This window comes from Pantoea sp. SOD02, from assembly GCF_024707505.1.
GTDB classification, from domain to species: Bacteria; Pseudomonadota; Gammaproteobacteria; order Enterobacterales; family Enterobacteriaceae; genus Pantoea; species Pantoea symbiotica.
The window spans coordinates 747,851-978,536 of sequence record NZ_CP102604.1; the positions used below are offsets into that span (position 1 = coordinate 747,851).

At 55.1% G+C, this 230,686-nt stretch carries 199 protein-coding genes, 3 tRNA genes, 3 rRNA genes, 3 pseudogenes and 1 riboswitch (2 of these 209 cut by a window edge); of the genes and pseudogenes, 127 read left to right on the plus strand and 81 right to left on the minus strand.

The genetic code is table 11. The features are described from left to right. Positions 1-647, minus strand: partial view of a peroxide stress protein YaaA gene (gene yaaA, locus NR302_RS03410; protein ID WP_258144576.1) — the 5' portion only. Its footprint begins 130 nt before the window's first position; the window shows 647 of its 777 coding nt (coding positions 1-647); its start codon is at positions 645-647; its stop codon lies beyond the left edge, outside the window. Positions 648-860: 213 nt separating this feature from the next. Here yaaA and tal point away from each other — a divergent pair, with 213 nt between their 5' ends. From tal to NR302_RS03425, 3 genes are all read left to right on the plus strand, one after another. Further along, entirely contained in the window at positions 861-1,814 is a 954-nt protein-coding gene (tal, locus tag NR302_RS03415; RefSeq protein WP_061718163.1) for a transaldolase, read from the plus strand. A gap of 119 nt (positions 1,815-1,933) precedes the next feature. Then, positions 1,934-2,521, plus strand: coding sequence for a molybdopterin adenylyltransferase (mog, locus tag NR302_RS03420; RefSeq protein WP_154154282.1), 588 nt, complete (start codon positions 1,934-1,936; stop codon positions 2,519-2,521). Positions 2,522-2,631: 110 nt separating this feature from the next. Continuing rightward, on the plus strand, positions 2,632-3,942 hold the full coding sequence (locus NR302_RS03425; protein WP_258144577.1) for an MFS transporter: 1,311 nt from the start codon (positions 2,632-2,634) through the stop codon (positions 3,940-3,942). Between the two features lie 39 nt (positions 3,943-3,981). On the opposite strand, the gene satP is transcribed toward NR302_RS03425, so the two are convergent. Next, on the minus strand, positions 3,982-4,542 hold the full coding sequence (satP, locus tag NR302_RS03430) for an acetate uptake transporter (protein WP_008108667.1): 561 nt from the start codon (positions 4,540-4,542) through the stop codon (positions 3,982-3,984). 300 nt (positions 4,543-4,842) lie between these two features. Between satP and dnaK the strand changes: the two genes are divergently transcribed. The 5 genes from dnaK (at position 4,843) to nhaR (ending at position 11,503) form a co-directional block, all read left to right on the plus strand. Next, positions 4,843-6,747 (plus strand): molecular chaperone DnaK, encoded by a 1,905-nt coding sequence (gene dnaK / locus NR302_RS03435; protein WP_258144578.1) that lies wholly within the window; start codon positions 4,843-4,845, stop codon positions 6,745-6,747. Between the two features lie 104 nt (positions 6,748-6,851). Further along, positions 6,852-7,985 carry a molecular chaperone DnaJ gene (gene dnaJ, locus NR302_RS03440; protein WP_008108664.1) on the plus strand — a complete coding sequence of 378 codons (1,134 nt, stop codon included), beginning with the start codon at positions 6,852-6,854 and terminating at the stop codon, positions 7,983-7,985. Between the two features lie 266 nt (positions 7,986-8,251). After that, positions 8,252-9,274: a hypothetical protein gene (locus tag NR302_RS03445; protein ID WP_258144579.1), complete on the plus strand. Its 1,023-nt coding sequence runs from the start codon at positions 8,252-8,254 to the stop codon at positions 9,272-9,274. A gap of 112 nt (positions 9,275-9,386) precedes the next feature. Continuing rightward, a complete protein-coding gene (gene nhaA / locus NR302_RS03450) occupies positions 9,387-10,565 on the plus strand; it encodes a Na+/H+ antiporter NhaA (RefSeq protein WP_008108662.1) in 1,179 nt (392 codons plus the stop codon). A gap of 35 nt (positions 10,566-10,600) precedes the next feature. Continuing rightward, positions 10,601-11,503, plus strand: coding sequence for a transcriptional activator NhaR (nhaR, locus tag NR302_RS03455; protein WP_258144580.1), 903 nt, complete (start codon positions 10,601-10,603; stop codon positions 11,501-11,503). 53 nt (positions 11,504-11,556) lie between these two features. Here the strand turns inward: nhaR and rpsT are convergent, their stop codons facing one another. Beyond that, entirely contained in the window at positions 11,557-11,820 is a 264-nt protein-coding gene (gene rpsT, locus NR302_RS03460) for a 30S ribosomal protein S20 (protein WP_036619798.1), read from the minus strand. A 318-nt stretch (positions 11,821-12,138) separates the two neighbouring features. Between rpsT and ribF the strand changes: the two genes are divergently transcribed. The 10 genes from ribF to folA all read left to right on the plus strand — a co-directional run bounded on the left by ribF (position 12,139) and on the right by folA (position 25,875). After that, positions 12,139-13,077 carry a bifunctional riboflavin kinase/FAD synthetase gene (gene ribF, locus NR302_RS03465; protein ID WP_061718149.1) on the plus strand — a complete coding sequence of 313 codons (939 nt, stop codon included), beginning with the start codon at positions 12,139-12,141 and terminating at the stop codon, positions 13,075-13,077. Between the two features lie 27 nt (positions 13,078-13,104). Next, complete coding sequence (gene ileS, locus NR302_RS03470; RefSeq protein WP_008108658.1) at positions 13,105-15,924, plus strand: isoleucine--tRNA ligase; 2,820 nt, start codon at positions 13,105-13,107, stop codon at positions 15,922-15,924. Further along, positions 15,924-16,430 (plus strand): signal peptidase II, encoded by a 507-nt coding sequence (gene lspA, locus NR302_RS03475; RefSeq protein WP_008108657.1) that lies wholly within the window; start codon positions 15,924-15,926, stop codon positions 16,428-16,430. The genes ileS and lspA overlap by 1 nt, the downstream gene beginning before the upstream one ends. Positions 16,431-16,433: 3 nt before the next feature. After that, positions 16,434-16,904, plus strand: a complete 471-nt coding sequence (gene fkpB, locus NR302_RS03480) for an FKBP-type peptidyl-prolyl cis-trans isomerase (RefSeq protein ID WP_008108656.1) — start codon at positions 16,434-16,436, stop codon at positions 16,902-16,904. After that, positions 16,885-17,838, plus strand: coding sequence for a 4-hydroxy-3-methylbut-2-enyl diphosphate reductase (gene ispH, locus NR302_RS03485; RefSeq protein WP_008108655.1), 954 nt, complete (start codon positions 16,885-16,887; stop codon positions 17,836-17,838). The genes fkpB and ispH overlap by 20 nt, the downstream gene beginning before the upstream one ends. Before the next feature lie 221 nt (positions 17,839-18,059). Next, entirely contained in the window at positions 18,060-18,875 is an 816-nt protein-coding gene (dapB, locus tag NR302_RS03490; RefSeq protein WP_258144581.1) for a 4-hydroxy-tetrahydrodipicolinate reductase, read from the plus strand. A gap of 469 nt (positions 18,876-19,344) precedes the next feature. Beyond that, positions 19,345-20,493, plus strand: coding sequence for a glutamine-hydrolyzing carbamoyl-phosphate synthase small subunit (gene carA / locus NR302_RS03495; RefSeq protein ID WP_154154263.1), 1,149 nt, complete (start codon positions 19,345-19,347; stop codon positions 20,491-20,493). 13 nt (positions 20,494-20,506) lie between these two features. Next, positions 20,507-23,728, plus strand: a complete 3,222-nt coding sequence (carB, locus tag NR302_RS03500) for a carbamoyl-phosphate synthase large subunit (protein ID WP_258144582.1) — start codon at positions 20,507-20,509, stop codon at positions 23,726-23,728. A 239-nt stretch (positions 23,729-23,967) separates the two neighbouring features. After that, positions 23,968-25,110 (plus strand): porin, encoded by a 1,143-nt coding sequence (locus NR302_RS03505; RefSeq protein ID WP_061718146.1) that lies wholly within the window; start codon positions 23,968-23,970, stop codon positions 25,108-25,110. A 285-nt stretch (positions 25,111-25,395) separates the two neighbouring features. Then, on the plus strand, positions 25,396-25,875 hold the full coding sequence (folA, locus tag NR302_RS03510; protein WP_008108650.1) for a type 3 dihydrofolate reductase: 480 nt from the start codon (positions 25,396-25,398) through the stop codon (positions 25,873-25,875). 120 nt (positions 25,876-25,995) lie between these two features. Here the strand turns inward: folA and apaH are convergent, their stop codons facing one another. The 6 genes from apaH to lptD are packed head-to-tail and all read right to left on the minus strand — an operon-like array spanning position 25,996 to position 32,812. After that, positions 25,996-26,865, minus strand: coding sequence for a bis(5'-nucleosyl)-tetraphosphatase (symmetrical) ApaH (gene apaH / locus NR302_RS03515; protein ID WP_258144583.1), 870 nt, complete (start codon positions 26,863-26,865; stop codon positions 25,996-25,998). A 49-nt stretch (positions 26,866-26,914) separates the two neighbouring features. Beyond that, positions 26,915-27,292, minus strand: a complete 378-nt coding sequence (gene apaG / locus NR302_RS03520) for a Co2+/Mg2+ efflux protein ApaG (protein ID WP_061718143.1) — start codon at positions 27,290-27,292, stop codon at positions 26,915-26,917. A 4-nt stretch (positions 27,293-27,296) separates the two neighbouring features. Then, positions 27,297-28,121 carry a 16S rRNA (adenine(1518)-N(6)/adenine(1519)-N(6))-dimethyltransferase RsmA gene (gene rsmA / locus NR302_RS03525; RefSeq protein WP_061718142.1) on the minus strand — a complete coding sequence of 275 codons (825 nt, stop codon included), beginning with the start codon at positions 28,119-28,121 and terminating at the stop codon, positions 27,297-27,299. Then, the gene (pdxA, locus tag NR302_RS03530) at positions 28,114-29,103 is read right to left on the minus strand and encodes a 4-hydroxythreonine-4-phosphate dehydrogenase PdxA (RefSeq protein WP_154154254.1); all 990 of its coding nucleotides are present in this window, start codon (positions 29,101-29,103) and stop codon (positions 28,114-28,116) included. The genes rsmA and pdxA overlap by 8 nt, the downstream gene beginning before the upstream one ends. Then, positions 29,093-30,388, minus strand: coding sequence for a peptidylprolyl isomerase SurA (gene surA / locus NR302_RS03535; RefSeq protein ID WP_258144584.1), 1,296 nt, complete (start codon positions 30,386-30,388; stop codon positions 29,093-29,095). The genes pdxA and surA overlap by 11 nt, the downstream gene beginning before the upstream one ends. A 54-nt stretch (positions 30,389-30,442) precedes the next feature. After that, positions 30,443-32,812, minus strand: a complete 2,370-nt coding sequence (gene lptD / locus NR302_RS03540; RefSeq protein WP_258144585.1) for an LPS assembly protein LptD — start codon at positions 32,810-32,812, stop codon at positions 30,443-30,445. 182 nt (positions 32,813-32,994) lie between these two features. Here lptD and djlA point away from each other — a divergent pair, with 182 nt between their 5' ends. Further along, positions 32,995-33,807, plus strand: coding sequence for a co-chaperone DjlA (gene djlA, locus NR302_RS03545; protein ID WP_061718138.1), 813 nt, complete (start codon positions 32,995-32,997; stop codon positions 33,805-33,807). 57 nt (positions 33,808-33,864) lie between these two features. Here djlA and rluA read toward each other — a convergent pair whose 3' ends face one another. From rluA to polB, 3 genes are all read right to left on the minus strand, one after another. Continuing rightward, positions 33,865-34,524 carry a bifunctional tRNA pseudouridine(32) synthase/23S rRNA pseudouridine(746) synthase RluA gene (rluA, locus tag NR302_RS03550; protein ID WP_154154246.1) on the minus strand — a complete coding sequence of 220 codons (660 nt, stop codon included), beginning with the start codon at positions 34,522-34,524 and terminating at the stop codon, positions 33,865-33,867. A 19-nt stretch (positions 34,525-34,543) separates the two neighbouring features. Next, positions 34,544-37,450: an RNA polymerase-associated protein RapA gene (gene rapA / locus NR302_RS03555; RefSeq protein ID WP_154154243.1), complete on the minus strand. Its 2,907-nt coding sequence runs from the start codon at positions 37,448-37,450 to the stop codon at positions 34,544-34,546. A gap of 152 nt (positions 37,451-37,602) precedes the next feature. Continuing rightward, complete coding sequence (gene polB, locus NR302_RS03560; RefSeq protein WP_258144586.1) at positions 37,603-39,963, minus strand: DNA polymerase II; 2,361 nt, start codon at positions 39,961-39,963, stop codon at positions 37,603-37,605. A 264-nt stretch (positions 39,964-40,227) separates the two neighbouring features. Here polB and NR302_RS03565 point away from each other — a divergent pair, with 264 nt between their 5' ends. Further along, positions 40,228-40,992 (plus strand): DedA family protein, encoded by a 765-nt coding sequence (locus tag NR302_RS03565; RefSeq protein ID WP_008108634.1) that lies wholly within the window; start codon positions 40,228-40,230, stop codon positions 40,990-40,992. On the opposite strand, the gene thiQ is transcribed toward NR302_RS03565, so the two are convergent. From thiQ to sgrR, 4 genes are all read right to left on the minus strand, one after another. Then, positions 40,989-41,690 (minus strand): thiamine ABC transporter ATP-binding protein ThiQ, encoded by a 702-nt coding sequence (thiQ, locus tag NR302_RS03570; RefSeq protein WP_154193005.1) that lies wholly within the window; start codon positions 41,688-41,690, stop codon positions 40,989-40,991. The genes NR302_RS03565 and thiQ overlap by 4 nt on opposite strands. Next, positions 41,674-43,260 (minus strand): thiamine/thiamine pyrophosphate ABC transporter permease ThiP, encoded by a 1,587-nt coding sequence (gene thiP, locus NR302_RS03575; RefSeq protein ID WP_258144587.1) that lies wholly within the window; start codon positions 43,258-43,260, stop codon positions 41,674-41,676. Before thiP ends, thiQ begins: the two co-directional genes overlap by 17 nt. Next, positions 43,260-44,246: a thiamine ABC transporter substrate binding subunit gene (gene thiB / locus NR302_RS03580; RefSeq protein WP_258144588.1), complete on the minus strand. Its 987-nt coding sequence runs from the start codon at positions 44,244-44,246 to the stop codon at positions 43,260-43,262. Before thiB ends, thiP begins: the two co-directional genes overlap by 1 nt. Before the next feature lie 47 nt (positions 44,247-44,293). Next, positions 44,294-44,389, minus strand: a riboswitch (TPP riboswitch). A gap of 35 nt (positions 44,390-44,424) precedes the next feature. Then, complete coding sequence (gene sgrR, locus NR302_RS03585) at positions 44,425-46,086, minus strand: HTH-type transcriptional regulator SgrR (protein ID WP_061718131.1); 1,662 nt, start codon at positions 46,084-46,086, stop codon at positions 44,425-44,427. Positions 46,087-46,341: 255 nt separating this feature from the next. On the opposite strand from sgrR, the gene NR302_RS03590 reads away from it, so the two are divergent. Then, positions 46,342-47,520: an MFS transporter gene (locus tag NR302_RS03590; RefSeq protein WP_036649573.1), complete on the plus strand. Its 1,179-nt coding sequence runs from the start codon at positions 46,342-46,344 to the stop codon at positions 47,518-47,520. Positions 47,521-47,554: 34 nt separating this feature from the next. Here NR302_RS03590 and leuD read toward each other — a convergent pair whose 3' ends face one another. From leuD to leuL, 5 genes are all read right to left on the minus strand, one after another. Continuing rightward, positions 47,555-48,160, minus strand: coding sequence for a 3-isopropylmalate dehydratase small subunit (gene leuD / locus NR302_RS03595; protein WP_258144589.1), 606 nt, complete (start codon positions 48,158-48,160; stop codon positions 47,555-47,557). A 3-nt stretch (positions 48,161-48,163) separates the two neighbouring features. Next, positions 48,164-49,570 carry a 3-isopropylmalate dehydratase large subunit gene (gene leuC / locus NR302_RS03600; RefSeq protein WP_008108626.1) on the minus strand — a complete coding sequence of 469 codons (1,407 nt, stop codon included), beginning with the start codon at positions 49,568-49,570 and terminating at the stop codon, positions 48,164-48,166. Positions 49,571-49,574: 4 nt separating this feature from the next. Further along, on the minus strand, positions 49,575-50,666 hold the full coding sequence (gene leuB / locus NR302_RS03605) for a 3-isopropylmalate dehydrogenase (RefSeq protein WP_258144590.1): 1,092 nt from the start codon (positions 50,664-50,666) through the stop codon (positions 49,575-49,577). 2 nt (positions 50,667-50,668) lie between these two features. Then, positions 50,669-52,231 (minus strand): 2-isopropylmalate synthase, encoded by a 1,563-nt coding sequence (gene leuA / locus NR302_RS03610; protein WP_008108623.1) that lies wholly within the window; start codon positions 52,229-52,231, stop codon positions 50,669-50,671. Between the two features lie 93 nt (positions 52,232-52,324). After that, the gene (leuL, locus tag NR302_RS23715) at positions 52,325-52,408 is read right to left on the minus strand and encodes a leu operon leader peptide (protein WP_099686952.1); all 84 of its coding nucleotides are present in this window, start codon (positions 52,406-52,408) and stop codon (positions 52,325-52,327) included. 732 nt (positions 52,409-53,140) lie between these two features. Between leuL and ilvI the strand changes: the two genes are divergently transcribed. From ilvI to secA, 21 genes are all read left to right on the plus strand, one after another. After that, a complete protein-coding gene (gene ilvI / locus NR302_RS03615; protein ID WP_258144591.1) occupies positions 53,141-54,865 on the plus strand; it encodes an acetolactate synthase 3 large subunit in 1,725 nt (574 codons plus the stop codon). Positions 54,866-54,867: 2 nt separating this feature from the next. Continuing rightward, entirely contained in the window at positions 54,868-55,359 is a 492-nt protein-coding gene (gene ilvN / locus NR302_RS03620) for an acetolactate synthase small subunit (RefSeq protein WP_008108620.1), read from the plus strand. Positions 55,360-55,556: 197 nt separating this feature from the next. Next, positions 55,557-56,567, plus strand: a complete 1,011-nt coding sequence (gene cra, locus NR302_RS03625) for a catabolite repressor/activator (protein ID WP_258144592.1) — start codon at positions 55,557-55,559, stop codon at positions 56,565-56,567. A gap of 492 nt (positions 56,568-57,059) precedes the next feature. Continuing rightward, positions 57,060-57,518 (plus strand): division/cell wall cluster transcriptional repressor MraZ, encoded by a 459-nt coding sequence (gene mraZ / locus NR302_RS03630; protein WP_007885013.1) that lies wholly within the window; start codon positions 57,060-57,062, stop codon positions 57,516-57,518. Between the two features lie 2 nt (positions 57,519-57,520). Then, positions 57,521-58,462, plus strand: a complete 942-nt coding sequence (gene rsmH / locus NR302_RS03635) for a 16S rRNA (cytosine(1402)-N(4))-methyltransferase RsmH (protein ID WP_008108618.1) — start codon at positions 57,521-57,523, stop codon at positions 58,460-58,462. Continuing rightward, the gene (gene ftsL, locus NR302_RS03640; RefSeq protein ID WP_008108617.1) at positions 58,459-58,779 is read left to right on the plus strand and encodes a cell division protein FtsL; all 321 of its coding nucleotides are present in this window, start codon (positions 58,459-58,461) and stop codon (positions 58,777-58,779) included. The genes rsmH and ftsL overlap by 4 nt, the downstream gene beginning before the upstream one ends. A 16-nt stretch (positions 58,780-58,795) precedes the next feature. Beyond that, entirely contained in the window at positions 58,796-60,562 is a 1,767-nt protein-coding gene (locus tag NR302_RS03645; RefSeq protein WP_258144593.1) for a peptidoglycan glycosyltransferase FtsI, read from the plus strand. After that, on the plus strand, positions 60,549-62,036 hold the full coding sequence (murE, locus tag NR302_RS03650; protein WP_258144594.1) for a UDP-N-acetylmuramoyl-L-alanyl-D-glutamate--2,6-diaminopimelate ligase: 1,488 nt from the start codon (positions 60,549-60,551) through the stop codon (positions 62,034-62,036). The genes NR302_RS03645 and murE overlap by 14 nt, the downstream gene beginning before the upstream one ends. Beyond that, entirely contained in the window at positions 62,033-63,394 is a 1,362-nt protein-coding gene (gene murF, locus NR302_RS03655; protein ID WP_258144595.1) for a UDP-N-acetylmuramoyl-tripeptide--D-alanyl-D-alanine ligase, read from the plus strand. The genes murE and murF overlap by 4 nt, the downstream gene beginning before the upstream one ends. After that, on the plus strand, positions 63,388-64,470 hold the full coding sequence (mraY, locus tag NR302_RS03660; protein ID WP_008108613.1) for a phospho-N-acetylmuramoyl-pentapeptide-transferase: 1,083 nt from the start codon (positions 63,388-63,390) through the stop codon (positions 64,468-64,470). Before murF ends, mraY begins: the two co-directional genes overlap by 7 nt. 2 nt (positions 64,471-64,472) lie before the next feature. After that, positions 64,473-65,789, plus strand: a complete 1,317-nt coding sequence (gene murD / locus NR302_RS03665; RefSeq protein WP_258144596.1) for a UDP-N-acetylmuramoyl-L-alanine--D-glutamate ligase — start codon at positions 64,473-64,475, stop codon at positions 65,787-65,789. Next, positions 65,789-67,003, plus strand: coding sequence for a cell division protein FtsW (gene ftsW / locus NR302_RS03670; RefSeq protein ID WP_008108611.1), 1,215 nt, complete (start codon positions 65,789-65,791; stop codon positions 67,001-67,003). The genes murD and ftsW overlap by 1 nt, the downstream gene beginning before the upstream one ends. Then, positions 67,000-68,058, plus strand: a complete 1,059-nt coding sequence (gene murG / locus NR302_RS03675) for an undecaprenyldiphospho-muramoylpentapeptide beta-N-acetylglucosaminyltransferase (protein ID WP_154181787.1) — start codon at positions 67,000-67,002, stop codon at positions 68,056-68,058. Before ftsW ends, murG begins: the two co-directional genes overlap by 4 nt. 69 nt (positions 68,059-68,127) lie before the next feature. Beyond that, positions 68,128-69,603 (plus strand): UDP-N-acetylmuramate--L-alanine ligase, encoded by a 1,476-nt coding sequence (gene murC / locus NR302_RS03680; protein ID WP_008108609.1) that lies wholly within the window; start codon positions 68,128-68,130, stop codon positions 69,601-69,603. Then, a complete protein-coding gene (locus NR302_RS03685) occupies positions 69,596-70,516 on the plus strand; it encodes a D-alanine--D-alanine ligase (RefSeq protein ID WP_154181788.1) in 921 nt (306 codons plus the stop codon). The genes murC and NR302_RS03685 overlap by 8 nt, the downstream gene beginning before the upstream one ends. A gap of 1 nt (position 70,517) precedes the next feature. Further along, positions 70,518-71,357 (plus strand): cell division protein FtsQ, encoded by an 840-nt coding sequence (ftsQ, locus tag NR302_RS03690; protein ID WP_154192991.1) that lies wholly within the window; start codon positions 70,518-70,520, stop codon positions 71,355-71,357. Next, the gene (ftsA, locus tag NR302_RS03695) at positions 71,354-72,610 is read left to right on the plus strand and encodes a cell division protein FtsA (protein WP_007888634.1); all 1,257 of its coding nucleotides are present in this window, start codon (positions 71,354-71,356) and stop codon (positions 72,608-72,610) included. The genes ftsQ and ftsA overlap by 4 nt, the downstream gene beginning before the upstream one ends. 71 nt (positions 72,611-72,681) lie before the next feature. Beyond that, positions 72,682-73,836: a cell division protein FtsZ gene (gene ftsZ / locus NR302_RS03700; RefSeq protein WP_008108602.1), complete on the plus strand. Its 1,155-nt coding sequence runs from the start codon at positions 72,682-72,684 to the stop codon at positions 73,834-73,836. Positions 73,837-73,937: 101 nt separating this feature from the next. Continuing rightward, complete coding sequence (lpxC, locus tag NR302_RS03705; protein WP_256695610.1) at positions 73,938-74,855, plus strand: UDP-3-O-acyl-N-acetylglucosamine deacetylase; 918 nt, start codon at positions 73,938-73,940, stop codon at positions 74,853-74,855. A gap of 274 nt (positions 74,856-75,129) precedes the next feature. Continuing rightward, positions 75,130-75,630: a secA translation cis-regulator SecM gene (secM, locus tag NR302_RS03710; protein ID WP_258144597.1), complete on the plus strand. Its 501-nt coding sequence runs from the start codon at positions 75,130-75,132 to the stop codon at positions 75,628-75,630. Between the two features lie 76 nt (positions 75,631-75,706). Further along, positions 75,707-78,412 carry a preprotein translocase subunit SecA gene (gene secA / locus NR302_RS03715; protein WP_061718120.1) on the plus strand — a complete coding sequence of 902 codons (2,706 nt, stop codon included), beginning with the start codon at positions 75,707-75,709 and terminating at the stop codon, positions 78,410-78,412. A 40-nt stretch (positions 78,413-78,452) separates the two neighbouring features. On the opposite strand, the gene NR302_RS03720 is transcribed toward secA, so the two are convergent. Further along, on the minus strand, positions 78,453-78,887 hold the full coding sequence (locus tag NR302_RS03720) for a response regulator (protein ID WP_258144598.1): 435 nt from the start codon (positions 78,885-78,887) through the stop codon (positions 78,453-78,455). 138 nt (positions 78,888-79,025) lie between these two features. On the opposite strand from NR302_RS03720, the gene mutT reads away from it, so the two are divergent. Continuing rightward, on the plus strand, positions 79,026-79,421 hold the full coding sequence (gene mutT / locus NR302_RS03725; protein WP_258144599.1) for an 8-oxo-dGTP diphosphatase MutT: 396 nt from the start codon (positions 79,026-79,028) through the stop codon (positions 79,419-79,421). A 27-nt stretch (positions 79,422-79,448) separates the two neighbouring features. On the opposite strand, the gene yacG is transcribed toward mutT, so the two are convergent. The 3 genes from yacG to coaE are packed head-to-tail and all read right to left on the minus strand — an operon-like array spanning position 79,449 to position 81,011. Next, on the minus strand, positions 79,449-79,646 hold the full coding sequence (gene yacG, locus NR302_RS03730; RefSeq protein ID WP_008108590.1) for a DNA gyrase inhibitor YacG: 198 nt from the start codon (positions 79,644-79,646) through the stop codon (positions 79,449-79,451). 8 nt (positions 79,647-79,654) lie between these two features. Then, positions 79,655-80,398 carry a cell division protein ZapD gene (gene zapD / locus NR302_RS03735; protein WP_258144600.1) on the minus strand — a complete coding sequence of 248 codons (744 nt, stop codon included), beginning with the start codon at positions 80,396-80,398 and terminating at the stop codon, positions 79,655-79,657. A gap of 4 nt (positions 80,399-80,402) precedes the next feature. Further along, positions 80,403-81,011 carry a dephospho-CoA kinase gene (gene coaE / locus NR302_RS03740; protein ID WP_258144601.1) on the minus strand — a complete coding sequence of 203 codons (609 nt, stop codon included), beginning with the start codon at positions 81,009-81,011 and terminating at the stop codon, positions 80,403-80,405. A gap of 218 nt (positions 81,012-81,229) precedes the next feature. Between coaE and NR302_RS03745 the strand changes: the two genes are divergently transcribed. After that, complete coding sequence (locus NR302_RS03745; protein WP_258144602.1) at positions 81,230-82,270, plus strand: GMP reductase; 1,041 nt, start codon at positions 81,230-81,232, stop codon at positions 82,268-82,270. A 33-nt stretch (positions 82,271-82,303) separates the two neighbouring features. Here NR302_RS03745 and hofC read toward each other — a convergent pair whose 3' ends face one another. The 4 genes from hofC to nadC form a co-directional block, all read right to left on the minus strand. Continuing rightward, positions 82,304-83,503, minus strand: a complete 1,200-nt coding sequence (hofC, locus tag NR302_RS03750) for a protein transport protein HofC (RefSeq protein ID WP_258144603.1) — start codon at positions 83,501-83,503, stop codon at positions 82,304-82,306. Further along, positions 83,496-84,884 carry a type II secretion system protein GspE gene (gspE, locus tag NR302_RS03755; RefSeq protein ID WP_258144604.1) on the minus strand — a complete coding sequence of 463 codons (1,389 nt, stop codon included), beginning with the start codon at positions 84,882-84,884 and terminating at the stop codon, positions 83,496-83,498. Before gspE ends, hofC begins: the two co-directional genes overlap by 8 nt. After that, a complete protein-coding gene (ppdD, locus tag NR302_RS03760; protein ID WP_258144605.1) occupies positions 84,884-85,327 on the minus strand; it encodes a prepilin peptidase-dependent pilin in 444 nt (147 codons plus the stop codon). The genes gspE and ppdD overlap by 1 nt, the downstream gene beginning before the upstream one ends. 178 nt (positions 85,328-85,505) lie before the next feature. Beyond that, positions 85,506-86,402 (minus strand): carboxylating nicotinate-nucleotide diphosphorylase, encoded by an 897-nt coding sequence (gene nadC, locus NR302_RS03765; protein WP_258144606.1) that lies wholly within the window; start codon positions 86,400-86,402, stop codon positions 85,506-85,508. Positions 86,403-86,584: 182 nt separating this feature from the next. Between nadC and ampD the strand changes: the two genes are divergently transcribed. Next, positions 86,585-87,136, plus strand: coding sequence for a 1,6-anhydro-N-acetylmuramyl-L-alanine amidase AmpD (gene ampD / locus NR302_RS03770; protein ID WP_008108575.1), 552 nt, complete (start codon positions 86,585-86,587; stop codon positions 87,134-87,136). Between the two features lie 16 nt (positions 87,137-87,152). Continuing rightward, the gene (gene ampE / locus NR302_RS03775) at positions 87,153-88,007 is read left to right on the plus strand and encodes a beta-lactamase regulator AmpE (protein ID WP_008108573.1); all 855 of its coding nucleotides are present in this window, start codon (positions 87,153-87,155) and stop codon (positions 88,005-88,007) included. Here ampE and NR302_RS03780 read toward each other — a convergent pair. The 3 genes from NR302_RS03780 to aroP all read right to left on the minus strand — a co-directional run bounded on the left by NR302_RS03780 (position 87,989) and on the right by aroP (position 91,863). Then, positions 87,989-88,942 (minus strand): family 43 glycosylhydrolase, encoded by a 954-nt coding sequence (locus NR302_RS03780; protein ID WP_154154173.1) that lies wholly within the window; start codon positions 88,940-88,942, stop codon positions 87,989-87,991. The genes ampE and NR302_RS03780 overlap by 19 nt on opposite strands. Further along, on the minus strand, positions 88,939-90,345 hold the full coding sequence (locus NR302_RS03785) for a glycoside-pentoside-hexuronide (GPH):cation symporter (RefSeq protein WP_258144607.1): 1,407 nt from the start codon (positions 90,343-90,345) through the stop codon (positions 88,939-88,941). Before NR302_RS03785 ends, NR302_RS03780 begins: the two co-directional genes overlap by 4 nt. A gap of 162 nt (positions 90,346-90,507) precedes the next feature. Continuing rightward, complete coding sequence (gene aroP, locus NR302_RS03790; RefSeq protein WP_008108568.1) at positions 90,508-91,863, minus strand: aromatic amino acid transporter AroP; 1,356 nt, start codon at positions 91,861-91,863, stop codon at positions 90,508-90,510. Between the two features lie 513 nt (positions 91,864-92,376). On the opposite strand from aroP, the gene pdhR reads away from it, so the two are divergent. The 4 genes from pdhR to lpdA all read left to right on the plus strand — a co-directional run bounded on the left by pdhR (position 92,377) and on the right by lpdA (position 99,443). Continuing rightward, positions 92,377-93,141, plus strand: coding sequence for a pyruvate dehydrogenase complex transcriptional repressor PdhR (gene pdhR / locus NR302_RS03795; RefSeq protein WP_008108566.1), 765 nt, complete (start codon positions 92,377-92,379; stop codon positions 93,139-93,141). A gap of 127 nt (positions 93,142-93,268) precedes the next feature. Beyond that, entirely contained in the window at positions 93,269-95,935 is a 2,667-nt protein-coding gene (gene aceE / locus NR302_RS03800) for a pyruvate dehydrogenase (acetyl-transferring), homodimeric type (RefSeq protein WP_008108564.1), read from the plus strand. A 14-nt stretch (positions 95,936-95,949) separates the two neighbouring features. Then, positions 95,950-97,845 carry a pyruvate dehydrogenase complex dihydrolipoyllysine-residue acetyltransferase gene (gene aceF, locus NR302_RS03805; RefSeq protein WP_258144608.1) on the plus strand — a complete coding sequence of 632 codons (1,896 nt, stop codon included), beginning with the start codon at positions 95,950-95,952 and terminating at the stop codon, positions 97,843-97,845. Between the two features lie 173 nt (positions 97,846-98,018). After that, entirely contained in the window at positions 98,019-99,443 is a 1,425-nt protein-coding gene (lpdA, locus tag NR302_RS03810) for a dihydrolipoyl dehydrogenase (RefSeq protein WP_008108560.1), read from the plus strand. Positions 99,444-99,587: 144 nt separating this feature from the next. On the opposite strand, the gene NR302_RS23720 is transcribed toward lpdA, so the two are convergent. Continuing rightward, positions 99,588-99,734: a Hok/Gef family protein gene (locus tag NR302_RS23720; RefSeq protein ID WP_137385164.1), complete on the minus strand. Its 147-nt coding sequence runs from the start codon at positions 99,732-99,734 to the stop codon at positions 99,588-99,590. 245 nt (positions 99,735-99,979) lie between these two features. Further along, positions 99,980-100,912 (minus strand): LysR family transcriptional regulator, encoded by a 933-nt coding sequence (locus NR302_RS03815; RefSeq protein ID WP_258144609.1) that lies wholly within the window; start codon positions 100,910-100,912, stop codon positions 99,980-99,982. A 98-nt stretch (positions 100,913-101,010) separates the two neighbouring features. Here NR302_RS03815 and NR302_RS03820 point away from each other — a divergent pair, with 98 nt between their 5' ends. The 3 genes from NR302_RS03820 (at position 101,011) to yacL (ending at position 105,377) form a co-directional block, all read left to right on the plus strand. Next, positions 101,011-102,006 (plus strand): aldo/keto reductase, encoded by a 996-nt coding sequence (locus tag NR302_RS03820; RefSeq protein WP_258144610.1) that lies wholly within the window; start codon positions 101,011-101,013, stop codon positions 102,004-102,006. A 238-nt stretch (positions 102,007-102,244) separates the two neighbouring features. Then, positions 102,245-104,842 carry a bifunctional aconitate hydratase 2/2-methylisocitrate dehydratase gene (gene acnB, locus NR302_RS03825; RefSeq protein ID WP_085982361.1) on the plus strand — a complete coding sequence of 866 codons (2,598 nt, stop codon included), beginning with the start codon at positions 102,245-102,247 and terminating at the stop codon, positions 104,840-104,842. A 172-nt stretch (positions 104,843-105,014) separates the two neighbouring features. Then, the gene (yacL, locus tag NR302_RS03830) at positions 105,015-105,377 is read left to right on the plus strand and encodes a protein YacL (RefSeq protein WP_008108552.1); all 363 of its coding nucleotides are present in this window, start codon (positions 105,015-105,017) and stop codon (positions 105,375-105,377) included. A 32-nt stretch (positions 105,378-105,409) separates the two neighbouring features. Here the strand turns inward: yacL and NR302_RS03835 are convergent, their stop codons facing one another. The 4 genes from NR302_RS03835 to NR302_RS03850 form a co-directional block, all read right to left on the minus strand. After that, a complete protein-coding gene (locus NR302_RS03835) occupies positions 105,410-106,735 on the minus strand; it encodes an MFS transporter (RefSeq protein ID WP_154192965.1) in 1,326 nt (441 codons plus the stop codon). Positions 106,736-106,779: 44 nt separating this feature from the next. Continuing rightward, entirely contained in the window at positions 106,780-107,733 is a 954-nt protein-coding gene (locus NR302_RS03840) for a phosphoglycerate dehydrogenase (protein ID WP_258144611.1), read from the minus strand. Between the two features lie 161 nt (positions 107,734-107,894). Next, positions 107,895-108,779 carry a dihydrodipicolinate synthase family protein gene (locus tag NR302_RS03845; RefSeq protein ID WP_008108544.1) on the minus strand — a complete coding sequence of 295 codons (885 nt, stop codon included), beginning with the start codon at positions 108,777-108,779 and terminating at the stop codon, positions 107,895-107,897. Positions 108,780-108,796: 17 nt separating this feature from the next. Continuing rightward, entirely contained in the window at positions 108,797-109,945 is a 1,149-nt protein-coding gene (locus NR302_RS03850) for an iron-containing alcohol dehydrogenase (RefSeq protein ID WP_258144612.1), read from the minus strand. 182 nt (positions 109,946-110,127) lie between these two features. Between NR302_RS03850 and NR302_RS03855 the strand changes: the two genes are divergently transcribed. From NR302_RS03855 to NR302_RS03865, 3 genes are read left to right on the plus strand one after another with little or no spacing between them, the layout of a single operon-like run. Next, complete coding sequence (locus NR302_RS03855) at positions 110,128-111,399, plus strand: four-carbon acid sugar kinase family protein (protein ID WP_258144613.1); 1,272 nt, start codon at positions 110,128-110,130, stop codon at positions 111,397-111,399. Further along, positions 111,392-112,372 carry a D-threonate 4-phosphate dehydrogenase gene (locus tag NR302_RS03860; protein WP_258144614.1) on the plus strand — a complete coding sequence of 327 codons (981 nt, stop codon included), beginning with the start codon at positions 111,392-111,394 and terminating at the stop codon, positions 112,370-112,372. The genes NR302_RS03855 and NR302_RS03860 overlap by 8 nt, the downstream gene beginning before the upstream one ends. A 6-nt stretch (positions 112,373-112,378) precedes the next feature. Further along, on the plus strand, positions 112,379-113,137 hold the full coding sequence (locus tag NR302_RS03865; protein ID WP_008108534.1) for a DeoR/GlpR family DNA-binding transcription regulator: 759 nt from the start codon (positions 112,379-112,381) through the stop codon (positions 113,135-113,137). 59 nt (positions 113,138-113,196) lie between these two features. Here NR302_RS03865 and NR302_RS03870 read toward each other — a convergent pair whose 3' ends face one another. Next, positions 113,197-113,544, minus strand: coding sequence for a YacC family pilotin-like protein (locus NR302_RS03870; protein ID WP_007888732.1), 348 nt, complete (start codon positions 113,542-113,544; stop codon positions 113,197-113,199). Positions 113,545-113,721: 177 nt separating this feature from the next. Here NR302_RS03870 and cueO point away from each other — a divergent pair, with 177 nt between their 5' ends. Next, positions 113,722-115,311, plus strand: coding sequence for a multicopper oxidase CueO (gene cueO / locus NR302_RS03875; RefSeq protein WP_258144615.1), 1,590 nt, complete (start codon positions 113,722-113,724; stop codon positions 115,309-115,311). Here the strand turns inward: cueO and NR302_RS03880 are convergent. Then, the gene (locus NR302_RS03880; protein WP_258144616.1) at positions 115,304-116,593 is read right to left on the minus strand and encodes a cystathionine gamma-synthase family protein; all 1,290 of its coding nucleotides are present in this window, start codon (positions 116,591-116,593) and stop codon (positions 115,304-115,306) included. The two genes, cueO and NR302_RS03880, sit on opposite strands and share 8 nt — an antisense overlap. Before the next feature lie 165 nt (positions 116,594-116,758). Here NR302_RS03880 and hpt point away from each other — a divergent pair, with 165 nt between their 5' ends. From hpt to NR302_RS03895, 3 genes are all read left to right on the plus strand, one after another. Then, positions 116,759-117,295 (plus strand): hypoxanthine phosphoribosyltransferase, encoded by a 537-nt coding sequence (gene hpt / locus NR302_RS03885; RefSeq protein ID WP_176970671.1) that lies wholly within the window; start codon positions 116,759-116,761, stop codon positions 117,293-117,295. A 192-nt stretch (positions 117,296-117,487) separates the two neighbouring features. Next, positions 117,488-118,414: an ABC transporter ATP-binding protein gene (locus tag NR302_RS03890; RefSeq protein WP_008108526.1), complete on the plus strand. Its 927-nt coding sequence runs from the start codon at positions 117,488-117,490 to the stop codon at positions 118,412-118,414. Continuing rightward, positions 118,411-119,181: an ABC transporter permease gene (locus NR302_RS03895; protein WP_258144617.1), complete on the plus strand. Its 771-nt coding sequence runs from the start codon at positions 118,411-118,413 to the stop codon at positions 119,179-119,181. The genes NR302_RS03890 and NR302_RS03895 overlap by 4 nt, the downstream gene beginning before the upstream one ends. Before the next feature lie 80 nt (positions 119,182-119,261). Here the strand turns inward: NR302_RS03895 and panD are convergent, their stop codons facing one another. From panD to thpR, 9 genes are all read right to left on the minus strand, one after another. After that, the gene (panD, locus tag NR302_RS03900; protein WP_258144618.1) at positions 119,262-119,642 is read right to left on the minus strand and encodes an aspartate 1-decarboxylase; all 381 of its coding nucleotides are present in this window, start codon (positions 119,640-119,642) and stop codon (positions 119,262-119,264) included. A 41-nt stretch (positions 119,643-119,683) separates the two neighbouring features. Further along, positions 119,684-120,538 carry a pantoate--beta-alanine ligase gene (panC, locus tag NR302_RS03905; protein ID WP_256695639.1) on the minus strand — a complete coding sequence of 285 codons (855 nt, stop codon included), beginning with the start codon at positions 120,536-120,538 and terminating at the stop codon, positions 119,684-119,686. 15 nt (positions 120,539-120,553) lie between these two features. Continuing rightward, positions 120,554-121,348 (minus strand): 3-methyl-2-oxobutanoate hydroxymethyltransferase, encoded by a 795-nt coding sequence (panB, locus tag NR302_RS03910; protein ID WP_258144619.1) that lies wholly within the window; start codon positions 121,346-121,348, stop codon positions 120,554-120,556. 42 nt (positions 121,349-121,390) lie between these two features. Next, positions 121,391-121,876 (minus strand): 2-amino-4-hydroxy-6-hydroxymethyldihydropteridine diphosphokinase, encoded by a 486-nt coding sequence (gene folK, locus NR302_RS03915; protein WP_258144620.1) that lies wholly within the window; start codon positions 121,874-121,876, stop codon positions 121,391-121,393. Beyond that, the gene (gene pcnB, locus NR302_RS03920) at positions 121,873-123,285 is read right to left on the minus strand and encodes a polynucleotide adenylyltransferase PcnB (RefSeq protein WP_217646662.1); all 1,413 of its coding nucleotides are present in this window, start codon (positions 123,283-123,285) and stop codon (positions 121,873-121,875) included. Before pcnB ends, folK begins: the two co-directional genes overlap by 4 nt. A 38-nt stretch (positions 123,286-123,323) precedes the next feature. Continuing rightward, positions 123,324-124,253, minus strand: coding sequence for a tRNA glutamyl-Q(34) synthetase GluQRS (gene gluQRS, locus NR302_RS03925; protein ID WP_258144621.1), 930 nt, complete (start codon positions 124,251-124,253; stop codon positions 123,324-123,326). A 70-nt stretch (positions 124,254-124,323) separates the two neighbouring features. Beyond that, entirely contained in the window at positions 124,324-124,779 is a 456-nt protein-coding gene (gene dksA, locus NR302_RS03930) for an RNA polymerase-binding protein DksA (RefSeq protein ID WP_007888770.1), read from the minus strand. Positions 124,780-125,026: 247 nt separating this feature from the next. Then, positions 125,027-125,731, minus strand: coding sequence for a DNA/RNA nuclease SfsA (gene sfsA, locus NR302_RS03935; protein WP_258144622.1), 705 nt, complete (start codon positions 125,729-125,731; stop codon positions 125,027-125,029). Continuing rightward, entirely contained in the window at positions 125,732-126,271 is a 540-nt protein-coding gene (gene thpR, locus NR302_RS03940) for an RNA 2',3'-cyclic phosphodiesterase (protein ID WP_258145152.1), read from the minus strand. 36 nt (positions 126,272-126,307) lie between these two features. On the opposite strand from thpR, the gene hrpB reads away from it, so the two are divergent. From hrpB to fhuB, 6 genes are all read left to right on the plus strand, one after another. Then, entirely contained in the window at positions 126,308-128,782 is a 2,475-nt protein-coding gene (gene hrpB / locus NR302_RS03945; RefSeq protein ID WP_258144623.1) for an ATP-dependent helicase HrpB, read from the plus strand. Positions 128,783-128,880: 98 nt separating this feature from the next. Continuing rightward, positions 128,881-131,424, plus strand: coding sequence for a bifunctional glycosyl transferase/transpeptidase (mrcB, locus tag NR302_RS03950; RefSeq protein ID WP_258144624.1), 2,544 nt, complete (start codon positions 128,881-128,883; stop codon positions 131,422-131,424). 213 nt (positions 131,425-131,637) lie between these two features. Continuing rightward, on the plus strand, positions 131,638-133,842 hold the full coding sequence (gene fhuA / locus NR302_RS03955) for a ferrichrome porin FhuA (RefSeq protein WP_258144625.1): 2,205 nt from the start codon (positions 131,638-131,640) through the stop codon (positions 133,840-133,842). A gap of 55 nt (positions 133,843-133,897) precedes the next feature. Further along, positions 133,898-134,692 (plus strand): Fe3+-hydroxamate ABC transporter ATP-binding protein FhuC, encoded by a 795-nt coding sequence (fhuC, locus tag NR302_RS03960; RefSeq protein WP_008108501.1) that lies wholly within the window; start codon positions 133,898-133,900, stop codon positions 134,690-134,692. Between the two features lie 9 nt (positions 134,693-134,701). Further along, positions 134,702-135,580 carry a Fe(3+)-hydroxamate ABC transporter substrate-binding protein FhuD gene (fhuD, locus tag NR302_RS03965; RefSeq protein WP_258144626.1) on the plus strand — a complete coding sequence of 293 codons (879 nt, stop codon included), beginning with the start codon at positions 134,702-134,704 and terminating at the stop codon, positions 135,578-135,580. Next, on the plus strand, positions 135,580-137,556 hold the full coding sequence (fhuB, locus tag NR302_RS03970) for a Fe(3+)-hydroxamate ABC transporter permease FhuB (RefSeq protein WP_258144627.1): 1,977 nt from the start codon (positions 135,580-135,582) through the stop codon (positions 137,554-137,556). The genes fhuD and fhuB overlap by 1 nt, the downstream gene beginning before the upstream one ends. A 57-nt stretch (positions 137,557-137,613) precedes the next feature. Here fhuB and hemL read toward each other — a convergent pair whose 3' ends face one another. Next, positions 137,614-138,894: a glutamate-1-semialdehyde 2,1-aminomutase gene (gene hemL, locus NR302_RS03975; protein WP_008108498.1), complete on the minus strand. Its 1,281-nt coding sequence runs from the start codon at positions 138,892-138,894 to the stop codon at positions 137,614-137,616. Positions 138,895-139,094: 200 nt separating this feature from the next. Between hemL and erpA the strand changes: the two genes are divergently transcribed. Further along, positions 139,095-139,442 carry an iron-sulfur cluster insertion protein ErpA gene (gene erpA / locus NR302_RS03980; RefSeq protein WP_007893884.1) on the plus strand — a complete coding sequence of 116 codons (348 nt, stop codon included), beginning with the start codon at positions 139,095-139,097 and terminating at the stop codon, positions 139,440-139,442. 35 nt (positions 139,443-139,477) lie between these two features. Here erpA and NR302_RS03985 read toward each other — a convergent pair whose 3' ends face one another. From NR302_RS03985 to mtnN, 3 genes are all read right to left on the minus strand, one after another. Next, positions 139,478-139,729 carry a hypothetical protein gene (locus tag NR302_RS03985; protein WP_258144628.1) on the minus strand — a complete coding sequence of 84 codons (252 nt, stop codon included), beginning with the start codon at positions 139,727-139,729 and terminating at the stop codon, positions 139,478-139,480. A 108-nt stretch (positions 139,730-139,837) separates the two neighbouring features. Beyond that, positions 139,838-140,647, minus strand: coding sequence for a vitamin B12 ABC transporter substrate-binding protein BtuF (btuF, locus tag NR302_RS03990; RefSeq protein ID WP_258144629.1), 810 nt, complete (start codon positions 140,645-140,647; stop codon positions 139,838-139,840). After that, positions 140,640-141,338 carry a 5'-methylthioadenosine/S-adenosylhomocysteine nucleosidase gene (mtnN, locus tag NR302_RS03995; protein WP_258144630.1) on the minus strand — a complete coding sequence of 233 codons (699 nt, stop codon included), beginning with the start codon at positions 141,336-141,338 and terminating at the stop codon, positions 140,640-140,642. The genes btuF and mtnN overlap by 8 nt, the downstream gene beginning before the upstream one ends. 97 nt (positions 141,339-141,435) lie before the next feature. Between mtnN and dgt the strand changes: the two genes are divergently transcribed. The 4 genes from dgt to NR302_RS04015 all read left to right on the plus strand — a co-directional run bounded on the left by dgt (position 141,436) and on the right by NR302_RS04015 (position 147,085). Beyond that, on the plus strand, positions 141,436-142,929 hold the full coding sequence (gene dgt / locus NR302_RS04000; RefSeq protein WP_008108494.1) for a dGTPase: 1,494 nt from the start codon (positions 141,436-141,438) through the stop codon (positions 142,927-142,929). 136 nt (positions 142,930-143,065) lie between these two features. Then, positions 143,066-144,514, plus strand: coding sequence for a serine endoprotease DegP (degP, locus tag NR302_RS04005; RefSeq protein WP_258144631.1), 1,449 nt, complete (start codon positions 143,066-143,068; stop codon positions 144,512-144,514). A 184-nt stretch (positions 144,515-144,698) separates the two neighbouring features. After that, positions 144,699-145,856 carry a CdaR family transcriptional regulator gene (locus NR302_RS04010; RefSeq protein WP_061718082.1) on the plus strand — a complete coding sequence of 386 codons (1,158 nt, stop codon included), beginning with the start codon at positions 144,699-144,701 and terminating at the stop codon, positions 145,854-145,856. Beyond that, on the plus strand, positions 145,856-147,085 hold the full coding sequence (locus NR302_RS04015) for an alginate lyase family protein (RefSeq protein ID WP_258144632.1): 1,230 nt from the start codon (positions 145,856-145,858) through the stop codon (positions 147,083-147,085). The genes NR302_RS04010 and NR302_RS04015 overlap by 1 nt, the downstream gene beginning before the upstream one ends. A 41-nt stretch (positions 147,086-147,126) precedes the next feature. Here the strand turns inward: NR302_RS04015 and NR302_RS04020 are convergent, their stop codons facing one another. The 4 genes from NR302_RS04020 to map all read right to left on the minus strand — a co-directional run bounded on the left by NR302_RS04020 (position 147,127) and on the right by map (position 152,341). Then, on the minus strand, positions 147,127-147,516 hold the full coding sequence (locus NR302_RS04020; protein WP_008108490.1) for a DUF3461 family protein: 390 nt from the start codon (positions 147,514-147,516) through the stop codon (positions 147,127-147,129). Positions 147,517-147,809: 293 nt separating this feature from the next. Further along, complete coding sequence (gene dapD / locus NR302_RS04025) at positions 147,810-148,634, minus strand: 2,3,4,5-tetrahydropyridine-2,6-dicarboxylate N-succinyltransferase (RefSeq protein WP_008108489.1); 825 nt, start codon at positions 148,632-148,634, stop codon at positions 147,810-147,812. Between the two features lie 187 nt (positions 148,635-148,821). Next, positions 148,822-151,476: a bifunctional uridylyltransferase/uridylyl-removing protein GlnD gene (gene glnD / locus NR302_RS04030; RefSeq protein ID WP_008108488.1), complete on the minus strand. Its 2,655-nt coding sequence runs from the start codon at positions 151,474-151,476 to the stop codon at positions 148,822-148,824. A gap of 70 nt (positions 151,477-151,546) precedes the next feature. Continuing rightward, complete coding sequence (gene map, locus NR302_RS04035) at positions 151,547-152,341, minus strand: type I methionyl aminopeptidase (RefSeq protein WP_008108487.1); 795 nt, start codon at positions 152,339-152,341, stop codon at positions 151,547-151,549. Positions 152,342-152,659: 318 nt separating this feature from the next. On the opposite strand from map, the gene rpsB reads away from it, so the two are divergent. The 21 genes from rpsB to NR302_RS04140 all read left to right on the plus strand — a co-directional run bounded on the left by rpsB (position 152,660) and on the right by NR302_RS04140 (position 176,795). Beyond that, complete coding sequence (gene rpsB, locus NR302_RS04040) at positions 152,660-153,379, plus strand: 30S ribosomal protein S2 (protein ID WP_007893898.1); 720 nt, start codon at positions 152,660-152,662, stop codon at positions 153,377-153,379. 182 nt (positions 153,380-153,561) lie between these two features. Further along, positions 153,562-154,413, plus strand: coding sequence for a translation elongation factor Ts (gene tsf / locus NR302_RS04045; protein WP_008108484.1), 852 nt, complete (start codon positions 153,562-153,564; stop codon positions 154,411-154,413). Between the two features lie 154 nt (positions 154,414-154,567). Next, positions 154,568-155,293 carry a UMP kinase gene (gene pyrH / locus NR302_RS04050; protein WP_007893903.1) on the plus strand — a complete coding sequence of 242 codons (726 nt, stop codon included), beginning with the start codon at positions 154,568-154,570 and terminating at the stop codon, positions 155,291-155,293. A gap of 142 nt (positions 155,294-155,435) precedes the next feature. Further along, positions 155,436-155,993 carry a ribosome recycling factor gene (frr, locus tag NR302_RS04055; RefSeq protein WP_036649587.1) on the plus strand — a complete coding sequence of 186 codons (558 nt, stop codon included), beginning with the start codon at positions 155,436-155,438 and terminating at the stop codon, positions 155,991-155,993. A gap of 119 nt (positions 155,994-156,112) precedes the next feature. Next, positions 156,113-157,315: a 1-deoxy-D-xylulose-5-phosphate reductoisomerase gene (ispC, locus tag NR302_RS04060; RefSeq protein ID WP_193372753.1), complete on the plus strand. Its 1,203-nt coding sequence runs from the start codon at positions 156,113-156,115 to the stop codon at positions 157,313-157,315. A gap of 166 nt (positions 157,316-157,481) precedes the next feature. Continuing rightward, positions 157,482-158,234 carry a (2E,6E)-farnesyl-diphosphate-specific ditrans,polycis-undecaprenyl-diphosphate synthase gene (gene ispU / locus NR302_RS04065; protein WP_007893909.1) on the plus strand — a complete coding sequence of 251 codons (753 nt, stop codon included), beginning with the start codon at positions 157,482-157,484 and terminating at the stop codon, positions 158,232-158,234. An 18-nt stretch (positions 158,235-158,252) separates the two neighbouring features. Further along, positions 158,253-159,110, plus strand: coding sequence for a phosphatidate cytidylyltransferase (gene cdsA / locus NR302_RS04070; RefSeq protein WP_258144633.1), 858 nt, complete (start codon positions 158,253-158,255; stop codon positions 159,108-159,110). 12 nt (positions 159,111-159,122) lie between these two features. Then, the gene (gene rseP, locus NR302_RS04075) at positions 159,123-160,472 is read left to right on the plus strand and encodes a sigma E protease regulator RseP (RefSeq protein WP_258144634.1); all 1,350 of its coding nucleotides are present in this window, start codon (positions 159,123-159,125) and stop codon (positions 160,470-160,472) included. Between the two features lie 51 nt (positions 160,473-160,523). Then, positions 160,524-162,935, plus strand: coding sequence for an outer membrane protein assembly factor BamA (gene bamA / locus NR302_RS04080; protein ID WP_008108479.1), 2,412 nt, complete (start codon positions 160,524-160,526; stop codon positions 162,933-162,935). A 95-nt stretch (positions 162,936-163,030) separates the two neighbouring features. Then, on the plus strand, positions 163,031-163,531 hold the full coding sequence (locus NR302_RS04085) for an OmpH family outer membrane protein (RefSeq protein ID WP_008108478.1): 501 nt from the start codon (positions 163,031-163,033) through the stop codon (positions 163,529-163,531). Positions 163,532-163,534: 3 nt separating this feature from the next. Next, positions 163,535-164,560, plus strand: a complete 1,026-nt coding sequence (gene lpxD, locus NR302_RS04090; protein ID WP_008108477.1) for a UDP-3-O-(3-hydroxymyristoyl)glucosamine N-acyltransferase — start codon at positions 163,535-163,537, stop codon at positions 164,558-164,560. A gap of 190 nt (positions 164,561-164,750) precedes the next feature. Further along, the gene (gene fabZ / locus NR302_RS04095) at positions 164,751-165,206 is read left to right on the plus strand and encodes a 3-hydroxyacyl-ACP dehydratase FabZ (protein WP_007893924.1); all 456 of its coding nucleotides are present in this window, start codon (positions 164,751-164,753) and stop codon (positions 165,204-165,206) included. A gap of 3 nt (positions 165,207-165,209) precedes the next feature. Then, a complete protein-coding gene (gene lpxA, locus NR302_RS04100) occupies positions 165,210-165,998 on the plus strand; it encodes an acyl-ACP--UDP-N-acetylglucosamine O-acyltransferase (RefSeq protein ID WP_008108476.1) in 789 nt (262 codons plus the stop codon). A 3-nt stretch (positions 165,999-166,001) separates the two neighbouring features. Then, positions 166,002-167,150, plus strand: coding sequence for a lipid-A-disaccharide synthase (gene lpxB, locus NR302_RS04105; RefSeq protein ID WP_258144635.1), 1,149 nt, complete (start codon positions 166,002-166,004; stop codon positions 167,148-167,150). After that, positions 167,143-167,769 carry a ribonuclease HII gene (gene rnhB / locus NR302_RS04110; RefSeq protein ID WP_008108474.1) on the plus strand — a complete coding sequence of 209 codons (627 nt, stop codon included), beginning with the start codon at positions 167,143-167,145 and terminating at the stop codon, positions 167,767-167,769. Before lpxB ends, rnhB begins: the two co-directional genes overlap by 8 nt. 31 nt (positions 167,770-167,800) lie before the next feature. Next, positions 167,801-171,283, plus strand: coding sequence for a DNA polymerase III subunit alpha (gene dnaE, locus NR302_RS04115; RefSeq protein WP_008108473.1), 3,483 nt, complete (start codon positions 167,801-167,803; stop codon positions 171,281-171,283). Positions 171,284-171,295: 12 nt separating this feature from the next. Continuing rightward, positions 171,296-172,255, plus strand: a complete 960-nt coding sequence (accA, locus tag NR302_RS04120) for an acetyl-CoA carboxylase carboxyl transferase subunit alpha (protein WP_008108472.1) — start codon at positions 171,296-171,298, stop codon at positions 172,253-172,255. Positions 172,256-172,513: 258 nt separating this feature from the next. Further along, the gene (locus NR302_RS04125; RefSeq protein WP_061718077.1) at positions 172,514-174,661 is read left to right on the plus strand and encodes a lysine decarboxylase LdcC; all 2,148 of its coding nucleotides are present in this window, start codon (positions 172,514-172,516) and stop codon (positions 174,659-174,661) included. Positions 174,662-174,726: 65 nt separating this feature from the next. After that, positions 174,727-175,116 (plus strand): VOC family protein, encoded by a 390-nt coding sequence (locus tag NR302_RS04130; protein WP_008108470.1) that lies wholly within the window; start codon positions 174,727-174,729, stop codon positions 175,114-175,116. A 54-nt stretch (positions 175,117-175,170) separates the two neighbouring features. Continuing rightward, the gene (gene tilS, locus NR302_RS04135) at positions 175,171-176,472 is read left to right on the plus strand and encodes a tRNA lysidine(34) synthetase TilS (protein ID WP_258144636.1); all 1,302 of its coding nucleotides are present in this window, start codon (positions 175,171-175,173) and stop codon (positions 176,470-176,472) included. Between the two features lie 14 nt (positions 176,473-176,486). Further along, positions 176,487-176,795: a cytochrome c gene (locus tag NR302_RS04140; protein WP_258145153.1), complete on the plus strand. Its 309-nt coding sequence runs from the start codon at positions 176,487-176,489 to the stop codon at positions 176,793-176,795. A 39-nt stretch (positions 176,796-176,834) separates the two neighbouring features. On the opposite strand, the gene rof is transcribed toward NR302_RS04140, so the two are convergent. Both rof and NR302_RS04150 read right to left on the minus strand, forming a co-directional pair. Beyond that, positions 176,835-177,098 carry a Rho-binding antiterminator gene (gene rof, locus NR302_RS04145; RefSeq protein WP_008108461.1) on the minus strand — a complete coding sequence of 88 codons (264 nt, stop codon included), beginning with the start codon at positions 177,096-177,098 and terminating at the stop codon, positions 176,835-176,837. Further along, entirely contained in the window at positions 177,085-177,285 is a 201-nt protein-coding gene (locus NR302_RS04150; RefSeq protein ID WP_036622231.1) for a YaeP family protein, read from the minus strand. Before NR302_RS04150 ends, rof begins: the two co-directional genes overlap by 14 nt. Before the next feature lie 214 nt (positions 177,286-177,499). On the opposite strand from NR302_RS04150, the gene arfB reads away from it, so the two are divergent. Then, positions 177,500-177,910, plus strand: coding sequence for an alternative ribosome rescue aminoacyl-tRNA hydrolase ArfB (arfB, locus tag NR302_RS04155; RefSeq protein WP_154154056.1), 411 nt, complete (start codon positions 177,500-177,502; stop codon positions 177,908-177,910). A 30-nt stretch (positions 177,911-177,940) separates the two neighbouring features. On the opposite strand, the gene proS is transcribed toward arfB, so the two are convergent. The 6 genes from proS to metN form a co-directional block, all read right to left on the minus strand. Beyond that, entirely contained in the window at positions 177,941-179,659 is a 1,719-nt protein-coding gene (gene proS / locus NR302_RS04160; protein WP_154154053.1) for a proline--tRNA ligase, read from the minus strand. A gap of 89 nt (positions 179,660-179,748) precedes the next feature. Next, positions 179,749-180,456 (minus strand): tRNA (N6-threonylcarbamoyladenosine(37)-N6)-methyltransferase TrmO, encoded by a 708-nt coding sequence (gene tsaA, locus NR302_RS04165; RefSeq protein ID WP_258144637.1) that lies wholly within the window; start codon positions 180,454-180,456, stop codon positions 179,749-179,751. Then, positions 180,453-180,854, minus strand: a complete 402-nt coding sequence (gene rcsF, locus NR302_RS04170) for an Rcs stress response system protein RcsF (protein WP_061718072.1) — start codon at positions 180,852-180,854, stop codon at positions 180,453-180,455. Before rcsF ends, tsaA begins: the two co-directional genes overlap by 4 nt. Positions 180,855-180,982: 128 nt before the next feature. After that, positions 180,983-181,798 (minus strand): MetQ/NlpA family lipoprotein, encoded by an 816-nt coding sequence (locus NR302_RS04175; protein WP_008108451.1) that lies wholly within the window; start codon positions 181,796-181,798, stop codon positions 180,983-180,985. A gap of 37 nt (positions 181,799-181,835) precedes the next feature. After that, positions 181,836-182,489, minus strand: a complete 654-nt coding sequence (locus NR302_RS04180) for a methionine ABC transporter permease MetI (RefSeq protein WP_008108449.1) — start codon at positions 182,487-182,489, stop codon at positions 181,836-181,838. Next, on the minus strand, positions 182,482-183,513 hold the full coding sequence (gene metN, locus NR302_RS04185) for a methionine ABC transporter ATP-binding protein MetN (protein ID WP_008108447.1): 1,032 nt from the start codon (positions 183,511-183,513) through the stop codon (positions 182,482-182,484). The genes NR302_RS04180 and metN overlap by 8 nt, the downstream gene beginning before the upstream one ends. A 187-nt stretch (positions 183,514-183,700) precedes the next feature. On the opposite strand from metN, the gene gmhB reads away from it, so the two are divergent. The 7 genes from gmhB to dkgB all read left to right on the plus strand — a co-directional run bounded on the left by gmhB (position 183,701) and on the right by dkgB (position 190,868). Continuing rightward, complete coding sequence (gene gmhB / locus NR302_RS04190) at positions 183,701-184,261, plus strand: D-glycero-beta-D-manno-heptose 1,7-bisphosphate 7-phosphatase (protein ID WP_258144638.1); 561 nt, start codon at positions 183,701-183,703, stop codon at positions 184,259-184,261. 408 nt (positions 184,262-184,669) lie between these two features. Beyond that, positions 184,670-186,209, plus strand: a 16S ribosomal RNA gene (locus NR302_RS04195). Between the two features lie 89 nt (positions 186,210-186,298). Further along, positions 186,299-186,373, plus strand: a tRNA-Glu gene (locus tag NR302_RS04200). A 214-nt stretch (positions 186,374-186,587) separates the two neighbouring features. Beyond that, positions 186,588-189,495 (plus strand): 23S ribosomal RNA (locus NR302_RS04205). A 105-nt stretch (positions 189,496-189,600) separates the two neighbouring features. Next, a 5S ribosomal RNA gene (gene rrf, locus NR302_RS04210) occupies positions 189,601-189,716 on the plus strand. Together the 16S, 23S and 5S rRNA genes with 2 tRNA genes alongside form the textbook arrangement of a ribosomal RNA operon. A 102-nt stretch (positions 189,717-189,818) precedes the next feature. Continuing rightward, positions 189,819-189,895 (plus strand) — tRNA-Asp (locus NR302_RS04215). A gap of 169 nt (positions 189,896-190,064) precedes the next feature. Then, complete coding sequence (dkgB, locus tag NR302_RS04220) at positions 190,065-190,868, plus strand: 2,5-didehydrogluconate reductase DkgB (RefSeq protein ID WP_258144639.1); 804 nt, start codon at positions 190,065-190,067, stop codon at positions 190,866-190,868. Between the two features lie 15 nt (positions 190,869-190,883). Here the strand turns inward: dkgB and yafC are convergent, their stop codons facing one another. Beyond that, entirely contained in the window at positions 190,884-191,792 is a 909-nt protein-coding gene (yafC, locus tag NR302_RS04225) for a DNA-binding transcriptional regulator YafC (RefSeq protein WP_258144640.1), read from the minus strand. A gap of 99 nt (positions 191,793-191,891) precedes the next feature. Between yafC and NR302_RS04230 the strand changes: the two genes are divergently transcribed. Further along, entirely contained in the window at positions 191,892-193,070 is a 1,179-nt protein-coding gene (locus NR302_RS04230; RefSeq protein WP_258144641.1) for an MFS transporter, read from the plus strand. Between the two features lie 148 nt (positions 193,071-193,218). Next, the gene (locus NR302_RS04235) at positions 193,219-194,022 is read left to right on the plus strand and encodes an endonuclease/exonuclease/phosphatase family protein (RefSeq protein ID WP_258144642.1); all 804 of its coding nucleotides are present in this window, start codon (positions 193,219-193,221) and stop codon (positions 194,020-194,022) included. A 139-nt stretch (positions 194,023-194,161) separates the two neighbouring features. Here the strand turns inward: NR302_RS04235 and mltD are convergent, their stop codons facing one another. Both mltD and gloB read right to left on the minus strand, forming a co-directional pair. Further along, positions 194,162-195,535 carry a murein transglycosylase D gene (gene mltD / locus NR302_RS04240; RefSeq protein ID WP_036648534.1) on the minus strand — a complete coding sequence of 458 codons (1,374 nt, stop codon included), beginning with the start codon at positions 195,533-195,535 and terminating at the stop codon, positions 194,162-194,164. A gap of 71 nt (positions 195,536-195,606) precedes the next feature. Next, positions 195,607-196,362 carry a hydroxyacylglutathione hydrolase gene (gene gloB / locus NR302_RS04245; protein WP_154153846.1) on the minus strand — a complete coding sequence of 252 codons (756 nt, stop codon included), beginning with the start codon at positions 196,360-196,362 and terminating at the stop codon, positions 195,607-195,609. A 40-nt stretch (positions 196,363-196,402) separates the two neighbouring features. Here gloB and NR302_RS04250 point away from each other — a divergent pair, with 40 nt between their 5' ends. Further along, positions 196,403-197,137 carry a class I SAM-dependent methyltransferase gene (locus tag NR302_RS04250; protein ID WP_154195060.1) on the plus strand — a complete coding sequence of 245 codons (735 nt, stop codon included), beginning with the start codon at positions 196,403-196,405 and terminating at the stop codon, positions 197,135-197,137. Here NR302_RS04250 and rnhA read toward each other — a convergent pair. Continuing rightward, positions 197,122-197,689, minus strand: a pseudogene (rnhA, locus tag NR302_RS04255) (ribonuclease HI). The gene NR302_RS04250 and the pseudogene rnhA sit on opposite strands and share 16 nt — an antisense overlap. On the opposite strand from rnhA, the gene dnaQ reads away from it, so the two are divergent. Next, positions 197,643-198,374 carry a DNA polymerase III subunit epsilon gene (gene dnaQ / locus NR302_RS04260; protein WP_258144643.1) on the plus strand — a complete coding sequence of 244 codons (732 nt, stop codon included), beginning with the start codon at positions 197,643-197,645 and terminating at the stop codon, positions 198,372-198,374. The pseudogene rnhA and the gene dnaQ overlap by 47 nt on opposite strands. A 134-nt stretch (positions 198,375-198,508) precedes the next feature. Further along, positions 198,509-198,585 (plus strand) — tRNA-Asp (locus NR302_RS04265). Between the two features lie 91 nt (positions 198,586-198,676). Here the strand turns inward: NR302_RS04265 and NR302_RS04270 are convergent. Beyond that, positions 198,677-200,170, minus strand: coding sequence for an NCS1 family nucleobase:cation symporter-1 (locus tag NR302_RS04270; RefSeq protein WP_258144644.1), 1,494 nt, complete (start codon positions 200,168-200,170; stop codon positions 198,677-198,679). A gap of 145 nt (positions 200,171-200,315) precedes the next feature. On the opposite strand from NR302_RS04270, the gene NR302_RS04275 reads away from it, so the two are divergent. The 3 genes from NR302_RS04275 to puuE are packed head-to-tail and all read left to right on the plus strand — an operon-like array spanning position 200,316 to position 202,755. Continuing rightward, positions 200,316-201,038 carry a GntR family transcriptional regulator gene (locus NR302_RS04275; protein ID WP_008105218.1) on the plus strand — a complete coding sequence of 241 codons (723 nt, stop codon included), beginning with the start codon at positions 200,316-200,318 and terminating at the stop codon, positions 201,036-201,038. Next, positions 201,035-201,766, plus strand: a complete 732-nt coding sequence (gene hpxA, locus NR302_RS04280) for an allantoin racemase (RefSeq protein WP_258144645.1) — start codon at positions 201,035-201,037, stop codon at positions 201,764-201,766. Before NR302_RS04275 ends, hpxA begins: the two co-directional genes overlap by 4 nt. Positions 201,767-201,795: 29 nt before the next feature. Continuing rightward, positions 201,796-202,755, plus strand: coding sequence for an allantoinase PuuE (puuE, locus tag NR302_RS04285; protein WP_179451770.1), 960 nt, complete (start codon positions 201,796-201,798; stop codon positions 202,753-202,755). A 545-nt stretch (positions 202,756-203,300) separates the two neighbouring features. Here the strand turns inward: puuE and hpxZ are convergent. The 4 genes from hpxZ to NR302_RS04305 are packed head-to-tail and all read right to left on the minus strand — an operon-like array spanning position 203,301 to position 206,865. Then, on the minus strand, positions 203,301-203,684 hold the full coding sequence (gene hpxZ / locus NR302_RS04290; RefSeq protein WP_008105221.1) for an oxalurate catabolism protein HpxZ: 384 nt from the start codon (positions 203,682-203,684) through the stop codon (positions 203,301-203,303). A 2-nt stretch (positions 203,685-203,686) separates the two neighbouring features. After that, entirely contained in the window at positions 203,687-205,084 is a 1,398-nt protein-coding gene (locus NR302_RS04295) for an AtzE family amidohydrolase (protein ID WP_258144646.1), read from the minus strand. Beyond that, a complete protein-coding gene (gene hpxX, locus NR302_RS04300) occupies positions 205,081-205,266 on the minus strand; it encodes an oxalurate catabolism protein HpxX (protein WP_061723592.1) in 186 nt (61 codons plus the stop codon). The genes NR302_RS04295 and hpxX overlap by 4 nt, the downstream gene beginning before the upstream one ends. A gap of 12 nt (positions 205,267-205,278) precedes the next feature. After that, entirely contained in the window at positions 205,279-206,865 is a 1,587-nt protein-coding gene (locus NR302_RS04305) for a gamma-glutamyltransferase family protein (protein ID WP_258144647.1), read from the minus strand. A 206-nt stretch (positions 206,866-207,071) separates the two neighbouring features. Between NR302_RS04305 and hpxU the strand changes: the two genes are divergently transcribed. The 10 genes from hpxU to katG all read left to right on the plus strand — a co-directional run bounded on the left by hpxU (position 207,072) and on the right by katG (position 217,018). Next, positions 207,072-207,911 (plus strand): MurR/RpiR family transcriptional regulator HpxU, encoded by an 840-nt coding sequence (gene hpxU / locus NR302_RS04310; RefSeq protein WP_258145154.1) that lies wholly within the window; start codon positions 207,072-207,074, stop codon positions 207,909-207,911. Between the two features lie 192 nt (positions 207,912-208,103). Continuing rightward, positions 208,104-208,889, plus strand: coding sequence for a transporter substrate-binding domain-containing protein (locus NR302_RS04315; RefSeq protein ID WP_008105226.1), 786 nt, complete (start codon positions 208,104-208,106; stop codon positions 208,887-208,889). Between the two features lie 3 nt (positions 208,890-208,892). Further along, the gene (locus NR302_RS04320) at positions 208,893-209,558 is read left to right on the plus strand and encodes an amino acid ABC transporter permease (protein ID WP_061717544.1); all 666 of its coding nucleotides are present in this window, start codon (positions 208,893-208,895) and stop codon (positions 209,556-209,558) included. Continuing rightward, on the plus strand, positions 209,558-210,214 hold the full coding sequence (locus NR302_RS04325) for an amino acid ABC transporter permease (protein WP_036648539.1): 657 nt from the start codon (positions 209,558-209,560) through the stop codon (positions 210,212-210,214). Before NR302_RS04320 ends, NR302_RS04325 begins: the two co-directional genes overlap by 1 nt. After that, positions 210,195-210,926: an amino acid ABC transporter ATP-binding protein gene (locus NR302_RS04330; RefSeq protein ID WP_007887180.1), complete on the plus strand. Its 732-nt coding sequence runs from the start codon at positions 210,195-210,197 to the stop codon at positions 210,924-210,926. The genes NR302_RS04325 and NR302_RS04330 overlap by 20 nt, the downstream gene beginning before the upstream one ends. A 21-nt stretch (positions 210,927-210,947) precedes the next feature. Next, positions 210,948-212,183 (plus strand): alanine--glyoxylate aminotransferase family protein, encoded by a 1,236-nt coding sequence (locus NR302_RS04335; protein WP_154195072.1) that lies wholly within the window; start codon positions 210,948-210,950, stop codon positions 212,181-212,183. Further along, positions 212,180-213,445, plus strand: coding sequence for an allantoate amidohydrolase (gene hpxK / locus NR302_RS04340; RefSeq protein ID WP_258144648.1), 1,266 nt, complete (start codon positions 212,180-212,182; stop codon positions 213,443-213,445). Before NR302_RS04335 ends, hpxK begins: the two co-directional genes overlap by 4 nt. 2 nt (positions 213,446-213,447) lie before the next feature. Beyond that, positions 213,448-213,942: a 2-oxo-4-hydroxy-4-carboxy-5-ureidoimidazoline decarboxylase gene (gene uraD / locus NR302_RS04345; RefSeq protein ID WP_154195076.1), complete on the plus strand. Its 495-nt coding sequence runs from the start codon at positions 213,448-213,450 to the stop codon at positions 213,940-213,942. After that, complete coding sequence (gene uraH, locus NR302_RS04350; RefSeq protein WP_008105232.1) at positions 213,939-214,274, plus strand: hydroxyisourate hydrolase; 336 nt, start codon at positions 213,939-213,941, stop codon at positions 214,272-214,274. Before uraD ends, uraH begins: the two co-directional genes overlap by 4 nt. A 545-nt stretch (positions 214,275-214,819) precedes the next feature. After that, on the plus strand, positions 214,820-217,018 hold the full coding sequence (gene katG / locus NR302_RS04355) for a catalase/peroxidase HPI (protein WP_258144649.1): 2,199 nt from the start codon (positions 214,820-214,822) through the stop codon (positions 217,016-217,018). 190 nt (positions 217,019-217,208) lie between these two features. On the opposite strand, the gene NR302_RS04360 is transcribed toward katG, so the two are convergent. Further along, a complete protein-coding gene (locus NR302_RS04360) occupies positions 217,209-217,979 on the minus strand; it encodes an amidohydrolase (protein ID WP_258144650.1) in 771 nt (256 codons plus the stop codon). After that, positions 217,967-219,127 (minus strand): pyridoxal phosphate-dependent aminotransferase, encoded by a 1,161-nt coding sequence (locus NR302_RS04365; protein ID WP_258144651.1) that lies wholly within the window; start codon positions 219,125-219,127, stop codon positions 217,967-217,969. The genes NR302_RS04360 and NR302_RS04365 overlap by 13 nt, the downstream gene beginning before the upstream one ends. Positions 219,128-219,258: 131 nt before the next feature. Between NR302_RS04365 and NR302_RS04370 the strand changes: the two genes are divergently transcribed. From NR302_RS04370 to NR302_RS04380, 3 genes are read left to right on the plus strand one after another with little or no spacing between them, the layout of a single operon-like run. Further along, a complete protein-coding gene (locus NR302_RS04370) occupies positions 219,259-219,873 on the plus strand; it encodes a methylthioribulose 1-phosphate dehydratase (protein ID WP_258144652.1) in 615 nt (204 codons plus the stop codon). After that, a complete protein-coding gene (gene mtnC, locus NR302_RS04375; protein ID WP_258144653.1) occupies positions 219,870-220,553 on the plus strand; it encodes an acireductone synthase in 684 nt (227 codons plus the stop codon). The genes NR302_RS04370 and mtnC overlap by 4 nt, the downstream gene beginning before the upstream one ends. A gap of 1 nt (position 220,554) precedes the next feature. Then, entirely contained in the window at positions 220,555-221,097 is a 543-nt protein-coding gene (locus NR302_RS04380; RefSeq protein WP_258144654.1) for an acireductone dioxygenase, read from the plus strand. A gap of 55 nt (positions 221,098-221,152) precedes the next feature. Here NR302_RS04380 and mtnA read toward each other — a convergent pair whose 3' ends face one another. After that, on the minus strand, positions 221,153-222,172 hold the full coding sequence (gene mtnA / locus NR302_RS04385) for an S-methyl-5-thioribose-1-phosphate isomerase (RefSeq protein ID WP_258144655.1): 1,020 nt from the start codon (positions 222,170-222,172) through the stop codon (positions 221,153-221,155). Positions 222,173-222,277: 105 nt separating this feature from the next. On the opposite strand from mtnA, the gene mtnK reads away from it, so the two are divergent. Next, the gene (mtnK, locus tag NR302_RS04390; protein WP_258144656.1) at positions 222,278-223,477 is read left to right on the plus strand and encodes an S-methyl-5-thioribose kinase; all 1,200 of its coding nucleotides are present in this window, start codon (positions 222,278-222,280) and stop codon (positions 223,475-223,477) included. Between the two features lie 9 nt (positions 223,478-223,486). Next, positions 223,487-223,864 (plus strand): annotated as a pseudogene (locus tag NR302_RS04395) (IS4 family transposase); the annotation flags it as partial. Positions 223,865-224,037: 173 nt separating this feature from the next. On the opposite strand, the gene NR302_RS04400 reads toward NR302_RS04395, so the two are convergent. Together NR302_RS04400 and NR302_RS04405 are read right to left on the minus strand one after the other, a co-directional pair. Beyond that, on the minus strand, positions 224,038-224,529 hold the full coding sequence (locus NR302_RS04400) for a type VI secretion system tube protein TssD (RefSeq protein WP_258144657.1): 492 nt from the start codon (positions 224,527-224,529) through the stop codon (positions 224,038-224,040). 247 nt (positions 224,530-224,776) lie between these two features. Then, a complete protein-coding gene (locus NR302_RS04405) occupies positions 224,777-225,298 on the minus strand; it encodes a DUF2778 domain-containing protein (RefSeq protein WP_258144658.1) in 522 nt (173 codons plus the stop codon). Between the two features lie 213 nt (positions 225,299-225,511). On the opposite strand from NR302_RS04405, the gene NR302_RS04410 reads away from it, so the two are divergent. After that, positions 225,512-225,652, plus strand: a complete 141-nt coding sequence (locus NR302_RS04410) for a hypothetical protein (protein WP_256695706.1) — start codon at positions 225,512-225,514, stop codon at positions 225,650-225,652. Continuing rightward, positions 225,604-225,993: pseudogene (locus tag NR302_RS04415) on the plus strand (IS4 family transposase); the annotation flags it as partial. The gene NR302_RS04410 and the pseudogene NR302_RS04415, both read left to right, overlap by 49 nt. A 36-nt stretch (positions 225,994-226,029) precedes the next feature. On the opposite strand, the gene fadE reads toward NR302_RS04415, so the two are convergent. After that, a complete protein-coding gene (gene fadE, locus NR302_RS04420; RefSeq protein WP_258144659.1) occupies positions 226,030-228,474 on the minus strand; it encodes an acyl-CoA dehydrogenase FadE in 2,445 nt (814 codons plus the stop codon). Between the two features lie 243 nt (positions 228,475-228,717). Between fadE and lpcA the strand changes: the two genes are divergently transcribed. Then, the gene (gene lpcA / locus NR302_RS04425) at positions 228,718-229,296 is read left to right on the plus strand and encodes a D-sedoheptulose 7-phosphate isomerase (protein WP_061717531.1); all 579 of its coding nucleotides are present in this window, start codon (positions 228,718-228,720) and stop codon (positions 229,294-229,296) included. A gap of 51 nt (positions 229,297-229,347) precedes the next feature. Continuing rightward, positions 229,348-230,115, plus strand: a complete 768-nt coding sequence (locus tag NR302_RS04430; RefSeq protein ID WP_008108933.1) for a class II glutamine amidotransferase — start codon at positions 229,348-229,350, stop codon at positions 230,113-230,115. Here the strand turns inward: NR302_RS04430 and dpaA are convergent. After that, a protein-coding gene (gene dpaA / locus NR302_RS04435) for a peptidoglycan meso-diaminopimelic acid protein amidase (protein ID WP_258144660.1) crosses the window boundary here: on the minus strand, positions 230,086-230,686 show its 3' portion. Its footprint extends 143 nt past the window's final position; the window shows 601 of its 744 coding nt (coding positions 144-744); its start codon lies beyond the right edge, outside the window — the gene reads right to left on this strand; the stop codon is at positions 230,086-230,088. The two genes, NR302_RS04430 and dpaA, sit on opposite strands and share 30 nt — an antisense overlap.

Sequence of the window (230,686 nt, forward strand, 5' to 3'; positions counted from 1 at the left end):
CTCATCAAACCGCGCGCTTTCTTGGCGTAGAAGCTGATGACTTTAAACTTGCCATTCTTCTCATCGAGGAACACTGGCTTGATCAACTCGGCGTTGAGCTTCTTCGGTTTGATGGCTTTGAAATACTCATCGGATGCCAGATTGATCAGCACATCGTCACCTTGCTCAGCAATCGCTTCGTTTAACTTCTCGGTCAGTAAATCGCCCCAGAAGCCGTAGAGATCTTTAGCGGCTGGATTCGCCAGCTTAATGCCCATCTCCAGGCGATAAGGCTGCATCAAATCGAGCGGACGCAGCAGACCATATAATCCGGATAACATGCGCAGATGCTGCTGGGCAAAGTCGAAATCGCCGTCGCTAAAGGTTTCGGCCTGCAAACCGGTATACACATCGCCTTTGAACGCCAGAATTGCCTGACGCGCGTTCTCCAGCGAGAAGGGCGGCTGCCATTGGTTAAAACGATCGGCATTCAGGTGCGCCAGCTTGTCGCTGATGCCCATCAGTGAGCTGATCTGTGACGGTGAAAGATCGCGCGCAACGTCAATTAATTGGTGTGATTTTTCTAACAGCGCCGGTTGGGTAAAACGTTGTGTCGCCAGCGGGCTTTCATAGTCCAGTGTCTTCGCTGGCGAGATAACCATCAGCATCGTGTACGTCCTCTTTGACCCGCAGGTTTATCAGGGAATTGAAGGGAAAAATGTCGCAAGGAGTGTAGCAAAAAAGCGGCATGGATCGGCAAATCGCTCCCATTTGTTAGCGCTATCGTAAAGGGCACTTCGTGGTGTTGCGCCGTCACTTGTGCGTGATATTATCGCAACAGCCTTTTACACCCTGACAGTCAACCTAAGAGAAAGAGAACCATGACGGACAAACTTACTTCCTTGCGTCAGCTGACTACTGTGGTCGCCGACACCGGTGATATCGCGGCAATGAAGCTTTACCAGCCGCAAGATGCGACCACCAACCCTTCTTTGATTCTCAACGCCGCTCAAATCCCTGAATACCGCAAACTGATTGACGAAGCCATTACCTGGGCGCGTCAGCAAAGCAGCAACAAAGAAGAACAACTGGCGCTGGTATCTGACAAGCTGGCCGTCAACATTGGTCTGGAAATTCTCAAACTGATCCCAGGTCGCATCTCGACTGAAGTGGATGCGCGTCTCTCCTACGACACTGAAGCGAGCATCGCTAAAGCGCGTAGCCTGATCAAATTGTACAACGATGCTGGCATTAGCAATGACCGTATCCTGATCAAACTGGCGTCAACCTGGCAGGGTATCCGTGCTGCTGAGCAGCTGGAAAAAGAAGGCATCAACTGTAACCTGACGCTGCTGTTCTCCTTCGCGCAGGCGCGTGCGTGTGCCGAAGCCGGCGTGTTCCTGATCTCTCCATTCGTTGGCCGTATCCTCGACTGGTACAAGCAGAACACCGATAAAAAAGAGTACGCAGCACACGAAGATCCAGGCGTGGTGTCTGTGGCTGAAATCTACAACTACTACAAGCAACACGGCTATGAAACCGTGGTGATGGGCGCGAGCTTCCGTAACGTTGGCGAAATCATTGAGCTGGCGGGCTGCGATCGTCTGACCATCTCTCCGGGCCTGCTGAAAGAGCTGGCTGAGAGCGAAGGTACCGTTGAGCGTAAACTGAGCTACACCGGCGAAGTGAAAGCGCGTCCAGCGAAGATGACCGAAGCTGAGTTCTTCTGGCAGCACAACCAGGATCCAATGGCGGTTACCAAACTGGCTGAAGGTATCCGCAACTTTGCCATCGATCAGGGCAAACTTGAGAAGATGATCGCCGAACTGCTGTAAGGTGACAGGCCGTGGCGGCGACAGGCTGCCACGGTTTTACGTTTTTCCCCCGCTTCCTGTATTATCCTTTTACTTCCCACGTCATTTGCTGCCTTGCAGCCAACCACAGCGATAACTCTATGGATACTTTACGAATTGGATTAATTTCCGTTTCCGATCGTGCTGCTAACGGCATCTATCAGGATCAGGGCATTCCGGCGTTAGAGAGCTGGCTCGCCGCCGCGCTGGCTACGCCGTTTGAAATCGAAACGCGTTTAGTGCCGGATGAACAACCCATGATTGAGCAGGCGATCTGCGAGCTGGTCGATGAGCTGTTCTGTAACCTGGTGCTCACCACTGGCGGTACCGGACCGGCGCGACGTGATGTGACGCCGGATGCCACGCTGGCGGTCGCCGACCGTGAAATGCCGGGCTTCGGCGAGCAGATGCGCCAAATCAGCCTGCAATTTGTGCCGACCGCCATTTTGTCGCGTCAGGTTGGCGTGATTCGCAAGCAGTCGTTGATCCTTAATCTGCCGGGCCAGCCGAAATCCATTAAAGAGACGCTGGAAGGGTTGAAAGCGGAAGATGGAACAGTAAAAGTGCCAGGGATTTTTGCAGCTGTACCTTATTGTTTACAGCTGCTGGAAGGGCCCTATGTGGAAACACATGCCGATGTGGTAGCAGCTTTTCGCCCGAAAAGCGCCCGTCGTGAGACAAATGACTAAAAATCGGCATTTTCAGGCATAAAATCCAGCGGCACTGGTGTGGCAAAATATTGACGGTATAGTAATCCAATCTTTACATAAGTTGTTTTGCCTCTGGATACCGCTGGATTATGGATACGCACGCAACGCGTCGACTCAATGGACAGGATTACAAAACCCTGTCGCTGGCCGCCCTTGGTGGGGCGCTGGAATTCTACGACTTCATTATCTTCGTCTTCTTTGCCGCTGTGATCGGAGAGCTGTTCTTCCCGCCTGACATCCCTGAATGGCTGCGTCAGGTGCAGACCTTCGCCATCTTTGCTGCCGGTTATCTGGCGCGTCCGTTGGGCGGCATCATCATGGCGCACTTTGGTGACAAAGTAGGGCGTAAGAAGATGTTCAGCCTCAGTATTCTGCTGATGGCGCTGCCGACGTTAGCAATGGGTGCATTGCCCACTTATGCCAGCATCGGCATCGCTGCGCCGTTGTTGATGCTGCTGATGCGCGTGCTGCAAGGCGCGGCTATTGGCGGTGAAGTGCCAGGCGCGTGGGTGTTTGTCGCCGAACATGTGCCCGAAAAACGCATCGGTTTTGCCTGCGGCACGCTGACGGCGGGCTTAACCGCTGGCATTCTGCTCGGTTCGCTGGTGGCAACGGTGCTGAACACCACGCTATCGCCTGCTGCGATTCGCGATCACGGCTGGCGCATTCCTTTCTTCCTCGGCGGGGTGTTTGGCCTGCTGGCGATGTATCTACGTCGCTGGCTGCATGAAACGCCGGTGTTCCAGCAGATGCAGCAGCGCAAAGCGCTGGCAGAAAAAATGCCGCTGCAAACCATTCTCGCCAGTCATAAGCGCGGCATTGTGATTTCGATGCTGCTCACCTGGCTGCTGTCAGCCTGCATCGTGGTGGTGATTTTGATGGCGCCAACGCTGATGCAGAAACAGCACGGCATTCCTGCAGCGCTCAGTCTGCAAGCCAACAGCTTCGCCACCATTATGCTGCTGCTGGGTTGCGTTATCGCCGGATGGTTGGTGGATCGCTTTGGTGCGGCGCGATCGCTGATGGTCGGCTCATTATTGCTGGCGATCGGCAGCTGGAACTTCTTCCATCAACTGGGCAGCACGCCGGAAATGCTGTTTGTCTGGTATGGCTTAGCGGGCCTGAGCGTTGGCGTGGTAGGCGTGGTGCCGTTTGTGATGGTGCGCGCGTTCCCAGCTGCGGTGCGCTTTACCGGCATCTCGTTCTCTTACAATGTTGCTTACGCGATTTTTGGTGGCCTGACGCCAATTAGCGTGACGCTGATGATGAGCCTGACGCCAATGGCACCGGCCTGGTATGTGCTGGCGCTGGCGGTGATTGGCTTTATGGTGGGCATTTGGCTGTGGCGCTATAGCCGTCAGCAGCATGCGCAGTTGGATATGTCGCTGCACTCGTCATAAGGCAAAAAGCGGAGCCAAACAGCTCCGCTTTTTCTTTTCTTACTCGCCAATCGGCAATACCGTGCGGCCAAATTTTTCGTTCAGCACTTCGCCCATCGCCAGATAGAACGCGCTCGATCCGCAAATAATGCCAATCCAGCCAGCAAAGCGCAGTAGCCCCGCGTTATCGGTCAGATGGCCGATGGCCAGCAGCGCAAACAGCAGCGTCAGACTGGCGAAGATGAACTGCAGCATTTTCGGCGACTTCAGCGTGCCGAAGAACAAAAACGCGGTGAACACACCCCACAGCGCGAGATAGGCGCCAAGGAAGTGGCCGTCGGCTGCCTCTGCCAGTCCAAGTTTCGGCAGCAGCAGAATCGCCACCAACGTTAACCAGAAGCTGCCGTAAGAGGTAAAGGCGGTCAGCCCGAAGGTGTTGCCTTTCTTATACTCCAGCAGCCCGGCAAAAATTTGCGCGATGCCGCCGTAGAAAATACCCATCGCCAGGATGATCACATCCATCGCAAACAGGCCAGTGTTGTGTAAGTTGAGCAGGATGGTGGTCATACCGAATCCCATCAGGCCCAACGGGGCGGGATTCGCCAGCGTGGTATTGCTCATAATTCCTCAGAAGCAGCGTTGAAGATGTTGTTAGTGTTTTACCCCCGCGCAAACCGCTGGTGGCGCGAGGCGCTGCATAATAAGCGGCCTCTTTTTGGCCAACTTTGATCTGAATCGACCAGAGAATGAAATTTTTTTTAGTTTTAACCCTTGATGCGCATCGAACCGGCCCCATTTACTTGTCATCGAGCGTTGTGAGGCAGCAAAAAAAGCCTGCTTCAGCAGTTGAAAGTGGTCAGTTTGACCGCATCTCTGTTTCACAACCCTAATTGGCAAAGAATTTAAGTGGGAGATGTTTAGATGGGTAAGATTATTGGTATTGACTTGGGTACAACCAACTCATGTGTTGCAGTTATGGATGGTGGTAAAGCACGCGTGCTGGAAAACGCCGAAGGCGACCGCACCACGCCGTCGATTATTGCGTATGCACAGGATGGCGAAACTCTGGTTGGTTCACCGGCTAAACGTCAGTCTGTGACCAACCCGCAGAATACCCTGTTTGCGATTAAGCGCCTGATTGGCCGTCGCTTCCAGGACGAAGAAGTACAGCGTGATATTAAAATCATGCCTTACAAAATCATCGGCGCGGATAACGGCGACGCATGGATTGATGTGAAGGGCCAGAAAATGGCACCGCCGCAGATCTCTGCTGAAGTGCTGAAAAAGATGAAGAAAACCGCGGAAGATTTCCTCGGTGAAGCTGTAACTGAAGCGGTTATTACCGTTCCAGCTTACTTCAACGATGCGCAGCGTCAGGCGACCAAAGACGCCGGCCGTATCGCAGGTCTGGAAGTAAAACGTATCATCAACGAACCAACCGCAGCAGCACTGGCTTACGGTCTGGATAAAGGTCAGGGCAACCGCACCATCGCGGTATACGACCTGGGCGGCGGTACTTTCGATATCTCAATCATTGAGATCGATGAAGTTGATGGCGAGAAAACCTTCGAAGTTCTGGCAACTAACGGTGATACCCACCTGGGTGGTGAAGACTTCGATAGCCGTCTGATTAACTATCTGGTGGCTGAATTTAAGAAAGATCAGGGCATAGATCTGCACAACGATCCGCTGGCAATGCAGCGTCTGAAAGAAGCGGCAGAGAAAGCCAAAATCGAGCTCTCTTCAGCGCAGCAGACCGACGTTAACCTGCCGTACATCACGGCGGATGCGACCGGTCCTAAGCACCTGAACATCAAAGTAACGCGTGCGAAGCTGGAATCTCTGGTTGAAGATTTGGTATCTCGCTCAATCGAGCCGCTGAAAGTGGCTCTGCAGGATGCGGGTCTGTCTGGTTCAGACATCAACGACGTGATCCTGGTAGGCGGTCAAACGCGTATGCCAATGGTTCAGGCCAAAGTGACTGAGTTCTTCGGCAAAGAGCCACGTAAAGACGTGAACCCGGATGAAGCGGTAGCCGTTGGTGCTGCGGTTCAGGGTGGCGTGTTGGCGGGTGAAGTGAAAGATGTTCTGCTGCTGGACGTTACCCCGCTGTCGCTGGGTATCGAAACCATGGGCGGCGTGATGACTTCGCTGATCAGCAAGAACACCACCATCCCAACCAAGCACAGCCAGGTGTTCTCGACTGCTGAAGATAACCAGTCTGCCGTGACCATTCACGTGCTGCAGGGTGAGCGTAAGCGTTCAGGCGATAACAAATCACTGGGCCAGTTCAACCTCGACGGTATTCAGTCTGCACCGCGCGGCATGCCGCAGATCGAAGTGACCTTCGATATCGATGCGGATGGTATCCTGCACGTGTCGGCGAAAGACAAAAACAGCGGTAAAGAGCAGAAGATCACCATCAAGGCGTCTTCTGGTCTGAACGAAGAAGAGATCGAAAAAATGGTGCGTGACGCGGAAGCGAACGCCGAGTCTGACCGTAAGTTCGAAGAGCTGGTTCAGACCCGTAACCAGGGCGATCAGATTTCGCACAGCACCCGTAAGCAGCTGGACGAAGCGGGCGACAAACTGTCTGCTGAAGATAAAGCACCAATCGAAGCGGCGTTGACCGAGCTGAACACCGCGCTGAAAGGCGAAGACAAAGCAGACATCGAAGCCAAAATGCAGGCATTGATGGAAGTGTCCAGCAAACTGATGGAGCTGGCACAGCAGCAAGGTCAGGCAGCTGATGCAGGCGATGCAACTGCACAGAAAGATGACGATGTTGTCGACGCTGAGTTCGAAGAAGTTAAAGACAAAAAATAATTGCCCCTGACCGGGCGCGACGGCTGGCCTGACAGCCGTTGAAACCAGCACGGGCGTAGGAGATCTCTCCACGCCCGTGCGATCATGTTAAGGGCAGAACAAATATGGCTAAGAGTGATTTATACGAGATCTTAGGCGTCTCTAAATCCGCAGATGAGCGTGAAATCAAAAAGGCTTATAAGCGCCTGGCGATGAAATACCATCCGGACCGTAATCCGGACAATAAAGAAGCCGAAGCGAAGTTTAAAGAAATTAAGGAAGCCTACGAAATTCTGACCGACGCACAGAAGCGTGCGGCCTACGACCAATATGGTCATGCAGCCTTTGAACAAGGTGGCATGGGCGGTGGTGGCGGCTTCGGCGGCGGCGGTGCTGACTTCAGCGATATCTTTGGCGACGTCTTTGGCGATATTTTTGGTGGTGGCCGCCGTCAGCGTGCCTCACGTGGCGCCGATTTACGCTACAACATGGAGCTAACGCTGGAAGAAGCGGTACGCGGCGTGACCAAAGAGATCCGCATTCCAACTCTGGAAGAGTGCGATGTCTGCCACGGCAGCGGCGCGAAAGCGGGAACCAAACCGCAGACCTGTCATACCTGTCATGGTGCTGGTCAGGTGCAGATGCGTCAGGGCTTCTTCACCGTGCAGCAGGCGTGTCCGACCTGTCATGGTCGCGGTTCAGTGATTAAAGATCCGTGCAATGCTTGCCATGGTCACGGTCGCGTTGAGCGCAGTAAAACCCTGTCGGTGAAAATTCCTGCAGGCGTGGATACCGGCGATCGCATTCGTCTGACCGGCGAAGGTGAAGCGGGCGAACACGGCGCACCAGCGGGCGATCTGTACGTTCAGGTTTCGGTGAAAAAACACCCGATCTTCGAGCGTGAAGATAACAATCTGTACTGCGAAGTGCCGATTAACTTCGCGATGGCAGCATTGGGCGGCGAGATTGAAGTGCCGACGCTTGATGGCCGCGTGAACCTGAAAGTGCCTTCTGAAACGCAAACCGGCAAGCTGTTCCGCATGCGCGGTAAAGGCGTGAAATCGGTGCGTGGCGGTGCGGTAGGTGATTTGCTGTGTCGTGTAGTGGTGGAAACGCCAGTCAGCCTCAACGACAAACAGAAAGCGCTGCTGCGTGAACTGGAAGAGAGTTTTGGTGGCCCAAGCGGCGAGAAAAATAGCCCGCGCTCCAAAAGCTTCCTCGACGGTGTGAAGAAGTTCTTTGACGATTTAACGCGTTAATCCCGTCTTAGATGTATAAAAAGCGGAGAGGAAACTTTCCGCTTTTTTTATATTCATTATTAATGATATTAAAATCCGTTAAACTCATCTTAATAATCATTAAAGATGTGTGAAATCTATTTATTGGTTTTACTTTCAAATTCAAGGCTTGAATACTACTTCAATCTATATATCTAAATTGATCTCTCGGCGGTCATACGTGCATTTATTTGCAATGGCGGCATCAGGGATGCTTGTGAATATTAAGTTAATTGATTGGAGTAATCATGTTTTATATACGGGAAGTTTTCATTCTCATGTCGTTGTTGCCTTTAACTGCCGCTGCGCATGTTAAATGGTTTGTCGATTACAACACCGAGAATCGCCCAGCTTCACTATTGAATATGCTGCAGTCTATGGAGTTTATGGGGCTGCTGGCCCTTGCAACGATTGTTATATTTCTAACCTCGGTGCTGGATCGTAAACTGGCATCGCCAGTTGATGTACCCGAATGGCAACCAAAATTAACGCTGCTGGAGAATTGCGTGCCGGCCATAATGCGTTATGGTACTTCAGCATTCTTTTTAACGCTGACGCTAAGCTTTCCACATATTATTCTGACGCCAGAATTAGTGGTTGAAAATCCGGCGATGCGTTATGTACATGCGCTAATTGCTCTGACCGCTTTTCACCGTCGTACAAGTTTAATTGCTGGTGTTGGTATCTTATTCCTTTACAGCTACGCCACCCAATTATACGGCACCTTCCATATGCTGGATTATCTGGTGTTTATTGGCACCGGTGTCTATCTGATCATGCAAACCTTAGGCGGCGATAAAGTACGTGGCCTAACCATTGAATTAGTACGTTTTACGCTGGCATATTCATTCTTGTGGGGTGCAATTGAAAAATTCATGCAACCCGATCTCTTTTACCATCTGTTAGAAGAGCATAGTTATCTGGCGATGGGCATGGACTGGGAATTCTTCGTCCGTGCGGCAGGCTTTGTGGAGTTTTGCTGTGCCTGGCATATCTTTAGTGGTCGTGCAGCGGGTTATGCTGGTATTGGCTTGATGGCGTTCTTTGTCATCGCCGCCGTTATTCCGTTCGGTATGATCGATTTCATTGGCCATTTCTTATTTATCATTCCATTGATTGCCGTCCTGTTCACGCCGCGCAAGGTGCCACTCTGCCGCACCGCATGCGGTACCACATTAGCGTTTCTGGTGGCGCTTGCCCTGTATTTGCTGGTGGCTTATGCCGCTTGGTATATGCTTTATTTTTACCTGCATTTGGACTTATTCCATTAAGAGGTGATTATGCATCGGTATTACCGAGCAATTAACGAGACATAAGCTGCTTTTAACGAGGTGTCTGAATCGCTACACTTCTCAGCCTAAATGTCTCTACTCAGGAGGAGTTGTGAACAAATCCCGTTCTATTCGAAGCTTGCTGAAAAGTTTTATCGCCAGTGACGCCAGTAACGGCATGGTGCTGATTCTGGCGGCCGTTGCGGCGATGATTTTGGCGAACAGCGCAGAAACCGCTCAAGGTTATCAATCGTTTCTTGCTGAGCCGGTGCAGATTCGCTTTGGCGCATTAGACATCAGTAAAAACCTGCTGCTGTGGATTAACGATGCCATGATGGCGCTGTTTTTCCTAGTGATTGGTTTGGAAGTGAAACGCGAGCTGATTACTGGCGAGCTCGCCAGTCGCGATCGCGCCATTTTCCCGGTCATCGCGGCAATTGGCGGTATGGTGGTGCCAGGACTTATTTTCCTGTTCTTCAACCACGGCGATCCTATTGCGCGTAACGGCTGGGCGATTCCAACCGCCACCGATATTGCTTTCGCTTTGGGCGTGTTGGCGCTGCTGGGCAGTCGCGTACCGACTGCGCTGAAAGTGTTCCTGATGGCGCTGGCGATTATTGATGATCTTGGCGCTATTGTGATCATCGCGCTGTTCTATACCAGCGATCTTTCGGTGTTGTCATTGAGTGTTGCCGCCGGTGCGATTGTGCTGCTGGCGATTCTTAATCGCTGCGGCGTGCGTAACATTGCCATCTATATGTTGGTCGGTATTGTGCTGTGGACGGCGGTGCTCAAGTCTGGCGTCCACGCAACGTTGGCGGGCGTGATTGTTGGCTTCTTCGTGCCGCTGGAAGAGAAGAACGGCCATTCTCCGGCCGAGCATCTGGCGCATGGTTTGATGCCGTGGGTCAACTGGCTGATTCTGCCGCTGTTCGCTTTCGCTAACGCCGGTATTTCGCTGACCGGTATTACCTTTATGGATGCGCTGTCGCCAGAGCCGCTGGGCATCATTCTTGGCTTGCTGATTGGTAAACCGTTGGGCATCACGTTGTTCTGCTGGCTGGCAGTCAAGTGGCGGCTGGCGGTGCTACCGGGAGGTACCACCATACGCGATATCATGGCGATTGGTGTGCTATGCGGTATCGGCTTCACTATGTCGATTTTTATTAGTTCGCTGGCGTTTGATGCCGCCCACGAGCAACTGGTGACCTTCTCCAAACTGGGGATTCTCAGTGGCTCGCTGCTTTCGGCGGTCATTGGCTACACGCTGCTACGAATTAAACTGCGTTAAGAGAGGAAGGAGGCGAAAGCCTCCTTTTTTTGCCGATGAATCAGCTCAATTTTAATCATCTCTACTATTTCTGGCAGGTGTGTAAAACCGGCTCGGTGGTGCGTGCGGCGGATGTGCTGTGCCTGGCGCCACAGACGGTTACCGGCCAGATTAAATCGCTGGAAGAGCAACTCGGCGGCGTGCTGTTTCGCCGTCAGGGACGCGGTTTGGTGCCCAATGAGCTTGGGCAACTGGTGTTCCGCTATGCCGATCGCATGTTCATGCTGAGTCATGAGATGCTCGATATCGTTAACTACCGCAAAGAGTCGCATCTGCTGTTTGATGTGGGCGTGGCGGATGCGCTGTCAAAGCAGTTGGTGAGTAAGGTGCTGGAGGCGGCGGTGGTGGCTGAAGAGCGAATTCATCTGCGCTGCTTTGAGTCAACGCACGAGATGCTGCTCGAACAGCTAAGCCAGCACAAGCTGGATATGATTCTCTCCGATTGCCCAATTGATTCCACTCAGCAGGAAGGGCTGTTTTCGGTCAAGCTAGGCGAATGTCCGATCAGCTTCTGGTGCAACACGCCGTTACCGACTTTGCCGTTTCCCGCCTGCCTAGAAGAGCGTCGCTTGCTGATTCCGGGTCGTCGCTCGATGCTGGGCCGCAAACTGCTGAACTGGATCCACAGCCAGAGCATGCAGGTGGAGATTCTGGGTGAGTTTGATGATGCGGCATTAATGAAGGCATTTGGTGCGCTGAACAACGCGATATTTGTGGCTCCCACACTGTATGGCGACGAGATTTACCGTGATGATGCTATTAAAGAGATTGGGCGTTTGGATGCGGTGATGGAGGAGTATCACGTGATCTTTGCTGAGCGGATGATTCAGCATCCGGCGGTACAGCGGATCTGCCATCGCGACTTCAGTGCGCTGTTTTCCACTGAATTGCAGGCATAAAAAAACCGGCTAAGCGCCGGTTCTTTTTTACAAAGCGATTAACAGACGGGCGATTAAGCCAGTTTGTTGATCTGAGCAGTCAGGTTTGCTTTATGACGTGCAGCTTTGTTTTTGTGGATCAGACCTTTAGCAGCCTGACGGTCCACGAGTGGTTGCATTTCGTTGAATGCGTTCTGCGCAGCAGCTTTGTCGCCTGTTGCGATAGCCGCGTATACTTTCTTAATGAAAGTACGCATCATTGAACGGTTGCTTGCGTTATGCTTGCGACGTTTCTCAGATGTTACGGCGCGTTTCTTAGCTGATTTGATATTAGCCAAGGTCCAACTCCCAAATGTGATCTATATGGACAAATCAAAGGCCGAGGACTATGCCTTTTGCGCCTTCTTATGTCAATGGATTTGTGCAAATAAGCGTCGTTTTAAAAACAACACTCGATTACGTAATTGATGGCGCAGGATTCTACCAGCAACGCGGCGTTGAATACAGTATTTCGCAGCAAAAATCTTCAGATCCTTGCTAAGCAACTGGCTACGCGTGGAATAAGCCGCGCCAGAAGCAGGAAAGGCACGTATACGGGTTAACCTAAACGCCATTCAAGGGTATAATCCGCCGATTTCCACCGGTTTGAGTCAGCCATGAAGTTTATCCGCGGTATTTATAATCTGAAAGAGCAGCATCGCGGCTGCGTCCTGACCATTGGTAATTTCGACGGCGTACATCGCGGCCACCAGGCTTTGATGGCTGAATTAATTGCTGAAGGACGAAAACGCAATCTGCCGGTGGTGGTGATGGTCTTTGAGCCACAACCGCTTGAGCTGTTTGCCGGCGATAAAGCCCCGGCGCGCCTTACGCGTTTGCGTGAAAAGCTGAAGTACCTCGAACAAGCGGGCGTTGATGCCGTACTTTGCGTACGTTTTGATCGTCGCTTCGCTGCGCATTCGGCGCAGAGTTTTATTTCCGAATTGCTGGTGGACAAGCTGAACGTCAAGTTCCTGGCCGTCGGTGATGATTTCCGCTTCGGCGCTGGTCGCCAGGGGGATTTCCTGTTATTACAGAAAGCCGGTGCGGAGTATGGCTTTGAAGTCATCAGCACCCAAACCTATTGCGATAGCGGCAAGCGCATCAGCAGTACCGCCGTTCGTCAGGCGCTGGCGCAGGATGATTTTGCGCAAGCCGAAGCGCTGCTGGGCCATCCGTTCAGCATCTCAGGTCGCGTAGTGCACGGTGATGCACTTGGGCGCACCATCGGTTTCCCAACGGCTAATCTCCCTTTGCGTCGCACCGTTACGCCGGTTAAAGGCGTATTTGCGGTAGAAGTGTTGGGCCTCGGCGATCAGCCGCTGCCCGGCGTGGCCAATATTGGTACGCGCCCAACGGTAAAAGGTTTACGTCAGCAGCTTGAAGTTCACCTGCTCGACACAAATATGAATCTCTATGGGCGTCACATTGAAGTGGTGCTGAAACAGAAGATTCGCGATGAACAGCGTTTCGCTTCGCTGGACGCGCTGAAAGAACAAATTGCGAAAGATGTGGTGACGGCCCGCCAATTCTTTGGGCTAAAAACACCGGTTTAATGACCGAAATACGGAATCGAGAATCTGATGAGTGACTATAAATCTACCCTGAATTTGCCGGAAACGGGGTTCCCGATGCGTGGCGATCTGGCCAAGCGCGAACCGGGAATGCTGCAACGTTGGTATGATGACAACCTGTACGGCATCATCCGCGAAGCCAAGAAAGGGAAAAAAACCTTTATTTTGCATGATGGCCCTCCATATGCGAACGGCAGCATTCATATTGGTCACTCAGTTAACAAGATTCTGAAAGACATTATCGTCAAGTCGAAAGGCATGGCGGGCTTTGACTCGCCGTACGTTCCCGGTTGGGACTGCCACGGTTTGCCGATTGAGCACAAAGTTGAGCAGATGATTGGTAAGCCGGGCGAGAAAGTCAGCGCGGCTGAATTCCGTGCCGCTTGCCGCCAATACGCGGCGGAGCAGGTTGAAGGTCAGAAAAATGACTTCATCCGTCTCGGCGTGCTGGGTGACTGGGATCGTCCTTACCTGACGATGAACTTCCAGACCGAAGCCAACATCATTCGTGCGCTGGGTAAAATCATCGGCAACGGCCATCTGCACAAAGGCGCTAAGCCGGTGCACTGGTGCATGGATTGCCGCTCGGCACTGGCTGAAGCGGAAGTGGAGTATTACGACAAAACCTCGCCATCTATCGACGTGATGTTCAATGCCGTTGATGCCGATGCAGTGCGCGCGAAGTTTGGCGTCGCCGCTTCAGAAGGCCCGGTTTCACTGGTGATCTGGACCACCACGCCGTGGACTATGCCAGCCAACCGCGGTATTTCGCTGCATCCGGAATTTGAATATCAGCTGCTGCAGATTGAAGGTCGTAGCCTGATTCTCGCCAAAGAGATGGTTGAGAGCGTGATGAAGCGCGCCGGCATCAGTGACTGGAAAGTACTGGGCGAATGCAACGGTGCGGCGCTTGAGCTGCAACTGTTCCAGCATCCGTTCCTTGAGCAGATCCAATCGAAAGTGGTTCTGGGTGAGCACGTGACGCTGGAAGCCGGTACCGGTGCGGTACATACCGCGCCAGGCCACGGCCCGGATGACTATGTTATCGGTCAGAAATACGGCCTGGAAACCGCTAATCCGGTGGGTCCGGATGGCGCGTATCTGCCAGGCACCTACCCAACGCTGGATGGCGTAAACGTCTTCAAAGCCAACGACATGATCGTTGAGCTGCTGAAAGAGAAGGGTGCGCTGCTGCACGTTGAGAAACTGCTGCACAGCTACCCGCACTGCTGGCGTCACAAAACGCCGATCATCTTCCGTGCCACGCCACAATGGTTCATCAGCATGGATCAGAAAGGGCTGCGTGCACAGTCGCTGAAAGAGATCAAAGGCGTGCAGTGGATCCCGGATTGGGGCCAGGCGCGTATCGAAGCGATGGTGGCGAACCGTCCGGACTGGTGTATCTCACGTCAGCGTACGTGGGGCGTGCCGATGGCGCTGTTCGTGCATAAAGAGAGCGAGCAGCTGCATCCGGATACGCTGGAGCTGATGGAGAAAGTCGCCAAGCTGGTTGAGCAGGACGGTATTCAGGCGTGGTGGGATCTCGACCCGCGCGATCTGATGGGCGATGACGCTGACCACTACGTTAAAGTGCCAGACACCTTAGACGTGTGGTTCGACTCCGGATCAACAAGCTACGCGGTAGTGGATGCGCGTCCGGAATTCGGTGGCCATACGCCGGATATGTATCTTGAAGGTTCGGATCAGCATCGCGGCTGGTTCATGTCTTCTCTGATGATCTCCACAGCGATGAAAGGCAAAGCGCCTTATCGTCAGGTACTGACGCACGGTTTCACCGTGGATGGTCAGGGCCGCAAGATGTCTAAATCGATCGGCAACACCGTGGCGCCACAGGATGTGATGGATAAGCTGGGCGCGGATATTCTGCGTCTGTGGGTCGCCTCTACCGATTACTCCGGTGAGATGGCGGTCTCCGACGAAATCCTCAAGCGTGCCGCAGACAGCTATCGTCGTATCCGTAACACCGCGCGTTTCCTGCTGGCTAACCTTGCTGGCTTCAATCCGGCGACCGATTGCGTCAAGCCGGAAGAGATGGTGGTGGTGGATCGCTGGGCGGTTGGCCGTGCGCTGGCAGCGCAGCAGGATATCGTGCACTCCTACGAAAACTACGATTTCCACGAAGTGGTGCAGCGTCTGATGCACTTCTGCTCTATCGAAATGGGCTCGTTCTATCTCGATGTGATCAAAGATCGTCAGTACACCGCGAAAGGCGACAGCCTGGCGCGTCGCAGCTGCCAAACCGCGCTGTGGCATATCGTTGAAGCGCTGGTGCGCTGGATGGCACCAATCATGTCCTTCACCGCAGACGAAATCTGGGGCTACCTGCCGGGCGAGCGCGCGAAATACGTGTTCACCGAAGAGTGGTATCAGGATCTGTTTGGTCTGGCGGATAACGAAGCGCTGAACGACGCCTATTGGGATGATCTGCTGAAAGTGCGCGGTGAAGTGAACAAGGTCATCGAGCAAGCGCGTAGCGATAAACGCATCGGTGGCGCGCTGGAAGCCACGGTCACGCTGTATGCGGATGCCGAGCTGGCCGCCAAGCTGCAGGCGTTGGGTGATGAGCTGCGTTTCGTGCTGTTAACTTCAGGCGCAACCGTGGCGGATTACGCCACTGCCAGCGATGAAGCGCAGCAGAGCGAACTGTTCAAAGGTCTGAAAATCGCGCTGCACAAAGCAGAAGGCGAGAAATGTCCGCGCTGCTGGCATTACACTACTGACGTTGGCCAGAATCCTGAGCACGCTGCGGTATGTGGCCGTTGCTACACTAACGTGTCCGGAAACGGCGAGCAGCGGAAATTTGCCTGATGAGTAAAGCTATTTCTTCGACCGGTTTGCGCTGGCTTTGGCTGGTGCTGGTTGTGATCGCCATCGATTTTGGCAGCAAAATGTGGGTCATGGATAACATGATGCTGCATGAAACGCAGCCGCTGATGCCGTTCCTGAATCTGTTCTATGCGCATAACTATGGCGCGGCGTTCAGCTTCCTGGCCGACAAAGGCGGCTGGCAGCGTTGGTTCTTTGCCGGCATCGCCATTGCTATCGTCGTGGCGCTGTTGGTGATGATGTATCGCAATGCTGCCAGCAACAAATTAACCAATATTGCTTACGCGCTGATTATCGGCGGGGCGTTGGGTAACCTGTTTGACCGTTCGTATCACGGCTTTGTGGTCGATTTTATCGACTTCTATGTCGGAGACTGGCACTTCGCGACCTTCAACATCGCCGACTGTGCCATCTGTATCGGCGCGGCGCTGGTGGTGCTGGAAGGTTTTCTCAGCCCGAACGGCAAACCGGCAAAAGATAAAGGGTAAAAAATGAGTGAGTCTGTTCAGCGCGATAGCGCGTTGCTGGTGCATTTTACGCTGAAGCTGGAAGATGGCTCGACGGCGGAATCCACGCGCGCCAACGGCAAACCTGCGCTGTTCTGTCTGGGCGATGGCAGCCTTTCAGCCGCGCTGGAACAGCAGCTTCTGGGGCGTAAAGTGGGCGACAAGCACGCCTTTACCCTCGAGCCGGAAGATGCCTTCGGCGGCACCAGCCCGGATCTGGTTCAGTACTTCTCGCGTCGTGACTTTAACGACGCGGGCGAACCGGAAGTCGGCGCCATTATGCTGTTCAGCGGCCGTGGCGGCAGCGAAATGCCGGGCGTGATCCGTGAAGTTTCCGGCGACTCAATCACCGTAGACTTCAATCATCCGCTGGCGGGTCAGCGCATTCAGTTTGATATTGAAGTGCTGGAGATTGATCCGGCGCTGGAGGCCAACGATGCAAATCCTGTTAGCTAACCCACGCGGTTTCTGCGCAGGCGTTGATCGCGCCATCAGCATCGTTGAGCGCGCGCTTGAGATGTACGGCGCGCCCATCTACGTGCGTCACGAAGTGGTGCATAACCGCTACGTGGTGAGCAGCTTGCGCGAGCGCGGGGCGATCTTTATTGAAGAGATCGCTGAAGTACCGGATAACGCCATTCTGATCTTCTCCGCACACGGCGTATCGCAAGCGGTTCGCGCCGAAGCCAAAGCGCGTAATCTCACCATGCTGTTTGATGCCACCTGTCCGCTGGTGACAAAAGTGCATATGGAAGTCGCGCGCGCCAGTCGCAAAGGTGTTGAAGCGATTCTTATTGGCCACGCGGGACATCCGGAAGTGGAAGGCACCATGGGCCAGTACAGCAATCCCAACGGCGGTATGTATCTGGTGGAATCGCCGGAAGATGTGTTCAAGCTGAACGTCAAAGATGAGAGCAACCTGTGCTTTATGACGCAGACCACGCTGTCAGTCGATGATACTTCGGACGTGATTGATGCACTGCGTCAGCGCTTCCCGGCGATTATCGGTCCACGTAAAGATGACATCTGCTACGCCACCACCAACCGTCAGGAAGCTGTTCGCGTGCTGGCGCGAGATGCTGAAGTGGTGCTGGTCGTAGGATCGAAAAACTCCTCTAACTCGAACCGTCTGGCCGAACTGGCGCAGCGTGCTGGTAAGCTGGCTAAGCTGATCGATTCGGCTGATGACATTCAGGAAGAGTGGGTCAAAGATAAGCAGATCATCGGCGTCACTGCGGGCGCATCTGCTCCAGATATTCTGGTGCAGCAGGTGATTCAGCGTCTGCGTGAGCTCGGCGGTGAAGCGGCGATTGAGCTGATTGGCCGTGAAGAGAACATTGTGTTTGAAGTACCGAAAGAGCTGCGCGTCGACGTGCGTAATGTGCAGTAAGCGGTTCACACCGCAGTAAAATCAGGCCGACATTGTTCGGCCTTTTCTTTGCCTGTCGCAGACAGAAATCCCACTTCCAGCATGCGGGATTGCTTTTACTGATAATGTTTCGCGGCTGGCATAAAATTCTTATATCCCTTTATTATTGTGGCGTGACTGTTATCTGACCGTTAACCTGTTTACGCTTTACATGCATAGATTTGTATCAGGAATGAATAATTATGAGTGAAATCCGCATTGCTATCGTTGGTGCGCCGGGTCGCATGGGACGCAATTTGATTCAGGCCGTACAGCAGGCGGAAGGTGTTGCGCTCGGCGCGGCACTGGCACGTAGCGGTTCGTCATTGCTGGGCGTTGATGCTGGCGAACTGGCGGGCATCGGCAAAACGGGCGTGATTGTCTCTGACGATCTGCAAAAGGTGGTTAACGACTTCGATGTCCTAATCGATTTCACCCGTCCGGAAGGCACGCTGGAGTATCTGGCGTTTTGCCGCCAGCACAACAAAGCGATGGTGATCGGCACCACCGGTTTTGATGAAGCCGGCAAAGCGGCGATTCGCGCGGCAGCCGAAGAGATTGGCATCGTGTTCGCTGCCAATTTCAGCGTGGGCGTCAACCTGGTGCTGAATCTGCTGCAGCAGGCGGCGAAGGTAATGGGCGACTACGCGGATATTGAAATTGTAGAAGCGCACCATCGTCATAAAGTTGATGCACCATCAGGTACAGCGCTGGCGATGGGCGAGGCGATTGCCGATGCCATGAAGTGGAATTTGGATGAGCACGCGGTATATGCCCGTGAAGGTCATACCGGTGAGCGTAAAGCGCAAACCATCGGATTTGCTACCGTGCGCGCCGGCGATATCGTGGGTGAACATACCGCGATGTTTGCAGATATTGGTGAGCGTGTAGAGATTACCCACAAGGCTTCCAGCCGTATGACCTTTGCAAATGGTGCAGTTAAAGCGGCAAGTTGGTTAAAGAACAAGAAATCTGGCCTTTATGATATGCGTAATGTGCTGGATTTATCGATGTTGTGAGTGTTGTGAACCATCGTGATGTGGTTATTTCAATCGGTAAGACCTTGATTGACGAGGGCAATGTTATCATTGCCCTTTATTTTATCTGTAAATGGATGGTTTGATTGTTTTTCACTGCGAAGGGTTCATTTGTTGCAGTTAATGAGCGTTTATCAGGCTTGCGATGGCTATTTTTGACCATTTGGTCAAAAATTTATGCGTGTTAGCATCACTTTGCCATTATTGCCGTCAGGCAACCGATTATTTTTCCGAGTTATCTCACTCTTTTGTCGCCTTTCACCGTTTTTAACATTCAGTTGCCCGAAATATACAAAAAAATAACCACATGTTGTAGACAAGGTGCGGGGCGATCATTAGAATGCGCGCAATTTGCCAAAATTCGAGTACTCAGGCGGGTTTTGCATTGATTCTGGCACTGCTTTTGAATTAATATGCAAATATTGTGACTGTTTATTCCCTGGAGGATGTTTTGATTAAGTCAGCGCTCTTGGTTCTGGAAGACGGAACCCAATTCCACGGTCGGGCCATCGGGGCTACGGGGTCGGCAGTGGGAGAAGTTGTTTTCAACACTTCAATGACCGGTTATCAAGAAATCCTCACTGATCCTTCCTATTCCCGCCAAATCGTTACCCTCACTTATCCCCATATCGGCAATGTTGGCGTTAACGCCGCCGATGAAGAATCCAGCCAAATCCATGCTCAAGGCCTCGTTATTCGCGATCTGCCGCTGATTACCAGCAACTTCCGCAGTGAAGAAAGTCTGTCAGCTTACCTGCAGCGCAATAACATCGTTGGTATCGCCGATATCGACACGCGCAAACTGACCCGTTTGCTGCGCGAGAAGGGCGCACAGAGCGGCTGCATTATTGCGGGCGATAATCCAGATGCCGCACTGGCACTGCAAAAAGCGCAGGCGTTCCCGGGCTTGAAAGGCATGGATCTGGCGAAAGAAGTGACCACCGCTGAAACCTACGCGTGGCAGCAAGGTAGCTGGACACTGGAAGGTGACCTGCCGGAACAGAAAACGGCGGAAGAGTTACCGTTCCATGTGGTGGCGTACGATTACGGTGCCAAGCGCAACATCCTGCGCATGCTGGTGGATCGCGGCTGCCGCCTAACGGTAGTACCGGCGAAAACCCCGGCGGAAGAGGTTCTGGCACTTAATCCAGACGGTATTTTCCTGTCGAACGGTCCTGGCGACCCGGAGCCGTGCGACTACGCGATTAACGCCATTCAGGCGTTTCTGAAAACCGATGTTCCGGTATTCGGTATCTGCCTTGGCCATCAGCTGTTAGCGCTGGCGAGCGGTGCCAAAACCATCAAGATGAAACTCGGCCACCATGGCGGCAACCATCCGGTGAAAGATCTCGACAACAATACCGTGATGATCACCGCGCAGAACCACGGTTTTGCGGTTGATGACAGCCAGTTGCCAGCCAATCTGCGCGTGACGCATGTGTCGCTGTTCGACCAAACCGTGCAGGGTATTCATCGCACTGACAAACCGGCCTTCAGCTTCCAGGGACACCCGGAAGCGAGCCCAGGCCCGCACGATGCGGCGCCACTGTTCGATCACTTTATCGAACTGATCGAAGCATACCGTTCTAACGCGAAGTAATCAGGAGCCCACGATGCCAAAACGTACAGACATAAAATCCATCCTGATTCTTGGTGCTGGCCCGATCGTTATCGGCCAGGCATGTGAATTTGACTACTCCGGTGCGCAGGCGTGTAAAGCGCTGCGCGAAGAGGGCTACCGCGTCATTCTGGTGAACTCAAACCCGGCAACCATTATGACCGACCCGGAAATGGCCGATGCGACCTACATCGAGCCGATTCATTGGGAAGTGGTACGCAAGATTATTGAAAAAGAGCGTCCGGATGCGGTACTGCCAACCATGGGCGGCCAGACAGCGCTGAACTGTGCGCTGGAGCTGGAGCGTCAGGGCGTGCTGGCAGAATTTGGCGTCACCATGATTGGTGCGACTGCCGATGCCATTGATAAAGCCGAAGACCGTCGTCGCTTTGATGTGGCGATGAAAAGCATTGGTCTGGGCACCGCACGTTCCGGTATCGCGCACACCATGGAAGAAGCGCTGGCGATTACCGAAGTCGTTGGCTTCCCGTGCATCATCCGTCCTTCCTTTACCATGGGCGGCACCGGCGGCGGTATCGCTTATAACCGCGAAGAGTTCGAAGAGATTTGCGAACGCGGTCTCGACCTGTCGCCAACCAATGAGCTGCTGATTGATGAGTCGCTGATTGGCTGGAAAGAGTACGAGATGGAAGTGGTGCGTGATAAAAACGACAACTGCATCATCGTCTGCTCGATCGAAAACTTCGATGCGATGGGCATCCACACCGGTGACTCCATCACCGTGGCACCGGCGCAAACCCTGACTGACAAAGAATACCAAATCATGCGTAACGCCTCGCTGGCGGTACTGCGTGAAATCGGTGTCGAAACTGGCGGTTCTAACGTCCAGTTCTCGGTGAACCCGAAAGATGGCCGCATGATCGTCATCGAAATGAACCCGCGCGTATCGCGTTCGTCAGCATTGGCCTCGAAAGCGACCGGCTTCCCGATTGCCAAAGTGGCGGCGAAACTGGCGGTGGGCTTCACCCTCGATGAGCTGATGAACGACATTACCGGCGGCTTAACGCCAGCGTCGTTCGAACCTTCTATCGACTACGTCGTTACCAAGATTCCTCGCTTCAACTTCGAGAAGTTCGCCGGTGCCAACGATCGTCTGACAACGCAGATGAAATCAGTCGGCGAAGTGATGGCGATTGGCCGTACCTTCCAGGAATCGATGCAGAAAGCGCTGCGCGGTCTGGAAGTCGGTGCCAACGGTTTCGACCCGAAAGTCAGCCTTGACGATCCAGAAGCGTTAACGCGCATTCGTCGCGAACTGAAAGATGCCGGTTCTGACCGTATCTGGTACATCGCCGATGCGTTCCGTGCAGGCATGTCGGTTGATGGCGTGTTCAACCTCACCAACATCGATCGCTGGTTCCTGGTGCAGATTGAAGAGCTGGTGCGTCTGGAAGAACAGGTTGAGCGCGAAGGTGTGAACTCGCTGAATGCGGAATTCCTGCGTGCGCTGAAGCGTAAAGGTTTTGCTGATGTACGTCTGGCCGCGCTGGCGGGCGTTTCTGAAGGCGAAATCCGTAAGCTGCGTCAGCAATTTAACCTGCATCCGGTTTATAAGCGCGTTGATACCTGTGCGGCTGAATTCGCCACCGACACCGCCTATATGTACTCAACCTACGAGGAAGAGTGCGAAGCCAATCCAAACCAGGATCGTGAAAAAATCATGATTCTCGGCGGCGGTCCAAACCGTATCGGCCAGGGCATCGAGTTCGATTATTGCTGCGTGCATGCGGCGCTGGCGCTGCGTGAAGACGGTTATGAGACCATCATGGTCAACTGTAACCCGGAAACCGTATCAACCGATTACGACACTTCGGATCGCCTCTACTTCGAGCCGGTCACGCTGGAAGACGTGCTGGAAATCGTACGTATCGAGAAGCCGAAAGGCGTCATCGTACAGTACGGCGGCCAGACGCCACTGAAACTGGCACGCGCGCTGGAAGCGGCTGGCGTTCCGGTGATTGGTACCAGCCCGGACTCGATTGACCGTGCAGAAGACCGCGAGCGTTTCCAGCAGGCGGTTGATCGCCTGAGCCTGAAGCAACCGGCTAACGCCACCGTTGCTACGCTGGAGCAGGCCGTTGAGAAAGCCGCCGGTATCGGTTATCCGCTGGTGGTGCGTCCTTCTTATGTGCTGGGCGGCCGCGCGATGGAAATCGTTTACGACGAAATCGACCTGAAGCGTTACTTCCAGACGGCGGTATCGGTCTCTAACGATGCGCCAGTGTTGCTGGATCGCTTCCTCGACGATGCGGTTGAAGTGGATGTCGATGCAATTTGCGACGGCGAACGCGTGCTGATTGGCGGCATCATGGAGCACATCGAGCAGGCGGGCGTGCACTCCGGTGACTCCGCATGTTCACTGCCGGCCTACACGCTGAGCACTGAAATCCAGAACGTGATGCGTCAGCAGGTGGAAAAACTGGCCTTCGAGCTGAACGTACGTGGCCTGATGAACGTGCAGTTTGCGGTGAAGGACAATGAGGTTTACCTGATTGAGGTGAACCCACGCGCCGCGCGTACCGTACCGTTCGTGTCGAAAGCCACTGGCGTGGCGCTGGCAAAGGTTGCCGCGCGCGTGATGGCCGGTAAAACGCTGGCTGAGCAGGGCGTCACCAAAGAAGTGATTCCACCGTATTACTCGGTGAAAGAAGTGGTGCTGCCGTTCAACAAGTTCCCAGGCGTTGACCCAATCCTCGGCCCAGAAATGCGCTCTACCGGTGAAGTGATGGGCGTAGGTCGCACCTTCGCTGAAGCCTTCGCCAAAGCGATGCTGGGTGCGCAGAGCAACATGAAGAAAACCGGTCGCGCGTTGCTGTCAGTGCGTGAAGGCGATAAGAAACGTATCGTCGACCTGGCAGCAAAACTGCAGAAGTTTGGTTTCGAGCTGGATGCGACACACGGTACCGCAGTGGTGCTGGGCGAAGCGGGCATCAATCCACGTCTGGTGAACAAGGTGCATGAAGGTCGTCCGCACATTCAGGACCGTCTGAAGAACGGCGAATATACCTACATCGTCAACACGACGGCGGGACGTCAGGCAATTGAAGACTCCAAGCTGATTCGTCGTAGCGCGCTGCAGTACAAAGTGCATTACGACACCACGCTGAACGGCGGCTTTGCCACGGCGATGGCGCTGAACGCGGATCCGACTGAGCAAGTGATTTCAGTGCAGGAAATGCACGCGCAAATTAAATAATCATTGGTTTGATAGTAATAAAGCGGCTCCTGCGGGAGCCGTTTTTTTTGGCCTTTCCCCGCAGCTGAATATCCTTATCTGTAAAAATCCTATTGATTTGACATATGTTTTATCAGTTGATGCGGAAAGGCTTACACCTCGGAATATCCGCACAAATTTATAAATAAGATCCCAGTCAGCGCACCGTACTATTTCGCTCGCTCATCAATAGAGCGCTCACCTTAACTGGGATATAAAAAATGCAAATGCGTGCTTTCACTCTCAGCGCTATTGCTGCGTTACTCGCAGCGGCGCCACTCGCCAGCCAGGCGGAAATTACTTTACTCAAGCAGGATCCACAGGCGGGCGATCCGCTGAGCCGTCTCGACTTCAAAGTGGGCGGCAGTATTCGTCCGCAATACCTGCATCAGAATGGCGTCAACGACAAGTCGTACAAACGTAATGGCTATGACGGCGGATCACGTTTCCGTTTCACCGCCAATTATTACCTGTTCGACGACGTAAGCTGGGTGGGTTACTACGAGCTGGGCGTTAACTTCCCAGCCTGGTGGGGTTGGGACAATCATCATGCGGATGGTGCGAATAACACCTCGCGTCGCCAACTCTATACCGGCTTCAAAAGCGCCACCCTGGGTGAACTCTACTTTGGTCAGCAGAACAGCGTTTACTACGATGTAGTTGGTGCGAAAACCGATATCTGGGATTACGACATGCTGGCCCAGGCACCGGGCAACGGTATCAATGGCGACTACGACGGCTCGTACCGTTCGCGCAAAATGCTGAAGTACAAAAACACCTTCGGCGATGCGGATGTGTATGCGTCTTACCTGTTTGAAGATAACGAATTCCTGCCAGGTAACGGCCTGCGCTATAAGCGTAAAGGCGGCGGTTCGCTGGGTGTGAACTACCACATCACCAAAGATCTGGCATGGGGCACCGCGTGGAACTACACCCGCGCCGATATCCGTAATCCAGGCAATGGTGACAGCAAACGTTATGACCAGAATATCTATGGCACTGCGCTCAGCTGGACGCCGGATAACTGGACGCTGTCAGCCGGTGCCGGTTGGTATGAGAACTTCTCACCAACCAAACGCAACACCGTTAACAACTACTTCGCGGATGACGCGTGGGGCATCGAATACTTTGCTGGCTACAAATTCCCAATCGGTCAGTATGCGGTGAAATCTATTCAGCCTTACTTCATGGGCGACCGTCTGGAGTTCGTCAACGGACGTGACTACAAACGTATTGATAACGGCGTCGGCGTGAGTGCGCAGCTGGATTACGGTTTCCGTGTCGACTACGAATATGTCATCACCTCCAGCACCGACAAATCACTGGGCAACGTGAATCTGGTGCGTCTGCGCTACGATTTCTAAAGCGTCTCAACGGCTCCTGCGGGAGCCGTTTTTTTTTGTCGCACAGAGTGCGCTTTTCTTTACACTGCGATACCGACAATGCGACGTTTCGCGCGGAGTTGTGCCGCCTCGTCAGCAATTTCTGGCTCCTCGCCCCGCTATTGCCGGGAAAGTCGGTGTAAAACTCTGTCCAATAACAAAAGTGCGGTGGCATCGGAGCTTTACGCAAATAGCGGGGTCGGCCTATCGACGAAAGTTTCGCCTTTACGTATGATGGCGCCAATTTTTTCCAGTAGGTCTTTTAACATGATTAGTCTGATCGCGGCACTGGCAGCGGATCGCATTATTGGTATGGAAAACGCCATGCCATGGAACCTGCCAGCAGATTTGGCGTGGTTCAAACGTAATACCCTGAATAAGCCGGTGATTATGGGTCGTCTGACCTTTGAATCGATTGGCCGTCCGCTTCCTGGACGCTTGAACATTGTGGTCAGCAGCCAGCCCGGCAGCCACGAAGGCGTTACCTGGGTTACATCGCTGGAAGAGGCGGTAAAAGCGGCAGGTGATGTTGAAGAGATGATGGTGATTGGTGGTGGACGCGTTTACGAGCAGATGCTGGCTCGCGCGGATCGTCTTTACCTGACCCATATCGATGCGGAAGTGGAAGGGGACACGCAGTTCCCGGACTACGAGCCGGACGAGTGGCAGTCAACCTTCAGCGAATTCCACGACGCTGATGAGCAGAACTCGCACAGCTACTGCTTCGAGATTCTTGATCGCCGTTGATCACCCGTTACGCATATGATCGCCATTGATGGCCTATGTAGGCAGGTGCGCATAAATGCGCACCCTACGAAAGTCCTGCCAAATAACTGTAGGGTCGCCATTAATGGCGACCTTTTTTATTTACGGCGTATCACTTAACGGCGGATGCGCACTCACCGCGCTCTCGGCCATCGCCTGTTCGCGGTTGGATGCCTGCACGTAATACTGTTTGGTTTCCCAATGCAGCAGCGTCAATGTTCCGCCCCAGCAGCAGCCGGTATCCAGACCAATCACATGCTCTGGCGTGCCTTTCCCTTCCAATGATGCCCAGTGACCAAAGATCTGCGTATAGTCGCTGTCGATTTTGCCCGGCACGTTAAACCACGGCTTAAGCGGTGGCGGGGCAGATTCTGGCGACTCTTTGCAGATCATATCCAGCTGGCCATTCGGGAAGCAGAAGCGCATCCGCGTTAGCGCATTGGTGCTAAAGCGCAGTCGTGCCAGGCCGCTGAGCTCCGGCGTCCAGTTGTTTGGCATGTCGCCGTACATCGCATCGAGAAACAGCGGATAGCTGTCGCTGGAGAGCACCGCTTCCACTTCACGCGCGCACATCTGCGCTGTTTCCAGATCCCACTGCGGCGTAATGCCCGCATGCGCCATTAACAGCTTTTTATCTTCATCCACCTGCAACAGCGGCTGACGACGTAACCAGTTGATCAACTCATCGGCATCATCGGCTTCCAGCAGCGGCGTCAGGCGATCTTTCGGCTTATTGCGGCTGATACCGGCAAACACCGCCAGCAAATGCAGGTCGTGATTACCCAGCACCAGGCGCACGCAATCACCCAGCGATTTCACATAGCGCAGCACATCGAGCGAGCCGGGGCCGCGCGCCACTAAATCGCCGGTAAGCCATAAGGTGTCCTGCTGCGGATCGAAATCAACCTGCGCTAACAGCGCACGAAGCTCGTCATAACAGCCATGAACATCGCCAATCAGGTATGTACTCATTGTCAGTCCGATTAAAACGCGCCGCCCGGACGTGCCGGGCGGAGGAGAATTAGTGAATGTGGGTTTGCACCGCGAGTCGGAACACCGGAATCTCGACGTGGAACTCTTCGCCCGCATCATCGACCATCACATAGTGACCTTGCATGGTGCCCATCGGCGTCTCCAGAATCGCGCCGCTGGTGTACTGATACTCGCCGCCGGCAGCAATGTGCGGCTGTTCGCCGACCACGCCTTCACCTTGCACTTCAGTCTCGCGACCGTTGCCGTTGGTGATTAGCCAATAGCGGCTGCGCAGCTGTACGTTGCTGCGCCCCAAATTGCGAATGGTGATGGTGTAGGCAAACACGTAGCGATCCTCGTCGGGCAAGGATTGTGACTCCACATACTGACTATGCACATGGATACAGACGCGGGCCAGTTCACTCATGCACTCAACTCTCCGGAGTTTCAGCCTGATGCTTGCTCAACCAGTTTGCCAGTTGGCAATATTGCGCCACAGAGACGTTCTCTGCACGCAGCGAGGCATCGATTTCTAATTGATCCAGCGCACCAGCCGCAAACATATGAGCCAGGCTGTTGCGCAGCGTTTTACGGCGTTTACCAAAGGCTTCAGTGGTAATGCGGCTCAGCAGACGAATATCGCTAACCGGATGCTGCGGTTGCATATACGGCACTAAACGCACCACGGCCGATTCCACTTTCGGTGCTGGCGTGAACGATTCTGGTGGCACTTCGAGCACAGGAATTACCTGGCAATAGTATTGCGCCATCACGCTCAAACGACCGTAAGCTTTGCTGCCCGGACCGGCGACTAAACGATTCACCACTTCTTTCTGCAGCATGAAGTGCATATCTTTAATCGAACCAGTATAGCTGAAAAGGTGGAACATCAGCGGCGTCGAGATGTTGTACGGCAGGTTGCCGAACACGCGCAGCGGCTGCCCTTTCTCTTGCGCCAGCGCAGAGAAATCAAAGGTCATCGCATCCTGCTGGAAAATGGTCAGCTTAGGACCGAGGAATGGGTGCGTTTGCAGACGCGCGGCAAGGTCGCGGTCCAGCTCGACTACAGTCAGCTCATCCAGACGTTCACCTACCGGCTCAGTTAATGCGCCAAGGCCGGGGCCGATTTCCACGATAGCTTCACCTTTTTGCGGGTGAATGGCGGAGACGATGCTATCGATAATGTACTGATCGTTCAGGAAGTTCTGCCCGAAACGTTTACGGGCGTAATGCCCCTGATGGACGCGATTATTCATTACTGCTCTTGATCATAGTGATGGCGAGATTAAGCGCCGTGATAAAGCTGCCCGGTTCTGCCTGGCCGAGACCGGCTAATTCAAGCGCGGTGCCGTGATCGACAGAAGTCCGGATAAAGGGCAGGCCAAGTGTGATATTCACCGCGCGGCCAAACCCCTGAAATTTTAGCACCGGTAAGCCCTGGTCGTGATACATCGCCAGAACCGCATCGGCATGTTGCAGGTATTTCGGCTGGAACAGCGTATCGGCTGGCAGAGGTCCGGTGAGTTGGATGCCTTGCTGGCGCAGTTCGTTGAGAGCCGGAATGATGGTATCAATCTCTTCGCGGCCCATATGGCCGCTTTCGCCAGCATGCGGATTAAGGCCACAGACGAAGATATGAGGATTCGGTAAACCAAACTTCTGCTGCAGATCACGATGCAAAATGGTGATCACTTCATGCAGCGTGTCGCGGGTAATCGCGGCAGAAACATCTTTCAGCGGCAGATGCGTGGTGGCTAATGCTACGCGCAACTCTTCCGTTGCCAGCATCATCACTACTAAATCGCCACCGGCGCGGTCGGCAAAAAACTCGGTATGACCGGTAAACGGAATGCCGGCATCGTTGATCACGCCTTTATGCACCGGACCGGTAATCAGCGCGGCAAATTCGCCGTTCAGACAGCCGTCACAGGCGCGTGCCAGCGTTTCCAGTACATAGTGGCTGTTCGCAACGTTGAGTTCACCGGCGGTCACCGGCTGAGCGGTATCAACCTGCAGCAGCGTTAGCGTTCCAGCCTGCTGCGGTTGTGCTGCTGCAGGTTGATAATCACGCAGCGTCAGCGGCAAACCCAATAAAGCAGCGCGACGGCGCAAAAGCTCGCCGTCGCCGCAGACCACCAATTCAACTGGCCAGTTTTGCTGCGCCAGTTGAACGGTGAGGTCGGGACCAATCCCGGCGGGTTCGCCGGGCGTGATCACCACTCGATAATTACTGGCCATTGTTATCCAGAATCTTCACGTAAGCACTGGCGCGCTGTTCCTGCATCCAGGTTTGCGCTTCTTCCGCGAATTTACGATTGAACAGCATGCGATAGGCGCGCTCTTTCTGCGCGGCATCGGTCTTATCAACCTGACGCGTATCCAGCAGCTGAATCAAGTGCCAGCCAAATGAAGAGTGAACCGGCTGGCTAACCTGGCCTTTCTGCAGCTTCAACAATGCATCGCGGAATGCCGGATCGTAAATCTCCGGAGATGCCCAACCGAGATCGCCGCCCTGGTTCGCCGAACCTGGATCGTCTGAGAACTGTTTGGCCGCTGCGGCAAAAGTGGTTTTGCCACTTTTAATGTCGGCCGCGATCTGTTCGATCTTCGCCTGCGCCTGCGCGTCAGTCAGGATCGGTGATGGCTTCAGCAGAATGTGACGCGCATGCACTTCCGTTACAGAGATGCTTTTGCTTTCGCCACGCAGGTCGTTCACCTTCAGGATGTGGAAGCCAACACCCGAACGGATTGGACCAACGATATCGCCTTTCTTCGCGGTGCTCAGCGCCTGCGAGAACAGCGTTGGCAGCTCTTCGATTTTGCCCCAACCCATGTTGCCGCCTTTCAGCGCCTGAGGATCGGCTGAATAAGTCACTGCCAGCTTGCCGAAATCGGCGCCGCCTTTCAGCTGAGCAACCAATTGGCGAGCCAACGTTTCCTGGTCGTCAACCTGCTGCTGCGTCGGGTTTTCTGACAGCGGCAGCAAAATCTGGCTGATATTCAGTTCAGTACCTTGCGAGTTCTGCGCACCAACCTGCGAAGCCAGCGTATCCACTTCCTGCGGCAGGATAGTGACGCGGCGACGCACTTCGTTGTTACGCACTTCGGCAATCGTCATCTCTTTACGGATCTGCGCACGATAAACGTTGTAGTTCATACCGTCGTAGGCCAAACGGCTACGCAGCTGGTCGAGGCTCATGCGGTTTTGTGCGGCAATGTTCTGAATCGCCTGATCCAGTTGCTGATCGTTAATCTGCACGCCCGCTCTTTCACCCATTTGCAGAATGATGGCATCCATGACCTGGCGCTCAAGGATTTGATGACGCAAGGTTTTGTCATCCGGGAGTTGCTGGTTTGCCTGCTGCGCCTGTGATTTCACGGTGCGCATCATGTTATCAACGTCACTTTCCAGTACCACGCCGTTGTTCACGACTGCGGCAACTTTATCAACCACTTGTGGGGCTGCGAACGCAGTGTTAGCGGTAATCGCTACACCAAGAATCAGCATTCTCCAGTTCTTCATACTTTATCCATTGTTGTTTCCGCACTGCGGGAGAGCCTGTCAAACATCACAACATCAGAAAGCGCGCTGGTAAGGAATGATGCCCTGACGCAGCATTTCATTAGTGCCTAAGCCATAGTTGGAACTCAGACCACGCAGCTCAATGTTGAATGAGATTTGGTTGTCATACTTACTGTCGTTGTTTTCCCAACCGTTGATCTTGCGTTCGTAACCCAGACGAATGGCATAGCAGCACGAGCTGTACTGCAGGCCGACCAGCTGTTCAGCCGGACGACTGTTGCGGGTATCGTAGTAATAACCACCCACCAGTGACCAGGCATCCACAATCGGCCAGCTGGCAGTGGCGCCAACCTGTGAAATCCCGTTTTTGTAGATCGGGTCAGTCACCAGGTTAGAGTTATTCAGCGCCTGCGCCACGTATTCCGGGCTGCTGTAGCGATAGCTCAGCTGCACCATACGATCAGCATCCTGACGATACTCAACAATCGCATTACCTTGCGCGACGTTGTCGAGGCGGGTGTCATATTGCAGACCGCCACGCGCGCCCCAACGATCGCTGATTTTCCAGTAAGTGTCGCCGGCCCAAACGAGGCTGCCGGTGTCATCTTCTTGGTTAGTCTGGTTTACGCCGGTACGAGACGGGGTAAACGAGTAGATTTGACCCACAGAAACGTTAAAACGTTCAACCAGATCGTTATCATAAATACGTGTGGTTACGCCGGTCGCCACTTCATTCGCGGAAGCGATGCGATCCAGGCCGCTGTAAGTACGATCGCGGAACAGGCCGGTGTAGTCGGTTTGCAGCAGCGTAGAGTCGTATGGATAGATATCGCTCTGGTTACGGTACGGGACGTAAAGGTACTGAACACGCGGTTCCAGCGTTTGCGTGTAGCCTGGTTCCCAATCCATCGCGCGGTCAAACACTAAACGGCCATCCACTTTAAACTGTGGCAGCGTACGGTTAACCGAGTTTTTCAGCTGGTTATCGCCAGCGGTATTAATCGAGGTGTTGTAGTACTCAACGTCGTCTTGCTGATAGTGCGTCGCCAGGAATTTCGCTTCGGTATCCAGACTTGCCCAGCCGTTTGAAATCGGCAGATTCAGGGTTGGTTCAACGTGCAGACGCGTGGTTTCAGGCATCTGGCTATTCACGTTGGTAAATTTCACCGCCTGGGCAAAGATACGACCATCAAACGGCCCCATATCGTTCTGATAGAAATTCAGATCGAGCTGCGGCATCGCACGATAGACGTTGCTGTTGCTGGTATTACCAAAGACCTGGAAGTCTTTGGTCGACAGCGTCGCGTCCCAATTGGTATCTGCGTAGCCCAGGCTGAATTTCTGCGTGGCGTAACCGTCGGTTGAGCTATAGTACTTCGACTCAAGATCGTTGAAGTAATAAGGATCGCTTACCTTGGTGTAGTCAGCGTTAAAGCGCCAGTGCTTATCGTAAACGCCCGCATGACGCCAGTAGAACAGCCAACGATCGGAGCTATCATTCTGTGCGATACCACGCACCGCTTTATCGTTGTCGTACTGTTTATCTGATTGCAGATAATCCAGCTCCATCAAGCCCGCACCAAACACCGTCAAATAGCGGAATTCGTTCTGCAATTGCAGACCGCGTTTTTCCATATAGTGCGGCGTGATAGTGGCATCGGCCTGCGGGGCGATGTTCCAGTAATACGGCAGCATGAACTCGAAGCCGTTATTACTACCGTATTTCGCATTCGGGATCAGGAAACCGGAGCGGCGACGATCGCCAATCGGTAACTGCAGATAAGGGCTGTAGAATACCGGCACATTGCCGAGCTTAAAGCGGGCGTTCCAGATTTCCGCGACTTCTTCTTCGCGGTCCTGAATCACTTCGGAACCGACCACGCTCCAGCTGTTGGAACCCGGCAAGCAGGAGGTAAAGCTGCCGTTTTCCAGAATGGTGTAGCGATTATTACCGCGCAGTTTCATCTGATCGGCATCGCCGCGGCCCTGACGGCCAACCATCTGATAATCACCGTTCCACACGTTAGTGTCTTTGGTGTTCAGATTTGACCAGGCTTTCGGACCTTTGAGGATGACCTGATTGTCGTCATAGTGCACATTACCCAGCGCATCCACGGTACGAATCGGCGTGGTTTGGCCATCTTGCTGACGCTGATGCAACTGCATTTCGTCGGAACGCAGGCGGCTGTTGCCCTGCTGCACGTCGACGTTACCGGTGAACACCGCATCATTCGGATAATTGCCTTTGGCTGAATCAGAATGGATGGTGACCGGCAGCGAGTTGGTGTCGCCATTGACCAGCGGGCGGTTGTAACTCGGCACGCCCAGCATGCACTGCGACATCAGATCGTCGGCGAGTGATGACTGGCTATAAAGCGCTGCACCAATCATGGTAGCCAGCAAGGTAGGTATACGTTTTTTCATACGCGGTTTCGATAATTCCATGAAAACTGGCATCATGCCGACAATCCGGTCAGAGACTAACTTACTGCCCGGCGTTGCGCCAGTGTTAATCCTTGTCTGTCCGCGTTGCCGTTAGGCGCTGAGATAAATGACAGGTATGATAATGCAATTTTCAGCCGCAAGCATGGCGAATTGAGGAGTTTATGCGCTACTGGGGAAAAGTAATTGGTCTGGCGCTCGGGATATTTTCCGGGGCAGGCTTTTGGGGCATTGTACTGGGTCTGATCATTGGTCACATGTTTGACAAAGTGCGCAGCGTAAAAGGACAGGGCTACTTCGCCAATAATCAGGCGCGCCAAACTCTGTTTTTCAGTACCACCTTCCAGGTGATGGGCCATTTGACCAAGTCAAAAGGGCGCGTTACCGAAGCGGATATCCAGATTGCTTCCTTATTTATGGATCGCATGCAGCTGCATGGCGATGCACGTACTGCCGCGCAGCGTGCGTTCCGTGAAGGCAAGCAGAGCGACTATCCGCTGCGTAGTAAATTGCGCGAGCTGCGCAGCGCCTGCTTTGGCCGATTTGATCTGATTCGGATGTTTCTGGAAATCCAAATCCAGGCCGCCTTTGCCGATGGTTCACTGCATCCCAACGAGCGTCAGGTGCTGTATGTAATAGCTGAAGAGCTGGGCATTTCACGCGCGCAGTTCGACCAGTTCCTGCGCATGATGGAAGGCGGTCAGCAATTTGGCGGCGGTGGTTCTTCACGTGGCGGCGCGTATCAGCAGGCGCAACGCGGTCCAACGCTGGAAGATGCCTGCAGCGTGTTGGGCGTGAAAAGCAGCGATGATGGCACCACCATCAAGCGCGCCTACCGCAAGCTGATGAGCGAGCATCACCCTGACAAGCTGGTGGCGAAAGGTTTACCGCCGGAGATGATGGAGATGGCGAAGCAGAAAGCACAGGAGATTCAGGCGGCTTACGATTTGATTCGTAAGGAGAAGGGGTTCAAATAATCGTCTTCCAGGACGATTATTTTGTAGGGTCGTCATTTATGACGACCTTTTTTATGGCTAAAATTCCGCCGGCTGCCTGAACGTCATGCTATTGCCAAACGCGGGATGTGTGATCGTCAGCGACTCCGCATGCAGCTGTAAACGCGGCGCCATCGCTAGCGCCTCTTCATGCGCATAAAAGCGGTCACCAAGAATCGGATGCCCCAGCGCCAGCAGATGCACGCGCAGCTGGTGTGAACGTCCGGTAATTGGCTTGAGCTTGACGCGCGCACTGTTCGTCGCTTCATACTCCAGCACCTGATACTCGGTCTGCGCCGCTTTGCCGTTCTCAAAACACACCATCTGCTTAGGCCGATTCGGCCAGTCGCAAATCAGCGGCAGATCGATCAAACCCTCTTCTGCCGCCGGATGGCCCCACACGCGCGCCACATAGTATTTAGAGGGCTCGCGCTCACGGAACTGGCGCTTGAGCTCACGCTCAGCCGCTTTATTCAGGGCCACGACGATCACGCCGCTGGTGGCCATATCAAGACGATGCACCGATTCCGCCTGCGGGAAATCACGCTGGATACGCGTCATCACGCTATCCTTGTGCTCCTCCAGACGGCCCGGCACCGACAGCAACCCGCTCGGTTTATTCACCACCATAATGTGCTCGTCCTGATACAGAATATGCAGCCAGGGTTCGAGCGGCGGGTTGTAAGCTTCCATCAGCATGATGTCGCGGTCCTGGACATTATTGGTGCGTGACAACGATCAGGCGCAGCGCATCAAGACGCCAGCCTGCATCGCCCAGGCTTTCCAATACCTGCTCGCGATTGCTTTCCAGCGCTTCAACCTCATCATCACGGATGTTGGGGTTAACCGCGCGCAGCGCTTCGAGACGTGACAGCTCAGCACCGAGCTTCTCTTCGGCTTCCACTTTCGCTGCTGCGATAATCGCCTGCGCTTCTGGCACGATCGCTTTCTCCGCCTGAGTCAGAATCTCGTGCACATCTTGCTGCACCGCATTCACCAGCTTGCTGCCGGTATGGCGATTTACCGCATTCAGTTGACGGTTAAAGCTTTCGAACTCAACTTTGCCCGCCAGATTGTTACCGGCACGATCCATTAGCAAACGCACCGGCGTTGGCGGCAGGAAGCGGGTGAGCTGCAGGCTTTTCGGCGCTTGTGCTTCAACCACATAGATCATCTCGACCAGCAGCGTACCAACCGGCAGCGCCTTGTTCTTCAGCAGCGACAGCGCACAGCTGCCGGTATCGCCCGAAAGAATCAGGTCAAGACCGTTGAGGATCAGCGGATGTTCCCAGGTAATAAACTGGGTATCTTCGCGCGACAGCGCCTGATTGCGGTTAAAGGTCACGGTGCAACCCTCTTCCGGCAGGCCAGGGAAATCAGGCACCAGCATGTGATCGGATGGTGTCAGCACAATCAGGCTATCGCTGCGGTCTTCCTGATTGATACCGACGATATCGAATAGGTTCAGCGCAAAGTTAACCAGATCGGTATCGTTGTCCTGCTCACCAATGGCATTCGCCAGCTCCTGAGCCGCATCTCCGCCGTTGGAGTTCAGTTCCAGCAGGCGATCGCGGCCCTGTTCCAGCTGTGATTTCAGTGCATCGTGCTGCTTACGGCTTTCGCTGACGAACTCATCGAGCCCCTGCGGATTTTCCGGCGCGGCAAGATATTCAATCAGCTGATTGTACTCTTTGTCATAAATGGCGCGGCCGGTTGGGCAGGTGTGTTCAAACGCATCCAGCCCTTCGTGATACCAACGCAGCAGCACCGCCTGCGCGGTTTTCTCCAGCCACGGCACCAGAATCTGGATGTCATGCATTTGTCCGATACGATCGAGACGACCAATACGCTGCTCCAGCAGATCCGGATTGAACGGCAGATCGAACATCACCAAACGGCTGGCGAACTGGAAGTTACGGCCTTCAGAACCGATTTCGGAACACAGTAACACCTGCGCGCCATCCTCTTCGGAGGCGAAGAAAGCCGCTGCGCGGTCGCGTTCGATAATCGACAAACCTTCGTGGAACACGGCGGCGCGGATGCCTTCGCGCTCACGTAATACCTGCTCAAGCTGCAGCGCGGTCGCCGCTTTGGCGCAGATCACCAGCACTTTCTCTTTGCGGTTACTGGTGAGATAACCCATCAGCCACTCAACGCGCGGATCGAAGTTCCACCACGTGCCGCTATCGCCTTCAAATTCCTGATAAATCTGCTCGGGATACAGCATGTCACGTGCGCGCTCTTCTGCGCTTTTGCGTGTGCCCATGATGCCGGAGACTTTAATCGCGGTTTGATACTGCGCGGGCAGCGGCAGACGAATCTGGTGCAGCTCACGTTTCGGGAAGCCTTTCACACCGTTACGGGTATTACGGAACAGCACGCGGCTGGTGCCGTGGCGATCCATCAGCATTGAGACCAGCTCTTTACGCGCATCTTCTTTGCCATCGCGATCGCTGTTAGCCACCTGCAGCAGCGGCTCGATATCCTGTTCACCGATCAGATCGTTAATCAGGTTCATCTCATCTTTGCTGATGGCGTGATCGGCCAGCAGCGAGCTCACCGCATCAGCCACCGGACGATAATGCTGCTGCTCTTCGACAAACTGGCCGAAATCGTGGAAACGATTCGGGTCAAGCAGGCGCAGACGCGCAAAGTGGCTCTCTAAGCCGAGCTGCTCTGGCGTTGCAGTCAGCAGCAGTACGCCAGCGGTTTTCTCTGCCAGCTGCTCGATAACCTGATATTCGCGGCTTGGTGCGTCTTCGCTCCATGCCAGATGGTGCGCTTCATCGACCACCAGCAGATCCCACTCGGCATCGGCCAGCAGTTCAAGACGCTGCTTGTTACGGCGCACAAAATCGAGCGAACAGATAATCAGCTGCTCGGTTTCAAAGGCGTTATCGCTGTCGTGCTGCGCTTCGGTGTAGCGATCGTCATCAAACAGCGCAAAGCGCAGGTTGAAGCGGCGCAGCATTTCCACCAGCCACTGATGTTGCAGCGTTTCTGGCACCACAATTAGCACGCGCTCGGCACGACCGGCCAGCAGCTGTTGCTGAATAATCATCCCGGCTTCAATGGTTTTACCCAAGCCCACTTCATCCGCCAGCAGTACGCGCGGCGCGTGACGACGGCCAACATCGTGGGCGATGTGCAGCTGATGCGGAATCAGGTTGGTGCGCATACCGCGCAGGCCGCTGATCGGCAGGCGGTATTGCTCGCTGTGATATTTGCGCGCGCGGAAACGCAACGCAAAGCGGTCCATGCGGTCGAGCTGACCTGCGAACAGGCGATCCTGCGGCTTGCTGAACACCAGTTTGCTGTCAAGCATTACTTCGCGCATGACGACGCCGGTTTCTTCGGTGTCGAGACGCGTGCCGATGTAAGTCATTAAATCGTTTTCGTTGCGGACTTCATCGACGCACATCTGCCAGCCTTCGTAGCTGGTGATGGTGTCACCCGGATTGAAAATCACACGAGTAACCGGAGAATCATTTCGGGCATACAGGCGGTTTTCGCCGGTTGCCGGAAAAAGCATGGTGATCATGCGCGTATCGATCGCGACCACCGTGCCCAATCCCAGTTCACTTTCCGTATCACTAATCCAGCGTTGACCCAGTGTAAAAACCATATATTTTTTGCTCGACTCTCTGACATGCCATAAAGAAGTTCACCTGTACTCAGGCAATACCCAACCGCCAAACGGGTGTTTGGTCAGATTGTGTGTGCGGTGAGAATCAGGAAGGGCGCTATGGTACTGGATGGCAAGGCATTCGTCACCTGTCAAAAAAGCCCCAGCTGCCCAGTAATGAGTGTAGCAAAGTCATCACCGACGAACGGTAAAATGCCGTCAGCCACCGGCTGCAGCTGTTTGGTGACGTAATGATCGTAGTCGAGTGGCGTATTCCGCGCCTCAAGTGGTTCCGGGCCGGCCGTTGCCATCACATAGCGAATCGATCCACCGTTTTGATACTGCAACGGGCGCTGCAGCTTGCGGTTGTGCTCATCGGCGAGGCGCGCAGCGCGCACGTGTGGCGGCACATTACGCTCATAATCTTTCAGCGCGCGACGCAGGCGTTTTTTATATACCAGCTGATCGTCGAGTTCCCCGGCCAGCAGCTGCGCGACCGTGTCGCGAATGTAATCCTGCCACGGCTCGCCACGGAAAATGCGGCCATAGAGATTTTGCTGGAACTGCTGCGCCAGCGGCGTCCAGTCGGTGCGCACCGATTCGAGGCCTTTAAACACCAGCCGCTCACCGCCATCGCTGCGAATCATGCCGGCATAACGCTTTTTGCTGCCCTGTTCGGCGCCGCGAATGGTCGGCATCAGAAAACGGCTGAAGTGGGTTTCATACTCCAGCTCCAGCGCGCTCTCCAGCCCATAAGTCGATTGCAGATGCTGCTGCCACCAGCCATTAACCTGTTCAGCAAGGTGACGGCCAATCGCAGCCGCCTCCGCTTCACTGCGCGCGCCTTTCAGCCAGACGAAGGTGGAATCGGTATCGCCGTAAATCACATCAAAGCCTTCCGCTTCAATCAGCTCGCGCGTTTGCTGCATGATGGCGTGGCCGCGCAGGGTAATGGATGAGGCGAGGCGCGGATCGAAGAAGCGGCAAGCGCTGGTGCCGAGCACGCCATAAAAAGCATTCATGATAATCTTCAGTGCCTGCGACAGCGGCTTGTTGTTGTCGCGCTTGGCGGCTTCACGGCCTTGCCAAATCTGCTCGACAATCGCCGGTAAGCAGTGCGTTTCGCGTGAGAAGCGCGCGTTGCGAAAACCTGGCACCGAATCGGCGTCATCCGGATGCGCAAGGCCCTCCACCAGTCCAACGGGATCGATGAGGAAGGTGCGAATAATTGAGGGATAGAGGCTTTTGTAATCCAGCACCAGCACCGAATCGTACAGGCCGGGGCGTGAATCCATCACGTAGCCGCCGGGGCTGGCTTCCGGCGCAACTTCACCGAGATTCGGCGCCACGAAACCGGCGCGGTGCATGCGCGGAATATAGAGATGACCAAAGGCCGCCACCGAACCGCCGTGACGATCCACCGCTAAACCGTTCACCGTGGCGCGTTCCAGCAGGAACGGCATGATGGCGGTATGCTGGAAGATGCGCGTCACCAGTTCGCAATCTTTGAGGTTATATTTCGCCAGCGCCGGTTTATCGTTGGCAAAGCGCCAGTTGATCTCCTCCATGCGATCCCACGGATTGTCGATGGCTTTACCTTCGCCCAGCAGCTGGCGCGACACCGCTTCAAGGCTGAAAGAGGGGAAATCCCAGAAGGCAGATTTGAGCGCGTCGATGCCATCAATAATCAAGCGGCCCGTCGCCTGTGCGAAGAACACGCCGGGCTTGAAGCCGTGCTCGCGCCACTCCAGCGCCTGCTTCTGACGCCCTAAACGCAGCGGAATGCCGTATCGATCGGCGTGTTTCTGCAATACGCGCAAATCGAACTGCACCACGTTCCAGCCGATAATCACATCTGGTTCATGCCGTTCAAACCATGCGTTGAGCTGCTCAAGCAGTTGCGGGCGGCTATCAACATAGATCAGATCAAAATCGAGCGTGCTGGCATCGCCGTTGGGCGGACCCAGCATGTAAACCTGGCGCTGACCGCAGCCTTCCAGCCCGATGCAATAGAGTTCGCCATGCTGGGTGGTTTCAATATCCAGCGATACCCATTTCAGCTGCGGACGGTAATCAGGATGCGGCTTCAGGCGCGCGTTGACCACGCTGTCGCCGCGCGTTTCACCGCTAAACCACACCGGCGCAGTGATAAAGCGCTCCATCAAATAGCGTTCGGGTGGACGGATATCTGCTTCATATACCGGAATACCGTTTTCACGCAGGCGCTTTTCCAGGTTTTGCAGCTGGCGATTGCTGCGACAATAGAGGCCAAACACCGGGCGGCGGCGGAAATCCTTCAGCTCTAGCGTTTGCATACGCGTGTGCCGCTCGTCGCGGATCAGCGCTTCGGTTTGCGCGCGGAACTCCTCGGGCACAAACGCCACGGATTCCTGAGCAGGCAGCACCAGCCGCTGCGGGCCGCTGTCGGTTGCCAGCCACAGCACCACTTCGCTGCCGGTCGGCGTATCTCGCCAATGTCGGGTAAGCAGAAAACCTGCGCGCGGATCGGTCACGTTAACTCCAGAGAATGAATTGCATTGAGTATAACATGGATGTTTATACAGTGTATTTGGTTCCCTTTTCCAACATCATTCGAATTGCAGGAAGGCGGCAAGTGCGTAAGTCCCCGGGAGCTTACATCAGTAAGTGACCGGGGCGAGCGCACGCAGCCAACGCACCTGCAATTTGAAGGATGACGGAAAAGCCTACAATTCTTGCCTTGACGCTGGCTCCCGTGCTCTGGACAATCCAGCCTCTATATTCCGCAGAGGATATTTATGGAAGCCTGGATTCAACACCTGTTTTCGCAATCGCTGGAGTACGCGCTGATCGCCGTTGCGCTGGTGACTTTCCTTGAGTCGCTGGCCTTCGTGGGATTGCTGTTGCCGGGCACGGTATTAATGGCCAGCCTTGGGGCGCTGGTTGGAAGTGGACAAATTGGTCTTTACCCGGCGTGGGCGGCAGGTTTTGCTGGCTGCCTCATCGGGGATTGGGTTTCGTATGGCATCGGCTGGAAATTTCAGGGGCCGCTGCATCGTTGGAAATACATCCAAAAATACAAGGGCTTGCTGGATAAAACCGAACATGCATTGCACCAGCACAGCATGCTCACCATTTTGGTAGGGCGTTTCGTGGGGCCGACGCGTCCGCTGATTCCGCTGGCGGCCGGCATGCTGGAGTTGCCGGTGCGCAAGTTCCTGCCGCCTAACCTGATTGGCTGTATTCTCTGGCCTCCCGCTTATTTGATGCCGGGCATTCTGGCGGGCGTGGCGATTGACGTGCCGCAGGCCGCACAGGGCGGCAGCTTTAAGTGGTTGCTGTTGCTGGTGGCGCTGCTGCTGTGGATCGGTGGCTGGCTGCTGTGGCGCTGGTGGCGCAGCGGGAAAACCGTCGATTGGGCAACGAAATATCTGCCAACTGCGCGCCTGCGCTGGCTGGCTCCGCTAATGGCGGCAATTGGCCTGGGCGCGTTTATCGCTATCCAGTTCCATCCGATGATGCCGATCTTCCGCCACCTGCTGTGGAAAGTCTTCTTCGCTTAACGCGATGTCACGCCAAGGATGGCGGCCGCCTCACTTTCACCACGCACCAAACTCTCAGTACTGCCATCCCAGTAGATGCGCCCATCGACGATCACCAAACTGCGTGGCGCAATCTGCTGAGCATCTTCCAGACTGTGCGACACCATCAACAAGGTGATGTTACGGCTTTCGCATACCGAACGAACCAGCTGCAGCATCTCGTTGCGCAGCGCCGGATCCAGCGCTGAGAAGGGTTCGTCCAGCAGCAAAATTGGCTGATTGCGCAGCAGGCAACGCGCCAGTGCCACGCGCTGACGCTGGCCGCCGGAAAGCTCGCCAGGCAAACGCGTGAGCATTGCCTGCAGGCCAGTTTGATCGGCGATATCCACGACTTGCTGCTGCTGTTCGCGCGTCAGTTTCAGGCCCGGATGTAAACCCAACGCCATGTTTTGCTGCACCGTCAGATGCGGAAAAAGGTTGTTCTCCTGGAACAGCATGGAAACCGGGCGCGCCGACGGTACGCTGTGAGTATGATCAATGCCGTTCATCACCAGCGCGCCTTGATTGATCGGCAAAAAGCCGCCAATCAGACTCAGCAAGGTACTTTTCCCCGCGCCGCTCGGACCGAGGATCGCCAGACGTTCACCGGCCTGCGCCGCAAAACTGAAGCGCATCGGCAGATGCTGATAAAGGTAAGTGAGGTTATTCAGTGTCAGCATGGCGACCCGGTAATTTTTCCATCAGAGTAAAGAGTAGCAAGCAGAGCAGCAGCAGCAGTAGCGCAGTGACGGCGCCGTCCGCACCGCGATAGGCGCCAATCTGCTGGAACAGATAGAAGGGCAGCGTGCGGAAATCGGCGCTGCCAAACAGCGCGACCACGCCGAAATCACCAATCGACAGCACGCAGGCAAACGCCAGCGCCTGAGCAATTGGACGTTTCAGCGCGCGCAGCTCAATCAGCCGCAAACGGTTGAAGCCGGAGATGCCGAGTGAAGCGCAGAGCTGGCTGTAACGGGCGCTGATATCGCGCATCGGATTCTCCAGCACTTTCATGGCGTAAGGGATGGCGATCAGGGCATTAGTAAAGATCACCAAACCATCGGCGCGCTGCGGCAGACCTACGGTGGCGTTGAACAGCAGGAAGAAACCGCTCGCCAGCACAATGCCCGGCATCGCCAGAATCAGCATGCCGCTCATCTCCATCGCCTGCGCGGCGATTACTTTTTGGCGCTGACGCAGCTCGCGGCTGCTCCACAACAGCATCATGGTCAGCACCACGCAGAGCACGCCAGCTCCCACGGCGATGCGTAGCGAGGTAAAGGTGGCTTGCCACAGCGCCGCTTGTTGCAGTGCACCGGCGACGCCGCCGCGCAAACCATCGACGATTACCGCCGCCAGAGGCGGTAACAGCAGCAGCAGCGCCAGACTAATCAACAACGTATCGCTGATGCGCGCCTGCCATGAATCCTGCGGATCGCGCCAGCCGCGAATGCTCTGGCTGCCGGTGGGAATGGCTTTGCTAAAGCGCTGGCTCAGCAGCACCAGCAGCAAGCAACAACCGAGCTGTAACAGCGCCAGCAGCGCCGCGCGGCCCGGATCGTAGTCGAAATTCAGCGCCTGATAGATCGCCAGTTCCAGCGTGGTGGCCTGCGGTCCGCCGCCCAGCGCCAGCACCGTGGCGAAGCTGGCGAAACAGAGCATAAAGATCAGCGCCGCCGTCGGCAGAATCTGACGGCGCAGCCATGGCCATTCCAGCCAGCGAAACAGATTCCAGCCGCGCAGGCCTAGCTGGGCGGCGACTTGCCGCTGCTCGCCGGGAATGCTCTCCAGCGCCTGTAACAGCAGGCGCGTCGCCAGCGGCAGGTTAAAAAAGACGTGCGCCAGCAGAATGCCCTGCAGGCCATACGGTGAAAAGTGGTAGTCAAAGCCAATGGCCGCGCACAGTTGTGCCAGCCAGCCGCTGCGACCATACACGCTGAGCAAGCCAAACACCGCCACCAGCACCGGCAGCACCAGCGTCATGGCGCACAGGCGCAGCAACAGGTTGCGACCGGGAAAACGGCGGCGATAGAGCGCGCGGGCCAGCAAGATTGCGGGCAGCACCGAGAGCAACGCCGACAGCAGCGCCTGCTCAAACGAGAACAGCAGCACATGATGCAGATAACTGTCGTTGAGCAGCGCACGCCAGTCGGTGGCCGGCGCAACCATCACCAATGCGCCAAACGCCAGCAGCGCCACCGCGCACAGCAACAGCGCGATGGCGCTACCGGGAATTAACCAGCCGGGCATTAACGGCTAACGGCGCTTTGCCATGCGCTGATCCACGCGGCGCGATGGTCGGCCACTTCGGCTGGCGTGTATTGCAACGCCTTGGCGGGTACCTGCAGCGTTTGATAACCGGCTGGTAGATCGCTTTTGATCACCGGATACATCCAGTTGCCGGTGGGAATGGTCTGCTGGAAAGCCGGAGAAACCATAAACTGCATGAACTGCTGCGCCAGCTTGGGCTGTTTGCTGCTGGCGAGCTGCGCGGCAACTTCCACCTGCAAATAGTGGCCTTCGCTAAATTCGGCAGCGGCGTAGTTCTCTTTCTTCTCTTCGATAATGTGATAAGCCGGAGAAGTGGTGTAGCTCAACACCAGATCGCCTTCGCCCTTCAGGAACAGGCCGTAAGCTTCGCTCCAGCCTTTGGTGACGGTAACGGTTTTTTGTGCCAGCTTCTGCCACGCCTCAGGCGCGTTATCGCCATAGACTTTCTGCATCCACAGCAGCAGGCCAAGGCCCGGCGTGCTGGTGCGCGGATCTTCATAAATCACGCGCCATTTTTCCGGGCTTTCGACCAGTTCTTTCAGGCTTTTCGGCGGATTCTTCAGTTTGTTTTTATCGTAGACGAAGGCGAAGTAGCCATAATCGAACGGGATGAAGGTGTCGTTGTGCCAGCCATCTGGCAACGATAATGCTTTGGTATCAACGCTACTTTTGGCAAACAGCCCGGTTTTCTCCGCCGCCTGCACCAGATTGTTATCCAGCCCCAGCACCACATCAGCTTTGCTGTTTTTGCCTTCCATGCGCACACGATTGAGCAGCGATACGCCATCTTCCAGCGCTACGTACTTCAGTTCGCAGCCGCACTGCGCTTCAAAGGCTTTTTTTACCGCTGGACCGGGGCCCCAATCGGCAGAGAACGAATCGTAGGTGTAAACGGTGAGAACCGGTTTGGCAGCGAAAGCCGGTGCAGCAACCAGCAGCAACACAGGCAGAACTTTGTTTAACACTTTGCGCTCCTTGAGGAGAAGATAAGGTCGAGTCGCAAAGGATCTGAGGAGTGAGACATCTCAAATCCCTACGCCGGTATTAGCCGGATCAGGTTCGACGGGTTTCTCTCAGCCCTGATTTCAAGGCACCCCGTTGAGAACGGCTCATTCTAGACATTTATATGACAGCGCGAAAGGATCACAGCTCCGGCGGCGCAAACCAGGCTGATTTGAAGTCAAACCAGCCGAGCGTATTGAGACGCACGCCGCGCATACTGCGCTGTCCTTCCAGCAGCAGCCAGTGATGGAACAGCGGATGCAGATAGTCGCTGTCGATCAGCTGTTTACTCCAATCCGCCAAGGGTAAATCCTTTTGCCGCCAGCGCGCGGCATCGGCTTGCCAGTCAATTGGGATGCAGTGATGCATCAACGGCAGCTCAAACAGCTGGGCGAACAGCGCGTACTCGAGCGGCAAGGTAAAGTTGACGCTGCCGAGCCAGATGTCACTTTCACCTTCCCCCTCGAACCACTCTTCGTAGCTCACAACGCGGGTGATCAGCTCAACACCTTGCTGCGCCAGCAGCGGTCGCAGCGCGTTGGCGATACCTTCATGCTCAACGTGATGGCTGTACCAGCTCAACGTCAGTTGGGTTAAACCTGCTGGCTTGTCGGCGGGCGTGAGATCGCGGCGATGGTGCCAGCGTGGCAGCAAGCCATAAGCGGGGAACCAGTAACGCTGATAGCCGACGCCAGCATGATTCAATAAGGCGATCGGATTAAACAGATAACTCACCCAGCGGCGGAAATGCGCATCGCGGCCCAATGCGGAGCGCTGATCGTAAAGCAGAAAGTAGCAGCCTTCTTCCAGACGGCTCTCTTCCGATTTTTCGTCAGCGGTTTCGCCCTGCAGTTTCACTCCGGCATACACCAGCTCATCACTGATCTCCGGCAGCACCCAAATCGACACATCGTCAATCAGCGCGCGATAGCCAAAGTAATCATCGAAGGCGGCGATTTTCAGCTGCGTTTGTTGGTTGCGCACCACGCTGTACGGGCCGGTGCCAATCGGCTGGCGGGCAAACTGACGCAGCGTTGGCCATTCGCGCGGCAGGATCATCGCGCTGACGCTGGCCAGCAGCCACGGCAACCAATCATCCGGCTGGCTCAGATGGATATCCAGCGTCCAGGGCGCGGGCGACTCCAGTTTACTGATGTGAGAAAACAGCGGCTGGCTGCGCACGCGTTCCAGCGAAGCAATCACATCCTCCATTTCCAGTTCACGACCATGATGAAAACGGATCGCCGGGCGCAGGAAGAAGCGCCACTGCAGCGGCGAGGTTTGCTGCCAGTGATGGGCGATATCGGGTTCGATTTCCCCCTTTTCCTCATTTATGCGCATCAGGCCGTTGAAAATTTGTCGCGCCAGATGGGTTTCTGAGCGGCGCAGTGGCGAACCGGGCAGCAGATTGGGCAGCGGACGGTAATAGAGCACGCGCAGGATGTGTTTACCCTGACGGAAGCTGCGGCCTAAATGTGCCGCGATCATCTGGCGCACCTGATTTTTATCGCCAACCAGTTGCACTAACTGTTCGATGCGATCCTGCTCAAGTAGATCCTCAGCACGCTGCTGCTGAAGCGCCAGGCCGGTATAGCAGAAACTCAGCATCGAGCGCTTGCCGCGTCCCGCTTCCGCCTGCCAAATCAGCCAGCCTTCACTCTGCATGGCGTTGAGCAGGTTACGCATATGGCGACGCGAGCAGTGCAGCAGATCGGCCAGTTCGTTGAGCGTGGTTTCCTGATCCTGCCCCTGACAGCTTTGCCATAAGCGGATGAATTGCTGCTGCAAACGTGAAGAGGACATAAAAGGGGAACTCCTTGTCAGAATCGCTCAGTTTTTCCTGCCTCATATTAGAGGCATACTGCACGGCAATGGAAGAGCGGGAGGCATTCAGTAATGAATGGCGCTCTGCCAGCGGTTCCGCCGACGTGGAACCTCTTTCTGAGTAGGGTGCATTTTCACCGCCAGCAGCGCTTTATCTGCTGGCTTTTTTCGTTTTCCTGTAGAATCTTCTACCCTCATTTCTCTACCTTTTTTTATTCGCAAAGGGATTTCTGCATGAAATCGCTGTTAACGCGTCAACGTCGCATCAATCCGGTCTATCTCTCGTTTATGGCAGTGTCGTTTATGACCGGCGTGGCTGGTGCGCTGCAGGCGCCGACGCTGAGCCTGTTTCTGACGCGCGAAGTGCAGGTAAGTCCGTTCTGGGTCGGCTTGTTCTTTACCATCAATGCGATCGCCGGGATTGTGATTAGCCTGCTGATGGCGAAACGCTCCGATAACCAGGGCGATCGCCGCAACCTGATTCTGTTTTGCTGCCTGATGGCGACGCTGAATGCGCTGCTGTTTGCCTTCAATCGCCACTATTTAACGCTGGTGACGCTGGGCGTATTTTTGTCGGCGCTGGCCAGCGTGTCGATTCCGCAGGTGTTTGCGCTCGCGCGCGAATATGCCGATCAGTCGGCGCGTGAAGTGGTGATGTTCAGCTCGGTGATGCGTGCGCAGCTGTCGCTGGCGTGGGTGATTGGGCCGCCGCTGTCGTTTGCGCTGGCGCTCAACTACGGCTTTGTGACGCTGTTTTGCGTGGCGGCGGGGATTTTCCTGCTGAGCATGCTGCTGATCTGGCGTACCTTGCCGTCGGTGCCGCGCGTGGTGGCATCGCCTGAAGAGGTGCTGACGCAGCTGAGCCCGTGGAAAGACAGCCAGGTGCGGTTGCTGTTTATCGCCTCCGTCACCATGTGGGCGTGCAACACCATGTATATCATTGATATGCCGCTGTATATCAGCTCTACGCTTGGCTTACCGGAGAAGCTGGCGGGATTGCTGATGGGCACTGCCGCCGGGCTAGAGATTCCAATCATGCTGCTGGCCGGGCATTACGCGCGGCGCACCGGCAAACGCAAACTGATGCTGCTGGCGCTGGTGGCGGCGATTGTGTTTTATCTCGGATTGGTGATGTTCCAGTCGCGCACTGCGTTGATGGTGCTGCAATTGTTTAACGCTGCCTTTATTGGCATCATCGCAGGGATTGGCATGTTGTGGTTCCAGGATTTAATGCCGGGCCGCGCGGGTGCGGCGACGACGCTGTTCACCACCTCGATTTCCACCGGCATGATTATCGCCGGCATCATTCAGGGCACCATGAGTGAGCGCTTTGGTCATGAGTCAGTTTACTGGCTGGCGTTGGGGCTGGCGGTGCTGGCGTTGGGATTGGCGTCGCGCGTGCGGGATGTATAAAGGATAAGGGCGACATCACGTCGCCCTTGTTGCCTTAGCGTAAGAACGCGGGCTGATTGGTTTCGTAGCTGAAGATTGAGGCTTCGTGTTGCAGCGTCAGGCCAATGCTGTCGAGACCGTTGATCATGCAGTGACGGCGGAAGCTGTCGATTTCAAAGCTATAGGTCTTATCGCCTGCCGTAACAGTTTGCGCTTCCAGATCCACGGTGAAAGAGACGCCAGGCTGCGCGGCAACCAGTTTGAACATCTCATCCACTTCTTCATCGCTCAACTTCACCGGCAGCAGCTGGTTGTTGAAGCTGTTGCCATAGAAGATGTCGGCGAAGCTTGGCGCGATCACCACATGGAAACCGAAATCGGTCAGCGCCCACGGCGCGTGCTCACGCGATGAGCCGCAGCCAAAGTTCTCACGCGCCAGCAAAATGCTGGTGCCTTTGAATTCGGGTTTGTTCAGCACGAAGCTGGCAGTTGGCACTGTGCCCGCATCATCTTCAAAACGCCAGTCGTGGAACAGGTGCGCGCCAAAACCGGTGCGCGTCACTTTCTGCAGGAACTGCTTTGGAATGATGGCATCAGTATCGACGTTGGCCGCATCTAATGGCGCCACAATTCCGCTGTGTTGAGTAAATTTGTTCGCCATGGTTTACGCTCCCTGAGTCAATTCACGAATGTCGGCAAAACGACCGGTTACGGCAGCCGCAGCGGCCATCGCCGGGCTCACCAGGTGCGTGCGTCCACCGCGGCCCTGACGGCCTTCAAAGTTACGGTTGCTGGTTGATGCGCAACGTTCGCCTGGATTCAGGCGGTCATTGTTCATTGCCAGACACATTGAGCAACCCGGTAAACGCCATTCAAAACCGGCTTCGAGGAAGATTTTGTCCAGACCTTCGGCTTCGGCTTGTGCTTTCACCGGACCGGAACCTGGTACCACCATCGCTACTACGCCCGGCGCTACTTTGCGACCTTTGGCAATTGCGGCAGCGGCACGCAGATCTTCAATACGTGAGTTGGTGCAGGAACCGATAAACACTTTATCGATCGCTACGTCAGTCAGTTTGATGCCTGGCTGCAGATCCATGTACGCCAGCGCTTTCTCTGCAGAAGCGCGCTCAACCGGATCGGCAAAGGATTGTGGATTCGGGATCGCTTGATCGACCGCCATCACCTGGCCTGGATTGGTGCCCCAGGTCACTTGCGGGGCGATATCTTCGGCGTGAAGCGTGACGATGCTGTCGAATTTGGCATCGCTGTCGGACTTCAGCGTGCGCCAGTAAGCGACCGCTTGTTCCCACTGCTCGCCCTTCGGCGCGAACTGCTTGTCTTTGAGGTAAGCGAAAGTGGTGTCATCCGGCGCAACCAGGCCCGCTTTGGCACCCATTTCAATCGCCATGTTACACAGCGTCATGCGGCCTTCCATGCTCAGCGCTTCGATCGCTGGGCCACAGAATTCGACAACGTGACCGGTACCGCCAGCGCTGCCGGTTTTACCGATGATCGCCAATACGATGTCTTTGGCAGTGATGCCCGGCGCAGCTTCGCCCAGCACTTCAATCTTCATGGTTTTCGCGCGGCCCTGCTTCAGGGTTTGCGTGGCAAACACATGCTCAACTTCGGAAGTACCGATACCGAATGCCAGTGAACCGAACGCGCCGTGGGTGGCGGTGTGGGAATCGCCGCACACAATGGTCATGCCCGGCAACGTCATACCTTGCTCTGGCCCAATCACGTGCACGATGCCCTGGAACGGGTGATTCAGGTCATACAGCTGAATGCCGAACTCAGCACAGTTCTTGATCAGCTCTTGCATCTGAATACGCGCCATCTCGCCAGACGCGTTGATATCTTTGGTCTGCGTCGAAACGTTGTGATCCATGGTGGCGAAGGTTTTCGACGGCTGGCGCACTTTGCGGCCGTGTGCGCGCAGGCCATCAAAGGCCTGCGGTGACGTCACTTCATGGATCAGATGGCGATCGATATAGAGTAACGGAGTTTCGTTAGGCGTTTCGTGGACGACATGTGCATCAAATAACTTCTGGTATAAGCTTTTCATTTTATTATTTTTCCTCGGCGATGAAACCGGCAATGATGCTGCCCATCTCATCTGTGCTCACGGCCTTGCCGTCACCGGCCAAATCACGGGTACGATAACCCGCTTCCAACGCGCGGCTGACAGCGCGTTCAATGCTTGCGGCTGCTTCATCCGCATTCAGGCTGTAACGCAGCAGCAGTGACAGCGAAAGAATCTGCGCAATCGGGTTGGCAATGTTCTGACCGGCGATATCCGGTGCGGAACCGCCCGCTGGCTCAAACAGGCCAAAACCTTCTTCGTTCAGGCTGGCAGAAGGCAGCAAGCCCATCGAACCGGTAATCATCGCGCATTCGTCTGACAGGATGTCGCCAAACAGGTTAGAACACAGCAGCACGTCAAACTGTGATGGATCTTTAATCAGCTGCATGGTGGCGTTATCGATGTACATGTGGCTCAACTGCACATCCGGATAATCTTTTGCCACTTCATTGACAATCTCGCGCCACATCACGGAAGTCTGCAACACGTTGGCTTTATCGATTGAGGTAACGATGTTGCGGCGCTTACGCGCTGATTCAAACGCGATACGCGTAATGCGCTCGATTTCGAAGCGGTGATAAACCTCAGTATCGAAAGCGCGCTCATGTGGGCCGCTGCCTTCACGGCCTTTCGGCTGACCGAAGTAGATGCCGCCGGTCAGTTCACGCACGCACAGGATGTCGAAACCGCGCTCGGCGATATCGCTGCGCAGCGGGCAGAACGCTTCCAGACCTTTATACAACGCGGCAGGGCGCAAGTTGCTGAACAGCTTAAAGTGCTTACGCAGCGGCAGCAGCGCGCCGCGCTCAGGTTGCTGTGCAGGCGGCAGATGTTCCCACTTCGGGCCACCTACCGAGCCAAACAGAATCGCATCCGCTTGCTCTGCGCCGGCAACGGTAGCCGGTGGCAGCGGTTCACCATGACGATCGATGGCGATACCGCCAACATCATATTCGCTGGTGGTGATACGCATGTCGAAACGCGTACGAATTGCATCGAGAACTTTCATGGCCTGCGCCATCACTTCCGGACCAATTCCGTCGCCTGGCAATACCGCGATATGAGAAGACTTAGACATAGTTACACCGTTTCCTTCTGATCTTTAAATTTACGCTGCAGTTCTTTTTCCACCTGCTTAGCACGCCAAATATTGTTCAACGCGTTCACCATCGCTTTCGCCGATGATTCGACGATATCGGTCGCCAGGCCAACGCCGTGGAATTTACGACCGTTGTAGTTGACCACGATATCGACCTGACCCAGCGCGTTCTCGCCGTGGCCTTTCGCTGTCAACTTGTAGTTAATCAGTTCGGCTTCAAAGCCGGTGATGCGGTTGATCGCCTGATAAACCGCATCAACCGGACCGTTACCGGTTGCGGCGTCAGCTTTGGTCTCTTCACCGCAGCCCAACTGCACGGAGGCCGTCGCGGTCACGCTTGAGCCGGTCTGCACGTTGAATTCGTTCAGCTGGAAATATTCTGGCTCTTCGTTCTGCTTGTTGATGAAGGCCAACGCTTCCAGATCGTAATCGAAGACCTGACCTTTCTTGTCGGCCAGCTTCAGGAAGGCGTCGTACAAGGTGTCGAGGTTGTAATCAGACTCCTTGTAGCCCATCTCTTCCATGCGGTGTTTCACCGCGGCGCGGCCAGAACGGGAAGTCAGGTTCAGCTGGATTTTGTGCAGGCCGATAGATTCTGGCGTCAGGATTTCGTAGTTTTCGCGGTTCTTCAGCACGCCATCCTGGTGAATACCGGAAGAGTGGGCGAAGGCGTTAGAACCGACCACCGCTTTGTTGGCTGGAATCGGCATGTTGCAGATTTGGCTAACGGTTTGGCTGGTGCGGTAAATTTCCTGATGATTGATGTTGGTGTGGACATTCATGATCTGCTGGCGGGTTTTGATCGCCATGATCACTTCTTCCAGCGCACAGTTACCGGCGCGCTCACCTAAACCGTTTAACGTGCCTTCAACCTGACGCGCACCGGCCAATACTGCGGCGATGGCGTTGCCGGTCGCCATACCCAAATCGTCATGGGTATGAACAGACAAGATGGCTTTATCGATGTTGGGAACGCGAGCCACCAATTGGCCAATGATGTTGGCGTATTCACCTGGCAAGGTGTAGCCGACGGTGTCCGGGATGTTGATGGTGGTTGCACCGGCATTGATCGCGGCTTCAACCATGCGGCACAAATCGTCGATTGGCGTACGACCGCCATCTTCACAGGAGAACTCAACGTCGTCGGTGTAGTTGCGAGCGCGTTTGATCATGTGCACCGCGCGTTCAATCACTTCCGGCAGCGTGCTGCGCAATTTAGTGGCGATATGCATCGGCGAAGTCGCGATGAAGGTGTGAATACGGAACGCTTCAGCCACACGCAGTGATTCGTATGCGGCGTCAATGTCCTTCTCAACGCAGCGTGCCAGTCCGCAGACGCGGCTGTTTTTAATGGTACGAGCGATGGTTTGTACGGATTCAAAATCGCCTGGAGAGGAAACGGGGAAGCCCACTTCCATCACATCCACGCCCATACGTTCCAACGCCAGAGCGATTTGCAGTTTTTCTTTAACACTCAGGCTGGCCTGTAAAGCCTGTTCACCATCACGCAGAGTGGTATCGAAAATAATAACTTGCTGGCTCATCGTAATCTTCCTTATGCATTAACGTTGCCGGTGCTACGAGCATAAAAAAACCCGCGCATTGGCGCGGGTTTCTTAAACTTCTGCAGGTTCGAATCAGTTATTGATTCCGCCCACGAGTCTACCGCGCAAACTGGATGCGTTTAGTAGTAGACCGAGTAGGCGGAAAGAATGAAACATGATTCAAACCTCGTAAATTTTTGGATGCACATATTGGTACTGGAATTGACGTATGAAGTCAACCTTAAGTGCAAGGGTATTTCTGAGAGGTAAAAAGGGCGATGTGCTGTGATTTTTCAGCTGCGCAGAGCAATGGCATTAATTAGTAACAGGATAAGTGATTCCATCCACTTAAAAAATCGTTTAGAAAATAGAATTTATTTTAACTAATTGATAATTATTGGCTTATGTCGGCAATGCGCATTGCTGGTAAAACAAGATTAGGCTTGTTGTTAAGAAGAATATGATGTGATTAGACCGTTTTATAGATAATCACGCCAGAAAGTAATTATCACAAAAGATTGTGGACTGAGTGGTCAGGCAATATGAAAATCATATTTCTTAGAACACGCTGCAAATAATCTCTAAACCAGCATTTTCCTCTGTGGTTATGACGAAGCATTAGTTTAATCCTCGCAGGCAATAATCACGCATCAGTGCCTTTATTGCCGGATTGGGCGCGACGTGGCGTCCTGGCGTTTGCAGGCCGGGTTGTCTGCGGTTATGGTAATCGACCTACTCTCATATAATTAACTCAAGTAGATTCCCTGTACCTGGAAGGCGGACAGAACGCTGCCTTCTGAGCATAAACATAAGGTTTTGATCTTAATTGGCGATCGGGGGCCGGATATCAGTGGCGTGCGGGAAACGCGAACGTCAGTGGATTCAGTCCCTCAAGCCTGGAGGCAGAAAATGGAGATGTTGTCAGGAGCCGAAATGGTCGTCCGTTCGTTAATCGATCAGGGCGTTAAGCAGGTATTCGGTTATCCGGGCGGAGCGGTGCTCGATATTTACGATGCGCTGCAAACGGTCGGTGGTATTGACCACGTATTGGTCCGTCATGAACAAGGCGCGGTGCATATGGCCGATGGCCTTGCGCGTGCGACCGGTGAAGTAGGCGTGGTGCTGGTGACTTCCGGTCCGGGTGCTACCAACGCGATTACCGGTATTGCAACCGCCTATATGGATTCAATCCCGATGGTGATTCTGTCGGGTCAGGTGCCTTCGTCACTGATTGGTTACGATGCGTTCCAGGAGTGCGACATGGTCGGTATCTCCCGCCCGGTGGTGAAGCACAGCTTCCTGGTGAAAAAAGCCGAAGAGATCCCAACCGTGCTGAAAAAGGCCTTCTGGCTGGCAGCCAGCGGTCGTCCGGGGCCGGTGGTTATCGATCTGCCAAAAGATATCCTGAACCCAGCCAACAAGCTGCCGTACGTTTGGCCGGAAACGGTGAGCATGCGCTCTTACAATCCGACCATTCAGGGCCATAAAGGACAGATCAAGCGCGCGCTGCAAACATTACTGGCTGCGCACAAGCCGGTGATTTATGCCGGCGGCGGGGCGATTATGTCGGGCTGCGAAGCAGAATTGCTGCAGCTGGCTGAGCAACTTAATATTCCGGTGACAACCTCGCTGATGGGCCTGGGCGTGTTCCCTGGCACCCATCGTCAGTGCATCGGCATGCTGGGTATGCACGGCACTTACGAAGCCAACATGACCATGCACAACGCCGATCTGATTTTCGGTATTGGCGTGCGTTTTGACGACCGCACCACCAACAATCTGGCGAAGTACTGCCCGAACGCCACCATTATGCATATCGATGTCGATCCAACGTCGATCTCCAAAACCGTCAGCGCGGACATTCCGATTGTCGGCGATGCGAAGCAGACGCTGGCGCAGATGTTAGAGCTGCTGGCGCAAAATGATGCGAAGCAGGAACTCGATAGCCTGCGCGACTGGTGGCAGACCATTGAAGGCTGGCGTGGCCGCAAGTGTCTGGAATTCGATCGCACCAGTGACAAAATCAAGCCGCAGGCTGTCATCGAAACCATCTGTCGTTTGACCAAAGGCGAAGCTTACGTCACCTCTGACGTCGGTCAGCATCAGATGTTTGCCGCACTTTATTACCAGTTTGACAAGCCGCGTCGCTGGATCAACTCCGGTGGCTTGGGCACCATGGGCTTCGGCTTGCCTGCAGCGCTGGGCGTGAAGATGGCGCTGCCGGATGAAACGGTTATCTGCGTGACCGGCGATGGCAGCATCCAGATGAACATTCAGGAACTGTCGACCGCGCTGCAGTACGATTTGCCAGTGCTGGTATTGAACCTCAACAACGGCTTCCTCGGCATGGTTAAGCAGTGGCAGGACATGATTTACTCTGGTCGCCACTCGCAGTCTTACATGCAATCACTGCCTGACTTCGTGCGTCTGGCCGAAGCTTATGGTCATGTGGGGATCTCCATTGCGCATCCTGCGGAGCTGGAAGAGAAGCTGCAGCTGGCACTGGATACGCTGGCGAAAGGCCGTCTGGTGTTTGTGGATGTGAATATTGACGGCAGCGAGCACGTTTACCCGATGCAAATTCGTGGTGGTTCGATGGATGAGATGTGGTTGAGCAAAACGGAGAGGACTTAATTATGCGTCGTATTTTATCGGTTCTGCTGGAAAACGAATCCGGCGCATTGTCCCGCGTAGTGGGACTGTTCTCTCAACGCGGTTACAACATCGAAAGCCTTACTGTCGCGCCAACCGATGATCCGACCTTATCACGCATGACAATTCAAACGGTCGGCGATGAGAAAGTGCTGGAGCAGATCGAAAAGCAGCTGCACAAGCTGGTGGACGTGTTACGAGTCAGCGAGCTGGGGCAGGGCGCTTACGTTGAGCGTGAAATCATGCTGGTGAAAATCCAGGCCAGCGGTTACGGCCGTGAAGAAGTGAAGCGCAGCGCGGAAATTTTCCGTGGTCAGATTATCGATGTCACGCCAACGCTTTACACGGTTCAGCTGGCAGGCACCAGCGATAAACTCGACGCGTTTCTTAACACCGTGCGTGACGTGGCAGAAATTGTTGAAGTGGCTCGTTCAGGAATCGTGGGTGTATCGCGCGGCGATCGCGTAATGCGTTAATCACCTTAAGTAACGATTTCATCTGATTCTAACCCGGCGAAATGCCGGGTTTTTTTATTTTATGCGCTTATCCAGGATGCGAGAGAAAAGCGGTTGCTCGGCGTAGTGTTCTGCGGTTAGATGTTACAAATGTTTTACCCATAGCTACTCTGCGGATATTTTCGCCAGCGCTGGCTTATCAGAATTAAGGTGTCACCGTGAAACTGGATGAAATTGCGCGCCTGGCAGGCGTGTCGCGCACTACGGCCAGCTATGTAATCAATGGCAAAGCGCGGCAGTATCGTGTCAGCGAAAAAACCGTCGAGAAAGTGATGGCGGTGGTGCGTGAACACAACTATCACCCGAATGCCGTCGCGGCTGGGCTGCGTGCCGGACGCACCCGTTCAATTGGTCTGGTGATCCCTGATTTGGAAAACACCAGTTACACGCGCATTGCCAACTATCTGGAACGTCAGGCGCGTCAGCGCGGTTATCAGCTTTTGATTGCCTGCTCGGAAGATCAGCCGGACAACGAAATGCGCTGCATCGAGCATCTGTTACAGCGTCAGGTTGATGCCATCATCGTTTCAACTTCTCTGCCGCCAGAGCATCCGTTCTATCAGCGTTGGATCAATGATCCTTTACCGATTATCGCGCTGGACCGTGCGCTGGATCGTGAACACTTTACCAGCGTAGTCGGTGCCGATCAGGATGATGCGCAGGCATTGGCGGCTGAATTGCGTCAGCTACCGGTGAAAAACGTGCTGTTCCTTGGGGCGCTGCCGGAATTGTCGGTCAGTTTCCTGCGTGAACTCGGCTTCCGCGATGCGTGGAAAGACGACGAACGGCCCATTGATTACATCTATTGCAACAGCTTCGATCGTGCCGCCGCTGCCACGCTGTTTGAGAAGTACCTCGAAGATCATCCGATGCCAGAAGCGCTGTTCACCACGTCGTTTGGGCTGCTGCAGGGCGTAATGGACGTTACGTTGAAGCGTGATGGCCGCTTGCCAACCGATCTGGCGATTGCCACCTTTGGCGACCACGAATTGCTGGATTTCCTTGAGTGCCCGGTGCTGGCGGTGGGGCAGCGTCATCGCGACGTAGCTGAGCGCGTGCTGGAACTGGTTTTGGCCTCGCTGGATGAACCGCGTAAACCGAAACCGGGTTTAACCCGCATTCGTCGTAATTTATTCCGCCGCGGACAATTAAGCCGCCGCACTAAATGAAATGTTGGGCAGTTCGCTGCCCAGCGTTAATTTAACCTGCAGATATTTCCTGCGAACCTTCCGGCGTAAATAAGCGTAAATAATCGCCACTCCAGCTAACAATCTAACCTTGCTGACTTTTCTTAATTGTTTACATCTCCAGCAGCGAGGCGTAGCAGAGCTGGCGCGATGATGCTGGGCTTCCTTTCAGAAATCCCCTAAAATGCCGCCGTCGTCGCAGATTGCAGGGCAAATATAATTCCGCGTAAAAGCGCTTTATTTTTCGCCATTTTTCAATGTGCGAAAATTTTTATTCAATTATTCATCAGGTTAATTTTTTATTTTGCGAATCCATGTCGATTAATTCCCTCTCTGATTAATTTCACCCGATGTAAATAGTGATATTCACTTGCCGTTGCGGCTTGACAAGGATTTCATCGGCTCCGTAAACTCGTTTCGTGGTAAAAAGTGGGATAAAGTGGTGAAAACGGGTGATTGAGGGGTAAGGCTGGCATGTTCCGTGGAGCAACGTTAGTCAATCTCGACAGCAAAGGACGATTAGCAGTACCAACACGCTATCGTGAATTGCTAGTCGCAGAGTCTCAGGGGCAAATGGTATGCACCATTGACCTCCACCAGCCATGCCTGCTGCTTTATACCCTGCCCGAATGGGAAATCATTGAGAAAAAGCTGTCTCGCTTATCCAGCATGAATCCAGCCGAGCGTCGCGTGCAGCGACTGCTGTTAGGACATGCCAGTGAATGCCAGATGGATAATGCGGGTCGTTTGTTGTTGGCGAACACGTTACGCCAACACGCCGGCCTGACCAAAGAAGTGATGCTGGTTGGACAGTTCAACAAGTTTGAGCTGTGGGATGAACAGACCTGGTATCAACAAGTTAAGGATGATATTGACACAGAACAGTCGGCTCAGGAGCCTTTATCTGAGCGGTTGCAGGACTTGTCGCTATAGCTATGCAGGAAAATTTCAAACACACCACAGTGCTGCTGGATGAGGCGGTAAACGGCCTCAATATCAGGGAAGACGGCATTTATATCGATGGCACTTTTGGTCGCGGCGGTCACTCGCGCTTAATTCTTTCTCAGCTTGGCGAGAAAGGGCAACTGATAGCGATTGATCGCGATCCGCAAGCGATAGCCGCAGCCGCTGAGATAAACGATCCTCGTTTTTCGATCGTGCACGGGCCGTTTTCGGCATTAGCGGAATACGTCGAAGAGCGCGGGCTGACTGGCAAGATCGACGGCGTTCTACTCGATCTGGGCGTCTCTTCACCGCAATTGGATGATGCCGAACGCGGTTTCTCTTTCATGCGTGATGGGCCGCTGGATATGCGTATGGACCCAACGCGCGGGCAATCAGCCGCTGAATGGCTGATGAGCGCGGAAGAGGCAGATATCGCTTTCGTGATCAAAACCTACGGCGAAGAGCGTTTCGGTAAACGTATTGCGCGCGCCATTGTTGAGCGCAACCGCGAACAGCCGATGACGCGCACCAAAGAGCTGGCAACGGTGATTGCCGCCGCGATGCCCGTCAAAGACAAATTTAAGCATCCGGCAACGCGTACTTTCCAGGCGATTCGTATCTGGATCAACAGCGAGCTGGAAGAGATTGATACCGCGCTGAAAGGTGCATTATCGGTTCTCGCACCCGGCGGCAGGTTGTCGATTATCAGCTTCCACTCACTGGAAGATCGCTTAGTGAAGCGCTTTATGCGCGATCAGAGCCGTGGTCCGCAGGTGCCAGCAGGGATTCCGATGACCGAGTCGCAGCTCAAAGCTTTAGGCGGACGTGAACTGAAAACGCTGGGCAAGCTGATTCCTGGTGAAGCCGAAGTGAACGAAAACCCACGTGCGCGCAGTTCGGTATTACGTATCGCGGAGCGAACGGCGTCATGATTGGCAACGAGCGCCACAGCTTACCCGGTGTTATCGGTGGAGACCTGCTGCGATTTGGCAAGATCCCGCTGTTGCTGCTCATCGCAGTGCTGGTGTCCTCGGTGATCGTCGTGACCACCACGCACAAGACGCGCCTATTAACGGCGCAGCGTGAACAGCTGGTGCTGGAGCGTGATGCGCTCGATATCGAATGGCGCAACCTGATTCTTGAAGAGAACGCACTTGGCGATCACAGCCGCGTAGAGCGGATAGCAACCGATAAACTGCAAATGCAGCATGTTGATCCTTCGCAGGAAAATATTGTGGTGCAGAAATAAGGAATCGCAGAACTCAATGAGTGGCGCAGGCAAAACGCTGAAGTTAAAAAAACAAGAAGAAAAGGCCAGCTTTGTAAGCTGGCGCTTTGCGTTACTGTGCGGGTGCATTTTACTGGCGCTGGGCGGACTGCTGTCGCGCGTAGCATGGCTGCAGGTGATCAACCCTGACAAGCTGGTGAAAGAGGGCGATTTGCGTTCGCTGCGCGTGCAATCGGTGCCAACCGCGCGCGGCATGATCAGCGATCGTGCCGGTCGTCCATTGGCGGTGAGCGTGCCGGTGAATGCGATTTGGGCCGATCCGAAAGAGCTGACCGAACACGGCGGCGTCTCGCTGGATAGCCGCTGGAAAGCGCTGTCAGATGCGTTATCGATTCCGCTTGATCAACTCGCTGCACGCATCAACGCCAACCCAAAAGGGCGCTTTGTCTATCTGGCGCGCCAGGTGAATCCGGCGATTGGCGAGTATGTGAAAAAGCTTAAGCTGCCGGGCATCTATCTGCGTGAAGAGTCGCGCCGCTACTATCCGGCGGGCCAGGTTACCGCACACCTGATTGGTTTCACCAACATTGATGGTCAGGGCATCGAAGGCATCGAAAAGAGCTTCGACAAATGGCTGACTGGCGCACCGGGCGAACGTACGGTGCGAAAAGACCGCAACGGCCGCGTCATTGAAGATATCTCCTCGGTAGACAGCCGCGCCGCTCACAATCTCACGCTGAGCATTGATGAACGTCTGCAGGCGCTGGTGTATCGCGAACTGAATAACGCTGTGGCGTTCAACAAAGCCGAATCAGGCACCGCCGTGTTGGTGGATGTAAACACCGGCGAAGTGCTGGCGATGGCGAACAGCCCCGCTTACAACCCGAATAATCTCAGCAACACGCCGAAAGACGTGATGCGTAACCGCGCCATTACCGACATCTTCGAACCAGGTTCCACCGTGAAACCGATGGTGGTGATGACGGCCTTGCAGCGCGGTGTGGTGAAAGAGAACAGCGTATTGAATACCGTGCCGTACCGCGTAAATGGTCATGAGATCAAAGACGTGGCGCGCTACAACGAATTGACCCTTACCGGGGTTTTACAGAAGTCGAGTAACGTCGGGGTTTCACGTTTGGCGTTAGCGATGCCCTCCTCAGCACTCGTAGATACTTACGCGCGCTTTGGGCTGGGTAAACCGACCAATTTGGGGCTGGTCGGGGAAAGTAGTGGCTTATACCCTCAAAAACAACGGTGGTCTGACATAGAGAGGGCCACCTTCTCTTTCGGCTACGGGCTAATGGTAACGCCGTTACAGTTAGCGCGAGTCTACGCGACCATTGGCAGCTACGGCATCAATCGCCCGCTGTCGATCACCAAAGTTGACCCGCCGGTTGCGGGTGAACGCGTTTTCCAGGAAGACCTGGTGAAAACGGTGATGCACATGATGGAAAGCGTTGCGTTGCCTGGCGGTGGTGGGGTTAAAGCCGCCATCAAGGGCTATCGCATTGCCATCAAAACCGGTACCGCCAAGAAGGTTGGACCGGATGGACGTTACGTCAACAAATACATTGCTTATACCGCAGGCGTCGCGCCTGCCAGCCGTCCTCGTTTTGCGCTGGTGGTGGTGATTAACGATCCCCAGGCCGGTAAATATTATGGTGGTGCGGTTTCTGCACCGGTGTTTGGCGCCATCATGGGCGGCGTGTTGCGTACCATGAATATCGAACCTGATGCGCTGCCGACAGTTGATAAGAACGAGTTGGTGAAGAATAGAAGTGAGGAATCAAGTGACAGATCGTAACCTGCGCGACTTACTGGCCCCGTGGGTGCCGGGTGCGCCGGCGCGTCCACTCCGTGACATGACACTAGATAGCCGCGCTGCGGCTTCTGGCGATCTGTTTATCGCCGTGGCGGGCCATCATGCTGATGGACGTCGTTTTATTCCGCAGGCTATTGCACAAGGCGTGGCGGCAGTGATTGCCGAAGCCGAAGGTGAAGCCAGCGATGGAGATATCCGTGAGATGCATGGCGTCCCGGTTATCTATCTGGCGCAGTTGCAGCAGCGTCTCTCTGCACTGGCCGGACGCTTTTATCAGCAGCCTGCAAGCAAACTGAAATTGATTGGTGTTACCGGCACCAACGGTAAAACCACCACCACGCAACTGATGGCGCAGTGGGCCAACTTGCTGGGTGAAACCGGCGCCGTGATGGGCACGGTCGGCAATGGCCTTTACGGTCAACTGGTGGCAACCGAAAACACCACCGGTTCTGCGGTGGATGTGCAGCATGTGCTGAATGATTTGGTCGGGCAGGGCGCAACCCTGACGGCAATGGAAGTCTCCTCACACGGTTTGGTGCAGCATCGCGTTGCAGCTTTACCGTTTGCGGCCGCAGTGTTTACTAACCTGAGCCGCGATCACCTCGATTATCACGGTGATATGCAGAGCTATGAATCGGCTAAATGGTTGCTGTTCTCTGAGCATCAAGTCGCTGAAGCCATCATCAACGCTGATGATGAAGTGGGCCGTCGCTGGCTGGCAAAACTGCCAGATGCAGTAGCGGTCACCATGGAAGACAATCTGCAATCGGGCTGTCATGGCCGCTGGCTCAAAGCCACGGCGGTGGATTATCACGATGGCGGTGCGCACATCAAGTTCAGCTCCAGCTGGGGCAACGGCGAGTTTGATAGCCGCCTGATGGGCGCTTTTAACGTGAGCAACTTGTTGCTGGCGTTGGCTACGCTGCTGGCGCTGGACTATCCGCTTGATGCGCTGGTCGCCACGGCGCCGCAGCTGCAGCCGGTGTGTGGTCGCATGGAAGTGTTTACTGCGCCAGAAAAACCTACTGTGGTTGTCGATTACGCTCACACGCCAGATGCGCTGGAAAAAGCGCTGGAAGCGGCGCGTCTGCACTGCAAAGGTCAGTTGTGGTGCGTGTTTGGCTGCGGTGGCGATCGTGACAAAGGCAAACGTCCGCTGATGGGCGCGATTGCTGAGCAGTTCTCCGACATCGTGGTGATCACCGACGATAATCCGCGCAGCGAAGAGCCGATGGCGATTGTGAATGACATTCTCACCGGCTTGCTCGATCCGGGCCGTGCGCGCGTGGTTTCCGGTCGTGCGCAGGCGGTCACCAACGCCGTGATGCAAGCCGGCGCGGATGACATCGTGTTGGTGGCCGGAAAAGGTCACGAAGATTATCAAATCATTGGCAACCGTCGTCTGGATTACTCCGATCGCGACACAGTCGCCCGTTTGTTGGGGGTGATGGCATGATTCCCGTTTCTCTCAACACACTGGCCGAAATCAGCGGCGGTCAACTGCACGGCGCGGACTTAACCATTGCCGATGTCACCACCGATACACGTAAAGTCACCGCCGGCAGCCTGTTTGTGGCGCTGGTGGGTGAACGTTTTGATGCGCACGATTTCGCTAACGATGCGATTGATAACGGCGCGCAGGCGCTGCTGGTAAGTAAGCTGTTGAAGGTTTCTGTACCGCAGGTGGTTGTCGCTGATACGCGCATTGCTTTCGGGCAACTCGCTGCGTGGGTACGCCAACAGGCGAAAGCGCGCGTGGTTGCCTTGACCGGTTCATCCGGCAAAACCTCGGTCAAAGAGATGACCGCCGCGATTCTGCGTCAGTGCGGTGAAACGCTCTACACCGCAGGCAACCTGAACAATGACTTCGGCGTGCCGATGACGCTGCTGCGTCTCACCAAAGAACATGCTTACGCAGTGATTGAGTTAGGCGCTAATCATCAAGGCGAAATTGCTTACACCACCGATCTGGTGCGTCCGGAAACCGCGTTGGTAAATAACCTGGCCGCCGCTCATCTGGAAGGCTTTGGTTCACTGGCCGGTGTGGCGAAAGCTAAAGGCGAAATTTTTGGCGGCTTGCCGGTACACGGTACTGCGATCGTCAACGCTGACAGCAACGATCTGGTCAACTGGCAATCACAGTTTGTGGATAAAACCCTGTGGCGTTTCTCGCCGCAGCCGATGGCTGATGCAGAGTTCCGCTCCAGTGAAATCGTGCTGCGTGCCGATGCCACGCTGTTCACGCTGCATACGCCACGCGGTGATATCGCCGTGGAGTTGCCGCTGCCAGGCCGTCATAACATCGCAAATGCGTTAGCCGCTGCAGCGCTGGCGTTGTCGGTGGATGCGCCGCTGACGGCGATTCAAGCTGGCCTTAAAACCTTGCAGCCTGTTCCTGGTCGACTGTTCCCGATTCGTCTGGCGGCCAATCAACTGCTGCTGGATGACAGCTACAACGCCAACGTCGGTTCTATGACGGCTGCCGCGCAGGTGCTGGGCGATATGCCGGGTTACCGCGTGATGGTGGTGGGCGATATGGCTGAGCTGGGCGATGAAGCAGAACTGTGTCATCGCCAGGTGGGCGATGCGGCTAAAGCGGCCGGCATTGATTGCGTGCTGAGCACCGGAACTCTGAGCCAGTTGATTGGCGAAAGCAGCGGGAAAGGCGAGCATTTCGCCACTAAAACCGCGCTGACTGAACGTTTACGCACATTGCTATCCGAACATCAGGACATCACTATTTTGGTTAAAGGTTCACGTAGTGCCGCCATGGAGCAGGTAGTACAGAGCTTACAGGAGAAAGGAACATGCTAGTCTGGCTGGCCGAACATCTGGTCGCATTTTATTCCGGCTTTAACGTCTTCTCGTATCTGACGTTTCGCGCCATTGTCAGCCTGCTGACCGCTTTGTTCATTTCTCTGTGGATGGGCCCGCGCCTGATTGCCTGGTTGCAGAAACTGCAGATCGGCCAGGTGGTGCGTAACGACGGTCCAGAATCACACTTCAGCAAGCGTGGCACGCCAACCATGGGCGGCGTGATGATCCTCACCTCCATCACCATTTCGGTGTTGATGTGGGCTTATCCGTCTAATCCATATGTCTGGTGCGTACTGGTGGTACTGGTTGGTTTTGGCATCATCGGCTTTGTGGATGACTATCGCAAAGTGGTGCGCAAAGACACTAAAGGGCTGATCGCGCGCTGGAAATACTTCTGGATGTCGGTGATTTCGCTGGCCGTTGCATTCGCGCTGTTTATCGCCGGTAAGGATACGCCTGCGACGCAGCTGGTGGTGCCGTTCTTCAAAGACATCATGCCGCAGCTGGGACTGTTCTACGTGGTGCTGGCCTACTTCGTGATTGTCGGTACCGGCAACGCGGTTAACTTAACTGACGGCCTTGATGGCTTAGCCATTATGCCAACGGTATTCGTGGCAGCAGGCTTTGCGTTGGTGGCGTGGGCGACCGGTAACGTCAAGTTTGCCGAATATCTGCACATTCCTTATTTACGGCACGCGGGTGAATTGGTGATTGTCTGTACCGCGATTGTCGGAGCCGGACTCGGATTTTTGTGGTTCAACACCTATCCAGCGCAAGTGTTCATGGGCGATGTCGGCTCACTGGCGCTGGGCGGCGCGCTCGGCACTATCGCCGTGCTGCTGCGTCAGGAATTCTTGCTGTTAATCATGGGCGGCGTGTTTGTGGTCGAAACGCTGTCGGTGATTCTGCAGGTGGGATCGTTCAAGCTGCGCGGTCAACGCATTTTCCGCATGGCGCCGATTCACCATCACTATGAATTGAAAGGCTGGCCGGAGCCGCGCGTCATCGTGCGCTTCTGGATTATTTCGCTGATGCTGGTGCTGATTGGCCTGGCAACGCTGAAGGTACGTTAATCATGGCTGACTATCGGGGCAGAAAAGTCGTCATCATTGGATTAGGCATTACTGGCCTCTCCTGTGTTGATTTCTTACTCGCGCAAGGCGTAACGCCACGCGTGATGGATACCCGTGTCTCGCCGCCGGGGCTGGACAAGCTGCCAGCCTCGGTGGAGCGCTATGTTGGCGGTATTAATCGCGATTGGCTGCTGGCGTCCGATCTGATTATCGCTAGCCCAGGCATCGCGCTGGCGCATCCTGCTTTAAGCGAAGCCGCTGATGCCGGGATTGAAATCATTGGCGATATCGAGCTTTTCTGCCGTGAAGCGCAGGCACCAATTGTGGCGATTACCGGTTCGAACGGCAAAAGCACCGTGACGACGCTGGTGGGTGAAATGGCGCGTGCCGCAGGTTGGCAGGTAGGCGTGGGCGGCAACATCGGTTTGCCGGCGCTAACACTGCTGAAATCGCCAGCACAGCTTTATGTACTCGAGCTCTCCAGCTTCCAACTGGAAACCACGCACAGTTTGAAAGCGGCCGCCGCGACGATCCTTAATCTCACCGAGGATCATATGGATCGCTATCCGCTGGGCATGCAGCAATATCGTGCCGCCAAACTGCGTATTTACGAGAATGCTAGCGTTTGCGTAGTGAATGCTGACGATGGCATGACCATGCCGGTGCGGGGTGTTGAACAGCGCTGCGTGAGCTTCGGCATCAACCTTGGCGATTATCATCTTAATCAGCAGCAAGGCAGCACCTGGCTGAGAGCGAAGGGCGAGAAAGTCCTGAATACCGATGAGATGACGCTGGTAGGTCAACACAATTACACCAACGCGTTGGCAGCGCTGGCATTAGCCGACGCGGTGAACATCCCGCGCGCTTCCAGCCTGAAAGCCTTAACCACCTTTACCGGCCTGGCGCACCGCTTCCAGCTGGTGCATGAAGCCAATGGCGTGCGTTGGATCAACGATTCCAAAGCCACCAACGTTGGCAGCACCGAAGCGGCGCTTAACGGCCTACAGGTAAAAGGCACGTTGTGGTTGCTGCTGGGCGGCGACGGCAAATCGGCTGATTTCAGCCCGCTGGCGCGCTATCTGCAAGGCGACAACGTGAAGCTGTTCTGTTTTGGTCGCGATGGCGATGCGTTAGCGGCACTGCGTCCGGAGATCGCCACGCGCACAGAAACCATGCAGCAGGCGATGGCGCAAATTGCCGCACAGGTAAAAGCGGGCGATATGGTGCTGTTATCACCGGCCTGCGCCAGCCTTGACCAGTTCCGGAATTTTGAACAGCGCGGCGATCAGTTCGCGCAACTGGCGAAGGAGTTGAGCTGATGCGCATTCCTGGAGCCGGTATCGCCAATTATCTGTCCGTGCGCCTGCGCGATTGGGTGATGGGCGCACGCGACAATGATGATGCGCCGGTGGTGCTGTATGACCGCACGCTGCTGTGGCTGACCTTTGGTCTGGCGCTGATCGGTTTTGTGATGGTGACGTCGGCGTCGATGCCGGTTGGCCAACGTCTGAACGAAGATCCGTTCTACTTTGCCAAGCGTGATGCGTTCTATATCGCTTTGGCCTTCGGCATGGCGCTGGTGACCTTGCGTATCCCAATGGATTTCTGGCAGCGCTACAGCAACGTGATGCTGATGGTTTCAGTGGTGATGTTGCTGATCGTGTTGGTGGTCGGTAGCTCGGTGAACGGTGCATCGCGCTGGATTGCCCTTGGCCCGCTGCGTATTCAGCCGGCTGAGCTCTCGAAGTTGACGCTGTTCTGCTATCTCGCCAGCTATCTGGTGCGCAAAGTAGAAGAGGTGCGTAACAACTTCTGGGGCTTCTGTAAGCCGATGGGCGTGATGGTGGTGCTGGCCGTGCTGCTGCTGGCGCAGCCGGACCTCGGTACGGTGGTTGTGTTGTTTGTTACCACGCTGGCGATGCTGTTCCTCGCCGGTGCGAAAATGTGGCAGTTCCTGGCGATCATCGGCTCCGGCATTTTCGCCGTGGTGCTGCTAATCATTGCTGAACCGTACCGTATGCGCCGTGTAACGTCCTTCTGGAACCCGTGGGAAGATCCCTTCGGCAGCGGCTACCAGCTGACGCAATCTTTGATGGCGTTTGGGCGCGGTGAGTTCTGGGGACAGGGCTTAGGCAACTCGGTGCAGAAACTGGAATATCTGCCAGAAGCACATACCGACTTTATCTTCTCCATCATCGGTGAAGAGTTGGGTTATGTCGGTGTGGTTTTAGCGCTGTTGATGGTATTCTTCGTCGCTTTTCGCGCGATGTCGATTGGTCGCCGTGCTCTGGAGATCGATCAGCGCTTCTCAGGCTTCCTCGCTTGCTCAATTGGCGTGTGGTTTAGCTTCCAGGCGCTGGTTAACGTCGGTGCGGCTGCGGGCATGCTGCCGACCAAAGGTCTGACATTGCCGCTGATCAGTTACGGTGGTTCGAGTCTGATCATCATGTCGACCGCCATCGTGTTTTTATTGCGCATAGATTATGAAACGCGCCTGGCGAAAGCGCAGGCGTTTACCCGAGGTGCTCGATGAGTGGCAAACGGCTGATGGTCATGGCAGGCGGTACTGGCGGGCATGTGTTCCCCGGTCTGGCCGTTGCCCATCACCTGATGGAACAAGGCTGGCAGGTGCGCTGGCTGGGAACCGCGGACCGAATGGAAGCGGATTTGGTACCGAAACACGGCATTGAAATTGATTTTATCCGCATCAGCGGTTTACGCGGTAAAGGCGTGAAAGCGCAGTTGCTGGCACCGGTGCGCATTTTCAATGCCTGGCGCCAGGCGCGTCGCATCATGAAGAGCTGGCAGCCGGATGTGGTGCTGGGCATGGGCGGCTATGTTTCAGGTCCCGGCGGTTTAGCCGCGTGGAGCTGCGGTATCCCGGTGGTGCTGCATGAGCAGAACGGCATTGCCGGCCTGACCAATAAGTGGCTGGCGAAAATCGCCACCAAAGTGATGCAGGCGTTTCCCGGTGCGTTTCCAAATGCTGAAGTGGTTGGCAATCCGGTGCGTACCGATGTGTTGGCGCTGCCGTTACCGGCAGAACGTCTGAGCGCACGTTCCGGCCCGATTCGCGTGCTGGTCGTCGGTGGCAGCCAGGGCGCGCGCATCCTCAACCAAACCGTGCCGCAAGTGGCCGCAGAGTTGGGCGAAGCGATTACGGTTTGGCATCAAACCGGCAAAGGTGGACTGGAAACCGTGCAGCAGGCCTACCGCGCAGCGGGCCAGCCGCAGCACAAAGTCACCGAGTTTATCGATGACATGGCCGAAGCTTACGCCTGGGCCGATGTGGTGGTGTGCCGTTCGGGCGCATTGACGGTGAGCGAAGTGGCCGCCGCAGGTTTACCGGCGATTTTCGTGCCGTTTCAGCACAAAGATCGTCAGCAGTACTGGAATGCGTTGCCGCTGGAAAAAGCGGGCGCAGCCAAAATTTTCGAGCAGCCGCAATTTACCGCAGCTGTGGTAGCGGACACGCTGCGTCACTGGGATCGCACCACATTGTTGGCGATGGCAGAAAAAGCCCGTCAGGTCGCGATTCCCGATGCAACCGAGCGGGTTGCAAATGAAGTGGCGCGCGTCGCGAAGTAATTAATCGGCCAGTTGATTTGGCCCGTACCTTTAGCAGGTGCAAACGGGAAAAACAGGTAATTGAAACAGATGAATACACAACAATTGGCAAAACTGCGTTCTATTGTGCCCGAGATGCGTCGCGTCCGGCACATTCACTTTGTCGGCATCGGTGGTGCTGGCATGGGCGGTATTGCCGAGGTGTTGGCGAACGAAGGCTATCACATTAGCGGTTCTGATCTGGCACCGAACGCGGTGACACAGCATCTGGCGGCGCTGGGCGCGACGATTTATTTCAACCATCGTCCGGAAAACGTCACCGATGCCAGCGTTGTCGTAGTGTCGACAGCCGTTGCGCAGGATAACCCTGAGCTGGTTGCCGCACGTGAGCAGCGTATTCCCGTCATTCGTCGTGCTGAGATGTTGGCAGAACTGATGCGTTTCCGTCACGGCATTGCTGTTGCCGGTACGCACGGTAAAACCACCACCACCGCGATGGTGACCAGCATTTACGCGGAAGGCGGACTGGATCCGACCTTCGTTAACGGCGGATTGGTTAAAGCCGCAGGTACGCATGCGCGCCTGGGCAGCAGCCGTTACCTGATTGCAGAAGCAGATGAAAGTGATGCGTCCTTCCTGCATCTGCAACCGATGGTGGCGATTGTCACCAACATCGAAGCGGATCACATGGACACGTATCAGGGCGATTTTGAGAACCTGAAGCAGACGTTCATTAATTTCCTGCACAACCTGCCGTTCTACGGACGCGCGGTAATGTGCGTGGATGACGCGGTGATTCGTGACCTGATTCCGCGCGTAGGCCGCCAGGTAACAACTTACGGCTTCAGCGATGACGCAGATGTACGTATCGAGAATTATGAGCAGCGTGGCGCACAAGGGCACTTCACCATCATCCGTCAGGATAAGCCGGTGCTGAAAGTGACGCTGAATGCGCCGGGCCGCCACAACGCCCTGAACGCAGCTGCTGCGGTAGCTGTCGCCAGCGAGGAAGGTATCGAAGATAACGCGATTCTGGCCGCGTTGGAGAGCTTCCAGGGCACCGGACGCCGCTTTGACGTGCTGGGCGAGTTCGATACCGCCGCCGTTAACGGTAATCCAGGCAGCGCGATGCTGGTCGACGATTACGGCCATCATCCTACCGAAGTAGATGTCACCATCAAAGCCGCACGTGCAGGCTGGCCTGACAAGAAGCTGGTGATGGTGTTCCAGCCGCATCGTTATACGCGTACCCGTGACCTGTTTGATGATTTCGCGAATGTGCTGTCGCAGGTGGATGTGTTGCTGATGCTGGATGTCTATCCGGCGGGTGAAGCCGCGATTCCGGGCGCTGACAGCCGTTCGCTGTGCCGCGCGATTCGTAACCGTGGCAAGGTTGATCCGATTCTGGTCTCTGAGCATGACGCGCTGCCAGATGCGCTGGCGCCGTTGCTGTCGGGCGACGATCTGGTGATCGTGCAGGGCGCAGGCAACATCGGCAAGATTGCCCGCAAGCTGGCCGAAAACGAATTGCAGCCTGCCATTAAGACGGAGGCGCGTCATGACTGAGAAGGTTGCAGTATTGATGGGCGGCACTTCGGCAGAGCGTGACGTGTCGCTGATGTCCGGTGCGGCGGTGCTAGCCGGACTGCGTGAAATGGGCATCGATGCGCATGCGGTCGATACGCGTGATGTGTCGGTGCTGGATCTGAAACAGCAGGGCTTCGCTAAAGCGTTTATTGCTTTGCACGGTCGTGGTGGTGAAGACGGCACGCTGCAAGCGGTGCTGGAGTTCCTGCAACTGCCCTATACCGGCAGCGGCGTGATGGCTTCCGCCATCACAATGGACAAACTGCGCAGCAAATTGCTGTGGCAGGGCAGGGGATTACCCTCAGGCAAATTTGTCTGGCTGACGCGTCAGCAGCATGAGCAAGGTTTAGACGCCGATACCACCGCCGCCATTGAGGCGCTGGGCTTACCGCTGTTTGTGAAGCCAAGCTGCGAAGGTTCTAGCGTCGGTATCAGCCGCGTGAACCATGCGGATGCCTTACCCGCAGCGCTTGAAGAAGCTTTTCGTCATGATGATGACGTACTGATCGAAGCTTTTCTGAGCGGCGCGGAGTACACCGTGGGCATCGTGGGTGAGCAAATTCTGCCTTCCATCAGAATTAAAACCGCCAGCGAGTTCTATGACTATGAAGCTAAATACATTTCTGACGATACTGAATACTTCTGCCCGAGCGGATTAAGCGCCGAGCAGGAAGCAGAATTGCAGACGTTGGTGTGGTCAGCCTGGCGCGCATTGGGTTGCAGCGGCTGGGGTCGTGTCGACGTGATGGCTGACGGTGAGGGCAACTTCCAACTGCTGGAAGTGAATACTTCGCCTGGCATGACCAGCCACAGCTTAGTGCCGATGGCCGCGAAGCAAGCGGGATACAGCTTCCCGCAGCTGGTAGCGCGTATTCTGGAGCTAGCTGACTGATATGTCTCAGGCGGCGATACGAGTACGCAATCGCGAACCTCAGGAGCGGACACGCTCCGGGCGTAGCAACGGTGCGCGACTGTTTGGCATGGTGTTCCTGCTGATTGTGCTGGGCATTATGGTGGCGGGCGGCCTCGTGGTGCTGAAGTGGATGAATGACGCGTCACGCTTGCCGTTATCGAAGCTGGTGGTGACCGGGCAAACCCACTACACCACGCATGACGATATTCGCCAGGCCATTTTATCGCTTGGCGCGCCGGGAACCTTCATGTCGCAGAACGTGGATATCATCCAGCAGCAGATTGAGCGTTTACCCTGGATTAAGCAGGTCAGTGTGCGCAAGCAGTGGCCTGATGAGCTGAAGATAAATCTGGTGGAGTACGTTCCGGTGGCACGCTGGAACGACTCACACATGGTGGACGCCGATGGCGTCTCCTTCAGCGTCCCGGCCAGTCACGTTGGCAAAGAAGCGTTGCCAATGCTGTACGGCCCGGAAGGCAGTGAAAACGAGGTGTTAGCTGGCTATCACACCATGAGTGATGTGTTAAAGGCTAACAAGTTTACCCTGAAGGTCGCGTCGATGACGGCGCGGCGCTCGTGGCAATTAGTGACCAGTGACGATGTGCGCATCGAATTAGGTCGCAGCGATACCATGAAGCGTCTGAACCGTTTTATTGAGCTTTATCCGGATTTGCAGCAGCAGGGCCAGAGTCAGAACCAGCGCATCACGTATGTTGATTTGCGCTACGATTCGGGCGCCGCAGTCGGTTGGGCCGCTGCACCGATAGAGCCACAGGACAGTAATCAGCAACAGAACCAGGCACAGGCTAAACCACAATGATCAAGGCAACGGACAGAAAACTGGTAGTAGGACTCGAAATTGGCACCGCGAAGGTGTCCGCCCTGGTTGGGGAAATTCTGCCCGATGGTATGGTCAATATTATTGGGGTGGGCAGTTGCCCGTCTCGTGGCATGGATAAAGGCGGCGTAAACGATCTGGAGTCGGTGGTGAAATGCGTACAGCGCGCCATCGACCAGGCTGAATTGATGGCGGATTGCCAGATTTCATCGGTCTACCTTGCTTTATCGGGCAAACATATCAGTTGCCAGAACGAAATCGGGATGGTTCCGATTTCGGAAGAGGAAGTGACTCAGGATGATGTAGAGAACGTGGTGCATACGGCGAAATCCGTTCGCGTTCGTGATGAGCATCGTATCCTGCATGTCATTCCGCAGGAATATGCCATCGATTATCAGGAAGGCATCAAGAATCCAGTGGGACTATCCGGCGTGCGTATGCAGGCGAAAGTACATTTGATCACCTGCCACAACGATATGGCAAAAAATATTGTCAAAGCCGTTGAACGTTGTGGCCTGAAAGTTGACCAACTGATTTTTGCCGGCCTGGCATCCAGTTTCTCAGTGTTGACAGAAGATGAACGTGAGCTGGGCGTCTGTGTTGTTGATATCGGTGGCGGTACAATGGATATCGCTGTCTATACTGGCGGCGCACTGCGTCATACCAAAGTGATTCCTTATGCCGGGAACGTGGTAACCAGCGATATCGCCTACGCTTTTGGTACACCGCCGACCGACGCAGAAGCGATTAAAGTGCGTCACGGTTGTGCATTGGGCTCGATTGTCGGCAAAGACGAAAATGTCGAAGTGCCGAGCGTAGGTGGACGTCCACCACGTAGCCTGCAGCGTCAAACGTTGGCTGAAGTGATCGAGCCGCGTTACACCGAACTGTTGAATCTGGTCAACGACGAGATTCTGCAATTACAGGAGCAGCTGCGCCAGCAAGGCGTGAAACATCATCTGGCGGCCGGTATCGTGCTGACCGGTGGTGCGGCGCAGATTGAAGGTTTGGCAGCCTGCGCACAGCGCGTGTTCCACACGCAAGTGCGCATCGGACAGCCGCTTAACATCACCGGCCTGACAGATTATGCGCAGGAGCCGTATTACTCTACGGCAGTTGGCCTGCTGCATTACGGCAAAGAGTCACACATGAACGGTGATGCAGAAACGGAAAAACGTGCTTCAGTGGGCAACTGGTTTAAACGAATCAACAGCTGGCTGAAGAAAGAATTTTAATTTTTGAAAAAGGAGATCATGCTGGCAATGTTTATGATCTCCAGGCGACAGGCACATAACGGAGAGAAATCATGTTTGAACCTATGGAATTAACCAATGACGCGGTGATTAAAGTCATCGGCGTCGGCGGTGGCGGTGGCAACGCCGTAGAGCACATGGTACGCGAGCGTATCGAAGGTGTGGAATTCTTCGCTGTAAACACCGACGCGCAAGCGTTGCGTAAGACAGCGGTCGGCCAGACGATCCAGATCGGGACCAATATCACTAAAGGTCTTGGTGCAGGTGCGAACCCAGAAGTGGGTCGTAACTCTGCAGAAGAGGATCGCGAAGCACTGCGTGCTGCGCTGGATGGTGCAGACATGGTGTTCATCGCAGCAGGCATGGGCGGCGGTACCGGTACCGGTGCAGCGCCAGTTGTGGCTGAAGTGGCAAAAGATTTGGGTATCCTGACTGTTGCGGTGGTGACTAAGCCATTCAACTTTGAAGGCAAAAAGCGTATGGCTTTTGCTGAGCAGGGTATCGCAGAACTGTCGAAGCATGTCGATTCACTGATCACTATTCCAAACGACAAGCTGTTGAAAGTTCTGGGTCGCGGTATTTCTCTGTTGGATGCGTTCGGTGCAGCCAACGACGTATTGAAAGGCGCAGTACAGGGTATCGCTGAACTGATTACGCGTCCTGGCCTGATGAACGTCGACTTCGCGGACGTGCGTACCGTGATGTCAGAAATGGGTTACGCCATGATGGGTTCCGGCGTGGCATGTGGTGAAGACCGTGCAGAAGAAGCGGCAGAAATGGCGATCTCTTCTCCACTGTTGGAAGACATCGATCTGTCTGGCGCGCGCGGCGTGCTGGTCAACATTACTGCGGGCTTCGACCTGCGTCTTGATGAGTTCGAAACCGTGGGTAACACCATCCGCGCCTTCGCATCTGACAACGCAACCGTAGTTATCGGTACTTCTCTGGATCCAGAGATGAACGACGAACTGCGTGTGACCGTCGTTGCAACCGGCATCGGCATGGATAAGCGCCCTGAAATTACTCTGGTGACCAACAAACCGGCCACTCAGCCAGTGATGGATCATCGCTACCAGCAGCACGGCATGGCGCCGCTGCCGCAGGAGCAGAAACCGGCTGCGAAAGTGGTGAATGACCAACCGGCGGCATCCAGCAAAGAACCCGATTACCTTGATATTCCAGCCTTCTTGCGTAAGCAGGCAGACTAAGAATATCCCGAGAATTGGGATTCTCCGCTCTTTGTGCTAAAGTATTCGCCCGCTGGTAATTTATACTGGCGGTCGGACAGGTAATATTGCGAGATAAAGCGATGATCAAACAAAGGACATTAAAACGTATTGTTCAGGCGACTGGTGTCGGTTTACATACCGGCAAGAAAGTCACACTGACGTTACGCCCTGCGTCGGCTAACACCGGGGTCATCTATCGTCGCACTGACTTGAATCCACCGGTAGATTTCCCGGCTGATGCAAAATATGTGCGCGACACCATGCTGAGTACTTGCCTGGTGAATGATGAAGGCGTGCGTATTTCAACAGTCGAACATCTGAACGCCGCATTGGCGGGCTTGGGCATCGACAACATTATTGTTGAAGTTGATGCACCGGAAATCCCGATTATGGATGGCAGTGCCGCGCCTTTTGTCTATCTGCTGATGGACGCAGGTATCGAAGAGCTGAACAGCGCGAAGAAATTCGTACGCGTTAAGCAAGCGGTGCGTGTGGAAGATGGCGATAAGTGGGCCGAGATCAAACCGTATAACGGTTTCTCACTCGACTTTACTATCGACTTCAAACATCCAGCGATTGACTCAAGCTCGCAGCGTTACCAGCTCAACTTCTCGGCTGAGAACTTTGTTCGCCAAATCAGCCGTGCGCGCACTTTTGGCTTTATGCGTGAAATCGAATATCTGCAGTCTAAAGGCCTGTGCCTGGGCGGTAGTTTAGATTGTGCGATTGGCCTCGATGATTTCCGCGTATTAAACGAAGACGGTCTGCGCTTTGAAGACGAATTTGTTCGTCATAAAATGCTCGATGCGATTGGCGACCTGTTCATGTGCGGCCACAATGTTATCGGCGCGTTTACCGCCTTTAAATCGGGTCATGCGTTGAACAACAAGTTGCTGCAAGCGGTTCTGGCTAAGCAGGAAGCCTGGGAATGGGCGACCTTCGAAGATGAAGCTGAACTGCCGCTGGCATTCAAAGCACCAAATTTAGTTCTGGCGTAAGTCAGACATAAAACGGCAGGTTTCGCTGACACCCTCTCCGGTCAGTTGAACCTGCCGTTTTTTATTGCCTCGCTTTTAATCCTGCCAAACCGATCTCAATTCGCTGTAGTGAGTGGCGAAACCCTGTACAAAAAAACGTGAATTCCGCCGAAGCCCCTTTAATCACTGGTGTCGAAGCCCCACATAAGTGCTATCATCTGGCGCTCATATAAGCTGGGTAACGCTAATTTTGGCGACCGCTTTATCACTTTATTCAATGCATTGTGGACGGATTGTGATCGGGATTTTCTCACGCTGGCGACAATTAGGCAGACGCTATTTCTGGCCACATCTCCTGTTGGGGATGGTGGCGGCCAGTTTAGGTTTGCCTGCCTGCGCGCAAAGTGCTGAGCCCAAAGCAAATGATTCGCCGATCAGCAGCCTGTTTGTCGGCAATGTTGTCCACTTTGATCATCTTATTCGTCTGCAGGAAAGCGCGCGTCGACCGAATTTTAACGTCGATTACTGGCACCAGCATGCGATTCGCACGGTTATTCGCCACCTTTCGTTTAGCATGACGCCGCCCGCTCAGGCGGAGGCCGATCAAGCTATGCCGCTGGCAGCACAAAAGCTGGCGTTGATTGGTTCGCTTCAGGCGCTGCTGACTTCTCCCGCGCAAGCGCTGGCTGTTGTTGAGCCGCAACAACACCTGCGTCACAACGAACCGCAAATCCATTCCTCTGCTGATTGGCAGGCTGCTATTCATGGCATCCGCGCCGGGCCTTTCATTGCTTAACTGCTAACGTTTTTTCCACATCCTGTATCAGATTTTGCAGTCCGTGAGATCACGGCTGAATTGAGAAAAATTTATTATGTTAATCAAATTGTTAACTAAAGTGTTCGGCAGCAGCAATGATCGTACTCTGCGCCGTATGCGTAAAATCGTAGACGTCATCAATAAGATGGAGCCAGATTTCGTTAAGCTCTCTGACGATGAATTGAAAGCGAAAACTGACCTGTTCCGTGAGCGCCTGAAAAAAGGCGAAAGCCTTGAGAGCCTGATTCCTGAAGCCTTTGCCACCGTACGTGAAGCAAGTAAGCGCGTCTTCGGTATGCGTCACTTTGATGTGCAGTTGATTGGCGGCATGGTGCTCAACGAGCGCTGCATCGCAGAGATGCGTACCGGTGAAGGTAAAACCCTGACCGCGACCTTACCCGCTTATCTGAATGCGCTGAGTGGCAAAGGCGTGCACGTTGTTACCGTCAACGACTATCTGGCGCAGCGTGACGCCGAAAATAACCGTGCGCTGTTTGAATTCCTTGGCCTGACCATCGGTATCAACCTGCCAAACATGCCAGCCGTGGCGAAGCGTGCAGCTTATGCCGCTGATATTACCTACGGCACCAATAACGAATACGGCTTCGACTACCTGCGTGACAACATGGCGTTCAGCCCGGAAGAGCGTGTGCAGCGTAAATTGCATTACGCATTGGTGGATGAAGTCGACTCAATCCTGATCGATGAAGCGCGTACGCCACTTATCATCTCTGGTCCAGCTGAAGACAGTTCTGAGCTGTATACCAAAGTTAATAAGATCATCCCGCATCTGGTGCGTCAGGAAAAAGAAGACTCTGAAACCTTCCAGGGCGAAGGTGATTTCTGGGTCGATGAAAAAGCGCGCCAGGCACACATGAGCGAGCGCGGTCTGGTAAAAGTCGAAGAGCTGCTGGTAAGCCAAAACATCATGGTAGAAGGCGAGTCACTCTACTCACCGACCAATATCATGTTGATGCACCATGTTACTGCGGCGCTGCGTGCTCATGCACTCTTCACTCGCGATGTTGATTACATCGTTAAAGATGGCGAAGTGATCATCGTTGATGAGCACACCGGTCGTACCATGCAAGGTCGCCGCTGGTCAGATGGTCTGCATCAGGCGGTTGAAGCGAAAGAAGGCGTGGAAATCCAGAACGAAAACCAGACGCTGGCTTCCATCACCTTCCAGAACTACTTCCGTATCTACGAGAAACTGGCCGGTATGACCGGTACCGCGGATACTGAGGCATTTGAATTCAGCTCCATCTACAAGCTCGACACAATCGTGGTGCCAACTAACCGTCCGATGGTGCGTAAAGATATGGCCGATCTGGTCTACATGACCGAGAAAGAGAAGATCGACGCCATTATCGAAGACATCCGTGCCTGTACCGCCAAAGGGCAGCCGGTGTTGGTGGGTACCATTTCGATTGAGAAATCGGAAGTCGTTTCCAACGAACTGACGCGCGCGGGCATCAAGCACAGCGTACTGAACGCCAAATTCCACGCCAGCGAAGCAGACATTGTTGCTCAGGCGGGTCAACCTGCAGCGGTTACCATCGCAACCAACATGGCGGGTCGTGGTACCGATATCGTGCTGGGCGGTAGCTGGCAGGCTGAGCTTGCCGCGATGGACGAGCCAACCGAAGAACAGATTCAGGCGATGAAAGAGGCGTGGAAACTGCGTCACGATGCGGTGCTGGCTGCGGGCGGTCTGCACATCATTGGTACTGAGCGTCACGAATCTCGCCGTATCGATAACCAGCTGCGTGGTCGTGCGGGTCGTCAGGGTGATGCTGGTTCTTCGCGCTTCTACCTGTCGATGGAAGATGCATTGATGCGTATCTTTGCTTCAGATCGCGTATCGAACATGATGCGTAAACTGGGCATGAAGCCAGGCGAAGCAATTGAACATCCATGGGTGACCAAAGCGATTGCCAACGCTCAGCGTAAAGTGGAAAGCCGCAACTTCGATATTCGTAAACAGCTGCTGGAATACGATGACGTTGCTAACGATCAGCGTCGCGCCATCTACAGCCAGCGTAACGAACTGCTGGATGTGTCTGATGTATCTGAAACCATCAACAGCATTCGTGAAGACGTCTACAAAACCACCATTGATACCTACATTCCGCCGCAGTCACTGGAAGAGATGTGGGATGTTGCCGGTCTGGAAGAGCGTCTTCGTAACGACTTTGATCTGAATCTGCCTATTGCTGAGTGGTTGGATAAAGAGCCCGATCTTCATGAAGAGACGCTGCGCGAACGCATCATGACTCACGCTGCGGAAAACTATGCTGCCAAAGAAGAAGTGGTCGGCGAAGAGATGATGCGCAACTTCGAGAAAGGCGTGATGCTGCAAACGCTGGATTCGTTGTGGAAAGAGCATCTTGCGGCGATGGATTATCTGCGTCAGGGTATTCATCTGCGTGGTTATGCGCAGAAAGATCCGAAGCAGGAATACAAGCGTGAATCCTTCTCTATGTTTGCGGCGATGCTGGAATCACTGAAATACGAAGTAATCAGCACCCTGAGCAAAGTTCAGGTGCGCATGCCAGAAGAAGTGGAAGCGATGGAGCAACAGCGCCGTGAGGAAGCAGAGCGTTTAGCGCAGCAGCAACAGCTGAGCCACGTTGATGATGCCACCGCCGCAGCCGAAGCGTTAGCCGCACAAGGCGGAGAGCGTAAAGTGGGGCGTAACGATCTTTGCCCATGTGGTTCCGGCAAAAAATACAAACAGTGCCACGGTCGTCTGGCCTGATAAAAAAGGAGCCTTCGGGCTCCTTTTTTTCGCTTACGATCTAGCGAGTTATCGCCATTAGTTTCTCTTCGTTTAGGCGCACGCCATGATACGGCAGCGTCACCAGCAGACCATCCGGCAAGCCAGCTCGCTTTAACAGCGCCCGGCTTTGGAACAGTAGCTGATGGTAATTGTTGTCGCTAATGCTCGGATAGCTCTCATTCCATACCGTGGCAATAATCTGACGCTTTGAGGTAATCCGCAGCAGCAGGCAGGAGAAAAATCGTTTTTGCGCTTCATTCAACGAAATAACTTTGTGTTCAGGCCACCATGTTAAGGTGTTCTGAGCGCTGTCTAACGTCAGGATGTCATGAAATACCAGATGGCGTAGGGCATGTAATTGTTCCGGCGTATTTTGCGCCAGAAACGTTGTTTCTTTGAATTCCATAGGTAATCGGGTTTGGCAGAAGAAAGTGGCTGCGAGTATTCCCAACATTCCCGGTTGCGATCATTACGACATGTCTTAATCACTGGCTTTTGTGCGGCGCGGGACGTCACTTTCTTCTCAACGGTTAACATCACTCCATGTCTGATTTACACTCAGCGCTCATTTATTAAAAGCGGAATCCAGCTTATGAAACACCTGCAGGTTGCGGTGGGCATCATTCGCAATACAGAACGTAAAATCTTCCTGGCCCAGCGTGCGGCAAGCTCCTATATGGCGAATAAATGGGAGTTTCCTGGCGGAAAAATTGAACAAGATGAATCTGCCGAGCAGGCGCTCAAGCGTGAGTTGATGGAAGAAACCGGTATTGAAGTCACATCGGCAAGCGCAATTGGTCAGGCCGATCACAGTTATGAAGATCTGCGCGTTACGCTGCATTTCTTTCTGGTTGAAGGCTGGAACGGCGAGCCTTATGGCCGCGAAGGTCAGCCACAGCGTTGGGTCGAACAGCAGGATTTAGTCGCGGAGGAATTTCCGCCTGCGAACCATGAACTGATTAGCAGATTAGTGGCTGGCGAAATTTAAGTGAAGGGGCGGAAAGCCCCTTACTTTTTACTGCTGTTCTTCGCTCCAGTCATCGCTGTCCGTCTGGTCACCGCTGCTGGGAATGCGTTTCTCTTCTGCTGCCCATTCACCTAAATCAATCAGCTGGCAACGTTTACTGCAGAATGGCCGCCACGGGCTCAACTCATCCCAAATCACATCGCGACGACAGTTGGGGCAAGGTACGGTAATAATCTCTTCCGGCATAACTTCCTCTAACAACAAGCTAATTCAAAATTTAGTCGCGCTGGTACTTCTCCGCGTTCGCTGTCTAACGGCAGGAAACGAATCGCATAACGGCTTTTGTGGCCCGAGACTTGCGGATAGAGCGCGTCTTCCAGCGTCAATTGCAGGCGCAGCAAATCAGATCCTTCGGCGTTATCCTGATAAAAGCCGTTGAGGCTGGTTTGATGACGAAAGACGCCAGACTGACGCACTAAATCGAGGATCATGGTCAAACCATTACGCAGCGGATTCAGTGATTCCAGCCAGCCATTGGCCTGAACATCTCGCACCGCTTGTTCCTGATGCAGCCAGATATGCAGGCTTGGAAGATCGAAACTGCAGCAGCCGCCGGGAATGCTCAGACGCTGACGCACCAGAGCAACCAGGCGATCTTCTCGTAACTGTTGGCCCATGCGCGGTGCCGCCATCAGTTCGCTTGAGTATTGCTTCAACTGCTGACGCAAATTATTCACGCGCAGTTCGTCAATGCCCGGCACATCCAGCCATGCGCGTAACTTTTGCTGTTGGCGCTCCAGTTCTTTTAGCAATTCAGTGCGCATATCGCCGCGCTCAAAAATATCCAGCAAATCACTGAGGATGCGGAACACGCCAAGTGCTGATACCGAACCGCTAACCGGCACCGTTTCATGCAACTGATCAATCAGATATTCGACGCGCAGCCAGGTACGCATCTTCTCATTCAAAGGGTGTTCAAACAGAACCACTGTGCTCATGATGTTAATCCTTTCCGGTTGCTGCCATGCGCAGATAGCGCTGGTGAAGCTCAGCAACGCGCGGTAGCACCTGCTCAGGTGTACCGCTGTTATCAATGATGTCATCCGCACAGGCTATGCGCTGTTCGCGACTGGCCTGTGCGGCAAGAATATTTTTCGCCTGACTCAGCGAAATGCCATCCCGTTGTTGTGTGCGTTGCAACTGCGTGGCGGTATCCACATCCACAACCAACACGCGATCGGCCTGATGCTGTAAGCCGTTTTCGACCAACAGCGGCACCACCCAAAGCACATAAGGTGAAGTAGCCAGTAACTTTAATTGTTGCGTGCGGGCATTAATGAGTGGATGAAGCAATTGATTGAGCCAGTTCTTCTCTTGCGGCTGCTGGAAAATAATTTCACGAAGCCGTGCACGATAGAGCGTGCCTTCTGCCGTCAGAATGGTGTCTCCATGACGTTGAGCAATCGCCTTTAAGGCCGGCGTTCCAGGCTCAACAACTTCTCTGGCAATGACGTCAGCGTCAATAATATCAACGCCTAGCGCTGCGAAAGCATTGGCAATAGTGGTTTTACCACTGCCAATGCCGCCGGTGAGCGCAACGGTATAAGGCATAGCGTTCTCGCAAAATTTATATCGTGAGCGGCGATTAACCACAGCAAGATGAGAGCATGATCACAATCAATTTTCTCAGCTAAATTTAAGGGATTGTAGCCTAAATAAAGTGAAATTCGCAGTCTTGTCGCGGAACGAATGGCGCGTATGATAACGACACTGGAGCCGTGAGCGCTACCCGAACCGCGGTTCGTCGTCACTAACCAGGATAATCAGCTATGCGCATTGAAGAAGATCTAAAACTGGGCTTTAAAGATGTTTTGATCCGCCCAAAACGTTCCACATTGAAAAGCCGTTCCGAGGTTGAACTGGAACGCACCTTCACCTTTAAACACTCAGGCTTGAACTGGAGCGGCATACCGATTATTGCCGCCAACATGGATACCGTCGGTACTTTCACGATGGCTGAAGCCTTGGCGAGTTTTAACGTACTGACCGCAGTGCATAAACATTACAGCGTGCAAGAGTGGCAGACATTTGTGCAGCGCGTGCCAGCGGCGGTGCTGGGTCATGTAATGGTCTCATCCGGTACCTCAGAATCAGATTTCACCAAATTATCCGCCATTCTGGCGTTATCGCCGCAGCTTAACTTTATCTGCATCGACGTTGCTAACGGCTACTCTGAGCACTTTGTTCAGTTCCTGCTGCGCGTACGTGAAAGCTTCCCGGGTAAAACCATCTGCGCAGGTAACGTGGTCACCGGTGAAATGGTGGAAGAGCTGATTTTGTCTGGCGCAGACATCGTCAAAGTGGGCATTGGTCCCGGCTCGGTTTGCACCACACGCGTTAAAACTGGCGTTGGCTATCCTCAGCTTTCGGCCGTTATCGAGTGCGCGGATGCGGCACACGGCTTAGGCGGACAGATCGTCAGCGACGGCGGCTGCTCGGTTCCGGGTGACATTGCCAAAGCTTTTGGTGGTGGCGCAGACTTCACCATGCTCGGCGGCATGCTTGCGGCCCATGATGAGTGCGAAGGAACCGTCGTTGAAGATCAGGGCGAGAAATTTATGCTGTTCTACGGCATGAGCTCCGAATCGGCAATGAAACGCCACGTTGGCGGTGTTGCGCAATACCGTGCGGCGGAAGGAAAAACCGTGCGCCTACCGGTGCGCGGCCCGGTTGAGGAGACGGTTAAAGATATCCTCGGTGGCTTGCGCTCAGCCTGTACCTACGTCGGTGCCGAACGATTGAAAGAGCTGACGAAACGCACCACCTTTATCCGCGTCGCTGAACAAGAGAACCGCGTGTTCACGCGTTGATCTCAGACAACGGGCGCGCATCGCGCGTGCCCGTTAGCGAATTGCATCGCCAAGACCAAATACCGGCAGATACATCGCAATTACTAACGTGCCAACAATTCCGCCAATTACCACCATCATCATCGGTTCCAGCGATGCCGCCAGAGCATCAGCGCGCGCTAACGTTTGTGCTTCATGCCATTCCGCCAGACGCGCCAGCATCACATCCAGCGCACCCGCTTCTTCGCCTACTCGGATTAGCTGGGCACAAAGGGGAGTGAACAGCAGATGTTGTTGCAGCGCCTGATGCAGCGGCGCACCCGCAGCAATGTGTTGCTGCAACTGAATGATGGCATCGCGCCACAACCGGGAAACCAGCGTCACCTCAACCGCCTGCAGACTTTGCAGCAAGGTTAAACCGGATTGCTGCGTAAGTTGCAGGATGGCGTATATCTGGCTGAGCTGCCCGCCGCGCCACAGCGGTGATAACAGCGGCATGCGCAGCAGCCATTGATGGACGCGCTTTTGCCACGCTACTGAACGACGATAAATTTGCTGCACAATCCCGATAAATACGGCGCATATCAGCGACAGCGGCAGTGCAGCTTTTTGCAGCAGTTCTGAGAGCGACATCACTGCGGCAGTAAAAGCGGGCAGCGGCGCATCAAAGCTGGCATAGACGGAGACAAACTCCGGCAACACAAACAGCAGCATGCCAGCACTGACCGCGAACGCCACCAGCAAGATAAACAGCGGATAACGCAGCGCCTTGACCACTTTCTGCCGTAAGTATTGCTGTTTACTTTGCTGCTGTGCCAACTGGCGACAGCACTCATCGAGCTGGCCGGTTAACTCACCCACTTGCATCAAAGCGGGAAACAATGGTGGAAAGATCTGCGGCCACTCCTTCAAGGCTTGCGAGAAGGGCTCACCGGCGATAACGCGGCGCTGCAATCCCTTAAGTAATACCCGCCAACCGGCATGGGAATGGCCTTCTGCCAACAGAATCAAACTTTCCGCCAGCGGCAAGCCGGCCTTCAGCAGCGTCGCCAGTTGCCGCACCAGGTCGATTTTCTGCTGCCACTTCCAGTCGCGCGAACGCCAGCATTTTCCACGCTGCCAGCTCACCGTCAGCATGCCGCGATCGGAGAGTTGATTGAGCAACGTATCCTGGCTGGCATTGAGTGATTCGCCTTCCTGCAGCACGCCCATGGTATCGAGCGCCTGCCAGCGGAAATGATAGAGATTAGCCATCGCCCAATCCCACCACGCGCTGCATCTCTTCAAAGGACGTATCGCCGCGACTTACTGCTTCCAGCCCCGCAGCCAGCAAGGTTTTCATTCCCTGTTCATTTGCCAGCGTGAGCAGATGTTCCAGCGGCATATCAGCCGATATCGCATTTTGCAATTTGCTGGTTACCGGCAAGACTTCAAACAGCGCCAGCCGCCCGTAATAGCCGGAGAAGCAGTGATCGCAGCCGGGCGCTCGCCAGGTTTGCAGCGTACCCGGCCAGAGTTCGGCTGGCAGATGGGCGATAGCTTGTCCCGGCTGGCGACAATGCACGCACAGGCGCCTGACCAGACGCTGCGCCACCACCAACTGCAAAGCGGGACCCAGCAGATAGCCGGGAATATCCATCTGGCGCAGACGTGTCAACGTTTCTGCGGTTGAGTTGGTATGCAGTGTGGAAAGCACCAGATGGCCGGTCTGCGCGGCTTTGACGGCAATGCTGGCCGTCTCGGCGTCACGGATTTCCCCCACCATAATCACATCGGGATCCTGACGCAGTAGGGCGCGCAGTACACGGTTGAAATCGAGTCCGCTGCGCGGCTGGATCTGCGTTTGATTAATGCCATCCAGCGGGATCTCAACCGGATCTTCCACGCTGCATACATTCTTTTCCGGCACGTTCAGCGCGCTTAATCCGCTATAGAGCGTGAAGGTTTTACCGCTGCCGGTCGGGCCGGTGACCAGAATCAAACCCTGCGGTTTCGCCAGCGCACTTTTCAGCAAACGCAGCTGTGCTGCGGGCATGCCGAGTTTATCGAGCGTGATGGCGCTGTTTTCACTTTGCAGCAGCCGTACCACGGCTTTTTCACCCTGACTTACCGGCAGCGTTGAAAGACGAAACGCTGCCAGTTTGTCGTCTATTTCCAGCGTAAACTGTCCGTCCTGCGGTAGACGCCGTTCGGCGATGTCCAATCCACCGAGGATTTTCAGGCGCGCCAAAATCGCAGCGGGTTGTGCTTCTGAGGGCTGAGGCAGTTTGTGCAACACGCCATCGATGCGCAGGCGCACCCGCAATCCATGGCGCTGTGGTTCGAAATGCACATCTGAGGCACGGCGCTGAATGGCCTGACGCAAAATCTGATCGACCGCGTTAATCGCTGACTCCGCGCTGGCATGTTCTCGCGGTGCTGCGGCGGCATCCGGTTCGTGCAGTAACTGCTCAAGGCGTGCTGCAGGCCAGCACTCGACATCCACCTTGCACTGACTAGCGAACTGTAACGCCTCCAGCAGCAGTGGATCGGGCGTGTCGGCTACTGCAACGCGCAGCAGCGTAGCGTCGTGATGCAGAATCACCGCCTGATAACGTGCGCACAACGCATTCAGCGCACTATTAGGATTGTCCATCAGTTGGCATCCTTATCAGCAAAGCGGAACTGCTCGAGGCAGCTATCGCGTAGGCTGCTGTTATCGCTGGTGCAACTGCGTTGCCAGCTCAACGTGCCATCGGTTGCGCTCCAGATTGGCAGCATTTCAACCGTCAATCCGCTGAGACTTTCCTGGCCGGTCAGGTTGATGGTTCCATTAACGACGCTGAGCGTTGCCACATAGCGCGAACCTTTGGCCACCGGAATGCCGGGTTGTCCTGCCTGACACTGCGCCGGTCCGCCACGTTCAATGGCGCAGAGTTCTACGGCTGTTTTGTACGAAACCATGGTTTGCAGCATGTCGGTGAGTGCTGCGCGTTGCAGGTAGTTTTGGTAGGCCGGTAAACCGATGGCGCTGAGAATGGCGACGATGCCAATCACAATCATCAATTCGATAAGGGTAAAACCGCGTTGTCTGTCCATAGTGAGGCTCCTTGTAGTGGAGCCGTTACGGTAGAAAAGGGCGAGGGAAAGCGGAAGTCAGGCCTGCGCGAGGTTGGAAAGCATCACGCAGAGAATCGTCAGGATTACAGCGGAGAGAGCAGAGTTTTGGAAGCCATCTCGCATATCTGCCGCGCTAACAGGCGGCAGACTTAGAGAATTAGAGTTCGCGGAAACGCATCGACAGATCCAACGCACGCACATGTTTGGTCAGCGCGCCGACAGAAACATAATCAACGCCGGTCTGGGCAATTTGCGGCAGCGTGGTTTCGGTTACGTTGCCAGAGACTTCCAGCAAAGCTCGCTTGTTGGTTAGCGCAACCGCTTCATGCATCATCTCAAGGCTGAAGTTATCGAGCATGATGATGTCCGCTCCAGCATCGATGGCATCCTGCAGTTCCGTCAGCGATTCGACTTCAACTTCTACCGGCACATCAGGCGAGAGCCACAACGCTTTTTCTACGGCGTTACGCACCGAGCCGCTGGCGATAATGTGGTTCTCTTTGATAAGAAAAGCATCCGACAGGCCTAAACGATGGTTGTTACCGCCACCGCACAGCACTGCATATTTCAGCGCGGTACGCAGGCCTGGCAAGGTCTTGCGCGTATCAAGCAGTTGGGTTTCGCTGCCCGCCAGCAGGGCCACATAACGGCTGACCTCGGTGGCCACGCCGGACAGTGTTTGCACGAAATTGAGCGCGGTGCGCTCTGCGGTTAACAGCAGGCGCGCCGGACCGGTAAGCTCGAACAGCAGCTGATCGGCAACCAGTGTTTGTCCATCTTCAACATGCCAGGTAAGAGCGACTTTATTGCCAAGCTGGATAAAGACTTCTTCCACCCAGCGTTTACCACAAAAAACACCGGCTTCACGGGTGATGACTTTTGCCACCGCCTGTTTTTCTGCCGGCAGCAGCAACGCGGTGATATCGCGATCCGCATCCACTTCGCCGCCTAAATCCTCCTGAAGCGCCCGGGCAACGGCTTCCGGGATATCCTGTTCAATACGTTTAATCAGTTCCTGACGGCGATGATCGGGATCGTAACGACGCGTTGCCATGGTTTTGCCACTCCACAAGACGAGATTTTGTGCGCTCACCTTAGCCTGATTTATCGGTCATTGCCAGTTGCTCGCGGTGAAATGTTTAGTATCCTGAACTCACCTGCAGCGGCGCATTAAGTCGCAAGTCTGCTGGATGAAACATGTTATTCTCAGCCTGATTTTGCTTAGGATTTAACAGCATGAAACTGGAAGAGGGCTGGATTACCAGCGCGCGTAAAGTACCTTCACCACACTTCAATCAGCGTCCAAATGATGAAGTGCCCTCGCTGTTGGTGATTCATAACATCAGCTTACCGCCCGGTGAGTTTGGCGGGCCGTGGATCGATCGCTTGTTTACCGGCACATTGCCTGCCGATGCGCATCCCTATTTTGCGGACATCGCCCATTTACGCGTGGCGGCGCACTGTTTAATCCGCCGCGACGGCGAGCTGGTGCAATATGTCTCTTTCGATCAGCGCGCCTGGCACGCCGGCGTGTCGCAGTTTGAAGGGCGCGAAAGCTGCAACGATTTTTCCATGGGCATTGAACTGGAAGGCACCGACACGCTGCCCTATACCGATGCGCAGTACGCGACATTGCAACAGGTGACTCACCTGCTGTTGCAGCACTATCCGTTGACGCCTGCGCGCATCACCGGCCATAGCGATATCGCACCAGAGCGGAAAACCGATCCCGGTTCCTCTTTTGACTGGTTGCGCTATAAAGAATCCATCAGGCAGGAGAATCCCTGAGACAGCAGGAGCAGGTATGACGTTGTTTAGCTTGTTATTAGTTTTAGGTTGGGAACGCCTTTTTAAGTTGGGTGAGCATTGGCAACTGGATCATCGGCTTGAGCCGCTGTTTCGTGGCCGCCAGCGTTTTTCCCTGCTGCGCACGCTGATGATGACAGTGATAGCGATGCTGATCGTCTGGCTGGTGGTGTGGAGCCTGAAAGGCATTCTGTTTGGCGTGGCGCAACTGTTGTTCTGGATTGTGGTGGGATTGCTGTGTATCGGCGCGGGTTCGGTGCGACTGCACTATCACAGTTATCTCAAAGCCGCGAGTCATGACGATGAAGCGGCGCATCAGGCGATGGCGGCCGAACTGACGCTGATTCACGGTGTGCCGGTCGAGTGCAGTGAGCGCGAGTTCCTGCGTGAACTGCAAAACGCGCTGATTTGGATTAACTTCCGTTTCTATCTTGCGCCGCTGTTCTGGTTTGTGGTCGGCGGACCTTACGGCCCAGTGCTGCTGGTGGGCTATGCATTTCTGCGCGCCTGGCAGAGCTGGCTGGCCAAACATCATTCGCCGCTGGAGCGCTCGCAGTCTGGCGTTGATCGTCTGCTGCATGTGCTGGACTGGATCCCGGTGCGTTTGGCCGGCGTGGCTTACGCGTTGCTCGGCCACGGTGAACGTGCGCTGCCAGCCTGGTTTGCCGCGCTGGGCGATCTGCATCGCCCACAATATCAGGTGCTGACCAGCCTGGCGCAGTTCTCGCTGGCACGCGATCCGCACATGGATAAAGTCGAAACGCCACGGGTTGCGGTGGCGTTGGCGAAACGTATTTCTCTGGTGCTGGTGGTGGTGGTCGCGCTGTTGACTATCTACGGCACGCTGGTGTGATCGGCGGGCGGCACGCCGAAATCCGGTGTGCCGTCTTCGCGCCAGTCAAAGTATTTCAAACGCGTATGGCGATTCGGATCCCATAGCGGATCGCCCTCAATTTCGGTGTAATTGCGCGCGTGATACACCAGCACCGCTCTTCCCGCTTCATCCACCGTAAAGCTGTTGTGTCCCGGTCCGTATTGCTGATTATCCCAGCTGGTGGCAAATACCGGCCGCGCGGACTTATGCCAGGCGCTGATGTTGAGCGGATCGGCTAACACATCAATGCTTAATATTCCCAGGCAGTAATTTTCATCAGTCGCGCTGGCGGAATAGGTGATAAACAGCTTGTCGCCATGCTGAATTACCGCCGGTCCTTCGTTGACGCTGAATCCCGCGCACTCCCATTCATACTCCGGTCGGCTCAACATCAGCGGGGCGCTTTTCAACGTCCACGGATTGAGTAACTCAGCGAGATACAGGTTGGAGTTTCCGGGAATCGCCGGATCTTTTTGCGCCCACAGATACCAGTGTTTGCCTTGATGCTGGAAATACGTCGCATCGAGAGAGAAGGAGTCGATGGGCGTATGTACGCGGCGGCAGGGCTGCCAGTTACCGCTTAGCGGGTCGGCATCATTACATACCAGCGCATACATGCGGTGCTGGAACAGGCCATCTTTAATTGCACGCGTCGGTGCGGCGGCGAAATAGATCACCCATTGCCCGTTGATGTGATGCAACTCCGGTGCCCAAATCAGCGCGCTGAACGGGCCGGTATCCGGCTTGTGCCACACCGTTACCGCTTCTGCCTCAATCAGGCCAGCCAGCGTCGAGGCATAGCGAATCTCCAGTCGGTCATATTCCGGCACCGAGGCGATAAAGTAGTAGCCATCGGCATGGCGCAGAATAAAGGGATCGGCGCGTTGAGTAATAAAAGGATTGGGCCAGCTCATTTGATCTCTCCAGGTTGCGCAGTCGCAGAGGACGCGATAGGGGATTCGTGGTGTGAATGGGCACGGCGCAGCGCCAGATCGGCCTGAATCGTACGCATTAAGTTGCGATCCACTTTCATTAAACGCACTACGCCGGCGGTAATCAGATATCCGACGCCCGGAATCACCGTGAACAGCAGCATGATGCCGTTTATGGCGTTAGGTGCCTGCTGTTTTGCGCCAGCATCGTAGCCGTAAATTGACAGCATGAAACCGACCATCGCGCCTGCAACCGCCAATCCTACTTTGAGGAAGAACAGGTTGCCGGAGAAGCTCATGCCGGTGATGCGTTTGCCGGTTTTCCATTCGCCGTAATCATCCACGTCGGCCATTAGCGACCAATGCAGCGGCGACGGAATTTGATGCAGGATATTCAGCAGGAAGTAGGCGATCACCACCGCGACGGTGGCGTGTGGATCAATCCAGTAGAAGCCGCAGGAGAACAGCGCCAGCGCGATGTTGGTCCAGAAGAACACCTTGAGCTTGCACCAGCGATCGGTGAGGATTTTCGCCAGCGTGCTGCCAAACATCATGCCGATCACGCCAAGGCTGATAAACAGCGTGGCAAAGTGCGTTGATTGCCCCATCACCCAGGTGACGTAATACATGGTGGCGGCCATGCGGATAAAACCGGGGCAGACGTTGCAGAAGGTCAGCAGCAGAATGCGTACCCACTGATCGTTTTTCCATACGTCGCGCAGGTCTTGTTTCAAATCATCGTTGCTTGGCGTGGCAGGGCGAATGCGCTCACGCACCGTGGCAAAGCAGAACAGGAACATCACCAGACCAATCAGCGCCAGCACGCTCATCGCCAATTGATAGCCGCGTGCTTTGTTGTCGCCGCCAAACCATTCGGCCATCGGCAGCAGCGAAAGTGAGAGGATCAGCGTGGCAATCCCCACCATCACAAAGCGATAAGACTGGCAGGAAACGCGCTCTCCGGGATCGTTGGTAATCACGCCGCCCAGCGAGCAGTAAGGAATGTTGATGGCGGTGTAAGTGAGTGACATCAGGAAGTAGGTGACAAATGCCCAGATGACCTTGTTGTCGTAGCTCCATTCAGGTGTGGTGAACATCAACACGCTAAACAGCACGTAAGGCACGGAAACCCACAGCAGCCACGGGCGGAAACGGCCCCAGCGGCTTTGCGTGCGGTCGGCAATCGCGCCCATGATCGGATCCGTAACCGCGTCGAGTACGCGCACTGACAGCAACAGCGTGCCGACCAGCGCCGGGGCTAAACCGAATACATCAGTGTAGAAATAATTGAGGAACAGCATGATGGCACCGCCAATCATGTTGCATCCGGCATCGCCCATGCCATATCCCAGTTTCTCCCTGAACGAGAGGGCTGCTCCTTTCATTGATCGTCTCCAGCGATATGATGAGCAGGAATTATCTGTGCTAAATCAGTAATCTGCTGGGGAGCAAATGGTCGGGTAGATGGACAAAACGCGCGGGCGGGGAAAAGTGTGAGCCAGATCAGAAGTGCTGCCCGGCAACGGCGTACCGGGCAGAGAACAACATTACGCTTTCTGTAGTTTGTTCTTGATGGTGTAACCGATAGCCAGAATCACCAGCCAAACCGGAATCAGCCAGACCGAAATCGCCATACCCGGCGTCATCAGCATGATCACCAGCACGCCAGCGAGGAACACCAGGCAGATCCAGTTACCCAGCGGATAGAGCACCGCTTTGAAGCGCGTGGTCACACCTTGCTGGTCTTTCTTCTTACGGAATTTCAGGTGCGCAAGGCTGATCATCGCCCAGTTGATCACCAGCGCAGAGACCACCAGCGCCATCAGCAGGCCAAAGGCTTCGCCCGGCATCAGGTAGTTGATCAGTACGCAAAGCAGGGTCGCTACGGCTGAGACCAGAATGGTCGCGACCGGCACGCCACGGCTGTCAACTTTCAGCAGCGCTTTCGGCGCGTTGCCCTGTTGCGCGAGGCCGAACAGCATGCGGCTGTTGCAATAAACGCAGCTGTTGTAGACCGACAGCGCCGCCGTCAGGATCACCACGTTCAGCGCGTTGGCCACAAAAGCATCGCCCAGCTCATGGAAGATCAGTACGAACGGGCTGGTATCCGCCGTTACGCGCGTCCACGGCAGCAGCGACAGCAGCACCGCCAGTGAACCGATATAGAAAATCAGGATACGCCACAGCACCTGATTGGTGGCTTTTGGAATGCTCTCTTGTGGATTGTCGGCTTCTGCGGCAGTGATACCCACCAGCTCTAAACCACCAAACGAGAACATAATGATCGCCATCATCATCACCAGCCCGGTCATGCCATGTGGCAGGAAGCCGCCCTGATCCCACAGGTTGCTGACGCTTGCTTGTGGGCCACCGTTGCCGCTAAACAGCAACCAGCCACCGAACAGGATCATACCGATGACCGCGACCACTTTGATAATCGCGAACCAGAACTCCATCTCACCAAACACTTTCACGTTGGTCAGGTTGATGGCGTTGATCAGCACAAAGAAGATGGCAGCCGTGGCCCAGGTTGGGAAATCTGGCCACCAGAACTGCACGTATTTACCGACGGCGGTCAGCTCAGCCATCGCCACCAGCACATACAGCACCCAGTAGTTCCAGCCCGAGGCGAAACCGGCGAAGTTGCCCCAGTATTTGTAGGCGAAGTGGCTGAAGCTACCGGCAACCGGCTCTTCAACCACCATTTCGCCCAGTTGGCGCATAATCAGAAAGGCAATAAAACCGGCGATCGCGTAACCGAGAATCACGGCCGGACCGGCCGATTTAATCACTGATGCGCTGCCCAGAAACAGGCCAGTACCTACGGCTCCGCCCAGCGCAATCAGCTGAATATGGCGATTCTTTAAGCCGCGATGCAGCGTGTCGCCATGCTGTTGTTCCATACAAACCTCGTGATGTTGTTATTGTGCACCTGCAGTGCGCGCACTGTAAGGCTGTTTAACCTAATGTATTCTTTTCTTTACGGTATCTGGCGTGCTGTGTGCATGCATGAGCTACCACGGCGTTCAGAATAGTGATAAGCGCGCCGCTTTGCACCTGCTTTTGCTTTTTGTGCTGAGAGATGACTGAAAAAGCAGCAGCATCCTCTGCGCGCCCGTCGCATTATTTCTGCCATGAAAAAACCGTGAACACGAATAGCTTTCGCTTATGGTTATGCACCATTTACTCCGCTAACACAGTGTAAGGTTTGGTAAAAACACAATTATTTAACATTTGCCGCAGGCCAACATTTTCCTACCTTATTTCGGTAAGTTAGTGCAGCGCCATTGCTATCGTCCCCGGAAGTGTGAAGCCCGCCATATAGACACAAGGTGAATACTTTGTTACTTTACCGGCACCATTTTTCAATTGGTATTACCAATTTACTCCGGACGTTTGGCTGATAAGAAGGGAAGATGGCCTACAGTAAAATTCGCCAACCCAAGCTCTCCGATGCGATTGAGCAGCAGCTGGAATCCCTCATTATGGAAGGGACGCTCCAGCCGGGTGAAAAACTGCTCCCTGAGCGTGAACTGGCGAAACAGTTTGATGTCTCACGTCCATCCCTGCGCGAAGCGATTCAGAGCCTGGAAGCCAAAGGCTTGCTGCTACGTCGTCAGGGTGGTGGCACCTTCGTCCAAAAAAATCTCTGGCAAAGCCTGAGCGACCCGCTGGTCGGTCTGCTTGCCGAACATCCAGAATCTCAGTTTGACCTGCTGGAAACCCGCCACGCGCTGGAAGGCGTTGCTGCCTATTACGCGGCACTGCGGGGAACCGATGAAGATCTGCAGCGCATCCGCGACTGCCATGTTCATATTCAGCAGGCGCAGGACAGCGGCGATCTCGACGCCGAAGCCGATGCAGTGATGAAGTATCAGATCGCTGTCACAGAAGCGGCCCATAATGTGGTGCTGCTGCATCTGCTACGTTCCATGGGCCCTATGCTGGAACAAAACGTCCGTCAGAATTTTGAATTGCTCTACGCTCGTCGGGAAATGCTGGCGAAAGTGAGCGGTCACCGCGCCAGTATCTACGAGGCGATTGTGGCGCGTGAGCCAGAACAAGCACGCGAGGCATCTCATCGTCACCTGGCGTTCATTGAGGAAATCTTGCTGGATAGAAGTCGGGAGCAGAGTCGTCGTGAACGCTCCCTGCGTCGTTTACAGCAACGTAAGGAATAACGCACGGCAACGAACGTGCGGAAAACACGACGGGCCTGTCTTCTTGTGCTGTGAACCAGAAGCAAAGCACAAGCAGACAGGCTCCTGATAATTTCAACGTATTAGACACAGATAAGGAATACACCCCATGTCAGAACGTTTACAGAATGACGTGGATCCGATCGAAACTCGTGATTGGCTACAAGCGATCGAATCGGTCATCCGTGAAGAAGGTGTTGAGCGCGCGCAGTATCTGATTGATCAGGTAATGAGTGCAGCACGCAAAGGTGGCGTGAAAGTTGCCGCAGGTTCCTCTGCAATCAGCAACTACATTAACTCTATTGCTGTTGAAGATGAGCCGGACTATCCGGGCAACACCTCTCTTGAACGTCGTATCCGTTCCGCAATTCGTTGGAACGCCATCATGTCGGTGCTGCGTGCGTCGAAGAAAGATCTGGAGCTGGGCGGCCATATGTCCTCCTTCCAATCTTCCGCGACCATTTATGAAGTGTGCTTTAACCACTTCTTCCGCGCACGTAGCGACAAAGACGGCGGCGATCTGGTTTTCTTCCAGGGTCACATTTCTCCAGGTATCTACGCGCGCGCCTTCCTTGAAGGTCGTCTGAGCGAAGATCAAATGAATAACTTCCGTCAGGAAGTGCAGGGTAAAGGTCTCTCTTCTTATCCGCACCCGAAACTGATGCCGGACTTCTGGCAGTTCCCAACCGTTTCAATGGGCCTGGGTCCATTGAACGCGATCTATCAGGCGAAATTCCTGAAGTATCTGGAACACCGTGGTCTGAAAGACACCTCAGCACAAACCGTTTACGCCTTCCTCGGTGATGGCGAGATGGATGAGCCGGAATCCAAAGGTGCGATCACCATCGCCACCCGTGAGAAGCTGGACAATCTGGTGTTCATCATCAACTGTAACCTGCAGCGTCTGGATGGCCCGGTCACCGGTAACGGTAAGATCATTAACGAGCTGGAAGGCATCTTTGCCGGTGCTGGCTGGAACGTGATCAAAGTGATTTGGGGCGGTCGTTGGGATGAACTGCTGCGTCAGGACACCAGCGGCAAGCTGATTCAGCTGATGAACGAAACCGTTGATGGCGATTACCAGACCTTCAAATCCCGTAACGGCGCGTACGTGCGTGAGCACTTCTTCGGTAAATATCCGGAAACCGCAGCTCTGGTGAAAGACTGGTCAGACGAAGAGATCTTCGCGCTGAACCGCGGCGGCCACGATCCGAAGAAAGTCTACGCAGCACTGAAAAAAGCGCAGGACACCAAAGGTCAGCCAACGCTGATTCTGGCACATACCATCAAAGGTTATGGTATGGGTGACACTGCCGAAGGTAAAAACATCGCGCACCAGGTTAAGAAGATGAACATGGATGGCGTTCGCTACATCCGCGATCGCTTCAATGTGCCGGTTGCCGACGACAAAATCGAAGAGCTGCCATACGTCACCTTCGAGAAAGGGTCTGAAGAGTACAACTATCTGCACGGTCAGCGTGAGAAGTTGGGCGGCTACCTGCCAACGCGTCAGGCGGAGTTTAGCGAGAAGCTGGAAATGCCTACGCTGGAAGAGTTCCGTCCGTTGCTGGAAGAGCAGAACAAAGAGATCTCCACCACTATCGCTTTCGTGCGTGCCCTGAACGTGATGCTGAAGAACAAGTCGATCAAAGATCGTCTGGTTCCGATCCTCGCGGACGAAGCGCGTACCTTCGGTATGGAAGGTCTGTTCCGTCAGATTGGTATCTACAGCCCGAACGGTCAGCAGTACACCCCGCAGGACCGCGAGCAGGTTGCTTACTATAAAGAAGACGAGAAAGGCCAGATTTTGCAGGAAGGGATTAACGAGCTGGGCGCAGGTTCATCCTGGCTGGCTGCGGCGACCTCTTACAGCACTAACAACCTGCCGATGATTCCTTTCTACATCTATTACTCGATGTTCGGCTTCCAGCGCATCGGCGATCTGATGTGGCTGGCCGGCGATATGCAGGCACGCGGCTTCCTGGTTGGCGGTACATCAGGTCGTACTACCCTGAACGGCGAAGGTCTGCAGCACGAAGATGGTCACAGCCACATTCAGTCGCTGACTATCCCGAACTGTATCTCTTACGATCCGTCTTACGCGTACGAAATTGCGGTCATCATGCAAGATGGTCTGGTGCGTATGTACGGCGAAGCGCAGGAAAACATCTACTACTACATCACCACGCTGAACGAAAACTACCATATGCCTGCGATGCCGCAGGGTGCGGAAGAGGGTATCCGTAAGGGTATTTACAAGCTGGAAACCGTAGACGGTAGCAAAGGCAAAGTGCAGCTGCTGGGTTCAGGTTCGATTCTGCGTCACGTGCGTGAAGCCGCACAGATCCTGGCGAAAGATTACGGCATCGGTTCTGACGTCTACAGCGTGACCTCGTTCACCGAGCTGGCGCGTGATGGTCAGGATTGCGAGCGCTGGAACATGCTGCATCCAACAGAAACCCCGCGCGTTCCGTACATCGCTCAGGTGATGAACGAAGCACCGGCCGTCGCTTCAACCGACTACATGAAGCTGTTCGCAGAACAGGTTCGCAGCTACGTGCCTTCTAGCGATTATCGCGTATTGGGTACCGATGGCTTCGGTCGTTCCGACAGCCGTGAAAACCTGCGTCACCACTTCGAAGTGGATGCATCGTATGTGGTTGTGGCTGCGCTGGGTGAGCTGGCTAAACGCGGCGAAATCGATAAGAAAGTGGTGGCAGAAGCAATCACCAAGTTCAATATCGACGCCGATAAAGTTAACCCGCGTCTGGCTTAAGAGGTAAGAGAGTAATGGCTATCGAAATTAACGTACCGGACATCGGGGCAGACGAAGTTGAAGTCACCGAAATCCTGGTCAAGGTGGGCGACAAAGTTGAAGCTGAACAGTCGCTGATCACCGTGGAAGGCGATAAAGCCTCCATGGAAGTGCCTTCGCCGCAGGCGGGCGTGGTTAAAGAGATCAAAATCTCTACCGGCGACAAAGTAGAAACCGGCAAACTGATCATGATCTTTGAAGCTGAAGGTGCCGCAGAAGCGGCGCCAGCGCCAGCCGAAGAGAAGAAAGCGGAAGCCGCTCCTGCTCCAGCAGCCGCTGCTGCGGTCAGCAAAGAAGTCAACGTACCGGACATCGGCGGCGACGAAGTTGAAGTCACTGAGATCCTGGTGAAAGTTGGCGACAAAGTTGCCGCTGAGCAGTCGCTGATCACCGTTGAAGGCGATAAAGCCTCAATGGAAGTCCCGGCACCGTTCGCGGGCGTGGTGAAAGAGATCAAAATCGCCACCGGCGATAAAGTGAACACCGGCTCACTGATCATGGTGTTCGAAGCAGAAGGCGCAGCGCCAGCCGCTGCCGCTCCAGCAGCCAAACAGGAAGCCGCACCAGCTGCAGCGCCTGCGGCTTCTGGCGCCAAAGACGTCAACGTGCCAGACATTGGTGGCGATGAAGTTGAAGTTACCGAGATCCTGGTAAAAGTGGGTGACAAAGTCGCTGCTGAGCAATCACTGATCGTGGTTGAAGGCGACAAAGCCTCAATGGAAGTGCCTGCACCGTTCGCCGGTACCGTGAAAGAGTTGAAAGTGGCGACTGGCGATAAAGTCAGCACCGGTAAACTGATCATGGTGTTCGAAGTGGAAGGCGCAGCACCGACTGAGGCACCTGCTGCTAAGCAGGAAGCGGCTCCAGCGGCAGAAGCAGCGAAACCTGCAGCGGCCCCAGCAGCAGCGAAAGCAGATGCAAAAGGCGAGTTTGCTGAGAACGACGCTTATGTACACGCTACGCCGGTGATTCGTCGCCTGGCGCGCGAGTTCGGTGTGAATCTGGCGAAAGTCAAAGGCACCGGCCGTAAAGGTCGCATTCTGAAAGAAGACGTGCAGACTTACGTTAAAGAGGCAGTGAAACGCGCTGAAGCGGCTCCGGCTGCAGCAGCCAGCGGTGGAAGCCTGCCAGGTCTGTTGCCTTGGCCGAAAGTGGACTTCAGCAAGTTCGGCGAAATCGAAGAAGTGGAACTGGGCCGTATCCAGAAAATCTCGGGTGCTAACCTGAGCCGTAACTGGGTGGTTATCCCGCACGTTACGCACTTCGACAAAACCGATATCACCGACCTGGAAGCGTTCCGCAAACAGCAGAATGCCGAAGCTGAGAAACGCAAACTGGATGTGAAATTCACGCCAGTGGTGTTCATTATGAAAGCCGTTGCCGCTGCTCTTGAGCAGATGCCACGCTTCAACAGTTCACTGTCTGAAGATGCACAGAAACTGACGCTGAAGAAATACATCAACATCGGTGTGGCGGTCGATACGCCAAACGGTCTGGTGGTTCCAGTGTTCAAAGATGTGAACAAGAAAGGCATCACTGAACTGTCTCGCGAGCTGATGGCGATTTCCAAGAAAGCGCGTGATGGCAAGCTGACCGCTGGCGATATGCAGGGCGGTTGCTTCACCATCTCCAGCCTTGGCGGCCTGGGCACCACGCACTTCGCGCCAATCGTCAACGCGCCTGAAGTGGCTATCCTCGGTGTTTCCAAGTCAGCGATGGAGCCGGTGTGGAACGGTAAAGAGTTTGAGCCGCGTCTGATGATGCCGATCTCACTCTCCTTCGACCACCGCGTGATCGACGGTGCTGATGGTGCGCGCTTTATCACCATCATCAACAACACACTGTCCGACATTCGCCGTCTGGTGATGTGAAGTTAATCAAGGCCGGCGAAAGCCGGCCTTGTTGTAAGCATTCAATGTTGCCGCGGTTGGCAGTTTGTTAACAATTCTGTAAACTCTCGCGGTGAAATGTCCCGGCGGATATAGGGCATTAGAGCTTGGGAAAAGCTTTCTCCTGACTGCCGGTAATCAAACAAGAGGTCATGATGAGTACAGAGATTAAAACTCAAGTCGTGGTACTTGGGGCAGGTCCTGCAGGTTACTCTGCAGCCTTCCGTTGCGCTGATTTAGGTCTGGAAACCGTAATCGTTGAGCGTTACAGCACCCTCGGCGGTGTTTGTCTGAACGTAGGCTGTATCCCGTCAAAAGCGCTGCTGCACGTCGCCAAAGTGATCGACGAAGCAAAAGCCCTGGAAGAGCACGGTATCGTGTTTGGCCAGCCGCAAACTGACATCGACAAAATTCGTTCGTGGAAAGAGAAGGTTATCAACCAGCTCACTGGCGGCCTCGCGGGTATGGCGAAAGGTCGTAAAGTGAAAGTGGTCACTGGCCTCGGTAAATTCACCGGTGCTAACACGCTGGTGGTTGAAGGTGAAGGTGGCGCAACCACCATTAACTTCGATAATGCGATTATCGCGGCCGGTTCTCGTCCAATCGAACTGCCATTCATTCCGCACAACGATCCGCGCGTGTGGGACTCTACCGATGCGCTGGAACTGAAAGAAGTGCCGAAGCGTCTGCTGGTAATGGGCGGCGGTATCATCGGTCTGGAAATGGCCACCGTTTATAAAGCGCTGGGTTCAGAGATTGACGTGGTTGAGATGTTCGACCAGGTGATCCCGGCTGCCGATAAAGACGTGGTGAAAGTCTTCACCAAGCGTATCAGCAAGAAATTCAACCTGATGCTGGAAACCAAAGTTACCGCTGTTGAAGCGAAAGACGACGGTATCTACGTTTCGATGGAAGGCAAAAAAGCCCCAGCCGATGCACAGCGTTACGACGCGGTGCTGGTGGCGATTGGTCGCGTACCGAACGGTAAAGGCCTTGATGCCGGTAAAGCAGGCGTGGAAGTGGACGATCGCGGCTTTATCCGCGTCGACAAGCAGATGCGCACCAACGTACCGCACATCTATGCTATCGGCGACATCGTGGGTCAGCCAATGCTGGCGCACAAAGGTGTGCACGAAGGCCACGTAGCGGCGGAAGTGATCTCGGGCCTGAAGCACTACTTCGACCCGAAAGTGATCCCATCCATTGCTTACACCGAGCCAGAAGTTGCCTGGGTTGGTCTGACCGAGAAAGAAGCCAAAGAGAAAGGCATCAGCTATGAAGTGTCCACCTTCCCGTGGGCGGCTTCAGGCCGTGCTATCGCTTCTGATTGTGCAGACGGCATGACCAAGCTGATTTTCGACAAAGAAACTCACCGTGTTATCGGTGGTGCGATTGTCGGTACCAACGGCGGCGAGCTGCTGGGTGAAATCGGTCTGGCGATCGAAATGGGCTGTGATGCCGAAGATATCGCCCTGACCATTCACGCGCACCCAACGCTGCATGAGTCTGTCGGCCTGGCTGCCGAAGTGTTCGAAGGTAGCATCACTGACCTACCGAACCCTAAAGCGAAAAAGAAATAAGTTTCCGCTTTGAATAAATTAACGGCTCCTTTAAGGAGCCGTTTTTTATTAGTGGTTCTATTTAAATAAACAAGTAAAAAAGGCGCGTGAGCTACTTTGTGAGTCATGCCGGAATAGCGGGAGCGAACTCCCGCTAGTGAAGTTTTACTGTTGTGCTTCGTAAGCCATAACAGCCGATAATTCAGCAGTGAATATCCGTAATCGTAATTCACAGAGTGAGCTGCGATTAACCAGACACAATCCTAATAGAATGAGCCCGCTGATAATCAGCTTGCTGAATATTGACTTCATAGTCACGTTCCTCTTGATTTAGCACGAGCAAGCGACTACCCTGACATTTCTGACGTGTAGGGTAGTTCGCTTGCCCGTGCGGTTAATGAAAGTTAACTGCACGGTTTTACGCTCCACAACCCACCTCAATCTTTTCAGCTTGAAGCAAGTTGCCTCAAGCGCCCGCAGGCAGTCTACGCCAAACTTCTTTTATTTCATCTTAATTTTTAAATTATTTCTAATTAATGGATTTATATATTACCCAATCATTTAAATAGATCGCGTAATGGTTTTTTTAATTGGAAGTTAATTTCTTTAAGCCAATCAATAAAATGCCTTAGCGGTGCGGAAATATATTTACGGCTAGGATAGTAAAGCCAAAAACCTTCTTCTACCTGAGTGAAGTCTGCCAATATTTCCACTAACTCACCGCGAATTAAATCTTCCCGCACCGTACCTTCATGCAGAAAGGCAATGCCTACGCCGGCACGCGCTGCCTGTAATATCCGCTCATTGTTATCCAGCACCAGCGACCCTTTTACCGCCACTTCCTGTTTGCGGCCATCCTGCCAGAATTCCCAGCGATAACGTCGTCCACTGGGAAAGCGTCGCTCAATGCACGGAAATTGCAGCAGCTCAGCCGGTTGCTGTGGCGCACCATGCTGCGCAATAAACGCCGGGCTCGCCACTGCCAGCGCCCGCATCGCTGTGCCAAACGGCACTGCCACCATATCCTGCGCCAGCACATCGCCGTAGCGCACGCCGGCAACAAATCCGGCCTCTACGATATCCAGCAGTGAATCGTTGCTGTCGATCTCCAGCGTAATCTCGGGATAGCGCAGCAAGAACGGCAAAATCAGCGTATCGAAGAACAGCGCTTCCGCCGATCGCGGCATGCTAATGCGCAATACGCCGCGTGGATCGCTGCGCCAGTCGTTGAGCTCATCCACCGCTTGCGACAGATCGGCAAGCGCAGGCTGAATGCGCTGTAAAAAGCGTTCACCGGCTTCGGTGAGCGCCACTTTGCGCGTGGTGCGATTGAGCAGCCGCACACCTAAACGCGCTTCGAAATGGCGCATCGCGTGGCTCAGGCTGGAAGGTGTGACATTGCGCTCCTCCGCTGCTTTACGAAAGCTCAGATGCTGCGCGATGGCAGCAAACATCTCCAGTTCCTGCATAGACGCACGGTATTTATTCATTGCTGAGTTTTACTCACTAAATCGGCAAAAATGCCTCAATTGTTGCCGTGATTGCTGAGGTTTATAACATTAACACCAACAGCGAAGAGGATTAAACAATGCAACAACGTCAATTAGGCAATCAGGGATTACAGGTTTCGGCGCTGGGATTAGGCTGCATGGGTATGAGTTTCGCCTATGGGCAGAACGATGAAAAACAGGCGCTGAACACGCTGGCGCGGGCGTTTGAGCTGGGCGTGAATTTCCTCGATACCGCAGAAGTATATGGTCCGTTCACCAACGAGAGCTTGTTGGCAAAAGCGATTAAAGGGCGCAGCGATATCAAAGTCGCGACCAAGTTTGGTTTTCGCATTACCGATCAGGGAGAAGGTTGGGAACGAATTACTGGGGTGAATAGCGATCCGGCGCATATTCGACGTGCGGTCGAAGGATCTTTGCAACGTCTCGGTGTGGAAACCATCGAACTGCTCTATCAGCATCGTCTCGATCCGGCGGTGTCGATTGAAGAGGTGGTGGGCGTGATGGCCGATCTGGTGCGGGAAGGGAAGGTGAAGTATCTCGGTTTGTCTGAGGTTTCATCCGCCACCTTGCGCCGTGCGCATGCGGTGCATCCGATTTCGGCGCTGCAAAGCGAATATTCGCTGTGGTCACGCGATCCGGAGCAAGATGTCCTCGCTACCTGCCGTGAACTGAACGTCGGCTTTGTCCCGTATAGCCCGCTGGGGCGCGGCTTCCTCACCGGGAAATTCCCCGCCGCCACAACCTTAGCGGAAGATGACTTCCGTCGTTCACTGCCGCGTTTTCAGCAGGATGCGCAGGCGCATAACCAAAAGTTAGTGAATCAGCTCACTGAGATGGCTGCAGGTTATGACGCAACCGCCGCTCAGCTGGCGTTGGCGTGGGTGCTGGCCAAAGGCGACTATATTGTGCCGATTCCCGGTGCCAGCAAAATCGCCCATCTGGAACAGAACTGCGCCGCCGCCGATTTAGCATTACGTCATGCGGATGTTGCCACGCTGGATGAGTTGTTTAGCGAGAAAAACATTCTGGGCAAGCGCTATAACGACAGCGAGTTTGTGCTGGTCGATCGTTAAAACTCTCCTCCGAAAATGAGAACTAGCAGGCTTTCAAAGCCTGCTTTTTTATGTGATCCCGCTCAATTTGCAGATGAAGCTGCTAAAAAAAGCACGGATGTTGCTTTTTTGTAAACAGATTAACAATCAGGCGAAATGCTGCTATGCTGCCCCACGCGGAACCGGGCACCTCACCCTACTGTTCGACAGCATCAAGGGGTGCACCGGTAAGCTATACAATGAGAGCGAGGAGAACGTCGTGCTAGAAGAATACCGTAAGCACGTTGCCGAGCGTGCTGCCCAGGGAATCGTACCTAAGCCGTTAGATGCTTCCCAGATGGCCGCGCTGGTTGAACTGCTAAAAAACCCGCCAGCGGGTGAAGAAGAATTCCTTACCGACCTGTTGGTCAATCGTGTTCCACCAGGTGTTGATGAAGCGGCGTATGTTAAAGCCGGTTTCCTGGCAGCTGTCACTAAGGGCGAAGCCCACTCTCCTCTGGTTACTCGCGAAAAAGCCGTTGAGCTGCTGGGCACCATGCAGGGCGGTTATAACATCCATGCGCTGATTGAAGCGTTAGAAGATGAAGCCTTAGCACCGATCGCTGCCGAAGCCCTGTCTCACACGCTGCTGATGTTCGATAACTTCTACGATGTCGAAGAGAAAGCCAAAGCGGGTAACCCACACGCGAAAAAAATCATCCAGTCCTGGGCCGATGCCGAATGGTTCCTGAAGCGTCCAAAACTGGCTGAAAAAATTACCACCACCGTGTTCAAAGTGACCGGCGAAACCAACACCGACGACCTCTCTCCGGCGCCGGATGCATGGTCACGCCCGGATATTCCACTGCACGCGCTGGCAATGCTGAAAAACGCCCGTGAAGGCATCGAACCCGACGATGCTGGTAACATTGGCCCGATCAAACAGATCGAAGCACTGCAGACCAAAGGCTTCCCGCTGACCTATGTGGGCGACGTGGTCGGTACCGGTTCTTCGCGTAAATCCGCCACCAACTCGGTGCTGTGGTTTATGGGCGACGATATCCCTTACGTGCCAAACAAAAAGGGCGGCGGTCTGTGCCTCGGCGGTAAAATCGCTCCAATCTTCTTCAACACCATGGAAGATGCGGGTGCCTTGCCGATCGAGCTTGACGTTGATCGTCTGAACATGGGCGATGTCATCGACGTTTACCCATACAAAGGCGAAGTGCGCAATCACGAAACCGATGAAGTGCTGGCGACCTTCGAGCTGAAGACCGACGTACTGCTGGACGAAGTCCGTGCTGGCGGTCGTATTCCGCTGATCATCGGTCGTGGCCTGACCACCAAAGCGCGCGAGTCATTGGGTCTGCCGCACAGCGATGTGTTCGTGCAAGCCAAAGATGTTGCCGCCAGCACCCGTGGTTATTCACTGGCGCAGAAAATGGTTGGCCGCGCATGTGGCGTAGACGGCGTTCGTCCGGGCGCGTACTGCGAACCAAAAATGACTTCAGTCGGTTCTCAGGACACCACCGGTCCAATGACCCGTGATGAACTGAAAGACCTGGCGTGCCTCGGCTTCTCTGCCGACCTGGTAATGCAGTCATTCTGTCACACCGCTGCCTATCCGAAGCCGGTTGACGTGACCACGCACCATACGCTGCCAGACTTCATCATGAACCGTGGCGGCGTGTCGCTGCGTCCGGGCGATGGCGTTATCCACAGCTGGCTGAACCGTATGCTTCTGCCAGATACCGTTGGTACCGGCGGTGATTCGCACACCCGTTTCCCAATCGGTATTTCATTCCCGGCAGGTTCTGGTCTGGTAGCGTTTGCTGCTGCGACCGGCGTGATGCCGCTGGATATGCCGGAATCGGTGCTGGTGCGCTTCAAAGGCGAAATGCAGCCGGGCATCACCCTGCGCGATCTGGTACACGCTATTCCGCTGTACGCGATCAAGGCGGGCCTGCTGACCGTTGAGAAGAAAGGTAAGAAAAACATCTTCTCTGGCCGCGTGCTGGAAATCGAAGGTCTGCCGAAGCTGAAAGTTGAGCAGGCATTTGAGTTGACCGATGCCTCGGCGGAGCGTTCTGCAGCTGGCTGTACCATCAAGCTGGATAAAGAGCCGATCATCGAGTACCTGAACTCGAACATCGTGCTGCTGAAGTGGATGATCTCGGAAGGCTACGGCGATCGTCGTACGCTGGAGCGCCGCATTGAAGGCATGCAGAAATGGCTGGCCGATCCGCAACTGCTGGAAGGCGATGCGGATGCGGAATACGCGGCGGTGATCGATATCGATCTGGCCGAGATTAAAGAGCCGATTCTGTGCGCACCGAACGATCCAGACGACGCGCGTTGGTTGTCTGATGTGCAGGGCGAGAAGATCGACGAAGTGTTCATCGGTTCGTGCATGACCAACATTGGTCACTTCCGCGCGGCCGGTAAACTGCTGGATGCCCATAAAGGCCAGCTGCCAACCCGCTTGTGGGTTGCGCCGCCAACCAAAATGGACGCCGCACAGCTGACTGAAGAGGGCTATTACAGCGTCTTCGGTAAGAGCGGTGCACGTATCGAGATTCCGGGCTGTTCACTGTGCATGGGTAACCAGGCGCGTGTAGCGGACGGCGCGACGGTGGTTTCCACCTCAACCCGTAACTTCCCGAACCGTCTGGGTACCGGCGCGAACGTCTTCCTGGCGTCGGCTGAACTGGCGGCGGTCGCTTCGCTGCTTGGCAAGCTGCCAACGCCGGATGAGTATCAGCAGTTCATGCTGCAGGTTGATAAGACTGCGGCTGACACTTACCGCTACCTCAACTTTGATCAGCTGGGACAATACACTGAAAAAGCGGATAGCGTGATCTTCCAGACTGCTGTTTAATCGGCTGACGGGATGAACAAGGGGACGATGAAAATCGTCCCTTTTTTTATGCCCTTTTTTCCGCTGACATCTCCAGGCATAATGCGAGCGCGATCCCACTTTATTCAGCGTGCTGCGCACAAAATGCACTAACACGGTGCCGCACGGCGCGTCATCAGTATGAGGCAAACCCATGGAGTACGAATTTCTGCGTGATTTGACCGGCCAGGTCAAAGTGCGTATGTCGATGGACCACGAAGCGGTGGGGCACTGGTTCAACGAAGAGGTCAAAGACAATCTGCCGTTGCTGGATGAGGTTGAGGCCGCCGCCCAGCAGGTGAAAGGCACCATTAATCAGTGGCAGCGCGTTGGACATGAATACACGCTGTGGCTGGATGAAGAAGAGGTGATGATTCGTGCCAACCAGCTGGCGCTGGAAGATGACGGCATGGAAGAGGGCATGACCTATTACGACGAAGAGAGCCTCTCTTTCTGCGGCGTCGAAGATTTTCTCGCGGTGATTGCCGCTTATCGGCTGTTTATCGCCGGTAAATAACGTAGGGTCGCCATTGATGGCGACCCAGCCGATTACCGCGCTGCGCCGCTTGCAACGGAATGTGAATGTGAAACCTGCTCCTCATCAACGATAGGTTCAACTTTACCCATCAGGAACAGATAGTTAAGGATGCCAATCACCACCAGTACCGCCGAGAACACCAGCGCCCAGGTAAAGTGTCCGGTGGCGCCAACAATCGCGCCGGTAATTATCGGTCCCACCGCACCGCCCATGTTGGATACGGTATTCTGCAGGCCCGCGACAATCGACACGCTGTTTTGCGGCGCCACATCGCCCGGCAATGCCCACACTTGTGATGCCGCCACGGTGGTGCCGGATTTGGCGATACACAGCAGCAGCACGGTCATAAACACTGAATCGGTGAACGGAGCAAAGCCGATGCACAGCGCCATCAGCAGGCCGATGGTGAGGAACAGTTTGCGTGTGGCGGTCAGCGACAGCACTTTGTTATGCACCATGCGATCCGATGCCCAACCCGCCAGCACTTCAATCACCATGCCGCAGATCAGCGGTAGCGCGGCCACCATCCCCATTTTGAGGAAATCCATGCCTTTATCTTTCACCAGATAGGTCGGCAGCCAGGTGATAAAGAAATAGGAGGTATAATTGATGGTGAAGAAGCCAATGCACATCGCCCAGATATTGCGGTAGCGCAGCAGTTTGTACCACTTCATCGGACGCACGCTTTTATCGCCGTGCTTCTGCGCCTGGCCGTCACGGATGAAGCGCACTTCTTCTTTACTGATCGACTTATGATCTTCCGGGTTCTCGGCGTAGATAAAGTACCAGGCAATCACCCAGAACAAACCGAGCGCACCAATGGCGAGGAAGGTCAGACGCCAGTCGAACAGGGCGATCATAAAGACAATCAGCGGCATGGCCACCGCACCACCAAACTTGGAGGCGCTGTCGAACAGGCCAGAAACCGTGGCGCGTTCGCGGTCCGGGAACCAGCGCGCGGTAATGCCTGCGTTACTGGGATAGGCGGCGGCTTCACCGACGCCGAGGGCTAAACGTAGCGCCAGCAGCGATTTAAATCCGGTCGCGAGGCCCATCGCCATGGTCGCGATTGACCACCAGCCGACGGCGATGCCGAGGCCTTTTTTCTGACCGAAGCGATCGGCGAACCAGCCCGCCGGGATCTGCAATAGCGCATACGACCAGAAGAACGCTGCCATGATGAAGCCCATCATTTCAGGATTGATATCGAGCTCTTTGATCAGATGCGGTGCCGCTGCCGAGAGCACGGTGCGGTCAATGTAGTTAATGGCGATGGCCAGCCACATCAGGCCAGCAATCCACCAACGGATACGACTCGAGCGCGCAGAGTTAGTCATAATAATTATCCACTCGAAAAAGGGTTACAGAGAAAGGCGGGGTGTTATTCCAGCCCGTTCATCACGTTGATTGGGCGTTCGCCCTGTTGGATGCACTGCACAATTTGCGACACGCAACGTTCACCAATCGCGCTGATTGCGCCGTCGGTGTAACCGGCAATGTGCGAAGTGGGAATGAAGTTGTTGAGCGTAAACAGTGGATGCTCGCTCAGCGGTTCCTGCACAAACACATCAGCCGCCGCACCGGCAATCACGTTATCCAGCAGCGCCTGATAGAGATCCTGTTCGTTCACCACGCCGCCGCGTGAGGCATTAATCAGGAAGGCAGTTTTCTTCATGCGTTTGAGGCGTGCGGCATCAAATAAATTTTGCGTCTTGTCGGTAAGCGGCATGTGCAGGGTGATGAAATCGCTGGTTTCGGTCAGCTGATCCAGCGTGACGAATTCGATGCCGTGCTCGGCAGCAAACTGCTCATCGGGATAAAAATCAAACGCGATCACCCGCATGTTGAAGCCTTTGGCGCGCAGCGCAACCTGCTTACCGATATTGCCCAGCCCGATGATGCCCAATGTTTTGCCATAAACGTCGGTGGCAAAAATTCGCGGCCAGCTGCCGGCGCGGGTTTCAATGGCGGCCTGGGTGATCTGACGCGCGCTGTTGAGGATCAAAGCAAAGGCGAAATCGGCAACCGCGTGTTTGTTGGCATCCGGCACGTTAGTGACGTAAATACCGCGTGCGCGCGTCGCTTCCAGATTGATGTTGTCGACGCCAACGCCGTGCTTACAGACGATTTTCAGCTGCGGTGTTAATGCCAGCAGTTCTTCATTGATGTCGGTAAAGGCCACAATCATCGCTACGGTGTCAGCCAGATGTGGCTCAAGTGCGCTCAGCGGCGCATCAGCGGGCAGCGTGATTAGCTCAAAACCGTGCTGCTGCAGCACCTCAATCGGCGCCGCGTCGTATTTGGCGAATGACGGTGAAGTACAGATGACTTTCATGATTCTTCCCGGGTTAGTAAATGCTGCCAAATTGGCCAGGTCACCATAAATGGCGACCCTACAAAACCGCATTCATATGTGCGTTCGTACCCGCATTCATATGCGCATTCATACGCCGTAGGGTCGCCCTTAAGGGTGACCAAACCAACGGCGCACCTGCATTACTGCAAATACTGATTCACAATCTGGCGGATCTTCTGCTCTTCTTCGGCAGAGAAACTCACCGCATAGCGGCTGTCGCCAACCTCAAAGCCCAGCAGCGTCACCGCTTTTTTCACTGCGGCGGGAGAGAAGCCCACGCTATACAGATCGGTGCGCAGACCGGTGACGTTTTCCTGCGCCAGGCGCGAACCTTCGATATCGCCCGCGTGGAAGCGTGCCCAAATCGCATTGATCTCTTTAGGCGCCACGTTAGCGAGACCAGAAATACAGGCTGAGCAGCCGTCGACAAAGCCCTGATGAATCAGCGAATCCGGGCCGTTCAGCACATCAAAACTGTCGATTCCTGCAGCCGCTTGCAGGAAGCCGCTCAGGCTTTCGTAGCTGCCGGCGCTGTCTTTAATACCGATGATGTTCGGGTGCGCGGCCAACGTGCGCACGGTTTCCGGCTGCAGCGTGTTGCCGGTGCGTGCCGGAATGTTGTAGAGGAACAGCGGCACGTCGATGGCATCGGCCACCGCGCGATAGTGGGCGATCAGCTCTTCCTGCTTCAGCGGCACAAAATAAGGCGTGATCACCGAAACCGCATCCACGCCCAGCTTCGCCACTTGTTTCCCAAGGCGAATGGTTTCACGCGTGGAGATCTCGCCAATATGCGCCACCACCGGCGCGCTGCCGTTCACTTCATCAACGCAGGTTTGCGTCACCGCCAGCTTCTCCTGTTCGTTCAGCACGAAGAATTCGCCGTTGGTGCCGCCGCAGAAGATGCCGTTGCCGGCGCTTAACTGACGTTTAACCTGTTCGCGTTGGGCGGCTGGATTGAATGCGCCGTCGCGATCGAAGGTGGTGACGATGGCGGTTAACACGCCCTGAATTTTCTTGCTCATGTTGTCCTCGATAATCCTTAGTGATTCAAAGCCGGAAATAGCGTCAGGTAGACGTTGCGTACGTCATCGGCGCCCACTTTCATCGGTACATTCTTCATCAGGCGCTGCACGTCGAGCGCGGCTTCCACCAGATACGGCAGATGATCCGGGCCGATACCCAGCTCTTCCAGGCTGGCGGGCAGCTTCAGGCGTTTCACCAGCGCGGCAAAGTACGCCACCAGCGCGTGGGATTTGGCTTCGTCGTCCAGCGAGGTATCGGCATCCGGCAGTAGATCGTAAGCCTGAGCGAATTTGCTCACCGCCGCCGGACGCACAAAGCGCATACAGGGCGCGAGCAGAATGGCGTTGGCGACGCCGTGCGGCAGGTGATATTTGCCGCCCAGCGGATAAGACATTGCATGTACCAGATGCGTACCGGCATGCGCAATCGATGCGCCACCGTAATAAGACGCCCACAGCATATTCAGGCGCGCTTCAAGGTTATCCGGCTCAGCGATGGTGGTTTCGAGGCTGGCAAACAGCTTTTTCATGCCGATCAGCGCATAGTTATCGCTCACCGGATTCGACACGGTAGCGGTAAAGCACTCGATTAAATGGCACAGCGCATCGATACCGGTGGAAGAGGCGATGTGCGGTGGCATGCTGGTAGTAAGTTCTGGCACCAGCGCGACATAATCTGGCAGCATCACCGGCGAGATAATGCCGACTTTGGTCTCTTTCTCGGGGATCGCCAGAATCGCATTGGGCGTGGCTTCCGAGCCAGTGCCTGCGGTGGTGGGGATCAGCAGCGAAGTGGTACGCGTTTGCGGCTTTTCACCCGCCAGCAGCGCATCCAGTGTTGGTGCGCCATCAACACACAGAATCGACAGCAGCTTGGCAACGTCCAGTACGCTGCCACCGCCGACGCCAATCACCAGATCCACATCGGTGCTCGGCAGCGCGGCGACAATGGCTGCCACATCGTGTTGGCTGGGTTCTGGCGGCACCGTATTGACGATGCTCAGGCTGGCAATCTGCTGCTGCAGCTGGGCGATCAGCGTCTGCACCGCCGGAATGCCTTCAATATTCTTATCGGTCACCAGCAGCGCTTTTTCTTTACCTTGCAGTAAATAGCTGAGGTCATTAAGCGCCTGAAAGCCACAGATCACGGTGCTGTTGATATTCATCTCTTACCCTTACGTTTTTTGCGCTGAATGATTAAGTTTGCTCAAGCAGCGCGAGGTCTATCACTACAGTGCCTAATTTTATAGGACAAATTGATTTCGATTAATTTGATCTTGCTCACATATAATCAATCATGATTGAATATAATCATTACAGCACGGCAGCGGCCGGAACAGGAGAGAGCATGACTTTACCGCCATGGAAAACGCCAGTCCTGGTGATTGCCGATGATTTCACCGGCGCCAATGACGCGGGCAGCGGGCTGGCACAAGCCGGAGCGCGTGTGCATGTGCTGTTTGATAGCAGCACGCCGCATGACGCTAATGCCGCCGATGTGCTGGTGATCAGCACCGATAGCCGTGCGCTCAGCGAACAGGAAGCAGCCCGGCGCACGCGGGCGGCGATTGAGCAACATCGGGCCATCCTTAACGATGGTTGGTTGTTTAAGAAGATTGATTCCACGCTGCGCGGCAATCCCGGCGCGGAAATCGCCGCCGCGATGCAGGCCAGCGGCAAAAAATTAGCCTTAGTGGTGCCGGCGGTGCCGAAGCTTGGACGCACCACGCGAGCGGGTGAAGTGTGGATCCATCAGCAACGTTTGATCGACAGCGAATTCGCCAGCGATCCTAAAACGCCAGTCACCAGCGGCCATGTACTGACGCGGTTGCAGATGCAGAGCACCTTGCCGGGTGAAACCCTCGATCTCGCTACGCTGCGCGGCGGCCAGTTGGCGCAGGTGCTCGCCACTAAGAAAGGTTTGCTGGTGGTGGATATCGAGCAGGACGGCGACATTGCCTTATTAATGGCCGCGGCAGCCACGCTGGAGACGCGTCCACTATTAGCCGGTGCTTCCGGGCTCAGCGATGCGCTTGGCGCGATGCTGGCGGCGCGTCAGCCGCGTCCGGTGCTGGCGGTAGTCGGCTCAATGAGCGCGATTGCGCAGCAGCAGATTACGCGCCTCGCCAGCCAGCGCGACATCCGCGTTATCGATATTGATATCCGCCAACTGTTTGCCCAACCGGCCTGGCCGCAGGCTGAACAATGGCAGCAGGCAATGCAGCAGGCGCTGCACGACGGCGCGCATTGCGTAGTGCGCACTACGCAACACGCCGACCAGCGTCATGAGATCGAGCAGTTATGCCAACAACATCAGGTTTCACGTCAGTTATTGGGCGAGCGCATCTGCCAGTTTCTCGCGCAGTTAACCCGCCGCGTGTGCCGCGAGGTGCAGCCCGCTGGGCTTTATCTCTCTGGCGGTGATGTGGCGATTGCCGTGGCGCAGGCGTTTGGCGCGAGCGGTTTCCAGATTCAGGGCCTTGTGGCGGGCTGCGTGCCGCACGGGGTTTTGCTTAACAGTGAATTACACCTGCCGGTGATGACCAAAGCAGGTGGCTTTGGTGACGAAAACACCCTGGTAGAAGCCATTCGTTTTATTGAGGAGAAGTCGAGTGAGTAAAATTATTGCGATTACCATGGGCGATCCGGCGGGCATTGGCCCGGAGATCATCATTAAAGCGCTGGCAGAAGGTGAGTTAGCGGGCGTGCCTGCGGTGGTGGTGGGTTGCGCCAACACGCTGCGTCGGGTGATGGGACTCAATGTCACGCCGCAGGCTGAACTGCGCGTGCTCGACCAGGTCAAGGATGCGCATTTTGCGCCCGGCATTATCAACGTGATTGATGAGCCGCTGGCGGATGCCGCCGCGCTGCAGCCCGGCGTGGTGCAGAAAGCGGCGGGCGATTTGGCCTGGCGCTGCGTCAAACGCGCCACCGAACTGGCGCTGGCTGGCGAGGTGCAGGCGATTGCCACCGCACCGTTAAATAAAGAGGCGCTGCACTCGGCGGGGCATATTTATCCCGGCCACACCGAACTGCTGGCGCAGCTGACCAACACCAAAAATTACGCCATGGTGCTCTACACCGATAAGCTGAAAGTGATTCACGTCACCACGCATATTGCGCTGCGAAAGTTCCTCGATACCTTAAACGGCGAGCGCATTCAGACGGTGATCGGTATGGCCGACAGCTTCCTGCGCCGCGTTGGTTTCGACAAGCCGCGCATTGCGGTGGCGGGCGTCAATCCACATGCCGGTGAAAACGGTCTGTTTGGTGATGAAGAGATCACCATCGTCGCGCCTGCTATCAAAGCGATGAAAGCGCAGGGCATTGATGTCAGCGGCCCATGCCCGCCCGATACCGTGTTCCTGCAATGTCAGGAAGGGCAGTACGATATGGTGGTAGCGATGTACCACGATCAAGGGCACATCCCGCTGAAATTACTAGGTTTTTATGATGGTGTGAATATCACCGCTGGCTTGCCGTTTATCCGCACCTCGGCGGACCACGGCACCGCGTTTGATATCGCCTGGACAGGTAAAGCGAACTCTGCGAGCATGGCGATCTCCATTAAACTCGCGATGCAGCTTGCATAGGGAAATATGAAGGGACAAAGCCGTCTCGACCAGATTATGGACTATCTGAAGAGCCATAATTTGGTCACTGTTGAACAACTGGTGAGCGCTATTTCTGCCTCGCCAGCGACGATCCGCCGCGATCTGATCAAGCTGGATAAAGAGGGCGTTATTAGCCGCAGCCACGGCGGCGTCACGCTGAATCGCTTTATCCCTAATCAGCCGACCACGCTGGAGAAGATGCAGCGCAACCTCGCCGAGAAGCAGGCCATCGCGCAGTTTGCTGCCAGCTACGTGCAATCGGGTGATGCAGTGGTATTGGATGCCGGTACGACCATGCTGGAGCTGGCGCGCCAGCTGACGCACCTCAAGCTGCGCGTGATCACCGCCGATCTGCACATCGCGCTGTTTCTTTCCGAGTTTAAGCAAATCGAAACCACCATTATCGGTGGACGCATTGATGATTCCAGCCAGTCATGTATTGGTGAACATGGCCGTCGCCTGCTGCGCAGCATCAACCCTGATATCGCGTTTGTCAGCTGCAACTCGTGGAGCATCGAACGCGGGATTACCACGCCAACCGAAGATAAAGCCGGATTGAAGATGGATCTGCTGGCCAATGCACGCCGCCGTGTTCTGCTGGCTGACAGCAGCAAGTACGGTTCATGGTCGCTGTATTGCGCCGCGCCGATTGATAGCCTGACCGATGTGGTGACGGATGCGCGTCTGGATGAAGCGGTATGCCGCGACCTGCGCGAGCGTGGATTGGGTTTGCAGTTAACCTAATGGCTCCCTCTCCCGTGGGAGAAGGCCGGGGTGTGGGCATCAGCCCGCACCCAATCTGACTACTTAACGTAAGCCAGCAAACTCAGCGAATCGCGCGCCAGCGACTTACACTTCTTGTCGTTGGTGATGGCGATGCCGCTCAAATCCTTGTAGCTCTCTTCGCCCAGCGACTTCATGTTGTAATTGCTGTAGTTGCTTAAATCCCAACGGTTTTGTTGGGCGAAAAACACCAGCGCTTTACGAATCTGTGCGTCCGGCAAATCCTGATAGCCACAATCGTTCTTGAGATAAACGAACACAGCGGTGAGGTCGGCCAGATCTTCTGCTTCGGATTCGCTCAGGGCAAAACTGGTGGAGGAGAAGCCAAGGAGTCCCGCCAGCAGCAGGATCTTGATGCTTTTCGTCATAATGATTCTCAACAAGGGACAATTTATTGACGTTAGCACAGTTATTGCCGGTATTCCGCTAAATTTGCCCTTTCGGGCCATTCCCACCATTTTTATCAGCGCATTCTGTTTCAGGGCTTGACCCTCCCGCAGGGTAAAGGTTTACGCTGTGCCCTTATTCACGACAAGGATAAGAATATGCAACGTCGTCATTTTCTAAAGTTGACTGCCGCACTCAGCGCCGCCGGTGCGCTGCCGCTGTGGAGCCGCTCACTAATGGCCGCCACGCGCCCATTATTGCCGATTCCCTCTATTTTGCAGCCTGATGCACGCGGGCAATACAACTTAACCGCGATGACCGGCAACAGCCAATGGAATGGCAAAGCGGTGCCAACCTGGGGATACAACGGTGGATTGCTCGGGCCCGCGCTGCGTCTGCAACGCGAAAAAGCGGTTACGGTGAATATCCATAACCAGCTGCCAGAAGCCACCACCTTGCACTGGCATGGTCTGGAAATTCCCGGCGATGTCGATGGCGGCCCGCAGGGGATTATTGCGCCCGGTGCAACGCGTCAGGTGAGTTTCACGCCCGACCAACCCGCCGCGACCTGCTGGTTCCATCCACATCAACACGGTAAAACCGGTTATCAGGTGGCGCAAGGTCTGGCCGGTTTGGTGTTGCTGGAGGATGAAGCCTCCGGCAAGCTGCGTCTGCCGATGCAGTGGGGCGAAGACGATGTGCCGCTGATTTTCCAGGATAAGCAGTTAAATAAAGCGGGAACGCAAATCGATTATCAGCTCGATATCATGCGTGCCGCCGTCGGCTGGTTCGGCGATATGATGCTGACCAACGGCGTGCAATATCCGCAGCATGCGGTGCCGCGCGGCTGGCTGCGCCTGCGTTTACTCAACGGCTGTAACGCGCGTTCGCTGCATATCGCCACCAGCGATCAACGTCCGCTGTATGTGATCGGCAGCGACGGCGGTTTGCTGGCCGAACCGGTGAAAGTGGAGAGCTTGCCGCTGCTACCGGGCGAGCGTTTTGAAGTGCTGGTGGATACCTCAGATGGCAAAGCCTTTGACGTGGTGACGCTGCCGGTCACGCAAATGGGCATGACGCTGGCGCCGTTCGATCAACCGCTGCCGCTGGTCAATATTTTGCCGCTGCGCGTGCTGGCTAGCGGCACATTGCCGGACAAGCTGGTGGATCTACCGCCGATTCCTGCCACCGAAGGTCTGCAAAGCCGCTGGCTGCAGCTGATGATGGATCCGCAGCTTGATCAGCAAGGCATGCAGGCGTTGATGGATCGCTACGGCGATAAAGCCATGGGCGATATGAAAATGGATCATGGCAATATGGATATGAGTCACAGCGCTAAGCCGATGGATCATGGCGACATGGCGATGGATCACGGCAGCCACATTAAAACCGCCGCCTATGATTTCCACAACGGCAACAAGATCAACGGCCAGGCGTTCAACATGACCAAACCAATGTTCAATGTTGAGTTGGGCAAGCTGGAGAAGTGGACGATTTCCGGGGAAGGCGATCAAATGCTGCATCCGTTCCACATTCACGGTACGCAGTTCCGCATCCTGTCAGAAAACGGCAAGCCGCCTGCGCCGCATCGCGCCGGCTGGAAGGACATGGTCAGCGTTAACGGCTGGCGCAGCGAAGTGCTGGTGCGCTTCAACTATGTCGCTAACGCCGACAATGCCTACATGGCGCATTGTCATCTGCTGGAACATGAAGATACCGGCATGATGCTCGGTTTTAGCGTCAGTTAACCGAGGCTTCCAGCGCCAGGCGCATATCCTCAATTAAGTCGTCAGGATGTTCGATACCAATCGACAGGCGCACGGTCGCATCGGTGATGCCAATGCGTTGCCGAACATCCTGCGGCACGCCCGAATGAGTGGTGCTGGCAGGATGGCTGGCGAGCGATTCGGTGCCGCCGAGGCTCACCGCCAGCTTGAACAGTCCCAGCGTATTGAGGAAACGGAACGCCGCCGCTTGCCCGCCACGAATATCAAATGAGAAGGTTGAGCCGGCACCGCTGCACTGGCGCTGATACGTTTTGCCCGCCGGACTTTCAGCCGCCAGATACGGCAGCCAATGCAGTTTTTCCACCTGCGGATGATCGCGCAAAAACGCCGCCACTTTTTCGGCATTGCTGGTGGCTTTCTCCATGCGCAGCGACAGCGTTTCCAGCGAGCGACCAATCATCCAGCTAGAGTGCGGATCCAGCTGCGTGCCGATGGCGCTGCGCAGCGAACGTACTTTGCCGACCAGCGCTTTACTCCCCAGCACCGCACCGGCAATCAGATCCGAATGGCCGCCGACATATTTAGTCAGTGAGTAGAGCGACAAATCCGCACCGTGCTGCAACGGACGTTGAAATAGCGGGCCGAGCAACGTGTTATCGCAGGCGAGAATCGGCCGTGAACCTTGCTGCTGCGCAATCACATCCGCCACCTGCTGCATCAACTGAATATCCACCAAACTGTTGGTCGGATTGGCGGGCGTCTCAATCAGAATCAGCGCCACGCGTCCGCGCTGCCACGCCAGTTTCGCCGCTTCATGCACCTTATCTTCGTCGGTGCCATCGCTGAATCCCACCGCTTTTATCTCCAAATCATGCAGTGTTTTACTCAGCAACGTTTCGGTGCCGCCATACAGCGGTTGGGAATGCAGAATCACTTCACCCGGACGCGCAAACGTCAGCAGCGTGGTGGCAATCGCCGACATACCGGAAGAGAACAGCGCCGCGCTTTCCGCGCCTTCGTACACCGCCAGACGATCCTCAACAATTTCGCTGTTGGGATGGTTGAAACGCGAATAGACCAGCCCGCCACTTTTGCCTTCTGGCGGCTGCTTGCGTCCGGCGACGAAATCGAAAAAGTCCTGTCCCTCTTCGGCGCTGTTAAACACAAAGGTGGAGGTGAGAAATACCGGTGGTTTCACCGCGCCCTCCGATAACTGCGGATCGTAACCGTAATTCAGCATCTGCGTTTCCGGGTGCAACTCGCGCGTACCAATCTTGGTTTTTTTACTGGATGAAGCGGTCATAGGAACTCCAGAACTCGGCGGTGAAAGGGCGGACAGGTTCCTACAGTTAACGCCAGTGCGATAAATTTCGCCACGGAATCGTTTGCGTTCTGTGCGCGGCGTTAGACGCTGGCTCGACTATGATAGACTCCGTGGCTTTCCAAAAACCGTAACTGGACGCATGCAATGAAACATACCGTCGACGTGATGATCTCCGAGCAAGAGATCGCAACCCGAATTGCCGAACTGGGCAAGCAGATTAACGAGCACTACCGCGACAGCGGCAGCGAAATGGTGCTGGTGGGTTTGCTGCGCGGCTCCTTTATGTTTATGGCCGATCTGTGCCGCGCCATCGACGTGCCGCATGAAGTCGACTTTATGACTGCGTCAAGCTACGGCAGCGGCATGTCGAGCAGCCGCGATGTGAAAATCCTCAAAGATCTCGATGAAGATATTCGTGGCAAGGACGTGCTGATCGTGGAAGACATCATCGATTCCGGCAATACGTTGAGCAAAGTGCGTGAGATCCTGCGCCTGCGCGAGCCAAAGTCACTGGCGATTTGTACTTTGCTGGATAAACCCGAGCGCCGCGAAGTGGATGTCACCGTCGAATACGTGGGCTTCACCATTCCCGATGAGTTCGTGGTGGGCTTTGGTATCGATTACGCCCAGCGCTATCGCCATCTGCCGTATATTGGCAAAGTTATCCCGACCGGTGAATAACCGCACAATCGTCCAAGGCTAATCTCCCCCGCCTGCGATACACTGCGCAGCCCGTGAGTCAACGACTTATGGGCTGGCTTCACTCTCTGCTAAACTCCATTGATTTCTTAATGTTAATGACCGCGACATCGTTCGTGCGCATTATCATTTTCATAGGCCTTTGATGTCTCTACAACAAGGTATGGATTCGCAATGACATATGCACTGGAAATTTCCGGGCTGACCAAAACCTATCCCGGCGGCGTACAGGCGCTGAAAGGACTCGATCTCAACGTGGAAGCGGGCGACTTTTACGCCTTGCTGGGGCCAAACGGCGCCGGAAAATCCACCACCATCGGTATTATCAGCTCGTTAGTGAATAAAACCGGCGGCAGCGTGCGCGTGTTTGGCTATGACCTGCAAAAAGACGTGGTCAACGCCAAGCGCCAGCTCGGGCTGGTGCCGCAGGAGTTCAACTTCAACCCGTTTGAGACCGTGATGCAGATTGTGGTTAATCAGGCCGGTTACTACGGCGTTGAACGCGCCGAAGCTAACAAGCGCGCGGAAAAATACCTCAATCAACTCGATCTGTGGGGCAAACGCAACGAACGTGCGCGCATGCTCTCGGGTGGTATGAAACGTCGCCTGATGATCGCGCGTGCGCTGATGCATGAGCCGAAGCTACTGATCCTCGACGAACCGACTGCGGGCGTGGATATCGAACTGCGCCGTTCGATGTGGAGCTTCCTGAAAGAGCTGAATATCAAAGGCACCACCATCATCCTCACCACGCACTATCTGGAAGAGGCGGAAATGCTGTGCCGCAATATCGGTATTATTCAGAGCGGCGAGCTGGTGGAGAACACCTCGATGAAAGGGCTGCTCTCTAAGCTGCAATCCGAAACCTTCATTCTCGATTTAGCACCGCGCAGCCCGCTGCCGCAGCTGGAGGGCTTCCAGTATCGTCTGGTTGATACCTCTACGCTGGAAGTGGAAGTGATGCGCGAGCAAGGTCTCAACAGCGTGTTCAGCCAGCTGAGCGCGCAGGGCGTGCAGGTGCTGAGCATGCGCAATAAAGCTAACCGCCTTGAGGAGCTGTTCGTCAGCCTGACACAGGGAAAAACAGGAGTGAAAGCATGACGCACTTGTATTGGGTGGCGCTCAAGAGCATCTGGAGCAAAGAGATCAATCGCTTCGCCCGCATCTGGATTCAGACGCTGGTGCCGCCGGTGATCACCATGACGCTCTATTTCATCATCTTCGGCAACCTGATTGGTTCACGCATCGGCGATATGCACGGTTTCAGCTACATGCAGTTTATCGTGCCGGGGCTGATCATGATGGCGGTGATCACCAACGCTTACGCTAACGTGGCGTCATCATTCTTCAGCGCCAAGTTCCAGCGCAACATTGAAGAGCTGCTGGTGGCGCCGGTGCCAACGCATATCATCATCGCCGGTTATGTCGGCGGCGGCGTGGCGCGCGGCGTGTGCGTGGGAATTTTGGTGACCGCGATTTCGCTGTTCTTCGTGCCGTTCCACGTGCATTCGTGGTCGATGGTGGCGGTGACGCTGCTGCTGACGGCGATTCTGTTCTCGCTGGCGGGCCTGCTGAATGCGGTATTCGCGCGCACCTTTGACGATATCAGCCTGATTCCGACCTTCGTGCTGACGCCGTTAACCTATCTCGGCGGCGTGTTCTACTCGCTGACGTTGCTGCCACCGTTCTGGCAAGCGGTGTCGAAGCTGAATCCGGTGGTGTATATGATCAGCGGCTTCCGTTACGGTTTCCTTGGTATTAGCGATGTGCCGTTGGTGTTTACCCTGTCGGTGTTGATCGCCTTTATCGTGGTGTTTTATGCGCTGGTGTATTCGCTGATTCAGCGTGGGCGCGGGTTGCGTACGTAGGTTTTAGAGTGATATTCAAGAAGGTCGCCATGAATGGCGACCCTACAACAAGGGCGGGATTTAATCCCGCCCTTGTTGTATCAGGCGACCTGAACCGGCAGCGCCTTGGCGAGGCGCTTCATTTCGTTATCGCCTTCAAAGTAGGCGACTTTCGGCTGCCAGCTGCGCGCGACTTCATCTTCGACCTGCACGTAAGAGCAGATGATCATGATATCGCCAGCGCAGGCGCAGCGCGCGGCGGCACCGTTGACTGAGATGATCTTCGAGCCACGTTCAGCGGAAATTGCGTAGGTGGAAAAACGCTGGCCGTTGGTGACGTTGTAGATGTCGATGGCTTCATATTGCAGAATGCCGGAGGCGTCGAGGAAATCCTGGTCAATGGCGCAGGAACCTTCGTAATGCAAATCTGCCTGAGTGACTTTAACGCGATGCAGTTTGCCTTGAAGTACGGTGCGAATCATAACTGTCTAACCTTGTTAAGCTGCCAATAAACGACGGAAAACTACTCCGTCAGATCCACTTGCTGATTATCAATCAGACGCGCATTGCCGAGCCATGCGGCCATCAGAATCACCGCGCGCTGGCTGTCTACGTTGAGCGCTTGTAAGGTTTCGGCATCGCAAATCGCCAGTCCGTCCGGACGAAAACCCTTCTCACGCAACGCCACTTCCGCGTGCTCGATAATCTCTTCGACATGCCGCTCGCCGTTGCTCAGACGTTCGGCCATGCTGTTCATCACCTGGCTGAGACCGGCGGCGATGTTACGCTCGTCGGCGGTGAGATAGCCATTGCGCGAACTCAGCGCCAGGCCATCTTTCGCGCGCACCGTTGGTACGCCGACAATCTCGATATCGAAGCCCATATCCGCCACCATCTTGCGGATGATCGCCAGCTGCTGGAAATCCTTCTCGCCAAAGCAGGCGATGTCAGGCTGCACCAGATTAAACAGTTTGCTGACGATGGTGGAGACGCCACGGAAATGTCCTGGACGGCTGGCACCTTCCAGCAGCGATGATAAACCCGGCACTTCAACGAAGGTTTGGCTATCAAGGCCTTTTGGATAGACATCAGCCGGCGCGGGTGCGAACACCAGATCTACGCTATGACGATTCAGCTTCTCGCAATCGTCCTGCAGCGTGCGCGGATAGCGCGCCAGATCGTCGGGACGATCAAACTGCATCGGGTTAACGAAAATCGAGACCACCACAACGTCGGCGCGCTCACGCGCTTCATCGACCAACGTCAGATGACCGTCGTGCAGGTTGCCCATGGTGGGCACCAGCGCGATACGTTTGCCTGCCTGACGCCAGCGACGAATTTCACGACGCAGCATCGGCAGTGTTTCAATGATCAGCACTGCAAATCTCCTGATTTACTGGAAACTGTGTTCAGCGGCTGGATAGAGGCCCGCTTCAACGTCGGCGATATATTGGCGAATCGCCGCACGAATGTCGCCGGTTTCAGCGAGGAAATTTTTGGCAAATTTGGGAATATGGCCGCCGGTAATGCCAAAGGCGTCGTGCATCACCAGAATCTGGCCGTCAGTGACGTTGCCCGCGCCGATGCCGATCACCGGCACCGACAACGCTTTGGTGACGCGTTCCGCCAGCGCCACCGGTACGCACTCCAGCACCAGCAGCTGCATGCCGGCGGCTTCCAGCGCCAGCGCATCGGCCAGCAGACGTTCAGCGGCGGCTTCATCGCGGCCCTGCACTTTATAGCCACCGAAGATGTTCACCGACTGCGGCGTCAGGCCCAGATGGCCGCACACCGGCACGGCGCGCTCGGTCAGCATACGCAAGGTTTCCGCCAGCCACTCGCCGCCTTCCAGCTTCACCATATTGGCGCCCGCGCGCATCAGCTGTGCGGCGTTAGTGAACGTCTGTTCCGGCGTGGCGTAACTCATAAACGGCAGATCGGCCATCAGCAGCGCCAGCGGCGCGCCACGGCGCACGGCGGCGGTGTGATAGGCGATATCGTCCACGGTGACCGGCAAGGTCGATTCATGTCCCTGCACGGTCATGCCGAGCGAATCACCAATCAGCATCACCTGAATGCCTTCATCGGCAAACAGGCGGGCAAAACTGAAGTCGTACGCCGTCAGCGTGGCAAATTTGCGGCCGCTGGTTTTGAGTTGGCGTAAATGGGAGAGGGTTGTTGGTTTCATCACACGCTCCAGAGTTTTCTGATGCGCGCAGTGTACTACGGCTTACTCAGACCACAAACGGATAGCGCTGCGATCCAGCGTGGCAAGAATGGCAGATAAAGCTTGCCCGTTCGGCAGCGACAATTGCGGGGCAATCTCCAGAAGCGGCACCAGCATAAAAGCGCGATTGTGCATGTCGTAGTGCGGCACGGTCAGACGCGGCGTGTGAATGGTTTCGTTGCCAAACAGCATGATATCGAGATCCAGCGTGCGCGGTCCCCAGCGTTCGGCTTTGCGCACGCGACCGTGCTCCAGCTCAATGCGCTGGGTGTGATCAAGCAGCGCGTCGGCTTCAAGCGTAGTTTCCAGCTCCACCACCGCATTAAGGTAATCGGGCTGATCCGGCGGACCGTACGGAGGTGTGCGATACAGCGATGAGGTGGCGATGCGCGAAGTATGCGGAATGGCGTCTAGCGCGGCCAACGCTGCATCAACCTGATGCAGCGGATCGGCCAGATTACTGCCTAAAGCGAGATAAACGCGGGTCATTGCGGGCTGTTAGTGCGAGGCCCGGTTGGACGGCGACGCGGACGGCGCGGTTTGCGGCGCGGTGCCGGATCGTCGCCCAGCGTGGTCATCATGGTTTTCTGCTGCACCGGAGCCGCCGCCTGGAACTCGCCCCACCAATGCGTCAGCTTTTGCAGCTCAGGATTGTTTTCCACGTCGGCACGCAGCGCCATCAAATCGTAAGCGGCACGGAATTTAGGATGCTCCATCAGCTTCCACGCACGCTTGCCGTGACGGCGCGACATGCGCAGCTGCAGCTGCCAGATATCACGAATCAGCGTAGTGATACGCTTTGGAATCGCCAGCGCGCGGCAGGCTTCATCCAGGGTTTCGTTCATCGACAAGGCGAATGCATCGTAATAGGTCAGGCCGCTTTCCTGCGCAATGCGTTCGGCGGATTCCAGCTGCGGATACCAGAACATCGCGGCAAACAGGAAGGCCGGATTGACGCGCATATCATTCTGAATGCGGGTGTCAGTATTTTTCAGTACCTGCGCCACCATACGTTCCATCAGGCTGTCGCTTTCGGCGGTGAAACCACGCGTCAGCGTAGGGAACAGCGGCTGGAACAGCTGATATTCACGCATCATCTGATAGGTGCGGTAACCGTAACCTGCCTGCAGCAGCTTGAGCGACTCTTCAAACATACGCGCTGGCGGAATGTCATTCAGCAGCGTCGCCAGACGCGGGATCGGCTCGGCAGTTTCTGCCGCGATACGCATCTGCAGCTTGGCGGCGAAGCGCACCACGCGCAGCATGCGCACCGGATCTTCGCGATAGCGGGTTTCCGGATCGCCAATCATGCGAATGATGCCTTCGTGCAGATCGTGCAAGCCACCGACGTAGTCACGTACGGTGAAATCGGCCACGCTGTAATAGAGGCTGTTGATGGTGAGATCGCGCCGCTGGGCATCGTCTTCAATGCTGCCAAAAATGTTGTCACGCAGCAGCATGCCGTTTTGGCCGCGCTGCGAGCTGTTGCGATCTTCTTCGCTCTCTTCATGATGATGACCACGGAAGGTGGCGACTTCGATCACTTCAGGACCGAACATCACATGCGCCAGACGAAAACGACGACCCACCAAACGGCAGTTGCGGAACAGCTTACGCATCTGTTCAGGCGTGGCGTTGGTGGTGATATCAAAGTCTTTCGGCTTACTGCCGAGTAACAAATCGCGCACGCCGCCGCCCACCAGGTAGGCTTCGAATCCGGCTTTGTTCAGGCGATAGAGCACTTTGAGGGCGTTTTCGCTGATATCTTTGCGTGAGATGTTGTGGCTTTCTCGTGGAATGACAGTCATCTGACCAGGACTTTCAGCTTCCACCTCTTCAGGCGCCTCCTCATCACGCTTGAGGACTCTCCGGCAAAAATTAGCGACTCGGGTAAAAATGGGACACCTCGACAGTGAGAAAAAGGGTGTTAATAAAATCAGCGGCTAATCATAGCCTGTTGAGAACCATTTAGGAATGGTGATGTCGTTTCATCCTCTTTAAGACCGTTCTGCAACGGAATCAGACGGATATTCCACTGCGCCACCGCCTGTTTCAACAGGCTTTCCAGCGATTCATCCTGCCAGCCTGGCGAAACAGGCTGACCAAGAAAGCGCAACGCTTGCACCAACAACGGGCGCGCATCACCATCGGGCAGCGCGGGCGCATGATTCTGCTTGGAAAGCTTATTGCCATCACGATTGACCGCCAGCGGCAAATGCAGGTAATCCGGCACTGGCCAGGCAAACTGCTGATACAAGGCAATCTGGCGTACCGTTGGCTCAATCAAATCCGCGCCGCGCACAATTTCCGTCACGCCCTGAAAATGGTCATCGACCACCACCGCGAGGTTGTAGGCAAAAAGCCCATCACGGCGATGGATAATAAAATCTTCCTGCGCCAGCTGCGGTTCCGCCTGCAAATGGCCGCGCAGGCGATCGTCAAAGCCGTTAACCGGCGCATGTTGACGCAGGCGCAGCGCGGCGTTGTCAGGCGGCAGCTGCAAATCGCGGCAGTGACCATCATAAAAGCCGCCCAGCTGCTGGATGCGGCTGCGCGTGCAGGTGCAGAAGTAACTTTGTCGATGCGTTTGCAGCCAGCTCAGCGCGGCGCGATAGGCGTCGTGGCGCTGTGACTGCCACAAAACCTCGCCATCCCAATGCAGACCATAATGTTCCAGCTGCTGCAAAATACGCGTTGCGGCACCGGGAACTTCACGTGGGGGATCGATATCTTCGATGCGCACCAACCAGCGTCCCTGTTGCGCGCGCGCGCTCAGGTAACTGCCTAATGCAGCAATCAGCGAACCAAAATGGAGGTCACCCGAAGGAGAGGGAGCGAAACGCCCAATGCAGAGTGAAGGATTCATAACGAAGTGTACCGCACGTCGGGAAAACAGGGATTTTCCCGGCTGTGCGGTAGCAATTTGCTCACGGCCATTAGCCAGCCATCTGCTTCTCGCGGATTTCTGCCAGCGTTTTGCAGTCAATGCAGAGATCGGCAGTCGGACGCGCTTCAAGGCGGCGAATACCAATTTCTACACCGCAGGAGTCGCAGTAACCGAAATCGTCGTCATCCACTTTCTTGAGCGTTTTCTCAATCTTTTTAATGAGTTTGCGCTCACGATCGCGGTTACGCAATTCCAGGCTGAACTCTTCTTCCTGCGCAGCACGGTCGACCGGATCCGGGAAGTTTGCAGCTTCGTCCTGCATGTGTGACACAGTGCGATCTACTTCATCCCGAAGTTGGTTGCGCCAGGCTTCCAGAATTTTACGGAAATGGCCTAGCTGGGCGTCGTTCATATACTCTTCGCCCGGTTTCACCTGATAAGGCTCAACTCCAGCGATGGCGAGGATACTCAGGGACGATGTTTTACGGTTTTGCCCTTCTTGCATGTTGTTTCTCCTGGATAACACGCACTTCCCTAAATACGTCAAGTTGCATGTGCGTTAACTGTGTGCCTACAACCCGAACGATTTAGGGCTTATCGATTCCCATAAAGGGAAAAAAACAGGCCGCTATAAATAGCAGAAGCAATCAAGGTTGGCAATTATTCCTGACCACTACTTGACAAGCCTCTGAACAATCGCGTATTCAGCGCCTCGCCCAGAACATTCCTATCACACCAAATTGCTATAAATATTACAACGCTACGTTAATCGGATGCGTCAGTAATATCTTTAACGGTGAGATTTGAGCTTGATACGCTAAAACTTCCACACCACAACGCTGCGCCTGTTCCAGTAGTTCTGCGTAGTGCACGTCGATATGGCGTGCCGGGGAAACGTCCTCAATCCCCGTATGCAAAACTGCGAACAACAAAACGGCTCGATGACCTTCTGCCACGATAGTGCTCAATTCGCGCAGATGTTTCTGTCCACGAGCCGTCACCGCATCCGGAAAATAGCCTTTACCTGCTTGTAAAAGGGTGACGGACTTGACTTCAATATAGCAGTTCGATCGGCCATCCGCTTGCAGCAGGAAATCAATTCGGCTTTTTTCCGTGCCGTATTTCACTTCAGGCTGGCAGCGGCTGTAAGCGGATAATTCCGGAATGTTATCGAGCGTCAGCGCCTCGCGCACTAGCTGATTAGCGCGCAGCGTATTGACGCAGATCCAGTGGCCTTGTTGGGTCTCGGTGAGTTCCCAGCTGTGCGGATATTTTCGCGTGTCACTGTTGGATGTCGAGTACCACACGGTATCGCCTGGCGTGGCGCAGCCGGTCATCGCGCCGGTATTGGCGCAGTGAATGGTCAGCGTTTCACCTTCTGGCGTAACCACATCGGCTAAAAAGCGTTTGTAACGGGCGATCAAGCGGGCGGGTTTGAGTGGCGGATCGAACTCCATTTACTCTCCTGTGGATGATAGTAGCGGCCAGCGGGCCAGCGCCTGATAACGCGTGCGGCCGCGCGTGACGTTCGAAGCGAACAGCGCAAAATGGCGGATATTGGCGCGCCAGTGAAAGCCGCGCGGCGGTAGCGCGATCTGTGGCGCCACGTGGCGCAACAGCGTGACGTGTGGATGAAACGGCTGCGGGCTCTGCGCGCAGCCATGACGCGCCGCTTGCGCACGCAGCAAGCTGGCGAGCTGCAGTAATCCGCGCGGCGCACGCTGGCAGCCGAGCCACACCACGCCGGGACGCGGCCAGTGACCGGCGTCATCCAAATCAAGGGCAAAACCGGGTTGTTCGATGCGTGAGGCCAGCAGTTGCAGCTTACGTGAGGTCTCATCGCTGACCTCGCCAAGAAACGCCAGCGTCAGGTGCAGGTTGGCCGCCGCCACCGGTTTCCCGGCTTCGGCAGCAAAATTATCCGCGCGCCACTGTACCAGCTGTTGCTGGAGCGGAGCGGGCAGTTCAAGAGCAAAAAACAGACGTTGCGTTGCCAGGTTGGCCTCCGGTAATCCGCGTCTCAGAGTGCTACAATGCGCGCCATCTTAGCACAGGCATTTTGGGAGTTGAGTTTGAGTGAGTTACCGGTAAGCGAGGTGCTGCCTACGTTGCTGGCCGCGCTGGCGCAGTCGCCGCAGGTTTTGCTGGCGGCGCCGACCGGCGCAGGGAAATCGACCTGGCTGCCGTTACAGCTGCTAAAACACGCCCAATTGCCCGGCCGCATCATCATGCTGGAGCCGCGTCGGCTGGCGGCGCGCAACGTGGCGCAGCGCCTGGCGGAACTGCTTGGCGAGCAGCCGGGCGGCACCGTTGGCTATCGCATGCGCGGTGAAAACTGCTGCGGTGCCAACACGCACCTCGAAGTGGTCACCGAAGGCATTTTGACGCGCATGCTACAGCGCGATCCGATGCTGGAAGGTGTTTCGCTGGTGATCCTCGATGAATTCCACGAACGTAGCTTGCAGGCCGACCTCGCGTTGGCGCTGCTGCTCGATGTGCAGCAAGGATTGCGCGACGATCTGAAAATCCTGCTGATGTCGGCAACGCTCGACAATCAGCGTTTGCGTCAGCTGCTGCCGGATGCGCCTTTTGTCGTCTCGGAAGGCCGCAGCTTCCCGGTCACGCGCCGCTATGCTTCGCTCAACAGCCAGCAACGATTTGAAGAAGCGGTGGCACGCGAGGTGGCGCAACTGCTGCGTGACGAATCAGGATCGCTGCTGCTGTTCCTGCCGGGCGTAGCGGAGATCGAGCGGGTGAAGCGCGAGCTGGAAGCGCGGGTCAATGACGAGGTTGATCTCTCTCCTTTATATGGCGCGCTGTCGCTGGAGGCGCAACGCCGCGCCATCCTGCCGTCTCCAGCGGGGCGACGCAAAGTGGTGCTGGCGACCAACATCGCCGAAACCAGCTTGACCATCGAAGGCATCCGCTTAGTGGTCGATAGCGCGCTGGAGCGCTCAGCGCAGTTTGACGTGCGCAGCGGCGTGACGCGGCTGCAAACGCAGCGCATCAGCCAGGCATCGATGACGCAGCGTGCCGGTCGCGCCGGGCGATTAGAACCGGGCATCTGCCTGCATTTACTGCCGCAAGAGCAGGCGCTGCGAGCTGCGGCGCAGAGCGAACCGGAAATTCTCCATAGCGATTTGACCTCGCTGCAGATCGATATGCTGCAATGGGGATGTCAGGATGCGACGCAGCTTACCTGGCTTGACGCGCCGCCGCCGCGCAACTTGCGAGCGGCGTGCGAGCGGTTAACTCAGCTAGGCGCGCTGGAGAATCACCAGCTCAATGCGCGCGGTCGAAAAATGGCCGCGCTGGGCAGCGATCCGCGCCTGAGCGCGATTCTGGTGGCCGCCGGGCAAAACAACGATGCCATCGCCAGCGCTGCGCTGTTGGTGGCGATTCTGGAAGATCCTCCACGCAGTGGCAGCGTTGATCTGCGTGATGCGCTCAATCATCCGCAGTCGCACTGGCAGCGCCGTGCGCGTCAGTGGCAGAAACGCCTCAACGCCAGCGGCGGCACCATTAATCCTGATCTGTTCCCGCAGCTATTAGCCACCGGTTTTGCCGATCGTCTGGCGCAGCGTCGTGGCGATAGCGCGCGTTATCAGCTGGCGAACGGCATTGGCGCGATGCTCAACGAGCAGGATGGTTTGAGCCGCTATGAATGGCTAATCGCGCCGACGCTGCTGCAGGGCGCCAGCGCCGCCGATGCGCGCATGTTGCTGGCGCTGCCGGTGGATATCGACGCGCTACGCCGCGCATGTCCAACCTTAGTTGAGCAGCGCACCGACGTGGAGTGGGACGAGGAGAAAGGCACCTTGCGCGCGTGGAAACGCGAACTCATCGGCGCGCTGGTCCTGAAAGCACAGCCGCAGGCGCGTCCGGAAGCCGAAATATTGCATCCGGCGATGCTGCGCTGGATCCGCGAAAAAGGATTGTCGGTGCTGGGCTGGAAAGAAGACGCTGAGCAGCTACGCTTGCGGGTGCATTGTGCCACGCAGTGGTTGCCGGAAGAGGCGTGGCCGCCGCTGGACGATGAGAGCCTGCTCGAAACGCTCGAAAGCTGGCTGCTGCCGGAGATGAGCACGGTGCGCGATCTGAAAGGATTGCAGAGCATCAATCTTGTCAGCGCATTATTACATTTGCTGACATGGTCACAACGTCAGCGGCTGGATACTGTGCTGCCAACTCATTACACTGTGCCGACCGGAAGCCGCCTGCCGATCCGCTACGATGCAGAGAAGCCACCCGCGTTGGCGGTGCGGATTCAGGAGATGTTTGGCGAAGCACAGAATCCGGCGGTGGCCGATGGCCGTGTACCGCTGGTGTTAGAGCTGCTTTCGCCCGCGCACCGTCCATTGCAGATCACTCGCGACCTCGCGGCGTTCTGGCGCGGTGCCTATCCCGAAGTGCAGAAAGAGATGAAAGGGCGCTATCCAAAGCATCCGTGGCCGGACGATCCGGCCAACGCCTTACCCACAAGGCGGACCAAGAAATTTTCATCGTGAAACGCTGTGGATCGAATTCAGAGGGTTCTGCCATGCGTAGCACGAGAAAGCAGTTAGAGTAACGGCCGCCGCCGTAGCAATACCTGGAGAATAAAAGCATGTCTGGGAACGATCGCGAACCTATTGGGCGCAAAGGAAAAGCGCCAAAGCCGCCGCGCAGCACTGCGCGTCGGGGTCGCCGCAGGGAACTTGATGATGATATCGATCAGGACGATTTTGATGAAGAAGATGAGGAGAGTGGACCGGTGCCACCAAAAAGTAAAAAACGTCCGCCACGCGGCAAACGTCGCTGGTTAGGCTGGTTGATTAAACTCTTCCTGGTCTTTGTGGTTGTGATGGCTGCCTGGGGCGTCTATCTCGACTCGGAAATCCGTAGCCGCATCGACGGTAAAGTGTGGCAACTGCCGGCCGCCGTTTATGGCCGCATGGTAAGCCTTGAACCGGGCATGCCTTACGACAAAAAAGAGATGATTGCACTGCTGGAAGGCACGCAGTATCGCGAAGTGTCGCGCATCACCCGTCCGGGCGAGTTTAGCGTCAAAGGCAACACCATTGACCTGCTGCGTCGTCCGTTTGATTTCCCGGACAGCAAAGAAGGGCAGATCAACGCGCGCCTGACGTTTAGCAACGATGAGCTGAGCGAGATTAAAAACCTTGATACCGGCCGCGATTTTGGCTTCTTCCGCCTCGATCCGCGCCTGATCACCATGTTGCAGTCGCCGAACGGTGAACAGCGCCTGTTCGTGCCGCGCGCCGGTTTTCCGGATCTGCTGGTCAGCACCTTGATCGCCACGGAAGACCGCCACTTCTACGAGCACGACGGCATTAGCCCGTACTCGATTGGTCGTGCGTTCCTCGCCAACATCACCGCCGGTAAAGCGGTGCAGGGCGGCAGTACGCTGACGCAGCAGCTGGTGAAAAACCTGTTCCTCACCAACGAGCGTTCGCTGTGGCGTAAAGCGCGTGAAGCCTATATGGCGGTGATCATGGATGCGCGTTACAGCAAAGATCGCATCCTCGAGCTGTATCTCAACGAGGTGTATCTCGGCCAGACTGGTAACGATCAGATCCGCGGCTTCCCGCTGGCGAGCTTGTACTACTTCGGTCGTCCGGTGGATGAGCTGAGCCTCGATCAGCAGGCGATGCTGGTCGGCATGGTGAAAGGGGCGTCGCTGTACAATCCGTGGCGTAACCCGAAACTGGCGCTGGAGCGACGTAACCTGGTGCTGCGTTTGTTGCAGCAGCAGAACGTCATCGATCAGGAACTGTATGACATGCTGTCGGCGCGTCCGCTGGGCGTGCAGCCGAAAGGCGGGGTGATCACGCCACAGCCGGCGTTTATGCAGATGGTGCGTAACGAGCTGCAGGCTAAGCTCGGCGACAAAATGAAAGATCTCTCCGGCGTGAAGATTTTCACCACGCTGGATGCGATCTCGCAGGACGCTGCAGAGAAAGCGGTGGTTGAAGGCATTCCGACGCTGAAAAAACAGCGTGGCCTGAAAGATCTGGAAACCGCGATGGTGGTGGTTGACCGCTTCAGCGGTGAAGTGCGCGCCATGGTTGGCGGTGCCGATCCGCAGTTTGCGGGTTACAACCGCGCATTGCAGGCGCGTCGTTCGATTGGCTCGCTGGCAAAACCGGCGACCTATCTCACCGCGCTGAGCCAGCCGAACAGCTATCGCCTCAACAGCTGGATCGCCGATGAGCCGATTGCGCTGAAACAGCCGAACGGCACCATCTGGAAACCGATGAATGACGATCGTCGTTTCAGCGGCAAAGTGATGCTGGTGGATGCGCTGACCAACTCAATGAACGTGCCAACCGTCAACCTCGGTATGACGCTGGGACTGGATGCGGTGGTTGATACCTGGAACAAACTCGGTGTGCCGAAAGATCAGCTGCATCCGGTTCCATCCATGCTGCTGGGCGCACTGAACCTGACGCCGATTGAAGTGGCGCAGGCGTTCCAGTCGATTGCCAGCGGCGGTAACCGCGCTGAGCTGTCGGCGGTGCGTTCGGTGATTGCGGAAGATGGCACGGTGCTGTATCAGAGCTATCCGCAGGCGCAGCGCGTTGAACCAGCGCAGGCCGCGTATCTGACGCTCTACACCATGCAGCAGGTCGCCGATCACGGTACCGCGCGTGCGCTGGGTGCGCGTTATCCTAAAGCGCATCTGGCGGGCAAAACCGGTACCACCAATGACCTGATCGACAGCTGGTTCGCCGGTGTCGATGGCAAAGAAGTGGCGATTACCTGGGTTGGTCGTGATAACAACCAAACCTCGAAACTGTACGGTGCCAGCGGTGCGATGCAGCTTTATCGTCGCTATCTCGACAACCAGGCGCCGATGCCGTTGGTGTTGACGCCGCCGGAAGATATCACGCAGATGAACGTCGATTCCGCCGGTAACTTCGTTTGCGGTAGCGGCAGCAGCACATGGCGTTCGCTGCCGGTGTGGTCGCTGGATCCAAACGCGCTGTGTCAGCAGCAGCAACAGCAGGTTCAGCAACAGCAGCAGCAGTTGCAGCAGCAACAAGAGCAGCAACAGCAGCAGCAACAACAACAGCAGCAGCCACAGAATGAGCAGAAAGATTCTGACGGCGTCGCGGGTTGGATAAAGGATATGTTCGGCAGCAAGTAAGTTGCTGGAAATACAAAGGGCGCTACGGCGCCCTTTTTCATGCCTGCATTTTAGTTAAGCGCGATCATGGATATACGCGATCTGGGCGCAAACGCCCCGCGAACAGCCATTAATCGTTGCGATTACGACGCTATTTCGCCTAAAATCCGTGCGTCATAATAATCATTCTCGTTTGTATTCACCTGCATCGACTTTTTTCGAGAGACCTCATTTATGAATACGCGAAACACCAATCCTTGTTTTTTCCGCCCGCGTTCGCTGGCTTGGCTTATTTCACTGACTCTGGGTACGTTCAGCGTGCAGGCGTTGGCAGAAGATACCGTGGTTGTCAGCGCCGATGGCGGCAGCGGCGTGGCGCAAGAGAATGCATGGGGCCCGTCGCCAACCATCGCGGCCAAACGCAGCGCCACCGGCACCAAAACCGATACACCAATCGAGAAGAACCCGCAGTCAATCTCTGTGGTCACGCAGGAAGAGATGGCGATGAAAAACGTCACCAGCGTGAAAGAGGCTTTCAACTATACGCCTGGCGTATTGACCGGCAACCGCGGTAGCTCGAATGTCATTGATGCGCTTTCTATTCGCGGCTTCAGCGAAACCAACACCAACCAATATCTTGATGGCCTGAAACTGCAGGGCGATAACTACTCTGAGTTTGCTATCGATCCCTATTTCCTCGAGCGCGCTGAGCTGCTGCGCGGTCCGGTTTCGGTGCTGTACGGCAAGAGCAATCCGGGCGGCGTCGTTTCGCTGGTGAGTAAGCGTCCGACGCAAGAGACGCTGCGTGAAGTGCAGTTCCAGATGGGCACTAATAATCAGTTCTCCACCGGTTTCGACTTCGGCGGCTCGCTGGATGATGACGGCGTTTACAGCTATCGCCTGACCGGCCTCGCGCGCAGCGCCGATGCGCAGCAGGAGATGAACAAAGAGAAGCGCTACACCATTGCGCCATCGTTCAGCTGGCGTCCGGATGAGAACACGCGTTTTGATCTGCTGACCTACTTCCAGAACGAACCAGAAACCGGCTATTACGGCTGGTTGCCGCGTCAGGGCACCGTGGTGGGCATCACGCGTCCTGACGGCAGCAGCTACAAATTGCCGACCAACTTTGATGAAGGCGAAGACAGCAACAAGATTTCGCGCAACACCAAGATGGTGGGCTACAACTTCGAGCACAGCTTTAACGATACCTGGACGGTGCGACAGAATCTGCGCTATGCGGATTTGAGAACGGATTATCGCAGTATTTACGGTAATGGCTTTAACTCAGAAACGCAGCAAATCACGCGTGGTTCAGCAGTTTCTGATGAAAAGCTCAATCAGTTTGCCGTTGATAACCAGGCGCAGGCTAAATTTGCGACGGGGCAGGTTGATCACACACTGTTGCTGGGTGTCGATTTCCAGCGCACTCGCAATGATATTAATGCGCAATTTGGTACCGCATCACCGCTGAATGCTGTTAATCCGCAATATGGCGATGACAGCGTGACGCCGTTTGCGACGCCTTATCAGCACCTCAATAAGCAACGCCAAACCGGTTTATACGCACAGGATCAGATGGAGTGGAATCGTTGGGTGTTAACCCTCGGTGGTCGCTACGATTACGCGATGAACTCGGTATACGATCGCGTGGCCGATAGCGTTGATCGCCAGAACGATCAGGCTTTCACCTGGCGTGGCGGTCTGAACTATGTGTTTGATAACGGTATCGCGCCTTACTTCAGCTACAGCGAAGCCTTTATCCCGAATGCGGGTGCGACTTTTGGCGGTGAAGCCTTCGATCCTTCACGCGCTAAGCAATATGAAGCCGGTGTGAAATACGTTCCTAAAGATCGTCCGGTGGTACTGACGGCTGCGGTATATCAGCTGACCAAAACCAAAAACCTGACGGCCGATCCGGATACGGTTAACCATCCATTTGCCAGCATTCAGAGCGGTGAAATCCGTTCACGTGGCGTTGAGCTGGAAGCTAAAGCGGCGCTGAATGCCAACATCAACATGACCGCGTCTTATACCTACACTGATGCGGAATATACCGAAGACACCAATCTGAAAGGTAAAACGCCTAATCAGGTGCCGAAGCATATGGCATCACTGTGGGGCGATTATACCTTCCATGAAACTGCGCTTTCAGGCGTGACGCTGGGTGCAGGTGTACGTTATGTCGGCGAAAGCAAAGGTATTTACAGCGCCAATGACGCAGCGAACGAGAACCAAAACTTCGACGTAGCCGGTTACACCACGGTTGATGCCGCGCTGAAATACGATCTCGCACGCTTTGGCATGCCGGGATCAAGCATCGGCGTTAACGTCAATAACCTGTTCGATCGTGAATACGTCGCCAGCTGCTACCGCGATTACGCCTGTTACTGGGGCGCTGAGCGCCAGATCGTCGGTACTGCGACTTTCCGTTTCTAATCGTGTTACGTAGGTCGCCATCAATGGCGACCCTACAGATTAACCAGGGATTATCATGCAGCATCCGCACCACGCAGAAACCACCTTCAGGCTGGATAACGTCAGTTTTCGTGTGCCTGGCCGCACGCTGCTTCATCCGCTGTCGCTAACATTTGCACCGGGTAAAGTCACCGCGTTGATTGGTCATAACGGTTCCGGCAAATCCACGCTGTTGAAAATGCTTGGTCGTCACCATGCGGCGAGTGAAGGGCGCGTATTGCTGAATGAAGACGCGGTAGATAACTGGGGCAGCAAAGATTTTGCGCGCCAGGTAGCGTATCTGCCGCAGCAACTGCCAGCGGCGGAAGGCATGACGGTGCGAGAGCTGGTGGCGATTGGCCGCTATCCGTGGCACGGCGCGCTGGGCCGTTATGGTCAGGAAGATCGCGATCGGGTGGACGAAGCAATTACGCTGGTGGGATTAAAACCTTTTGCCGGTCGTCTGGTGGATAGCCTTTCCGGCGGCGAGCGCCAGCGTGCCTGGCTGGCGATGCTGGTAGCGCAGAATAGTCGCTGCCTGCTGCTGGATGAACCGACGTCGGCGCTGGATATCGCCCATCAGGTTGATGTGCTGGCACTGATTCAGCGTCTCAGCCGCGAACGTGGGCTGACGGTGATTGCGGTGCTACACGATCTCAACATGGCGGCGCGCTATTGCGATCGTTTGGTGGCGCTGCGCGGTGGCGAAGTGATTGCCGAAGGCGGCCCCGAGGTGATCATGCAGGCCGATGTGCTGGGCAACATTTACGGTATTCCGATGGGCATTTTGCCGCATCCGCTGGGCGGCGCGCCCGTCAGTTTCGTTTATTAAGGCCTCGCCATGTTCGACATTTCTCGCCGCCGCCTGCTGACGGCGCTGGCGCTTTCCCCGTTGATGTCCGTGTTGCCGCTGCGTGCCGCTGTACCGGATGCGCAGCGCATTGTGGCGCTGGAATGGCTGCCGGTGGAACTGCTGATGGCGCTCGGCGTGAGGCCACTCGGCGTGGCCGACATGCACAACTACAACATTTGGGTCGGCGATCCGCAGCTGCCGTCCGGCGTTATCGATCTCGGTCTGCGCACCGAACCCAATCTGGAGCTGATGACGCAGCTCGAACCTTCGCTCATTCTGCACTCCAATGGTTACGGCCCGGCGCTGGATAAGCTGCAGCGCATCGCGCCAACCATGGGTTTTGACCTTAATAGCGGCGACGGCAAACCGCTCAGCACCGCGCGTCACTCGCTGCAGGCGCTCGGCGCGCGTCTTGGCCGTGAAGCGCAGGCCGTGCAGCATCTGCAGTATGTGGATGAGCAGCTGGCGGCGGCGCGTGAACGCCTCAAACCGTGGGCCGATCGTCCGGTGCTGCTGATGTCGCTGATGGACAGCCGCCATGCGATTACCTTCGGCAAAAACAGCCTGTTCCTCGAGGTGATGGAGATCCTCGGCTTGAGCAACGCGTGGCAGGGCGAAACCAACTTCTGGGGCAGCGCGGTGGTTGGGCTGGAGCGGCTGGCGGAAGTGGGCGATGTGCAGGTGATCTGCTTCGATCACGATAACGATCGCGATATGCAGCAAGTGATGGCTACCGCTCTGTGGCAGGCGCTGCCGTTTGTGCGCGCGCAGCGTTTCCAGCGCGTGCCGGCGGTCTGGTATTACGGCGCAACCTATTCGGCGCTGAAATTTGTCCGCGTGCTGGAACACGCGCTGGAGTCGCACTGATGCGCAATCGTCTCTTTCCCGTCGCGCTGCTGAGTGCGGTCTTTCTGCTGGCGCTGGCCTTAACCTTGATCAATCTGCGCCAGGCGCTGCCGAGCGAGCAGTGGTTACAGGCGTTTTTCGCGCCTGACATCAACAATATTCAGCAAGTGGTGTTTCATCACAGTTTGCTGTCGCGACTGGCGCTGTCGCTGCTGGTTGGCGCGGGCCTTGGCCTCGCTGGTTTGCTGTTTCAACAGGTGCTGCGCAATCCGCTGGCGGAACCCACCACGCTGGGCGTGTCGTCGGGCGCTCAGCTGGGGATTACCGTCGCGACCTTATGGCATTTGCCGGGCGGCGAGCTCACGCAGCAGTTTGCGGCGATGGGCGGCGCGGTGCTGGTCGGCATTCTGGTATTCGGCGTTGCCTGGGGCAAACGTCTGTCGCCAGTAACGCTGATCCTGGCTGGGCTGGTATTGAGTTTGTACGCCGGTTCAGTGAATCAAATCTTCGCTATCTTCAATCACGATCAGCTGCAAAACATGTTCCTGTGGAGCACCGGCGCACTCAACCAGCTGGATGGACACAACGTGGCCCAGCTGTGGCCGCGTCTGCTGCTGGCGTTTGTGGTGGCGCTGGCGCTGCTGCGCCCGCTGACGTTGATGGGGCTCGATGATGGCGTAGCGAAAAATCTTGGTCTGGCGCTGTCGGCGGCGCGTATTGCCGCGCTGGCGCTGGCGATTTTGCTTAGCGCGCAGTTGGTCAATGTCGCGGGGATCATCGGCTTTATCGGCCTGTTTGCGCCGCTGCTTGCGAAGATGCTCGGCGGACGTCGCCTGATCAGTCGCATGATGCTGGCCCCGTTGATCGGTGCGCTGCTGCTGTGGCTGGCCGATCAGTGCGTGTTGTGGCTTACCGGCCACTGGCGCGAAGTCTCTACCGGCACGGCGACCGCGCTGATCGGCGTGCCGATTCTGCTGTGGCTGTTGCCGCGCTTGCGTACCGGATCGGTGCCGCCGGCGCTTAATCAGGGCGATAGCGTGCCGGCTGAGCGGCAGAACGTCTTGCGCTGGTGTCTGATTGGATTACTGGTTCTGGGCATATTCAGCTGGGTTGGCATTACCTTTGGTCGCGATGCGCACGGCTTTACGTGGGTGGGCGGCGATATGCTGCAGCAGCTGCTGCCGTGGCGCGCACCGCGCGTATTGGCCGCGCTGATTGTCGGCATGATGCTCGGCGTGGCAGGTGCGCTGATCCAGCGTCTCACCGGCAATCCGATGGCGAGCCCGGAAGTGCTGGGCATTAGCTCGGGTGCGGCGTGTGGCGTGGTGGTGATGATGTTCTTTGTGCCGGGCGATGCGGTGGCGTGGCTGTTGCCTGCCGGTGCGCTGGGCGCAGCATTGACGTTGATGATTATTATGCTGGTGGCGAGTCGCGGCGGCTTCTCGCCGGAACGTATGTTGCTGGCGGGTATGGCGCTCAACAGCGCGTTCGTCACTATTTTGATGGTGCTACTGGCCAGCGGCGATCCGCGCATGGGCGGCTTGCTGAGCTGGATTTCCGGTTCAACCTACAACATCAATATGCAGCAGGCGGTGCAAAGCGCGGTGGTGGGTTTGGTGCTGATTGCGCTGGCGCCGTTGGCGAGTCGCTGGTTAACGCTGTTGCCGCTCGGCAGCGCCACCGCGCGTTCGGCGGGTATGGCGTTGACCACTTCTCGCCTTAGCTTGCTGTTGCTGGCGGCGGCATTGACCGCCACGGCAACCTTAACCATCGGGCCGCTGAGTTTTATCGGGCTGATGGCACCGCATATCGTGCGTATGCTTGGGTTCCGCCGTGCGTTACCGCAGGTGTTGATGGCCGGTTTGTTGGGCGGCGGTTTGATGATTTTCGCCGACTGGTGCGGCAGGATGCTGGCGTTCCCGGATCAAATTCCAGCCGGGTTGATGGCGACCTTCTTTGGCGCGCCGTATTTTATCTGGTTGTTGCGGCGGGCTTAATGTTGGTCGCCATTAATGGCGACCCTACGAAAATGCGTAGGATCGCATTTAGCAATTTTACAGTTTCGCGAAGCTGCGACGTGCAGCATCAATGGTGCGCTGAATATCTTCTTTGCTGTGCGCCAGCGACATAAAGCCGGCTTCGAAAGCGGATGGCGCGAGGTAAACGCCTTCTTCCAGCATCAGATGGAAGAAACGCTTGAAGCGTTCAACGTCACACTGAGTCACGTCCTGGTAGCAGGTGACTTCATCGGCGTCGGTGAAGAAAATCCCGAACATGCCGCCAACGTGGTTGATCACCAGCGGAATATTTTCGGCCTTCGCCGCAGCCAGCAAGCCTTGCGCTAACTGCGTGGTCAGATCGGTCAGTGTGCTATGCGTACCCGGCTGCGCAATCTGCGACAGACATGCAAAGCCCGCCGCCATGGCAATCGGGTTACCGGACAAAGTACCGGCCTGATAAACCGGGCCAGTTGGCGCCAGCGCATCCATCACATCGCGACGACCACCAAAAGCACCCACAGGCATGCCGCCGCCGATGATTTTACCCAGGCAGGTCAGATCGGGCGTCACGTCGTAATAGGCCTGAGCACCGCCCAGCGCGACACGGAAGCCGGTCATCACCTCGTCGATGATCAGCAACGCGCCGAATTCGTCACACAGCGCACGCAGGCCCGGCAGGAAGTCCGGCTGCGGTGGAATGCAGTTCATGTTACCCGCGACCGGCTCAACGATGATGCAGGCGATATCCTCAGGATATTGCTCGAAAGCCGCACGCACGGTGCTGAGATCGTTGTAGGTGCAGGTCAGCGTGTGTTTTGCGAAATCTGCCGGTACGCCCGGCGAGTTTGGCTGGCCCAGCGTCAGCGCGCCGGAACCGGCTTTCACCAGCAGGCAGTCGGCGTGGCCGTGATAGCAGCCTTCGAACTTGATGATTTTGTCGCGATGGGTGAAGCCGCGCGCCAGGCGAATGGCGCTCATGGTGGCTTCGGTGCCGGAGTTAACCATGCGCACCATGTCCATGCTCGGCACCAGCTCGCACACCAGCTCGGCCATTTTCACTTCCATCTCGGTCGGCGCGCCGAAGCTCAGACCGCGCGCGGCGGCTTCAATCACCGCGTTACGGATGTTGGCGTTGTTGTGACCCAGCACCATCGGGCCCCACGAACCGACATAATCGATATAGCCTTTGCCGTCGGCGTCATACAGATACGCACCGTCAGCGCGTTCGATGAACAGCGGCACACCGCCCACACCGGTAAATGCACGTACCGGGGAGTTCACACCGCCGGGGATCAGGCGTTGCGCTGCGGCATACAGGTTTTCTGACTTACTCATTGTTCTGCTCCTGCTGTTCGGGAAAAAATCTGGCGCCATTCTACGGGAATAACGGCTTGCGCTAAAGTTTAGGGTATATACTTTCCTGCGCATGCGGCGGCACGCAGTGTCAAGCTTGAGACTTGATTGCACTGGACGGCTGGCAGATAATAGCGAGATTAAGGTCGTTTTCTGACCTCGACGTTTACCCGGAGTAAAAGATGAGTGACGACTTAGCAGCGCTGCCTTTGCAATTCACTGATGCAGCAGCAAAAAAAGTGAAAAACCTGATTTCTGATGAAGAGAATCCCGAGCTGAAATTGCGCGTCTATATTACCGGCGGCGGTTGCAGCGGTTTCCAGTACGGCTTCACCTTTGACGATCAAATGAATGACGGCGACATGACCATCGAGAAACAAGGCGTGGCGCTGGTGGTGGATCCGATGAGCCTGCAATATCTGGTGGGCGGTTCCGTGGATTACACCGAAGGCCTGGAAGGTTCACGTTTTATCGTGACCAACCCGAATGCTAAAACCACCTGCGGTTGCGGTTCTTCCTTCAGCATCTAATGCTGCTTCTGGCTGCCGTTCTGGTAGCCAGATTCCTACCACTCAATTGTTACCAGGCGCGCAGATTCACGGCGCGTGGCATCGTGTTTTAACACACGTTCGGTAATGCGCGGCTGTGCGCTGAAATGGCGTCCACAATCCACGGTGGGCAGAGTGTGTTCATTCTGGCGCGAGATATCGCAACGCGAGAATAACGTCAAGGTGACGGCGATAGAGCCGGTCGACGTGGCCGCACTCAGTGGTGCAGCGATCACGAGCCCTATGGCCAGCAGCAGTGCTCTGGTCATGAATAGTTCCTGGTGAAGACAAAATTGCGCTAAGCGCTAAAAATGGGCACAGAGCATACGTGGCCGCTGCGCCTTCTATTATGATTTACGACAATTTCTGCCGGATCTTTAATCTTTATTGGTGCTTTTTTTCGTCGGATGTAAATCTGCACACAGCTGTTTCGCCGCCAGCAGCATGCGAGGCCCCGGACGGCTCAGCCAGTCGTCATTGATGGCGATCACCGGCACATCCAGCTGCGGCTGCCAGAATTTGGCAATGCTGGCGGCGTGTGCGGCGTTACCGCCAATCACAATCGCCTGCGGATGGCGCATCAGTACTTGTTCACGGCTCACCTGCGGCCAACTGACGCTGCTATCGGCAAAAATATTCCTGCCGCCGCACAGCTCAATGACCTGGTTTTGCATGGTGTTGCGCGAAGCGGTAAACAGCGGTTGCTGACCAAACTGCAAAAACAGCGGGATCGGCGTGCTTTGCTGATACTGCTGGCGCAGCGCCGCTTCCTGCGCACGTAATGTCTGCGCTGCGTCAATCGCTTGCTGTGGCTGCGGGCTCCAGCGCTGTAACGCCGCCAGCGCATCGATCATTTGATCAATGGTTTGTGGATCGATCCACTCAACCTTAATCCCGAAACGTTGCAGCTGTTCGATTTGTCGCTGCGGATTACCGCCACGCCACGCCAGCACCACATCCGGCTTGAGTTGCAGAATGCGTTCTACTTTGATGCCTTGCCAGTTCGCGACCTGTTCCAGCCCGTTAGCCTGCGCGGGATAATCGGAGAAGGCGCTGACGGCCAGCGGCGTAATGCCCGCGGCGAAAGCCAGTTCGGTCAGATGGGGCGAAAGCGTAATAACGCGCGGCGCGGCGGCGAACAGGCTGTTGCACAGCAGCAACAGCCCGAGCAGCAGGATTTTAGCCACGCGCCAGCTGAACCAGCAGGTTTTCAACCATCAGCGAAGACTGTTTTGCCGCAACGCTGAGGAACTCGTCAAAGCTCAGGTGTGATTTCTGATCGGCGACGTCAGAAATCGCGCGCACCACCACAAAAGGCACCTTGAACTGATGGCAAACGTGACCGATCGCGGTCGCTTCCATCTCCACCGCAATCGCCTGCGGGAAGGTGGTGCGGATACGCGCCAGCGGTGCCGCGCCGTTGATAAAGGCATCGCCGCTCACGACCAAACCGCGTACCGCGTTGAGGTCGAGCTGCTTGATAACCAGCTCAGCGGCGGCAATCAGTTTGTCATCTGCCACGAAAGCTGCGGGGCAACCGGCCATCTGGCCGGGCTCGTAGCCGAAGGCGGTGACGTCGGCATCGTGATAGCGCACTTCATCGGACACCACGATATCGCCCACTTTCAGCGTTGGCGCCAATCCGCCAGCAGAACCGGTGTTGATCACCACATCCGGCTTGCACAGCTGGAGCAGCAAGGTGGTGCCGAGCGCGGCAGCCACTTTACCGATGCCTGATTTCAGCAGCGCCACTTCAACACCGTTCAGCGTGCCGGTATAAATTTCGCAGCCGGCCAGCGTCAATGTCTGGCGGTTTTCGATTTTGTCACGCAGCAGAGTAACTTCCTGCTCCATCGCGCCAATAATGCCTACTTTCATAAGAATCTCGCTAATTTAATGGATGTAACCCGCAAAAGTGAGGCATAGTCTAACATGGCTGATTGAGGAAGAATTCACGAAAAAATAAGGGGTAATTATGGCGACGATCAATTTCAGGAAGAAGATCAGTTTCACCCGCCCTTATACCAGCCGCAAAGATCCCGAAGGGGAATACTTTATTACCCGCCACTTTGAAAGCGATCGCGGACGTATTATTAACTCCGCCGCGATTCGTCGTCTGCAACAGAAAACCCAGGTATTCCCGCTGGAGCGCAACGCGGCGGTGCGTTCGCGTTTGACGCACTCGCTGGAAGTGCAGCAAACCGGGCGATATATCACCAAAGAGATTCTGCAAGCGTTGAAAACCCAGGGCGGCGGGCTGGCGAATTATGGACTGGATGAGTTCGAAGGTGCCTTCGAAAGCCTGATCGAGATGGCCTGTTTGCTGCACGATGTTGGCAATCCGCCGTTTGGTCACTTTGGTGAAGCGGCGATCAATGACTGGTTCGATGATAATCTGCCTGCCGAGCTGGTCGATCCGCTGGTGGCGGGCGTTGCCGATGAATCAGAGCGATCTGCTTTTGACCAGTTAAATGCAATGATTCGTCAAGATTTATGCCATTTCGAGGGCAACGCCCAGGCGATTCGCCTGGTGCATACGCTGCTGCAACTCAATCTCAGCTATGCGCAGGTCGCCTGTATTTTAAAATATACCGCGCCCGCATGGTGGCAAGGCGATAAACCGGCTGAATTTAGCGTATTAATGAAAAAACCGGGTTTCTATTTATCTGAGCGTGAATATGTGGCTGAGTTACGCGAGGCAACGAATATAAAAGAGCACCATCGTTTTCCGCTCACCTGGATAATGGAAGCCGCCGACGATATCTCTTATTGCATTGCCGATCTGGATGACGCCGTAGAAAAAGACATCTTCCATGTTGAAACGCTGTATAAGCATTTACTTGATGCCTGGGGCACGGTAAAAACCGGCGATGTTTTCAGCCGCACCATCGGCGATGCCTGGAAAGAGGCTAATCAGAAAAAACGCCGCAGTATCAGCGATCAATTCTTTATGTCGCTGCGGGTTAACGTGCAAAACGTGCTGGTTAGCCATGCGGTTAAGCGTTTCATCGACAACTTACCTGCTATTTTCGAAGGCGATTTTAATCATGCTTTGCTGGAAGATGATGGCGAAGAAGGGCGCTTGCTGAAACTGTTTAAAACGGTGGCGCGTCAGCAGGTGTTTAATCATCCGGAAGTTGAACAACTGGAATTACAGGGTTATCGGGTGATTAAAGGTTTGCTCGAAATATATCAGTCATTGCTGTTGCTGGATTACGAGCAATTTACCACTTTGATGAACGAGGATTTTCTGGCAAAGCATCCAATTGAAACCCGGCTGTTTCATAAGCTTTCCGGCAAACATCGCAAAGCCTATCAGCAACACATGCGTTCATTAATTGTTGAGCATAAATATCAGCGCCTGTTGTGGGAACGTTATTATCGTGCGCGCCTGATTCAGGACTACATTAGCGGGATGACGGACAATTATGCCTGGGATGAATATCGTCGTTTAATGGCGGTTGAATAAGCGCAGAATTGTAAAGACGAAGAACAATTTTTTACCTTTGCCTAAAACTTTATTAGGAACTTCGCGCTAAAAACTTAATCTCACCATCACGACCACAGCAATGGTCTGGCCGTAATTCTTAGAGAGACACAGATAAATGAAAAAAAACACAATTATGCTGGCGTTGGCGCTGAGTTTCGGCGCGACGGCGTTGAGCCCTGTGAGTGTATTTGCCGCAGAGACCGCTTCTTCTTCCAGCCAGCAGTTGCCAAGCCTGGCACCGATGCTGGAAAAAGTTATGCCGTCCGTGGTGAGTATCAGCGTGGAAGGCACGACGACGGTTAAAACACCGCGTATGCCACAGCAGTTCCAGCAATTCTTTGGTGATAATTCTCCGTTCTGCCAGGACGGATCACCGTTCCAGAGTTCGCCAATGTGCCAAAACGGCGCGGGCGGTGACGGCGGCGGCGCGGATGGCGGTGCTAACGCGCAGAAACAGCAGTTCCGTGCGCTCGGTTCTGGCGTGGTAATTAACGCGGATAAAGGCTATGTGGTGACTAACAACCACGTGGTGGATAACGCGACCAAAATTCAGGTTCAGCTCAGCGATGGCCGTCGCTACGATGCCAAAGTAATTGGTAAAGATCCGCAGTCAGATATCGCGCTGATTCAGCTGCAGGATGCGAAAAACCTCACCGCAATCAAAATTGCCGATTCTGACATCTTGCGCGTCGGTGATTACACCGTGGCGATCGGTAACCCGTACGGCCTCGGAGAAACCGTGACCTCGGGGATTGTTTCAGCGCTGGGTCGCAGCGGCCTGAACGTTGAAAACTATGAAAACTTCATCCAGACCGATGCGGCGATCAACCGGGGTAACTCCGGCGGCGCGTTGGTTAACCTTAACGGTGAGCTGATCGGGATTAATACTGCGATTCTGGCGCCGGACGGCGGCAACATCGGTATCGGCTTTGCGATCCCAAGTTCAATGGTGAAAAACCTGACCGCGCAGATGGTTGAATACGGCCAGGTGAAACGCGGTGAGCTGGGCATTATGGGCACCGAGCTGAACTCTGAGCTGGCGAAAGCGATGAAAGTCGATGCGCAGCGCGGCGCCTTTGTTAGCCAGGTGCTGCCGAATTCCGCTGCGGCGAAAGCCGGCGTGAAAGCCGGTGACGTAGTGGTGTCGATGAACGGTAAAGCGCTGACCAGCTTCGCGGCGCTGCGTGCAGAGGTCGGCTCGCTGCCGGTTGGCACCAAACTGCAGCTGGGTCTGCTGCGCGATGGCAAACCGGTGAACGTCACGGTTGAATTGCAGCAGAGTTCGCAGGATAAAGTGCAGTCCGCCACCATTTACACCGGCATTGAAGGTGCCGATCTCAGCAATATCGATACTAACGGCCAGAAAGGCGTGCGTGTCGATAGCGTTAAACCGGGCAGCGCAGCGGCGCGTATCGGTCTGAAGAAAGGTGACGTGATTCTCGGCGTGAACCAGCAAGCCGTGGCTAACCTTGGCGAGCTGCGCAAAGTGCTCGATACCAAACCTTCGGTGCTGGCACTGAACGTACAGCGCGGTGACAACAGCCTGTATCTGCTGATGCAGTAAGTTTCAGGTTGTTGAAAACAGGCGAGCCTCGGCTCGCCTTTTTTGTGTCTGTGCAAATGTCCGGTACTGAATGTGACGCTTACCGCAAATCCCGCATAATCCCCACGGCTATGTGCAACTGCACAATGTCAGCGCCTTAACGGATGCGTATTCTGTCTGTTCGTCCTTATCTCCGGAGTGTTTGATGGCCACCTATCATCTCGATGCGCGACTGGCTCAGGATATTGTTGCCCGCACCATGCAAATTATTGATAGCAATGTCAACGTGATGGATGCGCGCGGTCGCATCATCGGCAGTGGCGATCGTGAACGTATTGGCGAATTGCACGAAGGCGCGCTGCTGGTGCTGTCACAAGGCCGCGTGGTGGACATCGACGAAGCGGTGGCAAAACATCTGCACGGCGTGCGTCCCGGCATCAATTTACCGCTGCGTATTGATGGCGACATCGTCGGCGTAATCGGTTTGACTGGCCAACCCGCAACGCTGCGTCACTACGGTGAGTTGGTGTGTATGACCGCTGAAATGATGCTGGAGCAGGCGCGGTTGCTGCATATGCTGGCGCAGGACAGCCGCTTGCGTGAAGAGCTGGTGCTGAATCTGGTACGCAGCGAAACCTTATCGCCAGCGCTGAGCGAATGGGCGCAGCGGCTCGGCATCGATCTCAATCAGCCGCGCGTGGTGGCGGTGGTGGAAGTGGACAGCGGCCAGCTTGGCGTCGATAGCGCCATGTCCGAGCTGCAGCAGTTGCAAACGCTGCTGACCACGCCGGAGCGTGACAATCTGATTGCGATTGTTTCACTCACCGAAATGGTGGTGCTGAAACCGGCACTGAATGCGCATGGCCGCTACGATCAGGACGATCATCGTCGTCGCGTGGATCAACTGCTGCAACGCATGAAAGAGAGCGGACAGGTGCGGATGCGTATCGCGCTCGGCAACTACTTTACCGGTCCCGGCAGCATCGCGCGTTCGTACCGTACCGCGCGCACCACCATGATGGTGGGCAAACAGCGCATGCCAGAACAGCGCAGCTATTTTTATCAGGATCTGGTGCTGCCGGTGCTGCTCGACAGTTTACGCGGCGGCTGGCAGGCCAACGAACTGGCGCGCCCGCTGGCGAAGCTGAAAAGCATGGATAACAATGGTTTGCTGCGGCGTACATTGGTGGCGTGGTTTAGCCATAATGTGCAACCCAGCGCTACGGCGCGCGCGCTGTTTATTCACCGCAACACGCTGGAGTATCGCCTCAATCGTATTTCCGAGCTTACCGGTCTCGATCTGGGCAACTTCGACGATCGTTTGTTGCTGTATGTGGCGCTACAACTGGATGAGCAAAGTTAATGAGAAACCTGTGGATTGCGCTGCTGTGGCTGTATAGCGTGCTAAGTGTGGCTAACGATCCGGCCTTTCTCACTTTAAACGATCTTCAGCGGGTTAAGCAGCAGCTGGCACATCATCAAGCTGCGCCGCCCACGATCGATGCCTGGCATCAGTTAAAGCAGCAGGCGGATAACGCGCTGAAACACCCCAATCCCAGCGTCACCGATAAAGGTATGCTGCCGCCGAGCGGATCGAAGCAGGATTATTTAAGCCTGAGCGCCTATTGGTGGCCGGACGACAGCAGCGCCGACGGCTTGCCGTGGCAACGTCGCGACGGCGAAGTGAATCCCGCCAGTAAGAATGAACAAAGTGATGGTGTGCGGCTGGCGCGCTTTACCGCTGATTTTCAGGCACTGACGCTGGCCTGGTATTTCTCTGGCGATCAACGTTATGCCGATAAAGCGCTGGCGATGATGCGCCACTGGTTTATCGATCCCGCCAGCCGCATGCATCCGAATCTAAACTTTGCACAGGGAATTCCGGGCCGATCCGCAGGCCGCCATGATGGCGTGCTGGATGGACGCTACTTTGCCACGCGCGTGGTGGATGCGCTGACGTTGCTGCGTAATGCGCCCGGTTGGCAGCCAGCCGATCAGCAGGCGATGCATTTTTGGTTTAGCGAGTATCTGCACTGGCTGCGGCACAATCCTTTAGCGCTACAAGAAGCGGCGGCGGCGAATAATCATGGCAGTTGGTATTGCACGCAGGTGGCGGGAATTGCCTGGTATCTCGGCGATCGTGAGATGGTTAAAGCAATGGTGGAATTGGCGCGCAGTAAAATTGCGCTGCAAATCCGTGCCGATGGCAGCCAGCCCGCCGAGTTAGCGCGCACGCGATCCTTCCATTACAGCTACTTCAATCTGCAGGCGCTTACTGCATTGGCGCAGTTGGCCGGTAAAGCAGGATTGGGTGATTTGTGGCATAGCAGGCAACAGCAAAGCGGCTCATTGCTGGATGCGCTGGACATGATGGCGCCGTACAGCGATGCCAGTAAAGTCTGGCCGTGGAAAAACCGCGATCGGGTGAGCCAACGCATCATTCCCTTGCTTTCAATGGCCGACAACAGTTTGCAGCAGCCGCGTTATCAGCACTGGATCAGGCAGACGCAATGGAAAGATCAAAACAGCGGGGCGGTGATGCAGGCACTGCGCGATACCTGGCTGCTTTCGCTGCCTTATCAGCAGCCATAAAAAAGGCCAGCATTAGCTGGCCTGTTAACATAAGCGAACAATTATTTATTGCGGGTCAGCTGGTCGAGGTCTGATTCGATCTCAGCGATTTTGTTAGAGACCACGCTTTCCAGATGGCGCAGATCCGCCAGAATTTTACGCTTCAGATCCACTTCAACCTGGTCGCGCTGGCAAATCTGGTCCAGCTCATCGATCACGTAACGCAGGTTCGGGCTGATTTCCTGCACTTCTTTGTAACCCTGGCTGGTGTGATCGGCGACGACGGTTTTGCGCTGACGTGGATATTTGAATTTCACGCTTTTAGCGAAGAATTCACCTTTGTCTTTGCGGAAGTAGATTTTAAGAATGTCGTTGTTAGCTTCCTGACGCAGGCTATAACGGTCGATGTCTTCAGGAGAGCTGATACCTAAGCTTTTCAGGTTGTCGTACATAGCGTTTATATTCCATCTAAGAGTGGGTGAGCGCGCAGGACTATCATCATCATTCGGGATGCAGCAAAAACGCGGCAACCGGAACGCTTACGGCATACTTAATCAACTGTAGACACAAAAACCGGGATGAACAGTGCGCGACCGGAGTTAACTTGGCGCGGATTATGAACTGTTTGAAAAATAAACGCACGTGTTAATTCGCGGCGCGAAACAGGTAATTCAGGCGGGAGTGTAAACAAATAATTACGGGCCTGTAGGCAGGCCCGTCGGGAAGATTTACAGGCAGGAAAAGCTTAGTCGATGCTGCGCAGCAATTCGTTAATGCCTGTTTTGCTGAGGGTTTTAGCGTCAACTTTCTTCACGATGACCGCGCAGTACAGGCTGTAGCTACCATCTTTTGACGGCAGGTTGCCTGAAACCACCACCGAACCCGCCGGTACGCGACCGTAATGCACTTCGCCGGTTTCGCGGTCAAAGATTTTGGTGCTCTGGCCAATGTAAACGCCCATTGAGATCACTGAACCTTCTTCAACAATCACGCCTTCAACGATTTCTGAACGTGCGCCGATGAAGCAGTTATCTTCGATGATGGTTGGATTGGCCTGCAGCGGCTCCAGCACGCCACCGATGCCCACGCCGCCTGACAGGTGGACGTTTTTACCGATCTGCGCGCAAGAACCCACGGTCGCCCAGGTATCAACCATGGTGCCTTCATCAACGTAAGCGCCGATGTTGACGTAAGAAGGCATCAGCACGGTGTTACGCGCGATGAATGCGCCCTGACGCACAGCAGCCGGTGGCACTACGCGAAAACCGGCGTTTTTGAAACGCGCTTCATCCCAGCCCGCAAACTTCATTGGCACTTTGTCGTAGAAGCGAGTTTCAGAACCTTCCATGACTTGGTTGTCGTTGATGCGGAACGACAACAGCACCGCTTTCTTCAGCCACTGATGCGTTACCCACTCACCGTTGATCTTTTCAGACACGCGCAGTTCACCGCTATCCAGCAGGCCGATAACCTGGGTGATAGCATCGCGGGTCGCGCTGTCTACGCTAGATGGCGTGATGTCGGCGCGGCGCTCAAAGGCAGATTCGATAACGCTCTGTAACTGTTGCATATTTATTTCCTGATTCTGTCAAAGCGGAATGCACGCCAAATAGCGTACATAGTTAAATTACCTGGCAAACATCATTCATGATGCAGGAAGGCGGCGACGCAGCGAATCCCCGGGAGCATACATCAGTATGTGACCGGGGTGAGCGAGGAAAGCCAACGCACCTGCAACGTGTAGGATGAAAGCCAGGTCACAGTTTATCGTTTGGATTAAGGGCTTCTGTCAACCTCTGTTGCAACACATTGCGCATTTCCACCCCAAGTGCACGCCGCTCGCTATCGGCCAGGATGAAAAGATCCTCAACCCGTTCACCAATCGTACTGATGCGTGCGCCATGCAGCGAAACCCCCAAATCAGCGAACACTTCGCCCACGCGCGCCAGCAAGCCGGGCTGATCGAGCGCGACCAATTCCAGATAGCTGCGGCGGTCGGTGTGCGTCGGCAGGAAATTGACTTCGGTATCGACACTGAAATGTTTGAGGCGCGCGGACTGACGGCGCGTACGCGGCGGCACCCATTCGTTCTGCGTGATGGCTTGTTCCAGCGCCTGAATGATCAGCGGATGGCGATCGGCGGCCAGCGGGCTGCCATCTGGCTCCAGCACAATAAAGGTGTCCATCGCCATGCCATCGCGGCTGGTAAAGATCTGCGCATCATGCACGCTAAGATTGCGGCGATCCAACTCGCCGGCCACCGCTGCAAACAGGTGCGGACGATCCGGGCTCCAGATAAAGATTTCGGTACCGCCGCGCGTGGCCTGCGGGCTGACCAGCACCAGCGGTTTGTTGAGATCGTGGTGAATCAAATGACGCGCATGCCAGGCGAGCTGATTCGGCGTGTGGCGCAGGAAATAGTCGGCGCGACAACGGCTCCAGATATGGTGCAAACGCTCTTCGTCGAGGTTTTCCATGCGCAGCAGCGCCAGTGCTTGCAAGCGATGATGACGTACGCGTTCGCGCAGATCCGGGCTGTTTTCCATGCCGCGGCGCAGCTGTTTTTCGGTGGCGAAGAACAGCTCACGCAACAGGCTCTGCTTCCAGCTGTTCCACAAGCTTTCATTGGTGGCACAGATATCGGAAACCGTCAGGCACGCTAAATAGCGCAGACGGTTTTCGTTCTGCATCACTTCGGCGAACTGCTGAATTACAGTCGGGTCCTGAATGTCGCGGCGCTGCGCGGTGACTGACATCAATAAATGATGGCGAACCAGCCAGGCAACTAGCTGGGTTTCGCGGGAGTTGAGGCCGTGTAGTTCGGCAAAGTCGAGCGCATCCTGCGCGCCGAGAATCGAGTGATCGCCGTTGCGGCCCTTGGCGATATCGTGCAGCAGCGCGGCCATCAGCAGCAGTTCCGGTTGCGGCAGACGCGGCCAAAGTTCAACGCACAGCGGATGCATCGGGCGCGTGGCTTCGTCGGCAAAACTCTCCAGCTTTTGCAGTACGCGGATGGTGTGCTCATCCACCGTGTAAGCGTGGAACAGATCGAACTGCATCTGGCCGACGATGTTGCCCCACAGCGGCGTATAAGCCCACAACACGCTGTGACGATGCATCGGCACCAGCGCGCGCTTAACCGCGCCCGGATGACGCAGAATCGCCATAAAGGTTTCACGCGCTTCAGGAATCTGGCACAGCGGCTGTTTCAGATGGCGGCGCGCATAGCGCAGCTGCCGCAGCGTGGTGGAGTAAATGCCTTTGATGTTTTCGTTACGCACCATCACGTAGAACATCCGCAGGATGGCTTGCGGCTCACGTTCAAACAGCGTGAGATCGCGCAGGTCAATGAGGTCACCGCGAATCTGGAAGTCATCATCAATATTGCGCGGCTTTTCAGTGGTCGACAGCGCCAGAATCGCTTCATCGAACAGCTGCAGCAGCATCTGATTGAGTTCGCCGATGCGGCGCGTAACGCGGTAGAAGTCCTTCATCATGCGCTCAACCGGCTCGTTGACCTCGCCCAAATAGTTGAGGCGTTGAGCGACGGTCAGTTGGCGATCGAACAGCAGGCGGTTGTCATAACGCGTCAGCGTTAAGTGCAGCGCAAAACGAATGCGCCACAAAAATTCCTGACACTCATTGATTTCATTGCGTTCCGCTTCGGTGATAAAGCCGAAACCGACCATTTCATCCATGGTGGTGGCGCCAAAGTGACGGCGCGCCACCCATTGCAGCGTGTGAATGTCGCGCAGGCCGCCGGGGCTGCTTTTGATATCCGGTTCAAGGTTGTAGCTGGTGCCGTGATAGCGCTGGTGGCGCTCCTGCTGCTCTTCAATTTTGGCGGCGAAGAAGCGCGACGAAGGCCAGAAGCCATCGCTAAAGATGTTCTTTTGCAGTTCGAGAAACAGCGCCACATCACCGGTGAGCATGCGCGATTCGATCAGGTTGGTGGCGACCGTGAGATCGGATAAGCCTTCCAGCAGGCACTCTTCCAGCGTACGTACGCTGTGACCGACTTCCAGCTTCAAATCCCACATCAGCGTTAGCAGCTCGCTGGTGCGCTGCGCGGCCGCGTCATCCAGCGGCTGGCGGCTGAGGATCAGCACATCAATATCGGAAAGTGGATGCAGTTCGCCGCGACCATAGCCGCCAACGGCAACCAGCGCGATCTCTTTCATCTGGTCGAAACCAAAGAAGCGCCACAGGCGACGCAATAAGCGGTCGATAAACAGCGTGCGCGCATCGATCAGCGATTCGATATCGGTGCCCGCGTCAAATGCGATGCCCAGATGCTGCTGGAATTGCTCGAGATACTGTTTGAGCTTGTCGCGCGTCAGGGCGTCATCGGGCCAGCTGGCGGGGGAATCGGTCAGGCCTTTGTGTACTGCTTCGGTCACGCTACCACTCATCAACATGCCTCTTCATTACGCACATAAAAAAGGCCAGCTATAAGCCGGCCTGGTACTGTCAGCGAGATGATTACGCGACGTTTTCGAGCACCGCTGGAATGGTGTCATCTTCACGCAGCGTCAGAATCTCACAGCCGTTTTCTGTCACCACAATAGTATGCTCATACTGCGCGGACAAGCTGCGATCTTTGGTTTTCACGGTCCAGCCATCCTTCATGGTGCGGATGCGGTAATCACCGGCATTGACCATCGGTTCGATGGTGAAGGTCATGCCCGCTTGCAACACTACGCCGCTGTCATCCGCGTCGTAATGCAGGACCTGCGGCTCTTCGTGGAAGCCTTTGCCAATGCCGTGACCGCAATACTCGCGCACCACTGAGAAATCCTGGGCTTCGACATACTGCTGAATCGCACGGCCCAGCTCACGCAGACGAATCCCCGGCTTCACCAGACGCAGCGCGATATAGAGACTTTCCTGGGTCACGCGACACAGGCGCTCACCCTGAATGGTCGCTTTGCCGACGATGAACATTTTTGAGGTATCGCCGTGATACTCATCTTTGATCACCGTGACATCGACGTTAACCACGTCGCCATCTTTCAGCACACGATCGTCGCTCGGAATACCGTGACATACCACTTCATTCACCGAAATACACACCGACTTCGGGAAGCCGTGATAGCCGAGGCAGGCGGAAATCGCCTGCTGCTTCTGCGTGATGTGTTCGTGGCAGAGACGATCCAGTTCACCGGTGGTGACGCCAGGCACCACGTGCGGTGCAATCATCTCCAGCACTTCAGCCGCAAGGCGGCCCGCAACGCGCATTTTTTCGATTTCTTCAGGGGTTTTAATTGAAATAGCCATTAAATTAATCCGCAATCGTCGAAATTTTCGACAATAATGAGTTCTGTGGCAGTCATGTTAGCAGCCAGCAAAAGGGCTGCCAAATGGCGATTGTCTGCGCCTGCGGCGCTCAACTACTATTGGCGTATTCCTGCGCATTGTGGTATAAAGCGCGCCGACGATTCTCTGTCACCGACGTTTGGCTGGCAGGAAACGCATAAAACTCATTATGTGTACTAAAACACACATGTATCGACACATACGCCGGGGTGCCTTGAAAGAGGTCGGTCGTATGGGATACATGGAGGCCCAACCCCAAATCAAACTTTAGAGGTAATCATGGCAACTGTTTCAATGCGCGACATGCTCAAGGCTGGTGTTCACTTTGGTCACCAGACCCGTTACTGGAACCCGAAAATGAAGCCATTCATCTTCGGCGCACGTAACAAGGTTCACATCATCAACCTCGAGCAGACTGTGCCAATGTTCAACGACGCTCTGGCTGAGTTGAAAAAGATCTCTTCCCGTAAAGGTAAGATTCTGATCGTTGGTACTAAGCGCGCTGCTGCCGAAGCGGTAAAAGAGTCAGCTCTGAGCTGCGACCAGTTCTTCGTAAACCACCGCTGGTTGGGTGGCATGCTGACTAACTGGAAAACCGTTCGTCAGTCAATCAAACGCCTGAAAGATCTTGAGTCTCAGTCTCAGGACGGTACTTTCGACAAACTGACCAAGAAAGAAGCGCTGATGCGCACTCGCGAACTGGCCAAGCTGGAAAACAGCCTGGGCGGTATCAAAGATATGGGCGGTCTGCCGGATGCACTGTTCGTTGTTGACGCTGATCACGAGCATATCGCTATCAAAGAAGCAAACAACCTGGGTATCCCAGTATTTGCTATCGTTGATACCAACTCTGATCCAGACGGCGTTGACTTCGTTATCCCAGGTAACGACGATGCGATCCGTGCTGTAAGCCTGTACCTGACTGCCGTTGCCACTACCGTGCGCGAAGGCCGTTCACAGGATCTGGCTGAGCAGGCTGAAGAAGCTGCTGAAGCTTAATAAGGTTCGCTCTTTCTGAGAGCCCTTAGACATCAGATGTTATCTGTTAAGGGGGCCGTTCAGGCCCCTTTATTTTATCTAAGTCTGTCACGCTCACTGCAGAGCGAGCGGGGCAGAGTAAATTTTCCGCAACAAGTTTCTGACAGTGTGTGAGCACACAGAGACGAATCGAGGATTCTGGAATGGCTGATATTACCGCTGCATTGGTAAAAGAACTGCGTGAGCGTACTGGCGCAGGCATGATGGACTGCAAAAAAGCGCTGACCGAAGCGAACGGCGACATCGAGCTGGCGATTGAGAACATGCGCAAATCTGGCGCAATCAAAGCCGCTAAGAAAGCAGGCAACGTTGCTGCTGATGGCGTGATCAAAACCAAAATCGCTGACGGCTTCGCGGCGATCCTGGAAGTAAACTGCCAGACCGACTTCGTTGCTAAAGATGGCGGTTTCCAGGCGTTTGCTGACAAGGTTCTGGATGCAGCTGTCGCTGGCAAAGTTACCGATGTGGAAGTTCTGAAAGCGCAGTTCGAAGAAGAACGCGTAGCGCTGGTTACTAAAATCGGTGAGAACATCAACATCCGTCGTGTTGCTATCCTGGAAGGCGCTGAGCTGAACAGCTATCAGCATGGCGCACGTATCGGTGTGGTTGTTTCTACCACCGGTGCTGACGAAGAACTGAGCAAGCAAGTTGCTATGCACATTGCTGCAAGCAAGCCAGAGTTTGTTAAGCCAGAAGACGTGTCTGCAGACGTGGTTGAGAAAGAGTACCAGGTTCAGCTGGACATCGCCATGCAGTCTGGCAAGCCAAAAGAAATCGCAGAGAAAATGGTTGAAGGCCGCATGAAGAAATTCACCGGCGAAGTTTCTCTGACCGGTCAGGCTTTCGTTATCGATCCAAGCAAAACCGTTGGCCAGGCGTTGAAAGAGAAAAACGCTGACGTCATCAACTTCATCCGCTTCGAAGTGGGTGAAGGCATTGAGAAAGTTGAAGCTGACTTCGCAGCAGAAGTTGCTGCAATGTCCAAACAGTCTTAATGGTCCGAAAGAACCGCCACAAGGCGGTTCTTTTTTGTCTGCGATTTAGTGCAGCACTTTCAGTCTCATCCCAATAGCTTTTCTCGCGGGCTTTGCGGATGATCGACCAGATTTTACTTCTCCTTTTCATCATATCTTCCAGGAAGAACTGACCATGGCGACCAACGCAAAACCTGTATATCAACGTATCCTGCTAAAACTGAGTGGCGAAGCACTGCAAGGTGCCGAAGGTTTTGGCATCGACGCGAGCGTGCTTGACCGCATGGCGCAAGAGGTTAAAGAGCTGGTTGAATTGGGCATTCAGGTGGGTGTGGTTATTGGTGGTGGTAACCTGTTCCGCGGCGCAGGTCTGGCCCAGGCGGGCATGAACCGTGTGGTCGGCGACCATATGGGCATGCTGGCAACAGTAATGAATGGCCTGGCAATGCGTGATGCGCTGCACCGTGCGTATGTCAATGCGCGCTTGATGTCAGCGATTCCGCTGAACGGCGTGTGTGACAACTACAGCTGGGCAGAAGCGATCAGCCTGCTGCGCAATAACCGCGTCGTGATCTTTGCGGCCGGTACTGGCAACCCGTTCTTTACCACTGACTCTGCAGCTTGTCTGCGCGGCATCGAAATCGAAGCCGACGTGGTACTGAAAGCCACCAAAGTAGACGGCGTCTACTCTGAAGATCCGGTGAAAAACCCGGATGCCACGCTGTATGACCAACTGAGCTATGCAGAAGTGTTGGATAAAGAGCTCAAAGTGATGGATCTCGCCGCCTTTACGCTGGCGCGTGATCACAAACTGCCTATCCGCGTCTTCAACATGAACAAGCCTGGCGCGTTGCGTCGCGTCGTGATGGGTGAAAAAGAAGGCACCCTGATTACGCATTAATACCCGACGCACGTTAAAATAAGGTATATTCTTTTGCCGCGATGCTCTGGCATCGCGCAGCAATTAGGATGATCGATGTTTATCGATACCGCTTCCGGTTAGCCCGGAAATGGCCAGGTCAACCGAATTCAAGGGTTTCAACGTGATTAACGACATTAAAAAAGATGCAGACACGCGCATGGAAAAATGTGTGGATGCATTTAAAAACAACATCAGCAAAATCCGCACCGGCCGTGCTTCACCTTCACTGCTCGACGGCATTGTGGTTCCTTATTACGGTACACCTACGCCGCTGCGTCAGCTGGCTAGCGTGACAGTAGAGGATTCACGTACGTTGAAAATCAACGTATTTGATCGCTCGCTGAGCGCTGCTGTTGAGAAAGCGATTATGACGTCTGATTTGGGTCTGAACCCAAGCTCAGCCGGTAGCGATATTCGTGTGCCGCTGCCAGCGCTGACCGAAGAGCGTCGTAAAGATCTGATCAAGATCGTACGTGGCGAAGCTGAGCAGGGCCGTGTCTCTGTACGTAACGTCCGTCGTGACGCGAACGACAAGATCAAAGCGCTGCTGAAAGACAAAGAGATCAGCGAAGACGACGAACGTCGTACGCAGGATGAGATCCAGAAAATGACCGATGCGCACATCAAGAGTGTTGATGCGGCATTGGCCGATAAAGAAAAGGAACTGATGGACTTCTAATTCCATCAACTGCTTTTCAAAACGCCGTTCAGAGACGAGACGTGTTCGACTCTGGCGGCGTTTTACATTGTGTCCGGCGCCGTTGCGGGCACCCTCCACGACTTCACAGGGATAGCATGATGAAGCGATTAACTCTGCTGGGTTCGACCGGCTCCATTGGTACCAGCACGCTGGCGGTGATTGCCGCAAATCCTGAACTTTATCAGGTGACCGCGCTGGTGGCCGGCCAGAATGTGGCGTTGATGGCTGAGCAATGCCTGCAATTCCAACCGCGCTATGCTGCGATGTCCGACGAGAAATCTGCACAAGCGCTGCGTGAGCGACTGAAAGCACTCAACGTTAATACTGAAGTGCTCTCCGGCGTTCAGGCTGCCTGCGAATTGGCCGCGCTGGATGACGTGGATCAAGTGATGGCGGCGATTGTTGGCGCCTCAGGTTTACAGCCTACCATGGCCGCAATTCGTGCCGGCAAAACCGTGCTGCTGGCCAACAAAGAATCGCTTGTCACATGCGGCCGTCTGTTTATGGAGGCGGTACGCCAACATCAGGTGCAATTGCTACCAGTCGATAGTGAGCACAACGCCATTTTTCAGAGTTTACCCGCTTCCATACAGCATCAGTTGGGGTACGCTGATCTGCGGGGGAACGGCATCGAGTCGATTCTCCTTACGGGATCGGGTGGTCCTTTTCGTGACACGCCATTAGCGGATTTAGCCGGTATGTCGCCGGATCAGGCTTGTGCGCATCCGAACTGGTCAATGGGGCGTAAAATCTCCGTTGATTCGGCCACCATGATGAATAAAGGTCTTGAATACATTGAAGCCCGCTGGCTATTTAATGCGACTGACGCGCAGATGGAGGTGATCCTGCATCCGCAGTCTGTTATCCATTCGATGGTGCGTTATTGCGACGGCAGCGTGCTGGCGCAACTGGGCTCTCCGGATATGCGGACGCCTATCGCGCACAGCATGGCATGGCCAGCACGTATCTCTGCGGGTGTAACGCCGCTCGACTTCACTCGCATGAAGTCGTTGACGTTTGCCGAGCCGGACTACGAGCGCTATCCCTGCCTGAAGCTTGCGATTGATGCCTGTGCCACAGGTCAGGCCGCTACGACATCGTTGAACGCAGCGAATGAAGTAGCGGTGGCAGCTTTTCTGCAGCACCAGATTCGTTTTACCGATATCGCCGCCATCAACAGCGAAGTGCTGGCGACCCTGAGTTGTCAGGAGCCGGGCAGCATTGACGAGGTGATGGAGATCGATCGGTTAGCGCGCGTGCGTGCCAATGAATTGTTGCCGCGCTTTCGTTTAGCAGGTTGATAGTTCCCGCTATTTGTTCGCTCTGGGTGAAAATGGTATAGTCGCTCGCTCGCGTTTCACAGCCCGACATTGTTTCGATGTCATCTGGCGTGTTTGCCGGAGTTTGCTGCAGGCGCAATGTATTCAGAAACCACAGCATTTCTGATGAAAGGAATTATTACGCGTTATGTCGTCCAACAATCACAACACAATCGATGACGAGTCGTACTGCACGCCACGTCACGTGGCCATCATTATGGATGGTAATGGTCGCTGGGCAAAAAATCAGGGCAAACTGCGTATTTCAGGCCACAAAGCCGGGGTAAAATCAGTACGCCGGGCTGTCAGCTTTGCGGTTAGCCATAAACTGGAAGCGCTCACGCTTTATGCGTTCAGCAGTGAAAACTGGAGCCGTCCGATTCAGGAAGTGACAGCATTAATGGAGTTGTTTGTCTGGGCGCTCGACAGCGAAGTCAAAAGCCTGCACAAGCACAATGTGCGTCTGCGCATTATTGGTGATATCAGTCGTTTCAATAACCGTATTCAGGAACGCATTCGCCGCGCCGAGGAACTGACTCAGCAAAATAATGGACTGACCCTTAACATTGCTGCCAACTATGGCGGCCGTTGGGATATTATCCAGGGTGCCAGAAAATTGGCCGAACAGGTTCAGGAAGGTTTACTGCGTCCTGACCAGATTACCGAAGAAAGCCTGGCTCCGTATCTGTGTATGCAGGAGCTGGCGCCAGTGGATTTAGTGATAAGGACCGGGGGAGAGCATCGGATTAGCAACTTCCTGCTGTGGCAAATCGCCTATGCTGAGTTTTGGTTTACCGATGTTCTTTGGCCTGATTTTGATGAAAACGTTTTTGAAGGTGCACTGAATGCATTCTCTACGCGGGAGCGACGCTATGGCGGTACTGCACCAGGCGGCGCCTAAGCAATTTGGGGGTAACCTTTGCTGAAGTCTCGTCTGATTACCGCGTTAATTTTGATTCCGCTGGTGATCGCTGCACTGTTCTGGTTACCCCTGTCCGGTTTTGCGATTATCACTATCATCATCTGCATGCTTGCCGCCTGGGAATGGGGGCAGTTTGCTGGCATGAAAACGCGTCAGCAACGTATCTGGCTCGCCGTACTATGCGGTCTGTTGCTGTCCGCGATGCTTTTTACTCTTGAACCCTATCAACGCAATCTGCACCAATTCCAGATGGAAGGCTCGCTCTGGGCATCGCTGGGATGGTGGATTGTCGCGCTCATCTTAGTGCTGTTCTATCCGGCTTCTGCTGCATTGTGGCGTCATTCGCGTACGCTGCGCCTGCTGTTTGGCGTGCTCACCTTGATTCCCTTCTTCTGGGGCATGATGGCGCTGCGTCAGTATCATTACGATACCGATCATTTTGCTGGCGCATGGTGGCTGCTGTTCGTGATGTTCCTCGTCTGGGGCGCTGATTCTGGTGCTTACATGTTTGGTCGCCTGTTTGGCAAACACAAGCTGGCACCGAAAGTTTCTCCGGGTAAAACCTGGGAAGGTTTCTTCGGTGGCCTGTTGTCATCTGCCATTATCGCCTGGCTATTTGCCCTGCTGGCACCGCTTTCGGTGGCGCCGGGCACGCTGATCATCTGTGCGGTGATTGCCACGCTGGCATCGGTATTGGGTGACCTGACTGAAAGTATGTTTAAGCGTGAAGCGGGCATTAAAGACAGCGGTAACTTGATTCCGGGGCACGGTGGTATTCTCGATCGTATTGATAGCCTGACTGCTGCGGTGCCGGTGTTTGCCTGCCTGCTGCTGTTGGTGTTCCGCACCCTCTGAGGATAGCCGACGATGTTGAGTATACTCTGGAGTTTTGCCGCCTTTATCGTGGCGCTTGGCGTGCTGATTACCGTGCACGAGTTTGGTCATTTCTGGGTGGCGCGCCGCTGCGGTGTCAAAGTCGAACGTTTCTCAATTGGCTTTGGTAAAGCGCTGTGGCGTCGCAGCGATCGTCAGGGCACCGAATATGTCATCGCGCTGATTCCTCTCGGCGGTTACGTCAAAATGCTCGACGAACGCGTTGAGAGCGTTCCCGCCGAACTGCGTCATCAAGCCTTCAATAATAAAACCGTGCTGCAGCGTGCTTCGATCATCGCAGCCGGTCCTATCGCCAACTTCATCTTTGCCATCTTCGCTTACTGGGTCGTGTTTATTCACGGCGTGCCGGGTGTGCGTCCCGTAGTTGGTGAAATTATGAACGGTTCCGTCGCTGCCGAAGCGCAAATTACCTCCGGTATGGAACTTAAAGCGGTAGATGGTATCGAAACGCCTGATTGGGATGCTGTGCGTATGGCGCTGATCGGTAAAATCGGCGACAGCGATGCCACGCTTACCGTCTCGCAATTTGGCGAAGAAGCCACGCAGCAAAAGCAATTAAATTTGCGCGATTGGCAATTTGAGCCTGATAAACAGGATCCGGTGGTCGCTTTAGGTATTCGTCCACGTGGGCCGCAGATTGAAACGACCTTAGCTGAAGTTCAGGCAAACTCACCGGCAAGCAATGCTGGTTTGCAAGCGGGCGATAGGATCGTTAAAGTCGATGGTCAGCCATTGTCTCAGTGGCAGGCTTTTGCGGCACAGGTGCGGGATAATCCGGGCAAAAACATGGCGCTAGATATCGAGCGCAACGGCGAACCTGTGGCGTTGACGTTAACGCCGGAAGCGAAACCGGGCAAGGAAGCGGAAGGCTTCGCGGGTGTAATACCGCGTGTGATTCCGCTGCCTGATGAGTACAAAACGGTAAGGCAGTATGGGCCTTTTGCGGCGATCGGCGAAGCCAGTGTAAAAACCTGGCAGCTGATGAAGCTAACAGTCTCCATGCTGGGCAAGTTGATAATCGGGGATGTGAAGCTGAATAACCTGAGCGGGCCGATTTCGATCGCGCAGGGTGCCGGGTTATCAGCAGAGTACGGGGTGATTTATTACCTGATGTTCCTGGCGCTTATCAGCGTCAACCTGGGCATCATTAACCTGTTCCCTCTGCCGGTTTTAGATGGTGGTCATCTGCTCTTTCTGGCGATCGAAAAGATCAAAGGTGGACCGGTGTCCGAGCGAGTTCAGGACTTTAGTTATCGCATTGGCTCAATCTTGCTAGTGCTGTTAATGGGGCTTGCACTTTTCAATGATTTCTCTCGTCTGTAATAGCTGGAACGCATACAGACGCGGGATGTGTTAGGAAAACGCATAACAACGATGGCGATGAAAAAGTTGCTCATAGCGTCGCTGCTGTTTAGCAGCGCCACCGTTTACGGTGCAGACGATTTCGTAGTGAAGGACATTCATTTCGAAGGTCTCCAGCGAGTCGCCGTCGGCGCGGCTCTGCTCAGCATGCCGGTACGTGTCGGTGATACGGTGAATGACGATGATGTCAGAAACACCATTCGCTCACTGTTCGCCACCGGTAACTTTGAAGATGTGCAGGTTCTGCGTGACGGTACAACCCTGATTGTTCAGGTGAAAGAGCGTCCGACCATTGCCAACATCACTTTCTCCGGCAACAAAGCGGTGAAAGAAGATCAGCTGAAACAGAACCTCGAAGCTTCTGGCGTGCGCGTTGGCGAAGCGCTGGACCGCACCACGCTCTCTTCAATTGAGAAGGGCCTGGAAGACTTCTACTACAGCGTCGGTAAATACACCGCCAGCGTCAAAGCCATTGCTACGCCGCTGCCGCGCAACCGTGTGGATCTGAAATTCGTCTTCCAGGAAGGCGTTTCAGCACAGATCCAGCAGATCAACATCGTCGGCAATAAAGCGTTTAGCTCTGACGAACTGATCTCGCGCTTCTCACTGCGTGATGAAGTGCCATGGTGGAACGTGGTGGGCGATCGCAAATACCAGAAGCAGAAGTTAGCGGGCGATCTCGAAACCCTGCGCAGCTTCTATCTGGATCGCGGTTATGCGCGTTTCAACATCGATTCAACGCAGGTGAGCCTGACGCCAGATAAGAAAGGCATCTACATCACCGTGAACATCAATGAAGGCGATCAGTACAAGATTGCCGGCGTGATCGTGAACGGCAGCATGGCGGGCCATTCTGCTGAAATCGAAAAGATGACCAGAATTCCAGCGGGTGAGCTGTATAACGGCACCAAAGTCACCCAAATGGAAGATGACATCAAGAAATTGCTGGGTCGCTACGGTTACGCCTATCCGCGCGTAATGACGCAGCCAGAAATTAATGATGCTGATAAAACCGTCAAGCTGCATATCAACGTGGATGCGGGCAACCGTTACTACGTGCGTAAAGTGCGCTTTGAAGGCAACGACACCTCAAAAGATTCAGTGCTGCGCCGTGAAATGCGTCAGATGGAAGGTGCCTGGTTGGGCAGCGACCTCGTCGATCAGGGTAAAGAGCGTCTGAATCGTACCGGCTACTTCGAAACCGTGGATGTGGATACGCAGCGCGTTCCAGGTGCACCAGACCAGGTTGATGTGGTCTACAAGGTTAAAGAGCGTAACACCGGTACCTTCAACTTTGGTGTTGGTTACGGTACTGAAAGTGGCGTGAGCTTCCAGGTGGGTGTGACCCAGGAAAACTGGCTCGGCACCGGTAACACCGTTGGCATCAGCGGTACCAAAAACGATTACCAGACCTATGCTGAGTTCTCACTGACCGATCCGTACTTCACGGTCGACGGTGTGAGCCTTGGCGGTCGTTTGTTCTATAACGACTTTAAAGCCGATGACGCGGATCTGTCTGACTATACCAACAAAAGTTATGGTCTCGACGGTACGCTGGGCTTCCCGGTCAACGAAAACAACACCCTGCGTGTTGGTTTAGGTTACGTGCATAACGACCTGTCCAACATGCGTCCACAGGTGGCGATGTGGCGTTATCTGGATTCAGTCGGTCGTCATCAGGGCTTGAATGATGATGGTGATTTCTCTGCGGATGATTTCACCTTCAACTACGGTTGGACCTATAACACCTTAGACCGCGGCTTCTTCCCAACGCGCGGTAACCGTACCAACCTGAACGGTAAAGTGACGATTCCAGGCTCTGATAACGCGTTCTACAAAGCGACATTGGATAGCCAGCAATATGTACCGCTGAACCGCGATGGTACGTGGGTAGTATTAGGCCGTGGCCGTGTTGGATATGGTGACGGACTTAATGGTAAAGAGATGCCGTTCTATGAGAACTTCTACGGCGGTGGTTCGAGCACAGTTCGTGGCTTCCAGTCCAATACCATTGGTCCTAAAGCTGCGTATCTGAACGATGGCTCGTCAACCTGTAATCTCTCAGATCCAAACGGCGTCTGTAAGTCGGATGATGCGGTTGGTGGTAACGCCATGGCGATTGCCAGCCTTGAGCTGATCACGCCAACGCCGTTCCTGAGCGAGAAGTATGCGAATTCCGTGCGTACCTCGGTGTTTATGGATGCCGGTACCGTTTGGGATACCAAATGGCAGAACACTGCGGAAACACGCGCGGCGGGTGTGCCAGATTACAGCGATCCTAATAACATTCGCGTCTCTGCCGGTGTGGCACTGCAGTGGATGTCACCGTTAGGACCGCTGGTATTCTCATACGCCCAGCCGATGAAGAAAGTCGAGGGAGACAAGTCAGAGCAATTCCAGTTTAACATTGGTAAAACCTGGTAAGGCTCTGAGCAGGGAAGTGAAAATACCGTCTTGCATGCGTGCTGCCTGATAATGCGGCACGCTGCAAACACACACGTTGAGGTAAGGAGTTTATAGTGAAAAAGTTGTTCTGTGCTGCTGCTCTGGGTGTTGCGTTAGCTGCTTCTGCGGGTGCCCAAGCGGCTGATAAAGTTGCCGTCGTGAACCTGAGCCAGGTTTTCCAGCAGTCTCCGCAGCGTGCTGCTGTTGCTAAACAGCTTGAAGGTGAATTCCAGAGCCGCGCCTCTGACCTCCAGTCTCAGCAGCAGAAGATCCAGCAAGAAATTCAGGATCTGCAGCGTAATGCATCGACCATGAAAGCGAGCGACCGCACCAAGAAAGAGAAGCAAATCTCTACTGAGCGTGCTGCCTTTGAACAAAAAGCACAGGCTTTTGACAAAGACAACCAAACTCGTCAGATGCAGGAGCGTAACAAGCTGCTGGCTAAAATCCAGACCGCTGTTCAGTCTGTAGCGAAAAGCGAAGGTTACGATCTGGTTCTGGACTCTCAGGCCGTGCTGTACTCTTCTTCTGATGCTAAAGACATCACTGCTGACGTTGTAAAACAGGTTAAATAATTGATGTCATCAATTCGACTGGCTGATTTAGCCCAGCAGTTGGATGCAGAATTGCACGGAGATGGCGATATCGTCATCTCCGGCATTGCTTCTATGCAATCCGCCACAACTGGCCAAATCACTTTTCTTGCAAACAGCCGCTACCGCGAGCAGCTCGCTACTATCCAGGCTTCAGCCGTGGTGCTGACGGAAGCGGATCTGGAGTGGTGTAAAACGGCCGCCCTGGTGGTGAAAAATCCTTACTTAACTTATGCCCGCATGGCACAACTGCTGGACACCACGCCGCAGCCCGCGCAGAATATCGCGCCCAGCGCGGTGATCGATGCAACGGCTAAGCTGGGTAAGAATGTTTCGGTAGGCGCAAATGCGGTGATCGAGTCCGGCGTAGAGCTGGGTGACGACGTCGTTATTGGCGCAGGATGTTTTGTTGGTAAGCAGACGCGTATCGGTCGCGGCTCACGTTTGTGGGCTAACGTCACGATTTATCACGAAATCCAGATTGGTCAGGATTGTCTGATTCAGTCCGGCACCGTCATTGGTGCTGATGGTTTCGGCTATGCTAACGATCGCGGCAATTGGGTGAAAATCCCGCAGCTGGGTACCGTAGTGATTGGTGATCGGGTAGAAATTGGTGCCTGTACCACCATCGATCGCGGCGCGCTGGATAACACTCTGATCGGCAATGGTGTTATCATAGATAACCAGTGTCAGATTGCGCACAACGTCGTGATTGGTGATAACACCGCAGTTGCGGGTGGTGTGATCATGGCGGGTAGTCTGAAGATTGGACGTTACTGTATGATTGGCGGCGCCAGCGTCATTAACGGCCATATGGAAATCTGTGACAAAGTGACCGTAACGGGCATGGGCATGGTAATGCGCCCCATCACAGAGCCAGGCGTGTATTCGTCGGGTATTCCACTGCAACCCAACAAAACCTGGCGTAAAACAGCAGCGCTGGTGATGAACATCGATGAAATAAGCAAACGCTTAAAAGCCATCGAACGTAAGGTCGGCAAAGACGACTAAACGCATCCCACGCTACTCGCTTTCATAACAAGAAGTGTATTTTCTGCCACCTTGGCTAACCCGAGAATGGCAGCAGGTATCGTAAGAAAGCGAAACGCCCCGAACTAATTTGCGGCCTGCGGAAGATCATTTTGATCGGTGCAGGCCGTGTTATTGTTGCCATCAGATTTTTTAGGACAGGAAGAGTATTTTGACTACTGAAACGCATACTCTGAAAATTGAAGAGATTTTAGAACTGCTGCCACACCGCTATCCTTTCTTGCTGGTTGATCGCGTGCTGGATTTTGAAGAGCATAAATATCTGCGCGCGGTGAAGAACGTTTCTGTTAACGAACCGTTTTTCCAGGGACATTTCCCTGGTAAGCCGATTTTCCCAGGCGTTCTGATTCTGGAAGCGATGGCGCAAGCGACCGGCATTCTGGCGTTCAAAAGCGTTGGAAAACTGGAACCAGGCGAACTCTATTACTTCGCTGGTATCGATGAAGCCCGTTTCAAACGTCCGGTTGTGCCGGGCGATCAGATGATCATGGAAGTGACCTTCGAGAAAACCCGTCGTGGCTTGACGCGCTTTAAAGGCGTGGCGACCGTGGACGGCAAAATTGTCTGTGAAGCGACCATGATGTGTGCCCGTAGCCGGGAGGCATAATAAGTGATTGATTCAACCGCCAATATCCATCCCAGTTCTGTCATTGAAGAGGGTGCCGTTATCGGCGCCAATGTTCACATCGGTCCGTTCTGTTTTGTCGGTGCCAATGTGGAAATTGGTGAAGGAACGGTTCTCAAATCGCACGTGGTGGTGAACGGCCATACGCGTATCGGCAAAGACAATCAGATCTACCAGTTCGCTTCCATTGGTGAAGTGAACCAGGACCTGAAATATGCGGGCGAACCGACGCGCGTTGAAATTGGCGATCGTAACCGCATCCGCGAGAGCGTGACCATTCATCGTGGCACCACGCAGGGCGGCAATGTGACCAAAGTCGGCAGCGATAACCTGCTGATGGTGAATGCTCACATCGCGCATGACTGCGTGATCGGCAATCGCTGCATCTTTGCTAACAATGCCACGCTGGGCGGTCACGTCACCGTTGATGATTTTGCAATTATCGGCGGCATGACGGCGGTACATCAGTGGTGCACCATTGGTGCTCACGTGATGGTTGGCGGTTGTTCAGGCGTCGCGCAGGATGTGCCGCCTTATGTCATTGCGCAGGGCAACCACGCAACGCCATACGGTATCAACATCGAAGGTCTGAAGCGTCGCGGCTTTAGCAAAGAAGCGCTGCATGCCATTCGCAACGCGTACAAACTGCTGTACCGCAGCGGCAAAACGCTGGATGAAGTGAAACCAGAGATTGAAGAGCTGGCGAAACAACACAGCGAAGTGCAGCCTTTCTATGACTTCTTTGCCCGTTCAACGCGTGGATTGATTCGTTAATCCATGTCAGCGCGTCCCCTAACGATTGCCTTGGTCGCCGGAGAAACCTCCGGCGATATTCTTGGTGCAGGTCTCATCCGTGCGTTAAAAGCGCGCCATCCTGATGCGCGCTTTGTTGGCGTGGCCGGTCCGCTGATGCAGGCCGAAGGCTGCGAAGCCTGGTATGAGATGGAAGAGCTGGCGGTGATGGGCATCGTCGAAGTGCTGGGACGCCTGCGGCGTCTGCTGCACATTCGTCGTGACCTGACGCAGCGCTTCACCGAACTCAAGCCGGATGTGTTTGTGGGCATTGATGCGCCGGATTTCAACATCACGTTGGAAGGAAGTCTTAAGCACGCGGGCATTCGCACTATTCACTACGTCAGCCCTTCCGTTTGGGCGTGGCGTCAAAAGCGCGTATTCAAAATCGGCCGCAACACTAATCTGGTGCTGGCATTCCTGCCGTTTGAAAAAGCGTTTTACGATCGTTTTAACGTGCCGTGCCGCTTTATCGGCCACACCATGGCTGATGCGATGCCGCTACAGCCCGATAAGTTGGCGGCGCGCCGCGAGTTAGGTATTGCTGAGGAGGCGATTTGCCTTGGCTTGTTGCCGGGCAGTCGTGGTGCGGAAGTGGAAATGCTCAGCGCCGATTTCCTGCGCGCCGCGCAGCTGCTGCGTCAGCGATATCCAACGCTGGAAATCGTGGTGCCGCTGGTGAACGCCAAACGCCGCGAGCAGTTTGAGCAGATCAAAGCGCAAGTTGCGCCTGAACTGCCGATGCATTTGCTGGATGGCAAAGGTCGTCAGGCGATGCTGGCCAGCGATGCCGCTATTCTTGCATCTGGCACCGCCGCGCTGGAGTGCATGCTGGCGAAATGCCCGATGGTGGTCGGTTATCGCATGAAGCCGTCGACCTTCTGGCTGGCAAAACGTTTGGTAAAAACGCCTTACGTTTCCCTGCCAAATCTGTTAGCCGGTCGCGAGCTGGTGAAAGAGTTACTGCAGGATGAATGCCAGCCCGAAGCGTTAGCTGCGGCGCTGGAGCCGTTACTACACGCGGGCCCTGAGCGCGAAGCGCTGCTGAAAACCTTCACCGAGCTGCATCAACAGATTCGCTGGAATGCCGATGAGCAGGCGGCGGATGCGGTACTGGAGATCATCAATGGCTGAATTTATCTATCCCAACGCGCAGCTGATTGCTGGCGTTGATGAAGTCGGACGCGGCCCGCTGGTTGGCGCAGTGGTGACGGCGGCGGTGATCCTTGATCCCGCCAACCCGATTGTCGGACTGGCCGACTCGAAAAAGCTCTCCGAGAAGCGTCGTCTGGCGCTGTATGACGAGATCAAAGAGAAGGCGCTGGCCTGGAGTCTTGGCCGAGCCGAGCCAGAAGAGATCGATCAGCTCAATATTCTGCACGCCACCATGCTGGCGATGCAGCGCGCGGTCGCGGGTTTGCACATTGCGCCGGACTTCGTTCTGATCGATGGTAATCGTTGTCCCGCGCTGCCGATGCCCTCGCAGGCGGTGGTGAAGGGCGATAGCCTGGTGAAAGAGATCAGTGCAGCTTCGATCATCGCCAAAGTCACGCGCGATCGTGAAATGGCCGAGCTGGATCTGCTGTTCCCGCAATATGGCTTTGCGCAACACAAAGGTTATCCAACCGCGCTGCACATGGAAAAGCTGACGCAGCACGGCGCCACACCTCATCATCGTCGCAGCTTTGCGCCGGTGCGTAACGCCTTGATTGATGCTGACGTGCTGGCAGCCCGCCAGCCAACTACGCTTTAATAGCCTGACGCTGTTTTAACCGGAAACTGATATGGCTGAACCTCGTTTTATACATCTGCGCGTCCACAGTGATTACTCCATGGTTGATGGTCTGGCGAAAACCGGACCTTTAGTCAAGAAGGCGGCTGCGCTGGGCATGCCGGCGATCGCGATTACCGACTACATCAACCTGTGCGGGCTGGTGCGTTTTTACGGTAGTGCGCATGGCGCGGGGATCAAGCCGATTGTTGGTGCTGATTTTCAGGTTGCCAGTGAATTAATGGGCGATGAGCTGACGCAGTTAACTCTGCTGGCGGCCAATAACACCGGTTATCAAAACCTGACCTTGTTGATTTCGCGTGCGTATCAGCGTGGTTACGGCATTGCGGGCCCAATCATCGATCGAGACTGGCTACTGGAGCTGGGCGAAGGCCTGATTCTGCTGTCTGGCGGACGTCGTGGCGATGTGGGCCGCAGTCTGCTGCGCGGCAATAGCGCGATGGTCGCGCAGTGTTTGAGCTTTTATCAGCAACACTTCCCGAATCGTTATTACCTTGAATTGATGCGCACCGGTCGCGCCGATGAAGAGGCCTATCTGCATGCTGCCGTCGAACTGGCAATTGCCGAAGGTATTCCTGTCGTTGCCACCAACGAAGTGTGCTTCCTTAATGAAGAAGATTTTGATGCGCATGAAATCCGCGTGGCGATTCATGACGGCTACACGCTGGACGATCCCAAGCGTCCGCGCAACTACAGTCCTCAGCAATATATGCGCAGTGAAGAGGAGATGTGCGAGCTGTTCTCGGACATCCCGGAAGCGCTGGAAAATAGCGTAGAGATTGCTAAGCGCTGTAACGTGACGGTGCGCCTTGGCGAGTATTTCCTGCCGCAGTTCCCCACCGGTGATATGAGCACTGAAGACTTCCTCGTGGCGAAGTCGCGCGAAGGCCTGGAAGAGCGTATGGAATTCCTCTTCCCGGATCCGGCGGTGCGCGCTGAAAAACGCGTGGAATATGATGAACGTCTGGAGATTGAACTCACCGTTATCAACCAGATGGGCTTCCCCGGCTACTTCCTGATCGTGATGGAGTTTATCCAGTGGTCGAAGGACAACGGTATTCCCGTGGGTCCAGGCCGTGGTTCGGGTGCCGGTTCATTAGTGGCGTATGCGCTGAAAATTACCGATATCGATCCGCTGGAATTTGACCTGCTGTTCGAGCGCTTCCTGAACCCGGAACGTGTCTCGATGCCCGACTTCGACGTCGACTTCTGCATGGAGAAACGCGATCAGGTGATCGATCACGTGGCCGATATGTATGGACGTGATGCGGTATCGCAGATCATTACGTTCGGTACCATGGCAGCGAAAGCGGTTATTCGCGATGTGGGACGCGTACTCGGCCATCCGTACGGTTTTGTTGATCGTATCTCTAAACTGATCCCGCCGGATCCAGGCATGACGCTGGAGAAAGCCTTCCTGGCTGAACCGCAGCTGCCGGAGATCTACGAGGCAGATGAAGAGGTGAAAGCGCTGATCGACATGGCGCGTAAACTGGAAGGTGTCACGCGTAACGCCGGTAAACACGCCGGTGGTGTGGTGATCTCGCCGACCAAAATCACCGACTTTGCGCCGCTGTACTGTGATGAGAACGGGCAGTTCCCGGTTACTCAGTTTGATAAGAATGACGTGGAATATGCCGGGCTGGTGAAGTTTGACTTCCTTGGTCTGCGTACGCTCACCATCATTGACTGGGCGCTGAAGATGATTAACCCGCGCCGTGAAAAGCAGGGTTTGCCACCGATTGATATCGCCGCCATCCCGCTGGAAGACAAAAAAAGCTTCGATATGCTGCAGCGCTCGGAAACTACTGCGGTATTCCAGCTTGAATCGCGCGGCATGAAAGATCTGATCAAACGTCTGAAGCCTGACTGCTTCGAAGATATGATCGCACTGGTGGCGCTGTTCCGTCCGGGACCGCTGCAATCGGGCATGGTAGATAACTTCATCGACCGTAAGCACGGCCGCGAAGAGATTTCGTATCCGGATATTCAGTGGCAGCACGAAACCCTGAAACCGGTGCTGGAGCCGACCTACGGCATCATTCTGTATCAGGAACAGGTGATGCAGATTGCTCAGGTGCTGTCTGGCTATACGCTGGGCGGCGCGGACATGTTGCGTCGTGCGATGGGTAAAAAGAAACCTGAAGAGATGGCGAAGCAGCGTTCGGTGTTCCAGGACGGTGCGGAGAAGATGGGCGTCGACGGCGAACTGTCGATGAAAATCTTCGATCTGGTAGAGAAGTTCGCCGGCTATGGCTTTAACAAGTCGCACTCCGCTGCTTACGCACTGGTTTCTTACCAAACGCTGTGGCTGAAAGCGCACTATCCGGCAGAGTTCATGGCGGCCGTAATGACCGCCGATATGGACAACACCGAGAAAGTGGTTGGCCTGGTTGATGAATGCTGGCGCATGGGCCTCAAAGTGCTGCCGCCAGACATCAATTCAGGACTCTACCCGTTTCACGTTAACGATGAAGGTGAGATCGTGTACGGCATCGGCGCGATCAAAGGCGTGGGTGAAGGTCCGATCGAAGCGATCATTGAAGCGCGTAATGAAGGCGGTTACTTCAAAGAGCTGTTTGATCTCTGTGCGCGCACCGACACCAAAAAGATCAACCGTCGCGTGATGGAAAAACTGATCATGTCGGGCGCGTTCGATCGTCTTGGCCCGCATCGCGCGGCCTTGATGAGTGCGCTTGGCGATGCCTTAAAAGCGGCCGATCAGCATGCCAAAGCCGAAGCCATCGGCCAGGCCGATATGTTTGGCGTGCTGGCGGAAGAACCGGAGCAGGTAGAGAAATCCTACGCCAGCATCACGCCGTGGCCTGAACAAATTCAACTGGATGGCGAACGTGAGACCTTGGGTCTGTATCTCACCGGACATCCAATTAATCAGTATTTGAAAGAAATTGAGCGTTACGTCGGCGGCATGCGCCTGAAAGACATGCATCCGACAGATCGTGGTAAAGTAACCGTCGCGGCGGGGCTGGTGATTGCCGCCCGCGTGATGGTCACTAAACGCGGCAACAGAATTGGTATTTGTACGATTGACGATCGTTCTGGTCGTCTTGAAGTGATGTTATTTACCGATGCGTTAGATAAATACCAGCAGTTGCTGGAGAAGGACCGTATCCTGATCGTCAGTGGACAGGTCAGCTTTGATGACTTTAGCGGTGGCCTTAAAATGACCGCTCGGGAAGTTATGGACATCGACGAAGCGCGGGAAAAATACGCGCGCGGACTTGCTATCTCGCTGACGGACAGGCAAATTGATGACCAGCTTTTAAACCGTCTCCGCCAGTCTCTGGAGCCTCATCGCTCCGGGACCATTCCGGTGCATCTCTACTATCAGAGAGCCGATGCGCGAGCGAAGCTACGCTTTGGTGCAGCGTGGCGTATTTCGCCCAGCGATCGTTTACTCAACGATTTGCGGTCGTTAGTAGGATCGGAGCAGGTGGAACTGGAGTTTGACTAAAACAGGAACATTATGAGTCTTAATTACCTGGATTTTGAACAGCCAATCGCAGAGCTTGAAGCGAAAATCGACTCGTTAAAATCGATTGGCCGTTCGGATGAGAAACACGATATTAATTTGGATGAGGAAGTGCAGCGTCTGCGCGAAAAAAGCGTTGAGCTGACCCGTAAAATCTTCTCCGATTTAGGCGCATGGCAAGTGGCGCAACTCGCGCGTCATCCGCTGCGTCCTTATACACTGGACTATATCCGCAACGCGTTTGATGATTTCGACGAACTGGCTGGCGACCGTGCTTATGCCGATGATAAAGCGATTGTCGGCGGTATTGCCCGTCTTGACGGTCGTCCAGTGATGATCATTGGTCATCAGAAAGGTCGCGAAACCAAAGAGAAAATCCGTCGTAACTTCGGTATGCCGGCACCAGAAGGCTACCGCAAAGCGCTGCGTCTGATGGAAATGGCTGAACGTTTTAAGATGCCGCTGATCACCTTCATCGACACGCCGGGTGCTTATCCGGGCGTGGGTGCAGAAGAGCGCGGTCAATCTGAAGCGATCGCCCGCAACCTGCGTGAAATGTCTGGCCTGAAAATCCCGGTGATTTGTACCGTAATCGGCGAAGGCGGTTCCGGTGGTGCGCTGGCAATCGGTGTGGGCGACAAAGTCAACATGCTGCAGTACAGCACCTATTCGGTAATTTCACCGGAAGGTTGTGCGTCGATTCTATGGAAAAGCGCCGACAAAGCACCGCTGGCTGCGGAAGCGATGGGCATCACAGCTGAGCGTCTGAAAGAGCTGAAGCTGATCGATTCCATCATTCCTGAGCCGCTGGGTGGCGCGCATCGTCATCCAGTTGATATCGCTGCCAGCTTGAAAAAGCAGCTGTTAGCGGATCTGGCCGATCTCGATGTGCTGAGCACCGAAGAGTTGCTCAACCGTCGCTATCAGCGCCTGATGAACTACGGCTACGCTTGATACATTAGATTGAAGCAAGAAGCGGACCTCGGTCCGCTTTTTTTACGCCTGCTAATCGATAATTTCGCATTGGTCGCCATAAATGGCGACCCTACAAAACCGCATCGTTTTCCGTAGGGTAGCCATTCATGGCGACCTTTTTTAGCCCAAGCACACAACCCAAAGCGCGATGAACCCAAACAGCAGAGCATTCCAGGTTTATCCGCGCGCGCTTTTCGCTATCCTTATTCAGTGCCACAACACCACAGGAGGTGAGCATTGAATATTATTGCGATCATGGGACCGCACGGCGCTTTTTACAAAGATGAGCCTATTCGCGAACTGGATGCTGCCCTTAAGCTGCAAGGCTTCCAAACCGTTTACCCCAATAATGCCAGCGACCTGCTGAAGTTGATTGAACACAATCCGCGTATCTGCGGAGTGATTTTTGACTGGGACGATTACAGTCTGGCGCTGTGTAGCGACATCAATCAGCTCAATGAATATCTGCCGCTGTATGCTTTCATCAACACCCATTCACAAATGGATGTCAGCATCAACGAGATGCGCATGGCGCTGCACTTCTTCGAATATGCCTTGAGCGCTGCCGATGACATCGCGCTGCATATTCGTCAGTACACCGATGAGTACATCGACAATATCACGCCGCCGCTGACCAAAGCGTTGTTCACCTACGTTAAAGAGGGCAAATACACCTTCTGTACGCCAGGTCACATGGGCGGCAGCGCGTTCCAGAAAAGCCCGGTGGGCAGCTTGTTTTATGACTTCTTTGGCTCGAACACCCTAAAAGCAGATGTCTCGATCTCGGTGACAGAACTGGGTTCGTTGCTCGATCACACCGGCCCGCATCTGGAAGCGGAGGAGTACGTCGCGCGCACCTTTGGCGCCGAGCAAAGCTACATGGTGACCAACGGCACGTCGACCTCGAACAAAATTGTCGGCATGTATGCGGCGCCTGCGGGCAGCACGGTGCTGATTGACCGCAACTGCCATAAATCGCTGACTCATTTGCTGATGATGAGCGACATCATCCCGATCTGGCTCAAACCAACGCGCAACGCGCTGGGCATTTTGGGCGGCATTCCACAGCGCGAGTTTACGCGTGACAGCATCCAGCAAAAGGTCAACGCCACGCCGCGCGCCAGCTGGCCGGTGCATGCGGTGATCACCAACTCAACCTACGATGGCCTACTGTATAACACGCAATTCATCAAACAGACGCTGGATGTGCCATCGATCCACTTTGATTCTGCGTGGGTGCCGTACACCAATTTCCATCCAATTTATGCCGGTAAAAGCGGCATGAGCGGCGACCGTGTTCCCGGAAAAGTGATCTATGAAACGCAATCGACGCACAAACTGCTGGCGGCGTTCTCGCAGGCTTCGCTGATTCATATCAAAGGTGATTACGACGAGCACACCTTTAACGAAGCCTACATGATGCACACCACCACCTCGCCGAGCTACGCGATTGTCTCGTCGATTGAAACTGCAGCGGCGATGCTGCGCGGTAATCCGGGTAAGCGATTGATCAACCGCTCGGTTGAACGTGCACTGCATTTCCGTCGTGAAATTCAGCGCTTACGGGAAGAGTGCGAAGGCTGGTTCTTTGATATCTGGCAGCCGGAGCAGGTCGATCAAGCCGAATGCTGGCCGATTCAGCCGGGCGAAGAGGATTGGCACGGTTTCACTCATGCCGACCGCGATCATATGTATCTCGATCCGATCAAAGTCACCATTCTGACGCCGGGCATGAGCGAGCTGGGCAAGATGGCGGAAGAGGGCATTCCAGCCGCGTTGGTGGCTAAGTTCCTCGATCAGCGCGGTATCGTGGTGGAGAAAACCGGGCCGTACAATCTGCTGTTCCTATTCAGCATTGGCATTGATAAAACCAAAGCGATGAGCGTGCTGCGTGGGCTGACGGAGTTTAAGCGGGCTTACGATCTCAACCTGCGCGTGAAAAACATGCTGCCGGATCTCTATGCTGAAGATCCCGACTTCTACCGCAACATGCGCATTCAGACGCTGGCGCAGGGCATCCATCAGTTGATCCTGCAACACGATCTGCCGCGCCTGATGTTGAAAGCGTTCGACGTGCTGCCGGAGATGAAGATGACGCCGCATCAGGCGTTTCAGCGCCAGGTGAAAGGTCAGGTGGAAACGGTGGATATTCGCGAGTTGGTAGGGCGCATTTCTGCCAACATGATTCTGCCGTATCCGCCAGGCGTGCCGGTGGTGATGCCGGGCGAGATGATTACGGAACAGAGCCGTTCCGTGCTCGATTTTCTGCTGATGCTCTGCACTATTGGTCGACACTATCCCGGCTTCGAAACCGATATTCACGGTGCAACGCTGACGGAAGATGGCCGCTATCTGGTGCGCGTATTGCGTGAAGAAGTCGGATAATCACCTCTTTCCAACGCCGCTTTTGCCACGTAGGGTAAGCGGCTTATGTGAAAACCGGAGTCGCTATGCTGCAGATAAAACAGATCCACCACATCGCCATTATTGCTACCGATTATCAGCGCAGTAAGGCGTTTTATTGTGATGTGCTGGGTTTTGAATTGTTGGGTGAATATTACCGCGCCGAGCGCGACTCGTGGAAAGGCGATCTCGGCCTGAACGGGGTTTACACCATCGAGCTGTTCTCTTTCCCATCGCCGCCGCCACGCGTCAGTGGGCCGGAAGCCTGCGGCCTGCGCCATCTGGCGTTTTGCGTTGAGGATGTTGAACAGTCAATTGCGGCGCTGGCGGAGAAGGGCGTGACGTGCGAGCCGATTCGTATTGATGCGTTAACCGGTAAAGCCTGCACCTTCTTCCCCGATCCGGACGGTTTGCCGCTGGAGCTGTATCAGGCGTAAACTAGCGTCCGCCGCGAGCCGCAATTCGGTGGCTCGCCCGGACGGAACGCGCTCATGTCTTTATCTCATCTTGCTTCGCTGCTGACACCCGACGCTGGCTATGTGCTGGCGTTCAGCGGCGGACTCGATTCCACCGTGCTGCTGCATCAATTGGTCTGCTGGCAACGTCAGCAGCCAGCGCTGCGCGTGCGCGCGTTACACGTCCATCATGGTCTGAGCCCAAATGCCGATAGCTGGGCGCTGCATTGCCAGCACCTTTGCCAGCAGTGGCAGATTCCCTGTGAAGTGCTGCATGTGCAGGTTGATGGTCGCGCCAACGGCATTGAAGCGGCCGCCCGCGAGGCGCGCTATCAGGCGCTGTTTCAGCAGCTGCAACCCGGTGAGCACTTACTTACCGCTCAGCACCTCGACGACCAGGCGGAAACGCTGCTGCTGGCGTTAAAACGCGGCAGCGGACCGGCGGGTTTGGCCGCGATGCCGCCGCAGCGCAGCGTTGGCGATCATTGGCATCTGCGTCCATTGCTCGACGTTAGCCGTCAGCAACTGGAAAACTACGCTGCCGATCATCAGTTGCGCTGGATTGAAGATGAAAGCAACGCCGATAGCCGCTATGACCGCAACTTCCTGCGTCAGCAGGTGCTGCCGTTGCTGCAGGCCCGCTGGCCGCACTTCAGCGCCGCCAGTGCACGCAGCGCCGCACTGTGTGGCGAACAGGAGCAATTGCTCGACGAGTTGCTGGCGGAACAGCTGGCGCAGCTTAGCGATGCGCAGGGCGCGCTGCACTTCCCACCGTTAATGAACATGAGTGAAGCGCGGCGTCATGCGCTGTTACGCCGCTGGATTGCCCAACAGGGCGGCGCGATGCCTTCGCGCGAGGCGCTGAAACGCATCACCGATGAAGTCATCAACAGCCGTGAAGATGCTAAACCCTGTTTGCGCTTCAGCGCTTTTGAGCTGCGCCGCTATCGCCAGAAACTCTATTGGTTAACGCCACAGCCTTCACTTAGTCAGCACTCGCTAACCTGGCAAGACCACACGCAACCGCTCGATTTACCGGCCGGTTTAGGTTCGCTGCAAGCGAATGCTCGGATTGCCGAGCTGCGTCAGCCTGCAGCGGATGAAGCGATCACAGTCCGCTTCCAGGCGCAGGGTTATTATCACTTGCAGGGGCGCGCAGGTGGCCGCGAGATGAAGAAGCTATGGCAAGAGTTGGGCGTTGCGCCCTGGCTGCGCGAACGTATCCCGTTGATTTACTTTAACCAGACGCTAATTAGCGCGCCGGGACTGTTTATTACCCGTGAAGGCGCTGCCAGCAATGAGCAAGGCTGGCAGGCGATCTGGTCACCACAACAATAAAATGGAGAGCAATGATGAAACTTTGGATGGCAGCGACGTTATTCGCTGCGGCGCTGCCGGCGTTGGCCGACGGCGATGTCAATGCAGGCGCGCAAAAAGCGGCAAGCTGCATGGCGTGTCACGGCGCCGAGGGCAAAAGCGCGGTGCCGCTCTATCCCAATCTGGCCGGGCAACATGCGCCTTATCTGCTGCATTCACTGCAAGCCTATAAAAAAGGCGAGCGGAGCGGTGGCCAGGCGGAAGTGATGAAAGCGTTTGTGGCAGGATTGAGCGATCGGGATATGGCAGATTTATCGGCGTATTACAGTTCGTTAAAGCCTTAAGCGAGGTGGGCGGGATGTGATTCCCGCCCGAGAGAGGTTTTACTCGTCTTCGCTAACGACGACGGTGCCCAGCTCCGGATGGGTGAAGCTGGCGATGTGGTCGAGCCGCACTTCGCGGGTCTCGCCTGAGAGATCGACGGCAAGGTACTCAACGTTTTTACGTGAGACCATGTCCACGGCTTTCGCCTTGAGCTGATCGCCGTTTTTTAACTCTAACGACAGCGTCCAGTTTTTTTGGCAGGCGAGTTCGAGGTTGTCGTAATCATCGCAGTTGATGGGTTTATAGGCTTCATTCGTCAACATAGTCGCTCACCAATAAGTTTGCAGCGGCATACGCTGCTTGTTCCCTGAGAGAAGAGTTTAGCGCAGAATCAGCGGCAATATCGTTGAGAGCCTTCAACGCACAACCTATGGCGTCTGGCACATACCCAAGGTCGCCGCTACCAATTTCGGCATACTTCTGGCGAACTAACTCACAATACTTTTGCACATACACCTCCTCAGCAGAGTTGATACTCTGGATGATAGGCGACTATATCACAGGAATTTCATGGAAATCAGCCCGGTCGTCACGGGAATGATGCAAGGAAATGGGCAAAAGTGACATTTCGCGCTGGTCTCATGCACGCAGCGTGCGCACAAAAGGTTAAGTTGATGAACAGGTTATTACACGACGCAACGTCGAGCCAAACGGCAGGTGACAGATGATTGTGCTGTCTCGATCGCTTTCACTTGCAGATAATGAAGTGGAGCTCAGTGCCATCCGTGCGCAAGGTGCCGGTGGCCAGCATGTGAATAAAACCTCCACGGCGATTCACCTGCGGTTTGATATTCATGCATCATCGCTGCCGCCGTTCTATAAAGAGCGACTGCTGGCGGCGAGTCATCATTTGATCACTGCAGAAGGTGTGGTGATTATCAAAGCGCAGGAGCATCGCAGCCAGGAAATGAATCGGGAAGCGGCCGTGCAGCGGCTGATTAATCTGATTCAGGAGTTAACCACGGTGGAAAAGGTTCGGCGTGCAACCAAACCCACGCACGGCTCCAAAGTGAGGCGGCTGGAAGGTAAAACCCGGCGCAGTAACGTGAAGGCGATGCGTGGAAAGGTACAATAAAAAACGCCTCCGGCTGGAGGCGTTTTAGCGTTACTTGTTCAGGGCTTTCGCCAGGAAGTCGACGATGTCATGTTGCTTAATCATCTGCTTCTCGCTGGCGGTACGCGCCTTGTACTCGATCTCTTCGTTGTCGAGATTACGATCGCCAATCACGATGGTGTGCGGCACGCCAATCAGCTCCATATCCGCAAACATCACGCCTGGACGCTCTTTGCGGTCATCCAGAATCACGTCAATGCCTTTGGCACGCAGCGTGTTGTACAGCTCTTCAGCCAACTGCTGCACACGGAAAGATTTGTGCATGTTCATTGGCAGAATCGCCACTTCAAACGGTGCTAATGCTGCAGGCCAGATGATACCGCGCTCGTCGTTGTTCTGCTCAATCGCAGCCGCTACAACACGCGTGATACCGATACCGTAGCAGCCCATGGTCATCACCTGGTTACGACCATCTTCGCCTTGTACTGCCGCTTTCATCGCTTCGGAGTACTTGGTACCCAACTGGAAGATGTGGCCTACTTCGATACCGCGTTTAATCTGCAGCGTGCCTTTGCCGTCTGGGCTTGGATCGCCTTCCACCACGTTACGGATATCTTCCACACGTGGTTCTGGCAGATCGCGTCCCCAGTTGATGCCGCTCAAATGCTTGCCATCAATGTTCGCGCCGGCGCAGAAGTCGCTGGTTTTCGCTACGGTACGATCGGCGATCACTGGCATGGTTAAACCGACCGGGCCGAGTGAGCCTGGACCGGCACCCAGCAGCGCGCGAATCTGTTCTTCGCTCGCCATCTCCAGCGGTTCAGCGACGATATCCAGCTTCTCGGCTTTGATTTCGTTCAACTGATGATCGCCGCGCAGCAGCAGGGCAACCAGCGTGTGGCCGCTCTCTTCGCTGGCTTTGACGAACAGCGTCTTAACAGTTTTCTCAATCGGCAGCTGATGTTGTTCAACCAACTCGGCGATAGTCTTGGCGTTTGGCGTATCGAACTGCGTCATAGCGGCAGTTGCCTGCGGACGCTCGCCAGCCGGCGCTAAGGCTTCGGCTTTCTCAATGTTGGCCGCGTAATCGGATTCGCTAGAGAAGATCACGTCATCTTCACCGCTCAGCGCCAGCACCTGGAATTCATGTGATGCGCTGCCGCCGATAGAACCGGTGTCAGCTTGTACGGCGCGGAAATCCAGGCCCATACGGCTGAAGCTTTGGCTATAAGCGCGGTACATCGCGTCGTAGGTTTCCTGCAGCGATTCCTGCGTGGTGTGGAACGAGTAAGCATCTTTCATGATGAACTCGCGTGAACGCATCACACCAAAACGCGGACGCACTTCATCGCGGAATTTGGTCTGGATCTGATACAGATTGATCGGCAGCTGCTTATAAGAGCTCAGCTCGTTGCGGATCAGATCGGTGACCACTTCTTCGTGGGTTGGACCCAGCACGAAGGGACGTTCGTGACGATCTTTAACGCGCAGCAGTTCCGGGCCGTACTGCTCCCAACGGCCACTCTCTTCCCACAGATCGGCAGGCTGAACCACCGGCATGGAGATCTCAATCGCACCGGCGTTGTTCATCTCTTCACGCACGATGTTTTCAACTTTTCGCAGCACGCGAATACCGGTCGGCAACCAGGTGTAAAGACCAGAAGCCAGTTTGCGGATCATGCCGGCGCGCAGCATCAGCTGGTGGCTGATCACTTCTGCATCGGAAGGTGTCTCCTTCAGAGTGGAGAGCAGATATTGAGTAGTACGCATTGATTACGATTCCATTTATACGGAAGGAGACTGACAAAATTTTTCTGGCGGCTAGTGTACCAGCGAGAACAATCACTCAAAAGCGCGTTTTAACGGGGATCGAGGGCGATCACCTCGGTTCCTGCCGCATCAATGCGCCAGCGCACGTTAAAGTCGAGTAGCCAGGCGGCATATTCACGATCTTCGGTCTCGCCTTTACGGTAAGCCGGACGCGGATCCTGCGCCAGCACCTCGCTAATGAAACGCGCTAACTGCGGATAGGTTTTCTGCTGCTGTTGAAGCTGGCTCTGCGCCAGCGGCGAAAAGCGTACCGGCATACTGGCATCAGGTGCCGCTTGCGCAAACCCGGCGCGCGCATCTGGCAGCGCTTCGGCAAATGGCAGATAAGGTTTGATATCCACCACCGGCGTGCCATCGACTAAATCGAGGCTGCCGAGCTGCAAGATCACCTGCTGCTTCTCGCAGCGAATGCCTTTTAACTCAACCAGCGACATGCCGATAGGATTGGGGCGGAAGGTTGAACGGGTGGCAAAAACGCCCATACGCGCATTGCCGCCGAGGCGCGGTGGACGTACTGTCGGACGCCAGCCACCTTCCATGGTTTGGTGAAACACAAACAGCACCCACAAATGACTGAATTCTTCGAGCCCGCGCACCGCTTCCGGCTGATTATAAGGCGGCAGCAGATGCAGCTCGCCGCCGCCATCCTGCACCAGACCGGGCTGGCGCGGGACGGCAAACTTCTCTTTCCACGGCGAACGAATCACGCCGATTTGCGCGAAGGCAAAGTCACTCATTGATTCGAGACTTTCAGTGCAGAGCCCTGACAAATGGCCTGGCGATAGCATCCCGGCGTGCTGGTGACAATTTCGCACTTATGCAACAGGACTGCGTTGGCTTTCATGCCGGCCGCTCGGATCTGCAGGCGCTTGCGCGCAGTGTTAATGTTAGGAGGCGAATCCTGGCTGCTGCTCTGGCAATCTTCAGCGGACACTTCGCCCAAATCGCGGAACGGGTTGCTGACCAGATCGGCCGCATCGGTGTAGATCTTCACCGGCGCAGGACGTGGCGTCGGTTTGCGTTCTGGCTCGCTGGATGCCTGTTGCGGGCGAGAAGGAGCACTGCTTATCGGGTGATATTCACGCACACACCCGGTTAGCATCAATGCCAACAAGCAGAGCGGTAAAAAACGCATGGCAACATCCTCAAGTAATAAAAAGTGGCGTTATTGAAACAAGGACGACAATAAATAACAAGTCAGGTGCAATTTATGGCAAAAGAAAGGGCGGCCGAAGCCGCCCTGCAAGGCATGAAAGGTGAAAATTACCAGCCTTTCACTGCGCCGCCGTTGAAGATCTTGTTGGCCGCTTCAGACACTTCGTCTGACTGGTAAGCCTCAACAAACTTCTTCACGTTCTCAGCGTCTTTGTTGTCTTCACGGGTCACGATCAGGTTCACGTAAGGTGAATCTTTGTCTTCCACGAAGATGCCATCTTTCGCTGGCGTCAGACCAATCTGGCTAGCGTAAGTGGTGTTGATCACCGCCAGAGCGATCTGCTGATCATCAAGTGAACGTGGCAGCTGCGGCGCTTCCAGCTCAACAATCTTCAGTTTTTTCGGGTTCTCGGTGATATCCAGTGAAGTTGGCAGCAGACCAACGCCATCTTTCAGTTTGATCAGGCCCACTTTCTGCAGCAGCAGCAGAGAACGTCCCAGGTTGGTTGGATCGTTCGGGATAGCGATCTGTGAACCGTCCTGCAGCTCATCCAGTGATTTGATTTTCTTCGAGTAGCCGGCGATTGGGTAAACGAAGGTGTTCGCCACCGCAGTCAGCTTGTAGCCGCGATCTTTGATCTGCTGATCCAGATACGGTTTGTGCTGGAAGGCGTTAGCGTCGATATCACCTTTGCTCAGCGCTTCGTTTGGCAACACGTAATCGTTAAAGGTCACCAGCTCAACGTCGAGGCCATATTTCTCTTTCGCCACTTTCACCGCAGTTTCAGCAACCTGCTGCTCAGCACCGACGATCACACCCACTTTAATATGGTTTGGATCTTTTGCTTTCTGATCGCATCCTGCCAGCGCAATTGCGCCAATCAGAGCACCCACAGCGGCAATCTTTTTAAATGTAAAAGACATATCCCTTCCTTAATAGAGGACTATTGATGTTGCTTGCTTACTTATGGGACACAGCACGTACGATGCGGTCGCCACAGAATTGGATTAAATAGACCAGCACAACCAGCAGAACCAGCACGGTGTTCATCACAGTCGCGTTATAGCCGATATAACCGTATTGGTAGCCAATCTGACCCAAACCGCCAGCGCCAACCGCTCCGCCCATTGCGGAGTAGCCAACCAGCGTAATCAGGGTAATTGTAGCGGCATTCACCAGACCTGGCAGCGCTTCCGGCAGCAGGACTTTACGCACGATTTGCAGTGGCGTGGCGCCCATGGCGCGTGATGCTTCGATCAAACCGGTTGGCAGCTCCAGCAGGGCGTTTTCCACCATACGTGCAATAAACGGCGCGGCGCCCACGGTCAGCGGCACGATAGCGGCTTGCAGGCCAATCGAGGTTCCGACGATGGCGCGGGTGAACGGAATCATCCACACCAGCAGGATAATGAACGGAATCGAACGGAAGATATTCACCAGCGCCGACAGCACGCGATAAAGCGCGTTGTTGGCCAGAATCTGGCCGGGACGCGTCACATACAGCAGCACGCCAACCGGAAGACCGAGGACAAAACCAAAGAAACCAGAGACAAAGGTCATCATCAGCGTTTCCCAGACGCCGCGCGTCAGTAACCACATCATCGCTTCAGACATAACCCAACACCTCTACTTTCACATGATTTTCTTTCAGCCAGGCAATTGCGGCTTGTGTATCTGTTTCACTGCCATCCATCTCAGCCAGCATGATGCCGAACTTCACGCCACCGGCGTAATCCATCTGCGCACTGATAATGTTGTTATTAACGTTGAAGCGACGGGCCGCTTCAGACAGCAGCGGAGCATCGACCGATTTACCGGTGAACTCCAGACGGAGAAGCGGCACGCTTTCGGCCGTTGCCTGTGGCGCCATGCGTTGCTGGTAATCGTCGGGGATATCCAGATGCAGCGTTGACTGAATGAATTGCTGCGCCAGTGGCGTTTTAGGATGCGAAAACACTTCGCTCACGCTGTCTTTCTCTATTAACTCACCGTTGCTGATGACTGCAACCTGATCGCAGATGCGTTTCACCACATCCATTTCGTGAGTGATCAATAGAATGGTAATGCCGAGACGACGGTTAATGTCTTTCAGCAGCTCCAGAATCGAACGCGTGGTGGCAGGATCCAGTGCGCTGGTGGCTTCATCACACAGCAGCACTTTTGGATTGCTTGCCAGTGCGCGGGCAATCGCGACACGCTGCTTTTGTCCGCCAGAAAGATTTGCTGGCCAGCTATCATGCTTGTCAGATAATCCCACCAGATCCAGCAATTCGCTAACGCGCTTCTTTATCTGTTCGCGTGAAAGATTGCCCAACTCCAATGGCAGCGCCACGTTGCCGGAGACGGTGCGGGAGTTCATCAGGTTAAAGTGCTGGAAAATCATGCCAATCTGGCGGCGTGCCAGCGTCAATTGACCAGATGAAAGGGTAGTTAATTCCTGGCCATCAACCAGCACGCGTCCAGACGTTGGGCGCTCCAGCAGATTGACGCAGCGAATCAGTGTACTTTTACCGGCACCGGATGAACCGATGACGCCATAAATCTGTCCAGCAGGCACGTGCAGGCTGACGTTTGATAGCGCCTGAATGGTGCGTGAACCTTGCTGGAACACTTTGGTGATATTCTCAAGTTTAATCATTAGTTTATTTATTATCGTGTTGCATAGTCCGTGGTGTATCGGGCTTCACTCAGCAGGGCTGTGCGAAATTTGGATGGATGTTAAGGCATCCAGACGGCTAAATCAATGGAAGTCATTCAAACTGCCATTCTCTCGCTATACGCAATCATGCGATACTTAGCGACATATTTTCAGCAGGAGTTTCTACGTGGCGAATAAAGTCCCGGCTATTTTTCTTGATCGTGATGGCACATTGAATGTCGATCACGGCTATGTTCATGAAATCGATAATTTCGAGTTCATTGATGGCACCATCGAAGCGTTACAGGCGCTGAAGAAGATGGGCTATGCGCTGGTACTGGTGACGAACCAGTCGGGCATTGCGCGTGGCATGTTTACCGAAGATCAGTTTATGCAGCTCACCGAATGGATGGATTGGTCGCTGGCCGATCGCGATGTTGATCTGGATGGCATCTATTTCTGTCCGCATTTGCCCGATGCCACAGTAGAAGCGTATCGCCAGCAGTGTGATTGCCGTAAGCCGCAGCCGGGCATGTTGCTCTCCGCGCAGCAGCATCTGGATATCGATATGGCTTCTTCTTATATGGTAGGCGACAAAATAGAAGATATGCAGGCGGCGTTAGCAGCGGGTGTAGGTACGAAAGTACTGGTACGTAGCGGTAAGCCGGTAACGGCAGAAGGTGAAGCAGCGGCAGATTGGGTGATTAATAGTCTGGCAGAACTGCCTGCACGCATCAAAAAGGCCTAAAAACGGGCCTTTTGCGCAAATTTCAAGCGAACAGAAAAAAACTTGAAATTTGCACTTGTCACCTCCGAATAACTCCCTATAATGCGCCACCACTGAGACGGCAAAGCGGCAACGCAGACGGCTCAGCAGGGAGTGAAGAAATTTATCCCGCCGGATGAAAACGCTGAAAAAAGTGTTTGACTCCGAAGGAGAGTAGCGTAATATACGCCACCTCGCGACAGACGGTTCAGCCGCTGCTCGCAACGCTCTTTAACAATTTATCAGACAATCTGTGTGGGCACTCGCAGGATTGATATCAGCGTCTCCGGACGTAAAAAATATCAAAGCCTCACGAGTGAACACATAATGAAATTCATTATGACGTTTTACAGATGAGCATCGCTGAACCTGTTTCAGCAAATCAAACTTAAATTGAAGAGTTTGATCATGGCTCAGATTGAACGCTGGCGGCAGGCCTAACACATGCAAGTCGAACGGTAGCACAGAGAGCTTGCTCTCGGGTGACGAGTGGCGGACGGGTGAGTAATGTCTGGGAAACTGCCCGATGGAGGGGGATAACTACTGGAAACGGTAGCTAATACCGCATAACGTCGCAAGACCAAAGTGGGGGACCTTCGGGCCTCACACCATCGGATGTGCCCAGATGGGATTAGCTAGTAGGTGGGGTAATGGCTCACCTAGGCGACGATCCCTAGCTGGTCTGAGAGGATGACCAGCCACACTGGAACTGAGACACGGTCCAGACTCCTACGGGAGGCAGCAGTGGGGAATATTGCACAATGGGCGCAAGCCTGATGCAGCCATGCCGCGTGTATGAAGAAGGCCTTCGGGTTGTAAAGTACTTTCAGCGGGGAGGAAGGCGGTGGAGTTAATAACTTCACCGATTGACGTTACCCGCAGAAGAAGCACCGGCTAACTCCGTGCCAGCAGCCGCGGTAATACGGAGGGTGCAAGCGTTAATCGGAATTACTGGGCGTAAAGCGCACGCAGGCGGCCTGTCAAGTCGGATGTGAAATCCCCGGGCTTAACCTGGGAACTGCATTCGAAACTGGCAGGCTAGAGTCTTGTAGAGGGGGGTAGAATTCCAGGTGTAGCGGTGAAATGCGTAGAGATCTGGAGGAATACCGGTGGCGAAGGCGGCCCCCTGGACAAAGACTGACGCTCAGGTGCGAAAGCGTGGGGAGCAAACAGGATTAGATACCCTGGTAGTCCACGCCGTAAACGATGTCGACTTGGAGGTTGTTCCCTTGAGGAGTGGCTTCCGGAGCTAACGCGTTAAGTCGACCGCCTGGGGAGTACGGCCGCAAGGTTAAAACTCAAATGAATTGACGGGGGCCCGCACAAGCGGTGGAGCATGTGGTTTAATTCGATGCAACGCGAAGAACCTTACCTACTCTTGACATCCAGAGAACTTAGCAGAGATGCTTTGGTGCCTTCGGGAACTCTGAGACAGGTGCTGCATGGCTGTCGTCAGCTCGTGTTGTGAAATGTTGGGTTAAGTCCCGCAACGAGCGCAACCCTTATCCTTTGTTGCCAGCGGTTCGGCCGGGAACTCAAAGGAGACTGCCAGTGATAAACTGGAGGAAGGTGGGGATGACGTCAAGTCATCATGGCCCTTACGAGTAGGGCTACACACGTGCTACAATGGCGCATACAAAGAGAAGCGACCTCGCGAGAGCAAGCGGACCTCATAAAGTGCGTCGTAGTCCGGATCGGAGTCTGCAACTCGACTCCGTGAAGTCGGAATCGCTAGTAATCGTAGATCAGAATGCTACGGTGAATACGTTCCCGGGCCTTGTACACACCGCCCGTCACACCATGGGAGTGGGTTGCAAAAGAAGTAGGTAGCTTAACCTTCGGGAGGGCGCTTACCACTTTGTGATTCATGACTGGGGTGAAGTCGTAACAAGGTAACCGTAGGGGAACCTGCGGTTGGATCACCTCCTTACCTGAAGATACCTTCCCGCGCAGTGCTCACACAGATTGTCTGATAGAAAGTAATGAGCAAGACGGCTGCGAAGTCGTGACACTACTCGTGTCCCCTTCGTCTAGCGGTTAGGACTCCGCCCTTTCACGGCGGCAACAGGGGTTCGAATCCCCTAGGGGACGCCACTTGCTTGGTGACAGGTGAAAGGTGTCTCCACGAAGTATCTCAGACTGAGCTTACGAGCTTTGTGTGAGATATTGCTCTTTAACAATCCGGAACAAGCTGAAAATTGAAACGACGTGTTGGTTCATTTCTCCGTAATAGGAAATGAATAACAACGCGTTCGAGTCTCTCAAATGCTTGCAGTCTGCAGCGTTGCAAAACGCCTGTGGGTTGTGAGGTTAAGCGACTAAGCGTACACGGTGGATGCCCTGGCAGTCAGAGGCGATGAAGGACGTGCTAATCTGCGTAAAGCGTCGGTAAGGTGATATGAACCGCTACAGCCGACGATGTCCGAATGGGGAAACCCGGTGCACTCAGTGCATCATCGCAACATGAATACATAGTGTTGCGAGGCGAACCTGGGGAACTGAAACATCTAAGTACCCAGAGGAAAAGAAATCAACCGAGATTCCCCCAGTAGCGGCGAGCGAACGGGGAACAGCCCAGAACCTGAATCAGTTTGTGCGTTAGTGGAAGCGTCTGGAAAGTCGCGCGATACCGGGTGATAGCCCCGTACACGAAAGTGCACATACTGTGAGTTCGAAGAGTAGGGCGGGACACGTGGTATCCTGTCTGAATATGGGGGGACCATCCTCCAAGGCTAAATACTCCTGACTGACCGATAGTGAACCAGTACCGTGAGGGAAAGGCGAAAAGAACCCCGGCGAGGGGAGTGAAACAGAACCTGAAACCGTGTACGTACAAGCAGTGGGAGCCTTGATTTATCAGGGTGACTGCGTACCTTTTGTATAATGGGTCAGCGACTTATATTCTGTAGCAAGGTTAACCGTATAGGGGAGCCGCAGGGAAACCGAGTCTTAACTGGGCGTTAAGTTGCAGGGTATAGACCCGAAACCCGGTGATCTAGCCATGGGCAGGTTGAAGGTTGGGTAACACTAACTGGAGGACCGAACCGACTAATGTTGAAAAATTAGCGGATGACTTGTGGCTGGGGGTGAAAGGCCAATCAAACCGGGAGATAGCTGGTTCTCCCCGAAAGCTATTTAGGTAGCGCCTCGTGAACTCATCTTCGGGGGTAGAGCACTGTTTCGGCTAGGGGGCCATCCCGGCTTACCAACCCGATGCAAACTGCGAATACCGAAGAATGTTATCACGGGAGACACACGGCGGGTGCTAACGTCCGTCGTGAAGAGGGAAACAACCCAGACCGCCAGCTAAGGTCCCAAAGTCATGGTTAAGTGGGAAACGATGTGGGAAGGCACAGACAGCCAGGATGTTGGCTTAGAAGCAGCCATCATTTAAAGAAAGCGTAATAGCTCACTGGTCGAGTCGGCCTGCGCGGAAGATGTAACGGGGCTAAACCATGCACCGAAGCTGCGGCAGCGACACTATGTGTTGTTGGGTAGGGGAGCGTTCTGTAAGCCGTTGAAGGTGTCCTGTGAGGGGTGCTGGAGGTATCAGAAGTGCGAATGCTGACATAAGTAACGATAAAGCGGGTGAAAAGCCCGCTCGCCGGAAGACCAAGGGTTCCTGTTCAACGTTAATCGGAGCAGGGTGAGTCGACCCCTAAGGCGAGGCTGAAAAGCGTAGTCGATGGGAAGCAGGTTAATATTCCTGCACTTGGTGTTACTGCGAAGGGGGGACGGAGAAGGCTAGGTTATCCGGGCGACGGTTGTCCCGGTTTAAGCGTGTAGGCTGATATCTTTGGTAAATCCGGGGTGTCTTAAGGCTGAGGCGTGACGACGAGCCACTACGGTGGTGAAGTAACTGATGCCCTGCTTCCAGGAAAAGCCTCTAAGCTCCAGGTAACACGAAATCGTACCCCAAACCGACACAGGTGGTCAGGTAGAGAATACCAAGGCGCTTGAGAGAACTCGGGTGAAGGAACTAGGCAAAATGGTGCCGTAACTTCGGGAGAAGGCACGCTGGCGCGTAGGTAGAGGGACTTGCTCCCCGAGCCGAAGCCAGTCGAAGATACCAGCTGGCTGCAACTGTTTATTAAAAACACAGCACTGTGCAAACACGAAAGTGGACGTATACGGTGTGACGCCTGCCCGGTGCCGGAAGGTTAATTGATGGGGTTATCCGCAAGGAGAAGCTCTTGATCGAAGCCCCGGTAAACGGCGGCCGTAACTATAACGGTCCTAAGGTAGCGAAATTCCTTGTCGGGTAAGTTCCGACCTGCACGAATGGCGTAATGATGGCCAGGCTGTCTCCACCCGAGACTCAGTGAAATTGAAATCGCTGTGAAGATGCAGTGTACCCGCGGCAAGACGGAAAGACCCCGTGAACCTTTACTATAGCTTGACACTGAACATTGAGCCTTGATGTGTAGGATAGGTGGGAGGCTTTGAAGCGTGGACGCCAGTCTGCGTGGAGCCAACCTTGAAATACCACCCTTTAATGTTTGATGTTCTAACGTAGGCCCGTGATCCGGGCTGCGGACAGTGTCTGGTGGGTAGTTTGACTGGGGCGGTCTCCTCCCAAAGAGTAACGGAGGAGCACGAAGGTTGGCTAATCCTGGTCGGACATCAGGAGGTTAGTGCAATGGCATAAGCCAGCTTGACTGCGAGAGTGACGGCTCGAGCAGGTGCGAAAGCAGGTCATAGTGATCCGGTGGTTCTGAATGGAAGGGCCATCGCTCAACGGATAAAAGGTACTCCGGGGATAACAGGCTGATACCGCCCAAGAGTTCATATCGACGGCGGTGTTTGGCACCTCGATGTCGGCTCATCACATCCTGGGGCTGAAGTAGGTCCCAAGGGTACGGCTGTTCGCCGTTTAAAGTGGTACGCGAGCTGGGTTTAGAACGTCGTGAGACAGTTCGGTCCCTATCTGCCGTGGGCGCTGGAGAATTGAGGGGGGTTGCTCCTAGTACGAGAGGACCGGAGTGAACGCACCACTGGTGTTCGGGTTGTCATGCCAATGGCATTGCCCGGTAGCTAAGTGCGGAAAAGATAAGTGCTGAAAGCATCTAAGCACGAAACTTGCCCCGAGATGAGTTCTCCCTGACTCCTTGAGAGTCCTGAAGGGACGTTGAAGACTACGACGTTGATAGGCCGGATGTGTAAGCGCAGCGATGCGTTGAGCTAACCGGTACTAATGACCCGTGAGGCTTAACCTTACAACGCCAGAGGCGTTTTGGTCTGAGAGACCGATATTTTCAGCTTGTTTTACGGATTAAAGATTTAGCGGAAGCGAATGTTATTCGTTTTTGCAGCAGAATTTGCCTGGCGGCTTTAGCGCGGTGGTCCCACCTGACCCCATGCCGAACTCAGAAGTGAAACGCCGTAGCGCCGATGGTAGTGTGGGGTCTCCCCATGCGAGAGTAGGGAACTGCCAGGCATCAATTTAAGACCCGCTATCGGGTCGTGACCTTCCCAGTGACGCGGGAAGGGCGAAACACCTGAAATCAGAACGATTGTCTGATATCAGTACAGAATCGGTGGAGCGGTAGTTCAGTTGGTTAGAATACCTGCCTGTCACGCAGGGGGTCGCGGGTTCGAGCCCCGTCCGTTCCGCCACTTAATTGATAAGCCCTGACTGAAAAGTCAGGGCTTTTTCATGTCTGTAATTCCGCTAATATTGTTGATAAAAAATCAAAATTCTTCTGCTTATAAGCGGATTTTTCAGCAACAATAAACCTGCCAGAATAGTTCCCATCGAAACATAACGCTATCCGATGAGGAAATCATGACAATCCCCGCCTTTGGTTTAGGTACTTTCCGTCTGCAAGACGATGTTGTAATCCATTCAGTTAAAACTGCTCTGGAACTTGGCTATCGCACAATTGATACCGCGCAAATCTATGAAAATGAAGCAGCTGTGGGTCAGGCGATCACTGAAAGTGGCGTAGCACGTGGCGACTTGTTCGTTACTACCAAAATCTGGATTGAGAATCTTGATGCTGAGAAGTTGATTCCCAGCTTGAAAGAGAGCCTGGCAAAACTGCGCACCGATTATGTCGATCTCACCTTGATCCACTGGCCTTCTCCAGAAGGGGCGGTATCAGTGAAAGAGAGCATGTTGGCACTGATGGCAGCAAAAGAAGCAGGTCTAACGCGTCAGATTGGTATCTCAAACTTCCCAATCGCCTTGATGAAAGAGGCGATTGACGCGGTTGGTGCGGAAAATATCGCCACTAACCAGATTGAGCTGCATCCTTTCCTGCAGAACCGTCAGGTGGTTGAATTTGCTAGAAAGTATGGTCTTCACATCACTTCTTACATGACGCTGGCTTATGGCGAGGCGCTGAATGATCAGGTAATTAACGCAATTGCACAGAAGCACAAAGCTACTCCAGCTCAGGTGGTTCTGGCATGGGCGATGAAGTTAGGTTACGCGGTGATCCCGTCATCCACCAAACGTGAAAACCTGGCGAGCAACATGGCAGCAGTTGATCTGCAGTTAGATGATCAAGATATGGCAAATATTGCCGCGCTGGATCGTCAGCAGCGTTTAGTGAGTCCTGAAGGTCTGGCACCAGACTGGGATTAATCGCGACTTACCGCTTCAGCCCTGCACTCGCCAGGGCTGATCTTTAACCCATTCACTTAGAAAATCGATAAACGCCCGAACGCGCTGACTAACTCCCAAGTCGCTGTAATAGACCGCATTAAAGGGCATCTCGACTGGAACGCGATGTTCAGCTAGCAGCTCAATAAAAGTGCCATCAGCTATCTCTTTATCCACCATAAAATCTGATAAACACGCGATACCTTGGTCGCCTAGCACTAGCTGTTTAAGCGTTTCGCCGCTGTTAGATGACATACCCGGCGTGATGTCATAAAGCTCGCCACCTTCATCTGCGACAGGCCAGCGATTTAAGCGTGGCGTTTCAACGAAGCCAAGGCATTCATGCTGCACTAAATCAGCTGCCGATGCTGGTACGCCATATTTCGCCAGATAAGCCGGCGTGGCCACTAATTTGCGATAACTAATAAAGAGCAGACGAGCGCGCAACGTAGAATCCGTCAAATTGCCGGCGCGAATCGCCACATCGACCTTACGTTCGATGAGGTTAATAAAGCTCTCCGAAGAGATTAGCGATAGCGTGACGTCTGGATAGCGCTCACGAAAGGGTTTAATCATCGGCAGTAACAGATGCAGAATCACGGGCGTAGCTGCATCAATACGTAGCACGCCCTGAGGTGCCAGCTGACGCTCAATCAACTCGCCCTCGGCGGTCGACATCTCCTGCATCAACTTTTGCACGCGGCGAAAATAGTGCTCTCCTTCATGAGTGAGCGCTAACTGACGCGTAGTGCGCGTCAAGAGCGAGACACCTAGCTTATTCTCCAGCTTTTTAACCGTGCGGCTTACCGCTGAATTGGCCATCTGCAACTGTTCTGCTGCCCGACTAAAGCTGCCGCTCTCCACCACAGCGATAAACACCTTAAGCTCATCTGACGATGCCTTCATTATCCCTCCAAAAGCAAAAGTCTATTCTTACTTTGCATCTTTTTGTCATTAAAGCATGAGGCAATACTAACGCCCATCAAAACTTCATGGGAGTTAATCATGCCACTTGCACTTTGGGCGCTGACAATCAGTGCCTATGCGATCGGAACGACAGAATTTGTTATTGTCGGGCTGATCCCAACCATCGCTGAACAACTCAGTATTACGCTGCCTTCCGCAGGAATGCTGGTCTCTATTTATGCTTTGGGCGTTGCCGTTGGCGCTCCGGTGTTGACTGCTTTGACCGGTAAGTTAGCGCGTAAGCAATTATTAATGGGATTGATGGTGCTCTTCACCGTTGGCAACCTGGTTGCCTGGTTGGCACCAAACTATGAAACGCTGGTCATTGCCCGACTGCTTACCGGCCTTGCTCACGGTGTGTTCTTCTCTGTCGGTTCCACGATAGCGACCAGCCTCGTAAGCAATGAGAAGGCAGCGAGTGCGATTGCCATCATGTTTGGCGGATTGACCGTAGCGTTGGTAACTGGCGTGCCGTTGGGTACGCTCATCGGGCAACACTTTGGCTGGCGTGAAAGTTTCCTGGCTGTGTCATTGCTGGGCGTCATCGCTCTGGTGGCAAGCCAACTGCTTATCCCGCGCAATATTGCTCAACCACCGGCAACAACGTTAGCACAGCAAGCGCGTGTGATGATCAATCCACGTCTGCTGCTGATTTATGCGATTACCGCACTGGGTTATGGTGGCGTATTTACTGCCTTCACATTTCTTGCGCCAATGATGCAGTCGCTGGCTGGCTTTTCGCCTACCGCGGTGAGTGTGATTCTGCTGGGTTATGGTGTGTCGGTCGCCATTGGTAATATCTGGGGCGGTAAGCTGGCCGATCGCCGTGGCGCGGTACCTGCTTTGACACTGATCTTTATGGCGCTGGCCATTCTGCTGATGGTGTTCCAGTTCACCGCCAGCATGCACTTTATGTCAGTGGCAACAGTATTAGTTATGGGTATCTTCGCCTTTGCCAACGTGCCGGGTTTGCAGGTTTACGTGGTGCAGAAAGCTGAACATTATGCGCCAGGCGCGGTAGATGTTGCATCAGGCCTCAATATTGCGGCCTTCAATATCGGTATCGCTCTGGGTTCCACAGTAGGTGGTTATATTGTCGAGCATTATGGACTGGCGCAAACGCCGTGGGTTGGTGCGGTGATTGTGCTTGGCGCGCTGCTGCTGGTGCGATTGAGTGGTCAACTCGATAAACCTCAAACGGCGATAGCGATGGAATAACACGCGCAAAAGCTTGCCAACTGGCAGGCTTTTGCATTGGTATGCTGTGAGGCGAATTCCGACAATCAAGAACACCAATTGAAACCCCGCGCTAAAATCCCTATAACAGTCAGGTGAAGTACGAGTCGTAAACCAGTCAGGCGGGAAAGTGCGGAAAAAAACTTATTCAATGCGTTATGTAGCAGGTCAGCCAGCAGAGCGGATCTTTCCGCCGGGGGCAATGCTGCATCTTGGGCAGGCATTACCGCCTGGCGCACCTTTGCCAGCCGATCCCACACTGCGAGTCTTAGTCTGGAATATCTTCAAGCAACAACGCGCAGACTGGATGTCGGTGCTGCAAGGTTTTGGCAAAGATGCCCACCTTGTTCTACTGCAGGAGGCGCAAGCTACGCCCGAACTGGTCAAATTCGCCACCAGTAACTATCTCGCGGCCGATCAGGTGCCAGCCTTTGTTCTACCGCAACATCCTTCTGGCGTCATGACGCTGGCATCTGCGCATCCTGTTTATTGCTGCCCACTTCGCGAGCGTGAACCGTTGCTGCGTTTAGCCAAATCTGCGCTGGTCACGGCATATCCGTTGCCGACTGGCGAAATGCTGATGGTAGTAAATATCCATGCAGTCAATTTCAGTCTCGGTGTCGAAGTCTACAGCAAACAACTCGGGCCGATTGGCGAACAGATTCAGCATCATCGCGGCCCGGTGATCATGGCGGGGGATTTTAACGCCTGGAGTCGTCAGCGTATGAATGCGCTGTATCGCTTTGCGCGGGAGATGTCACTGCGTGAAGTGAACTTCACCGATGACCATCGTCGCAAAGCTTTCGGTCGCCCACTGGATTTCGTTTTCTATCGTGATATGAAGGTCAGTGAGGCTTCAGTGCTGGTGACGCGCGCATCAGATCACAATCCGCTATTGGTTGAGTTCAACTCTCTCTACGGTATCGAGCGTTAAGCCAATACACTCGAGCTCCCATCTAGCAACAATCGAAGTCATACTGCGAAGGGTAAGTTAGTGCCTAAACAGGTGATATGCAGAATTTAGCGGAAGCAGAAAATGAAAAAGGCTGACAAAAGTCAGCCTTTTCGGGGCATTAGGTATCAGGTGTTGCGCTATTATTCACAAACAGCGTGAGCTTGTCGCCCGGCTGAATGTCTTTAGCGTCACTGTTCCAGCGCATAACATCTTTGGTATTCACACCGTGACGTTTTGCAATACTGGCAAAAGAATCACCCTTACGTACACGATAGGTGATGCTGTTGCCGTTATCAGCCAATTGCGTGCTCGCTTTGCCGCTCACGGTCAGAGTCTGACCGGTACGAACTGAAGCGCTGCGCAGATTGTTCTGCTGTTTCAGTGCACTGACGCTTACGCCAAGCTTGCTGGCAATACCAGACAAGGTGTCGCCTTTGCGTACCGTGTAGCTGTTTCCTGCCGCGCTGACTTTCGCCATCTCGGTAGGCTGCACGGAAGCGATATCACCGGAAGCCAGTGAGTCGCGCAACTTAGCAACGTTGGACTTCGGCACCATAATGTAGTGCGGTCCATTTGGCGCTGTGGCTCCGTTTTTATAACCGGCATTAAATGTCTTCAGCTTGCTGAGAGACATACCGGCCATATCGGCGGCCTGCGTCAGTTCAATCTGCTGTCCCACCTCTACGCGAGCTAATGCACGGCTCTCGTTCGGGGTCGGCAGTTTGATACCGTAACGCTTGTTGTTCTTGAGAATCTCACTCAAGGCCAACATTTTAGGTACGTAAACCGTAGTCTCGCGTGGCAGCGATAAATTCCAGAAGTCAGTCGGTTTACCGCGCGCCTTATTCTGTTTCATCGCCTTCAGCACACGTCCTTCACCGCTGTTGTAGGCGGCGATGGTCAGTAACCAGTCACCGTCAAACATACCGTTCAGACGCTGCATCATATCCAGCGCTACTTTGGTCGAGGCCACCACATCGCGGCGTCCGTCGTACCATTGGTTCTGTTTCAAACCATAGTTTTTGCCCGTTTGTGCAACAATCTGCCAGATGCCGGCGGCATTCGCAGAAGATGTTGCGTGTGGGTCAAAAGCGCTCTCCACTATGGGTAGCAGTACCAGTTCCATCGGCATTTTACGTTTCTGTATCTGCTCGACTATCCAGTACATGTACGGCTCTGCCCGTAATGTTACATCGTGGAGATAGCTCTTATTTTTTAAAAATTTTGTTTTTTGTTCGCGGATCCGGCTGTTTTCCGGAATCCCCATCTTCAACTCGTCACTAATGTGATTCCAGAGATCAGTATCTTCTGCGAGGCTTGTTCCATCATCCTGCCATCGCGGCGACAACAATCGATCTCCGTACTTTCCATTTTCACCTTGACCAGCTGAAGACAGACTCTGGGCATGCTGTACGGGGATATTGGCGTCATTCCTTGATGCCTGACATCCTACCAGCAAGACCGAGGCGAGTAAGATCGCTTTAGCCTTCATGTGTGTGTCAATAGTTCGCTTAAAAGACGAGCAACTATACGTGACGGTCCACCACAACACAACCTCAAATATCAAAAGCGGTCTTTCTTCTCGCGTAGATCGGCGAAAGTTTGCCATAACGCTGACGATGACACATTAGTGCCTAAAGCCTGTTGTAAATCAGCATCTTGCGTGCGTAAAAATAAATTTATTTCCCGCTCTAAGGCCAGTTTTGTCGGTAAAGTAATGCGGTTTTCTGCGCGTAAGTCCTTAATTTGCTGATACCTTGCCAAAATTTTAGGGTCATGGGGCAGAATAGCCGCAGCAAACTTCATATTGGATAAAGTGTACTCATGCGCACAGCAAACAAGAGTATCTGCAGGGAGTTGATTAAGCTTCTGAAATGATTCGAACATTTGTTCTGCGGTGCCTTCAAATAAACGTCCGCAGCCACCGGAAAACATCGTGTCTCCACAGAAAAGATAAGGAGAGCTGAAATATGAGATATGTCCTAAAGTGTGACCAGGTGTTGCGATGACACGGAAATTTAGCCCAAGAACTGTAAATTCATCGCCTTCGGCCACAATACGCTTTGCCCCTTTATCTGCAGTTTCCTGTGGACCGAAAACCGCCAAATCGGGATAGTGCTGCAGCAGTTCATCCACGCCGCCCACGTGATCGTGATGATGATGCGTCAGCAAAATCGCCACGGGTTGCCAATGATTGGCCCTGATTTTATCCAGCACCGGCTGTGCTTCGCCGGGATCGACAATCAGACAGTTATTGTCATCGTCCGTCAGTGTCCAGATGTAGTTATCCTGCAATGCGGGAATGCTGGTAAGATTCATAAACACCTCTCAGGTCGTAGAAAAAGGAAAATGGTAGAGCATGAAGCCGGCTAAAACACGCCAAATCCTGACTGCACCGCGCTCCTGGCGCGATATGCCAATGGGAGACTATTTTCGCGACGCGCTCACTCAGCAACTACAGCCTTATCTCGGCAAGCTGTATGGCTTTCATATGCTTAAAATTGGCAGCCTCAGCGCAGAAATCAACACCAGCCAGTGTGCCATATCGCATCAGGTGAATGTGGGCATTGAGGGCGATGAGTTACAGGTTATCGCCAATAACACGCAATTACCCTTTGAATCTAAATCAGTTGATGCCTGTTTGCTGGCGCACACGCTGGCGTGGAGTCAGGATCCGCACCGCGTGCTGCGCGAAGTGGATCGGGTATTGATCGACGATGGCTGGATGATCATCAGCGGCTTCAATCCTTTCAGTCTATTAGGGATTAGCAAAGGCATTCCGGGTTTGCACTCGCGCGCGCCGTGGAGTGGACGCATGTTCAGCCAGGTTCGTCTGCTCGATTGGCTGAGCCTGCTGAATTATGAAGTGGTTTACCGCACGCGTTTTCAGGTGGTGCCGTGGCATCGGCAGGGCGGCAGGGTGATCAGCGCGCATTTACCGGCGCTCGGTTGTTTGAATATTGTGGTGGCACGTAAACGCACGTTCCCGTTAACGCCCACCAAAATGAAGAAGAATCTGAGTCAAAGCCAGCTACGTCAAACGGTTAACGTTACGCGCCAGTTTCGTGAAGTGAGGGATCAGGATTCAACCTGATAGCCGATATCATCCTGAGTAGGATTTCCCGCCGCGCTGCGCGCCAGTTCGTCGCAGCGTTCGTTCTCCGGATGCCCCGCGTGACCTTTTACCCATTCCCACTTAATTTCATGGTTGCTGAGCGCCACATCGAGGCGTTTCCACAGATCGACATTTTTAACCGGTTTTTTATCGGCGGTTTTCCAGCCGCGCTTCTTCCAGTTGTGGATCCAGCTGGTGATGCCCTGACGAACATATTGGCTGTCGGTACTGAGCACCACCTCACACGGCTGTTTTAACGCTTCAAGCGCCACGATAGCCGCCATCATTTCCATGCGATTGTTGGTGGTGAGGCGATAACCCGTACTGAACTCTTTTTCATGCGCGCCATAACGCAAAATGGCGCCGTAGCCGCCGGGACCGGGATTGCCCAGGCAAGATCCATCGGTGAATATTTCTACCTGTTTGCGCATCTCTGGTAGACTTCCTTCTGACAAAACGCCAAGTCTGACATAAAACGAGTCCTATGAGCACTGCAAATAACCGCCAGATCGTCCTCGATACCGAAACCACCGGCATGAACATGATCGGTGTGCATTATGAAGGACATCGCATCATTGAAATTGGTGCGGTTGAGGTGATCAACCGTCGCCTGACCGGCAACAACTTCCACATGTATCTGAAGCCTGATCGGCTGGTGGATCCGGAAGCGTTCGGCGTTCACGGTATCGCCGACGAATTCCTACTCGATAAGCCGATGTTTGCGGATATCGCCGACGAATTCCTTGAGTACATCCGTGGCGCGGAGCTGGTGATTCATAACGCATCGTTCGATATCGGCTTTATGGATTACGAATTCGGCATGCTGAAGCGGGATATCGGCAAAACCGAAACCATCTGCCAGATCACCGATAGCCTGGCGATGGCGCGTAAGATGTATCCCGGCAAGCGCAACAGCCTCGATGCGTTGTGCAACCGTTATGAGATAGACAACAGCAAGCGTACGTTGCACGGCGCACTGCTCGATGCCGAGATTCTGGCCGAAGTGTTCCTGATGATGACCGGTGGTCAGACTTCGCTGGCGTTTTCACTCGATGGTGAGCAGAACAATCAGGGCGGCGGTGAGAACATTCAGCGGATAGTGCGTCCGAGTTCAGGCCTGCGCGTGGTCAGCGCCAGCGATGAAGAGATTATTGCGCACGAAGGTCGTCTGGATTTAGTGCAGAAGAAGGGCGGTAGCTGCCTGTGGCGTGTGTAAAACGGCTGATTTTGCGTGGAAAATCGACGTTAAGCTGAAAAAAACGCCAAACGAAACATTCCCACATAAAAAGCGTTGACGGGTACGAGAGCTGCTATTAATATGCGCCTCGTTCTCGACGGGGAACAAAGCGCGGAGCGGTAGTTCAGTTGGTTAGAATACCTGCCTGTCACGCAGGGGGTCGCGGGTTCGAGCCCCGTCCGTTCCGCCAATCTATTTAAAGAAGCCGATGCAGAAATGCATCGGCTTTTTGCTTTTTCCAAACCGACGTAGGGTCGCCATTCATGGCGACCATTACCAACTTAATCCTTCTGCACCGCCACCGTCGTGCGATACGCCGCCACAGACTCTTCGCGGTCCGCGCGCGCCAGCCAGCGATAGCAGCCTGCACCCAAGGCCACACCGATAAACCAGCTAAAGTTCGCCACCGCATGCAGTGAAGGAATAAAGCTGATCACCAGACAAATGCCCACCGACGGCAGCAGCGCAGCAATCGCTTTCGGATTGAAGCCGCCGCGATACCAGTAACGTCCTTTTGGCGTGTCATCAAACAGGTCGTCAACGTAAACTTTGCTGCGTTTAATCAGATAGAAATCAGCCACCAGGATGCCGAACAGCGGCCCAATGAACGAGCCCAGTACATCCAGCGTGTAGTGGATCAATTCTGGCGACTGGAACAGGTTCCACGGCGTCAGTAACACCGAGCCAACCGCTGCGATCATGCCACCGGTGCGGAAGCTGATTTTCTGTGGTGAGCAGTTAGAGAAGTCGAACGCTGGCGAGACAAAGTTCGCCACAATATTAATGCCGATGGTAGCGATAATCATGGTCAGCAGGCCAATCGCCACCGCCACGTTGTTACCCACCATGCTGACGGTCTCAATCGGATCGGTGATCATTCTGCCGAACAGCGATTGGGTACCGGAAACAATCACCACGGTGACAATCGAGAACAGCAAGAAGTTGAACGGTAAGCCCCAGCGGTTGCCGCGACGAATTTCGCCCATGCTTTTGCCGTAACGCGAGAAGTCTCCAAAATTCAGCAGCGGACCGGAGAAGTAGGAGACCACCAGCGCGGTGGCGGTGATCATCTGCCAGGTTTGCTCGCCAGTGCTCAACTGCTTGCTGGCCAGCGTGAAGGAGATACCGTCAAAACCGGTTTTGTATACAATCCAGCCCGCCAGCGCCACCATCACCACATACACCGCCGGACCGGCGACATCGATAAAGCGTTTAATCGCGCTCATGCCGTGCCAGAACACCATCGCCTGCAGCAACCACATCACGCCGAAACAGCACCAGCCCAACTGTGATAAGCCGAGCCAGCTGCTTTGCGTCATGCTGCTAAGGGTTGGGAAGAACTTCAGCAGCACCAGCATCAGCGCGTTGGCCGCCAGATAAGTCTGGATGCCGTACCACGCGAAAGCGATCAGCCCGCGGATAATCGCCGGGATATTCGCGCCGAACACACCAAATGCCTGGCGCGAAATCACCGCATAGGGCACGCCCGCCATCTGGCTCGGCTTGGCCACCAGATTGGCGCACAGCTGCACAATGCAGATGCCCACTAACAAGCACAGCAGCACCTGCCAGCTCGCCAGCCCAAGGGTAAAGAAGCTGGCGGCCACCACATAGCCGCCCATGCTGTGCACGTCCGACATCCAGAAAGAAAAGATGTTGTACCACGACCAGTTCTGGTCGCGCGTCGGCGCCAGATCTTCGTTACACAGGCGTGGACTGTATTGCGCGTTGGCTTCAGAGGCCACCGCAGAGGTCACTTCAGAATGATTTGGCATGAAACCTGCTCCTCTCTACATCATGGAATAATAATCACATCGTGAAACGGTATTGCAGGATCCAGGCCAGAATTGATTTCTTGTATACAAAAAATTAATTTCACGTATACGATGTGCAGCACACAGTCACTTACCGGAGCAGGTAATGAAGAGTGAAACAGGCCAGAAAACGGCTGCCGATCTGAACGATCGCGATGAACCTATCTATCAGGCGCTGCTGACCGCCATCGTTGAGCATCAGTTGCCGCCTGGCAGTAAATTGCCGGAAGAAGCGTTATCAGACGTCTTCGGCGTGAGCCGCACCGGCATCCGCAAGGTGCTGCAACGCCTCGCCGCGGTGCAAATGATCACCTTGTCGCCCCGACGTGGTGCACAGGTGGCGACGCCGGGCGTTGATGAAGCCCGCGACATCTTTGCCACCCGCAGTTTATTAGAGTGCGCCAATTTGCCAGCGGTGCTGAGCCACGTACAGGCACCGCACTTAGCGGCGCTTGGCGTGCTAATTGAAGAAGAGCAGCAAGCACACGACCAGCACGATGGTGCCGCCGCGATTCGTCTCTCCGCCGCTTTTCATATTCAGCTGCAGGCGATCTCCGGCAACGAAGTGCTCACCGATATGGTGACGCGCCTGACCCAGCGTTCATCGCTGGTCATCGCCGCTTACGGTGCACCGTGGCAGCGCGGCTGCCGTTGCGATCATCACGATCGGCTGGTGGATCTGCTGCGGCAAAAAGATCTGCCGGCGTTGACTGCCGCACTGCAGCATCACTTCGAACACATTGTTGCCAGCCTGCACTTTGAGCGCAGCGGCGAAACCTTGCCTGATTTCACCCGGTTATTTGCCGGTAACAAAGGAGCGGCATCATGAGCCTGATTCAGGTCATCAATCCCAACACCAGCTTAGCGATGACGGAAACCATTGGCGCCGCCGCGCGCGCCGTCGCCGCGCCGGGCACTGAGATTCTGGCGGTGTGTCCAACGCACGGCGTGGAGTCGATTGAAGGGCATTTTGATGAAGCCATCGCGGCAATTGGCGTGCTGGAGCAGGTGAAACGCGGCAAAGCGCAAGGCGTGAGCGGCCATATCATTGCTTGCTTCGGCGATCCGGGATTACTGGCGGCGCGTGAGCTGGCGAGCGGACCGGTGATTGGCATCGCCGAAGCGGCCATGCAGACCGCCACGCTGGTGGCGACGCGCTTTTCGATTGTCACCACCTTGCCGCGTACGTTGGTGATAGCGCGCCATCTGCTGCAGCAATATGGCTTCACTCACCATTGCGCTGCGCTGCACGCCATCGATCTGCCGGTGCTGGCGCTGGAAGACGGCAGCGGCGTGGCACAGGAGAAAGTCCGTCAGCGCTGCATGCAGGCCAAACGCGAAGATGGCAGCGGCGCGATAGTGTTGGGCTGTGGCGGCATGGCCACGCTGGCGCAGGATCTCACTAAAGAGCTGGGAATACCGGTGATCGACGGCGTCAGCGCCGCAGTAAAAATGGTGGAGTCGCTGGTGGCGTTAGGCTTTGGCACCAGCAAGCACGGCGATCTCGATTATCCCCTCGAAAAACCGCTCAGCGGAGCCTTTCAGCACCTAAACTAACCACTGGTTGAGCGACAGGAACTTACAGAATGAATGATGTATCTGGAAAGAAAGAGTACAGCTTCAACAAAAACTATCCACGCGATCTGATCGGCTATGCCGGCAACCCGCCGCATGCGCAGTGGCCGGGCAAAGCGCGCGTCGCGGTGCAGTTTGTTCTTAATTACGAAGAGGGTGCTGAGAATAACGTGTTGCATGGCGACGCCGGTTCCGAGCAGTTTCTTTCCGATATTATCGGTGCGGCCAGCTACGCCGATCGTCATATGTCGATGGATTCGCTGTATGAATACGGCTCGCGCGCCGGTTTCTGGCGCATTCACAATGAGTTTCAAAAGCGCGGTTTACCGCTAACGGTGTTTGGCGTGGCGATGGCGCTGGCGCGTCATCCGGACATCGTCGAAGCGATTAAAGCGGCGGATTACGACGTGGTGAGCCACGGCTGGCGCTGGATCCACTATCAGGCGATGGACGCAAAAACCGAGCGCCAGCACATGCAGCAGGCGGTCGACGTGTTAACCGATCTGTTCGGCAAAGCGCCAACCGGCTGGTACACCGGCCGCGACAGCCCAAACACCCGACGTTTAGTGGTCGAGCAGGGCGGTTTCAGCTATGACAGCGACTATTACGGCGACGATTTACCGTTCTGGACGCAAGTCACTTGTCAGGACGGCACGGTCAAACCGCATCTCATCATCCCTTACACGCTGGAGTGCAACGACATGCGCTTCGCCTCGCCGCAGGGCTTCAACACCGCGGAGCAGTTCTTTACCTATCTGCGCGACACCTTTGATGTGCTGTACGAAGAGGGCGAAACCGCACCTAAGATGATGTCGATTGGCATGCACTGTCGTTTGCTGGGACGTCCGGGGAAATTCCGAGGCTTGCAGCGCTTCCTCGATCACATCCAGCAGCATGAAGATGTATGGGTGTGTACGCGTCAGCAGATCGCCGATCACTGGATCGAAACGCATCCGGCACCAACATCCTGAATTTGTAGGGTCGCCATTTATGGCGTAATGCCGCTCAGTTAAGCGCAGAGCGACTTTCGTTCGCCATGTGCTGAGGCAGTTGCAGCACCTTCGTGCGGCGACCGAGCAGAGGACGCCTGGCCGCGCCCTCTGCACTCCCGGGCCCTGCGCCAGCCCAACCCGCCGCTTCGCGGTACCTTCACTCATTCACGATTCCTGACGGACCGGCGGCGATTCGCTCCTGCTCAGCGCCGCCTCTCGCCGCATCCATGCGGCTCGCCCTGGAATCCCTCAATCGTTCAGCGGGTTAGGATGTCGCCTCAACACCCGCGCTGCAGCAACTATGCATTTTCCTGATTCTCCATTGCTACGAACACCGTAGGGTTGCCATTCATGGCGACCTGGTGCGCATGAATACGTTCCCAACGAAAAACCATCCCGGCCGCCTGCTTCACGCATTCTGAAACTGCCAGATGCCTTGCGGGTGGAATCCCTGCGATGCCTGTACACTGCTTATCTGACGAGCATTACGCCATTTATGGCGACCGATTTATCCCGCTAACAACTTAACTCATCAAACTCACCTGCGCCGCGACGATCCGCCATCCGCACGGCAATCGCACCCACGTCTGCTGCTGGCGTCCAATCTTCTCCACGCCTTCACGCGTAAACTCGGTGCTGCACACCGCATAGTCATCGCCAAAGGTGGTAATCACCGTATTACGTAACTCGCGCTCCAACCCTTTCGACGGACGTGCCGCGCGGAAAGCGCGAATCTCATCAATGCCATACAAATTCTCGCCCGCGCCCAAACGAACGGTGCGTTTATCGTGCCAGAACAGCTCATCCAGCACTTCAACGTCATTGCTAATCAACGCCTGCTCGTAGCGGTAAAAGGCGGCGGTGACTTCGGCGAGCACTGCCGGGCGATCAATATGTTCAGGTGTCATCTTCAGGCATCCATTAAGGTGGTTTGTGGCAGCGTCAGCCCTTGCTGTTGCAGCGCCCAGGCGGCGCGCAGTGCCAGATGTTCTTTAAACGGTGCGGCGATCAGCTGTAAACCAATCGGCAAGCCGCTGGCGGTTTGCAGCGGCACGGTGCAGACCGGTAAACCGAGGAACGAAATCGGCTGGGTCAGCATGCCCATGCTGGCGCGCGTCGGCAAATGCTGGCCGTTGATGTGAATGGTTTCCTGGCCGATGGTGGTGGCGGTGCACGGTGTGGCGGGTGCAATCAGCACGTCGAATTGCTCAAATAGCGGCAGTACCTGCTGCTGGAAGTGACGGCGGAAACGCTGCGCCTGCACGTACCACGCCGAAGGCAGCATCGCACCGGCCAGCAAGCGTTCACGCGAGTTGGGCTCGAACTGCTCGGGCTGCGTGCGCAGCATCGGCAAGTAGTGATTGCCGCCTTCTGCGGCGGTCATGATAAAGGCCGCCGAACGTGCAATCTCTGCATTCGGTAAGCTTACTTCGTCGATTGCCTGCAGCGCCTTAGCCGCAACGGCCACGGCTGCGCGCGCTTCATCGCTGCACCAGGTTGAGAAAAACCCGCCGAGTACCGCGCTGCGCACGCCTTCTGCACCCTTGCTGAGCCCGGCGCTGACTGGCGCAATGGGCTGCGCGGCTTGGAAGGCATCGCTGGCGTCGGCACCTTGCAAGGTGTCGTACACCAGGCTCAAATCTTCAACCGAACGGGCAAATGGGCCGATGTGATCGAGGCTGGCGACAAACGGATGGCTGCCGCTACGCGATAAACGGCCAAAGGTCGGTTTCAGACCGAAGATGCCGCACAGCGAAGCGGGCACGCGGATCGATCCGTTGGTGTCGGTGCCGAGCGAGAAGTGCACCAAACCCGCCGCCACCGCCGCTGCCGAACCGCCGGACGATCCGCCCGCCACGCGGGTTAAATCGCGCGGGTTGTGCGTCGCGCCATAATGGGTGTTTTCGGTGGTAAAACCGTACGCATAGGCATCCATATTCAGCATGCCGGAGAGCAGCGCGCCAGACTGACGTAGTTTGCTCACCGCCCATGCATCCTCGCGTGCCGCCGCGCGTTCGCTGAACAGGCTGGCTCCGGCTAAGGTGCTGTGTCCGGCGACATCAAACAGGTTTTTCACCGCGTAAGGAATGCCGGCTAACGGCGGCAAGGTTTCGCCGCGCTGGCGCTGCTGATCGATCTGATCGGCTTCGCGCAGCATGCGTTGACCGGTGACTTCGGTCCAGGCGTTGATCGCCGGATTATGTTGTTCAATCGCCGCCAGCGTATGTTGCGCGATATCGCGGGCGCTGATCTCGCCCTGGCTCAGCGCCTGTTGCAACGCGTTAATCGATAAAGACGACAGTTTCATGGATGAAACACCCCCGCCACTTCCAGCCGATCGTCGAGCGGCAGCGCCATCAGCGGCTCGGCCATCGCGGCGATGCGGTTGAACTGTGTCAGCAGCTCGGCGCGACGCGCATCATCCAGCTCCAGCGCCAGAATCTGCTCCATTTGGGCGATATAGGTGGCCCAATCCGGTTGTGAACTCATCAATAATCTCCGTTAGAAACCGGCGGCGCTGCCGTTGCTGCGCGGATCGAACGCGCCTTCCAGCATGCCGTTGTTGTGTCTGACGATCGCGCCTGCATGGCCGACCACTTCACTGAAATCGGGCAGCAGTTCAACCTCATGGCCGAGTGCACGCAGCTGCTGCACCGTTTCCGGTGCGATGCGCGCTTCAAGCTTAAGCGAATCAGATGATTGTCCCCACGTGCGACCCAGCAGCCAGCGCGGCGCGCTCACCGCCTGTTGCAGCGGATGCCCCTGAATCACGTGACGGGTGAAAATCGCCGCCTGGGTTTGCGGTTGACCGTCGCCTCCCATCGAACCGTACACCATGGTGCGACCATCTTTGAGGCGCGCGGCGGCGGGATTAAGCGTGTGGAACGGCTGTTTGCCCGGCTGCAGCGCCAGCAAATGGTCGGATTGCAGGCTGAAAGCCGCACCGCGGTTTTGCCAGGTGATGCCGGTGCCAGGCAGCACCACGCCGCTGCCAAATTCGTGATAAACGCTCTGGATGAATGAAACGGCCAGCCCGCTGCTGTCCATCACGCCCATCCACACGGTGTCGCCCGGTCCGCGCCCGGTGCCCCACGCAGCCGCTTGGTGATCGTCCACCTGCGCCGCCAGCGTGCTGAGATGTTCAGCATCCAGCAGACTCTGCACATCAATGTCGATGTGGCGCGGATCGGTGATGTGCTTGTCGCGCAGCGCGAAGGCTTTTTTGGTGGCTTCGACGATGCGGTGCACGGTTTGTGCTTCATCGGCGTCAGCCATATTAAGTCGATCGGTAATGCCGAGGATCGCCAGCGACACCAAACCCTGCGTTGGCGGCGTCATGTTCCAGATATCGCCTTCACTGTGCGCCAGATGCAGCGGCGTGCAGCGTCGGGCTTGATGCGTCTGCAAATCCTCCAGCGTGATCGGCATCCCCAGCGCGGTCATCTCGCGCGCCAGATGGTGCGCCAGTTCACCGCGATAAAAACTCTCGAGTCCATGATCGCACAGCATGCTCAGGGTGTTCGCCAGCGCCGGTTGGGTGAAGCGGCTGCCTGCAACCGGCACGCTGCCGTCCGGTAAAAAGGTGGCGGCAAAACCGGGTTGATGCTGCAACTCATGCTGTTTGGCGGCGGTAGCGGCGGCCTGCGAGGCGGTGACCGGAATCCCGTCGGCGGCATAGCGAATCGCATCGCGCAGCAAGCGGGTTAACGGCAGCGGCGCAGCGCCGAGTTCCTGCGCCAATGTCAACGCTTCCTGCCAACCGCTCACGGTGCCAGCAACGGTTAAGGCGGCTTTGGGTCCGCGATGCGGAATATGCGTTTCGCCGTGATAGAAATCGATATGCGCCAGTGAACCGGCCGCGCCACTGGCGTCAATGGCGATGGGATCGCCGTTTGGCGGTACCACCAGCCAGAAGCCGTCGCCACCTAAACCGTTCATGTGCGGGTAAACCACGGCGATAGTGGCAGCGGCGGCCACCATCGCTTCCAGCGCATTACCGCCTTCGCGCAGCACCGCTAAGGCACTTTCGCTGGCGAGATGATGTGGCGTAACGGCCATGCCTAACGGCGCCATGTTGCTCTGTATCATAGTGAACTCTTTCTCTGTTATGGCTTGTAGGGTGCATTTGAACGGCGGTCGCCATGAATGGCGACCCTACAACCGTGCGGTGCGGATTTGTGCGCACCTGGCAAATACAGCATAAATCTAAGCAAGAGCTGTTCCAGTTTTGGTCGGACATCAATCTGGATCGATTTATGCTAGCTTGTGGTGAAACGAAAGTTACAGGACCGATGATGAAACAACTTGATGAACGCCTTCGTAGTCACTATCCGCAACTGTCGCCGCAGGAGCAGCGCATTGCCGACTTCGTGTTTGACCATTTTGATGACCTGATCAGCTACAACAGCGCCGAGCTGGCGCGACTGAGCGGCGTGTCGAAGGCGACGGTTAGCCGTTTGTTCAAGCGTCTCGGTTACGAGAAGTACAAGGACATGCGCGATGAGCTGCGCATCCTGCGCCAGAGCGGCATGCCGCTCACCGATAATCGCGATGCGGTGCAGGGCAACACCTTGCTGTCACGCCACTATAAGCAAGAGATGGCGAATCTGACGCAGTGGGTTAACAGCATCGATCCGCAGCAGTTTGGCGAGGTGATTAGCGCGCTGGGCGCGGCAAAACGGGTGTTTATCATCGGCATGCGTAACGCCTATCCGGTGGCGCTGCACCTGCGACAGCAGCTGATGCAGGCGCGTCCGGAGGTGCATGTGCTGCCGCAGCCGGGCCAGACGCTGGGGGAAGAGCTGGTGGATATCACACCTGACGATATCGTGGTGGTGATGGCGTTTCGTCGCCGACCACGCATCATTCGTCCGCTGATGCAGCAGCTGCAGCAGAGCAACATCCCGGTGCTGGCGCTGTGTGAGCCGCAGGCGCAGGGCATTATCACGCTGGCGCGCTGGCAGCTTTGCGCGCCGCTCGACAGCGTTTCCGCTTTTGATAGCTACGCCTCCGCCATGAGTCTGGTTAACCTGCTGGCGAATGCGTTGCTGCATGAAATGTTGTCGCAGGGCCGTCAGCGCATCCATCAAATTGCCGATCTTTATCAACATCTCGACGAGCTGGAACACCGATAACGGGCGCCATGATGGTGCATTGCACTGTTTTTGATCGTTAATTCCAACGGGCGCGATGCCCGTTTTTTTTACCTGAAACGCAGTAAATCCACGTTTTTTTCCCTTTCTTCTCCCGGCACTGCGGTTGGCACATTAGTTGCAGAATGATTCACCAAGAATCTTTTGTTTCACGTAAACTCACCGGGGTGCATAATGAAAAAAGTATTATTAGCGGTAGCGGGCGCGGCATTGCTGATGGCGCAGGTCGGGAGTGCAATGGCCGATCAGCTGCAGGATATCCAGAAGCGCGGCGTGATCCGCGTGGCGGTTCCGCAGGATTTCCCGCCGTTCGGTTCCGTGGGTACTGACCTGCAACCGCAGGGCTACGATATCGACATGGCGAAGTATCTCGCCAAACAGATGAAACTGAAGTTGCAGCTGGTGCCGGTTTCCAGCGCCAACCGTGTGCCGTATCTGCAGACCGATAAAGTCGATCTGGTGATCTCCAGCATGGGCAAAAACGCCGAGCGCGAGAAAGTGATCGATTTTACCCAAGCTTATGCGCCGTTCTTCCTTGGCGTATTTGGCCCGAAAGGTGAAACCCTGAAAGATGCGGCAGCGCTGAGTGGCAAATCCATCGGCGTCACGCGCGGTGCAGTGGAAGATATGGTGTTGAGCGATATCGCACCTAAAGACGCCCAGGTGAAGCGTTATGAAGATAACAACACCACGCTGTCGGCTTATCTGTCCGGACAAGTGCAATACGTTGCCACCGGTAACCTGGTTGTCGCCGCCATTGCACGTCAGAACGCCGCGAAAGCACCGGTTGCCCAGTTCATGCTGAAAGATTCACCGTGCTACATCGGCCTGAAAAAAGATGAGCCGGCGCTGAAAGAGAAAGTGAATGCGCTGATTGAGCAGGGCATCAAAGACGGCACGCTGAACAAGCTGTCGGAAGAGTGGCTGAAAGCGCCGTTGCCAGCCAACCTCGGCGCATAAAGCATGGCGCAACTTAACTTTGCCGACCTCTGGCCGCACTGGCCAGAGTTGCTGGCCGGATTGTGGGTCACGATTCAGATCACCGTGCTCGCCACCGTAGGCGGCGTCAGTCTCGGGATTCTCGGCGCGGCGCTGCGCAGCGGTAAACCGAGCTGGGCGAGCCGCATCTGGGGCCTGTATGTCGAATTGATCCGTAATACGCCGTTTGTGGTGCAGCTGTTTTTTATCGTCTTTGGTTTGCCCAATCTGGGTCTGAAACTGACGGCGGGCGAAGCCGCGCTGCTGGCGATGTTGATTAACCTTGGCGCTTACAGCACCGAAATTATTCGCGCCGGGATTCAGGTGACGCCGCGCGGCCAGTGGGAAGCGGGGCGCGTGCTGGGATTGACCCGCACGCAAACCTTTATCCGCGTGGTGCTGCCGCCGTCGCTGCAGCGGATTTATCCGGCGCTGGTTAGCCAATGCATCATTGTGATGCTCGGTTCATCGGTGGTGTCGCAGGTGTCGTACGAAGAGTTGACCTTTGCCGCCAACCTGATCCAGTCGCGCACCTTTTTGAGTTTTGAAGTCTATTTCGTGACCACGCTGATCTATCTGGCGTTGTCGATCGCCATGCGCCAACTGCTGCTGGCGCTGGGACGTAAATGGTTGGGAGCGCAGCCGGCATGATGACGCAATTTACCGACTGGGACATCCTGCGCAACCTGCTGCTGGCAGCGCGCTGGACAATTTTACTCTCGCTGGTGGCGTTTTTTGGCGGCACGCTGGTGACCTTACCGCTGCTGTTTATGCGCCTGCTGAAGCGTAAATGGCCGATGCGCTTTGTGCGCGCGTACACCGAGCTGTTTCAGGGCACGCCGCTGCTGATGCAGTTGTTCCTTGCTTTCTTCGGCGTCGGCTTGTTCGGCATCGATGTAGCGCCATGGACCGCCGCCTCGCTGGCCTTAACGCTCTACACCAGCGCGTTTTTGGTGGATATCTGGTACGGCAGCATTCGCGCCCTGCCAAAAGGGCAGTGGGAAGCATCGCGCTGTCTCGGCCTGACCTTTGGTCAAACGCTGTTTCGCGTGGTGGCGCCGCAGGCGATTCGCATCGCTATCGCGCCTACGGTTGGGTTTGCCGTGCAGGTGATTAAAGGCACCGCGCTGGCTTCGATTATCGGTTTCGTCGAGCTGACCAAAGCCGGCACCATTTTGAATAACGTGACGTATGAGCCGTTCAAGGTGTTTGGCCTGGTGGCGCTCGGTTACTTCCTGATGTGTTATCCGCTGTCGCGTTACAGCCAGTACCTGGAGAAAAAATTCAATGCCGCTCATCACCATTAATCAGGTACAGAAGTACTACGGCGACAACCACGTCTTGAAAGGTGTCGATCTCGATGTCGATCACGGCGAAGTGATCTCGATTATCGGCCGCAGCGGATCGGGCAAAAGTACCTTGCTGCGCTGCATGAACGGGCTGGAAGGCTATCAGGAAGGCAGCATCAAACTCGGCGGCATGACCATTACCGACCGCGAATCGCAGGCGCGGGAAATCAGCCGCTCGGTCGGCATGGTGTTCCAGAACTTCAACCTGTTCCCGCACATGACGGCGTTGGAAAACGTGATGCTGGCGCCGCGCCGCGTGCTGAAGAAAAGCGAAGCCGAATGCCGTGAACTGGCAACGCAGATGCTGGAGAAAGTCGGCCTCGGTGAGCGCATCAATTACTACCCGGCCAATCTGTCAGGCGGTCAGCAGCAGCGCGTGGCGATTGCCCGTGCGCTGGCGATGCAGCCCAAAGTTTTACTCTGTGACGAGATCACCTCCGCGCTCGATCCCGAGCTGGTCGGCGAAGTGCTGAAAGTGCTGGAGCAACTGGCCGCCGAAGGCATGACGCTGATTCTCGTCACCCATGAAATGAACTTCGCCCGCGACGTGGGCGATCGCGTGGTCTTTATGCATCAGGGGCGCGTCTGGGAGCAGGGCGACAGCAAAACGCTGTTCGCCAATCCGCAAACGGCGGAGCTGAAGCAATTTATCTCCACGGTCCGCCTCTAAGTTTTCTTTAAGGAATACAACATGGATATCAGCCAATTTTCGCAAATCAATCCTCCACAGCGTCTGCTGATGGGACCGGGCCCGATCAACGCCGATCCGCGCGTGCTGCGCGCCATGTCGAGTCAGCTGATTGGCCAGTACGATCCGGCGATGACGCACTACATGAACGAAGTGATGGCGCTGTACCGTGGCGTATTCCGCACTGAAAACCGCTGGACGATGCTGATCGACGGCACCTCACGCGCCGGTATCGAAGCGATTCTGCTGTCGGCGATCCGTCCGGGCGACAAAGTGCTGGTGCCGGTATTTGGCCGTTTCGGTCATTTGCTGTGTGAAATCGCCCGCCGCTGCCGTGCGGAAGTGCACACCATTGAAGTGCCGTGGGGCGAAGTATTTACGCCGGATCAGATCGAAGACGCGATCAAAAAAGTGCAGCCGCGCCTGCTGCTGACGGTACAGGGCGACACGTCCACCACCATGCTGCAGCCGCTGGAAGAGCTGGGCGCGATCTGCCAGAAATATGGCGTGCTGTTCTACACCGATGCCACCGCATCGCTCGGCGGCAACGCGCTGGAAACCGATGCGTGGGGCCTGGATGCGGTGTCGGCTGGCATGCAGAAGTGCCTCGGCGGACCGTCCGGCACCTCGCCAATCACGTTGAGCCCGCAGATGGAAGCGGTGATCCGCAAACGTAAATGCGTGGAAGAGGGCATTCGCACCGCCGATCATCAGGATGGTGACGACGAGATGATCTATTCCAACTATTTCGATCTCGGCATGATCATGGATTACTGGGGCCCGGAACGCCTTAATCACCACACTGAAGCCACTACCGCGCTGTTTGGCGCGCGTGAATGTGCGCGTCTGATGATGCAGGAAGGATTAGATAACGGCATCGCGCGCCATAAGCTGCACGGCGATGCGCTGCTGAAAGGCATTCAGGGCATGGGCCTCGAAACCTTCGGCGATCTACGACATAAAATGAATAACGTGCTCGGCGTGGTGATCCCGCAGGGCGTGAATGGCGATCAGGTGCGCAAACTGGTGCTGGAAGATTTCGGCATCGAGATCGGTACTTCGTTTGGTCCGCTGCACGGCAAAGTGTGGCGCATCGGTACCATGGGTTACAACGCGCGTAAAGATTGCGTGATGATGACCTTAAGCGCACTGGAAGCGGTGCTGAATCATGTTGGTTTCCGCACCACGCAAGGCGCAGCGATGCAGGCGGCGTGGGATCTTTACGGGAGCCGCGCATGAATAAAAGCCTGATGACCGCCAGCGAGGCGCAGATCGCCGCCGCTCGCGTCATGGCGCGCTGTGATGCGCTGGCTGAGATCAGCGAAAGCGAAGATGGCCTGACGCGCGTTTATCTGTCGCCGGAACAGCTGCGCGCCAACGCGCGCGTCGGCGATTGGATGCAGGCCGCGGGCATGACGACGTGGCAGGATGCGGTGGGCAACATTTGCGGTCGCTACGAAGCGGCGCAGCCGGGCGCGCAGGCGCTGCTGCTCGGTTCGCATCTGGATACGGTGCGCAACGCCGGTCGCTACGACGGCATGCTCGGCGTGTTAAGCGCTATCGAAACCGTACAATGGTTGCATGATCGGCAGCAGCGTTTACCGCTGGCGATTGAGATTGTCGGCTTCGGCGACGAAGAGGGCACGCGCTTCGGCATTACGCTGCTCGGCAGCCGTGGCATCACCGGCAGCTGGCCGGAAAGTTGGGTGACGCATCCGGATGGCAACGGCATTACCGTGGCAGAAGCGATGCAGGACGTCGGTTTCGATGCGGCGAAAATTCTCGACGCGGCGCGTGATGTCAATGAGATCGCCGCCTATCTGGAACTGCATATCGAGCAAGGTCCGTGCCTTGAGCAAGAAGATTTGGCGCTTGGTGTGGTGACGGCAATCAACGGCGCGCGTCGTCTGAATTGCAGTTTTATCGGTGAAGCCGGCCATGCGGGCACCGTGCCAATGACGCATCGCAAAGATGCGCTTGCCGCTGCCGCCGAATGGATGATGTTTATTGAACACACCACGCAGGAGCACGATCCGCAGCTGGTGGCGACCGTCGGCACGCTGAGCTGCTTGCCGGGCGCGGTCAACGTGATCCCCGGCGAAGTGCAGCTGTCGCTCGACGTGCGTGGTCCGCAGGATGAACCGCTGGAGCGTTTGCTCTCCACGCTGCTCACTCAAGCGCAGGCGATTGCGCTGCGTCGCGGCTTAACCTTCAACTCCAACACGTATTACCAGATTGCCGCCACCGCCTGTGATGCGCGCTTGCAGCAGGCGCTGAGCCACGCGGTAGAAACCGTGCAAGGGCGCAGCCTGTCGCTGCCAAGCGGCGCGGGACACGATGCGATTGCCATCGCTGAGTGCTGGCCGGTTGGCATGCTGTTTGTGCGCAACCATCGCGGCATCAGCCATCATCCGGCGGAATCGGTACAAATCGCTGATGTGGCGCTGGGCGTGCAGGCGTATCTACAAGCGGTTTGCGATATTGCCCGCGCTAAGGAATAAAGATGGATTTGGTTAGTTTTAATCAGTTGTTACCCGAAGCCGCACAGGCGGCGATTGCCCACTGCGTGGCGATTCCCGGCTGGCAACAGGCGCTGGTGGCGGCACGGCCTTATGCCGACGTTGCGGCTTTGCAGGCAGAAGCCGATCGCCTGGCGCAGTTTTGGCAAGCCGCTGAGCTTGAGCAGGCGCTGAGTGCCCATCCGCGCATTGGCGACAAAGTGGCGGGCGCGGACAAAGAGGCCACGCTGTCGCGCAGTGAGCAGTCGGCGATGCAGCAAGCGGACGGCGCGCTGCAACTGGCGATGCTGGCGGGCAATCAAACCTATGAGCAGCGCTTTGGCCGGGTGTTTCTGATTCGCGCCAAAGGGCGCAGCGGCGAAGAGATGCTGGCGGAATTGCAGCGTCGGCTTAACAACGATGCAGCGAGTGAACAGCGTGAAGCGCTGGCGCAGCTGCGAGAAATTACCCTGTTGCGGCTGAAGGAGAGCATCACATGAGCACCATTACGACGCATATTCTCGATACCGCGCTGGGCAAACCGGCGATCGGCGTGGCGGTTTCGCTCGAGCAGAACAGCCCGGAAGGCTGGCTGCCGCTGGTGGAAGGCAAAACCGACAGCGACGGACGCATTAAAGATCTGACGCCCGAACCGCTGGCACCGGGTCATTATCGTTTGACGGCAGAGATCGGCGACTATTTTGCTGCCGAAGGGCGCGATGCGCTTTACGTGAGCGCGCAGATCGATTTCGTGATTGGTGCCACAGGCAGCCATTATCATCTGCCGTTTCTCATCTCGCCGTGGTCATGGTCAACCTATCGCGGCAGCTGATTGTAGGGGGCGCATTCATGCGCACCAGGTCGCCATAAATGGCAACCCTACGGGATTTGTAGCGATGGATAGTCAAAAAAATGCATAGTTGCTGCAGCGTGGGTGTTGAGGCGACATCCCAACACGCTGAGCGAATGAGGGATTCCAGGACGAGCCGCATGGATGCGGCGAGAGGTGGCGCTGAGCAGGAGCGAATAGCCACCGGTCCGTCAGGAATCGTGAATGAGTGAAGGCACCGCGCAGCGGCGGGTTGGGCTGACGCAAGGCCCGGGAGTGCAGAGGGCGCGGCCAGGCGTCCTCTGCTCGGTCGCCGCATGAAGTTACTGCAACTGCCTCAGAAAATGGCGAACGAAAGTCGCTCCGCGCTTAACCGAGCGGCATTACGCCATTCATGGCGACCTGTTTTTGCGAAGCGCATCACGCGCTGCGCTTGAAAGCCAGTAACTATCAAAACCTTCGGTTCATCCAAATATATTCTTGGCTAAAGTGCAGCTAATCTTAGTCGCATATTAGAAAGCAATGTGAAGCCAATGGAGCCGATAAACATGAGCACGCACGACAATAACGATAATGCAGCAGCCGCAGGCAAGTGCCCCTTTCATCACGGGGCGTCTGAAGAGAAAAGTGTTCTGGCGCGTGGCGCCGGTGGCGGGACATCCAACCGCGACTGGTGGCCCAATATGTTACGCGTCGACCTGTTAAACCAGCACTCCAACCGTTCCAACCCGCTCAGTGACAACTTCAACTACCGCGACGAATTCAGCAAGCTGGATTACTCCGCATTAAAAGCCGATATCCGCGCACTTCTCACCGATTCGCAATCCTGGTGGCCAGCCGACTGGGGCAGCTATATTGGGCTGTTCATTCGCATGGCGTGGCACAGCGCGGGTACCTATCGCACCATCGATGGTCGCGGCGGTTCAGGTCGTGGTCAGCAGCGTTTCGCTCCGCTGAACTCGTGGCCAGATAACGTCAGCCTCGATAAAGCGCGTCGCCTGCTGTGGCCGGTGAAGCAGAAATACGGTCAGAAAATTTCCTGGGCCGATCTTTACATTCTGGCGGGCAACGTCTCGCTGGAAAACGCGGGCTTCCGCACCTTCGGCTTTGGTGCCGGTCGCGAAGACGTGTGGGAACCGGATATGGATGTGGATTGGGGCCATGAAACTGAATGGCTGGCGCATCGCCATCCAGAAGCGCTTGCCAATGCACCGCTGGGCGCCACCGAAATGGGTCTGATTTACGTTAACCCGGAAGGTCCGGAAGCCAGCGGCGATCCGAAATCAGCTGCTCCAGCGATTCGTGCCACCTTCGGCAACATGGGCATGAACGACGAAGAGATCGTGGCGCTGATTGCTGGTGGCCATACCTTGGGTAAAACTCACGGCGCGGCAGAAGCCAGCCACGTTGGCGTGGATCCTGAAGAGTCACCGATTGAAGCGCAGGGCCTTGGCTGGACCAGCAGCTACGGCAGCGGCGTAGGTAAAGATGCCATCACTTCGGGTCTGGAAGTGGTGTGGACGCAAACCCCAACGCAGTGGAGCAATTACTTCTTCGAGAACCTGTTCAAATACGAATGGGTACAGACGCACAGTCCAGCGGGCGCGATCCAGTTCGAAGCGGTTGATGCGGAAGCGATTATCCCGGATCCGTTTGATCCGGAGAAAAAACGTAAACCGACCATGTTGGTAACCGATCTGACGCTGCGTTTTGACGAAGAGTTTAGCAAGATTTCGCGCCGCTTCCTCAACGATCCGCAGGCGTTCAATGAAGCCTTTGCCCGCGCGTGGTTCAAACTGACGCACCGCGATATGGGACCAAAAGCGCGTTACATCGGTCCGGAAGTGCCGAAGGAAGATCTGCTGTGGCAGGATCCGTTACCGCAGGCGATTCATCAGCCAACGCCTGCTGATATCAGCGAGATTAAAGCGCGCATTGCTGCTTCAGGTTTGAGCGTCAGCCAGCTGGTTTCAGTGGCCTGGGCTTCAGCATCGACCTTCCGTGGCGGTGACAAACGTGGCGGCGCCAACGGTGCACGTCTGGCATTAGCGCCGCAGAAAGATTGGGCGGTGAATGCCAGTGTAATCAATGATGTGCTGCCAACCTTGCAGAAGATTCAGCAGGAATCCGGCAAAGCGTCGCTGGCTGATGTGATTGTGCTGGCGGGTAGCGTAGGTATCGAACTGGCCGCTTCAGCCGCTGGCGTGGCAACGCAAGTGCCATTTACGCCGGGCCGTGTTGATGCGCGTCAGGATCAAACCGACGTTGAGTCGTTCAATTTCCTGCAGCCGCTGGCCGATGGTTTCCGCAACTATCGTCGCAGCCCGAAAGGTTCTTCAACCGAAACGCTGTTGTTAGACAAAGCACAGCAGCTGACGCTGAGCGCGCCAGAATTGACGGTGCTGATTGGTGGGCTGCGCGTATTGGGCACCAACTTCGACGGCGGCCAGCACGGCGTGTTCACCGATCGCGTTGGCGTGCTGAGCAATGACTTCTTCGTCAATCTGCTCGACATGCGCACCGCGTGGAAAGCCACCGACGAGAGCGAAGAGCTGTTTGAAGGCCGCGATCGTCTGAACGGTGAAGTTAAGTTCAGTGCCACACGTGCCGACTTAGTGTTTGGATCGAACGCTATTCTGCGCGCACTGGCTGAGGTATATGCCAGCAGCGATGCGAAGCAGAAGTTCGTGACCGACTTCGTCGCCGCATGGACCAAAGTGATGAATCTGGATCGCTTCGAGCTGTAATCTACGCAATCAAAAATAAACCCCGGCTTGCCGGGGTTATGCCGCTCAGTTAAACATTAATTAGCATATGTATGCAGGTGCGCATGAATGCGCACCCTACGAAAAACGCGCCAATCCTTTGTAGGGTCGCCATTTATGGTGACCTAAAAACGCTTAACTGACGAGCATTACGGCTTGCCGGTTTTTTTTATTACTTCAGCGTATAACCATCCGCATCGCGCCACGCTGGGAAGCGTTCGCGGTAGGCTTGCAGCTCTTCCAGCGAGAGCTCTGCATCAAGACGTGCGCGTGCAAAAGGCTCGCCGCTCGCCATAATCTCACCCAGCGGCGAAATAATCCGGCTGTCGCCACTGTATTGATGTTGATTGCCATCGCTGCCGACACGGTTGCAACCGGCGACGTAAGCCTGATTTTCAATCGCACGTGCTAACAGCAACGACTGCCAGTGCAGCGCACGCGGAGCCGGCCAGTTGGCGACATAGAGCGCCAGATCGTAATCGTTGTGGTTGCGAGAGAACACCGGGAAGCGCAGGTCGTAGCAAATTTGCGGCAGAATACGCCAGCCGCGCCACTCAAACACTTCGCGCGTTTCACCCGCCACATAGTGCTGATGCTCATTGGCCATGCGGAACAGATGACGTTTGTCGTACTGATGCAGCGTGCCGTTCGGCTCGACCAGCAAGAAGCGGTTCACCGCGCCTTTTTCCGTCTGGATCGCCGCACTGCCGCCGACTAGCGCGTTGCTGGTTTGTGCGTGCGCGTGCAGCCAGGCGACGACTTCATCCTGCGGCAGCGAACTTTCGGCGGCCTCCATGGCGAAACCGGTGGTGAACATCTCCGGCAGCAGAATGATGTCGCGGCCTTCAATGCCTTTCAGCACGCCATCGAAGTGACGCAGGTTAGCTGCGCCATCCATCCAGCTCAGGGTTTCCTGCAGAACGGTAATTTTCAAAGCTGACATAAGCGCTCCGCAGCGGCGTCGAGCGTCGCTTCCTGTTTGGCAAAGCACAGGCGAATCAGCTTGTGCGGGAAGGCATCGGCGCAGAATACCGACAGCGGAATCGCCGCCACGCCGACTTCTTTGGTCAGCATCTGGCAGAAACTCACGTCATCCAGATCGGAAATCGCGCTGTAATCGACCAGCAGGAAGTAAGTGCCTTCACACGGCAGCACTTTGAAACGGCTGGCGGAGAGCTTCTGAATAAAGCGATCGCGGCGTGCGCGGTAGAATTCCGGCAGTTCACGATAGTGCTCAGGCTCCTGACGCAGCATATCGGCAATCGCCAGCTGTGCTGGCGTATTCACCGAGAAGGTCAGATATTGATGCACTTTACGGATTTCAGCACTGATCGCCGCCGGTGCGATGCAGTAACCTACTTTCCAGCCGGTCATGTGGAAGGTCTTGCCAAATGACGATACCGCAATCGAACGCTGACGCAGTTCAGCATGCGCCAACACGCTGGCGTGGCCCGCTTCGGCGAAACAGATGTGCTCATACACTTCGTCGCTCAGCACATAAATTTCCTGCTCAGCAATCGCCTGCCACAGTTCGGCATAATCGCTTTTGCGCCACACCGTGGCGGACGGATTGTGCGGCGTATTGAGAATCACTAAGCGGGTTTTGCTGCTCAGCAGGCTGCGGAATTCGCGCCAGTCAACGCGGAAACTCGGTGGCTGCAGGGCGATGCGTTTCAACACGCCCCCCGCCAACTGCACGGCAGGCGCGTAGCTGTCGTAGCTTGGGTCGAAGCAGATCACTTCGTCTCCGGCACGCACCAATGCGGTAATTGCGGCGTAGAGCGCTTCGGTCGCGCCTGCGGTGATGGTGATATCGCTGTTGACGTCAGGCGTGTGGCCGTAAAGCGCAGCGGTTTTCTCAACAATCGCTTCACGCAGTGGCAGTACACCGATCATCGGTGCATATTGGTTGGCGCCCTGGCTGACGTGATGCGCCAGGCGCTGCTGCAAATAGCGCGGACCGTCAAAATCGGGAAAGCCTTGCGAAAGGTTGATGGCGTTGTGCTGCTGCGCTAACGCGCTCATTTGCGTAAAGATGGTGGTGCCGAGCGCCGGTAATTTGCTCTCGGGGATCAGGTTGTGCTGCGTCATTGTTTTGTGGCCTTAAGCGCGAATGTCGTTGCGGAGAAACCCTGTGTTGCTGCCACTATAAACAGGATGTTAACATTTGGCAATCGAGACGCTTAGACGTCTAAACTAACCTGCGGAGCCTGTATATCGCTATGACGGATTTTCTTCCACTGGAACATTTAGTGGCCGCCTGCCACTGGATTGGTGGCAAAGGCTGGGCACCCGCAACCGGCGGTAATATGTCGGTGCGGCAGGACGCGGAGTATTGTCTGCTGAGTGCGTCCGGCAAAGATAAAGGCAGCCTGACGCGTGATGATTTTATCCAGGTTGAGATCGCCACCAACGCGGTGCCATCGGGGCGCACGCCATCGGCGGAAACCGGCCTGCATACCCTGATTTACCGTCTTTTTCCGCAGGCGGGCGCGGTGTTGCATACGCATACGGTTAACTCGACGGTGCTGTCGCGAGTGGAGAAGGGCGATGCATTGCTGCTCAGCGGCTATGAGATGCAGAAAACCCTGGCCGGGCAGCAGACGCATCTGAATACCGTCGCCATCCCCATGTTCGATAACGATCAGGACATTTCGGCGCTGGCGCAGCGTATCGAAGCTTTTGCCGCCGATACGCCGCTGCAATATGGTTTTCTGCTGCGCGGCCACGGTTTGACCTGCTGGGGCAAGGACGTGAACGAAGCGCGTCGCCATCTGGAAGGTTTGGAATTTCTGTTTGAATGTGAGCTGCAACGTCGCCTGCTGGAGGCCAAATGATTCGCGCCATTGTTACCGATATTGAAGGCACCACTAGCGATATCCAGTTTGTACATCAGGTGTTATTCCCTTATGCGCGCCAGCATTTAGCAGCGTATGTGCGGGAAAATCACGCGGATGAAAACGTCGCCGCCGCACTCAACGCGGTGCGTGAAGAGTCTGGTGCGCCTCAGGCCTCGCTGGAGGAGCTGATTACCACGCTCACGAATTATATCGATCAGGATCGCAAGTCGCCGGGCCTCAAAGCCTTGCAGGGCATGATTTGGCGCGCCGGCTACGTGGAAGGCCAGTTCACCGGCCACCTTTACCCCGATGTGCTGCCGGCTTTTGAGCGCTGGCAGCAGCAGGGGATTGGCCTGTATGTTTATTCCTCGGGATCGGTCGCCGCGCAAAAACTGTTATTTGGCTACAGTGATGAAGGTGATTTAACCTCGCTGTTCAGCGGCTATTTTGATACCGGCGTCGGCGCGAAACGTGAAGCGCAATCGTATCGCAATATCGCAGAAAAAATCGGCCTTGCGCCTGCGTCATTGCTGTTCCTGTCAGATATTCATCAGGAGCTGGATGCAGCAGCGGATGCGGGCTGGCATACCGTGCAGTTAATTCGTGGCGAGGCGGACAACGCCAGTCGCCATCACCAGGTCAACGATTTTTCCCAGATTAAACCGGAGTCGATTTAACATGAGTGCACTGACCATTTTTACCGATACCGAAGCCCATCAACCGGTGTGGCACAGCACCGATGCCGAGGCGATTCGCGATCGTCTCAACGCGAAAAACGTGCGCTTTGAACGCTGGGAAGCCGATCGCGATCTGGGTGCGAATCCCGATGCAGAGACGGTGATCAAGGCCTATCAACATGCGATTGATCGTCTGGTGGCCGAGAAGGGCTATCAGAGCTGGGATGTGCTGAGCATGCGTGCGGATAATCCGCAGAAAGAGGTGCTGCGCACCAAGTTCCTCAACGAACATACGCACAGCGAAGATGAAGTGCGTTTCTTCGTTGAAGGTTCAGGGCTGTTCTGTCTGCATCTGGATGGTGAGGTGTATCAGATTTTGTGTGAGAAGAATGATCTGATCTCAGTGCCGGCTGGCACAGCGCACTGGTTTGATATGGGTTCTGAGCCGCACTTTACCGCGATCCGTATTTTCGATAATCAGGAAGGTTGGGTCGCGAATTTCACCGGCGACAAGATTGCCGATGCGTATCCGCGCTTGGCGTGATTGTAGGGTCGTCATTCATGACGACCTTTTTATCAACCGCACATTACCCATTCCCCTACGGCTGAAAAATCCCCTCATGAACTTGCGCTGGCGTCACCACGCCAGTATCCAGCACCCAACCGCTAATCAACGCCGCTGGCGTCACATCAAAGGCTGGGTTATAGACTGCCGCATTCTCCGGTGCCCACTGCACGCTACCAAAACTGCCTGATACGCCGGTCACTTCGCTGGCGGCACGCTGCTCTATAGGAATGGCATCGCCGTTCGGACATTGACGATCCAGCGTGGTGTGCGGTGCGGCGACGTAGAACGGAATGCGGTGATAGTGCGCCAGCACGGCCAGGCTATAGGTGCCAATCTTGTTGGCGACATCACCGTTCGCCGCGATACGATCCGCACCGACCCAAATGGCATCGACCACGCCGCGCGCCATTAAACTGGCGGCCATTGAGTCGGTAATCAGCTGATAAGGAATGTTCAGTTCACCCAGTTCCCACGCGGTTAAGCGACCACCTTGCAGCAGCGGTCGTGTCTCATCTACCCAGACATTTTTCACCAGGCCTTGTTGATGAGCGTAGGAGATGACGCCGAGCGCAGTGCCGACGCCGGCAGTCGCCAGCCCGCCGGTATTGCAGTGCGTCAGCAGTTGGCTGCCCGGTTTCACCAGCGTGCTACCCGCACGCGCGATGTTGTCACACAGTTGCTTATCTTCGGCCACCAGACGCAGCGCTTCGCCGCTCAACGCCGCGACGAAATCACTTTCGGCCAACGCCACTTTCATGCGATCCAGGTTATTCATCAGGTTCACAGCTGTTGGGCGCGCTGCGCGCAGCACCTCCAGCGCCGCCGCTAATTCCGTGCGCGCTGCGCCTTGCTCGCCCAGCAGCGCCAGCAACAAACTGGCGGAGAGGCCAATCAGTGGCGCACCGCGCACGCGCAAGGCGTGAATGTGTTCAACCAACTGCGCGACGCTGTGCGCAGGCAGCCAGTTTTGTTGCTGTGGCAGCGCCTGCTGGTCAAGGATCCACAGTTGATTATCGTTGACCTCAAGGCTGGTGGTACGAAGTGTTTGCATGGTGTGAAATCCCTGTTGCGTTAATGCTGGCTATTGTGCCAACATGCGTAACGGATGTATAGACGTCTGAACGGCTTATTACTATCGATAATCGAGGAACAGGCAATGTCGCAATACCGTACGTTCAATGCTGCCGATGCTGTGGAATATGCGAAACAATTTGGCGGCGTGGACGATCCGTCTGCGCTGGTGCGCGCCGAAGAGATCGGTGATGGCAACCTTAACCTGGTGTTTAAGATTTTCGATAACCAAGGCCGCAGTCGCGTGGTGGTGAAGCAGGCATTGCCGTATGTGCGCTGCGTCGGCGAATCCTGGCCGTTGACGCTGGATCGCGCGCGTCTCGAAGCGCAGACGTTGATTGAACACTACAAACATTGCCCGCAGCACACTGTCAACGTCACCCATTACGATGCCGAACTGGCGGTGATGGCGATGGAAGATCTCTCCAGCCACCGTATTTGGCGCAGCGAGCTGGTGAAGGGCGCTTATTACCCGCAGGCCGGCCGCCAGGTTGGCGAGTATCTGGCGCAGACGCTGTTCCATACCTCTGATTTCTTCCTGCATCCGCATAAGAAAAAAGCCGAAGTGGCGCGTTTCATTAATCCGGAAATGTGCGAAATCACTGAAGACTTATTCTTCAACGATCCGTTTATCGATCATGAGCGCAATAAATATCCTGCGGCGCTGGAATCGCTGGTGGTCAGCCTGCGTAGCGACGATGCGCTAAAAATCGCCGTGGCCGGCCTCAAGCATCGCTTCTTCGCCGATGCGGAAGCATTGCTGCATGGCGATGTGCATAGCGGTTCGATCTTTGTCGCCGATGGCAGCCTGAAAGTGATTGATGCGGAGTTCGGTTACTTTGGGCCGATTGGTTTTGACGTTGGCAGCGCGATTGGCAACTTGCTGATTAATTACTGCTGCCTGCCGGGCCTGATGGCACCGCGTGAGGCGGCAGAAGGGCGTGAACGTCGTCTGAGCGATGTACAGGAAGTGTGCAATCAATTTGCCAGCCGCTTTGTGGAATTGGCAAAAGAGAAAACCCGCGATGTGGCGCTGGCTTATCCCGGTTATGCCGAATCCTTCCTGCGCAAAGTGTGGCGCGATACCTTGGGTTACTGCGGTACTGAGTTGATCCGCCGCACGGTGGGGATGTCTCACGTTGCGGACTTCAAACAGATCGAAGATCAGACCATGCGCACCGAGTGCATTCGCAGCTGTATCACGCTGGGTCGCACGCTGATTCTGGCTGCCGATCATATTGCCGATGTGGATGCGCTGATTGCGCGGATTCGTCAGGCGGGTTAATGCTGGTGTCGGGAAATCAAGCAGGGGCTGCAGAATAACCGGCTGATGCTGCGCAGCAAAAAACCGGAGATGGAGCGTCAGGAGCTTTGGGGCGTGCTGCTTGCGTATAATCTGGTGAGATATCAGATGATAAAAATGGCGTCGACGCTTAAGGGATACTGGCCTAATCAGCTGAGCTTCAGCGAGTCTGCGGCCTGGGTAATGAAGCTGCTCTGGACGCTTGAGGGCGCGTTACCGGGGCGGATCCCGGAACTGGTGAAAAATGTGGGCGCGATAGCGCAGATAGTCAAACTGCCGGGGCGACGGGAGAGGTCGTTCCCGAGAGTGGAGAAAGAGAGGCCCTGGAAGTACCCGACAGCCAAAAGAAAAAATGCCAGTCAGGCTTAACTGACTGGCATTAGCCCCGTTTCCGGGGCTTTTTTTATTTCACGTTTAAGTCGATGCTAAAAACATCAGCGCTTGCGATCATTTTGTCACGTTCAGACTGTGGCAATGCATAAAATTCTTCGAAGTTCATTGGAAAAACTTTATTTGCTGAGTGAAAGTTAATTACTAACGGATTACGCAGAAGGACGTTCGTTCCATGCGTCCGTGTACTGGATATTACCATCCACAATACGCCAGGTGATTTTTTCATACTGCAGGCTGACGCTTTCCGTGTGGTTCAGCTTGTCATTGCCCGACAGTTTTGTGTTGGCCACGCCGCAGTTAACGCCGGTGACTTTCACGTTTTCCATCAGCACGGTGTAATAGCACACCTCTTGGCCCGCATCGCTGATGTTGTAGAAACGAATTTCGGCGCTTTTCAGCGTCTGGCCGGTGGCCGCTGCTTTATAGAGATAAGGCGTTGAGCTATCCATCTCTTTCTCGATCATCATTGATGAATGCTGGCGCGTGCCGGTTATTTTGCCGTTAGCGGTGTCTACCGGCAGGTTAATACCGTGGCTCAGGCCGATAATTTCAATGCTGCCTTCACGTTCGTGAACATCGACAGAACCTCTAATATCCGCGCCACCATCGTCTTTAAGCCACATATACGGAGGAATTGGCATTTATTTGCTCCTTATTTTTTTGATTAACTTCATTGTTAAAATGTAAATAACAACCGTGATGGGAATCACTGTGCATACGGACATGTAGAAATAGATGTCGTAAAAACGATCCGCTCCAATCTCTTCATTCCCGTAGATCATTTGGCCGATTTTCAAGGCTAATTGTTCGTTAAACCATAACTCTGGCGGGCCCAGAGTACGGGCGACAACGAGCATCAGCGCGAGAAAAAAAGCGACTTTGGCCGCTCTACGGGCAAGTGTTTGAATAACCACCGGCAACCACCTCAATGTATCCGCGCGCCATTAAATTTTTCATGCAAGGAACCGAGATCGGCGCTGTTCTCAGAAGGGCATTACGAATTAGCGCATAGTCTGAATTAAGGTGGAGAGTTATACATCCTTCAGATACGCGGCCGGGATGGAGGCGAAATAATCCGCGTTTGACGTCATTAATCCACGTTTCATCATCAATGCTCAGATCGTCACGATATAAAGCAAACCATTCGTCGCGATCAAATTCAGCACCGTTAAAAACGCGGTTATATAAATCCTGTGACTTTGCCTTAGCCCATGAAAGCAGGCCACCCCTCCCACGCTCAACAATCCAGTATTTACCCGGTGGGATAGGCCCAACGTTTGGGACGGCCATACATGCAGGAATATTTCTGTAGGCACCTTTCCCGGAAAACGCCATGAAGACGCCCACGCCATACAGATTCAACGGCACGAAATCTGCGCCGTTCAAAATCATCTTACCGATAATTGGCATCGTTAATCCCTAACCTTTAATCCATGTAGTAACTGATGTTTATGTTACATCCCTCAGATTGTCAGGACCAAAAATAATTAGAGTTGGTAATCAATACAGCTTTTACGATCACGCTTTGCTATTGGCGTTGTTAAAACAATAACGAGAGATATAGAATCTCAACGAACAACCCCCCTTTCGCGCAAGACGTGCGACACAAACAGGATATTCGTTATGTCGCAGACGCTGACCGATCAGGATTTTAAGAACGCCGCCACCAAACTCAGCTGCAGTGAAGCCGCCGTGCGCGCCGTCGCCGAAGTAGAGAGCTCCGGTATCGGGAAATCAAGCAGGGGCTGCAGAATAACCGGCTGACGCTGCGCAGCAAAAAACCGGAGATTGTGCGTCAGGAGCAGTGGGGCGTGCTGCTTGCGTATAATCTGGTGAGATATCAGATGATAAAAATGGCGTCGACGCTTAAGGGATACTGGCCTAATCAGCTGAGCTTCAGCGAGTCTGCAGCCTGGGTAATGAAGCTGCTCTGGACGCTTGAGGGCGCGTTACCGGGGCGGATCCTGGAACTGGTGAAAAATGTGGGCGCGATGGCGCAGATAGTCAAACTGCCGGGGCGACGGGAGAGGTCGTTCCCGAGAGTGGTGAAAGAGAGGCCCTGGAAGTACCCGACAGCCAAAAGAAAAAATGCCAGTCAGGCTTAACTGACTGGCATTACTCCCTGCGGAGGCTTTTGTGTTTTAGGCGGCTTCACTGGCTCGCGAATTGGTTTTCGTCTGCGGCTTTGGCACTGCCAGCGCTTCCGGCGCGAAATCATCGACGTTAATCGCTTTCAGGCGGCTGGCTTCAGCACGGATCAGCACCTGCGCTTCGCTCTCATCAATCCAGCCCTCTTTCAGACCACGCTGCGCCAGCGCATCCAGACGGGTGAACGACAGGTGTTTTTTCTGCTGCTGGCACAGACGATCGTGAATCACTTCGGCGGCCATCACATCCTGCAGCGCCTGCTCCAGCTGACCCGCAGGATTATGTGCGCTTGGTGCCAGATACTGGCCACGGCCCAAGCGGGTACGCGTCGCGGAAGGCAGTTGCAGCAGTTTCGCCAGTTTGTGATCCAGTTTATCGGACGGTGCCGGGCAGTGATGACCACCGGCGAAAATCACCAATCGCAGCGCACCGGCCACCATGCGGTTCGGGAAGTTACGCAGCAAATCATCCATCGCCACTTCGGCCTGATGCAGCGCATCCTGCACGCCCCAATGTACCAGCGGCAAATCAGCTTCGTTGCGGCCTTCGTCCTCATAGCGTTTCAAGGTGGCCGACGCCAGATACATCTGACTCAACACATCGCCGAGACGCGCCGAGATGCGTTCACGACGTTTCAGGCTGCCGCCCAGCACCGCCATCGACACATCTGACAGCAGCGCGAGGTTGGCACTCAAACGGTTGATATGCTGATAGTAGCGGCGCGTGGCGTCGCGGGTTGGCGTGGCGCTGGTGCGACCGCCGGTTAAGCCCAGCCACAGGCTGCGCACTTTATTGCTGCCAACGTGGCCGATATGGCTGAATAGCGCGCGATCAAAAGTCACTAAATCATTTTTCGCTGCGGCATTCATCTCTTCCAGCACCCAAGGATGGCAACGGATGGCGCCCTGGCCGAAGATGATCATGCTACGCGTCAGGATGTTAGCGCCTTCTACGGTGATGGCGATCGGTGCGCCCTGATAAGCACGCGCCAGGAAGTTGTTTTCGCCCAGCATAATGCCTTTACCGCCAGCGATATCCATCGCGTCGATAATGGCGCGCTGACCGCGATGGGTGCAGTGATACTTCACAATCGCCGACAGCACCGCCGGTTTTTCACCGAGCATAATGCCGCTAGTGATCAGCGTCGCGGCAGCATCCATCACGTAGGCATTACCGGCAATGCGCGCCAGCGGCTCTTCAATCCCTTCCATTTTGCCGATAGAGACTTTGAACTGACGGCGAATGTGCGCATATGCACCGGTCGCCAGCGCAATGCTTTTCACGCTGCCGGTTGAGTTTGAAGGCAGCGTAATACCACGACCAACGGACAAACATTCCACCAGCATGCGCCAGCCTTGACCGGCCATTGACGGGCCGCCAATGATGAAATCGATCGGTACAAAAATGTCTTTACCGCGCGTCGGACCGTTCTGGAACGGCACGTTCAGCGGGAAGTGGCGCTGGCCAATCTCCACGCCAGGCGTGTGCGTCGGGATCAGTGCGCAAGTGATGCCGAGCTCTTCGGTATCGCCCAGCAGATGATCCGGATCGGAGAGTTTGAACGCCAGACCCAACACGGTGGCGATTGGTGCCAGCGTGATATAGCGCTTGTTCCAGGTGAGGCGCATGCCCAGCACTTGCTGACCTTGCCATTCACCCATACATACCACGCCGGTATCGGGAATCGCGCCGGCATCCGACCCCGCTTCCGGGCTGGTCAACGCAAAGCAAGGGATCTCATCACCGCGCGCCAGACGCGGCAGGTAATGATCTTTCTGCTCATCGGTACCGTAATGTTGCAGCAGTTCGCCTGGGCCGAGTGAGTTGGGGACGCCGACGGTGATCGCCAGAATGCCAGAGACGCCCGCCAGCTTCTGCAGCACACGCGCCTGCGCATAAGCGGAGAACTCGAGGCCTCCATACTCTTTCTTGATGATCATGGCGAAGAAGCGATGCTGTTTCAGATACGCCCACAACTCCGGTGGCAGATCGGCCATTTCATGGGTGATTTCGAAGTCATTTGCCATGCGGCACGCTTCTTCCACCGGCCCATCAATAAAGGCTTGCTCCTCTTCGGTCAGGCGCGGCTGCGGGTAGTTATGCAGCTTCTGCCAGTCCGGTTTGCCGCGGAACAGATCGCCTTCCCACCAAGTGGTGCCGGCGTCGATCGCCTCTTTTTCGGTACGTGACATCGGCGGCATCACTTTCTGGAAGCTGTGCAGCGCCGGTTTCGAGAACATGCTGCGGCGCATCATTGGCAGGTTGAACGGCAGCAGAATGATTGCCAGCGGCAGCAGCATCCACGGTGTCCACACGTCAGCGGCCGCCAGCGCGCCAGTCCACAGCAGCAGAATCACGCTGCTCAGCTGAAGAGAAATTTGGTGGTAGAACAACACGCTAAGCAGGATTAGCGTCGCAACGATTGAGGCAACCAACATAATGAACCACTCCATAAGTAGTAAGAGGTCTGACCTGTTATGGGTGTAGGTTTAGAATATGGGGCAAAATTTATCAATCTGTTTACATCGCAATTACAACACATCTCACAAATTCGTTGCACGATGCGCAACAACTGCCAAACTTCCTCAAAGCGCCGCGCTTTTACTGAATGCAGGCGCTTTGCGGCGTAGCCCCATTCCGTTAAACTTGCCGGGTCAATCTTTCCTCTAAAGGACATCCCTATGTATCAGGACATTATTCGCTCAGAACTCAATGAAGCAGCCGATACGCTTAACAACTTCCTGAGTGACGAAGCCAACATTCACGCGATTCAGCGCGCCGCAGTGCTGCTGGCCGACAGCTTCAAAGCGGGCGGCAAGGTGCTCTCCTGCGGTAACGGCGGCTCGCACTGCGATGCCATGCATTTTGCTGAAGAGCTGACTGGGCGCTATCGTGAAAACCGTCCTGGCTACCCGGCGATTGCCATTTCTGATGTCAGCCATCTCTCTTGCGTCAGCAACGATTTTGGCTACGACTATGTGTTCTCGCGCTATATCGAAGCGGTAGGTCGCGAAGGCGATGTGCTGCTGGGCCTCTCAACCTCCGGTAACTCTGCCAACATCATCAAAGCGGTGGAAGCTGCGCGCGCGAAAGGCATGAAAGTGATTACTTTGACCGGTAAAGATGGCGGCAAGATGGCAGGTTCAGCGGATATTGAAATTCGCGTGCCGCACTTTGGCTATGCCGACCGCATTCAGGAGATCCATATCAAAGTGATCCACATCCTGATGCTGTTGATTGAAAAAGAGATGGTTAAGTAATGATGCGTTCCTCTCGCCGTGCGCGAGAGGATCTAACTTAAGGCGGTTGCTATGTGCGAATTGCTCGGGATGAGCGCCAATGTCCCCACGGACATCTGTTTCAGTTTTACCGGTCTGGTGCAGCGTGGCGGTGGAACCGGGCCGCACAAAGATGGTTGGGGCATCACTTTCTACGAAGGAAAAGGGTGCCGCACCTTCAAAGATCCGCAGCCGAGCTTTAACTCGCCGATTGCCCGTTTGGTGCAGGAATACCCGATTAAATCGCATTCCGTGGTGGCGCATATCCGCCAGGCGAATCGCGGTGAAGTGTCGCTGGAAAATACCCATCCGTTCACGCGTGAGCTGTGGGGCCGCAACTGGACCTACGCACACAATGGTCAGCTTAAAGGTTATCGTCAGCTGGATACCGGGCCGTTCCGTCCGATTGGCGAAACCGACAGCGAAAAAGCGTTCTGCTGGATGCTGCACAAACTGACCGAGCGCTATCCACGCACGCCGGGCAACTGGCCAGCGGTGTTCCGCTACATTGCCGAACTGGCAGCAGAAATGCGAGAGAAGGGCGTGTTCAACATGCTGTTATCGGATGGGCGCTATCTGATGGCGTTTTGTTCGACCAATCTCTACTGGATTACGCGCCGTGCGCCGTTTGGCAAAGCCACGTTGCTCGATCAGGATGTGGAGATTGATTTTCAGCAGCAGACTACGCCGCAAGATGTGGTGACGGTGATTGCCACGCAACCGCTGACAGGCAATGAAACCTGGCACCGGATAGTGCCAGGCGAGTGGGCATTATTTTGCCTGGGTGAGCGCCAGGAATGATTTCGAGGCAGCATCCGGTGTAGAGATTACCGGCGTGCTGTTCACCGCATATTGGCCGGTGGCCGTCACATTCACCGTTGGCGGCACACGGTACTTGGCAAAGTACGCATAGCCCGGCTGCAGTTCACGCCAGAAGTTAATGTACGTCGAGTATTTATGACGTTGCATATTACTGTCGGTCATGCGGAACGGATAGATGTTGACCTGAATTTCCTGCTGACCATTGCGCAGCGCGGCATTGGTGTAGGTGAAGATCTCATCCATAGACGCATTGGTCATCGCGTAGCAGCCAATCGATACGCAATCACCGTGAATCATTAAATAATTGCCGTCATAGCCTTTAGCGCGATCGTATTGATTCGGGAAACCGGTGTTAATAGCACGATAGAAACGGCTATCCGGTTTCAACTGATTCAGCTTGACGTTATAAAAGCCTTCCGGACTTTTGAAATCGCCCTGACGACGTTTAGGTCCTAAACCGCCAGAGAAATTACAGATGCGATAGCTGTCCAGCAGACGATATTCATTACCGATTTTGCCGTACAGTTCCAGCGTACGCTCTTCCTTAAAA

What these genes read in the sequence shown, in the direction of transcription:
- hemL (WP_008108498.1), bottom strand. Translation starts at nt 138,894, where the DNA reads ATGAGTAAGTCAGAAAACCTGTATGCCGCAGCGCAACGCCTGATCCCC.
- fhuD (WP_258144626.1), top strand. Translation starts at nt 134,702, where the DNA reads ATGTTCGACATTTCTCGCCGCCGCCTGCTGACGGCGCTGGCGCTTTCC.
- ilvN (WP_008108620.1), top strand. Translation starts at nt 54,868, where the DNA reads ATGCGTCGTATTTTATCGGTTCTGCTGGAAAACGAATCCGGCGCATTG.
- yafC (WP_258144640.1), bottom strand. Translation starts at nt 191,792, where the DNA reads ATGAAGGCATCGTCAGATGAGCTTAAGGTGTTTATCGCTGTGGTGGAG.
- NR302_RS04405 (WP_258144658.1), bottom strand. Translation starts at nt 225,298, where the DNA reads ATGCCAATTATCGGTAAGATGATTTTGAACGGCGCAGATTTCGTGCCG.
- murC (WP_008108609.1), top strand. Translation starts at nt 68,128, where the DNA reads ATGAATACACAACAATTGGCAAAACTGCGTTCTATTGTGCCCGAGATG.
- ribF (WP_061718149.1), top strand. Translation starts at nt 12,139, where the DNA reads ATGAAGTTTATCCGCGGTATTTATAATCTGAAAGAGCAGCATCGCGGC.
- dgt (WP_008108494.1), top strand. Translation starts at nt 141,436, where the DNA reads ATGGCGACGATCAATTTCAGGAAGAAGATCAGTTTCACCCGCCCTTAT.
- mraZ (WP_007885013.1), top strand. Translation starts at nt 57,060, where the DNA reads ATGTTCCGTGGAGCAACGTTAGTCAATCTCGACAGCAAAGGACGATTA.
- mtnC (WP_258144653.1), top strand. Translation starts at nt 219,870, where the DNA reads ATGATTCGCGCCATTGTTACCGATATTGAAGGCACCACTAGCGATATC.
- NR302_RS04250 (WP_154195060.1), top strand. Translation starts at nt 196,403, where the DNA reads ATGAAGCCGGCTAAAACACGCCAAATCCTGACTGCACCGCGCTCCTGG.
- erpA (WP_007893884.1), top strand. Translation starts at nt 139,095, where the DNA reads ATGAGTGACGACTTAGCAGCGCTGCCTTTGCAATTCACTGATGCAGCA.
- carB (WP_258144582.1), top strand. Translation starts at nt 20,507, where the DNA reads ATGCCAAAACGTACAGACATAAAATCCATCCTGATTCTTGGTGCTGGC.
- rapA (WP_154154243.1), bottom strand. Translation starts at nt 37,450, where the DNA reads ATGGTTTTTACACTGGGTCAACGCTGGATTAGTGATACGGAAAGTGAA.
- mog (WP_154154282.1), top strand. Translation starts at nt 1,934, where the DNA reads ATGGATACTTTACGAATTGGATTAATTTCCGTTTCCGATCGTGCTGCT.
- NR302_RS03845 (WP_008108544.1), bottom strand. Translation starts at nt 108,779, where the DNA reads ATGAGCAAGAAAATTCAGGGCGTGTTAACCGCCATCGTCACCACCTTC.
- djlA (WP_061718138.1), top strand. Translation starts at nt 32,995, where the DNA reads ATGCGCTACTGGGGAAAAGTAATTGGTCTGGCGCTCGGGATATTTTCC.
- NR302_RS03895 (WP_258144617.1), top strand. Translation starts at nt 118,411, where the DNA reads ATGACGCACTTGTATTGGGTGGCGCTCAAGAGCATCTGGAGCAAAGAG.
- dnaK (WP_258144578.1), top strand. Translation starts at nt 4,843, where the DNA reads ATGGGTAAGATTATTGGTATTGACTTGGGTACAACCAACTCATGTGTT.
- metN (WP_008108447.1), bottom strand. Translation starts at nt 183,513, where the DNA reads ATGATTAAACTTGAGAATATCACCAAAGTGTTCCAGCAAGGTTCACGC.
- NR302_RS23720 (WP_137385164.1), bottom strand. Translation starts at nt 99,734, where the DNA reads ATGAAGTCAATATTCAGCAAGCTGATTATCAGCGGGCTCATTCTATTA.
- NR302_RS04325 (WP_036648539.1), top strand. Translation starts at nt 209,558, where the DNA reads ATGACGCAATTTACCGACTGGGACATCCTGCGCAACCTGCTGCTGGCA.
- folK (WP_258144620.1), bottom strand. Translation starts at nt 121,876, where the DNA reads ATGACCCGCGTTTATCTCGCTTTAGGCAGTAATCTGGCCGATCCGCTG.
- pdhR (WP_008108566.1), top strand. Translation starts at nt 92,377, where the DNA reads ATGGCCTACAGTAAAATTCGCCAACCCAAGCTCTCCGATGCGATTGAG.
- NR302_RS03590 (WP_036649573.1), top strand. Translation starts at nt 46,342, where the DNA reads ATGAAATCGCTGTTAACGCGTCAACGTCGCATCAATCCGGTCTATCTC.
- NR302_RS04270 (WP_258144644.1), bottom strand. Translation starts at nt 200,170, where the DNA reads ATGCCAAATCATTCTGAAGTGACCTCTGCGGTGGCCTCTGAAGCCAAC.
- panD (WP_258144618.1), bottom strand. Translation starts at nt 119,642, where the DNA reads ATGATTCGCACCGTACTTCAAGGCAAACTGCATCGCGTTAAAGTCACT.
- dkgB (WP_258144639.1), top strand. Translation starts at nt 190,065, where the DNA reads ATGACAATCCCCGCCTTTGGTTTAGGTACTTTCCGTCTGCAAGACGAT.
- glnD (WP_008108488.1), bottom strand. Translation starts at nt 151,476, where the DNA reads ATGAGTGGTAGCGTGACCGAAGCAGTACACAAAGGCCTGACCGATTCC.
- NR302_RS04275 (WP_008105218.1), top strand. Translation starts at nt 200,316, where the DNA reads ATGAAGAGTGAAACAGGCCAGAAAACGGCTGCCGATCTGAACGATCGC.
- dapB (WP_258144581.1), top strand. Translation starts at nt 18,060, where the DNA reads ATGAGTGAAATCCGCATTGCTATCGTTGGTGCGCCGGGTCGCATGGGA.
- NR302_RS03985 (WP_258144628.1), bottom strand. Translation starts at nt 139,729, where the DNA reads ATGACCAGAGCACTGCTGCTGGCCATAGGGCTCGTGATCGCTGCACCA.
- NR302_RS03745 (WP_258144602.1), top strand. Translation starts at nt 81,230, where the DNA reads ATGCGCATTGAAGAAGATCTAAAACTGGGCTTTAAAGATGTTTTGATC.
- NR302_RS03840 (WP_258144611.1), bottom strand. Translation starts at nt 107,733, where the DNA reads ATGAAAGTCATCTGTACTTCACCGTCATTCGCCAAATACGACGCGGCG.
- proS (WP_154154053.1), bottom strand. Translation starts at nt 179,659, where the DNA reads ATGCGTACTACTCAATATCTGCTCTCCACTCTGAAGGAGACACCTTCC.
- rluA (WP_154154246.1), bottom strand. Translation starts at nt 34,524, where the DNA reads ATGCTGATGGAAGCTTACAACCCGCCGCTCGAACCCTGGCTGCATATT.
- NR302_RS03685 (WP_154181788.1), top strand. Translation starts at nt 69,596, where the DNA reads ATGACTGAGAAGGTTGCAGTATTGATGGGCGGCACTTCGGCAGAGCGT.
- murG (WP_154181787.1), top strand. Translation starts at nt 67,000, where the DNA reads ATGAGTGGCAAACGGCTGATGGTCATGGCAGGCGGTACTGGCGGGCAT.
- NR302_RS03855 (WP_258144613.1), top strand. Translation starts at nt 110,128, where the DNA reads ATGACTTTACCGCCATGGAAAACGCCAGTCCTGGTGATTGCCGATGAT.
- NR302_RS03780 (WP_154154173.1), bottom strand. Translation starts at nt 88,942, where the DNA reads ATGAGCTGGCCCAATCCTTTTATTACTCAACGCGCCGATCCCTTTATT.
- NR302_RS03720 (WP_258144598.1), bottom strand. Translation starts at nt 78,887, where the DNA reads ATGTTGGGAATACTCGCAGCCACTTTCTTCTGCCAAACCCGATTACCT.
- NR302_RS03820 (WP_258144610.1), top strand. Translation starts at nt 101,011, where the DNA reads ATGCAACAACGTCAATTAGGCAATCAGGGATTACAGGTTTCGGCGCTG.
- rof (WP_008108461.1), bottom strand. Translation starts at nt 177,098, where the DNA reads ATGTTGACGAATGAAGCCTATAAACCCATCAACTGCGATGATTACGAC.
- ftsW (WP_008108611.1), top strand. Translation starts at nt 65,789, where the DNA reads ATGCGCATTCCTGGAGCCGGTATCGCCAATTATCTGTCCGTGCGCCTG.
- lpcA (WP_061717531.1), top strand. Translation starts at nt 228,718, where the DNA reads ATGTATCAGGACATTATTCGCTCAGAACTCAATGAAGCAGCCGATACG.
- yacG (WP_008108590.1), bottom strand. Translation starts at nt 79,646, where the DNA reads ATGCCGGAAGAGATTATTACCGTACCTTGCCCCAACTGTCGTCGCGAT.
- mltD (WP_036648534.1), bottom strand. Translation starts at nt 195,535, where the DNA reads ATGAAGGCTAAAGCGATCTTACTCGCCTCGGTCTTGCTGGTAGGATGT.
- NR302_RS04305 (WP_258144647.1), bottom strand. Translation starts at nt 206,865, where the DNA reads ATGATACAGAGCAACATGGCGCCGTTAGGCATGGCCGTTACGCCACAT.
- gluQRS (WP_258144621.1), bottom strand. Translation starts at nt 124,253, where the DNA reads ATGAATCCTTCACTCTGCATTGGGCGTTTCGCTCCCTCTCCTTCGGGT.
- dnaE (WP_008108473.1), top strand. Translation starts at nt 167,801, where the DNA reads ATGGCTGAACCTCGTTTTATACATCTGCGCGTCCACAGTGATTACTCC.
- ileS (WP_008108658.1), top strand. Translation starts at nt 13,105, where the DNA reads ATGAGTGACTATAAATCTACCCTGAATTTGCCGGAAACGGGGTTCCCG.
- zapD (WP_258144600.1), bottom strand. Translation starts at nt 80,398, where the DNA reads ATGAGCACAGTGGTTCTGTTTGAACACCCTTTGAATGAGAAGATGCGT.
- NR302_RS04335 (WP_154195072.1), top strand. Translation starts at nt 210,948, where the DNA reads ATGGATATCAGCCAATTTTCGCAAATCAATCCTCCACAGCGTCTGCTG.
- NR302_RS03890 (WP_008108526.1), top strand. Translation starts at nt 117,488, where the DNA reads ATGACATATGCACTGGAAATTTCCGGGCTGACCAAAACCTATCCCGGC.
- NR302_RS03815 (WP_258144609.1), bottom strand. Translation starts at nt 100,912, where the DNA reads ATGAATAAATACCGTGCGTCTATGCAGGAACTGGAGATGTTTGCTGCC.
- NR302_RS04140 (WP_258145153.1), top strand. Translation starts at nt 176,487, where the DNA reads ATGAAACTTTGGATGGCAGCGACGTTATTCGCTGCGGCGCTGCCGGCG.
- mtnN (WP_258144630.1), bottom strand. Translation starts at nt 141,338, where the DNA reads ATGAAAGTAGGCATTATTGGCGCGATGGAGCAGGAAGTTACTCTGCTG.
- leuC (WP_008108626.1), bottom strand. Translation starts at nt 49,570, where the DNA reads ATGAAAAGCTTATACCAGAAGTTATTTGATGCACATGTCGTCCACGAA.
- NR302_RS04010 (WP_061718082.1), top strand. Translation starts at nt 144,699, where the DNA reads ATGGCCACCTATCATCTCGATGCGCGACTGGCTCAGGATATTGTTGCC.
- thiP (WP_258144587.1), bottom strand. Translation starts at nt 43,260, where the DNA reads ATGCCCGGCTGGTTAATTCCCGGTAGCGCCATCGCGCTGTTGCTGTGC.
- aroP (WP_008108568.1), bottom strand. Translation starts at nt 91,863, where the DNA reads ATGGAACAACAGCATGGCGACACGCTGCATCGCGGCTTAAAGAATCGC.
- NR302_RS03865 (WP_008108534.1), top strand. Translation starts at nt 112,379, where the DNA reads ATGAAGGGACAAAGCCGTCTCGACCAGATTATGGACTATCTGAAGAGC.
- rcsF (WP_061718072.1), bottom strand. Translation starts at nt 180,854, where the DNA reads ATGCGTTTTTTACCGCTCTGCTTGTTGGCATTGATGCTAACCGGGTGT.
- puuE (WP_179451770.1), top strand. Translation starts at nt 201,796, where the DNA reads ATGAATGATGTATCTGGAAAGAAAGAGTACAGCTTCAACAAAAACTAT.
- gspE (WP_258144604.1), bottom strand. Translation starts at nt 84,884, where the DNA reads ATGGACAATCCTAATAGTGCGCTGAATGCGTTGTGCGCACGTTATCAG.
- NR302_RS04320 (WP_061717544.1), top strand. Translation starts at nt 208,893, where the DNA reads ATGGCGCAACTTAACTTTGCCGACCTCTGGCCGCACTGGCCAGAGTTG.
- mraY (WP_008108613.1), top strand. Translation starts at nt 63,388, where the DNA reads ATGCTAGTCTGGCTGGCCGAACATCTGGTCGCATTTTATTCCGGCTTT.
- arfB (WP_154154056.1), top strand. Translation starts at nt 177,500, where the DNA reads ATGATTGTGCTGTCTCGATCGCTTTCACTTGCAGATAATGAAGTGGAG.
- sfsA (WP_258144622.1), bottom strand. Translation starts at nt 125,731, where the DNA reads ATGGAGTTCGATCCGCCACTCAAACCCGCCCGCTTGATCGCCCGTTAC.
- aceF (WP_258144608.1), top strand. Translation starts at nt 95,950, where the DNA reads ATGGCTATCGAAATTAACGTACCGGACATCGGGGCAGACGAAGTTGAA.
- ispC (WP_193372753.1), top strand. Translation starts at nt 156,113, where the DNA reads ATGAAGCGATTAACTCTGCTGGGTTCGACCGGCTCCATTGGTACCAGC.
- apaG (WP_061718143.1), bottom strand. Translation starts at nt 27,292, where the DNA reads ATGAGTGAACTGGCCCGCGTCTGTATCCATGTGCATAGTCAGTATGTG.
- panB (WP_258144619.1), bottom strand. Translation starts at nt 121,348, where the DNA reads ATGAAACCAACAACCCTCTCCCATTTACGCCAACTCAAAACCAGCGGC.
- ilvI (WP_258144591.1), top strand. Translation starts at nt 53,141, where the DNA reads ATGGAGATGTTGTCAGGAGCCGAAATGGTCGTCCGTTCGTTAATCGAT.
- mutT (WP_258144599.1), top strand. Translation starts at nt 79,026, where the DNA reads ATGAAACACCTGCAGGTTGCGGTGGGCATCATTCGCAATACAGAACGT.
- NR302_RS04370 (WP_258144652.1), top strand. Translation starts at nt 219,259, where the DNA reads ATGACGGATTTTCTTCCACTGGAACATTTAGTGGCCGCCTGCCACTGG.
- dapD (WP_008108489.1), bottom strand. Translation starts at nt 148,634, where the DNA reads ATGCAACAGTTACAGAGCGTTATCGAATCTGCCTTTGAGCGCCGCGCC.
- NR302_RS03445 (WP_258144579.1), top strand. Translation starts at nt 8,252, where the DNA reads ATGTTTTATATACGGGAAGTTTTCATTCTCATGTCGTTGTTGCCTTTA.
- lptD (WP_258144585.1), bottom strand. Translation starts at nt 32,812, where the DNA reads ATGAAAAAACGTATACCTACCTTGCTGGCTACCATGATTGGTGCAGCG.
- degP (WP_258144631.1), top strand. Translation starts at nt 143,066, where the DNA reads ATGAAAAAAAACACAATTATGCTGGCGTTGGCGCTGAGTTTCGGCGCG.
- NR302_RS04175 (WP_008108451.1), bottom strand. Translation starts at nt 181,798, where the DNA reads ATGTCTTTTACATTTAAAAAGATTGCCGCTGTGGGTGCTCTGATTGGC.
- pyrH (WP_007893903.1), top strand. Translation starts at nt 154,568, where the DNA reads ATGGCGACCAACGCAAAACCTGTATATCAACGTATCCTGCTAAAACTG.
- bamA (WP_008108479.1), top strand. Translation starts at nt 160,524, where the DNA reads ATGGCGATGAAAAAGTTGCTCATAGCGTCGCTGCTGTTTAGCAGCGCC.
- surA (WP_258144584.1), bottom strand. Translation starts at nt 30,388, where the DNA reads ATGAAGAACTGGAGAATGCTGATTCTTGGTGTAGCGATTACCGCTAAC.
- NR302_RS04020 (WP_008108490.1), bottom strand. Translation starts at nt 147,516, where the DNA reads ATGTACGACAACCTGAAAAGCTTAGGTATCAGCTCTCCTGAAGACATC.
- sgrR (WP_061718131.1), bottom strand. Translation starts at nt 46,086, where the DNA reads ATGTCCTCTTCACGTTTGCAGCAGCAATTCATCCGCTTATGGCAAAGC.
- NR302_RS03505 (WP_061718146.1), top strand. Translation starts at nt 23,968, where the DNA reads ATGCAAATGCGTGCTTTCACTCTCAGCGCTATTGCTGCGTTACTCGCA.
- hrpB (WP_258144623.1), top strand. Translation starts at nt 126,308, where the DNA reads ATGCGCGCCATCTTAGCACAGGCATTTTGGGAGTTGAGTTTGAGTGAG.
- apaH (WP_258144583.1), bottom strand. Translation starts at nt 26,865, where the DNA reads ATGAGTACATACCTGATTGGCGATGTTCATGGCTGTTATGACGAGCTT.
- rpsB (WP_007893898.1), top strand. Translation starts at nt 152,660, where the DNA reads ATGGCAACTGTTTCAATGCGCGACATGCTCAAGGCTGGTGTTCACTTT.
- dnaQ (WP_258144643.1), top strand. Translation starts at nt 197,643, where the DNA reads ATGAGCACTGCAAATAACCGCCAGATCGTCCTCGATACCGAAACCACC.
- lspA (WP_008108657.1), top strand. Translation starts at nt 15,924, where the DNA reads ATGAGTAAAGCTATTTCTTCGACCGGTTTGCGCTGGCTTTGGCTGGTG.
- NR302_RS04330 (WP_007887180.1), top strand. Translation starts at nt 210,195, where the DNA reads ATGCCGCTCATCACCATTAATCAGGTACAGAAGTACTACGGCGACAAC.
- ftsQ (WP_154192991.1), top strand. Translation starts at nt 70,518, where the DNA reads ATGTCTCAGGCGGCGATACGAGTACGCAATCGCGAACCTCAGGAGCGG.
- tsf (WP_008108484.1), top strand. Translation starts at nt 153,562, where the DNA reads ATGGCTGATATTACCGCTGCATTGGTAAAAGAACTGCGTGAGCGTACT.
- NR302_RS03870 (WP_007888732.1), bottom strand. Translation starts at nt 113,544, where the DNA reads ATGACGAAAAGCATCAAGATCCTGCTGCTGGCGGGACTCCTTGGCTTC.
- NR302_RS04410 (WP_256695706.1), top strand. Translation starts at nt 225,512, where the DNA reads ATGTCGCAGACGCTGACCGATCAGGATTTTAAGAACGCCGCCACCAAA.
- tal (WP_061718163.1), top strand. Translation starts at nt 861, where the DNA reads ATGACGGACAAACTTACTTCCTTGCGTCAGCTGACTACTGTGGTCGCC.
- NR302_RS03880 (WP_258144616.1), bottom strand. Translation starts at nt 116,593, where the DNA reads ATGACCGCTTCATCCAGTAAAAAAACCAAGATTGGTACGCGCGAGTTG.
- uraD (WP_154195076.1), top strand. Translation starts at nt 213,448, where the DNA reads ATGGATTTGGTTAGTTTTAATCAGTTGTTACCCGAAGCCGCACAGGCG.
- fhuC (WP_008108501.1), top strand. Translation starts at nt 133,898, where the DNA reads ATGCAGCATCCGCACCACGCAGAAACCACCTTCAGGCTGGATAACGTC.
- NR302_RS03565 (WP_008108634.1), top strand. Translation starts at nt 40,228, where the DNA reads ATGGAAGCCTGGATTCAACACCTGTTTTCGCAATCGCTGGAGTACGCG.
- folA (WP_008108650.1), top strand. Translation starts at nt 25,396, where the DNA reads ATGATTAGTCTGATCGCGGCACTGGCAGCGGATCGCATTATTGGTATG.
- tsaA (WP_258144637.1), bottom strand. Translation starts at nt 180,456, where the DNA reads ATGAGTGACTTTGCCTTCGCGCAAATCGGCGTGATTCGTTCGCCGTGG.
- rnhB (WP_008108474.1), top strand. Translation starts at nt 167,143, where the DNA reads ATGGCTGAATTTATCTATCCCAACGCGCAGCTGATTGCTGGCGTTGAT.
- lpxB (WP_258144635.1), top strand. Translation starts at nt 166,002, where the DNA reads ATGTCAGCGCGTCCCCTAACGATTGCCTTGGTCGCCGGAGAAACCTCC.
- murD (WP_258144596.1), top strand. Translation starts at nt 64,473, where the DNA reads ATGGCTGACTATCGGGGCAGAAAAGTCGTCATCATTGGATTAGGCATT.
- murF (WP_258144595.1), top strand. Translation starts at nt 62,033, where the DNA reads ATGATTCCCGTTTCTCTCAACACACTGGCCGAAATCAGCGGCGGTCAA.
- ispU (WP_007893909.1), top strand. Translation starts at nt 157,482, where the DNA reads ATGTCGTCCAACAATCACAACACAATCGATGACGAGTCGTACTGCACG.
- lpxC (WP_256695610.1), top strand. Translation starts at nt 73,938, where the DNA reads ATGATCAAACAAAGGACATTAAAACGTATTGTTCAGGCGACTGGTGTC.
- nhaR (WP_258144580.1), top strand. Translation starts at nt 10,601, where the DNA reads ATGAATCAGCTCAATTTTAATCATCTCTACTATTTCTGGCAGGTGTGT.
- leuD (WP_258144589.1), bottom strand. Translation starts at nt 48,160, where the DNA reads ATGGCGAACAAATTTACTCAACACAGCGGAATTGTGGCGCCATTAGAT.
- rsmA (WP_061718142.1), bottom strand. Translation starts at nt 28,121, where the DNA reads ATGAATAATCGCGTCCATCAGGGGCATTACGCCCGTAAACGTTTCGGG.
- fhuA (WP_258144625.1), top strand. Translation starts at nt 131,638, where the DNA reads ATGAATACGCGAAACACCAATCCTTGTTTTTTCCGCCCGCGTTCGCTG.
- hpxU (WP_258145154.1), top strand. Translation starts at nt 207,072, where the DNA reads ATGAAACAACTTGATGAACGCCTTCGTAGTCACTATCCGCAACTGTCG.
- mtnA (WP_258144655.1), bottom strand. Translation starts at nt 222,172, where the DNA reads ATGCAAACACTTCGTACCACCAGCCTTGAGGTCAACGATAATCAACTG.
- NR302_RS03850 (WP_258144612.1), bottom strand. Translation starts at nt 109,945, where the DNA reads ATGAATATCAACAGCACCGTGATCTGTGGCTTTCAGGCGCTTAATGAC.
- ftsZ (WP_008108602.1), top strand. Translation starts at nt 72,682, where the DNA reads ATGTTTGAACCTATGGAATTAACCAATGACGCGGTGATTAAAGTCATC.
- ampD (WP_008108575.1), top strand. Translation starts at nt 86,585, where the DNA reads ATGAAACTGGAAGAGGGCTGGATTACCAGCGCGCGTAAAGTACCTTCA.
- NR302_RS03835 (WP_154192965.1), bottom strand. Translation starts at nt 106,735, where the DNA reads ATGACTAACTCTGCGCGCTCGAGTCGTATCCGTTGGTGGATTGCTGGC.
- hpt (WP_176970671.1), top strand. Translation starts at nt 116,759, where the DNA reads ATGAAACATACCGTCGACGTGATGATCTCCGAGCAAGAGATCGCAACC.
- leuL (WP_099686952.1), bottom strand. Translation starts at nt 52,408, where the DNA reads ATGTTTCATTCTTTCCGCCTACTCGGTCTACTACTAAACGCATCCAGT.
- dnaJ (WP_008108664.1), top strand. Translation starts at nt 6,852, where the DNA reads ATGGCTAAGAGTGATTTATACGAGATCTTAGGCGTCTCTAAATCCGCA.
- katG (WP_258144649.1), top strand. Translation starts at nt 214,820, where the DNA reads ATGAGCACGCACGACAATAACGATAATGCAGCAGCCGCAGGCAAGTGC.
- NR302_RS04130 (WP_008108470.1), top strand. Translation starts at nt 174,727, where the DNA reads ATGCTGCAGATAAAACAGATCCACCACATCGCCATTATTGCTACCGAT.
- NR302_RS04360 (WP_258144650.1), bottom strand. Translation starts at nt 217,979, where the DNA reads ATGTCAGCTTTGAAAATTACCGTTCTGCAGGAAACCCTGAGCTGGATG.
- hpxK (WP_258144648.1), top strand. Translation starts at nt 212,180, where the DNA reads ATGAATAAAAGCCTGATGACCGCCAGCGAGGCGCAGATCGCCGCCGCT.
- NR302_RS04180 (WP_008108449.1), bottom strand. Translation starts at nt 182,489, where the DNA reads ATGTCTGAAGCGATGATGTGGTTACTGACGCGCGGCGTCTGGGAAACG.
- NR302_RS04295 (WP_258144646.1), bottom strand. Translation starts at nt 205,084, where the DNA reads ATGAAACTGTCGTCTTTATCGATTAACGCGTTGCAACAGGCGCTGAGC.
- gloB (WP_154153846.1), bottom strand. Translation starts at nt 196,362, where the DNA reads ATGAATCTTACCAGCATTCCCGCATTGCAGGATAACTACATCTGGACA.
- ppdD (WP_258144605.1), bottom strand. Translation starts at nt 85,327, where the DNA reads ATGGACAGACAACGCGGTTTTACCCTTATCGAATTGATGATTGTGATT.
- ispH (WP_008108655.1), top strand. Translation starts at nt 16,885, where the DNA reads ATGCAAATCCTGTTAGCTAACCCACGCGGTTTCTGCGCAGGCGTTGAT.
- hpxX (WP_061723592.1), bottom strand. Translation starts at nt 205,266, where the DNA reads ATGAGTTCACAACCGGATTGGGCCACCTATATCGCCCAAATGGAGCAG.
- thiQ (WP_154193005.1), bottom strand. Translation starts at nt 41,690, where the DNA reads ATGCTGACACTGAATAACCTCACTTACCTTTATCAGCATCTGCCGATG.
- ftsL (WP_008108617.1), top strand. Translation starts at nt 58,459, where the DNA reads ATGATTGGCAACGAGCGCCACAGCTTACCCGGTGTTATCGGTGGAGAC.
- tilS (WP_258144636.1), top strand. Translation starts at nt 175,171, where the DNA reads ATGTCTTTATCTCATCTTGCTTCGCTGCTGACACCCGACGCTGGCTAT.
- NR302_RS04430 (WP_008108933.1), top strand. Translation starts at nt 229,348, where the DNA reads ATGTGCGAATTGCTCGGGATGAGCGCCAATGTCCCCACGGACATCTGT.
- hpxA (WP_258144645.1), top strand. Translation starts at nt 201,035, where the DNA reads ATGAGCCTGATTCAGGTCATCAATCCCAACACCAGCTTAGCGATGACG.
- satP (WP_008108667.1), bottom strand. Translation starts at nt 4,542, where the DNA reads ATGAGCAATACCACGCTGGCGAATCCCGCCCCGTTGGGCCTGATGGGA.
- leuB (WP_258144590.1), bottom strand. Translation starts at nt 50,666, where the DNA reads ATGTCTAAGTCTTCTCATATCGCGGTATTGCCAGGCGACGGAATTGGT.
- leuA (WP_008108623.1), bottom strand. Translation starts at nt 52,231, where the DNA reads ATGAGCCAGCAAGTTATTATTTTCGATACCACTCTGCGTGATGGTGAA.
- dksA (WP_007888770.1), bottom strand. Translation starts at nt 124,779, where the DNA reads ATGCAAGAAGGGCAAAACCGTAAAACATCGTCCCTGAGTATCCTCGCC.
- ampE (WP_008108573.1), top strand. Translation starts at nt 87,153, where the DNA reads ATGACGTTGTTTAGCTTGTTATTAGTTTTAGGTTGGGAACGCCTTTTT.
- rsmH (WP_008108618.1), top strand. Translation starts at nt 57,521, where the DNA reads ATGCAGGAAAATTTCAAACACACCACAGTGCTGCTGGATGAGGCGGTA.
- coaE (WP_258144601.1), bottom strand. Translation starts at nt 81,011, where the DNA reads ATGCCTTATACCGTTGCGCTCACCGGCGGCATTGGCAGTGGTAAAACC.
- nadC (WP_258144606.1), bottom strand. Translation starts at nt 86,402, where the DNA reads ATGGCAACGCGTCGTTACGATCCCGATCATCGCCGTCAGGAACTGATT.
- secA (WP_061718120.1), top strand. Translation starts at nt 75,707, where the DNA reads ATGTTAATCAAATTGTTAACTAAAGTGTTCGGCAGCAGCAATGATCGT.
- lpxD (WP_008108477.1), top strand. Translation starts at nt 163,535, where the DNA reads ATGTCATCAATTCGACTGGCTGATTTAGCCCAGCAGTTGGATGCAGAA.
- NR302_RS04400 (WP_258144657.1), bottom strand. Translation starts at nt 224,529, where the DNA reads ATGCCAATTCCTCCGTATATGTGGCTTAAAGACGATGGTGGCGCGGAT.
- NR302_RS04365 (WP_258144651.1), bottom strand. Translation starts at nt 219,127, where the DNA reads ATGACGCAGCACAACCTGATCCCCGAGAGCAAATTACCGGCGCTCGGC.
- hofC (WP_258144603.1), bottom strand. Translation starts at nt 83,503, where the DNA reads ATGGCTAATCTCTATCATTTCCGCTGGCAGGCGCTCGATACCATGGGC.
- pdxA (WP_154154254.1), bottom strand. Translation starts at nt 29,103, where the DNA reads ATGGCCAGTAATTATCGAGTGGTGATCACGCCCGGCGAACCCGCCGGG.
- uraH (WP_008105232.1), top strand. Translation starts at nt 213,939, where the DNA reads ATGAGCACCATTACGACGCATATTCTCGATACCGCGCTGGGCAAACCG.
- fhuB (WP_258144627.1), top strand. Translation starts at nt 135,580, where the DNA reads ATGCGCAATCGTCTCTTTCCCGTCGCGCTGCTGAGTGCGGTCTTTCTG.
- NR302_RS04015 (WP_258144632.1), top strand. Translation starts at nt 145,856, where the DNA reads ATGAGAAACCTGTGGATTGCGCTGCTGTGGCTGTATAGCGTGCTAAGT.
- cueO (WP_258144615.1), top strand. Translation starts at nt 113,722, where the DNA reads ATGCAACGTCGTCATTTTCTAAAGTTGACTGCCGCACTCAGCGCCGCC.
- map (WP_008108487.1), bottom strand. Translation starts at nt 152,341, where the DNA reads ATGGCTATTTCAATTAAAACCCCTGAAGAAATCGAAAAAATGCGCGTT.
- lpdA (WP_008108560.1), top strand. Translation starts at nt 98,019, where the DNA reads ATGAGTACAGAGATTAAAACTCAAGTCGTGGTACTTGGGGCAGGTCCT.
- aceE (WP_008108564.1), top strand. Translation starts at nt 93,269, where the DNA reads ATGTCAGAACGTTTACAGAATGACGTGGATCCGATCGAAACTCGTGAT.
- ftsA (WP_007888634.1), top strand. Translation starts at nt 71,354, where the DNA reads ATGATCAAGGCAACGGACAGAAAACTGGTAGTAGGACTCGAAATTGGC.
- rseP (WP_258144634.1), top strand. Translation starts at nt 159,123, where the DNA reads ATGTTGAGTATACTCTGGAGTTTTGCCGCCTTTATCGTGGCGCTTGGC.
- NR302_RS03425 (WP_258144577.1), top strand. Translation starts at nt 2,632, where the DNA reads ATGGATACGCACGCAACGCGTCGACTCAATGGACAGGATTACAAAACC.
- NR302_RS03785 (WP_258144607.1), bottom strand. Translation starts at nt 90,345, where the DNA reads ATGAAAGGAGCAGCCCTCTCGTTCAGGGAGAAACTGGGATATGGCATG.
- accA (WP_008108472.1), top strand. Translation starts at nt 171,296, where the DNA reads ATGAGTCTTAATTACCTGGATTTTGAACAGCCAATCGCAGAGCTTGAA.
- fadE (WP_258144659.1), bottom strand. Translation starts at nt 228,474, where the DNA reads ATGTTGGTTGCCTCAATCGTTGCGACGCTAATCCTGCTTAGCGTGTTG.
- fkpB (WP_008108656.1), top strand. Translation starts at nt 16,434, where the DNA reads ATGAGTGAGTCTGTTCAGCGCGATAGCGCGTTGCTGGTGCATTTTACG.
- mrcB (WP_258144624.1), top strand. Translation starts at nt 128,881, where the DNA reads ATGTCTGGGAACGATCGCGAACCTATTGGGCGCAAAGGAAAAGCGCCA.
- hpxZ (WP_008105221.1), bottom strand. Translation starts at nt 203,684, where the DNA reads ATGACACCTGAACATATTGATCGCCCGGCAGTGCTCGCCGAAGTCACC.
- NR302_RS04315 (WP_008105226.1), top strand. Translation starts at nt 208,104, where the DNA reads ATGAAAAAAGTATTATTAGCGGTAGCGGGCGCGGCATTGCTGATGGCG.
- NR302_RS04230 (WP_258144641.1), top strand. Translation starts at nt 191,892, where the DNA reads ATGCCACTTGCACTTTGGGCGCTGACAATCAGTGCCTATGCGATCGGA.
- NR302_RS03645 (WP_258144593.1), top strand. Translation starts at nt 58,796, where the DNA reads ATGAGTGGCGCAGGCAAAACGCTGAAGTTAAAAAAACAAGAAGAAAAG.
- NR302_RS04380 (WP_258144654.1), top strand. Translation starts at nt 220,555, where the DNA reads ATGAGTGCACTGACCATTTTTACCGATACCGAAGCCCATCAACCGGTG.
- yacL (WP_008108552.1), top strand. Translation starts at nt 105,015, where the DNA reads ATGGAGTACGAATTTCTGCGTGATTTGACCGGCCAGGTCAAAGTGCGT.
- mtnK (WP_258144656.1), top strand. Translation starts at nt 222,278, where the DNA reads ATGTCGCAATACCGTACGTTCAATGCTGCCGATGCTGTGGAATATGCG.